Raw genomic sequence first — 230,686 nt, 5'->3', positions numbered from 1 at the left:
AAGATGGCCAGCAGCATGGCGTTGGTGGTCATCCCCATCATCAGGTTCATCCCGGCGCTCAGCAGCAGCCCGAGGCTCATATAGCGCACCACGTTGGCATGATCGGCGATAAAACCGTTCACCAGTTTGCCGATGGCGTAGCTAAAAAACAGCGTTGAGCCGATCATGCCAAGCTCGGTCGGGGTTATGCCAAGCTCAACCAGCGCGCTCTTGGCGACGGTAAACGACAGTCGGCAAACATAGAACGTGACGTACGCCAGGGTCATGGCAATAAAGGTTTGCCAGCGCACAAAACGAAAACGTTTCTCATCAAATTGCACGCCTGCTTTGGGCGGTAAGGCCCGAAAAAACGCAATAATTCCAGACATTGTGTTATCTCCGAAGGTCGGAGGCCTGACTGATTGATGTGGTTCGTCCGTGAGGGATTATCGTCTTTGTGTAGAGTACATAATCAGATAAAGCCTGACCCCATACGGGTTAAGGTAATGGGTGGCAAAGCATGTTTTTTAATTGTGGGTAGAGAGTTTTACTGGCCAGCAGCAGCGGGTTGCCATTGCGAATGCCATCCGCTGCCAGATAGTCATTGGTGAGGCCGCCTGCTTCGCGCATCAGCACCAGCCCCGGCAGGCCATCCCACGGATTCATATGCGGTTCGTAGTAGCCGATTAAGCGTCCCGCCGCCGCCCACGCGCTCATTAATGCCCCGGAGCCGTTGCGGATAAACATGCCGCCGTCGCTGAGCAACGCATCGAGGAAAGGCAGGAAGAGAGCAGGCGTCACGCGGTGCGACGTGCCGACGCCCATGACTCCCTCTTTGACCGTGGCTGCCGGATGCGGCGTGATAGGCGCGTCATTGAGCCACGCGCCCTGGCCTTTCAGGGCGTGGAACAGCTCGCGATGGTTGGGGTCATACACCACGCCGATAACCGGTTCGTCGTCGGCGACGATAGCCAGCGAAAGACACCAGGTATGCAGGCCGTTAAGAAAGCAGCTGGTGCCGTCGATAGGATCGACCACCCACAGCACGCGGGCGTCGGGCATCTGCGTTCCGCTCTCCTCGCCAAGAAAACCATCCTGCGGGAACGCGCTGATAATGCGTTGCTTAACAAACTCTTCGACCCGCTTATCGGCGACGCTGACCACGTCCTGTAGATCATTGCCTTTATGATCCACCGCCAGCCGGTCGCGCTGTTGATAGTATTCGAAAGCCAGTTCCGCACCGGCCTTAGCCAGCTCGCAGGCCAGGCGATAGCGGGCTTGCAGAGCGTCCGATTCCAGAGGTTTCATGTTTATTCTCCATTTTTGCACACGTGTGCATTTTGCGTGTAAAAAATAGCCCCGAAGGGCGAAATGAGTGTGGAGGGATCTTAAAGATTATTCTGTGATCGCATCTGCATAAAATGAAATTTTCATTTTGCGCTTTGACGAATGATTAATTTCACTGGTACTTCGCGGTGGCGCGAGGGCAGGCTGAATTTGGCGATCCTCGTGACCAGTAGATCCACCGCGTGATGGGCGAGCAGGGCGGTATTTTGCTGCACGGTGGTGAGCTGGTAGGGTTGCCAGTCGGCCTGGGGGATATCATCGAAGCCAATAATCGCCGGCAGGGGCGCGGAGGGGTTATCTGCCCGCAGGCCATCCAGCGCGCCGAGCGCCAGCATGTCAGTGGCGCAAAATAGTGCCTGGAGCTGCGGATGTTCGGCGAGCAGCTGCCTGGCGGCGGCAAAGCCTGCCTGATAACCGCCGCTTTCGCAGAAATGCGCGGCAACGTCCATACCTTGTGTATGGGCGACAAACGCTTCGTAGCGCTGCCGGGTGCTGAAGTTATCCAGACTTTCGCCAATAAACCCGGCCTGTTGCCACTGACGCTGGGTAAATAAATCGGCGACCAGTTTCGCTCCCTGGGCGTTATCGCTGCAAACGCGGTCGCAGCCGGTTAAGTCGGCGTGACGGTTGATAAGCGTCACCGGGATTTTTCGCTCCAGATACTCTTCCGCCAGCGACAGCGGCGGTGCCCCGGAGGTGATAATGACCCCTGCGACGTGGTAGCTCAGCAGCTGTTTAAGCGACGGCGCAAGCTGCTGCGGATCGTCGGCGTTCATCAGCAGCGGCATAAAGCCGTTGAGCGCCAGCTGGTGAACCAGCGGCGACAATAGCTTGCTGCGAAACGGGTTATCAAATCCGGCGGTGACGATGCCGATAAAATTGCTGCTGCCGGTAATCATCGTGCGGGCGATGATATTGACCTGATAGCCGAGCGTTTCCGCAGCGGCGAGAACTTTCTGCCGGGTTTTATCCGCCACCGACGCGCCGGGCGTAAAGGTGCGGGAAACCGCCGAACGAGAGACGCCTGCGAGTCGGGCAACGTCCTCAGCCTTAATCCATTTTTTTTCGCTCATAGTGTCAGGGTACGGGTTGTTCTCAGGGAGCCATGGTCGGCAGTAGTAAGAAGGTACCATATAAATCCCTGAGCGAGCAGAGGGTTGATGCGCTTTCCCTGTCAGCTTTTGATATATATTATTCCTAATCATTTATTTCACTAAGCATTGTAATAATATGGATATGTGAGCGGCTAAAATAAAAAATCTTTATAAAACAAAAAACTAAACTCTCTTTTTTTAGCATATTCATGTGACGCATAAGTTATGCTATCTGCGTTATGGACAGCAATTATTTCCGCAAGATAGTTTTATCTGCATTACCAGGGGTGAATATAAATATTGTTCGATTTGTAACTTGCGGAGTAAAACCAGTGGCAAGAAACCATTTTTTACGTATTTCCGGCGCGGCGATATTAACTATGCTGGCGTTGCCTTCCTTATCTACGGCCTATGCGGCCAATGTTAAAATCGTTATCAACCAGTCGCCATGGCTCGATGGCTTTAAAAAAACAGTCGAAAAATATAATCATGACACCGGAAATAATGTCAGCATTGATGCGGTACCCTACGGCGGATTACTCGATAAAATTCGCAGTTCGGTGCGGGCGAAGGAGGGTGTCTATGATATCACTATGGTAGATATCAACTGGTTAGGAGAGTTCTACGGTGGCGGTTTTCTTACGCCGATTAAAAGCATTGAGGCCGATTATCGCCTGCCTGAGCAGGTACTGACATTTGGCGATGCGCTTTATTGGGACAATGCGCGCAAGGTTTTCAATAAACAATCCGGCGATCTCTATACCTTCCCGGTTACCGCGAATCCGCAGCTGTTTTATTATCGCAAAGATATTTACCAGAAGGCCGGGCTGACCCCGCCGAAAACCTGGGAAGAGTTAACAGAGAATACAAAAAAACTGCATCAGCCGCCGCGCCAGAATGGTTTTTTGATTCGTGGTGGTCCGCAGGATATCGTTTTTGATATTTCACCCTTTCTGCTCTCTGCCGGTGGTGGGATATTTAAGGATCCGCGCGAAGGTGATTTTAATATTATCCTCAATAGCCCGGAAACGTTGCGTGGGCTTAAATACTATATCGCCATTGCCAAAGCGGGTTACAGCAATCCTGGCGCATTAACCCAGGGGGAGTTAATTCAGCTTTTCGCCACCGGGAAGGCCGCGCAGGCGAATATTGTGGCGGCGGCCCGGGGCCCGCTGAGCAATCCGGATAGCTCCATCGTTACGGACAAGTATGGCGTTACGGTTATTCCTCATCCCGCTGGAGCGAAGGGTGTTTATGCCGCAGGACACTGGGTTGGCGGTATCCCACAGAATATTCCGGCGGCAAACAAGCAGGCGGCGCTGGATTTCTTCAAATGGTATGAAGAACAGTCCAGTCAGGTTTATCTGTATGAATCTGGCGGTGTGCCGGTACGTTCTGACCTGGTGGGCGTTGCAAAAGACCCGCTCAACTTCTTACCTGCGCTGACGGAAGCGACCGCCGAGGCGCAGATTATTAGCCCGGTTAAGGAGTCCGCCCAGATCAACGCGCTGCTGGGGCTCCAGCTTTACAAAGCGCTAAGTGGTGAACAGTCGGCGGAGAAGGCGCTGAATACCGCCGCACATCAGGTGTATCAACTGCTGTCGGCGGCGGGTTATCAAACGCAGCTTCCGCCGGATCTGCCTGATGATGCCGCGAGCAAAGGATAATCGCCATGTCTGGACAACCGCTCTCCGTGCCCCGGTCCATAGCCCCTTCGCGGTATCAACGTCGTGACTGGTGGCCGTGGCTAGCATTGACGCCGCTGATTGTCATTATTGCCGCGTTGATGGTTACCCCAGTGATCCATCTTTTCAGCCTGATCACCCAGGAGGTGAGCTGGCAGGATGGACGCGCCGTCACCCGGTTTGTCGGACTGGATAATATTCGCGCTTTTCTCGCCAATCCCTACTACTGGCCGGGGCTGGTCAATACGCTGGCGTTTTCCGTTATTGCCGTGACGCTGCAAGTTGTTATCGGTTTTGCGCTGGCGCTGGCGGTTAACGATATGAAGAAAGAGCCGCGTTTACTGACTACCATCCTGCTGCTGCCGATTGTGATTTCTCCCATCGTAATCGGTGCGATGTGGCGACTGATCCTCAACAACGACTCTGGGGTGCTTAACGTGGTGCTGAGTCAACTGGATATCGTACCGCCTGACTGGTTGGGAACACCATCGCTGGCGTTTCTATCGGTGATTGTGGTTGATGTCTGGCACTGGACGCCGTTTTCCTTCCTGCTGCTGCTTGCGGGCCTGAAGGCGCTGCCTCGCGAGGTGCTGGAGGCTGCCCAACTGGATGGTTGCAGCCGCTGGCAGCGCCTACGTTTCGTCATTTTACCCATGATGTGGCCTGCGTTATTGATAACCCTGATGCTGCGCATCATCTTCTCGTTCAAGGTCTTTGATGAAATCTATCTGCTCACCAAAGGGGGGCCAGGTACTGCCACCGAGATGGTCAGCTACTCCATTTATCGCGCCTTTTTTATTGAGGACCGTGAGGGGCTGGGGGCAGTGATGTCCCTGTTTACCTTCTTCATTATTGCTCTGCTGCTGGTGGTATTGATGAGCCTACGTAAGCGGAGGATAAGCTGATGCTGCTATCGCTACGCGGGCGCGCCCGGCTGTTTACGGCTGGTCGTGGCGCCGCAATCACGTTGTACGCCGTGCTGGTGCTGTTTCCTTTTATCTGGTTATTGAGCACCGCATTTAAAAAGCAAATCGATATTCTGCTCGCCCGTTTTGTGTTTACGCCGACGCTGAATACTTTGCGTGAGCTGTTATTCGACCCCGGCTCGATGTTTAGCGCTTATTTCGTCAACAGCGTGGTGATTACGCTGACCACGACCGCGATTATCGTCGCCGTAACGCTGTTTTCCGCCTACGCGCTGACCACCGTACGTAAGCTGCCTCCCGCGTTAGGGGCGGTTCTGCTTGGCTGGTGCCTGCTGTTCAACCTGTTGCCGGTGGTGACCTTTGTGGGTTCCTGGTTCAATCTTTTTCGCCAGTTGGGCCTCTACGACACGCGGATTGCCATCATTATCGCCAGCGTGGCCGCCTGGCTACCCATGGCGCTCTGGCTGGGCGTGACGTTTGCCCGCGAGATCCCCAAAGAGCTGCTGGATGCCGCCAGCGTTGACGGCTGTAGCCACTGGCAACGCTTTCGCTACGTTTTCGTACCGCTGATTAGATCCGGTATGACCGCAACGACGATTCTGGTGCTGCTGTTTGTGTGGAATGACTTTCCGATAGCGTTAATTCTCAGTTCGGAGCAGGCGCGAACTCTGCCCGTATACATCACTGCTTTTTCGCAAAATGAACAGATTCGCTATGCGGAAATGGCCTCTTCATCCCTGCTGGTTTCGATTCCGGTACTGCTGCTGCTCGTGGTGGGCCAGCGCTTTATCGTCAAAGGATTACTGTCCGGCGCGGTGAAGGCATGACATTAAAAAGGAAAATCCAATGAGCGCGGTTGCAATCGAGAGCGTCGATAAGAAATACGGCAACGTCACGGTCTTGCAGAATATCGATCTGCATATTGAAAAGCGGGAGTTTATTGTCCTCGTCGGCCCTTCCGGCTGCGGAAAATCCACACTATTACGGATGATCGCCGGGCTGGAGGAGGTTGAGAATGGGCGAATTTTGCTCCAGGGGAGCGATATCAATGAGATACCCGCCAGCGAGCGCGATATTGCCATGGTTTTCCAGAGCTATGCACTTTATCCGCATATGAGCGTGGCGGAGAACATGGGCTTTTCGCTGAAGATCAAAGGGGTGAAAAAGCAGGAAATTACCGGGCGGGTTAACGCTACTGCCGAAGCGCTACAGCTTACGCCGCTGCTGGCGCGTCATCCACGCGAACTCTCCGGCGGGCAGCGCCAGCGGGTGGCGATTGGTCGGGCGATGGTGCGCAATCCTGAGGTCTTTTTATTCGATGAGCCGCTGTCGAACCTCGATGCCAAGCTGCGGGTGGATATGCGCCTTGAGATCAAAAAACTCCACCAACAGCTGGACGCCACGATGATCTACGTGACCCACGATCAGATAGAAGCGATGACCCTCGCCGATCGGATCGCCATTATGAATCAGGGGCGTATTGAACAAGTGGCGACCCCGCTGGAGCTGTACGACCAGCCGCGTAACCTGTTTGTCGCCTCATTTATTGGTTCGCCGGAGATCAACTGCGTAGCCGGTCGCATTTCTGACGATGGCGAAGGTTTTATCAGCGATTCCGGTCTGCTTCTGCCGCTGGCGGATAATCTGGCGCATCTTGCCGGAAGGGCGCTGATTTACGCCATCCGACCGGAGCACTTTGTCCTCAATTCTGCTGATGGTCTGCCTGCTGAGGTTGACGTTACCGAGCCCACCGGTGTGGAAACCCTGATCAACGCCCGTCTGGGCGGCGAAACCCTGACTTGTACCTTCCGCCAGCGGCTTGAACTCCAGCCGGGCGATAGCATCCGTCTGCTGCCGGATGTTCGCCACATTCACCTGTTTGATGCCGAAAGCGGCGAAAGAATTCCCCTGACTAAGGAGCAATAATGCGTACCGTCTTCCTGCTGTTTGATTCACTAAACCGTCTGGCTCTGTCGCCTTACGGCGGCCAGCATGTGCCAACACCGAACTTTGATCGTCTGGCGAGGCACTCAGTGGCGTTCGATCGCCACTATGTCGGCAGCATGCCTTGTATGCCCGCCAGACGCGATATGCAGACCGGTCGCCTGAGTTTTTTGCACCGTAGTTGGGGGCCGCTAGAGCCCTTTGATAACTCTTTCCCTGAGCTGTTGTATCAGCAGGGGGTCTACAGCCATCTGATCACCGATCATAACCACTATTTCGAAGATGGCGGCGCGACCTATCATAACCGTTATGATTCGTTTGAGTTTATTCGCGGCCAGGAGGGCGACCCGTGGAAGGCGATGGTGCAGCCGCACTGGGAGCGCCTGCGGGAAAAATACCATCCCTCGCAGTTTGCAAACGGACGGCGGGATTTAAAAGCGTGCAATATCATCAACCGGGAGTATATCCGCGAAGAGAAAGACTTTCCCTCGGTGCAATGCTTTGCCCGTGGCCTGGAGTTTCTGGATACCAACCGCCATGCCGACAACTGGTTTCTACAAATTGAAACCTTCGATCCGCATGAGCCATTTACCGCCCCGGAGCGTTTTTATAATGTGATTAACACCGACTGGACCGGGCCGGTTCTTGACTGGCCGCGCTATGGTCGCGTCGATGAATTACCGGAAGAGGGCGAGGAACTTCGCGCCAATTACTATCGGCTAATTGCGCTGTGCGATTCGCTGCTTGGCGATGTGCTGGATTATTTTGATCAACACGACCTGTGGAAAGATACCGCACTGGTGCTCTCCACCGACCACGGTTTCCTGCTGGGCGAGCATGACTTTTGGGCGAAAAACCGCATGAATATGTACGAGGAGGTGGCGCATATTCCGCTGTTTATTCACCATCCTGAGTACGCGCACTTTGCCGGGCAGCGCAGGCAGGCTCTGACTCAGACGCCGGACCTTGCCGCCACCTTCCTTGATATTCACGGCGCGAAAAGGCCGGCGGAGATGCAAGGACACTCGCTGCTGCCGGTTGTGGCGCAGGATCGGGCGCTGCGGGAGGGCATTCTCTTTGGCTATTTCGGCGGGGCGGTCAACGTGACCGATGGCCGCTATACCTACCACCGCTACCCGGAAAACCTCAGCGAGCAGGAGATTTACCAGTACACGTTGATGCCAACGCATATCACCTCGCGTTTTAGCACCGAAGAGCTGGCGGATACCACGCTGGCTGCACCTTTCCCCTTCACCAAAGGCGTTCCACTGCTGAAAGTGCCGGTTATCGATACCTCGCCGATGTATAACAACTACGGCCCGGGGTCGCTCCTGGAAAAAGAGACCCGCCTGTACGACCTGGCTGAGGACCCGGGGCAGCTCGCCCCGCTGTACGACCCGGTGGTTGAACAGCAGCTTAGCGAGTTAATGGGTGATCTGATGGCGAAAAATGATGCGCCGCCGGAAGCCTTTGAGCGGCTGGGGTTAGCGCCCCAGGATGTTTCTTCCGAGGTTTAACCCACGGAGCGACAGCCCGCAGACATGCGGGCCATAAACAGTAAGCGATAACCCATGAATCAGCCGAATATTTTATGGATATGTACCGACCAGCAGCGTTGGGATACGCTTTCCTGCCTCGGGACGCCCGGCGCGCAGACGCCGCACATTGATAACCTTGCCGCTGCCGGAGTGCTGTTTGAACGCGCCTATGTGCAAAGTCCAATCTGTACCCCCAGCCGGGCATCTTTTCTGACCGGAATGTATCCGATTGCGCATCAAATACAGCGCAACGGCAACCGCCGCTTTCCCGAGCACCTGCATCTGTTGCCTCGTTCATTTCAGCAGGCGGGATATCGCACCGGGCTGATTGGTAAGTTGCATCTTTCCGCCAGCCAGCACGGCGTAGAGCAGCGCCCCGACGATGGTTACGATGAGTTTTACTGGAGTCAGCATCCGCACCCGGACTGGCCGGAGGGCCACGATTATCAGGCGTGGTTGGAAGAGAAAGGCGTCGTTCCGCAGGCGCTATACGCCCACGCGCAGGGCGCGATTTATCCGGGAGTTGAGGCGGAATTTCACCAGACCACCTGGGCGACAGAGCGGGCGCGAGAATTTATCTCCCGCCATCAGCAGTCGCCGTGGTTCCTCAGCATTAACCTCTACGATCCGCATCCGCCGTTTGACCCACCGCAGGCGTATTTGCAGCGTATTGATGCGGATGCCATTCGCCCACCGCTGTTTGCCGAAAGCGATCTGGCCCATCAGGCGCGTTTTACGCGGGTTGACCAGCAGACCAAAAAGGCTGTCAATCCGAATGTGGCGGTAGAGGGGGAAAGCCTGCAAGGCAGCCATGACACGCCGCCGGAATCCTGGGATGCGAAGGCCATTCGCGCGGCCTATTTCGCCATGATAGCTCAGATAGACGATTTGGTCGGCAGCCTGACCTCGCTGCTTGATGAGAACGGGCAGCGGCAGAATACGCTGGTTATCTTTATGAGCGATCACGGAGAGATGCTGGGCGATCACGGCCTACTCTACAAAGGCTGCCGCTTTTATGAAGGGCTGGTGCACGTGCCACTGATCGTTTCGTGGCCGCAGCGTTTCGCGCCGCAGAGGCGCTCGAATGCCTTAGTCGAGCTGGTAGATATTCCAGCGACGCTGCTGGAGAGTGCTGGGCTACCGATACCCGCGCAGAACCAGGGACTGTCACTGTACGCTTTGCTCAACGGTGACAGCGCGCTGCATCAGCATAAGCCCTATGTGCTGAGCGAATATTTTGACGCGCTTGGCTTTCCCGGCAGCATCGGTTCGCGCGGCAGTATGTATTTTGATGGCCGCTATAAGCTGAATGTTTATCACGATGCTGAAGAGGGGGAGTTGTTTGATTTAGATAACGATCCGCATGAATTTCATGACCACTGGCACGACCCGCAGTTTAAGCCGCTCAAGGCGCAGCTTATCCAGCAGCATTTTTCCGCCATGATGAAGGTGAGCGGCGCAGGGCCGGAGCGCATCAGTGATTTTTAGCCCGGCAGATTAACCCGCCGGGTGTTTAACACATCAGTTTGGATAGCAAATCTGTTCCGGCTGGCGCTGCAAAATGATGTTGCCGTGGCGAATGGAGGTCAGCACTTTGGCCTGGCGGCGCACGGCTTCATAATCATTTTCCGCATCAAGGATCAGCAGGTTCGCCGGACGTCCTTCGGCAATACCGTAATTATCGCCAAGGCACAGCGCGCGGGCGCTGTTATCGGTAATGAGATCGAGGCAGCGCTGCAAATCTTCATACCCCAGCATATGGCAGATGTGCAGCCCGGCGTCGAGGATGCGCATGATATTGCCGTTGCCCAGCGGATACCACGGGTCCTGAATGGAGTCCTGAGCAAAGCAGACGTTGATCCCGGCGCGGTCCAGCTCCGCCACCCGCGTCACGCCACGCCGTTTCGGCCAGGTATCAAAGCGCCCCTGCAGGTGAATGCTTTCGGTCGGGCAGGAGATAAAGCTGATCCCCGAGGCTTTTAACAGGCGGAACAGCTTCGAACAGTAGGCGTTATCGTAAGAGCCCATCGCGCAGGTATGGCTGGCGGTGACCTGCGCGCCCATGCCGCGAACCCGGGCTTCTTCCGCCAGCACTTCCAGGAAGCGCGACTGCGGGTCGTCAATTTCATCGCAGTGCACGTCCACCAGGCAGCCGTGGCGCTGGGCCAGATCCATCAAAAACATCACCGAACTGACGCCCTTGTCGCGGGTATTTTCGTAATGCGGAATGCCGCCGACCACGTCGGCACCCATCTCGATAGCGCGGGTCATCAGCTCGCGCCCGCCGGGGAAGGATTCGATGCCCTCCTGCGGGAAGGCGACGATTTGCAGGTCGATAAGATGGGCCGCCTCTTTTTTCACCCTCAGCATGGCTTCCAGCGCGGTCAGGGAGGGGTCGGTGACATCAATATGGGTACGCACGTGCTGTACGCCGTTATCGCGCAGCATACCAATAGTTTTCAGCGCGCGCTGGCGCGTATCTTCAACCGTGACGCTCTCTTTACGCTGGCTCCAGCGGGCGATGCCCTCAAACAGCGTGCCGCTCATATTCCACTCCGGTTCGCCCGCCGTCAGGGTGGCGTCGAGGTGGATATGCGGTTCGACGAACGGCGGGATCACCAGCTTTTGCTGCGCGTCGATATCGTTGGCGTCAACCGCCTGCGCTGCGGCCTGCGCGGTGATGCTTTTAATCAAACCGTCCTGGAGATCGAGGGTATAGAGCGCTTCTTTATGGCGCAGGCGCGCGTTGATAATTTTCATGGTTGTTCCCGTAAATGGTTTTGCGACATACGCCAGATAGCCAGGGCGACCGAGGCGTTGAGATGAAACTGCGGATGGCTGACCGGATAGCCAGTCAGCTTTTCGATTCGTTGGATGCGCTGATGCAGCGTGTTGCGGTGAATCCCCAACCGCTCGGCGGCCCTGACTACGTTGCCGCTCTCCTGGAGCAGCGTTTCCAGCGTCTCCATTAACAGCCACGGGCTTTTGCGATCGGGTTCGATCAGGCAGCCGAGGGTGTCATGCATAAAGTCGGTTAGCAGGGTGGGGTCGCCGACGGCGGAAAGCAGTTTGATAAAGCCCAGTTGCTGGTAGTCGCTGATGCGTTGGGTCGGGCGCAAAGTATCGCTAAGATCCAGCGCCTGACGCGCCTGCGACAGCGCGCGTGGATAGCCCTGCAGCTGCTGCACCGGTGCGGAAAGGCCACACAGCAGCGATAACTTATCATCGCTTTCCGCCAGCGCCAGCAACCACTGCTCCAACCACTTTTTCTGTTGATAAAACTCGCCTTCCTCGTCCGGGATCAGAAAGAGAAACATATTGCTGCGCTCGACCAGCGGAAAAGGGTTGCCCTGCTGATTGAGCTGCTGCTGCAAGCGCTGGCGCACGGTGCGGCGGGCCTGCTGGAGCCAGGCTTCGGCCTGCTCGGGCGGAAACTGGCGAAACAGGCGCGCTATCCCCTCAAGGCGCAGTGCCGCCACCCGCAGCGGGCGGGTAAAATCCAGCTGCTGGTGGAGCGCACGCTGATGCAGGATTTGCAGGTCGGGATAATCGCCGGTTAGCAGCTGCAGTAGAATATCGCGCTGTGATTGCAGGGCATTCTCGCTGCGTACCAGCGCGGTGCCGATGCGCTCGGTCACGATCACCATCTTCAGCAGATAGGGCTGCTCGATCAGCGGAATGCCCAGCTCGTCGGCCAGCGCGATCAGCCGCGGCGGAATAGTGTGGATATAAGCGTCGCCGGTCAGGATCACCATCCCGGCGATCCCGCGCTGCTTGCCTTCCATCAGCAAATGAATCAGGTTGTCTTCGTCGCGGGGATGGTTGATCCCGGTGATAAACACCAGTTCCCCGCCCATGATCCACTCGGCGATATTTTCATTTTCCGCCACGTAGTACCAGCGAACCGCCAGCTGGAGGCCCTGTTTACCCGCGCGCAGGCGCATGGCGGAGAGCCCGTCCAGCGCGAGGATTTCATTGACCGTCAGACTCATGGTTACTGTTCCGCAACTGAGTCAGCGGCGGGCTGGCGTTTGCTCAGGCGGGTCAGAGCGATGTAGACCAGCGCGGAGACGGAAATCCCCACCAGCGGCGCAATCCACGGCGACAGGTAAGCCACCACCGCGCCGACGGCGTAGGCACTGAGCCCCAACCAGTTAAAGCGCGGTAAACGGGCGGTTTGCAGCAGCGGATAGCGCCCGCCGCGATAGAACCAATAGTCGGCGAGGATAACGCCGCCGATGGGCGGGATGATACTACCGAGCAGCACCAGGAACGGGATCAGCATTTCGTACATCCCGCCAATGGCCAGCAGAATGCCGACGCCAGCGGCGACCACGGTCAGGGTACGGCGGCGTTCGCTGCGCAGCAGATGGCAGGCGGCAGCCGAGACGTTATAGATAGTCGGCCCCTGAATCGTCAGCAGGTTGAGGCACAGCATCACCACCGCGGCGACGGACAGCCCCTGCAAAATCAGCACTTCTACAATGTCGGCCTGCTGGTAGACGATAGCGCACCACGCCCCGGCAACAATCATCAACCCGTTGCCGACGAGGAAGCTACTCATACTGGCGACGATAGCGGTGCGGCTGGAGTTGGCCAGTCTAGTCCAGTTCGTCGCCTGGGTCGCGCCGCTGGCGAAGGTGCCGAACACCATGGTGATGGCCGCCGACCAGGTCATGGTTTCGCCCGGTTCGATTTTGGTCATCGCCTGCCAGCCGCCGGCGTGATGGGCGGCTAGATACATAGAAATCACCAGCAGAATAAACATCAGCGGCACCGACACGCGTGATAGCGCATCCAGCCCCTTGTAGCCCACCAGCGCGGTCACGCAGAACAGGATCCCAAACAGGATCATCAGCGGAATGGTCATCGCCTCGGGCAGGGCGAGGATTTTGACCAGCGAGATGGCGACCGTCGCGGTACCCCAGGCGTACCAGCCCAGCTCGGCGAAACCGAGAATAAAATCGGCGAGCTTGCTGCCGATTTCCCCGAAGCAAAAGCGCCCCATCAGCACGGTATTCAGCCCGCTGCGCGCAGCAATCCAACCGAGCGACGCGGCGTATAGCGCCAGCAGAAAGTTACCGATAACCGCAATCCATAGCAGGTTCACAATAGAAAAAGAGACGCCAAGCTTGCCGCCCGCGAACATCGTGCCGGTAAAAAAGGTAAAACTGAACAGGACCATGGAGATCGAAAATACGCCTTTGCGCCCTGAGGCAGGCGCTTCGACGAGCGGAAAATCATTGCTGTTTGACATTGTGGAACCTCTAAGTGGCTATCCGAATGGCGATGCCAGAGGGGTAGCAAGAGATATGCCAACAAAATCGGGGCAGGGATAACACTGATATATGGGCACTATGCACATAAAATGGCGTTATTTAGCCGATGTTTGCCATAAATGTGTGCACTGTGACATGTTTTGCACCGCCGTGGAGCAGTGGGATTGAGCTATTGCGCGCATTCCTGTCGGGTGGCGGCTGGCGCCTTACCCGACCTACAGGGAGGGCTGAATCGACAAATGATGCCAATTTTGCGTCGTTTCCTGGCGGAACGATCGCCTATTTTTTGGGGAGCGTGCAGTTGGTAATGTTGGAATCATGAATGCATTCAATTTCTTTATTGTTAAAAAAGTAATTTAATATGCAATTCTATTATAACCATTACTAATGTAAGTCTTTTCTGAAATATTGTTCACTTGAGCGGGCGATGTTAGTATCGGGTGAATAGCCATTTAGACGGCTAAATATAACATCGCTAAACTAAGGAACTGCTATGTGGCAAGAAAGACTCGCGCAACTGGTCACCACCTGTCATTGGATCGGCGCGAAAGGCTGGGCTCCGGCCACCGGCGGCAATATGTCGGTGCGTCAGGACGAGACCTGGTGCTGGCTCAGCGAGTCGGGACGCGATAAAGGCAGCCTGACGACGGAAGATTTTCTCCAGGTTGAGATCGCCAGCAATAAAGCGCCTTCCGGGCGTAAACCTTCCGCCGAAACCGGCCTGCATACCCTGGTGTATCGCCTGTTCCCGGAGGCCAACTTTGTGCTGCACGTGCATACCGTCAACGCCACCGTGCTGTCGCGCATTGAAAAAAGCGACACTCTGGCGCTGCAGGGTTATGAGATGCAGAAAACCCTGACCGGTCAGCATAGCCACCTTGATACCGTACCGGTGGCGATTTTCGATAACGACCAGGATATCGACGCCCTGGCAGCGCGCATTGAAGACTATGCGCAGACCAACCCGCTGCGCTACGGCTTCCTGCTGCGCGGCCACGGCCTGACCTGCTGGGGCAAAGACATTAATGAGGCCCGTCGTCAGTTGGAAGGACTGGAGTTTCTGTTCGAGTGCGAGCTGATGCGTCGCCGCTACGAGCGCGACTAAATTTCTCTCCACTAACGGGTCAGGCATGGATTTTTATCTCGGAATCGATATCGGCACCTCGCGGGTCAAAGCGGTGCTGTTTGATGAACATTTTCAGGCATGCGCCAGCGCGGCGCAGAATACCGGCCCGCGCCTGTCGGCTAACGGTTATGCCGAACAGGATATGGCCCAGCTGTGGCAATCGGTGGTGGCGATTCTGCGCGAGATTGCTCAGCATCCGGCGCTGCAAAAAGGGCGTTTACGCGCAATTGGCCTTGCCGGGCAGGGCGAAGGCGTTTGGCTTAGCGACGCCGAGGGCGAACCGGTTGGGCCGGGTATCCTGTGGAGCGATACCCGCAGCCGCGAGCTGATGAGCGAACTGCTCAACCGCCCCGGTTTTGACCGCCGTTTCTTTGACGATACCGGCACCCATCTGCAACCCTGCAACACCAGCATGCAGCTATGCTGGCTCAAACATCATCAGCCCGAACGGCTGGCGGCGGCCCGCTATCTGTTTTTCGCTAAGGACTGGATCCGCTTTCGCCTCACCGGCGTTGCGGCGCTGGATCTCACCGATGCCAGCACCTCTTTGCTAAACCAGCAGAGCGGAACATTATCCGGGGTCGTACTCAGTGAGATGGGGCTGGCGGATTTAGCCCATCTGTTCCCGCCGCTGCTGGCATCGGATGCGCAGGCAGGTACGCTGCGCGAAGAGGTCGCGGCGCTGACCGGGCTTCCCGTTGCGACTCCGGTGGCGGCTGGCGCGCTCGATGTGTGCAGCGCGGCGCTGGGCTGCGGCGCGGTGAACGACGGCGACATCTATACCATTCTCGGCACCACCTGCTGCACCGGCATCGTCTGCCATGGTCGTCAAACGGTCAACGAGGGGACGCGCTATGTCACCCACACCGAGGCAGGCAGCTTTATTAACCTTTTTCCGATGCAGGCCGGAACGCCAAATATCGACTGGCTCCAGCAGCAGATTTCGCTGAATCCCGATTTACAGCAGTTGGAACAGCGCATCGCCAGCGTTGAGCCGGGCAGCGGCGGCGTCTTCTGGCAGCCCTATCTCAACGGCGAACGCGCGCCGTTCTTTAGTCCCGAAGCGCGGGCCGGGTATTTTGGCATTAGCCAACACACCACTCGCGCGCAGCTACAGCGGGCGGTGTTTGAAGGGCTGGCTTACGCCATCGTCGACTCGCTTCAGGGTTATCCGCAGGGCGGTGAGCTGTACCTGACCGGCGGCGGGGCGGCGTCAGCGACCTGGCTGCAAATTATTGCCGACTGCACCGGCAGAACGGTGGTTTCCAGTACTTTTAACGAGCTTAGCGCGCGCGGAGCGGCGATTCTGGCGGCGCGCAGCGTCGATGCGCTGACCCGCTACCCCACGCTTGAGCAGACTCGTTATCAACCTAATCCGCAAGCGCATAGCCGTTATGCCGCTCTGTATCCGGTTTATCGCCTGCTGCGCGAGCAGATGCTCCCGGTCTGGCAGGCCCGCCACGAGGCGCTTCAACGTATTTCTCAGGAACAACGCATATGAAAATTGTTTTTACCGCCGAACACGCAGGCGATCTCAGCGCATTTCAGCAACTGGGCGAACTGCGGGTGGAAGGTTGGGCGCTGGGTAAACCGAAGCTGAGCGCTGGCCAGCTGATTGAGCTGGCCCACGACGCTGACGTGCTGGTGACCAGCTACGATGATGTGACGGAAGAGGTGATTGCCGCCTGCCCGCGCCTGCAGGTTATCGCCTGCACCCGCGCCAACCCGGTGAATATTGATACCAAAGCCGCGCAGGCACGCGATATCCGCGTACTCTATACGCCGGGCCGCAACGCGGACGCCGCCGCCGAGCTGACGCTGGGGCTGATGCTGAGCCTGGCGCGACATATTCCGCAATCGCACGCGGCGCTGAAACGCGGTGAATTCACCAACGCCGAGAACGCCGCCCAGGCCACCCAGAGCGGGCTGCGCCGCGATGTGGTGTGGGACGTCAGCCCGGAAAGTCCTTATGAAGTGTTTAAAGGCAGCGAGCTGCGCAATAAAACCCTGGGGCTGATCGGCTATGGCAACATTGGCCGCCGCGTGGCGCGTATCGCCCGCGCCTTTGGCATGGCGGTGCTGGTGGTGGATCCGTTTGCCGCCGCCGAGGATATCAACGAGCCGGGGCTACAGAAAACGACGCTTGAGGGTCTGTTCCGTGAGGCGGATATTGTCAGCCTGCATCTGAGTAGCGGCCCGCACAGCGATGGCCTGGTGAACGCGCAGTTGTTGAATAGCATGAAGTCGGGGGCGCTGCTGATTAACACCTCTCGCGCCGCGGTGGTGGATGAAGAAGCGTTGATTAACGCGCTGCGCCACGGCCCGCTGGGCGGCGCGGCGCTGGATGTATACCATCGCGAGCCGCTGTGGCGCGACCATCCGTTTGTTACCGAGTTTGATAACGTGATTATCACCCCGCATATCGCCGGGGCGACGAGAGAAAGCATCGCTAAACATACGGCGATGATTGCTGCCGACCTCCAGCGCTATGTTGCCGGGGAGCCGCTGCTCTATCAGTGGCGTTAAGCCTTTTTAGCCGCCGCGAAATACGGCGGCGAAGTGCTTACCACTCGGCGCGGTTAGCCGCCATAAATGCCTGAGTATGCTGCCAGTCGACCACACCTGCATCTGAGCCCATCCCGGTCGCCACCAGCGCGGCGACGGCGGAAGCCACCTCACATGCCTCTTTGACGCTTAACCCACGGGCCAGCGCGGCAATAAAGCCGCCGCAGTAGCTGTCGCCGCAGCCGGTGGTGTCGACAGCATCGACCCGGTACGGCGCGATATGCTCGACTGCGCCGTCGCGGGTCAGCAGCCAGGAGCCGTTTTCACCCTCTTTCAGAATGCAGGTCCCGACGCCAAGTTCGAAGAAGAAGCGGGCGATCGCTTCCGGTTGTGCCTGTCCAGAGAGATACGCTGCCTCCTCAAGAGAAGGCATAAAGTAGTCCACCGACGGCAGCAGCGGGCGCAGCAGATCGAGGGTGTGCTCATTGGGCGCGATTAAATCAAAGCTGGTGGTGATGCCGCGAGCCTTTGCGGCTTGTAGCAAAAGGGCGCTTTGCCCCTGGTCCATCGCCGCCAGCAGGCCGGTGCCGCCGTGGTGCAGGAAGCGGCAGTCAAGAATCGCATCAAACTCCTCTTCGCGGATGAAAAGGACATCCGAAGCTCCCCGGCAGTGCAGCGCCGGGCGCTCGCCGTTGGGGCGGATAGGCAGAATTGTCGCCGACGTTTCCTTCAGTGCCGTGCGCTGGACCTGCGAGCAGTCGATGCCCAGCCGCGCATAGCTGGCGAGGATAAAATCAGCTTTTTCATCTTCGCCCAGACAGGCCACCGCTGCGGTACGAATCCCCAGTTTGGCTGCGTTAATATTGGCCCCGGCGGCGGTTCCTGCGGGATTAAGGCGAATCTGTTCAATAAAGGCTACCCCACCGCGCGGCGGGATGTCGATAACCGGGCGACCGGCGATATCAAGAATAGTCAGGCCGACAAAGACGGCGTCAAAGGTTGCCATGAGAGTTCCACTTAACGATGGGTTTGACGCAGGCGCGCCTGCCAGAAGGAGAGGGCCAGCGCGACGACCAGAATCACGCCAACCAGCGCATCTTTCACCAGGTAGTTCAGCCCCATCAGGTTCAGGCCGTTATCAATAATCGCGAGGAACAGCACCCCGCCGAGGGTTCCGGCGATGCTGACCCGGCCCAGCCGGTTAAAGGCGGTACCGATAAACACCGCGGCGATGGCGTCCATCAGATAGGCCTGGCCGGCCAGCGGCGTAAACTGGCGCAGGTTGGCGGAAAGAATAACGCCGCCGACGGCGCACAGGGCGGAGGCCGCCACCAGCACCCACAGCATGGTACGGCGGTCGCGAATTCCGGCGATGCGCGCCGCTTCGCCGTTCTGACCGATAGCGCGAACGTATTTGCCAAACAACGTACGTTCGGTAATCAGCCACGCCGCCAGCCACAGCACCAGAACAATGACCACTGGCGTTGGAATACCGGCGATATTACCGACCGCCAGATCGTGATATTCCGGTGCCATCCGGCGATAAGAGATAGAGCCACCGCCGTCGGTATAAATGCGCTCGGCGCTGCTGGCGATAAACCAGGTGCCGAGGGTGGCGAGGAACGGGCGAATCTGGCAGATAAGGATCAGGAAGGCGTTCAGCAGGCCGATAATCACCCCGCCGAGCAGCGCGCAGCCGACCGCAGCCTGCCACGGCAGGTGCCAGGTTTTCAGCGCCACCAGCGCAAAAGCCGCGCCAAAATCAAGCGCCACGCCGACGGAGAGATCAATCGCCCCGGCGCTGACGATAAGGGTCATCGCCATCGCCACAATCAGCAGGATCGCGCTGCCCTGTAGCAGGTTCGCCCAGTTATCGAAGGTCAAAAAAACCGGATTTGCCCAGCCGAACAGGGCAATCGCCAGCAGAGTAATCACGCCGAATCCTGCCCGCGACAGCCACGCCAGCGGATTCGCTGCGGTTTGCCCCGTTGATGGGGTCTTGAGCGTCAACTGGCTCATCAGTTGCCTCCTTTATGTCTGACCGCCGAAGCCGCCAGTACCACGAGGATCAGGCCGCCTTTAATCGCGCCCATCCAGAAAATGTTCACCCCCAGCAGGCCGAGCCCGTTAGAGAGCGCGTTGACCAGCACCGCGCCGAGCAGCGCGCCCCAGATGGTGACCACGCGACGCCGCGAGAACGCCGCGCCGATAAAGGTGGCGAGGACGGTTTCCAACAACAACGGCGTTGCCGTGCCGCTGGAGCTGCCGGAGCCCTGGCTGAGCAGCGGTAAAATCGCCAGACCGGCGGCGATCCCCGCCAGTAGCCAGACGATGATGGTCAAACGGCGCACATTGAGTCCGCTCATCTGCGCCATATCGCGGTTGCCGCCTACCGCCTGTAAATGCTGGCCAAAGCGGGAGTGATGGAGCAGAAACTGAAACAGCGCGAAGACCGCCAGCAGGTAGATAAGCGGCCACGGGATGCCGAACAGGTTGTTATCGCGAAAGGCCACCATCAGCGGGTCGTTTACCGCGATGCGCCGCTGCCCGGTCAGCAGGTCAGTCAGCCCGGTGAAGGCGACGGAGGTTGACAGGGTTGCCAGCAGCGGCGGCAGGCCCGCCGCCAGCACCAGGGTGGCGTTGACCGCACCGCAGGCCAGACAGACGGCAATCAGCAGTAAAAACAGCAGCAGGTAAGGGGTATTCCACTCCGTCATGCCGAGGCTCAGCAGCGCTACGCCGAGCACCGCGATGGCGGGCAGCGAGAGGTCGATGCCGCCGGAGACCACATCATCGCCGCCGACGGCGATGACGCACACCAGGCCGAAGCAGAGGATCGCCAGCGGCACGCTCTGCACCAGCATCATGCTGATATTTTGCCAGCTTAAAAAAAACGGCGACTGGAGGCTGAGCCAGACCAGCAGCGCGAAAAAGAGAATCAGGGGGAATTTTTCGATTAGCGTCGTTATGCCCGTAAGGGGGCGGCGCTGGATACCTGCACTCATACCTGTTGTTCCTGTCCACCGTTGATCGTCACCAGCAGGGCGTCCAGCGTCAGCCCCTGGGTCGGAAGATTGGCCACCAGCTCGCCGCGCCACATTACCAGGATGCGGTCGCAAAGGCCCAGCAGTTCCGGCGCGTCGCTGGAAGAGACCAGCACGCCGCGACCGCGATCCGCCAGTTCGCGCGTGCGCTGATAAATATCGCTGCGCGCGCCGATATCGACCCCGAGCGTGGGTTCATCAAGAATAAATAGCCGCGCGTCTGTGCCCAGCCAGCGGGCGAGAATCGCCTTTTGCTGGTTGCCGCCGCTCATGAAGCGCACCGGCAGTTCCGGGCGACCGGGGCGGATGGAGAGCTGTTCAATCCAGCTGTGCGCTTTTTCCAGTGCCCGCCCTCGGTGTTCCCAGCCGAAGGTGGCGGTATCCGGCAGCGAGGCAAGGTTAATATTGTCGGCAGTAGAGAAGGGGAGAATCAGCCCCTGATGGCGACGGTCGCGCGGGACCAGCGCCAGCCCGGCGCGGGTGGCCTGATAGGGCGTGCGCAGTCGTTTCGGCTCGCCGTCGATGTTAATCGTGCCGCTACGGGCGCGGCGCAGGCCGTAGAGAAGATCGACCAGCACGTCGCGCCCTGCGCCAAGCAGACCCGCCACGCCGACGATCTCGCCCGGCTGAATATCAAAGCTAATATCGTTTAATTGCTGGCCGTCGCTAAGGTGGCGAACCGACAGCACCGGTACGGCGGTATCGACTGCCAGAGCGCTGCTCTGACGCGGGGTATAGAGCTGTTCGATATCGCGCCCGACCATCATTTTGATTAGCGCATCGGTATTTTGCAGGAGTTCACGGTCGGGGTAGCCGACAACCTCGCCGTTACGCAGCACCGTACCGCGATCGCAAAGGGCGGCGATTTCGTTGAGATAGTGGGAAATATAAAGAATCGCGATCCCTTGCTCGCGAAGGCGCAAGATGGCTGAGGAGACCAGGCTGGCTTCCTGTGCTTCCAGCGGCGCGGTGGGTTCGTCGAACACTACCAACTTTGCCGCGCCGTCAATCAGCGCTCGGGCGATTTGTACCAGCTTGCGCTCGGCAAGGCTGAGATCGCGGATCAGGCGGCGCGGATTGATTTCCAGTTGCCAGCTGTCGCGGAAAAACGCCTCGGTCGCGGCATTCATCCGCCGTCGATCCAGCGCGCCCCAGCGGGTGCGGTACTCCTGGCCGAGGAAAACCGATTCCGCGACGGTAAAGTGCGGGATCAGGTTGAGCTCCTGATGAATGACGCGAATGCCCAGCGCTTCAATAGCCGCCGGATTGCCGAGCGGCAGAGGCGCGCCGTCGAGCGTGGCGTTGCCGCTATCGGCCTGATAGACGCCCGCAAGAATTTTAATTAGCGTCGATTTTCCCGCGCCGTTCTCGCCGATCAGGCCGTGAATTTCGCCAGGGTTCAGAAGCAGCGTGACCGCATTTAATGCAGTCACGTTGGCAAAGCTTTTGCTGATCTGGTTCATCGCCAGACCAGCGGCGGGATTGGCCCCGCCGGTAGATTGAGTGATCACTGCAGTTCGCCATATCCCAGCTGTTTGTAGACCGCTTTCGCTTCCTGCGGGCCTTTCACCGGGACCACCGGGATAAAGGTTTGTACCGGCAGTTTCTGCTTGTCGAAGTAGCGGGCGACGTTGTCGGCAGAGGTCTGGCCGATCAGGTGCGGCTGCTGCGCGACGTTGGCAACGAACGGGCTGCCCGGCTCGGCCATGATTTCCAGCGTTTCCGGGCCCGCATCGATGGCGGTGACTTTAACGTCTTTGTCGCGACCAGTCTCTTCCAGCGCCTGGACAATACCGATAGCGGGCTGATCCCAGCAGGCAACATGGATGGCGTCGAGCTTACCTTTTGGATATTGGCTCAGCAGTTCGAGGGTTTTCTTACGTGCATCTTCCGGAGAGTTGGCAAACTGTTCCGCCAGCTCTGGTTGAATAATATGAATATCCGGGTAATCCTTAAGGACATATTTCCACTGGTCATAACGAATGCCGCAAATACGCAGGGAGCTGGAGAAGGCGTTAAATACTGCAACGTTGCCTTTGCCGCCTAGCTCATCGGCCATATAACGACCAATGGTCGAGCCTAATGTGTAGTTATCGGAAGTGGTGTTATTGACGGAGTATTTTGAAACGTGGTCAACGGTAAATACCGGAATGCCCGCATCGCGCAGTGCTTTGAATTTAGGCTCAACGGCGCTATCGCCCAGAATGCTAATTACCGCATCGACTTTACGCGACAGCAAAATATCGTGGTTATTGGCATGAACCTGGTTGTCACGGCCACCGTCGACGCCGATCACTTTACCGCCCAGTTTCTCTACCTCTTCGGTCGCACCTTTATAGGCTTCACGATCCCAGAAGTGCTGCGTGCCGACAACGGCGACGCCGATAGTTTTCCCCTGAAGCGATAAGGCATCGGCCGCCAGGGCGTTAACGGAGGCGAGCGAGAGCAGGCCCAGCGCGATGGGCAATAATTTCATTTTCTGCGACATTCTTATTATGGTCCTGTGATGGAGGTGGCTGCGGAGCAGTAGCATGACAATAACAGCCATGCAACCTCAAATACAAAATATGTCTAAGTTATATCAACAATGTTATATCGCAGATTTGCCTGAGGAAAACGTAAATTTGTCATCTGCAACCTGAAAATATTTCATGATGCGATTTTATCCATTTTTATTTTGTGGATTTAATTTGCTTGCAAGTCTTATTTATTCAAATAAAGATTGCTACGTAATTATAATTATTCTGTCGCTGTAATATATCGCATCCTGGAATAACGTAGACCTATTCTGCGTGGAGAATCCTTTCTCTATAGCAGATTGTATGGTGATACGTATTTTATTCCCAAGATTCGTGCGCTTTATTATGGCGACCTTTATCGGGTGAGAAGAAAACAGGCAATATGAGAAAACAACATAATCTGACCGTGATGCACTGGGGAACCTGGCAAGTACAGGCTCGCGACGGCAAGATTGATGCGGTGACGCCGGTGCCCTGGGATAAAAATCCCTCACGTATCGGTCAGTCGCTCCCCGATGCGGTCACCAGCAAGACGCGAGTTCGTCGCCCGGCGGTACGCGCGGGTTACCTGCAAAATGGCCCGGCTTCGCGAGAGGGTCGTGGCAAAGAGCCGTTTGTAGAAGTGAGTTGGGAGGTGGCGCTCGACCTGCTGGCCCGCGAGCTGAAGTCGGTCAAAGCGCGCTGCGGTAATGAAGCCATTTTCGGCGGTTCCTACGGCTGGGCCAGCGCCGGGCGTTTTCACCATGCCCAAAGCCAGCTGCACCGTTTCCTCAAGTCATTCGGCGGCTATACCGCCAGCACCAACACCTACAGCAGCGCGGCGGGTGAACGCATTCTGCCGCATATCCTCGGGCCGCTAAGCCCACTGCACCGTCAGCACACCCATTTCTCCGAGCTGGCGCGGGAGTGCCAGCTGTTTGTGGCGATTGGCGGCCTGCCGCTGCGTAATTCGCAGGTCAACGGCGGCGGCGCCAACGACCATATGCTGAAATACTGGCTGGAGAAGATGCAGGAGCAGGGAACGCGTTTCGTCAATATCAGCCCGGTGCGTAATGATCTGAGCGCCGTGGAGAGCGCCGAGTGGCTTGCCGTTCGTCCGGGGACCGATACCGCGCTGCTGCTAGCGCTCTGTTACGTTCTGATTAACGAATCCCTGTACGACAGCGGCTTTGTCGCCAGCCATACGGTAGGCTTTGCAACTTATCGCGCCTACCTGATAGGGGAGAGTGACGGCGTCGCGAAAACGCCGGAGTGGGCGGCGGCGATAACCGGCATTGACGCTCCGCAGATTATTGCGCTGGCACGTGAGATGGCCAGCAAGCGCACGATGGTGAATATTTCCTGGTCCATTCAGCGGGCGCGTCAGGGCGAGCAGGCTTACTGGGCAACGGTAGCGCTCACCGCGCTGCTGGGGCAAATTGGTACGCCGGGCGGCGGGCTGGGATTTGGTTATGCCTGTACCAATCTGGCGGGAGCGGCGCGTAAAGCGTTTTCCGGCCCACGTCTTCCGGCTGGCAAAAACGCGGTGAACAGCGTGATCCCGGTGGCGCGGCTCTCCGATATGCTGCTGCATCCGGGCGAATCCTATGAGTTTGACGGTCAGCATTTGCGCTATCCCGATATTCGCCTGGTTTACTGGGCGGGCGGCAACGCGTTTCATCATCACCAGGATATTAACCGTCTGTGTGAAGCCTGGCGGCGGCCGGAAACCGTCGTGGTACATGAACAGTACTGGACCGCGCAGGCCAAATTCTGCGATATCGTTCTGCCGGTCACCACCTCGCTTGAGCGGGAAGATATCGGCAGCGGCGGCCACGACGGCTTTATGATTGCCATGAGCGCGCAGATCCCGCCGGTAGGCGAAGCGCGCGACGATTACGCCATCTTCTGCGACCTTGCCGAAAGGCTGAGCTGCGGCGAGCGCTTTAGCGAAGGACGTGATGCCGGGCAGTGGCTACGGCAAATCTATGAAGAGTCGCGACCACGCGCCCGGGAAGAGGGAATTGAGCTGCCGTCGTTCGAGGCGTTCTGGCAACAAGGGGTACTGGAATACAGCACGCCTGAAAAACCGCAGGTATTTCTGGCCGATTTTCGCGCCGACCCGCAGCGCTATCCGCTCTCTACGCCGTCCGGCAAGATTGAGCTATTTTCCGAAACTATCGCCGGATTTGGCTATCGTGAATGCCCCGGTCACCCGTGGTGGGATGAGCAGGAAGCGGCCTGGCAACGGCAGGAAGCAGCGCGCTGGCCGCTGCATCTGCTCTCCAGCCAGCCGCGTACCCGGTTACATAGTCAGTACGATCACGGTAGCGTAAGCCGGGCGACAAAAATTCAGGGGCGCGAGCCGCTGTGGATGCATCCGCTGGATGCGCAGGCGAGGGACATTAGCGAAGGCAGCGTGGTGAAAGTTTATAACGCCCGTGGGGCGATTCTGGCCGGGGTGCATCTTAGCGAGCAGATTTTGCCAGGCGTAGTGCAGATGTCGACCGGAGCCTGGTACGATCCGCTGGACCCAAATGAAAAGGGGTCGCTGGATAAGCACGGTAATCCTAACGTGTTAACTGAAGATCGTGGAAGCTCGCGGCTGGGGCAGGGCTGTAGCGCCCAAAGTTGCTGGGTGGAAATTGAACCGTGGCGTGATGTACTGCCACCGGTGACCGCTTTCGATCCACCGAGGTTTCTTCGGGCTTAGGTGCCGGGAATTGCCGGGCGGCGGCTGGCGCCTTGCCCGGCCTACGGGGTGGGTAACCCGGACAAGGCGCGCCATGCGCATCCGGGAAACTAAATTCTGGCGTTATGCCAGGCGCGGGTAGGCGCTGGCGATATCGTCGCCGGTAAACTGGGCGATCCAGCCTTCCGGGTTATCGAAAATGCGGATCGCGGTGAAGTTCGGCTCTGACCCCATGTCAAACCAGTGCGGCGTGTGCGCAGGGACGGAAATTAAATCGTTCTTTTCACATAAGACCTGGAACACCTCGTCGCCAATATGCAGGCAAAACAGACCGGCGCCTTCGACGAAGAAGCGCACTTCGTCTTCTCCATGAGTATGTTCATTGAGGAATTTTTCCCGCAGCGCATCTTTCTGCGGGTTATCCGCGCGCAGGCTGATCACGTCCCAGCTCTGGTAGCCTTTCTCTGCAACCAGCTTATCAATTGCATGCTGATAGGCAGCAATGACCGTTTCTGAAGTCGGTGCCGCGCCTAAATCGCGGTCGGCCTGCCAGCGCTCGAAACGTACGCCTTTGGCGTTGAGCTGTTGCTGGATCTCTTCGGCGTTGGTGCTGTGCCAGAGCGGGTTTTGCGGGTCTTTCACGGAAAAAATGGTTAATGCGCTCATGCTGGGATCTGCTCCGGATGAATATCGTCAAAACGCTGAACTTGCGGATGATGGCTGGCCGGGTCGCGGTCGCCGCGCACCAGTTGTACTGTACGGAAACCGGCTTCTTCTGCGGCATCCAGCTCCTGATGGATATCGGACAGGAACAGGATCGCGGCAGGAGGGTGCCCCAGTTGCTCAGCAATATTGCGGTAGGACTGCACTTCACGCTTAGCGCCTACCAGGGTATCGAAATAGCCGTTGAACAAATGAGTAATATCACCTTCATCGCTGTAGCCAAATAACAATTTCTGCGCGGCAACGGAGCCTGAGGAATATACATAGAGATCAATACCCTGTGATTTCCATTTTTCCAGCGCCGGGAGAACGTCCGGATAAAGGTGGCCGGTGAAGTCGCCGTTCACATAGCCATCGCGCCAGATAATTCCCTGTAGCGCCTTCAGGGCGGTAGATTTGCGGTCTTCATCCATAAAGGCAAACAGGGTGTCGATAAGCAGCGCGGTGCTGGCTCCAGGCTCGGCTATCTCTTCGCGCAGGTTATCGAGGATGGTCTTTACCGGCTCGACAAACTGCTGAGCGGTGACGAAGCCGGCCAGGCGTTCGCGGGCGTAGGGAAACAGGACGTTATGGACGAAGCGAATGTCGCTGGTGGTGCCTTCAATATCGGTCACGATAGCGCGGATCATGAGTTCTCCAGAGTGAGCGGTGGGTCGTGCTGACGGTGGCGTTGTGTTGATAGCTGCATTTAAATCATAAGCGAAATAACATTATCATTTAGACGTCTAAGCGTCTTGATTGCCAAATATTAGCATCGTGTTATAGTGGCTTCAACAACAGCATCACAGACGGTACAAAAAGAATGAGCAATAAGCCACTGATTCCTGAGAGTAAACTCCCTTCATTAGGCACCACTATTTTTACCCAAATGAGCGCCCTGGCTCAGCAGCATCAGGCGATTAACCTGTCGCAGGGCTTTCCGGATTTTGATGGCCCGCGCTTTTTGCAGGAGCGGCTGGCGTATCATGTTGCGCAGGGGGCCAACCAGTATGCACCGATGACCGGCGTGGCGGCGCTACGCGAAGCGATAGTCGATAAAACCGAAGAGTTGTACGGTTACCGCCCCGATGCCAACAGCGACGTGACCGTTACCGCTGGGGCGACGGAAGCGCTGTATGCGGCGATTACCGCGCTGGTACGCACTGGTGACGAAGTTATCTGCTTTGACCCGAGCTACGACAGCTATGCCCCGGCGATTGAGCTATCGGGCGGCGTGCTCAAGCGTATTGCTCTCCAGCCGCCGCATTTTCGCGTTGACTGGCAGCAGTTCACCGAGACCCTCAGCAATAAAACCCGGCTGGTGATCCTCAATACTCCGCACAACCCGTCGGCGACGGTATGGCAACGTGAAGATTTTGCTGCCCTGTGGCAGGCGATTGCCGATCGTGAAATCTATGTGATTAGCGATGAAGTTTATGAACATATCTGCTTTGCCGCCGAAGGACATGCCAGCGTGCTGGCGCATCCGCAGCTGCGCGAACGGGCGGTGGCGGTTTCTTCATTCGGCAAAACTTTTCACATGACCGGCTGGAAGGTGGGTTACTGCGTGGCGCCTGCCGCCATTAGCGCTGAACTGCGTAAAGTGCATCAGTATCTGACGTTTGCCGTCAATACGCCTGCTCAGCTGGCGATTGCCGATATGCTGCGCAGCGAACCGGAGCACTATCGTCAGCTACCGGAGTTTTACCGCGAGCGTCGGGATCTGTTTATTGATGCGCTGCGTACTAGCCGTCTTGAAATTTTGCCCTGTGAAGGGACTTATTTCCTGCTGGCGGACTACAGCGCAATCTCGGATCTGGATGATGTGAGTTTTTGCCGCTGGCTAACCACAGAAATTGGCGTGGCGGCGATCCCGCTGTCGGTATTCTGCGCTGACCCGTTCCCGCATAAGCTGATTCGCCTGTGCTTCGCGAAACAGCCAGCAACGCTGCTGGCTGCGGCAGAACGCCTGTGTCGTTTGTAGCTATTTAACGGTCCATGCCTGAGAGAATTGACGGTCGCCGAACATCTCCACCAGACCGTTGATTTGCTTCAGGCGTAATACTTCATCTGAATCCATTCCTAATTCTTTGCCGATTTTATCGTCAGACCAGCCGAGATGCGCCAGCTCCTGGACAATCTCCGACATCGCATGAATCTGATGACGACCGCGCGCCCGGTTGTGGCGAATGGTGGCGGCCATCAGGGTATCGCGCTTGGCGGTACTGCTTTCCAAGCAGGTGACGGGGAGATAGCCTTTCAGTCGTTTTTTCAGCGCTGCTTTGCCGTTGGCTAGCTCGTGGCGATGAAAACCATCGACAATCGAGTAGTGTTCCTGTCCCTGTTTCAGCACCACGATGGGCTGAGTAAAACCATCTGTTTCCAGGGAGGTGAATAGCAGCCTTTTTTCCGGCGGAGCAAGGTTGTTTGGGTTGTAATCATTAGGCGTAACGGTCTCCTGCTTGACCCATAATACGCAATCGACGGGTTGTGATTTGAATGGACTATATTCATGTAAAATCTGGCGAAAGGCGTTAAGTGCTGTAATCTTTTCCTCCTCTCCCCTCAATGACTGAAGATAGCATTCAAGTTCTTGAATTAATTGTCGTTGCATAATATCCCCCATTGCTGACGCTTTTGATTCATACGCTCACGGTAGCGTTTATATTGATTAGATTTGGTTGGGCTAAAAGAGAGCTGGCGGCACCAGTAATCATTGTTCAATAGCACCTTGCAGATGCGCCGCCATGAAGGAATGTCTTTGGAGCCGATATCTGCCGCCTGGGTGTCGGGAATATCCATCATCCCTTGTTTTTGATACCAATGGAGATAGACGGCGATTTTATTGCGATAATGCTCCGCTGTTTTCTCCGGCATGCTGTCGAGCAAAAACAGGGCGTAGCTTTTCCAGGTATGATGCTCGGGTTTATCCATCTTGCGATGCCCGTAGAACTTATTATCATGCCCGGCGTAGACGCCGCCGCAGTGCACGCCGCTGACGCGTTGACACATCGCGGCCCAGCGCTCGGGTTCTAATACATGATAAAGCCATAGCCCCTGACGCTGTTCCGGGCCGAAGGGTTCACAAATCCGCATGTAGCGTAACGGGACGCCTGCCTGGTACATCAGGTTATAGAGTGGGTTGTAGGTCAGACCGCTTTTGCCAAACCAGGTCCAGATATCGGCGGTTTTCCAGTCGTAGATAGGGTAGATATACCACGCGTGACCGCCGGGTGCTGAGGTAGTCCAGGGTTTGTCGTCAGCAAAGCGCAGTTTTCGCTGCGAGGAAATGGTGATAAACCGATTAAGCGATTCATCGGCACGAATGCCGACCATGACCGCGGCCGGCCGGTTTTGCGAGAACCAGTCGGCAAATTCGCGGACAAACGTTTCAAAACTCATCCCCACCTGATAAAACGGGAAATAATCCGGGTCGGTAATTGCATCCTCTGGAGGCTGGCGTACCCAGTCAGCGCCGGGTTCCCAGCATTGCCATTCTGGATTGAACTGGGTGAGGGAGTTTTGGGTCGTTAGAGGTAATGCGACCCAATAAAATTGTTCAATGACGTCGCGATATTCTTCGCGCATCTTTTCGCAGTGGGCAATGGTACAGGAAAACTGCGCTTCCCAATCAATAAATAGAACGCAAATCTTTTTGCCCGTTTGGCGAGCGTGCCGCGCGGTGAGGTGCAGCATGGTTGTGGAGTCTTTTCCGCCGGAAAAGGAGACGCAAATACGAGAGAAGTTTTCCATTACCCACTCTATTCGCTGCTGACTGGCTTGCAGAACGGATTCTGGTAATGGAAGTTTTATAAAAGACACAGCCATTATTCCTTTGATATCAAAGATACTGTGTAGTTACATTATATTCCTTTCTTAATCAAGATATTAGTTATTATTCATGCAGATAATGTGTGGCCGATAATCATGCAAAAATATTATTTGTCTCACAGTCACTGATGAATTTCATGAAGTTATGATCATCAAGATTAACGCGATTATAGAGCATGTAAATCATCATCGTTGGGATTTTGAAAGGAGCATCTATAATTTTAAGTTTATTTTTAAAAGTTAAATGTTGCAGGATACAGGTGGGTACAAACCCAATTAAATTAGTTTGCTGAATAACATTCACAATCGCGATATAAGAGTCGCTACTGAAAGAAATTTTTCTATCAGCCAGAAGGCCGGCGGCCTGGCTCTGAAAGGATTTAGCCCCGAGATCATTAGAAAGATAATATGTAAAGCTCTCCTGGAGTATGGCTTTAGTTGTTGTTAACGACTCTACTCGCGGGTGGTGCTCGTTGCAAACAAGAGCAATCTCGAGTTCCTGAACAGGTTTGCACACCGTGGCTCTGGATGACAGCGACGAGGTACTAAATATCAGATCGGCTTTACGGTAGGATAATAAGCTCTCGACGGATTCCCCCGACGCCAGAAGATCGTGATGTTCAACATGAAGATTTGAATCATCTAATAACATATGAATTAAATTTGTTGTTTTTGGGGTAATAAAAAGTTGCGGCGCATAAACAACAAGGCGTTTTCTTAACTCGGAACGATTGGTGATATTGATGGTTTGTTCGAGCTGGTTAAGATTTTTTCCAGATGATGATGCAGGTTAACGCCTACCGTCGTGGGCGTTATCCCTTTACCAGAGCGGACAAACAGCGGGTCATTAAGTTGATTTCGCAGGCGCTGTAGTGACTGACTGACCGCTGAAGGGGTAATAAAGAGCGTTTCCGCTGCCTTACTGATACTTAAATTCTGGTAAATGCATTCGAAAATAACCAATAGGTTAAGGTCAAATTTTTTGAGATCGTAAAGATTAGCCATTATCAACGTCCTGTTAAGTTGGCGAGAGTAAAAAAGGGAGTATTATGTGCTTGCATGATATTCACTGTGTGATTATTCATTTTTTTATTATTTAAAACTAAGTATTGCATTAAGTTTATCTAAATATATACCACAGAAACGCATTCCGCCAGATCCTTTTGTGTACTGGCAAACCAGGCAGAATGCGTTAGTTTAAGAACGCTTAGTTTGCACCCATCATAATCTGTAGTTTTTCTTTATCTGGAAGCCCGATCGCTTGCTGAAGTGTATTTTCTTTATTCATATAGTAAATGGCCGGAGTCACGTTAGCACCGAGTTCATCCATTAATTGCTGGTTGAAATTAAGTACCTTCATTTGTTCTGGCTGAATGGACGTTGGCACATCCAGCCGCATTTTACCGCCGGATTGCTCATAGTCATGCCAGGTCTTCGCCGGATCTTTGCTGGCAAGAATCGCTGCCGCCGCGGCTGGGCTTTCAGGTTTGATGACACCGACTAAGAGGGTGCGCAACTGAACTTTTCCTGCGTCTACCCACGGACGAGCCTGTTGCCAGAATTGTTTGCAGTAGGGACAGAACGGGTCAGCAAAGACGTACAGGACAATAGGAGCCTCTTTTTTGCCGTCAAGAAGCCAGCTGGCTCCCTCCAGCTTTTTCCACATCTCCTGGCCTGCAGGCGTATAAAGCTCTTTCTGAAATAACTGTTCGCTGAGGTTGGTACCCTTCTCATCATACATATAGCCTGAAATGGCGTGCTTGCCATCAGGCGTCAGGTAGATGGCGACGCCCATATCCTGATATTTTCCTAACCAACCTTTTACTCCGCCAGGCGCTTCGAAGGACTTAATGATGGTAATACCCTGTTTTTCAATTGCTTTTACGGGGGCGGGAAGATCCTCGGCATAGCTGCATAAGGGTAAAAGACTGAGGAAAAACAGACGTTTTAACATGATCATTCCTTGTTAAATCAATGGGGAGAGTAAGTATAGTGGTAAAACCTATTGCAGCCATAGGTAGGACCTGGAGCTGGGTAGATTGCCCTTTAAGCCCGCGGGTGATGTAATCCCTATGCTGTTACATTAAGGTGTAGAGCGCAACACATAGCCAGTCAGCCTGGCGCTGAATCTACCTGCGGGTATTTCAGGTAACGGGGCCGCCTGATTGGGCGGCCTTTTTACTTTTCAGCAACATATGATGTGAAAAGCGGCGTAAGGCTGCGATCGCATTGATAGGTTCACAAAGTTGTCTTGTTCCGGTTGTTAGATAACGCTTATTGATTTGATAATGCAAACGCATTGGTCGAGTCAGGAAAAATTCGTTAACTTAGACCTCAACGAAAACACGGAGGAAGTATAGATGTCCTTAATTAATACCAAAATCAAACCTTTTAAAAACCAGGCGTTCAAAAACGGTGAATTCATCGAAGTTACCGAGAAAGATACCGAAGGCCGCTGGAGCGTCTTCTTCTTCTACCCGGCTGACTTCACCTTCGTATGCCCGACTGAATTAGGCGACGTTGCGGACCATTACGAAGAGCTGCAGAAGCTGGGTGTCGATGTGTACTCCGTTTCTACTGACACTCATTTTACCCACAAAGCATGGCACGGTAGCTCTGATACCATCGCGAAAATCAAATACGCGATGATCGGTGACCCGACTGGCGCCCTGACCCGTAACTTCGAGAATATGCGTGAAGATGAAGGTCTGGCAGATCGTGCAACCTTCGTTGTCGACCCGCAGGGTATTATCCAGGCAATCGAAGTTACCGCTGAAGGTATCGGCCGTGATGCGTCTGACCTGCTGCGTAAAATCAAAGCTGCTCAGTACGTAGCTTCTCACCCAGGTGAAGTTTGCCCGGCTAAGTGGAAAGAAGGTGAAGCGACTTTAGCTCCTTCTTTAGATCTGGTCGGTAAGATCTAAAATTCGCAGCGTCTTTCGCGCTACAGGTGTGTTGGCTTCGCTTAATCACCCCGGTCACTTACTTATGTAAGCTCCCGGGGATTCATAAGCTTGCTGCCTTCCTGTCACGCGAAATACTGGCGAATTAATCCTCAAACGGGTGCGCCGCGCCCGTTTTATTCCAACACTATGATGCAAGCGCATTCAGGCAGCCTGGACCAGGCCGTTTGCATGATGATGTTTTTAGCCCAGGAGATTAAAAATGCTCGACACCAACATGAAAACCCAGCTCAAGGCTTATCTTGAGAAACTGACTAAACCTGTTGAGCTGATTGCCACGCTGGATGACGGCGCTAAATCGGCAGAAATCAGGGAACTGCTGGCTGAAATTGCTGAACTGTCAGACAAAGTCACCTTTAAAGAAGAAAATAGCCTGCCCGTGCGCAAGCCTTCTTTCCTGATTACGAATCCGGGTTCACAGCAGGGGCCGCGCTTTGCTGGTTCTCCGCTGGGACATGAATTCACCTCTTTAGTTTTAGCATTGCTGTGGATGGGCGGTCATCCTTCAAAAGAAGCGCAGACTTTGCTGGAGCAGATACGCGATATCGATGGTGATTTTGAGTTTGAAACCTACTATTCACTGACCTGCCATAACTGCCCGGATGTTGTTCAGGCGCTGAACCTGATGGCGGTACTGAACCCGCGCATCAAGCATACGGCAATTGATGGCGGCACGTTCCAGAACGAAATCACCGATCGCAACGTGATGGGCGTTCCGGCAGTATTTATGAACGGTCAGGAATTTGGCCAGGGTCGTATGACGTTGAGCGAAATCGTTGCCAAAGTCGATACCGGCGCGGAAAAACGCGCGGCAGAAGAGCTGAATAAACGTGAAGCTTATGATGTGCTGATTGTTGGCTCCGGCCCTTCAGGTGCGGCGGCAGCGGTGTACTCGGCACGTAAAGGTATTCGTACTGGCCTGATGGGGGAACGTTTTGGCGGTCAGGTGCTGGATACCGTAGATATCGAAAACTATATCTCAGTGCCGAAAACCGAAGGCCAGAAACTGGCTGGCGCTTTGAAAGCGCACGTCAATGAATATGATGTCGATGTTATTGACTCTCAGAGCGCATCTAAACTGATTCCGGCTACCGTTGAAGGGGGGCTGCATCAGATTGAGACAGCCTCTGGCGCGGTGCTGAAAGCGCGCAGCGTTATTATTGCGACCGGTGCGAAATGGCGTAACATGAACGTACCAGGCGAAGATCAGTATCGTACTAAAGGCGTAACCTATTGCCCGCACTGCGATGGCCCGCTGTTTAAAGGTAAACGCGTTGCGGTTATCGGCGGCGGTAACTCAGGCGTTGAAGCGGCGATTGATCTCGCCGGAGTAGTTGAACATGTGACTCTGCTTGAGTTTGCGCCGGAAATGAAGGCGGATCAGGTATTACAGGATAAAGTTCGCAGCCTGAAGAATGTCGATATTATTCTGAATGCGCAAACCACGGAAGTGGTGGGTGACGGTAGTAAGGTAACCGGTTTGCAGTATCGTGACCGTGTTAGCGGCGATGAGCATCACGTGGCGCTGTCCGGGATTTTCGTGCAAATCGGTCTGCTGCCGAATACCAACTGGCTGGAAGGCGCAGTTGAACGTAACCGCATGGGTGAAATCATCATTGATGCGAAATGTGAAACCAACGTGAAGGGCGTCTTTGCTGCCGGTGACTGCACCACCGTACCGTACAAACAGATTATTATCGCCACGGGCGAAGGTGCGAAAGCGTCCCTGAGCGCATTCGATTACCTGATTCGCACTACGATTGCATAATTCATAATAAAGTAAGACCAAACCTGCAAAGTAAAGAGGCTACCCTGGGGTAGCCTCTTTTTTATCTCAATCACGTTCAGCTTACCGAACAACCATTACCGGGATATGGGCGTGGCGAATCACACTTGAGGCATTGGAACCCAGCAGATGCGTGCTGATTGAAGGGTTGCGTGAACCAATGACCACCACATCGGCTTTAATTTCATTTGCTAGTTCATTGACCATATCACGCACGGTGCCGAAACGGACATGCGTCTTGATTCGCGATGGGTCAATGCTGAAATGCCCGGCCATCGTTTGTAGACGGGTTTCTGCTTCATGCTGTAAATGTTCTTCAAAGCGACGCAGGTCTGCTGTGAAGCGACTCATTGTGAAGCTTGATGAACCGGGAAGTACGTGAAGGAGATGGATAACCCCGTCCTGCTGGGCTAAAAACTCCGCATGACGGACGGCTTTATCGCTCAGCTCCATCTCAAAAACATCAACAGGCATAATGATCGTCTTGTACATATGCTTCCTCCTTGTTCGTTGGTTTCTATATCAACATATTATAGGAGAATATTGTGCCATTCAGGTCGCAAAACTGTCAGATCGGGTAGAGGAGGGCGTAAAAATTTGTCAAAAGCAGCAAGGGCAGTGAAATATGCAGAAAGAGGATGCGAATACATCCTCTGAATAAAGCGCGAAACGCCTCAGGCAGTAGGGAGATTAACGGTGATAATCGCCTGCGGCTTCCGGTTGATACAGCAGTTCCAGTACTTCAAGATGCGTTGAGGTGCCGCCGGGTAATTCCCAGTGAATGGTACCGCCAACTTTCAGGCCCAGTAGGGCTGCGCCGACCGGGGCCATGACCGATAGCTGCGTAGCGCTATCCGTGACCTGAGAGGGGAAAACCAGCGTACGTACGCGTTCTTCACCCGTTGTTAAATCGCGAAATCTGACCTGGCTATTCATGCTGACGACATCATGCGGCATGGCTTCCGGGGCGAGCATCTGTGCCCGGTCCAGTTCGTCGTTCAATGCATCCGCCACCGGAGAGTTGGCGAAAGCCGGTTGTTCCAGCAGTCGGTCGATGCGTTCTGCATCGAGTTCATTAATGATGATTGCGGGTCTGGTCATCGCATACTCCATGTTATCCAGGAACCTATCCGTAAAAGAAAACCCTCGCCGAAAATGGCAAGGGTTAATGTCCTCTCATCATACTGAGACTTGTCGACGGTTTGAAGTGATTAAACGCACATTCATCAATGATCAATAGCTGAGCCGTATGAAATTTATGATAACGGCATCAGAGTCTGCTTCCTTTAGCTACCCACTTTATCTAATACAAATTGCTTGCCACAATTACCTGGATGGGGCTGAGGCAAAAATGAATCTGCGGAAAGTGGGGCATTTATGGCTGTGGCTTTGATCGAGATTTGCATCTCGGTCAGATAGGCAGGGTTGCCGCTGCAAGTTAATTTAAACGCTTTAACGTTCTGTTTTCCAAAGGCTTGCGCGACTACGGCATCGAAACCCTCACGGCTCACGGTTTGCCCATAGTGTTGTGCGAGGAATCCCCCCAGAGCACTCTGTTTGACTTCACCGTTCAGACGAACCATAGCGCCGAAGTAGTTATCAGGATCAAAACCGAAGCAAATGCCGTGTTTGGCATATTCATAGCGTTCAAGGCACGAATTGCCACCGGAACCTGGCATCACGCCGTTGAGCTTATTCGCCATCTCTAGCGACAGACCGGTTTCCGCTGCCTGGCATTTTCTTCCGGCTTTGGCTTCTGGCATGTTAGGGAGTGGACGTGTCGCGCAGCCATAACGCATCCAGCGACGTTCGTCTACGCCGCGTGCGGCGATGGATTTTGGCAAACTGGGCCATAAACCGTGTACGGTCAGGAAATCGGCTTTATTTGCGCTTTCTTGCTGTAAACGACACTCATCCGGCTCGCTACGGTTTTTGTCATGCATGCTTTGGCAGAATCCCGTTTGCCAGGAGAGGGCCAGCACGTAGCGGTCGAAATCGCCGTATTGCGTTGCTATTAGCGGGTCTGCACTGGCCTGAGTAGAAATAAGCAACAGAGCAATGGCGACGAAATCCTTCCTGAACATTTTTATTCCTGATGACTGACGGTCATTAATAACATTGAGTTATTAAAGCATAAAAAAGGCGCCAACAGGCGCCTTTTCGCGTGGTTTCACGGCTAGTGAATAGCACTGCCCGGGACCAAAATTTCGGTAGCGACTATAACGACCAACAGCCCAACCAGAACGGGGACTGAGGTGCGTTTAACCACTTCAAAAGGTGATATTTTTGCCATCCCGGCAACCGCGACCACCACGCCGGAGACGGGTGAAATAGTTCGTCCAAGGTTAGACGCCTGCAGCATCGGGATGGAAAGATAAGCGGGATTGATACCGGAAGAGTGTGCCAGCTTCGGGATCATCTCAACGAAGGCATAGAATGGTGCGTTGCCGGAACCGGTGGTCATCGCCGCCAGCATTGTCAGTATCACCAATACCAGCATCAGGATAATGCTGGCTGAACCAAATGAGGTGGCGATAGAAATCAGGCCATTGATAAAACCAATGGTGCTCAGCCCTTGGGCAAAGACGCCTGCGGCAACCAGCAGCATGACTACGCCAGCAAAAGCATCCGCCATACCTCGGTAAGCGGCTTCCAGACCATTAAACACGTTTTTGGTATTAAAGCCGCGAAAGAACTCCAGTACTGCAGCCAATAGCATGCAGAGAACGAGGATCGTGATGATGTGCAGTTCCGGACCCCATTTACCGTCGAAAATCAGTACGCCAATGATAGGTGTAAACGGCAGGATGGCGTAAAAAGCAGGGGCTGTGGTGGTTATCTCGTTCACATCCAGCATTTCGTGCGAGGCATTTTCTTTTTTATCGAGATAGCGCTGCCAGAAAAAGTGGGCGATAGCCATGCTGATGATGGCCACAATGGAAATAGGCAGGGTGGTTTTAAAGGCAAAGTCTATCAACGGCATTTCGGCGGCTTTGGCGGCCAGCACCACGTCGCCAGAAGTGGGGGAGAGAATAATCGCAGCCGGAGAGGCGCAAATAGCGGCCGCCGCGCCGCGACTAATGCCGACGTTGACCATCACCGGGAACAGGGTTGCCATCAACAGCACGCCGAGACCGGTCGCTGAAGAGACTGCCAGCGACATCAGGCAGGCCACGAAATAGGCGGCGATCATTAACAGGTATGGAGAGTTAATATAGCGCAGCGGCTTTGAGGCCAGTTTCACTACCATGTCGTTGGCACCAATATGCGTCATGTAGGTCGCGAAACCACAGAGCATCATTATCATCATGCCGAGGTCGCCGCCGCGGCTCATGAGCAGAATCTTGACGTATTCGATAATATCTGTGGCGGAGTAACCAGTGCTCTTTGCATCACCAGGTAGAATCTTATGCCCCATTAGTGCGCTGGCGATGAGTAATACTAAACCGCCGACGAACAACACGCCGGTGGCTGAATAGCCTTTAATGATATAGCGGGCGACGCCCACAATGACCACAATCCCAATGAGGATCTCTACTAGCGTAAGCATCTTTTACCCCTAAACCATTAACCCAAAGAATCTGCTGATAAATAAAGCGAAGAAAAAATTAAGTGAGCGAATGTGCCTAAAAAACGGGCTGAACTCGCTGATGCAAATCAATAAATCGGTGAGAATACCCTAATTGCCGTACAATGGGGACGTGGTCAAAACGCCAGTCGTGATGATTTTCAGATTTTTGTACCGGACAAATCAAGAGTTTGCCTAATTCCGTTAAGGTATTATTAAGTTTATCTTTGCTATCTTAACCCGCCTTAAAAATGATACTGGTAATAGAGAAGTGTTAATGCTGAGTCGATTTACATGGTTTTTTCTTGGATGCCTGGGACTGCTGCTCTCATCCGCTACTGCTAACGCATCGTTTAGCTCAACGCTGCGCGATGGTTACAACACGCTAAGTGATAACATTGCGCAGACCTGGAATGAGCCTGAGCACTACGATCTTTTCATACCGGCGGTGACCTGGCATGCTCGTTTCGCCTACGATAAAGAAAAAACGGATAAGTATAACGAACGTCCCTGGGGGGCTGGCTTCGGCATTTCGCGTTGGGATGATAAAGGGAACTGGAATGGTATTTACCTCATGGCCTTCAAAGACTCCTATAACAAATGGGAGCCCATTGGCGGCTACGGTTGGGAAAAAACCTGGCGTCCCTTGGCTGACGATAACTTCCATCTTGGCTTAGGCTATACCCTTGGCGTAACGGCGCGTGATAACTGGAACTATATCCCTATTCCAGTTGTGCTGCCTCTGGCCTCCATTGGTTACGGTCCTGCAACATTCCAAATGACCTATATTCCAGGTACCTATAACAACGGTAACGTTTACTTTGCGTGGGCGCGCATCCAGTTTTAACCAGCACGGCATTGCATTGCAACAAAAGTGATAAGCGGACTATGTTCTGAAAAAACAATGATTAAAGTTATATGTCTACAAAAAGATAGAGACTTTTATCACTTTTTAGCAAAGTTGCGCTGGACAAAAGGTACCACAATTGGTGTACTGATACCCGACACAGTATTAGTGTCGATTTTTTCATATAAAGGTAATTTTGATGTCTAAGATTAAAGGTAACGTTAAGTGGTTTAATGAGTCCAAAGGATTCGGTTTCATTACTCCGGAAGATGGCAGCAAAGATGTATTCGTACATTTCTCTGCAATCCAGTCCAACGGTTTCAAAACTCTGGCTGAAGGTCAGCGTGTAGAGTTCGAAATCACTAACGGTGCCAAAGGCCCTTCTGCTGCAAACGTAATGCCTATCTAAGCAACGCGTCAGTAGAATATAAAAACCCGCTCTTAGCGGGTTTTTTTTTGCCTGTAGTTAGCGGCTTGCTGCCTGAGAAAATAGCCAGAATGCCGCTGCCGTCATGGCAAACGAGCCTAATAAGTTGACGACGATATTCAGCAATGCCCAGCTAAAGCGCCCCTGCTGCAGAAGAAACACCACTTCGGCGGAAAATGTGGAGAAGGTTGTCAGTCCGCCGCAAAAGCCGGTGGTGATAAGCAGTTTCCACATCGGATCGATACCCGTCAGGCGATTAAACCAGGCCAGACCGGCTCCGATAATAAATGCCCCTAGCAGGTTAGCAGTAAGAGTACCAATGGGGAGAGCGTGGTGCATGGGATTAAGCTTCATACCCAGCCACCAGCGTAAAACGCTGCCGGTGCCGCCGCCAAGAAATACAGCCAAAAGGAGTTGCAACACGGTCATTCCCTGTTTATTGATTGATACTAAACTTCGAGTGTAGCTCGCGAAATACCTTGCTGGCTATGAATTACCTGATGGGAGAGAAAAGATGCTTGTTGCTGCCGGACAATTTGCCGTAACGCCAGACTGGACGACCAATGCGCAGACTTGCGTCGTGCTGATGCGTCAGGCTGTCGGAAGGGGGGCTTCGTTATTGGTATTACCAGAAGCGCTACTTGCTCGAGATGACAACGATGCGGATTTATCGGTTAAATCAGCCCAACTCCTGGATGGCGGCTTTTTACAGTTACTGCTGGCGGAAAGTAAAAACAGCGCGCTGACGACGGTGCTGACTTTGCACGTGCCTTCAGGCGAGGGGCGGGCAACTAACACGCTGGTGGCTTTACGTCAGGGTAAGATTATTGCGCAATATCAGAAGCTACACCTGTATGATGCTTTCAATATTCAGGAATCCCGGTTGGTCGATGCCGGACAGCAAATTCCGCCGCTTATTGAGGTTGATGGGATGCGCGTCGGGCTGATGACCTGCTACGATTTGCGTTTTCCTGAACTGGCGCTGTCGCTAGCGCTCAGCGGGGCGCAACTCTTAGTATTACCCACTGCGTGGGTGAAAGGGCCGCTTAAGGAACATCATTGGTCGACGTTGCTGGCGGCGCGGGCGCTGGATACTACCTGTTATATTATCGCGGCAGGTGAGTGCGGAACCCGCAATATTGGACAGAGTCGTATTGTTGATCCTCTTGGAACGACGATCGCTGGGGCAGGAGAACAGCCGCAGTTGATTTTTGCTGAGCTTTCAGCTGATTATCTTCAGCTGGTACGGGAACGCTTGCCGGTGTTGCAGAATCGTCGCTTTGCGCCACCGCAATTATTATGACGTTTTTTTAAACAAGGCTTGATTCACCTTGTTACAGATTGCTATTGTGTCCGCGCGTCAAATAGCCGTTAATTGTATGCGTGTATGATGGCGTATTCGCAGCTTGTATTAGAGAAGAAGGTTAGCTATGGGTGAGATTAGTATTACCAAACTGCTGGTAGTCGCAGCGCTGATTATTTTAGTGTTTGGTACCAAAAAATTACGCACGCTGGGTGGAGACCTGGGCTCGGCCATCAAAGGCTTTAAAAAGGCCATGAACGATGACGATGATAGTGCGAAGAAAACCAGTGCAGAGGAAGAGATCCCGGCACAGAAACTCTCTCATAAAGAGTAATTCACTTCGTGCTTCCCGGTGGAGGGGAGCACGCTGCCGACAGGTGTGAACCTGGACGGCAAAGAGGCCGCAGCGTTAGTCGTTGCGGCCTCTTTTTGTTATATATACGTTATTTGGCCTAAAAAGATGCAACCAACTGTTACCGCGCTGGGTTAATTCATTTCAATGGGGAATTTCGGGAATAGCAGAACAGAAAAGTAAACTGCTGCGCTACCAGGTTTCACGCAGCAGTCGAGGTACGGATTACTTCACTTCCATACCTTTGGCTTGCAGGTCAGCATGATAGGACGAGCGAACGAACGGCCCGCAGGCGGCGTGGGTAAAGCCCATTGCCATGGCTTCACCTTTCATCTCTTCGAACTCATCAGGGCTAACATAACGCTGTACCGGCAGGTGATGACGGCTTGGCTGCAAATATTGACCTAAAGTTAGCATCGTGACGCCGTGACGACGTAGATCGCGCATCACTTCAACGATTTCGGCGTTCGTTTCACCTAGACCAACCATCAAACCCGATTTAGTCGGGATCTCCGGATGTGCTTCTTTAAAACGCTCCAGCAGCTTCAGAGACCAGTTGTAATCGGCTCCCGGACGAACCTGGCGATACAGGCGCGGCACGTTTTCCAGGTTATGGTTAAACACATCCGGCGGTGTCGCCTGGAGGATTTCCAAAGCACGATCCATACGACCGCGGAAGTCCGGAACCAGGGTTTCAATTTTGATGGTCGGATTTTTCTCGCGAATAGCGCTGATGCAGTCGGCAAAATGCTGAGCGCCGCCATCGCGCAGATCGTCACGGTCAACGGAGGTCACCACAACGTAACGCAGGGCCATATCGGCAATAGTTTGCGCCAGCTTTTGCGGTTCGTTGGTGTCAGGAGTGACCGGGCGCCCGTGCGCCACGTCGCAGAACGGACAACGACGGGTACAGATGGCACCCAGAATCATAAAAGTCGCCGTTCCGTGGTTAAAACATTCCGCGAGGTTCGGGCAAGAGGCTTCTTCGCACACGGAGTGCAGGCCGTTCTTACGCATCGCTGCCTTGATCCCCTGGATACGGGACGAGTCAGCCGGAAGTTTGATTTTCATCCATTCCGGTTTTCTGAGCAGAGCTTCACGCTCAGTTGCCACGTTTTTCACCGGGATAAGGGCCATTTTATCGGCGTCGCGGTATTTAACACCGCGTTCCATCACAATGGGTTTACTCATAGCGTGCGTGTTCCAGTTGCAAGTCACGAAGGAAAGCGAATTAATTCAAGAAAATGTTGTATTTATCAACTATTTTTGAATTAAGCGCAGGCAGTATACCATTGATGCGGGGCAGAAAGCAGCCTGGTAACACGGCAAATTGTAAAATAGTTGTTGTTTTATGCTTTTCCCACACGTGCTTTATCACCTAAAAGGCCTGGCGAATGGTCTCTACAATCTCTTTCAATAAGGGTTCTTGCGCGCTGAGCTTATTGTAATGTAGCGAAATATCAATTTTTTCCGCCTGTAAAGGTGGGAAATCAAGCATTTTTAACGGCCATATGCGCTCTACCAGGGAGAACATCCCGGAAGTAATCAGCCCCAGCATCTCGCTTTCACTGACCAGTGCGGCCTGAGTTAACAAATTGTAGCTACTGAAGCCGCAGCGACGCTCGCCCAGGTGTTCATGCAGGCGACGCAGAATTGTCGCATAGCGATGGTGCTCAGGTTGCAGCAGCGCGAATTCATATTGGCGAAGGTTTTCTGGAGTTGCCGGCATTTTTAACGCTGGATGGCCTGCCCGGCAGTATATGTGCACACTATCCTGAAATAACACATGATGCGTAATCGACAGCCCGGCGTGCGCGAAGCTGTCGATCAACAGATCGACCTGACGCTGATTCAACTGGCTGACGGCGTCGTTGATGGCGATATTATGCAGCAATACCTGAGGAAAGACGGCTCTCAGTTTTTTGGTAATTACCGGCATTATCAACGCTCCGATAGCCGGAGAGGTCGCGATGGTTATCACTCGCTCCTGGTGCGTATCACCGGTTAAATCCAGCGCGTTGAGAAAAGCCTCCATTCCCTGACTAATATGCTGATGAAGATGCGTTGCATAGGCGGTAGGAGTTACGCCCTGGCCTTTGCGAATAAACAGCGGATCGGGGAAGAGTGCTCGCAGTTTGTTGATTGATTGACTGATCGCTGAGGGGGTGATGTTGAGCACCTTTGCCGCATTAACGATGCCTTTATGCACATAAACGGCTTCAAAAATAGTCAGTAAGTTCAGGTCTATGTTACGCAAAATGCGAAACATCTGCCGCCCGTGGCGATCATCTTGTGGGTCAGTGGGTTCTGCTGGAGCGTTATTTTCTTCCACTCTATATTTCCGATAATGGTGAATAGCATCATTATAACGACCAGACTCATTCTGATACGTGATAATACACAGCAAATATAAAGACTTAATTTGTTGTGAGAGGGAAATGTGACGTCCCGCGACCACGGGACGTAATAATTACCGGACTGAAATGTATTCGTACGGTGGATTATTGAGCAGTGCCAACAGATTCGCGGCCAATTGCGGAGCAACGGTTTCTGGACGAGCATTCGGCTGCCACTGACGCATTTGAGTCATTTCCATACCAGCGTAACCACATGGGTTAATTCGCAGGAATGGTGACAGATCCATGGCGATATTCAGCGCCAGACCGTGGAATGAGCAACCTTTGCGGATACGCAGGCCCAGAGAGCAGATTTTTTGCTCGCCGACATAGACGCCGGGAGCATCGGCGCGGGGGTGCGACTCAATGCCAGATTCTGCTAGCGTATTCACGACGGTTTGCTCTAAAAGGGTGACCAGCTCACGTACACCCAGCTTACGACGTTTAAGGTTCAGCAGGACGTACATCACCTGCTGCCCAGGACCATGATAGGTAACCTGCCCGCCACGGTCACTCTGAATCACTGGGATATCGCCAGGAACAAGAACATGTTCGGCTTTTCCGGCCTGGCCCTGAGTGAACACTGGATGATGCTCGACCAACCAGATTTCATCCAGGGTGGAGTCGTCGCGAGTGTCGGTGAACTCATGCATTGCCTGCGAGATAGGTTCGTAAGGTTGCAGGCCGAGTTGGCGGATGAGGATTTTATTGTGCTGCAAAACAACGTCTCCGCAGAGAGAGAATAACTTGAGTGGGGAGTATATCACAGCGAGAAAGAGAGGATTACCCGGCACAAAGGCCGGGTCAAGCAATCGGTTTACAGCACCATTCGCACGATTTCAATATTGCCCAACTCTTCGTACAGGGTTTCTACCTGCTCGATATGTGTGGCGTTAATCGTGATGGAGACCGAGTGGTAGTTACCTTTGCTGCTGGGTTTTACCGTCGGAGAGTAATCACCTGGTGCATGGCGCTGTACCACTTCAACCACCTGGTCAACCAGCTCCGGCAACGCCTGTCCCATTACTTTGTAAGTAAAAGGGGTAGGGAATTCAAGCAGTTCGTTAAGTTTGGTTTTCATGTCAGCTCCGGTGTTACAACAAAAAATAATAACTCCCACGACGTGTGGGAGTTATCAGGATACCTAGTATATGGGGACGCAAATCACACTTTCAAGTGTTCAATTTTTAACCAAACCAGTGATGGAACATTAACTTAATGTAATCAATGATTTTGCCGAAGAAATTGCCTTCCGGAATTTCCTGCAGTACGACCAGCGGGCGCTGATCGATAGTTTTACCGTCCAACTGGAAATTAATGGTGCCAACAACCTGGTTTTTCTGCAGCGGCGCGTGCAGTTCGGCATTGTTCAGGACATAGCTGGCTTTCAGGTCTTTCATACGACCACGAGGGATAGTCAGATAAACGTCTTTGTCCACACCGAGGGAGGCGCGATCGTTATCACCAAACCAGGCGGGTTCAGAGGCGAACTCTTTCCCTGCTTTAATCGGGTTAACGGTTTCAAAGAAGCGGAAGCCCCAGGTCAGCAGTTTTTTGCTCTCGGACTCACGGCCTTTATAGGTACGTCCACCCATCACGGCGGAGATCAGGCGCATCTGACCTTCGGTTGCCGAAGCCACGAGATTATAGCCCGCTTTGTCCGTGTGGCCCGTTTTAATGCCGTCGACGCTCAGACTTTTATCCCATAGCAGGCCGTTACGGTTGAGTTGGCGAATCCCGTTAAAGGTGAACTCTTTTTCTTTGTAGATGGTGTATTCGTTCGGCACATCGCGGATCAGCGCCTGGCCAATCAGCGCCATATCACGCGCCGAGCTGAACTGACCATCGGCATCTAGGCCATGAACGGTCTGGAAATGGGTGTTCTTCAGACCCAGAGCGTTAACGTAGTTATTCATCAGGCCGACGAAGGCATCCTGGCTACCAGCGACATAGTCGGCCATCGCCACACAGGCGTCATTACCTGACTGCAGGTTAATACCGCGGATCAGCTGGGAAACCGGTACCTGCATACCAGGCTTAAGGAACATCAGTGAGGAGCCTTTAAAGACTGGGTTACCGGTCGCCCACGCATCGTTACCAACGGTGACCAGATCGGATTCTTTAAACTTGCCCGCTTTCATCGCCTGACCAATAACATAGCTGGTCATCATCTTGGTCAGACTCGCCGGGTCGCGACGGGAATCGGCGTTATTTTCAGCCAATACCTTGCCTGAGTTGTAATCGATAAGAACCCAGGATTCGGCGTCAATCTGCGGGGCGCCAGGGATCATAGTTTTGATATTCAGGTCATCGGCGCGGGCAGCTGAGGATAGCGCTGCCACGGAGAGCGCCGTAACAAGTAAACGAGCGGTGAAAGAGGTCTTCATGGTCTGAACAACGGCATCCGTGATGGAGTTAAAAAAAGTGCCTTACTATAGCAAATGCACTGCGGGCCAGCATCCGACATTGCGCATGACTTTGTTAATGACTTTGTCATGCGTGGTGAGCGGAGGACAACAGCCCGACGCGTTTAGTTGGCGCGAGTAATAAATGATTGCAGCTGAGCTTCGCTTTGCAGGCGTTGTTGAACCGTGCTGGCTTGCCCTTTGCTGCTGAATGGACCCAATTGAATACGCCATACCGCGCCGTTTTGCATCACGCGGCCGGGTACGGAGAATTGCTGGCTCAGGCGCTGCTGATACTGCTGCGCACGGGCCTGATCGCTGACGGCACCCACCTGTACGACGAAGTCGCCGCTGGTGGTGGCAGCCGCTGGTGTTACCGCAGCAGTCGCCGCTACGGCAGGCGCTACGCCGCCCTGGACCGAACCTGGAGCTGTAACCGGCGCGGTTTGCACAACTGGCTCACTGCTTTCCAGCACCCCACTGTTCAGCGGCGTTGGCGCGCCAAGGAACCCGCCGCTGTTTACCGGTGCGCCGGTGCTATCTTCTGGCTTTAAAGTTGAGTTGCTGATGGCATGAACATCAGTTTGCGCGGGTTGACCGATGGCTGCACCGTTATCACCATCAAGATTCGGACGTGCGGGCAGGGCGTAGGTCTGTTTAGCAACGGTCGTACAGGCCATTCCGGGGCCGGAAAGTGAGCCATCTGGGGCGACAACGATCGGATCGATACGCACTTTGGTATTGTTCGAGGTATTCAGACGATCGGCTGAGGCACGTGAAAGCGAGATGACGCGATCGTTGCCGTAAGGTCCGCGATCGTTGATGCGTACCACGATCATTCGCCCGTTGGCGAGGTTTGTTATCCGCGCGTAGCTTGGGATCGGTAACGTCGGATGCGCGGCGGTGAGCTGCGTCGGGTCGAAGGCTTCCCCTGAGGCGGTCAGGTTGCTGTTCGGCTCTGCATCGTAAATCGCGGCAAAACCAGCCTGGGTAAAGTTAGAGGGATCCTGGACGATTTTATAACTTTTGCCATCGCGTTCGTAGTCTTGATTCGCCGTTGCGTTAGGCGTTTCATACTGTGGATCCGCACCGCTGATTTCCACAGTTGGTCCATTACAAACGGCCGACTGTGGAGTGCTGACCGTTTTCTGTTGAACGTCATCACTCTGACATGCCGCCAGCAGCCCTGCTGCTATGCAGATCCCCAGCCATTGCTTACGCATCGCGAACCCCTTAAACGCTTTTCGACAACATTTTTCTATGAGTATGGATCGACATGACGATACCAAACCCGGCCATCAATACGATTAGGGCAGAGCCCCCGTAGCTGACCAGCGGCAAAGGTACCCCCACCACTGGTAAAATACCACTTACCATACCAATATTTACGAAGACATAAACGAATAAAATCAACATTAAACCCCCAGCCATAACCCGACCAAAGGTGGTTTGCGCCTGGGAGGCGATCCATAGCCCACGCATGATTAGCAAAATATACAGCGCCAGCAGGATCAGTACGCCAATCAGCCCCAGCTCCTCAGCCAGAACGGCAAAGATAAAGTCGGTATGGCGCTCCGGTAAGAATTCCAGCTGCGACTGGGTGCCGTGCAGCCAACCTTTTCCGCGTAGTCCACCGGAGCCGATAGCGATTTTTGATTGAATAATGTGGTAGCCCGCGCCGAGCGGATCGGTTTCCGGGTCGAGCAGCATCATCACGCGCTGGCGCTGATAATCATGCATCAGGAAGAACCACAAGATGGGGATAAAGGCGGCGACCAGCACCACCGCAATGCCGATCAGACGCCAGCTCAGCCCAGACAAGAACAGGACAAACAGGCCGGATAACGCTACCAGAATCGAAGTTCCGAGGTCAGGCTGCGCGGCAACCAGCAGCGTGGGTAAGAAAATCAGCACCAGCGCAATAGCGGTATTTTTTAGCGATGGTGGACAAACATCGCGGTTGATAAAGCGCGCCACCATCAGCGGTACGGCAATCTTCGCGATTTCCGAGGGCTGAAAACGGACGATACCGAGATCCAGCCAGCGCTGCGCCCCTTTGGAAATTGCGCCAAAGGCATCCACCGCCACCAGCAGGATAATACAGACGATGTAGAGGTAGGGAGCCCAGCCCTCATACACACGCGGCGGGATCTGCGCCATGACGATCATGATAACGACGCCCATGGCGATCTGGCCGATTTTGCGCTCCATCATGCCCATGTCCTGACCGCTAGCGCTCCAGATAACCAGCGCGCTATAGGTCAGTAGCGCCAGCAGGATAAGCAGCATGGTGGGATCGAGATGGATTTTATCCCATAGCGATTTTTTGTTTGGATTATCCGTCATTATTGATCCTCCCCAGCCGTGACCGCCGGATTTTCACTCGGCAGATTGGTGTTGTTATCGCCCAGCATTATATGATCGAGAATCTGGCGCATAATGGTACCGACTGCAGGCCCTGCGCCGCCGTTCTCGAGAATGATTGCAACGGCAACCTGGGGGTTGTTATAAGGGGCAAATGCCGTCATGAGTTTGTGGTCACGCAGGCGTTCTGCGATTCGGTGCGCGTTATAGGTTTCATTGGCTTTCAGGCCAAAGACCTGGGCGGTGCCCGATTTCGCCGCAATTTTATACGGCGCGCTGGCGAAATATTTATGTGCAGTACCGTTTCCACGGTTGGCTACGCCATACATTCCGTCTTTGGCGATTTCCCAAAAACCAGAGTGAATATCGCCGACCGGCGGTTCGTGCGGCTGTACCCATGGTACTGGTTTGCCATCTTCAACCGTGCTTTGCAGCAGGTGCGGCACTTTGACGACACCGTCGTTAATCAGGATCATCAGCGCTTTGTTCATCTGAATAGGCGTTGCGGTCCAGTAGCCCTGACCGATGCCGACCGGAATAGTATCGCCCTGATACCACGGCTTCTTGAAGCGTTTGAGCTTCCACTCACGGGTAGGCATATTGCCGGAGCGTTCTTCCGAGAGATCAACGCCAGTATAGTGGCCGTACCCGAATTTGCTCATCCATTCGGACAGGCGATCGATACCCATATCGTAAGCAACCTGATAGAAATAGGTATCGGCAGACTCTTCCAGCGCTTTAGTGACGTTCAGATGCCCGTGGCCCCACTTCTTCCAGTCGCGATAGCGCTTATCTGAACCTGGCAGTTGCCACCAGCCGGGGTCAAACAGGCTGGTATTACGGGTGATTACGCCCGCGCTGAGCGCTGAGACTGCGACGTAGGGTTTAACCGTCGAGGCAGGAGGATATACCCCTTGAGTCGCGCGGTTGACCAGCGGCGTATTCGGATCGTTGAGCAGCCCTGAATAATCTTTACTGGAGATGCCGTCAACGAACAGATTCGGATCGTAGCTTGGAGTCGATACCAATGCGAGGATCGCGCCGGTTCGTGGGTCGGTTACAACGACGGCCGCGCGGCTTCCCGCGAGCAGCGTTTCAATATACTGCTGTAGTTTCAGGTCGAGCGTTAAATAGATATCGCGCCCGGCCTGCGGTGGGACTTCCTTAAGCTGACGAATCACGCGACCACGGTTGTTAACCTCGACCTCTTCATAGCCGGTTTCCCCGTGCAGCACATCTTCATAGTAGCGCTCAATACCGAGTTTACCGATGTCATGCGTCGAGGCATAGTTAGCCAGCTTCCCCTCTTTATCCAGGCGATCGACGTCTTTATCGTTAATTTTAGAGACGTAGCCGATAACGTGGGTAAGGGCGGAATTATAGGGATAGTAACGGCGTTTATAGCCTTTGACTTCCACGCCGGGGAAGCGGTACTGGTTAACCGCGAAACGAGCCACCTGGACTTCGGTAAGGTTCACTTTCACCGGAATAGAGGTAAAGCGATGCGAGCGCGAGCGCTCTTTTTTAAAGTTCGCCACATCGTCATCGGTCAGGTCGATGACGTCACGCAGCGCATCCAGCGTCTGCTGTACGTTATCGACCTTCTCCGGCATCATTTCCAGCTGGTAAATTGTGCGGTTAAGCGCCAGCGGCGTACCGTTGCGATCGTAGATAATGCCGCGACTCGGCGGAATAGGGACCAGCTTGATGCGGTTTTCGTTCGAGCGTGTTTGATAGTCTGTGTAACGCACAATTTGCACGTTATAAAGGTTGGCGATCAGTACGCCGGTAAGCAGCAAAATCCCCAAAAAAGCGACCAGCGCCCGGCGCACAAACAGCGAGGATTCAGCCGTATAGTCGCGGAAAGAATTCTGTAATTTCATTCGCTGCTTAGTCTACCCTGGTCATCATTACTCACGGTGGTAAGGGTGGTTGGTGGTAATGCTCCACGCCCGATAAAGACTCTCGGCCACCAGTACGCGAACCAGCGGGTGAGGTAATGTGAGCGTTGAGAGCGACCAACTTTGTTCCGCTGCCGCTTTACAAGCTGGAGAAAGGCCTTCCGGGCCGCCGATGAGCAGGCTGACGTCGCGGCCATCCTGTTTCCAGCGCTCCAGTTCGCACGCCAACTGTGGCGTATCCCACGGTTTCCCCGGGATATCCAGGGTCACGATGCGGTTTTTTCCTGCGGCCGCCAACATCATTTCCCCTTCTTTTTCAAGGATGCGCTTGATGTCAGCATTTTTACCGCGTTTACCGGCGGGGATCTCCACCAGTTCGAACGGCATATCTTTTGGAAAACGGCGCAGATACTCGCTAAAGCCGGTCTGAACCCAGTCCGGCATTTTGGTGCCTACGGCCACCAGGTGCAGCTTCACGCATTAACTCCAGAGTTTTTCCAGCTCGTACAAACGACGGCTCTCTTCCTGCATGACGTGAACCATAACGTCGCCAAGATCCACAACAATCCAATCGGCAGCGGCTTCACCTTCAACGCCCAGTGGCAGCATACCGGCGGCGCGAGATTCTTGCACAACGTGATCGGCGATGGACATAACATGGCGCGTGGAGGTGCCTGTGCAGATAACCATGCAATCTGTAATGCTGGATTTGCCATGAACGTCAATGGCTACGATGTCCTGACCTTTCAGGTCATCAATTTTGTCGATAACAAAATCCTGGAGTGCTTTACCCTGCAAGAGTTCCCCCTGGGTGAGTGTGAAGTGTGATAATAATAAACAGCCTGACAGTATACCCGAACTGGTGACAAAGTCGGGATAAATGTCGATAGACAGGCGGTGAAGGCGGCTATCATCCCATCCATCGCCGATGATTGCATCGCCATTTTTGTAAAACAATTTCTGCAAAGTTCAAATGGCGGGTGCAGCCTGGCTGCGGAGAATAACAGCCTGCTTTGGCCTGTCAATGGTCTGCGCGCAATTCTTCTTCCGCTAGCCAAACGGCCTGGCTATTTAGCACCCGAAGCGTGGCGAAATCTGGCTGGATATCGACCATGCTCCATGCGCCATGCTCGATGGGGAAGTGCCACATTGAGGCCGCCGGCATGTTGAGCAATTGGGCAATCAACAGGCTAAGGACGCCCTGATGACCGACGATTAACAGATGCTCAAGCTGTTGATACTGAGGGAGAGTGGCGGTAAAGCCGGAAACCCGCTGGGCAAACGCTTGAAAGCCTTCACCGTTGGTGGGGGCGGCGTGCTGCCAGTCGGCGCACCAGGCGGCGTAGTTTTCCGCATCCTCATGCTGTAAATCCCTATGGTGGCGCATTTCCCAGTCGCCAAAGAACATTTCATTGAGTTCGGGAAAATATTGTTGGGGAATTTCTCGTTCGCCAAGCAGCAGGCTGGCCGTGCGTTGGGTTCGTTCGAGTTCACTACAAAATACGCGCTGGAAGGGGACAGCATGAAGGCGCTTTCCCAGGGCGTGCGCTTGCCTGACGCCACGTTCGGTTAATGAAGTTGGAGCATGCCCGCTGTACAGGCCCGCGACGTTGGCCTCGGTTTCACCGTGACGAACTAACCATAATTTCATGATTAACCTCGCTAATGAGGAAAGAGACGAAGCACAACGATACTCTGTTTATCAGCGGCATCGCCAGCGCCGGGTCAACAATAAAGCTTTTGCTGGCGGATATAGTCCAGTACTGCTGCTGGCAGCATATCGGCGCAGGATTCACCCGTCTCAAGACGCTGGCGGATTATTGTCGCAGAGATATCAAACCATGGCGTCTCGGCCAGATAGATAACGCCTGCCGGGCTGCTGTGCAGGCGCTCAACATCGTGGGTCAGATGTTTGTCCAGCCACAGCTGATCTTGTTCGCAATCCATTGCCAGCGGATAGCCCGGACGTCGGCAAACGATCAAATGAACGTTATCAAGAATGCTTTCATAGTCGTGCCAGGTGGTAAAGGTGAGAAGCGAATCCTGGCCAATAACAAAGGCCAGCGGTCGTTTCGGCCCTTGCTCCTGGCGCCACTCCCGCAATGTTTGCGCCGAATATGACGGTGTATCACGTTTAAGTTCACGATCGTCAAGGATGAACAAAGGCTTATCGGCGATGGCAAGCTCCAGCATGTGCCTACGCTGGTCGCTGGTGGCCTCGGGCTGCGGGCGGTGCGGCGGCACATTGTTGGGTACAATAATGACTTTATTCAGACCGATTTGGTTAGCCAGAATTTCCACCGGTTTAAGGTGACCATAGTGCACCGGATCGAAGGTGCCGCCGTACATAGCCTGCAACTGAGTCATATCAACCATCAATAAAAACGTCTGCCAGTGCTTTATGGCAGAGCAACAAAGAGAGACTTTCCAGCTCGGGCCAGACGGAGTGTCCGTAATCCTGCTTGAAGGTGAGTTCTGCACGGGTCAATAACGTGACGGCCTGACGTAACTGGTCGGCGCTGAGGCGAGCGAGAGCATCGCTGACCAGTTGCCGGCGATTCTGCCACACCCGATGCTTATCGAATAACGAACGCAGCGGCGTATGAACAGACTGTCGTTTCAGGTTCACCAGCAGCAGCAGCTCACGCTGGAGTGTTCGCAGTAGAATTGCCGGTTCGCTGCCTTCCAGACGCAGTTGTTGCAGCACGTGCAGGACGCGCTTACTTTTGCCTGCCAGTAACGCATCAACCCAGTGATAAGGGGTGAAATGAGCGGCATCATTCACCGCCTGTTCAACGCGCGGTAGCGTCAGTTTGCCGTCAGGCCACAGTAATGACAGACGTTCGAGGGCCTGCGCCAGTGCCAGCAGATTGCCTTCATAGCAGTAGCACAACAGTTGGCTGGCTGCGTCATCAAGCTGCAGATTATTTTGTTTTGCGCGTGCGGCGAGCCAGCGCGGTAGCTGGGCATATTCCGGCGTCTGGCAGCTCACTTGTACCGCACGATTGGCAAGGGTTGTCACCCACGCGGCGTTTTCCTGAGCTTTTGTTAGCTTATTGCCACGAATAATCAGCAATAAGTCGTCGTGAAGCATGCCGACAAGCGTCGCCAGCTGTTCATTGATGGCGGCATTAGGACCGTTTTCCGGCAGTATCAGCAGCAGCGTTTGACGACTGGCAAACAGGCTCATCGCCTGGCTCAGAGAGAACAGGGCAGACCAGTCGGTGCTGGCATCAATAGTGGCGGAGTGGTGTTCGATAAAGCCCTGGGCAGCAGCGGCTTCGCGTATCGCGTCCTGACTTTCCTGCAACAGCAGTGGGTCGTTGCCAAGCAGCAGATAGGCCGCGCGCAGCCCTTCAGTGAGCTGCGCGCGGAGCTGTTCCGGGTACAACCGAATCATCAGTTACCCAGCGTAGTGGAGACGCGGTTGCCGGAGGTTGAAGATGCTGGGGTCGTGGCGACCGGCTTCTCATCCTCTTTTGTGGCTTCGACATCCGCGACATGAACGCTTGGCAGCTTACGGATCAGTTGTTCCGCGGCTTTATCGTACATCTCCTGGATGATCATGTCCTGCTCAGCATCTTTCGCTAACGCCGCCTGCGGGTTATCGAAGAACGAGCGATAGACTTTGGTCGTGATCGGATAGATATCATGGCCCGGGATCAGCACGCTGGCATTCACCGTCATCACCATTTGATATTCTGCCGTACGGCCATCCTGGAAAATAGATGCTGTATCTTTCTGAATCGACGATGATTCCAGACGCAAAGAAGGAATATCTTTGCGCAAAGTGCTGGCATCGACCAGTTCGATACCGTTCAGACGCAGCTGATTACGGACCGCACGACTTAATGGACCATTCGGATCGCCCGACTGGAGGATCATGGTTTTCATTGCGGTTGGAACCTGCGTAGTACTACGTAGATGCCAGCCGCAACCGGCGGTGATTAACACCGCCAGAGATAACACCAATGTTGCCAGATATCGCACGCTTCCTCCCGCGCTTAGCCAACGACCAGATTGAGCAGTTTACCCGGAACGTAAATGACTTTACGTACGGTCACACCGTCAAGATATTTCGCGACCAGATGTTCCTGACCAGCACGTTCACGAACCTGCTCTTCGGTTGCATCCACCGCAACGGTAATTTTACCACGAACTTTACCATTTACCTGGACGACGACCAGTGTGGTGTTTTCAACCATCGCGCCTTCATCAGCGACCGGCCACGGCGTGTTGTCAATGTCGCCTTCGCCGCCCAGCTCCTGCCACAGAGTAAAGCTGGCATGAGGGGTGAACGGGTTGAGCATACGCACGACCGCCAGCAGAGCCTCACGCATCAGTGCGCGATCCTGTTCGCTTTCCTGCGGCGCTTTCGCCAGCTTGTTCATCAGCTCCATAATCGCCGCAATGGCGGTGTTGAAGGTCTGACGACGGCCGATATCATCGGTTACTTTGGCAATCGTTTTATGCACGTCGCGGCGCAGCGCTTTCTGATCTTCACTCAGGCTGGCAACATCCAGCGCAGCAACAGCCCCCTGGGTGGTGTGTTCGTAAACCAGTTTCCAGACGCGCTTCAGGAAGCGGTTAGCACCTTCTACGCCAGACTCCTGCCACTCGAGGGTCATGTCTGCCGGAGAGGCGAACATCATAAACAGGCGCACGGTATCCGCGCCGTAACGCTCAACCATTTCCTGCGGGTCGATGCCGTTGTTTTTTGACTTAGACATCTTGCTCATGCCGGTATACACCAGCTCGCGGCCTTGCGGGTCGAAGGCTTTAACGATACGGCCTTTCTCGTCACGTTCCACGGTCGCGTCTTTCGGGGAAACCCAGTTGCGCTCGCCGTTTTCGCCGACGTAGTAGAAGGCATCCGCCAGCACCATCCCCTGACACAGCAGTTGTTTAGCCGGTTCGTCGGAGTTAACCATGCCCGCATCGCGCATCAGCTTGTGGAAGAAGCGGAAGTAGAGCAGGTGCATGATGGCGTGTTCGATACCGCCAATATAAATATCAACCGGCAGCCAGTAGTTCGCCGCTTTAGGGTCCAGCATTCCCTCGTCGTACTGCGGGCATGTATAGCGCGCGTAGTACCAGGAAGACTCCATAAAGGTGTCGAAAGTATCGGTTTCACGCAGCGCTGGCTGACCGTTGACGGTGGTTTTCGCCCACTCAGGATCGGCCTTGATTGGGCTGGTGATCCCATCCATCACCACATCTTCCGGCAGGATAACCGGCAGCTGATCTTCCGGCGTTGGCATTACGGTGCCATCTTCCAGGGTGACCATTGGGATCGGCGCGCCCCAGTAGCGCTGACGGGATACACCCCAGTCACGCAGGCGGTAGTTGATCTTACGTTTGCCAACGCCGAGAGAAGCCAGTTTGTCAGCGATAGCGTTGAAGCCCGCTGCGTGATCAAGACCGCTGAACTCACCAGAGTTAAACAGCGCGCCTTTGTCAGTCATCGCCTGAGCGGACAGATCAGGTTCAGACCCGTCAGCAGCCAGAATAACCGGCTTAATGTTCAGACCATATTTGCTGGCGAACTCGTAGTCGCGCTGATCGTGGCCCGGAACGGCCATCACTGCGCCAGTACCGTATTCCATCAGCACAAAGTTTGCCGCCCATACCGGGATGGCTTCGCCGGTCAGCGGGTGAATTGCCTTAAAGCCGGTATCAATGCCTTTTTTCTCCATGGTCGCCATATCCGCTTCGGCAACTTTGGTATTGCGGCATTCGTCAATAAAGGCAGCCAGCGCTGGGTTGTTGGCAGCAGCCTGCTGCGCCAGCGGGTGACCCGCTGCAACGGCCAGGTAGGTGCAACCCATAAAGGTGTCAGGACGGGTGGTATAGACCGTCAGCTTGTCAGCATACTCGTTCACGTCGAAGGAGATTTCGACGCCTTCAGAGCGACCAATCCAGTTGCGCTGCATGGTCTTCACGGTATCCGGCCAGTGATCCAGGTTATCCAGATCGTTCAGCAGCTCGTCCGCGTAGGCGGTGATTTTGATAAACCACTGCGGGATCTCTTTACGCTCAACTTTGGTATCGCAGCGCCAGCAGCAGCCATCGATAACCTGTTCGTTGGCGAGAACGGTTTGATCGTTCGGACACCAGTTAACGGCTGAGGTCTTTTTATAGACCAGACCTTTTTTATACAGTTCGGTGAAGAACTTCTGCTCCCAGCGGTAATATTCCGGGGTACAGGTCGCAACTTCACGACTCCAGTCATAGCCGAATCCCAGCTTTTTCAGCTGGTTTTTCATGTAGGCGATGTTGTCGTAGGTCCACGGGGCCGGAGCGGTGTTATTTTTTACCGCTGCACCTTCAGCAGGCAGACCGAATGCATCCCAGCCGATAGGCTGAAGTACGTTTTTGCCCAGCATACGCTGGTAACGAGCAATCACGTCGCCGATGGTGTAGTTGCGCACGTGGCCCATGTGTAGTCGACCAGAAGGATAAGGAAGCATCGACAGGCAGTAATACTTCTCTTTGCTCTCGTCTTCAGTTACTTCAAATGTACGATTATCGTCCCAGTGAAGCTGGACTTTCGATTCTATCTCTTCCGGGCGGTATTGCTCTTGCATGGCAGCCAGTGGTCCTGTGTTCAATACAGCTACAAAGCGTAGCCAATGGATGTGTTATTTCAGATCGGCATAGCATAGCCCAAACGCCAACGTCAAAACAGCCTTTCGCACACTTTCCATGGATGAAAGCGGCGGAGGAAATTTCACGACTATGTGGGCTAACTGGCAAAGCACCGGGAAAATAACGTCTATTATTATAAGAAGTTAACCACACCGGAGGCGAAATGATGAACAAGGTTGCTCAATTCTACCGAGAGCTGGTGTCGACGCTTAGCGAGCGGTTACGCAATGGAGAACGCGATATTGATGCGCTGGTGGAGCAGGCCAGGGTTAAAATCAGCCAGTCCGGCGAGTTAACGCAGAGCGAAATCGAGAACGTTATCCGCGCTGTCAGACGTGATCTGGAGGAGTTCGCGCTCAGCTATGAAGAGAGTCAGGATGAACTCACCGATAGCGTCTTTATGCGCGTGATTAAAGAAAGCCTGTGGCAGGAGTTAGCGGATATTACGGATAAAACTCAGCTTGAGTGGCGTGAGGTTTTTCAGGATCTCAGCCATCACGGCGTTTATCACAGTGGTGAAGTAGTGGGACTGGGAAATTTGGTATGTGAGAAGTGTCATTACCATCTGCCAGTCTATACCCCGGATGTACTGCCACGCTGCCCAAAATGCGGGCACGATCAGTTCCAGCGTCGGCCATTCGAGCCATAAATAATGAGGCCCGGCGTGATAAAGATGCGTCGGGCGTTGTTGAGTAGAATTCAGAATAAATCAGAAGGCCAATATAAACCCCATAAATATATTGGCCTTTGTTTTTAAGAAAATGCCGCTCGTTCTTTTTATCTCCATTGGATTTATACTCACCGTATATTACGGCTGAATAACACGATCAAAATATCATTATCGATTGAAATATAAAATCGATAGCAATGGATACTGCTTTATGAATAAAGACGATCAATATTTATTATTTGCACTTTCTACTCCAATGGAAATTCTGAACCACGATTGTTCCCCATCACACACGTCACCAAAAATGTATGAAGGAATGAAGTTTTTCGATCTCGCCTCTTCCTGGGGTATTGAAAATCGCGATGAATTAATTCAAACCGTTTATCGCATGACGGATGATGGTCATGCGACACAGTTGGCTGGTTTTTATTGCAATTGGTTTCGCTTTTCGCCGCAGGAGTGGCAGGCGCTTATCTGTGATGGGCTGGGTGACAAAGGGCGCGCTTTCGCGCAGTTTGTTGCCGAAACGGCGATGTGCTGTGGCGAAGGGGGGATACGCGCCTGGGATTATGTTCGTATGGGGTTTCTGTGCCGAGTGGGCGTACTCAATAAATGGTTAACGCAAGAGGAGAGCCTGTGGCTGCAATCGCGGGTGCATCTTCGGGCGCTGCATTTTTATAGCGGCTGGGTGCAGTATTACGCCGCCTACTCGCTAGGACGGTTGTACTGGCAATCGCCAGAAGAGGATGATCTGAAGGCGCTGAAAATATTTTTAGCGCGCAAAGAGTATGACAAAGCGGGTGAACGCATGTTTCGGGACCTTGTGTCACAAGAGGATAGTTTTTACGCCACGCTGCCGTGGCGGCCATTAGTGGATTATCCCGAATGCCCGGAAACGCTCAAGGATGTTAGCGACCTATGAAAACATGTTGGGAAGTTCTTGGTATTGAGTATACCCACGATGCAGATGCTATTCGTCAGGCCTACCTGGCATTGCTACCGTCGTTCCACCCGGAAAGCGATCCTCAGGGGTTTAAAGCGCTGCGTCAGGCTTATGAAAGCGCTTTGCAGGAAGCTAAAAAACCCGCTGCGCCAGTGGTGGCGCTGGATGCGAATACGCAGCAGATCAATGAAATCCAGGAAGTGTTTCGCGATTTGCTGGCCTGCGATGAACGGCGATTTCAACCAGCAGCCTGGCAGCGTTTTATTCAGCAAATTAACACGCTCCCTATTAAGCTGGTAGAGAGGCTGCGCTGGCCACTGTACGCCATTGCTCAGGAAGCGTATCCGGTTTCGTATACGTGTCTGAGGCTGCTGGCGGAACGGCTGAGCTGGGAGCGACTTGACGGCGGCGAAGCGGTGGATAGAGAAGCACTGGAAGATTTTCTACGGGACGTTCAACATGGCGATATGTTCGATTACTCGCTGTTGTTTCATTTACCCGCAGAAGTGCAAAATCAGACCATCGCATTTTATGCTGCTCTGGAAGGATCTTTTTTCAACCATCCCGCGTTTTTTTCCCAGTTTATCAATCAGCATGGCGTAACGATTGTACCGGATGATCTTCAGTTCCAGCGACGTTTTCTGCGTTGGTACAGCTCGCTGCAATGGGGGATCCCGGAGCTGATTCCCGTTGCGAAAGCGTGGAGAGAGGATGAACCGGATAATAGCAGCCCACAATATTATGAATATACTCAGCGTGTTTATTGTGGTGAAGGTGACAGCCTGCTGCCTGAGCTTTGCGCTCTGTGGAAACAGGAGCCGTCTACGCAGATGGATAATCTGCTGCTGCACTGGTGCCGCCAGAATCGCCCTGACGACTATCCGCTGGTGGTCCTGGCAGTTGAAAGGCATGAGCAGCGGGGCAGCGAGGGTGAAGAGTTGGCTTACTTCCACGGCACCAGCGCCCGCACGCGTTTACTGTGGGCTGAAGCCCTGCATAGCGGGATATTATCGCCATTGAGCCGTTGTTTTGTGACGCGTGTTTTGCAAAGTAAATTCCCGGAGATTGATAAACAATACCGTTCGCATCCGCGCTGGCCTCTGTATCAGCTCGCTGAGCTATTGGTTCGTCAGAAATTACCAGCAACAAAGCACTACATTCCTTTGGTTGAGAGGCAGATGGCGGACGATCTTTGTCCCTTTGAGGCGCTGATTATTGGTGCCCTGATGCCGCCAGGGGCAGAAACGTCGACCGCAGATGGTGTCGATCAGTCGGATAGTGCCAACAGCAATACAAAACCGTTCAGTGTATTCAGCGTTGTTAAAGTGATTTTCTACATTTTTCTGGTCGCTGGGGCGTTAAGTCGGATTTTGCACCTTTTTGGCTGATGTATAAATCTGCTGGAGCGCGTGCTCCAGCATAATATAGATAAGATGCCTTAATTCAGAGGGGCATTGAGGTCTAGCGCGATACCCAACTCCGCGCAGGTTTCTCGGCGAATATTCTCGGCGGCCTGCGCGTCGTTTTCCCGCAGTGCATTTTCAAACTCGGTAATGATGCGCCCAATCCACTGGCGTTCATCACTTAATGCCCGAGACCATTTTTCTTCCAACTGTGCTTTAAATGTTCGATTAATCAGCAGGTCTCTGGGGCAGATTTTTAACGCTTCCAGACGTACTCGACTGGCGTCAATTTGCTGTTGGCTGAGCTGGAGCGGGCTGCGGTTAATCACCTTCGAGATCCGCTGGCCGGAATCAGGGAAGATAACATCCACCTCCAGAAGGCCATTGATATCATAACTAAAGCGGATATCCAGCGACTGAATGGAGCCTGTTTTAGTCAGCTCGATAGACAATTCATCAACCAGAATATTATTTTTCACCTTATGGCTTTCGCCCTGGTAGATGCTGACTTCAATATATTTCTGTTCCTGATGTTGGGTGTAATAGGTTTCGACCTTTGATACTGGCACGGTGGTGTTACGCTCGATAATTGGCGAGAACACGCCGTCAGTGCCGTTTGAGCAAACCTCGACGCCCAGGGTATAGGGGCAGACGTCGGTGAGGATTACTTCTTCAATATCTTCATGACGCAGGCGGCAAGCGGCTTGCGTCGCGGCTCCCAGAGCTACGATGGTACTGGGATCGTAATTTTTATACGGCATTTTTCCGAACAGGCGTACGGCAATGCGCTGTACCAGAGCATGCTGGGATGCGCCGCCAACCAGCACCAGGCTGTCTATCTGTTCGGGGGTCAGTAACGAATCTCTAAGCGCTTGTTCTATTGGGGCGCGAAGGCGGTTAAGCAGCGGTAGCCATAGCGTTTCCAGTTCATCTTCGTGCCAGCTGATTTCCAGTAAACGTTCCTGATGCTGCCACATACAGCTGAGCGGGAACAACCCATTACATTTTGCGCTTTCGAGTTGGCTATAGAGGGCTGAGAGGGCATTACGGCTAATTTTCAGTGGATCTAATTGCCAGCGTTTGAGTGCATCCTCCAGCAACAATCGAGTAAAGTCTTCTCCACCAAGATAGTTATCACCCGCAGAAGCGCGAACCTCAATCACAGGAAAAGCGTATTCCAGCACGGTGATGTCAAAGGTGCCGCCGCCGAGGTCGAAGATGAGTGAACGCGTATTCTGGCGAGTATGTAGCCCGTAGGCTATAGCTGCGGCGGTCGGTTCGTTTATCAATCTAACCGCGTTCAGGCCCGCCAGTTGTGCCGCCATGCGCGTATGTTTGCGCTGTTCATCACTAAAGTAAGCGGGGACAGAGATGACGACATCATGGATAGGTTGCTGCAGATACTCTTCTGCATCCTCTTTTAATGAGCGCAATACCAGGGAAGATAATTCTGGTGCGGAAAAGGACTCATCACCGAGTTGCCAGTTCGTATTACTACCCATTGCCCGCTTAAATAATGCAGCTGTTTTAGCTGGATGAGAAGTTCTACGTGAAACTGCCGGTTTTCCCACCAGAATCTGATTGTTATCATCAAGACTAATTACGGATGGTGTTAAGTATTGACCAAATTTATTTGGGATGAGTTGTGCGGCACCATTTTGCCAGACGGCGATTAAACTATTGGTGGTACCGAGATCGATACCAATAGCAAGGTTTGCATTATCCATTGCATTCATCGATGTTAGAAAAAAGAAGTAATAGGATAAGAGCGCTACGTTTTCATATGGTGATCTTAATCAAATATTGAGCTATAGGCCTGATACAGCTAACGATCCAGGTAGTTATAATTGGATCCTATTTCATAAGGTTATTTTCTGGTTTGGCTTTGGACTGTTGCCACAAATATTTATCTTTGAACGTCCTTCAGGAATCCTGGAAGGGAGGAGGCGAGTTAAATCCTCACGCACTACGAATACGTTCGGGGATCGAAGCGCTGCCCTTGTCTAAACAACCTTCAACAACCACTCCTGCAGGGATAGACTCTTGGTCTTTATGATTAATTGCTGGCGCGAAAAACGCCAGCAAAGGTAAACATATTGTGCTGTTTTAGTGAGCCGCTTAGTTAGTTTTGTTGACCTCTGATAATTTGAAGTATTGGTTCCCCCCCATATTACTTGCATAGTTATGGTAAGAGTTCAGAACCAGTTTGTTGGCTTTGAGTGTGCCGACTTCACATGTATTCCAGCCGAAAAGACCGCAGCTATAGCCACCATTAATCACATTTTTAGCGTTTAATGTCATAGTGCCGTTAGCGACCATAAGTTCTTGGTTAATGATGTTACCTTTATTCTGTGTATCAATCGTCATGTCGCCAAAAGATTGGATAAGCCATTCGTTAAGCAGATCATGCGACGTGGATATATTTACCGTGCCGCCAATAATTTCACCGAAGTTGCTGGTGACTGCATTGCTGATATTAATTGTTGCGGTATCGCCACGGATGGACCCGTTGGCATTATTTAACCAGTGGCTATTCAATGTCAGAGATTTTGAGGCAAGTAATCGACTATTGGCTGTTAAGGCTAGCGTACCATTTGTTTGAACAGTAACCGACCCTCCTGAGGTAGTACCAGAGTTCGTTATTTCACCAGATGTCATGGAGTCATTTTTCTTCGCCTGAATAAGTAGTGTATCATAACCATAAACGTTTCCTGTTACCTTAAGCGTGTTACCACCAAAGGTCATGATTGTATTTTGGCCTCGAGTTGAACCGCCATTATCAATATTTCCGAGAGCAGTCACTACTAATTGGTTGTCAGAAAGTAGATTAGAGCCATAGGTTGTTTTCAGGTTACCGTTAGTCGCTACACTCAATGCGGTGCTCGATTTTAGAGTACCCGTGTTTTCAATATTTCCAGATGAATTGACTAATAGAGGGCGAGTGCTGGAAACTGTCCCGCTATTTGTGAGTGAACTTAAACTATTGAGCAGTGTGGTATTGGTAGTGGAAATATTTCCTGTATTTTTAAGATTTCCGGAAGAAACTATCTGAGTGAGCATACCATTGCTGGTAATGGAGCCTTCATTGGTGAGTAAGCCGTTGCTGGTCATTGAAAGACTAGTATTTGTAACGATCGTCCCTTTATTACGCATACCAAAACCAAGGTTATTACCGACCATGCTAATACTGTTAGCTTTTATACCACCAAGATTGCTGATGTCGATACTGTATTCGGGAATTAAAGTCTGCAGTACTGTTGCAGACTTACCTGCAGAAGTCATCGCTCCGGTACTGTTGTTAAAAGTAAAGTTGCCAGCGCCTACTAATGCATTAGCAGCGTTAACGGTACCATTAATAGCAACTGCATCAGCTAATAGTGCAGCATAGCTGTTAGATGCATCCATCCCGTTTTGCCCGATGGTTATCTTGCCGTTAGTCACGGTATATTTTGAGATAGCACCAGTGTCGTCCAGTGCGACTTGACCGGTAGTCAGAACCGCTTTATTGGTGTTGATAAAGCTACAGCCTGAACAGCTGATACCGTTTGGGTTAGCGATGATGACGTCAGCTTTCTGCCCGGCAACCTCAATAAAACCGTTTAACGCGCTGGATTTGTCTGAGATAACTTCATTAAGAATAACGGAGGCGCTACCATCAGCTAGATTATTGTTCTTTGCTATGTTACCCAGCGAATCGTGTTTAAGATCGTTAGCGCTGTTGTTGAGAATCAGGCCCTTGCTGTCAACATTAAAATCACGATACATGTTATGTGATACACCGGCCGCATTGGGTTTTTCAATATCAATGACTTTAGTGCCAGAAGAGTGGGTATAGGTGGTTGGGTCGGCGTAAACAAAGCTTGAGCTAAGCGCTGCCGCCAGCATGACGTAAGAAAATTTGAATTTAAACATTAAAATTATACCTTTAAATATTATTGGATGAGAAAATTAACGATTAATTGGCTTGAATAAATGACAGTACTAATACCTCCATTTTAATGAAAAACCGAGGTTAAACGGTTCGGTATGAAAACTATCGGGTTTGGTAAGTGGCGTGCTAATAAAAAAATCATACTGAGTGGATAATAATTCTCCACGAAGTCCGCTTACTGCACCTGAGATGACTTTTCCTTTTTTGTATTGCTCCTCGCCGGTAATACGGCCAATATCCAGGCCTAAATAAAACTGCTGGCCGGGGTGGGGGATGTCCCAAATAAAATCGTTACTCCAGTACCAGCCCTGGTTACCAGAAAGGGTATTTTCGCCATCGAAACCACGTACAGTCCAACGGTTACCAATATTGAATTTATTATCGGTAGATAATATGTCAGGACTAAATTGAGCATTGATATGCGGAGCGTAGCTGAATCGATCGCCTGTCGGGGCAAATTTCATATAGGCCTGGATATCCAAATGGACCACGCGTGAAAGTTTGCTATAGAGCCCGGCTTTCTCCTCCGGAGTGGGCGTGGAGCTTAGCCAGGGCAAACTACGCTGTACGCCCAGGCTGGCCTCGACGATCTTTTTATCAAAGTAACGCTGCTGGCGTAAGGTTAACTCCCAAACCGGATTTTGCTTGCGCATTACGCTGAGTTCACTACCGCCAAAATAGTAGTGCGATGTGCTCTTTGCTATGCGGGCATCCAGCGTTGTTTTCTGTTGCCGAGTATGTGAAAGCAGGCGCGACAGCGTTGCACTGGCATAACGGTTTTTACTTTTATATTCAGTAACCGAGTAGTTACCCTTAAATTGTTGAAGATACTCACTCTGTGAGCCGTAGAGGCTTAATGACCAGTAGCCAAAGGGGATGGAGTAATAAAGGCTGCTATTCTGGTTACCATCATCATGTTGATTGAATTCAACGTCACCGCCGGCTGAGAAGTACAAAATGTCATTCAGGGTGGTTAAATCATAAAGATAAAGTGCACCACCGCCCTGGTAACGTCCGCTGGCGCGACTTCCGGCGTCATCCAACCAGGCGCCGATTTGCCATTTCTTTGTCAAATCACGCGTGAGTTGAATATCACTCTCAGCGTTTTTTTGTCCGGGAACAATTTTCATTCGAGCTGATGAACCTGGGGTACGCTGCAGGTTAGCCATTCCTTGTTCTAGATCGGTCAGCTTCAGTATGTCTCCGCTGGCAGAGGGCATAGAGTTCCATAGGCTGGTTGCTGCTCTATTGTCCGCAGACCATGTGATGTCGCCAATGTGACCATAGGTGAGCGTAATTTTTAGGATACCGCTATTCAGAGATTGTGAAGGAACATCAATAAGCGAAGTGATATAACCCTGAGTAATTAATTCGTTTTGTAAGGTTGCTGTGAGTATGCGTATACCAGCAATACCCAGGCATTGGTGTTCCGCCTGGATAGCAATGCCACCTAACAGACGCTGGGTTAGTTTTTCATCCTCGGAAATGATGTCGACCTTATTGATATATTGGCACGTTGTTTCCGATGGAAAGACTAATTTATGTTTATAGGATCCAGATCGTGATGACTGATATTCCTGTTGCTCAGGTTTTAATGCGCTTTGGCGTGCTTTATCCTGCTCAGTCTGGTTGGTATGGCTGGTGGATACATTCGCGAAGGTGGATGCTGAAAGAAATAGATAAATCAAAATAACGTTGAGCAGTTTTTTTTGGTTTTTTTTCATGAAGCAATGTCCATTTGTTTCATTTGATAAGTATACCCCAGCTTGCCTATCTCCGACTTGGGGCTATTTTGTCAGTAAGGCGAATCAGGTACTCACTCTTTAAAAATTTTATTTTTTATAAATCGCCAAAATAAATCACTGAACGACATACTCAGCGTCGTTGTAAAAAGTTGCGCTATGTTAGCTATACGAGATTATTCAGGCTACGATACAAAGCCTGAATTTTATTTGAATTGATTATTTCATCTTATGAATTATTACAGATGAGGTTTGATATATAACATGTGATTATTTTGATTTTAATACTCAATCATATTGAGTATGTCTGAGGGGGGACGGCGTGTACTTTACGTACACGCCTGAAATTTAGTGCAGAATTTTTGCGAGGAAATCTTTAGCTCGTTCGGATTGAGGATTAGCGAAGAAGGCTTCTTTATCAGCATCTTCGACAATTTTCCCTTCATCCATAAAGATCACCCGGTTGGCCACTTTGCGGGCAAAGCCCATTTCATGGGTCACCACCATCATGGTCATTCCTTCATTAGCCAGTTCAACCATGACGTCCAGTACTTCGTTAATCATCTCGGGGTCAAGCGCAGAGGTGGGTTCGTCAAACAGCATCGCAATAGGGTCCATACATAGCGCACGGGCAATCGCCACACGCTGTTGTTGACCGCCGGAAAGCTGGGCTGGAAATTTATCTGCATGAGCTGAGAGACCTACACGCTCCAGTAATTTTAACCCTTTGGCGCGGGAAGCGGCTTTATCGCGATTAAGCACCTTGACCTGAGCCAGCGTCAGATTTTCGATAATTGACAGATGTGGGAACAGTTCAAAGTGCTGGAACACCATCCCAACGCGGGAGCGAAGTTTGGCCAGATTGGTTTTTTTATCATTAACCGTGGTGCCGTCAACGATGATTTCACCTTGTTGAATGGGTTCCAGACCATTAACGGTTTTAATCAGCGTTGATTTGCCCGAACCTGATGGCCCGCAAACGACCACAACTTCACCTTTTTTCACTTCCGTGGAGCAATCGGTCAGCACCTGAAAGTGACCATACCATTTTGAAACGTTTTTCAGGGTAATCATTACACAGTCCTTTTCTTCAACCAGCTGACCAACAGCGATGCGCTGAGACTAATAACAAAATATACGGCCCCTGCGAACAGGACCATTTCAACCTGGGTTCCGTCGCGCTCGCCGATAGTGGAGGCGGTGCGGAAGAAGTCTGCCAGACTCAGGACGTAGACCAGTGAGGTATCCTGAAACAGGACGATACCTTGGGTAAGCAGCAGTGGCACCATGGCGCGAAACGCTTGCGGCAGAATAATCAGCTTCATGGATTGCCAGTGGGTCATCCCCAGCGCCAGCGCGGCGCTGGACTGGCCGCGTGAGATACTCTGAATACCGGCGCGTATAATTTCCGAGTAGTACGCCGCTTCAAACATGGAGAATGCAATCATCGCGGATATCAGGCGAATGTCGGTTTTCGGCGACAATCCCAGAACGTTTTGCAGGAAGCCCGGAACAATCAGATAAAACCACAGCAGGACCATCACCAGCGGGATAGAGCGAAAAACGTTAACATAGGTTTTAGCAAACCATGCCAGCGGGAGGAAGCTCGACAGGCGCATAACGGCCAGAATTGTTCCCCAGACAATCCCGATAACAATCGCGATAACGGTGATTTTTAGGGTGATAACCAGGCCAGCCAAAAGGTATGGCATGGAGGGAATAATGGAACTCCAGTCAAATTCGTACATCATTTGCCTCCCAAATTGCCCGGCAGGCGAACTTTACGTTCAACCACATACATTACCAGCATAATAATTGCGTTGATGAACACGTAGGCGAGAGTGATCGCGGTAAACGATTCCCAGGCGTGAGCCGAGTAATCCAGCAGCTTACCCGCTTGTGCGGCCATATCGGCGAGCCCGATGGTGGAGGCGATAGCCGAGTTTTTCACTAGGTTCATCATTTCAGAAGTCATTGGTGGCACGATAACGCGGTAGGCGTTAGGCAGCAGAACATAGCGGTAGGTTTGCGGTAGCGTCAGCCCCATTGCCAGCCCGGCGTTTTTCTGTCCACGCGGCAGCGACTGAATGCCTGAGCGGACCTGTTCACAGACGCGAGCGGCGGTGAATAATCCAAGACACAACATGGAAGAGACAAAGAACTGAATATTCGGATCCAGCTCGGATTTAAACCACATGCCAAGGTCTTCCGGCAGTAGTTCAGGTACCACCAGGTACCAGGTGAAGAATTGCACAATAAGCGGGACGTTACGGAAGAGTTCAACGTAACAGGTACCGATACTTGATAACAGGCGATTGGGAACGGTGCGTAAAATACCGAATAGTGAACCGACGAAGAAGGCGATAATCCAGGCCGTTACCGACAGTGCGACGGTGACCTGAAAACCGCTCCAAAGCCAGCCTAAATAGGTGGTGTTGCCGAACGGGGCCTGTTGCAGGAATATGCCCCAGTTCCAGTCTATTGACATAAATGACTCCTGGAAAAAAAAGGGTAGCAGCGCTACCCTCGAAGATTGTTGCTCAGCTTGTTGCGGTATTCACGGCGGCTGGGGAACGACCAGCCACCGTATAGTCTGTCCGTGCTGTAGTAACAATCGGGAGGGCAGGATTTCCCGCCCCTTGTTTTTTTTAATTAGTTAAGAGCTTTGTCGTTTGGTGATTTGAATAGCGCTTTCATCTCTTCAGAGAGTTCGAAATTCATATTCAGGTTCTTCGGCGGAATTGGGTTTTTGAACCATTTGTCGAACCATTTTGCCGCTTCGCCAGAGGTCTGGGCCTGGGCGACGGTTTCGTCTACCAGCGTTTTGAACTGCGGATCGTCTTTACGCAGCATACAGCCGTAGGCTTCCTGAGACTGAGCGGTGCCTACAATCTCCCAGTTATCCGGTTTCTTCGCTTTTGCTCGCTCACCGGCCAGCAGTGCGTCATCCATCATAAAGGCCACTGCACGACCGCTTTCCAGGGTGCGGAAAGAGTCGCCATGGTCTTTCGCACTGATGATGCGCATATTCATTTTTTTCTCATCGTTCAACTTATGCAGCAGAATTTCTGAGGTCGTTCCCGACGTCACAACAACGGCTTTATCCTTCAGGTCCGCGAAGTCTTTAATCGCACCGCCTTTTTTCACCAGCAGGCGCGTACCGACAACAAAGATCGTGTCGGAGAAGGCCGCTTGTTTTTGCCGTTCGAGGTTGTTAGTCGTGGAGCCGCATTCAAAATCAAAAGTACCGTTTTGCAGCAGCGGGATACGGTTTTGCGAGGTGACCGGAATCAGTTTTACCTGCAGGTCAGGTTTGTTCAGCTTCTTCTTGATAGCATCAACAATGGCATTGGAGTAGTCCTGAGAATAGCCGACGACTTGCTGTTTGTTGTCATAGTAAGAAAACGGAACGGAGGATTCACGGTGGCCAACGACGATCACGCCGTTTTTGGCAATTTTATCCAGAGTGCTCTGCCCGGTGGCAGGTGCAGCATCTTCTGCATGCGCCGCGCTGGCGGTCAGACCTATGGCCAGCATTGCTGCGGCGAGTTTACGTAATTGCATATCCGACTCCTTATCCTCAGCGTCATTGACGCTATTGATGCCCATTGTGAGTGTGTGTGCTTTTTATTGCTGCCATCTTTGCGTGCAGCATTTGTATGTGTTTGTTAGCATTTAGTTTGGCTTAATGTAAAGATTTTGCTCTTATATTGTTGATTTTTGCGAGGCGTACCGCACCAATAAGAGGCATAAATCCTTTGCTGCACTGTTTAAGTGCTGCTCTTGCTCCGTGTCGGTGCAAGCGTGTAACCAGTAGACGAATGCTATTCATCTCTAAGATTTATTTTGCAATTCACGTGCCAGAACCTGGTGAAGTAAGCTGAATTGAGTGAGATATCACCCTGTTCACATCGGCATAAGTTGATTTCTAAGTTAAAATAGCGTTCTTGTTAGCGTTCATATTTTCAGGGAAGAAAATCGCTATGGCTGCACAACATTTCAACTCGCCTTCTTTCGTCGTCGTTAAGATCCCTTATGTAACATTTCTCCTTATTGCCCTGAACGTGGTTTGGTTTGGCTATTTTTCTCGATCATCTGTGGATGGTGATATTAATCACGCGACGCTGATTCACTTAGGAGCAAACGTTGCGGAGCTAACGTTAACCGGCGAATCCTGGCGACTGGTTGCCAGCCTTTTTCTCCATGGCTCTTTTTCTCATCTGTTCTTGAATATGCTTGCTCTGGCGGTTATTGGCGCTGTTGCTGAAAGATTGCTGGGCAGGTGGCGTCTGTTGGTTGTGTACTTGCTATCCGGCTCTTTCGGTTCTCTCGTGAGCGCCTGCTATGCACTGAGCGACCGGGGAACTGGTGGTGAAACTGCCATCCATTTTTTGTCTTTAGCGCCGCAGGTGATTATCAGCATCGGTGCGTCCGGCGCCATTATGGGGCTGGCCGGTGCATCAATAGTCGCGCTGGTTTTTGCCGATCCTGCTGCTCGCAGTGAAAACGACCGGCGGGTGCTGTATTCGACCCTTGGAATGGTCGTGCTAACGCTGTTGTACGGTACTCAGCAGGAGGTGGACAACGCCAGCCATATTGGCGGCCTGTGCGCCGGCGCGGTTATTGGTTTTGCAATGGTTTTGATTCAGATGAGCTCGCGAAAAAAGCTGCTTCTGGATGCATTACTCTTTTGCGGCTGCTGCGCGTTGTTGCTGGGCGGGACGTGGCTTGCGCAGCGGCAGATTGATGAATCGGACCTGGAGGTCAGGGCGAGCCTGCGTGATGAGTTTTATCCCCTGTCCGTCGAGAAAGAGCGGCAGCTGAGAAGAAAGGTGCTGGCTGATGAACGTGAAAAGCATATGATCAGGCTGCCAGAGCCGGTAAGCAATGAGGAGGCCCGCGGCACGACACTGGCTGAGATACCTGACATTAACGACATCGCGCTGAGTAAGGATGGAAAGACGCTGTACGCGGCGGTTGAGGATAACAACACCATCACGGTTTACAGCCTGGAACAGCACAAGGTTTTGAGAACGTTTACTGGTACGGTAAGGGCCGCAAATTACAAAGGGCGCTGTAGTGATTGTGGCGATCGGGGGGTCAGGGCGCTGAAGCTTAGTCCGGATGAAACGCGGCTCTATGCGACAGGGTTTGAACCGGATTCATTGTCGGTGATTCGGGTGGCTACGGGGGAAGTTATTCAGACTATCGCAACGGGGCGTAGCCCGGACGCGATGGTGATTTCTCGCGACGGTAAGCGTGCCTGGATAATGAACCGGACCAGCAACACTATTTCAGCTATTGACCTTACGTCATATCAGCCGATCGGCGATATTCCACTGGGAAAATATGACGGAGCAGGTAAGAGTGGCGGCTCTAACATAAGGCCAATTGCGCTCTCGTCGGATGAAAAAACGCTTTTGGTCCCCGATATGGGGAGAAGCGATATTGTGCGCATTGGTACCAGTACCCACCAGAAGGTGGATTATCCGGCGGGGGATACCCAGGGGACGACGAGCGTTGTCGGTTTTCGCCCGGAAACGGGTGAGGTTATTTTTGCCGACAGCCTGGGAATTTCACGGATTAGCCAGACATCACAGCAGCCGAAGCTACTGGCTCAATGGTGCAGCCGAAGTATCTATTCTGCTGAAGCGATAAGCCCGGATGGTCGATATATCGCGCTATCGACCTATGGGTTAGAAGGATATATCGTTCTGCTCAGCGTGGATGCGAGCCAGGTTGTGGGGGTTTACCCTGCCAGCCGCGCAAGGCAAGTTCGGTTTTCAGCCGATGGCAAGCAGATATAGGTGTTGGGGGCAAAAGCGCTGACGGTGCTGGATCGCGATAAGTCGCTTGCTCCGAGGGTGCTCGTTCGTCATCCGCAGTATGGTGACGTAGCCTGTCTTCCTGATGTTGACTAATGGAACATGGGGGGAAGAGCGTTCGATTCCCCCCATTTTGCTTACTGCTTGCGAGTTCGCAGGCTCATCAGTAGTGCACCAAAACCAAACAGGACGGTCAGCGCCCACAGCGGCCAGTTCCCCGTACGGGCGTACGGTGTCAGACCAGACGTCGGGGTCACTTTGGTGGTCAATACGGCACGAGTAAACTGCGGGATCATCTCCTGAATTTCACCGCGTGGGCCGATGACGGCAGTAATGCCATTATTTGTGCTGCGCAGCAGCGGACGGGCCAGCTCCAGCGCACGCATCCGCGCCATCTGGAAGTGCTGCCACGGACCGATAGATTTCCCGAACCACGCATCGTTAGAGATGGTCAGCAGGAAGTCGGTATCCGGGCGGAAGTTATCGCGCACCTGTTCGCCAAGAATAATTTCATAGCAAATGGCCGCCGTCAGACGCATGTTATGCGCGATAAGCTGTGGCTGCACGTAAGGACCACGGCTGAAAGAGGACATCGGCAGATCGAAGAACGGAGCCAGCGGACGCAGGATCGATTCCAGCGGTACAAACTCGCCAAACGGTACCAGGTGGTTCTTGTTGTAGCGATTCTTCGAGTCGTAGCTGTAAGGATTGTCTTTGCCCAGGGTAATAATCGTGTTGTAGGTATCGTAGCGATTTTGCGCGTTCAGACGCGCATCGACGATGCCGGTGATCAGTGAGCTGTTTTTCGACCGTAGTAGATCGTCCAATGTGCTGAGGAACCGCTGCTGGTTAATTTCCAGATCCGGAATTGCCGACTCCGGCCAGATGATGAGCTGAGATTTGCCCATTTGCGGCTGGGTGAGATCCAGATAAGTTTCCAGCGTTCTGGCTAGGTGGCCCTCATTCCACTTTATCTCCTGAGAAATATCCCCTTGTACCAGCGAGACCTGAGTGGCTCGCTCCGGTAGCAACTGGTACCACTGAATGTAACGCAGCGGGAAGGGCAGGGCGAACAGCACTACGGCGGCGATCAGCGGTTTCCAGCTACGCTGCATAAGCGCCAGCACCAGCAGGCCGCTGACAACCATCAGCAGGAAGTTTATCGCCTCAACGCCCATAACAGGGGCCAGGCCTTTCAGTGGCCCGTCAATCTGGCTGTAGCCAAATTGCAGCCATGGGAAACCGGTTAATACCCAACCGCGCAGGAATTCGGTAATTTGCCACACTACCGGTGCAGCGACAGCCACGCGTATCCAACTGGCTTTCGGCCACAGGCGCGAAAGAATACCGGCGAATAACCCGGTATAAAGGGACAGATAAGCCGCCAGCAGAACAACCAGGAAAACGTTGACCGGCCCCGGCATCCCGCCGAACTGCGCGATGCTGACGTAGACCCAGTTAATCCCGGAACCAAACAGGCCTAGCCCCCAGAAATAACCAATAGCGGCGCTTTGCACCGGTCGACGATTAAGGGTTAAACCTTGCAAACCGATTAGCGAAATAATCGCCGCTGGCCAGAAATCATAAGGTGAAAAAGCCAGCGTTCCGCTGGCTCCGAATAACAACGCCAGCAGCAGGCGTACGCGCTGGCGTTCAATAAGAGAGGCAAATACCATTTAGGTTAATCGTCCCGTTGGATTAGTCTTCCAGCTTCGGCTGAGGCGCGTCATCAGGAAGTTTTACATGTACCTGAATAATACGTCTGCTGTCAGCCATTGCGACCTTGAATTGGTAACCATCAATTTCGATAGACTCGCCGCGGGCTGGCAGATGACCAAATGCCTGCATCACCAGTCCGCCGATGGTGTCGACCTCTTCGTCGCTGAAGTGGGTTCCGTAGGCTTCGTTGAAGTCTTCGATTGAGGCGAGCGCGCGTACCGTCCACGTGTGGCGGCTCAGTTGACGAAAATCGATATCTTCTTCTTCATCGTATTCGTCTTCGATCTCGCCGACGATCAGTTCAAGGATGTCTTCAATGGTCACCAGACCCGAGACGCCACCAAACTCATCGATAACGATAGCCATATGATAACGCTGGGAGCGGAACTCTTTCAGCATACGGTCAACCCGCTTGCTTTCAGGCACGACAACCGCCGGGCGCAACACTTTTTCCATGCTGAAGGCTTCCGAGTCGCTGCGCATAAACGGCAGCAGATCTTTGGCCATCAGAATCCCTTCAATGTGATCTTTATCTTCGCTGATCACCGGAAAACGCGAGTGGGCTGATTCGATGATGACATCGAGGCACTCGTCCAGCGTCTGGTTGCGTTTCAGGGTAATCATCTGCGAGCGAGGGATCATGATGTCGCGGACGCGTTGGTCGGCGATATCCATTACCCCTTCGAGCATATCGCGCGTGTCTTCGTCGATAAGATCGTTTTGCCCGGAATCACGGATCAGCGCCAGTAGTTCGTCACGATTTTTGGGTTCACCGTGAAAGAGCTGGCTGAGTAACAGGGAGAAGAATCCCTTTTTGCTGTTTACTGTGTCGCTACTGTGTGAATTGTCGTCGCTCATGGCGTCGTATGGGTTCTCATGTTGGTTAAATCGTCGCTCGTCACGCGTATACTCAGCGTCCGGCATAGCGGCCAGTCGCCGGCAAAGCCGGCGGCAGGTTATTCCTTCTCGGCAATGTACGGATCCTCATAGCCCAGAGCAAGCATTATCTCTGTTTCGAGGGATTCCATCTCTTCCGCTTCTTCGTCAACGATATGGTCGTAGCCCAAAAGATGCAGACTACCGTGGACAACCATATGCGCCCAGTGCGCTTCCAGCGGTTTGTTTTGCTCTTTTGCTTCCTGCTCGACGACCTGACGGCAGATGACCAGATCGCCAAGCAGTGGTAATTCGATGCCCGGAGGGGCTTCGAACGGGAAAGACAGCACGTTAGTCGGCTTGTCCTTCCCGCGATAGGTCATATTCAGCTCATGGCTTTCCGCTTCATCGACCAGACGGATCGTGACTTCCGACTCTTCCTGGAACTGCGGGATGACGGTATCGACCCAGCGTTGAAACTGCGCCTCATCCGGCATACCGCTGTTATCTGCGCAAGCCAGCTGTAAATCGAGAATAACCTGACTCATTTGTGTTCCTGCTCCTGGGCTTCGCGTTTACGCTCGGCGGCCTGTTCTGCTTTACGTTTTTGGTCCGCTTCTTCCCACGCTTCATAGGCATTAACGATGCGGGCGACAACCGGATGGCGCACCACGTCCTCGCTATGGAAGAAGTTGAAGCTAATCTCATCGACTTCGGCCAGCACTTCAATCGCGTGGCGCAGGCCGGATTTGGTGCTACGCGGCAGGTCAATCTGCGTCACGTCGCCGGTAATAACCGCTTTGGAGTTAAAACCAATACGGGTCAGGAACATCTTCATCTGTTCGATGGTAGTGTTCTGGCTCTCATCAAGGATGATAAAGGCATCGTTCAGCGTACGACCGCGCATATAGGCCAGCGGCGCGACTTCAATCACGTTGCGCTCAATCAGCTTCTCGACTTTCTCAAAACCGAGCATCTCGAACAGCGCGTCGTACAGCGGGCGCAGGTACGGGTCGACTTTCTGACTCAAATCGCCAGGCAGGAAGCCCAGCTTTTCCCCGGCTTCAACGGCCGGACGGGTCAGCAGAATACGGCGAACATCCTGACGCTCCAGCGCGTCGACCGCAGCAGCAACTGCAAGGTAGGTTTTCCCGGTCCCGGCAGGACCAACGCCGAAGGTAATATCGTGGTCAAGAATATTGGCAATATACTGCGCCTGATTCGGCGTGCGCGGTTTGATCACGCCACGCTTAGTTTTGATATTGATGGCCTTGCCGAAGTCCGGCACGCTTTCGGCGCTTTGCTCCAGCACGCGGGCTTCTTTGATCGCCAGGTGAATTTGTTCTGGTTCAATATCCTGAAGTTCGCCGCGCATCGGTGCAGTATCGACATACAGGCTGCGCAGGATATCCGCCGCAGCGGTGACGCAAATCGGGCGACCGGTTATTTTAAAGTGGTTGTCACGACGATTAATCTCGATGCCGAGACGGCGTTCCAGCTGTTTAATGTTGTCATCAAACGGGCCGCAAAGGCTCAGCAGACGGGCATTATCAGCGGGCTCAAGGGTGATTTCGCGAGTGTCTGTGTTCAAACTGTTCCTCTTATGCATAGGTAGCCGGAAGGTAAACGTTCACCGGCCTGTCAGGAAATTATTCACGTCATCGGAATATGGCGCAAGCATCGCTGTAGATATTGGGTTCAGGAGAGGAAATACAAGGCCTGCCGGAGTCGGCAGGCCTGAACGGATTATGGCTGGTAGATACCGACGCCAAGATCGTTTTCTTTACGGGTACGAGCAATCACCGATTCCGGCGTTTCTGCGATGCGCAGGCCCATTTCGTCTTCGGTACGTACCACTTTACCGCGCAGAGAGTTTGTCCAGACGTCGGTGATTTCGACATCGACAAACTTGCCAATCATCTCAGGTGAACCTTCGAAGTTGACCACGCGGTTATTCTCGGTACGGCCGGAAAGCTCCATAACGCTTTTACGTGACGTGCCCTCCACCAGAATACGCTGCACGGTGCCGAGCATACGACGGCTCCATGCCGTTGCCTGCTGGTTGATTCGCTCCTGCAGAATATACAGGCGCTGCTTCTTATCTTCTTCCGGTACGTCATCGACCATATCGGCTGCCGGGGTGCCCGGGCGCGCGGAGAAGATAAAGCTGTAGCTCATATCGAAATTCACATCCGCAATCAGCTTCATGGTCTGCTCGAAATCCTGGGTGGTTTCACCAGGGAAGCCGACGATGAAGTCGGAGCTAATCTGAATATCAGGACGTGCCGCGCGCAGTTTGCGGATAATCGCTTTGTATTCCAGAGCCGTATGGGTGCGCCCCATAAGATTCAGCACGCGGTCAGAACCGCTCTGCACCGGCAGATGCAGGAAGCTCACCAGCTCCGGCGTGTCGCGATAAACCTCAATAATGTCATCGGTGAATTCAATCGGATGGCTGGTGGTAAAACGAATCCGGTCAATACCGTCGATCGCCGCAACCAGGCGCAGAAGATCGGCAAAACTGCCAGGGGTGCCATCGTAGTTTTCACCGCGCCAGGCGTTCACGTTCTGCCCGAGCAGATTAACCTCACGCACGCCCTGAGCCGCGAGCTGCGCGATTTCAAACAGGATATCATCGCCTGGACGGCTGACTTCTTCACCGCGGGTGTATGGCACCACGCAATAGGTGCAATATTTGTTGCAGCCTTCCATGATAGAGACAAATGCACTTGGTCCGTCGGCACGGGGTTCCGGCAGACGATCGAATTTTTCGATTTCCGGGAAGCTGATATCGACAACCGGGCTGCGATTACCGCGTACGGAGTTGATCATTTCCGGCAGGCGGTGCAGGGTCTGCGGCCCGAAAATAATATCGACATAGTGAGCGCGCTGGCGAATATGATCGCCTTCCTGAGAAGCCACACAGCCGCCAACGCCAATGATCAGGTTGGGGTTTTTCTCTTTCAGCAGTTTCCAGCGACCGAGCTGATGGAAAACTTTTTCCTGGGCCTTCTCACGGATTGAGCAGGTATTGAGCAGCAGCACATCCGCTTCTTCTGCCACTTCGGTGAGTTGAAACCCGTGCGTGGCATCCAGCAGATCGGCCATCTTTGATGAATCGTATTCGTTCATCTGACAGCCCCAGGTTTTAATATGGAGTTTTTTTGTCATCGACTTGCTCATGCTTAATTAGGTATACCCAAAGTCAGCGTCTTCACCGGATGTTGCTCTGCAATGTGAAGGGTGACGGATATAAAGCCAGGATTGCAGGGCGCGTATTGTAATGCTTTGACCGCGCCCTGACCAGTACGACCGTAATCACCACAAGGTGAATAAAAATCCGGTAAACTCAAGGGATTCGAGTTTAAGGATAATAGCCATGACAATTCATGCAACAGATGTCGTTATCGTCGGCGGCGGAATGGTTGGCGGCGCCCTGGCATTGGGGCTGGCACAGCGCGGCTTTACGGTGACGGTGATTGAAAAAAATGCGCCGCCAACTTTTGATGCGACCTCGGTTCCAGATGTGCGTATTTCGGCAATCAGCGCTTCATCCGTAGGGCTACTGAAAAGTCTGGGTGTCTGGGATTCAGTTCGGGCGATGCGCGCCCATGCTTATCGTCAACTGGAGACCTGGGAGTGGGAAAGTGCCCATGTTGCCTTTAATGCGACAGAACTAGAGCTGCCTGAGCTGGGCTACATGGTGGAAAATAACGTCCTCCAGCTTGCTTTATGGCAGGCGCTGGAAGCCCATGCGCAAGTCTCTCTTCATGTGGGAGCGTCATTGAAGGAAATGCGCCACGCAGAAACGCATGTTTCACTAACGTTGACTGATGATAATCAGTACGATGCACGACTGGTTATTGGCGCGGACGGCGCTAACTCGCAGGTACGGCAACTGGCGGGAATCGGCGTCCAGGCGTGGCAGTATCAGCAATCCTGCATGTTGATAAGCGTGCAGTGCGTGGACGATCCCGGTGATAGTACCTGGCAGCAGTTCACTCCAACGGGACCGCGCGCATTTTTACCGCTGTTCGACCATTGGGCTTCACTCGTGTGGTACGACACGCCCGCGCGGATCCGCCAACTGCAGGGAATGAATATGGCTCAGCTGCAGCAAGAAATTGCCCACCATTTCCCGTCCCGTCTGGGTGAGGTTACACCGCTAAGCGCGGGGGCATTCCCGCTGACCCGTCGCCACGCACTGCAATACGTTAAGCCGGGATTGGCGTTGGTGGGCGACGCCGCGCACACTATTCATCCGCTGGCGGGGCAGGGGGTGAATTTAGGCTATCGTGATGTTGATGCGCTGCTGGATATTCTTTCCCGTGCGCGCGAGCACGGTGAAGAGTGGGCCAGTCTGCCTGTACTCAAGCGCTACCAGGCCCGGCGCAGAGCAGATAACCTGATTATGCAAACAGGGATGGATCTGTTTTATGCCGGGTTCAGCAACGATCTGGCACCAATCCGTATGCTGCGAAATATCGGTCTGATGGCTGCCGGGCGAGCTGGTGTCCTGAAGCGACAGGCACTGAAGTACGCGTTGGGATTGTAATCTGCGTTTAACATAACCTTGCAAACAGCGTGTCTCTACCTTCTTTTGTTGGCAAGAATCCCTGATACCAGATACTTCCTCTGGAGGTTGTCAGGGATTCACACTGCCATTGATTAGTCGCTACTAAATAGAGCATATGTGCGCTTTTGGCTGACATATAGAGCAGATACAGTAGCGCCAGCAATGCAAGTATTACGGAAACCTCGCTTCCTTTGAAAGACTGAAACTCATAAGCAAGTATGGCGATACAGCTACCCTGTAAAACCATCTTGCCCACAAAGCAGCGGATAAAAAATTGTTGGATTCTCTCTGTTGACCAGAAGCATGGATTTTTAAGCACAGCGCGTTGTTCCTGAGCCGGGAAGCCATGAATATAGGTTATCCATTGGGTATTTTCAGTAAGCGTAAGCGCGATACCAGTTTCGTTGAGGCGATGAAGACGCATTGATATGCTAATAGGAAAGAATAAACCAACCAGAACACAATATGTTAATAAGGCAGAAATCCCGAAGAAGCAAGAAATGAAGCTGAACAGAAAAAAGAGCAGCGTTGTTATTCGGGTAAAAATCGGGAAAACCTGATAGTTCATCGCAAATCCTTTTACGCATTTTCTCTGCAATGTATCCAGAGCTAACGTAGATGTAAACTTCAGATTAGATTTTTCGGATTTCATAAAGCAAAAAGCCCGCCGAAGCGAGCTTTTTGCTATTAAGTGGCTGGGGTACGAGGATTCGAACCTCGGAATGCTGGTATCAGAAACCAGAGCCTTACCGCTTGGCGATACCCCAACGGGTGCGCCCACAATGTGAGCGACTTTTAAAATTGGCTGGGGTACGAGGATTCGAACCTCGGAATGCTGGTATCAGAAACCAGAGCCTTACCGCTTGGCGATACCCCAACAATTTTTTTGGATTTATCGAACTAAATCAATAAGTCCTTGTATGGTGGCTACGACGGGATTCGAACCTGTGACCCCATCATTATGAGTGATGTGCTCTAACCAGCTGAGCTACGTAGCCAAAATCTTATCATATTCTTCGATGGCTGGGGTACCTGGATTCGAACCAGGGAATGCCGGTATCAAAAACCGGTGCCTTACCGCTTGGCGATACCCCAATACCGTCGCGGTGAACCGCAAACATCGAAGAAATATGGCTGGGGTACCTGGATTCGAACCAGGGAATGCCGGTATCAAAAACCGGTGCCTTACCGCTTGGCGATACCCCAACAAAAAACTTTTACTTGCAACGCGAAAGAGTAAATGGTGCGGGAGGCGAGACTTGAACTCGCACACCTTGCGGCGCCAGAACCTAAATCTGGTGCGTCTACCAATTTCGCCACTCCCGCAAAATATGGTGGCTACGACGGGATTTGAACCTGTGACCCCATCATTATGAGTGATGTGCTCTAACCAGCTGAGCTACGTAGCCATCTTTTTTTCGCGCTACCTTATCGGCGTTGCGGGGCGCATTATGCGTATTGAGCCTTAAAGCGTCAACCCCTTTTTCATCGAAAATGGGCTGAAAACGACTGTTTGGTTAGGTTGCGAACAGCGTGATGTAATAATCGGCAATTATTGGTTATTTATCGTTTTTAATGATTTGCATAAGGCATAAAAAAACGGACCCCGTAGGATCCGTTTTAGATATTGATGGTTATTTAGTAAGCCGACTGGTGCACGCCGACTGCGCGTCCTGATGGATCGTTCATGGTTTTGAACGACTCATCCCACTCAATGGCTTTCGCTGAAGAACAGGCAACGGACGGGCCACCGGGTACACATTCCGCAGCGCTGGGTACCGGGAATAATTCTTCAAAGATCTCACGATACAGATACGCTTCTTTTGACGATGGCGTGTTGTATGGGAAACGGAAGCTGGCCGTTTCCAGCTGCTGATCGGAAATCTGTTCTGCCGCGACTTCTTTGAGCGTATCGATCCAGCTGTAACCTACACCGTCAGAAAACTGCTCTTTCTGGCGCCAGGCGACGCTTGCCGGCAGGTAGGATTCAAAACATTCACGCAGAACATGTTTTTCCATTTTGCCGTTGCCGCACATTTTATCCTGCGGGTTAATGCGCATTGCCACGTCGAGGAACTTCTTATCCAGGAACGGTACGCGTGCTTCAACGCCCCAGGCTGACATCGCTTTGTTGGCGCGGGCGCAGTCAAACATATGCAGCGCCTGCAGCTTACGCACGGTCTCTTCATGCAATTCTTTGGCGTTTGGTGCTTTATGGAAATAGAGGTAGCCGCCAAACACTTCATCAGAACCTTCGCCGGACAGTACCATCTTGATGCCCATCGCTTTGATTTTACGTGACATCAGATACATTGGTGTTGAAGCGCGAATGGTGGTCACATCGTAGGTTTCGATGTGATAAATAACATCACGAATCGCGTCTAAACCTTCCTGTACGGTAAAGTGAATCTCGTGGTGCACGGTACCCAGATGGTTAGCGACTTCCTGCGCAGCTTTCAGGTCAGGTGCGCCTTCCAGGCCCACGGCGAAGGAGTGAAGCTGCGGCCACCAGGCTTCTGATTTTTCCTGATCTTCAACGCGGCGAGCGGCATATTTTTTGGTGATAGCGGAAATAACCGATGAATCCAGGCCGCCGGAAAGCAGTACACCGTAAGGAACATCTGACATCAGGTGGCTTTTTACTGATTCTTCCAGCGCCTGACGCAGTTCATTTTTATCAGTAACGTTGTCTTTGACCGCGTCATAATCGAACCAGTCACGCTGATAATACTGGCGGATTTCGCCATCTTTGCTCCACAGGTAACTGCCTGCCGGGAACTCTTTAATAGTGCGGCAGACCGGAACCAGTGCTTTCATTTCTGAAGCGACGTAGAAGTTACCGTGCTCGTCATGACCCATATACAGCGGGATGATCCCGATATGGTCGCGGCCAATCAGATATGCGTCTTGTTCGCTGTCATACAGAGCGAATGCAAACATCCCCTGCAGGTCGTCCAGGAAGTCCGGCCCTTTTTCCTGATACAGCGCCAGGATGACTTCACAGTCTGAACCGGTCTGGAATTCATAGCGATCGCCGTATTCTGCGCGCAGCGCCTGGTGGTTGTAGATTTCACCATTGACGGCCAGGGCGTGAGTTTTTTGGGCGTTGTATAGCGGCTGCGCACCAGCGTTAACGTCAACGATAGACAGACGCTCATGCGCCAGAATGGCTTTATCGCATGCGTAAACACCGGACCAGTCCGGACCGCGGTGGCGCATCAGGCGGGAAAGTTCCAGTGCCTTTTTACGCAGTTCGACCGCGTCAGTTTTAATATCCAGTACGCCAAAAATTGAACACATAGCCTTCTCCGTTACCCTGTCTTGTTTAATGTTGTGCAGGCTGCGTCTTATTGCGAAGCCTCAGTGCATGCTTAAGAAAATGCCGCAAAGGAGCGGGGCGCGCAAGGGGTTTACGGTCGAGAAAAGAAATAATGCAACTACTGTTGCTGAATAATGAAAAAAGATTATGTTTTGAACGCTTTTATTGATGAATGTTTAGTGATAATGCATTTTCATTAGATGAAGGTGTTTTTTGGTCGCTTAGAAATGAAGAACCACGCCCGGGGACGTGGTTTTGATCAGAAAATATCAATTTCTGCGACGGAGGGGTAAATCCATGATGGTCGGAATGGCATGCTGTCGATATCGTCGAGCGTGGCGATCCCAGAAAGCACCAGAATGGTTTCCAGGCCCGCCTGAAAGCCTGCCAGAATATCCGTGCGCAAGTTATCGCCGACGATGACTGTTTGCTCAGAGTGCGCCTGCATTTTGTTTAGCGCTGAACGGATAATCCACGGGCTGGGTTTGCCGACATAGAACGGCTGACGGCCTGAGATTTTCTCGATGCCGGCGCACAGCGCACCGCAGGCTGGATAATATCCGCGACCGTGAGTATCCGGGTTGGTGGCGATAAAACGCGCGCCGTTGGCAACAAAAAAAGCGGCCTTATGCATCATCTCCCAGTTAAAGGAGCGGGTTTCGCCGACGATAACGAAGTCAGGGTTAACGTCGGTGATGGTAAAGCCGGCTTTATACAGTTCATGGATCAGCGCGCCTTCACCCACCACGTAGGCTTTCTTGCCTTCCTGACGACGCAGAAAATCCGCAGTCGCCATAGCTGAGGTATAAAAAGCGGTATCCGGCACATCAATTCCCGCAGTCGCAAAGCGGTTCGCCAGATCCTGACCGGTTTGTGAAGGGTAGTTGGTCAGCATCACCAGCGGCATCTCTTTTTCGAGAATGCGCTTGATAAATTCAGCGGCGCCCGGCACAGCCACATTGTCGTGCATCAGCACGCCGTCAATATCACAAATTACGTTTTGAATGGTCATGGACAGTCCGACATCGTTGGAGAAAGGCGAAACTATAAAGCGGCTTTAACTTTCCAGCAAATGCTGGAGCAGGATCCCATTGAGCATCGCGCGCTTGACCAGAGCAAAAGCGCCGATCGCTGAGCGATGATCGAGAGTGGATCGCACCACCGGCAGATTTTTACGAAATGCCTTTAGCGCCTGGTTATTGATGCAGCTTTCAATCGCTGGCAGCAGGACTTTTTCCGCTTCGACGATCTCACCGGCAATGACCACTTTTTGCGGATTAAACAGGTTAATCGCAATGGCGATGGTTTTACCCAGATGGCGACCGACATGTTCGATAACCTCACAGGCCAGCGCATCACCTTTATTCGCCGCTTTACAGATAGTTTTGATGGTGCAGTCATCTATTGAAATTTTGCTCTGATAGCCCTGTTCCAGTAAATGACGAACGCGATGCTCGATGGCGGCATTGGCAGCAATGGTTTCCAGACAGCCAAAGTTACCGCAGTGGCAGCGCTCGCCCAGCGGATCGACCTGGATATGTCCGATTTCACCAACGTTGCCATTGCGGCCGATAAAGGTACGACCATTGGAAATAATTCCCGCACCGGTCCCGCGGTGTACCCGCACTAAAATGGAGTCCTCGCAATCATGACTCGCACCAAAATAGTGCTCTGCCAGCGCGAGACTGCGGATATCGTGACCAACGAAGCAGGTTAGTTTAAAACGTGCTTCTAGCGCCTCAACTAACCCCCAGTTTTCAACCTGAATATGGGGCATATAGCGAATAACGCCACTTTCAGGGTCAACCAGGCCCGGTAGAATGACCGAGATAGCAATCAGCTCACGGATTTTACGCTGGCAGCCTTCCATAAAGGAGGCGATGATGTTCAGCAGCGCATGCTCCAGGGTTTCTTGGGTTCTTTCCGGAAGTGGGTAATGCTCTTCTTCGAGGGTTTTGCTGCTTAAATCATACAGCGTCAGGGTGGCGTCATAGCGGCCAAGGCGCACGCCAATTGCGTGGAAATTGCGGGTTTCGGCAATAATCGAGATCGCGCGGCGGCCCCCGGTGGAGGCCTGCTGATCGACTTCTTTGATCAGGCCGCGTTCAATCAGTTGACGCGTAATTTTGGTTACGCTGGCAGGGGCAAGCTGGCTTTGTTCCGCAATCTGAATACGCGAGATTGGGCCGTGCTGATCAATCAACCGATAGACGGCCGCGCTGTTCAGCTGTTTTACGAGATCGACGTTACCAATTTGAGCTTGTCCGCCTGCTGTCATACTTTTACTTACTCAGTGACGACCTCGTTACCATTAACGATGGTCTTGGTGATTTTATAATCGCGGGTGAATGCGGTCAGGTTAGCGACCATCCCCGGAGCAATGCTGCCTAATTGTTTGTCCACGCCAATCGCGCGAGCAGGATAGAGGGTTGCCATACGCAACACTTCGTCCAGCGCGATGCCGCAATGTTCGACGAGGTTACGTACCCCTTCAATCATGGTCAGCGAAGAACCGCTAAGGGTGCCGTTTTCATCCACGCACAATCCATTCCGGTAGTATATTGTTTTACCAGCAAAAATGAACTGTTCAATATTGGCACCTGCCGGTGCTGTCGCGTCGGTCACGAGGCACAGTTTGTCGCCTTTCAGGCGCTTAGCGAGACGGACGTTGGCGTAATCGACATGTAGACCATCCACGATAATGCCGCAGTAAATATCCGGTTCGTCGAAAATCGCGCCCGCCAGACCCGGCTCGCGGCCAGTAATATAAGGCATCGCGTTAAACAGATGGGTGGCGAAAGTAATGCCAGAACGGAAGCCGATTTTCGCTTCTTTCAGCGTGGCGTTGGAATGGCCCGCGGAAACGATAATACCTGCAGCGACCAGCTTGCGGATCACTTCTGGCTCAACGCGCTCTGGGGCGAGCGTGAGTTTGGTAATCACATCCGCGTTTTCGCACAGAAAGTCGACCAGCGCGGCATCAGGCTTACGCACGTAGTCTGGGTTATGCGTGCCTTTCTTAACAATGTTCAGCCACGGACCTTCGAGATGCAGGCCCAGAGCCTGGTTCGGATGCTTTTGCAGATATTCGCGCATTACGCGTACGCCCTGTTTCATCAGGTCATCGCTGGCGGTAATGAGCGTGGGTAAGTAGCTGGTGCAGCCGGAGCGCTGGTTAGCCTCCTGCATAATTTCCAGCGTTTCAACGGTGACGGCATCGGGTGTGTCGTTAAACTGCACGCCGCCGCAGCCGTTCAGCTGTACGTCGATAAAACCGGGAGCAAGAATGGCGCCATCAACCGAGCGTTGTTCAATCCCGGTGGGTAAATCAGTCAGCGGACAGATACGTTCGATAAGGCCATTGGCGATAACGATCGCATGGTCATCCAGAATTTCATGACCGGTATAAATCCGGCCTTGGGTTAATGCATACATTACGACCCCCGGTTGTCAAAAATGGTTGTCCCGCGGGGGCGGCCGCGGGACGAGACTACATTACAGACCTTTGATGTTTTCAGCTTCTAATTCGTTGAAATATTTCAAGGTCTTAACTTTCAGTTCCATCGTAGACGGCTCGTCGCAGACCACAACCGCTTTCGGGTGTAGTTGCAGACAGGTAATGGTCCACATATGGTTAACGTTGCCTTCAACCGCTGCCTGCAGCGCCAGCGCTTTCTGACCCCCCAACACCAGAATCATCACTTCTTCTGCATCGAGCAGAGTACCTACGCCAACGGTTAGCGCGTATTTAGGCACCTGGTCTACGTCACCGTCAAAGAAACGGGAGTTTGCTATACGGGTATCATGAGTCAGGGTTTTAATGCGGGTACGGGAAGCCAGCGAAGAGGCCGGTTCATTAAACGCGATATGCCCATCGTTGCCTACGCCGCCCATGAACAGGTTGATTTTGCCGTAAGAACGAATTTTTTCTTCATAACGACGGCATTCAGCATCGATATCAGGCGCATTACCATTCAGCAAGTTAATGTTTTCTGCCAGAATATCAACGTGATCAAAGAAGTTGCGGTGCATAAAGCTATGATAGCTTTCCGGATGCTCTTTCGGCAGACCAACATACTCATCCATGTTAAAAGTGACGACATGCTTAAAGCTGACCTGGCCTGCTTTGTGCATCTCAACCAGCGCTTTGTAAGCCGTCAGCGGGGTGCCGCCGGTTGGCAGACCCAGTACAAACGGACGATCCGCCGTAGGATTGAACGCATTGATGCGATTAACGATGTGGCGGGCAGCCCATTTACCGACTTGCTCAGCTGTTACCAGGGGGATCAGTCTCATTGTTCACCTCTATAGTTAAATTAGAACCTGGCGGATTGGCGCCAGCATACTATTAAGAGTATTGCAGTAACTGCGTCGGCTGGGGTCAATCCGTGTTGATTTTTTGAATGATAAAATAAGTTTTCGTTGTTAGCCAGTAAAAGGCGGGGGTGAATACGATATTTGGTGACTATTGTCACAAAAAATGCCCATTTAATTTGCGAGACGAATTAATTTTTCAGACACTTTGCAGGTAAGTTAAAAATTTAACCAAGTTACACAATAATAAAGTGGCTTTGAATGAGCCTTATCGGGGTCTCATAGGGGGAATAAGATGAATATTTTAGGTTTTTTTCAGCGACTCGGTAGGGCGTTACAACTCCCTATTGCAGTGCTGCCAGTCGCCGCGCTGCTGCTGCGATTCGGTCAGCCCGATCTGCTTAACATACCGTTCATTGCACAGGCGGGCGGGTCAATCTTTGATAACCTGGCGCTGATTTTTGCTATCGGTGTTGCCTCCAGCTGGTCTAAAGACAGCGCGGGTGCAGCAGCGCTGGCCGGTGCAGTAGGTTACTTCGTCCTGACCAAAGCGATGGTCACCATTAACCCTGCTATTAACATGGGTGTCCTGGCGGGTATTATTACTGGTCTGGTGGCGGGTGCGACTTACAACCGCTGGTCGGGCATCAAATTGCCTGACTTCCTGAGCTTCTTTGGTGGCAAACGCTTTGTACCAATCGCTACCGGCTTCTTCTGTCTGGTGCTGGCGGCTATCTTCGGTTATGTATGGCCTCCGGTGCAGAACGCCATTCATGCAGGCGGAGAATGGATCGTCGGCGCTGGCGCGCTGGGTTCTGGTATCTTCGGTTTCATCAACCGTCTGCTGATCCCAACCGGTCTGCATCAGGTTCTGAACACCATTGCCTGGTTCCAGATTGGTGAATTCACTAACGCCGCAGGTGCGGTATTCCACGGTGACATCAACCGCTTCTACGCGGGTGACGGCACGGCGGGGATGTTCATGTCCGGCTTCTTCCCGATCATGATGTTCGGTCTGCCGGGTGCTGCGCTGGCGATGTACTTCGCGGCCCCTAAAGAACGTCGTCCAATGGTCGGCGGTATGCTGCTGTCTGTCGCAATTACCGCATTCCTGACCGGTGTTACCGAGCCGCTGGAATTCCTGTTCATGTTCCTGGCGCCGTTGCTGTATCTCCTGCACGCCATCCTGACCGGTATCAGCCTGTTCGTTGCGACAGCGCTGGGCATCCATGCAGGCTTCTCCTTCTCCGCAGGTGCTATCGACTATGTTCTGATGTACAGCCTGCCAGCAGCCAGTAAAAACGTCTGGATGCTGATTGTTATGGGCGTGGTGTTCTTCGTCATTTACTTCCTGCTGTTCAGTGCGGTTATCCGTATGTTCAACCTGAAAACGCCGGGTCGTGAAGATAAAACCGATGACGTGGTGACTGAGGAAGCAAACAGCAATACCGAAGAAGGTTTGACTCAACTGGCAACCAACTACATCGCAGCGGTTGGCGGTACGGATAACCTGAAAGCGATTGATGCGTGTATTACTCGTCTGCGTCTGACCGTTGCAGACTCTGCACTGGTTAACGATGCGGCCTGTAAGCGCCTGGGCGCTTCGGGTGTGGTTAAACTGAACAAACAGACCATTCAGGTTATCGTGGGTGCGAAAGCTGAATCCGTTGGTGATGAAATGAAGAAAGTGGTTGCGCGTGGCCCGGTTGCGGCGACATCTGCCTCTTCTGCTCATAGCGCACCTGTTGCATCAGTTGCTAAACCACAGGCCGTGGCGAATGCGAAAACCGTGGAAACGCTGGTTTCGCCAATTACCGGTGACATTGTGGCTCTGGAGCAGGTTCCGGACGAAGCGTTTGCCAGCAAAGCCGTCGGCGACGGCGTGGCGGTGAAACCGACGGACAAGATTGTTGTTGCTCCGGCTGCAGGCACGGTGGTGAAGATCTTTAACACCAACCATGCATTCTGCCTGGAAACTGAAAATGGCGCGGAAATCGTTGTCCATATGGGTATTGATACCGTTGCGCTTAACGGCCAGGGCTTTAAACGCTTGGTGGAAGAGGGCGCGGAAGTGAACGCTGGTCAGCCGATTCTGGAACTGGATCTTGAGTTCCTGAACGCTAACGCGCGCTCCATGATTAGCCCGGTGGTGTGCAGCAACAGCGACGACTACAGCGCGCTGGTTATTCAGGCAACCGGTAAGGTTGTAGCAGGTCAGACACCGCTGTACGAAATTAAAGGCAAGTAAGGCTCCTGAGTAGAGTTTATGCCTCAAGCGGCGCAGCGAAATCTGCGCCGCTTTTTTTTACTGCAAATAACCTCAATATTTCCGTTTGATACCTTTTTTGCGTAACTAAAGGTTGTCAGCCTCTTCGGCTTATAAGATCATACGCCGTTATACGTTGTTTACGCTTTGAGGAACCCGCGATGAGTGAGGCAGAAGCCCGCCCGACTAACTTTATTCGTCAGATAATCGATGAAGATCTGGCTACTGGTAAGCACACCACTGTTCATACCCGTTTTCCACCGGAACCGAATGGTTATCTGCACATTGGCCACGCGAAGTCTATTTGTCTGAACTTTGGTATCGCCCAGGATTACCAGGGTCAATGCAACCTGCGTTTCGATGACACCAACCCGGTGAAGGAAGATATCGAGTACGTTGAGTCGATTAAAAACGACGTGCAGTGGTTAGGTTTCCACTGGTCCGGGGACGTTTGCTACTCGTCTGACTATTTCGATCAGTTGCATCAGTATGCGGTTGAGCTGATCAACAAAGGCCTTGCCTACGTTGATGAACTGTCGGCGGAAGAGATTCGCGAATATCGCGGCACGCTGAAAGCGCCGGGTAAAAACAGCCCGTATCGCGATCGCAGCGTAGAAGAGAACCTGGCGCTGTTTGAAAAAATGCGTACCGGCGGTTTTGAAGAAGGTAAAGCCTGCCTGCGTGCAAAAATTGACATGGCTTCTCCGTTTATCGTCATGCGCGATCCGGTGCTGTACCGCATTAAGTTTGCCGATCACCATCAGACCGGAAGCAAGTGGTGCATCTATCCGATGTACGACTTTACCCACTGCATTAGCGATGCGCTGGAAGGGATTACTCATTCCCTGTGCACCCTTGAGTTCCAGGATAACCGCCGTCTGTACGATTGGGTGCTGGATAACATCAGCATCCCCGTGCATCCGCGTCAGTATGAATTCTCGCGTCTTAACCTCGAATACACCGTGATGTCCAAGCGCAAGCTGAATCAGCTGGTGACCGAGAAGCACGTTGAAGGTTGGGATGACCCGCGTATGCCGACGATCTCCGGTCTGCGTCGTCGCGGTTATACCGCTGAATCCATCCGTGAGTTCTGCAAACGCATCGGCGTGACCAAACAAGACAACACCATTGAAATCGCTTCGCTGGAATCCTGCATTCGTGAGGATTTGAACGAAAACGCTCCGCGCGCGATGGCCGTTATCGACCCGGTTAAATTGGTTATCGAAAACTATCCGCAGGGCGGCAGCGAAAAGGTAACGATGCCGAATCATCCGAGCAAACCGGATATGGGTAGCCGTGAAGTGCCATTCAGCGCCGAAATTTGGATCGATCGCGCGGATTTCCGTGAAGAGGCGAACAAGCAGTACAAGCGTCTGGTGCTGGGCAAAGAAGTCCGTCTGCGTAATGCTTACGTTATCAAAGCCGAGCGCGTAGAGAAGGACGTGGAAGGTAATATCACTACTATCTTCTGTACCTACGATGCTGACACCCTGAGCAAAGATCCGGCCGATGGTCGCAAGGTTAAGGGCGTTATTCACTGGGTGAGCGCAGCACATGCGCTGCCGGTAGAGATTCGTCTGTACGATCGTCTGTTCAGCGTGCCAAATCCCGGTGCTGCTGATGATTTCCTGTCGGTCATGAACCCGGAATCGCTGATTATCAAGCAGGGTTTTGCTGAACCAAGCCTGGCGCAGGCGCAGCCTGAAAAAGCATACCAGTTCGAGCGTGAAGGTTACTTCTGCCTCGACAGCCGCTATGCAACCGCAACCAATTTGGTATTTAACCGTACTGTTGGTCTGCGCGACACCTGGGCGAAAGTCGGCGCGTAGTTATCCGCCATCAATGAGAACGCCGCAAACAGCGGCGTTTTTTTTTATTTCAGAATCAGGGGATTAAATTGTCATATTTTCGCGATGCGAATTAATCTTGTTTACAGATTGTAAAAATTACGACTGTTTATCCCTTTGGTCATCCACTATAAAAACATGTAATCGCTTTCATTACGCCTGTTTTTTCTGATATAGCAAGCACTTCCACGTCAAATGCATGACTTCTACGACTGAAACAAAAAGACATAGATTATGTGCGCTTTGTCATAATCTTCATCTTTTGTCACCGAAAGAGATTGATAATTCGCGTCACGAAAAATAGTCTATACCCAGTGGTTATGCGGATTTTACCGCTCCACTTTTTTAGCAGTTTTATTTTATTTTTTTCGCTAGTTGCCCTTGGTAACTGCGTTTTTAAAAAGTCAAAGAGGATATGCATATGCGTACGTTTAGTGGCAAACGTAGTACGCTGGCGCTGGCTATCGCCGGTGTGACAGCACTGTCAGGTTTTGCAATGGTACCGGATGCGAAAGCAGAAGGGTTCATTGATGATTCAACGTTAACCGGCGGCATCTATTATTGGCAGCGTGAGCGTGACCGTAAAGATGTGACCGACGGTGACAAATACAAAACTAACCTTTCTCACTCCACCTGGAACGCCAACCTGGATTTCCAGTCTGGCTATGCTGCCGACATGTTCGGTATTGATGTTGCCGCCTTTACCGCCATCGAAATGGGCGAAAGCAGTGACAGCGGCCACCCGAACGAAATCGCTTTCTCCTCGCGCAATAAAACTTACGATGAAGACTATTCCGGTGATAAGAGCGGGATCAGTCTGTACAAAGCAGCCGCCAAATTTAAATTTGGCCCGGCATGGGCACGTGCAGGCTATATCCAGCCTACCGGTCAAACATTGCTGGCTCCGCACTGGAGCTTTATGCCGGGTACTTACCAGGGTGCTGAAGCCGGTGCCAACTTTGATTATGGTGATACGGGCGCGCTGAGTTTCTCCTATATGTGGACAAACGAATATAAAGCACCGTGGCACATTGAAATGGACGAGTTCTACCAGAACGATAAGAAAACCAAGGTTGATTATCTCCACTCTCTCGGCGCCAAGTATGATTTTAAAAATGACCTCGTGCTGGAAGCCGCATTTGGCCAGGCACAGGGTTACATCGACCAGTATTTCGCTAAGGCCAGCTACAAATTTGATATCGCAGGCACGCCGCTAAACACCAGCTACCAGTTCTACGGTACTCGCGATAAAGTCAGTAACGGCGGGGCGAACGATATTTATGATGGTACCGCCTGGCTGCAGGCATTGACCTTTGGCTATAAAGTTGCCGATGTTCTCGACCTGCGCCTGGAAGGAACCTGGGTTAAAGCCGATGGTCAGCAGGGCTACTTCCTGCAACGTATGACGCCGACTTACGCCTCATCTAACGGTCGTCTCGATGTCTGGTGGGATAACCGCTCTGACTTCAACGCCAACGGTGAAAAAGCGGTGTTCTTCGGGGCGATGTATGACATGAAGAACTGGAATATGCCGGGTTGGGCCTTCGGCGCGTCCTACGTTTATGCATGGGATGCAAAACCAGGAAAAATGTCTTCTCCTGATGCTTACTACAACCCTGACAAACGTCTGGAAGAGTCAGCCTACAGCCTGGATGCGATGTACACCGTACAGGAAGGACGTGCGAAGGGTACGCTGTTTAAACTGCACTTTACTCAATACGACAACCACTCCGATATCCCAAGCTGGAGCGGCGGCTACGGCAACATCTTCCAGGATGAGCGCGACGTGAAGTTCATGGTTATTGCTCCATTCACCATTTTCTGATGCCAGTGCGGCGGGCATGAGCCTGCCGCAATTTCCCGAGGTCGATTATGAAGAAGCTATTGCTTGTCGCTATTATGGCGGCAGGTCTGGTTGCCTGCACGCAGTCGCCAGCGCCGAAAGAGGATTCAAAGTTAAAAGATGCCTACAGCGCCTGTATTAATACTGCTGAAGGTAACCCAGATAAAGTCGAAGCCTGCCAGAGCGTATTAGACGTTCTGAAGCAAGAGAAGCAGCATCAGCAGTTCGCCACCCAGGAAAGCGTGCGAGTACTGGATTACCAGCAATGTATCCAGGCGCGTAAAACCGGTAACGATCAGGCTGTACAGTCGCGCTGTGACCAGATTTGGAAAGAGATTCGTAGCAACAACACGAAACCCTGATTTTTACTTTTCGTAGCCATAAAAAAAGCCAACCATCAGGTTGGCTTTTTGCTGCTTACGCAACGGGGAATTACTTTTCCACCGCGTCGTGGGCATGTTCATCTTCGCGGCAATCGCCTTCTGCACAGTGACCGTACAGGTACAGGCTGTGGTTGGTGAGGCGAATACCGTGTCGGGAGGCAATCTCACGCTGACGAGCTTCAATTGAGTCATCGCTAAATTCGATCACTTTGCCGCAATCGAGGCAAATCAGGTGATCATGATGATGCTGCTGCGTCAGTTCGAAAACGGATTTACCACCTTCGAAATTATGACGAGTGACGATGCCGGCGTCGTCGAACTGGTTCAGTACGCGGTAGACGGTGGCCAGGCCAATCTCTTCACCCATATCAATCAGGCGTTTATATAAGTCTTCCGCACTGACATGATGGTTATCCGGTTCCTGCAGGACTTCCAGGATTTTTAATCGTGGAAGTGTTACTTTCAGGCCAGCCTTCTTTAATGCGGTATTGTTGTCAGTCATGCGGAATCTGTCCTGTTGCTAAACGATCTACTTCCATCAGCGGAAGTAATACAGAGAATCACCCGATGTAATGCGTCTCATTATAGAACTGCCATGGTGAAATGAAAACTGCAAGCATCGGGCCTTGTATGCTGTCAAAAACGAGGCACTGGCTACAAAGTGCTTCACGTGACCTCGTTAAATCAGAGGACATTGTACAGATATGTGATTAAAAGTTAAAAACTTGTAGCTATAACTTTGATTGCTTTTATCTATTAATTCGGCGAAATCTGACGATAACGCCGTTTAGACTCAGGCATTCTTGATTTCTTCGAGGTGCAGCTCTTCAGAAATCTGTTTTACCCATTTTTCCACGCGTTCGTTAGTCAGTTCTGGCTGACGGTCTTCGTCGATGGCCAGACCCACGAAGTGGTCATCATCTGCCAGACCTTTAGATGCTTCGAAATGATATCCAGCAGTCGGCCAGTGACCAACGATAGTGGCGCCGCGCGGTTCGATGATGTCGCGAATGGTACCCAGCGCATCACAGAAGTATTCAGCGTAGTCTTCCTGATCGCCGCAGCCAAACAGCGCGACCAGTTTGCCGTCGAAATCGACTTCTTCCAGCGTCGGGAAGAAATCATCCCAGTCACACTGTGCTTCACCGTAGTACCAGGTTGGAATGCCGAGCAGCAGAATATCGTGAGCTTGCAGATCTTCTTTGCTGCTCTTGGCAATGTCGCGAACATCAGCAACATCTTTACCAAGCTGCTTTTGAATCATTTTTGCAATATTTTCGGTGTTGCCGGTGTCGCTGCCAAAAAAGATGCCGATGATTGCCATGAGTAAAATAACCTCTTGAAACTTAATGATGTGGTAGGGACTTAAATGCCCACAGATAGGGGCAATGATAGCAGAACTGAGAAGGGCGCGGAAACAGCAATCACGCCCGACTGCACACTCTGCTACATGAAAGCTTATTTTTTGAGGGTTTTAGGCTTTATCCTGGCTGCGCAGGGCCGCCAGTTGGTTCATCAGCATCTCTTCAATCAGATCGCTGCGGTTCATGTTGCGGGCTTCGGCCAGCTCATTGAGCGCATCAACCGCATCGGCATTGAGCTTCAGCTCAACGCGCTTCAAACCGCGAACTTTATCGCGCTTGAGCTGATTGCGTTTGTTGATACGCAGCTGTTCGTCGCGTGAAAGCGGATTGGTTTTCGGTCTACCCGGCCGACGCTCGGTTGCGAACAAATCTAATGTCGTACGGTCCGTTTGTTCTTTTGCCATGATTCAGAGTGACTTCGGGGGAAACAAGCTGTCGGGCATAGCCGACGCAGATAGCCCGCCATAATACATCAGGCGAGGGGCTGCGCCAACGACCGCGGGCATTCTGCCGCGCGGTCGGGCAGATTTTAGCCAGTTACGCGGCTATGGAGGTCAAATAACGGCGTATTGCCCGTAAAACGGCCTCTGGTTTTTCTGCATGTACCCAATGTCCGGCTCCGGCAATCACATGGGCCCGTGCCTGGGGGAATTGAGCCAGCAGAGCCTCACGGTAGGCATCGGTTACGTAGGGTGAGTTACCGCCGGGGATAAACTGCGCCGGATGCGGCCAGGCGGGGATGGTTTGCCAGCCGACGATATTGTCATATTGCTCCCACAATACCGGCACGTTAAACCGCCACTGACCGTCCACAAAGGATTTCAGCAGGAACTGAATGACGCCTTCTTCATGAAGGTGTTCGCGCATAACCGTCGCTGCCTGCTGGCGAGTGGCCGCGTGGGCGTCGGTCACGGCATTGATGGCGGCGAAGATTTCATCATGGCGACGAACGTGATAATCCACAGGGGCAATATCTATCGCAACCAGGCCCGCAATGCGCTCCGGGGCCAGCGCGCTCAGCGCCATGACCGCCTTGCCGCCCATTGAGTGACCAATAAAGGTCGCTTTTTCTATTTGGTATTCATTGAGAGTATCAATCAAATCCTGAGCCATCGCGGCATAGGTCATCTCTGGTGCGCGCGGGGAAAGACCGTGATTTCGCATATCGACCTGTAAAATATCGTAGTCAGCGACCAGATCGCGGGCGAGGATCCCAAGGTTATCCAGACTGCCAAAAAGGCCATGGACCAGGACGATAGGGGGATTATTGTGCGGATTCTGTGCAGATTGCGCTCGGCTATTTAATTTCATGGCAAAGTTCTTTTTTTCGCTCCGTCGGGTTAGGGTATTATGTTGGACATTCTGCCATCCGGCTGCAAGACCCGGAAGATTTCCGAGTTTTACCGCCATCCTGGTTTGACGCTATCCGCGGTTGGGATTTGTCCTTATAATCCCGACAACTTGTATTCAGAAAAGATATCGTACTGGATTAAGATGAAAACAATTGAAGTTGATGATGAACTCTATAGCTATATTGCCAGCCACACCAAGCATATTGGCGAGAGTGCATCCGACATTTTACGGCGCATGTTGAAGTTTTCCGCCGTTTCCCAGCCTGCCGCACCGGTAGCGAAAGTCGTTCCGGCTCCGGCGCCAACGCCTGTCGTTGAAGTGAAACCCGCCAATCCTCTGAAGGATAAAGTCCGCGCCATGCGCGAGCTGCTGCTATCTGATGAGTACGCCGAACAAAAACGCGCGGTAAACCGTTTCATGCTGGTTCTGACTACCCTCTACTCCTTAGACAGCAAAGGCTTTGCGGAGGCGACCGAGTCTCTGCATGGGCGCACTCGCGTCTATTTCGCTGAAGATGAGCGGACGCTACAGAAAAATGGTAATCAGACAAAACCTAAGCAGGTTCCGGGCACGCCGTGGTGGGTTATTACAAATACCAATACCGGCCGCAAATGCAGCATGATTGAACATATCATGCAGTCAATGCAGTTCCCTGCTGAATTGATCGAAAAGGTTTGCGGTACGATCTAGTCATTTAACTTTTGCACCAGAAGGATCAGGCAATGGCAATCGATAAGCGCGCAGGTCAACCTGCGCAACAGAGTGATTTGATTAACGTCGCCCAACTGACCGCCCAGTACTATGTGCTGAAGCCAGAAGTGGGCAATGCGGAACATGCTGTGAAGTTTGGCACCTCCGGCCACCGCGGCAGCGCGGCGCGCCACAACTTCAACGAGCAGCATATTCTGGCGATTGCCCAGGCAATTGCTGAAGACCGCGCAAAGAACGGGATCACCGGCCCATGCTACGTCGGGAAGGACACCCACGCGCTATCCGAACCTGCTTTCATTTCCGTACTGGAAGTGCTGGCGGCGAACGGTGTTGATGTCATCGTTCAGGAAAATAACGGTTTCACCCCGACGCCGGCGATTTCTAATGCGATTCTGGTGCACAACAAGAAAGGCGGCCCACAGGCTGACGGCATCGTCATTACTCCGTCCCATAACCCGCCGGAAGACGGTGGTATCAAGTACAATCCGCCGAACGGTGGCCCGGCTGATACCAACGTGACTAAAGTTGTTGAAAATCGCGCTAACGAACTGCTGGCTGCTGGCCTGCAGGGCGTGAAGCGTATTTCTCTTGATGCGGCGCTGGCCTCAGGTCATGTGAAAGAGCAGGATTTGGTGCAGCCGTTTATCGAAGGGCTGGCGGATATCGTCGATATGGCGGCTATCCAGAAAGCGGGCCTGACGCTGGGTGTTGATCCGCTTGGTGGCTCCGGTATTGAGTACTGGAAACGCATTGCTGAGTACTACAAGCTGAACCTGACTATCGTTAACGATAATGTCGATCAGACTTTCCGCTTTATGCACCTCGATAAAGACGGTGCGATCCGTATGGACTGCTCCTCCGAGTGCGCCATGGCTGGCCTGCTGGCGCTGCGCGACAAGTTCGACCTGGCCTTCGCTAACGACCCGGATTACGACCGTCACGGTATCGTGACGCCTGCCGGGTTAATGAACCCGAACCACTACCTGGCAGTGGCGATTAACTACCTGTTCCAGCATCGTCCGCAGTGGGGCAAAGATGTTGCTGTCGGTAAGACTCTGGTCTCCTCGGCAATGATCGATCGCGTAGTGAATGATTTGGGCCGCAAGCTGGTGGAAGTACCGGTTGGTTTTAAATGGTTCGTTGATGGTCTGTTTGACGGTAGCTTCGGCTTCGGCGGCGAAGAGAGCGCGGGGGCTTCGTTCCTGCGCTTCGACGGCACGCCGTGGTCTACCGACAAAGACGGCATCATCATGTGCCTGCTGGCGGCGGAAATCACCGCCGTAACCGGGAAAAACCCGCAGCAGCACTATGATGAACTGGCAGCGCGCTTCGGTGCGCCAAGCTACAACCGTCTGCAGGCTTCTGCAACTTCAGCCCAGAAAGCAGCGCTGTCTAAGCTCTCTCCGGAAATGGTAAGCGCCAGCACGCTGGCAGGCGACCCGATCACCGCGCGCCTGACTGCGGCTCCGGGCAACGGTGCGGCAATTGGCGGCCTGAAGGTGATGACCGAGAACGGCTGGTTTGCCGCGCGTCCGTCAGGTACTGAAGACGCTTACAAAATCTACTGTGAAAGCTTCCTCGGCGCTGAGCACCGTCAGCAGATTGAGAAAGAAGCGGTGGAGATTGTCAGCGAAGTGCTGAAAAACGCGTAATTATTAGCCATGATAATCAGGCCCTTTTTAGGGCCTGTTTTTTTTCGCAAGGAGTGCGATGAAACTGGAACGCAAAAAAGTCTTTTGGTTTTGGGCTGGGATGGATCTTTTTTATCTCATTGAGTTTGTCGGCTGGAATCTCTATCACCGGCGCGTACCGTTCTACGACGATATCCTCGCATATCTCCAACTTCTGCATACCTACGGCTCCGCCGCCGCGTGGCTGTTTCCGCTTAATTTCTTGTTGATAACCAGCATTCCCGTGTCGATGGTTCTTTTCTTGCGTCAGAGCCGTTATGCCCTGTGGCTGACGTGGGTGCAAACGCCATTGCGGCTGGTCTTTATGCTGCCGTCGCTTTCGCTGGTGTTATGGATGCTGCGTGAAATGGGGTTCAAGGGGATAGCGTTCTTTATCGGGCTCTTACTGCTCTCGGAAGCGGCGAAAGTGGTGACACTATGGCGCTGCCGTAAGGTTTGACCACGAGGTTATTTGACCTGCTATTACGACAATACAGATTATGTGCATCCTGCGGTGACTGAATCGGGCACAAACGGGTATTATTTTTTTGACCGGGTTTGCCCATTCTATAGATTGACGTTGAGTGCCGGGGCATCAATGAAGTTATATTTTGCTACCTTTATCACAAAATCCCATCTTAAAAAATGCAACTTACTTTAAATGTATGACTGACTTCAAATTAAAAAAAGCTGAACGCTTGTTTTGATTTTGTATGATTTGAATCACTTAATGATATGGATGATTTTGTTACATTTATGTCATTAAATCCTGGATGCTTTCTTGAGAACTTATATGTTACAAGTTAAACGTCACTCATTAATTCTGGAATTTGTCGTTGAAAATGGTTGCGCTAGAGTCAATGAATTGTCGCGAATATTTGGCGTGTCTCCGGAAACTATTCGCCGAGATTTAACTGTGCTCGCCAAAAATAAAAAATTAGTCCGTAGCTTTGGCGGTGCGATGATTTCAGAAAATAATGCATCATTTTTAGATGTGGATAATCCCACAAATAATGGGAATTTTGTCGATAAAGCTGAAGCATTTATTAAGCGAACAAAAGAGCAACCAGAGCGAAAAATGCGCATTGCCAAAAGCGCATTACAGTACATTCATGAGCATGAATGCATTATTATGGATAATAGTAGTTCATGCTGGTTTTTAGCACGGCAGTTGCCCGATATCGAACTGACGGTAATTACCAATTCATTAAATATTATTCAGACATTAGCCTGCCGAAAGAAAATAAGAATTGTCAGCGTGGGTGGTGAGTATTCTGAAAGACACGGCGATTTTCATGGGCCGGTAGCTGAATTTATTATTAATAACTTTAAGGTCAATAAACTGTTCTTTTCTTGTCAGGGCCTTGATTCTGGCCTGGAAATCAAAGATAGCAATGAAGTCAACGTGCGTCTGAAACAAGAAATGCTGAAAGTGGCCGACCAAAAAATTCTGATGGTCGATAGCAGTAAGTTTGAGCGCTATTCATTATATAAAATCTGCGACCTCGCAGATATTGATGTTCTTATTACTAATAAGCTACCAAAGGATATCTATCGTCAGGAATGCCTTGAAATCGTAGAGACCAGTTAAACTCTCTACGTAATAATACATTTGCATCATCATCTCACGACTCTTGTGCCAGGTGGAGGATAATTGCGTCAGCAATACTATCCATCTTCATTACTTATCCGAAAATGAGGTTTACGATGGAACAATTACCTGAAGATATGAAAGCTGTTGTGTGCCATGGTCCCCAGGATTATCGCTTCGAAAAGATTACGCGCCCGGTAGCACAAGAAAAAGAAGTGGTTATTAAAGTTGATGGCTGTGGAATATGTGCTGGTGATTGCAAAGCCCAGGACGGCGCACCGATGTTTTGGGGTGAAAACCCGTGGGTGAAAACGCCAGTGGTGCCAGGACATGAATTCTATGGCCGGGTTGCTGAATTAGGCCCCGGCTCGGCAGAAAAATATAAATTAAAAATTGGCGATCGTATTCTGGCGGAGCAGATAGTACCTTGTCATGAATGTCGTTTCTGTAAAACCGGGAAATACTGGATGTGTGAAACCCATGATATTTATGGTTTTCAAAAGGATGTTGCCGATGGCGGTATGGCTGAATATATGCGCTTCTCCGAAAGAGCGATTATTCACAAAATTCCCGAGTCATTAAGCGAAGAAGATGCAGCGCTTATCGAACCGATGGCCTGTGCTATCCATACGGTACGCCGTGGGGATATCGATCTGGATGATGTTGTTGTTATCGCTGGTGCCGGCCCGCTGGGTCTGTGCATGGTGCAGGTCGCGCATCTTAAGACGCCGAAAAAGCTGGTAGTGATCGACACCATGGAAGACCGTCTGGCGCTGGCGAAAGAGTTTGGGGCGGATGTGGTTATCAATGCGGGCAAAGAAGACGCCATTGCCATTGTTAAAGCCATGACTGAAGGCTACGGTTGCGACGTCTACATTGAAGCTACCGGCGCGCCGATTGGTGTTACCCAGGGACTGGAGATGATTCGTAAGCTAGGTCGTTTTGTCGAGTTCAGCGTGTTTGGTAAAGAAACCACCGCCGACTGGTCGATCATTGGCGACCGCAAAGAGCTGGATATTCGCGGTGCGCATCTTGGCCCGTACAGCTATGAAATCGCCATCGATCTCTTTGAGCGCGGCCTGCTGACTGCAAAAGGCGTCGTCACTCATTTCTATTCCATCGATGAGTGGAAAGCGGCATTTGAAATGGCAAAATCGCTCGATTCTATCAAGGTCGTTATTAAGCCATAAAAACGTAATTCTTAAATGACGCCATTTATTTTAATTATCATCCGCTTTGAAATGGATGGCGGCTAAATAAATACTGGATTTGTATCATGGTGATAACTGGGGTAAATATCGGTGGCCAGGTGAAGTCTACCGGTCATTAATTTATTGCTCAGGCTATCAGGCAACATTCGTACCATGAAAACGCTAAAGGATAATCTTGATCCTTTAGCGCATAACTCAAAAAGGAGATATTGAATGCCTGTAAAATTGAATACGAAAGCATTACTCTCAGGACTTCTGGCGATGAGTATGGTCGCCTGCGTTAATGCTAAGCCGCTAACTATCGGCATGTCGTTCCAGGAATTGAATAACGAATATTTTGTCACCATGAAAGAGTCGCTTGAACAGTCGGCAAAAGATATTAATGCCACTGTATATACTGCGGATGCTGCGCATGATGTCTCCAAGCAGATTAGCGACGTTGAGGATATGCTGCAGAAGAAAATTGATATTCTGCTGATCAACCCGGCTGACAGTGTAGGCGCGGAAACGGCGGTTCTGGCGGCGAAAAAAGCAGGTGTGGTGGTGGTAGCGATTGATGCTCAGGCAAACGGGCCTATTGACTCATTTGTCGGTTCCAAAAACTATGACGCGGGCTTTATTGCCGGTGAGCATTTAGCCAAAGCACTGGGTGATAAAGGCAATGTAGCGATTCTCGATGGTATTCCCGTGGTGCCTATTCTGGAACGCGTTCGTGGTTTTGAAGATGCGATGAAGAAGCATCCTAATATTAAAGTCATTACCAAACTGAACGGCAAGCAAGAACGCGATACCTCCATGAGCGTGACGGAAAATATGTTGCAATCCAATCCAACGCTCAACGGTATTTTCAGCGTTAATGACGTTGGCTCTCTTGGTGCGCTGGCGGCTATTCAGTCTTCCGGTCGTGATGTGAAATTAGTTAGCGTTGACGGTTCGCCGGAAGCGGTAGCTGAAATTGCCAAAGGCACTACGCCATTTATTGCGACCGCCGCGCAGTTCCCGCGCGACCAGTTACGTATTGGTTTAGGTATTGCTCTGGCTAAACACTGGGGCGCGAATATTCCGAAAGAGATCCCTGTTGATGTGAAGCTTATTGATAAAACAAACGCCAAAGATTTCCATTGGTAAGAGCGTTATTACTCCATAACGGCTCGCGATTGAGTTCGTGGGCCGTCGTGGATTCTTATTAAAGTATGGCACGATATATTATCGTGCCGTCATGGAGCGATGTTCATGCCCAGCTTACTGGAAGTCAAAAATGTCAGTAAAAGCTTCCCCGGAGTCAAGGCGCTCGATAATGTCAATATTACCCTTGGGCGAGGGGAGGTGCATGCTTTACTTGGTGAAAATGGTGCGGGTAAATCCACGTTGATGAAAATCCTCTGTGGGATATATCAACCGGATACCGGCAATATTTTTATTGATGGCAAGCAGCAGCATTTTCATAATTATCGCGATGCCATTCAGTGCGGTGTTGGGATTATTTTTCAGGAATTTTCTCTTATTCCCTATCTTAATGCCTATGAGAATATTTTTCTCAATCGCGAAAAAGTGAATCCATTTGGTTTATTAGACCGTAAAACCATGCGCCGCGAGGCACTCAGGATCTTTAAAGAGCTCGGCGTGACGCTGGATCCCGATGAGCAAATTTGCCATCTCAGCGTGGCTGAGCAGCAGTTCGTGGAAATTGCCAAAGCGCTCTCGCTGGATGCCCGTATTCTGATCCTCGATGAACCGACTGCCACCTTAACCCCAAGCGAAGCCGAACACCTTTTTCGCGTGATGCGCGATTTAAAAGCGAAAGGCGTGGGCATGTTCTTCATCTCTCACCATCTTGAGGAAATCTACGAGATTTGCGACAGCCTGAGCATCTTGCGTGATGGGAAATACATCGGTTCAGCGAAGGTTGATGATATCGATCTCGCGGAGATGATCCAGATGATGGTTGGCCGCGAGGTGGAGAATATCTATCCGGAGCGACGGACGCTGGAGAATCATGATCTTCTGCTGGATGCGGAAATTCAGCTTACCGAAAGCAGCAAAGTGAACCGATTAACGCTGCGCAAAGGCGAAATCTTAGGCCTCGCAGGGCTGGTGGGGTCAGGGCGTTCAGAAGCGATTCTGGCGCTGACCGGCGCGGATAAATGCTTTAAAAAACATGTCCGTCTGGCGGGGAAAGAGGTCTCGATAAAGTCCACCGATCAGGCTCTGCGGCTGGGCATTGGCTTATTGCCTGAAAGCCGTAAAACTCAGGGGCTGGTGCTAGGTTTTTCAGTTAAAGATAATATCTGGCTCAACAAGCATACTTGCCACTATTCGCTTATTCGCGATGGCGAAGAGCGTAAAACGGCTGAACATTTAATTCGTCACGTTGGGGTAAAAACGCCCGATGCCTTTACCGCCGTCGGAACATTAAGCGGTGGTAATCAGCAGAAGGTCGTTATTTCCCGCTGGTTAAATCATGATGTCAATATTTTGATTTTTGATGAGCCAACTCGCGGTATTGATGTAGGGGCTAAATCTGAAATCTATCAAATTATGCGCAATCTTACCGAACAAGGTATTTCGATAATTATGATTTCATCGGAGTTACCGGAAGTGATTGGCGTTAGCGACCGCGTCATGGTTTTCCGCGATGGCGATATCGTTGCCGAACTTGAAAATGAAAATATCAATTCCACGGTCATTATGCTGCATGCCGCCGGTAATATTATTTAGGGAGTCTTAAATGAGTAATGAAAATGCATCATTAGCGCCAGTTGCATCTCCTGATAAAAATAAAAAAATCCTCCATGGATTATTAAAGATGCCCGCGTTCCTGCCGTTTGTCGGTCTGGTATTACTGTTTTCCTGTATGGCAATTTTTAATGATTACTTTTTAACAGTAGATAACCTCTCGACCGTCGCCCGCCAGGTTTCAATTAATGCTATTATCGCCATCGGAATGACGTTTGCGATTCTGACTGGCGGTATTGACCTCTCCGTCGGCGCGGTGATGGCGCTGGCCGGTACGCTGATGGCGGGGTTAATGAAGTATTATGGCTTAGACCCATGGTTAGCCATCCTTATCGGCTTGTGTTCCGGTGTGGCTTTTGGCGCGATTAACGGCTTTTTAACCGCTTATGGCAAGATGCCGCCCATTATCGTCACTCTCGGGGCGATGATTATTGCTAAGGGCCTGGCGCTGATTTATACCGGTGGCTATCCCATCTCTGGATTACCTGATTCATTTGCCTTTTGGGGCCGTGAATATCTGTTCGGTATTCAGGTGCCGATTATTCTGATGGTGGTTTTATATATCATCTTTTATATCGTCCTGAACCATATGCCGTTCGGTCGCTATGTCTACTCCCTGGGGGGTAATGAAGAGGCGGCACGCCTGAGCGGTCTGCGGGTTAAATATTATAAGTTGCTGGTCTACGTTATTAGTGGTTTTACCGCCAGTTTCGCCGGGCTTATTTTTACCTCGCGCGTCATGAGCGGTCAGCCTAATGCCGGCGTTGGTTTTGAACTGGATGCTATTGCCGCAGTTGTGCTCGGCGGCGCGTCTATTGCCGGTGGGCGAGGAATGATTATTGGCACGTTAATTGGCGCGATGATGCTCGGGGTACTGAATAATGGCTTAAATCTTCTGGGGATCTCGCCTTATGTCCAGTACGTAGTGAAAGGGCTCATTATTTGGGGTGCCACTTTTATTAGCTCTGCCAGACGCTAAATCATTTTCATTGTGGGGTGAAGGGATATGAATTTTATCGGAGTCGATATCGGCGGGACGGTGACCAAAGCCGGTATCTATAATGAACTAGGGCAAGAGATCCACGTCGCGTCGCAATATGCGCAGGTGTTATCCGAACAGCCGGGTTTTACCGAGCGAAATATGCATGAGCTTTGGGATACCGTATGTAACGTGATTAAAAAAGTGATGTATGAAAGCCAGGTGCCACCGTTAAGTATTGGCGGGATCGGTTTTTCCTCGCACGGTAAGGGGCTTTACGCGATTGATAAAAAAGGCGAGCCGGTACGCAATGGGATTATTTCATCTGATACCCGGGCGCTTGAGTTTGTCAAAAAATGGTACCGCGAAGGTATCGACAAACTGGCCTATCCAAAAGGATTGCAGCAGCTGTGGACCGGACATCCGGTGTCGCTGCTGGCGTGGCTAAAAGAGTATGAGCCGGCCAATTACGACAAAATTGATGCCGTTTTGATGGTCCACGACTACATCCGTTTCCGCCTGACCGGCGAAGCGACGGCAGAAATCACCAATATTTCCGGCAGTAATTTTTATAACCAGTTTACCTCCCGCTACGACAGCGACATGATGGCGCTTTTTGGTATTGAGGAAGTGGTGGATAAAACCGCGCCGGTGGTGAACTCAACGGATTGCGTGGGTCACATTACCCTGCAGGCATCACTGGACTGCGGGTTGTGTCCTGGCACGCCGGTTTTTGGCGGCTTTTTCGATGTGGTTGCCTCCGCCGTTTCTTCGGGGATTGATCGGGCCGATACCCTCAGTGCGGTAGCCGGTACCTGGAGTATTGCCACCTCGGTGACGGATAATATTATTGCCAGCGACTTTCCCTATATCTGGGGGAAATATTGTATTCCGGGGAAATATTTTGTTCATGAAGGCAGCCCTACCTCGGCAAGTAATCTCTCCTGGTTTGTGAAACAGTTCTTTCCTGACGATGACCGCTGCTATGAGCATTTCGAAAGCTGGATTGCAGAAGATACCGACAGCAATCTGGTCTTTTTACCGTATCTGTTTGGTTCCAATCTGGCGATGGATCTCCCCGGTGCGCTGGTCGGCCTGGCGGGTCATCACACCAAAAAAGACATTATTGCGGCCATCTATCGCGGGATCGTCTTTTCCCACCTGGTGCACCAGGACCGCATTATTGAACTCAATCAGGATATTCAAAAAATCCGCTTCACCGGCGGCCCGAGCCAGTCGAAAGGCTGGACGCAGATGTACGCCGATGCCTCCAACCTCCCTCTGGAAGTGGTGGATATTGAACAGGCCGGATGTCGCGCGGCTGCACTGTGCGCGGCTGCCGGAACCGGTGCCTATGCCAACTTCAGCGAAGCTATCCAGGCGACGCAGCCGGAAGTCGTTTGTTACCAGCCGGATGCCAAACGACATCAGCAGCTGCGCGAAGGCTATGACCGCTACTTGCAGGTCGCACAGAGCCTGGCCAATGCGACGGGAGCTGCGCGATGAAACCCAGACTTGGTATTTACGAAAAAGCGCTGCCCGCTGCGCTGGACTGGTCAAAACGCTTCGAACTGGCAGCAAATCTGGAGTTTGATTTCCTCGAAATCTCAGTCGATGAGAGTCCGGAACGCCAGGCCCGACTGCGCTGGAATCGGGGCCAGAGGCTGGCGTTCGTTGCCGACAAAATCAACAGCGGCATCGATGTGCCGAGCATGTGCCTCTCCGCGCATCGCAGCCATCCTTTTGGCAGCGTCAACCGTGACACCCGGCTAAAGGCGCGCGAACTGATGCTTGATGCGCTGGACTTTGCTAGCCACGTTGGGATCCGCAATATCCAACTGGCAGGCTATGACGTTTACTACGAATCCTCCTCCGCGCAAACTCGCGAATATTTTATTGAAGGGATTAACTGGGCGGTGGCTGAAGCGGCGAAGGCGCAAATCATGTTGTCGATGGAGATCATGGACACCGCCTTTATGAGCAATATCTCCCGCTGGCTGGATCTGGAGCGCAAGGTATGTAGCCCGTGGTTCTGCGTCTATCCGGACGTTGGCAACCTAAGCGCGTGGCAAAACGATGTTCCTGAAGAGTTGAGTAAGGGTATTCATAAAATCAGCGCCATCCATTTGAAAGACACCCAGCCCGTTTCACACGCCTCGCTGGGGCAGTTCCGCGATGTGCCGTTCGGCACCGGCTGCGTGGATTTCATCGAGACCTTCCGCTCGCTTGCCGCGCTGAACTATCGCGGCGCATGGTTGATTGAGATGTGGGCCAAAAATGACGGGCTGGATAGCGAGAGAATTGCCGAGGCCAAAGCGTGGTTAACGGATAAATACCAGCAGGGTTTTCTTGCCCCGCAGTATGAAGTTAATGTGAATTCAGGAGTGAAGTATGCTGGATAAACTCAAGCAGACGGTTCTTGACGCCAATCTGGCGCTGCCGAAATTTAATCTTGTCACCTTTACCTGGGGCAACGTCAGCGGCATCGATCGCGACGCGGGGCTGGTGGTGATTAAGCCTTCCGGCGTGGAATATGATGTGATGTCGGCTGACGATATGGTGGTGGTTGAACTGGCGACCGGGCGAGTGGTGGAAGGGCGCTATAAACCCTCATCCGATACCCCGACGCATCTTGAACTGTATAAAGCGTTTAGCGGCGTGGGCGGGATCGTGCATACCCATTCGCGCCACGCGACGATTTGGGCGCAGTCGGGCAGGCCGCTGCTGGCGATGGGGACGACGCATGCGGACTATTTTTATGGGCCGATACCCTGTACCCGTCCCTTGAGCGATGATGAAATTCGCGGCGATTATGAAACCAATACCGGTTATGTGATGATTGAAACGTTCAGGAAGCAGGATATCGAACCGCTCAGCGTGCCTGCCGCGCTGGTGCATGGTCACGGCCCTTTTGCGTGGGGAAAAGATCCGGCGAATGCAGTGCATAATGCGGTGGTGCTGGAAGAGATTGCCTACATGAATATGTGGACCCGGCAGTTGGTGAGCGAGGAGCAGCCGGTATCTACGACGCTGCTGGATAAGCACTATTTACGTAAGCATGGGGCAGGAGCCTATTACGGGCAATAATCGTGGGAATCTCCCGGAGGCGACGCGATGCGCCTGTCCGGGCTACCTGATCGGCAGACGGCGTTGAATCCGTAGCCCGGCCAAGTGCAGCGCCGCCGGGTTGAACCCCCGGAGGCGACGCGATGCGCCTGTCCGGGCTACCTGATCGGCAGACGGCGTTGAATCCGTAGCCCGGCCAAGTGCAGCGCCGCCGGGTTGAACCCCCGGAGGCGGCGTGATGCGCCTGTCCGGGCAACCTGATCGCCAGACGGCGGTGAACCCGTAGCCCGGCCAAGCGCAGCGCCGCCGGGAAACAATCGACACGCGATCGCAACCTGGGGCAACGGCTACGGCATAAACCGGTAGCCGATCCCCGTTTCGGTCAGCAAATGCTGCGGTCGCGCCGGGTCAACCTCCAGCTTTTGCCGCAGGTGTCCCATATAAATCCGCAGATAGTGGCTGTGCTCCACCGCATTCGGTCCCCAAACCTGATTGAGCAACTGACGCTGGGTCAGCACCTTACCGGGATTATTCAACAGCACCGCCAGCAGGCGAAACTCAATTGGCGTCAGATGGATCTCTTCGTCGCCACGTACGATGCGGCGGGCGGGAATATCAACTTCGATATTGGCAAAGCGCACCAGCGGCTCGTCGGCCTGAGCGCCAGCATGGCGGCGCAGCGCCACGCGTAAACGCGCCTGTAGCTCGCCAATACCAAAAGGTTTACTCAGATAGTCATCGGCACCGGCGTCGAGAGCGGCGATTTTATCCAGCTCCTCGGTGCGCGCCGACAGCACGATAATCGGCATTTGGCTCCACTGGCGAACCTCGCGAATAAACGCGTTGCCGTCACCATCGGGCAGACCAAGATCGAGAATGACTAAATCCGGCTTGCGGGTGGCGGCCTCAATCAGCCCGCGTTGCAGCGTTTCCGCTTCAAATACCCGCATGCCGTCGGCTTCCAGCGCGGTGCGCAGAAAGCGGCGGATAGCGTTTTCGTCTTCGATGATCAAAACGTTAATCACATTTCCTCGGCTAACTCTTTCAGTTCAGGGGGCGCTTCTCGCGGCAGTGTAACACGGAAACAGGCACCGCCTTCCTGACGCGTCGCGCCGCTGATCGTCCCGCCGTGGACTTCGACAATGGCCTCACAAATCGCCAGCCCCAGGCCGACGCCGGGAATTGCCGACTCCTTATTGCCGCGGGCGAACTTATCAAAGATAGCCTGTTCCTGCCCCGCTGGGATACCGGGCCCGTTATCCCACACCTCCAGAAACAAATTATGCGGGTCGGTATGCGCCGCAATGCCGATTTGTGCTTGCGGCCCGGCGTATTTCACCGCATTTTCCAGCAGATTAATTAGCACCCGTTCAAATAGCGGCCCGTCGACGTGCACCAGCAGCAGCGGATCCGGCAGCGCAAGCTGAATATGCCGCCCGCCGAGTCCCGGCTCCAGCATACGCAAAGCGCTGCCGACCACCTCTTCCAGGGTTAACCACTCTTTATGCAAATTAAAGCCGCCGGACTGGATCCGCGCCATATCGAGCAGATTATTGACCAGCCGGGTGGTGTTCAGCACATGCTGGCGAATCTCATTGGCCTGCGGGGCATGTTTCGAACCCTCGCTGGCGAGATCGAGCGTCAGGATCTCCGCCTGACCAAACAGCACCGTCAGCGGGGTGCGCAAATCATGTGACAGCGCCGCCAGCAGCGAGTTGCGCAGGCTTTCGCGTTCGCTGCTCAGCCGAGCCTGCTCTTCGCTGGCGGTTAACGTCAGCCGCTCCAGCGCGCTGGCAACCAGCAGGGTGAAGGTTTCCAGCAGACGCTGTTGTTCGGGGATCATGAGCTGGCGCAAATTATCCGGTTCTACCACCAGCAATCCCCAGGTACGGGCGGCGCTTTTTAGCGGCAGAATCTGATAGGGCACGCCGGGCAGGGTGTCGGTACCGGCTCCGGCGGGCTGGCCTTTATCGAAGCTCCAGCGGGCAATGGCGTCATCCCAGGTGATGGCTGCGGTTTGCTGGGTTAGCGGCGAGAGCCTTCCGGCATCATCGGGTAGCAGCAGCTGGCTGCGCGCCTGAAACGTCGAGGCAATAAATCGCTCGCTGGTGGTGGCGATATCCTCATGGCTGCGGCCCACCGCCAGCGCTTTTGACATTTCGTAAAGATGACGGGTGCGTCGTTCGCGATAGCGTGCCACACGCGCCTGATAACGCACGCCAGCGGTTAGGTTGCCGATAAGCAGTCCGACGGTCAGCATCACGCCAAAAGTCAGCAGATACTGCACATCGGAAACCGCCAGCGTACCGCGCGGCGCAACAAAGAACAGGTCAAAGCTGACCACGTTAATCACCGTCGCCAGTACCGACGGCCAACGGCCATACACGAGGGCGATAATCACCACCCCGAGCAGATACAGCATCACCAGGTTGGCGGCTTCGAAGGCCATTAGCCACTGCATCGCGACGACGGTAATGACCGCGCACAGCGCGATGGCGACCACGCAGCCCTGAACCTGCAAACGCCATTTTTCCATCGCCGTGCGGCCATCGCTGGCGCGAGCGGGCAGAGGGGCGGTTTTTTCATCCAACGCGATGACGACCAGATCGAGATCCGGCGCGTGCCGGGCCAGGCGATCGGCGAAACCGCTGCGATCCCACCAGCGTCTTTTTTGCTGGCGGCCAATCACTATTTTGCCGAGGTTATGCTCGCGGGCGTAGTGCAGAACGGCCTTCTCTTCCGAAGGGTCGGATAAGGTGGCAGTTTCGGCCCCCAGCTCCTGCGCCAGCCGGAGCGCCGCAAGAATCGCCCGCCGTTTGGCTTCCGGCAGCCGGTGCAGAGAGGGGGTTTCAACGTAAACTGCATGCCAGACGCTGCCCAGGCGAGCCGCCAGTCGGGCGGCAGCGCGAACCAGCTTTTCGCTGCCGGTATTGTGGCCAATGCACAGCAAAATGGCGTCGCGGGTGTGCCAGACCTTTTCCTGACCCTGGCGGTCGCGCCAGGCGCGCATCTGCTCATCAACCCGATCGGCGGTGCGGCGCAACGCCAGCTCGCGCAGGGCAATCAGGTTGCCCTTGCGAAAGAAGTTCTCAATTGCCCGCTCGGCCTGACCGCCGATATAGACTTTTCCTTCATTAAGCCGCTGGCGCAGATCGTCGGGGGGAAGGTCAACCAGCACCACATCGTCGGCGGCGTCAAAAAACGGGTCGGGGACGGTTTCGCGGACCTGTACGCCGGTGATGCCGCTGACCACGTCGTTAAGGCTTTCCAGATGCTGGACGTTGACGGTAGTAAAAACGTCAATGCCGGCTTCGAGCAGCTCTTCAACGTCCTGCCAGCGTTTAGGATGCCGCGAGCCGGGCGCGTTGCTGTGCGCCAGTTCATCCACCAGGATCAGCGCCGGACGGCGGGCCAGCGCGCCATCAAGGTCAAACTCTTTAACGTAGCGCCCACGATGGGAAAGGCGGCGCAGGGGAAGGGTGCTCAGCCCCTCAAGCATCGCCGCCGTCTCTTTACGCCCATGGGTTTCCGCCACGCCAACCAGAATATCCAGCCCCTGGGCGCGCAGCCGCTGCGCTTCCGCCAGCATTGCCCAGGTTTTACCCACCCCCGCGCAGGCGCCAAAAAATACCTTCAGTTTTCCGCGATGCGCAGAGGCGGTGTGTTGTAACAGGCGGTCAGGGTCCGGACGCAGCGGCTCGTCACTCATTTCACTTATCCTTCAGGGCATCCAGCGACATATTCAGCTGCAGTATATTTACCACAGGTTGGCCGAGAAAACTGAGCAACGGTTTTTGCGTTGCCTCATTAACCAACTGGCTCACCTGTTCAACGCTGAGCTGTCGTGCTTTGGCGACGCGAGGTACCTGCCACAGCGCGGCGGCCGGGGTCAGGCTGTAATCCAGCCCGCTCGCTGAAGCGGTCACCAGTTCAACCGGTACCGTCGGATTCGCATCCGGGTTGGCGTCGCGCAGGGCCTGCACCCGTTCGCTGATGGCTTTATCCAGCGCCGGATTGCTGGCGGCAAGGTTGCTGCCGCCGGAAGCCAACGGGTTATCCGCTACCTCCGCCGTCGCGGAAGGGCGGCCCTGGAAATAGCCCGCAGCGGTAAAGTTCTGCCCGATCAAGCGGGAACCACGCACTTCGCCTTCAATGCGCACTAGCGAGCCGTTGGCCTGCTGCGGAAACCACCACTGTCCCAGCGCGGTGGTTAATAGCGGATAGACGCCGCCGGTGATGAGCGTCAACAGAATAAAAAGTACAAGGGCCGGACGAATTATTGACATGATTATCTCCTTACAGCAGCCCGGTCAGGGTCAGTAACAGGTCGATGGCTTTGATACCAATAAACGGCACCAGCAGCCCGCCGAGACCGTAGACCCACAGATTACGGCGCAGCATCGCCGAGGCCGACAGCGGCTTATAGCTCACGCCTTTCAGCGCCAGCGGGATCAGAAAGACGATAATCAGCGCGTTAAAAATCACCGCGCTTAAAATCGCCGAGGAGGGCGAGTGCAGATGCATCACGTTAAGCATCGCCAGCGGTGGATAGACGGCGGCAAACGCGGCCGGAATAATGGCGAAATATTTCGCCACGTCGTTGGCGATACTGAAGGTGGTTAAAGAGCCACGGGTCATCAACATCTGTTTGCCGATATGCACCACTTCAATCAATTTGGTCGGGTTGGAGTCGAGGTCAACCATGTTGCCAGCCTCTTTTGCCGCTTGGGTGCCGGAGTTCATCGCCACCGCCACGTCGGCCTGCGCCAGCGCCGGGGCATCGTTGGTACCGTCACCGGTCATCGCCACCAGTCGCCCTTCGGATTGATACTGGCGGATCAGCGCCAGCTTGGCTTCCGGCGTGGCTTCGGCAAGGAAGTCGTCCACTCCGGCCTCTGCGGCAATGGCGGCGGCGGTCAGGCGGTTATCGCCAGTGATCATCACCGTTTTAATCCCCATTTTGCGCAGTTGAGCAAAACGCTCTTTAATGCCGCCTTTGACGATATCTTTGAGTGAAATAATTCCCAGCACCCGCTCGCCTTCGGCAACCACCAGCGGCGTTGCGCCGAGGCGTGCGACCTCTTCAACCTGTTTTTCGACATCGGCCGGGAAGTGACCGCCGTTGGCTTCCACGTGGCGACGAATGGCATCCACCGAACCTTTGCGGATCATGCGTTGGTCGATGTTGATACCGCTCATCCGGGTCTGGGCGGTAAACGGCACGAAGGTGGCGTGCAGTGATTGCAGATCGCGCTCGCGCAGATTAAAGCGCTGCTTCGCCAGTACCACGATACTGCGGCCTTCCGGGGTTTCATCTGCCAGCGAAGAGAGCTGGGCGGCATCGGCAAGGGTTTTTTCCTCCACGCCCTGGGCGGGCAGGAACGCTGAGGCCTGGCGGTTGCCAAGGGTGATGGTACCGGTTTTGTCCAACAGCAGCACGTCAACATCACCCGCCGCTTCTACCGCGCGCCCGCTGGTGGCGATCACGTTAGCGCCGAGCATCCGGCTCATCCCGGCGACGCCGATGGCCGACAGCAGGCCGCCGATGGTGGTGGGGATCAGGCACACCAGCAGCGCCACCAGTACCGTGACGCTCACCGCGTTACCGCTCCAGGCGGAGAAGGGCCAGATGGTGGCGGTGGCTAACAGGAACACAATCGTCAGGGCGATCAGTAGGATCGTCAGCGCGATTTCGTTTGGCGTTTTGCGACGCTGGGCCCCCTCAACCATAGCGATCATCCGGTCAAGGAAGGTTTCGCCGGGGTTAACGCTACAGCGGATCACCAGCCAGTCGGAAAGAATACGCGTCCCGCCGGTCACCGAGGCGAAGTCGCCGCCAGATTCACGGATAACCGGCGCTGATTCGCCGGTTATGGCGCTTTCATCTACCGACGCGCCGCCTTCGAGAACTTCGCCATCGCAGGGAATAATATCCCCCGCCTCGACCAGCACCACGTCGCCTTTGCGTAGCTCTTCGGCGGGTACGTGATCAATTTGCGCATCGTGCTGTGGGGCGCGTAGCTTGCGGGCAAACGAGGTCTTTTGTACCCCTTTAAGGCTATTGGCCTGCGCTTTACTGCGGCCTTCGGCCATCGCTTCGGCGAAGTTGGCAAACAATACGGTGAACCACAGCCAGATACTGACAGTGGCGGTAAACCCGGCGTTACCCGCGATCTGCCCGCTGGCCATGGCGATGGCGAGCAGGGTGGTTAACAAGCTGCCAATCCAGACGATAAACATCACCGGGTTACGCCACTGTACTGACGGGCTAAGTTTTTTCACTGCGTCCAGCAGCGCCTGGCGCACCAGCGTCGGCTCCAGCAGGGCTAATGGTTTGCGACTCATAACAGGTTGCTCCGCAATCGCTTAAAGTAAGGAAAAGTGTTCCGCCAGCGGGCCGAGTGCCAGCGCGGGAATAAAGGTCAGCGCGCCAACCAGCAGTACGGTGCCGATCAGCAGGCCGATAAACAGCACGTCATGCGTGGCGAGCGTACCGGTACCGGTGGGCTGAATTTTCTTGTTCACCAGCGAACCGGCAATCGCCATCACTGGGATAATGACCGCGAAGCGACCGACCAGCATGCAGAATGCCAGCAGCAGATTCCAGAACGGCGTTGCTGCGCTTAAGCCACCGAAGGCGCTGCCGTTGTTATTCGCCGCTGAGGTGACGGCGTATAGCACTTCGCTGAAACCGTGCGGACCGGGGTTAAACATCCCCGCGCGCCCGGCCTCGGTCATCATCGCCAGCGCTGTGCCGAGCAGCACCAGCGTTGGCGTAACCAGAATGGCCAGCGCAATCATCTTCATTTCGCGGACATCGATTTTCTTACCGAGGTACTCTGGTGTGCGGCCAATCATCAGCCCGGCGATAAATACCGCCAGCATGACGAACAGCAGCATGCCGTATAGTCCCGAGCCAACGCCGCCGAACACCACTTCGCCAATCTGCATTAACCACATTGGCACCATCCCGCCCAGTGCGGTAAAGGAGTCATGCATCGCGTTGACCGCCCCGCAGGAGGCGGCGGTAGTGACCACGGCGAACAGGCTACTGGCGAGAATACCGAAGCGGCTCTCTTTGCCTTCCATATTTAGACTGCTGTCGGCACCAAGGCTTAACAAGTGCGGGTTGCCGCGAGTTTCGGCCCACATGACGACCGCCACGCAGACGATAAAGATAAGCGTCATTGCCCACAGAATTGCCCGTCCCTGACGGCGGTCGCCCACTACCTCACCGAAGGCAAAACACAGCGCCGCCGGGATCAAAAAGATCGCCAGCATCTGCACCATGTTGGTCAGCGCGGTCGGGTTTTCAAACGGGTGCGCCGAGTTGGCGTTAAAGAAGCCGCCGCCGTTGGTACCGAGCATTTTAATCGCTTCCTGCGAGGCGACCGGCCCCATCGGCAGCATCTGGCGTACCCCTTCCAGCGAGGTAAAACCCTGATACGGCGCGAAGCTCTGCGGCACACCCTGCTGAATAAAGAACAGCGCAATCAGCAGTGAAATGGGCAGCAGCAGCCAGAGGGTGATGCGAGTCAGATCGACCCAGGCATTGCCAAGCGTGCTGACTTTTTGCCGGGCGTAAGCGCGGGTAAGCGCAAAGACCACCGCGATGCCGGTGGCAGCGGAGAGGAAGTTTTGTACTGCCAGCCCCGCCATTTGGCTGAGGTAGCTCATGGTGGCTTCCCCGCCGTAGGCCTGCCAGTTGGTGTTGCTGACAAAGCTCACTGCCGTATTCAGCGCCAGATCCCAGGACAAGCCGGGCAGATGCTGCGGATTAAGCGGCAGGGAGCCCTGGAACATCAGCAACGCAAACAGCGCCACCAGACCCAGCGCGTTAAACAGCAGGATGGCGAGTAAGTATTGATACCAGTTCATCTCCTGCGAACGAATGCCCGCAGCCCGCCATAATCCGCGTTCTATACCGGCAAGTCCCGGTAACGGGACATCGTTGATCATGGTCGCCAGCGCTGTTCCCAGCGGACGAGCCAGGAGCATCAGCAGCAGAATAAAGCTCACGATGAGTAAAAATCCTTGAGCGGCCATCAGAATGCCTCCGCGTGTATCAGGGCATAAACCAGATAAACCAGCAACAGGAACACCAGCGCTACGCCAGCGATTACGCCTGCAGTCACAATCCACCTCCGGGTGTCTTTTTGATTTACGAGGAGGATAGGAAGTCGGGCGCAAAGATTTCGCAAAAATTAGCTGCAAGGGTGTAAAAAAAATATAAAAATCACCAATCCCTTAATTTAACTAATGGTTAGTATTATTTTAACTTTTATGTAACTAAGTTACCGGGTGAATGTAAATAAAGGCTAAATAAGTGCTTTTTAGTGGTCGGATGAGTAGTAAAATTACAGCCAAAGCGGTACTATTTTAACCAGAGACACATTGATACTTTACCGGCGTTGATTGCCGGCCTGACAAAGGGGAGAGAAATTATGGCGTTGTACAAAACTTATCCTGCTCACGTAATCTTCGCGCGTCGCACTTTCGCCGTTGTGGCTGGCGTGGCGGCGCTTCCGGTGATGTTGTTCTGGAAAGATCGTGCCCGTTTTTACAGCTGGCTGCACCGCGTGTGGTCAAAAACCAGCGACCAGCCGGTATGGATGGCGCAGGCGGAAAAAGCCTCCGCAGATTTTTACTGATATCCACATATCGTCTGAACGCTGTAAGCCGCCGGTTTCCCCCGGCGGTTTTTTTTGCCTGTTGTGGCTTACACTTATTACTTCTGATGATACAAGGAGAAGTGATGAGCGACACCTGGCTGGAAGACGATAGCAAAACCCGTATTTACACCTTACGTGAACTGGATAATCTGCGTCGCGATGGGCTGACCCGGGGCAAACTGGTGGATTTTCATAGCCGCTACAAGCTGATATTGCTGGCGCATTCACAGCCGGAATACCGGCAGATTGGCCCTTTTGTGGCAGCCATGGCCGACTGGTCTTCGCTGGACGCCTTCTTTGACGCCTATCGTGAGTGTCTGGTGACGCTACTGGCTCATCCCTCCACCCGGCAAAACCATACTAATGTGCTCATGCACGTTCAGGGTTATTTCCGCGAACATCTCACTGCCCAACAGAAGCAGGCGTTGACTGCACTTATCGACGACTATCGTTTGGGAAAAGAGCCGCTGCTTGCGCCGGTGAATCAGCTCAAACACTATATGGCCGAATTTCCGGACGCTTATCTCTCCGGCCAGCGCTACTTCACCGGCTGGCCGCAAGCGCTGGACGAATAAAAAATCACTGATTGCAGGAGTTTTATGGCCACCCATCTGGTCTGGTTTCGCGCGGACTTGCGCGTTCACGATAACCTGGCGCTTGCTGCTGCCTGTCGCGATCCTCATGCTCGCGTGGTGGCGTTGTTTATCGCCACGCCGGGACAATGGCGTCAGCACGGCATGGCGTCGCGTCAGGCGGCATTTATTGTCAGTCATCTTGATAGCTTACAAATGGCGCTGGCCGAGCGGGGGATCCCGCTGCTCATTGAACATGCGGAGGACTTCGCCGCCAGCGTGACGCTGCTATCTGAAGTCTGTAAGCAGCAGCAGGTCAGCCATCTTTTCTACAATTACCAGTATGAAATTAATGAACGCCAGCGCGATGCGTTAGTCGAGAAAAACTTACAAGGCGTGATATGTCAGGGCTTTGATGACAGTGTGCTGTTACCGCCCGGCAGCGTGCTGACCGGCAATCGCGAAATGTATAAGGTGTTTACACCGTTTAAAAATGCCTTTATTCGCCGCTTAAAGGAGGCGCTGCCGGAGTGCGTTGCTGCGCCGAAAGCCCGCGTCGGTGGGGCAATAGATTCAACGACTGAAGTGAAGTTAGACTATTCGCAGACACCGTTTGATAGCGACCTGTTTGCTGCGGATGAAAAAGCCGCTATCAATCAGCTACGCCGTTTTTGCCAGCAGAAGGCCGCCGATTATGATGAGCAGCGCGACCTTCCGGCCATCGAGGGGACCAGCCGACTGTCGCCGTGCCTGGCGGTCGGCGTGCTTTCACCGCGTCAGTGCCTGCATCGCCTGCTGGTGGAGCAGCCGCGAGCGCTGGAGGGGGAAGCGGGGGCGGTTTGGCTCAACGAACTTATCTGGCGCGAGTTTTATCGCCATCTGATGGTTTACTACCCGAATTTGTGTAAAGGACGACCTTTTATCGCCTGGACCGATAACGTGGCGTGGTTGGATGATAAATCCGCGCTGCAGGCCTGGCAGCGCGGGCAAACCGGTTTCCCGATCGTTGATGCCGCCATGCGTCAGCTTAATTCTACTGGGTGGATGCATAACCGCTTGCGGATGATTGTCGCCAGCTTCCTGGTGAAAGACCTGCGAATCGACTGGCGGTTGGGGGAGCGCTACTTTATCGAACAGCTGATTGATGGCGACCTGGCGGCGAACAATGGCGGCTGGCAGTGGGCGGCGTCAACCGGTACCGATGCTGCACCTTATTTCCGCATTTTTAACCCGACGACCCAGGGAGAGCGGTTTGATAAATCCGGGCAGTTTATTCGTCACTGGTTGCCGGAGCTGGCCAATGTACCGGAGAAAGCGGTGCATCAACCGTGGCTGTGGGCGGAGAAAAATGGCGTGATGCTGGATTACCCGCGCCCGATTGTCGATCACAAACAGGCGCGGCTGGAGACGCTGGCGGCCTGGGAGGCCGCCAGAGAACTTAAGACTCCAGCGCCAGGCGACGAGTCCTGACCTTCACAGAGTGGTACAGCCAGATAACCAGCACCAGGCCGACGCAGGCCAGCGAGCCCCAGGTTATCTGGCTGAACACCTCGATGTAGGCGTTAATGGAGTAGTTGACGGCTCCGGCGGCGTCGAACGAACCCTGCGAGGTTTGATCGGCAATTACCCCCGCCAGATAGTTGGCGATGGCCCCGGAGAGCAGCATATAGATGCCGGTCAGTACGCCGGTCACGCCGGGGATCTCAATACGGGTAATTTGCGACATCGCCACCGGGTCGATAAACAGCTCGGCGAAGCCCATTACCGCCAGCCCCAGCACCATCAGCGGCATTGAGGATTGCCCGTAAGCCGCCGACCAGCGCGCGCTCAGCGTCAGGATGCAAAAACCGGCGCTCATCAGGCCGAGGCCCAGCGCGAACTTGCCCCAGATACGCACGGTACGGTTGCCGTTGATATTCTCTTTCACCAACCACGCCAGCACGACCCCGCAGAGCATGACCGCAAAGGCGTTGACCGACTGGAACATCGCCGTCGGTATCTCGTAACTCATAAAATGGCGGTTCACAAAGCGGTCGATATACAGGCTAATTGAGCTGCCGCCCTGCTGCGCAAATGCCCAAAACAGCAGGCTGAAGCAGGTTAGCACCATAATCAGGCGCAGCTCTTTACGCTGTTTGGCAGTCTCTGCGCGCAGGTAGATACGCGCCAGAACCGTCAGGCCAATAATTGTCGCCACAATTAGCGCATACACCGACCACTCCTGCCAGAACAGCACGGTAATCAACAACGGCGCCGTGACCAGCAGTACCAGCAGCCAGGCCCAGTTTGGCAACACGAAATTCCGCGCCCGCAGCGCTTCGCGATTCACGCCCCGGGTGTGACGGAAGTGATGATTACCGCAAAGGAAAATGACCAGCCCGGCGATCATCCCGACCGCCGCCAGGGCGAAGCCCATTGCCCAACTGTACTCTTCCTGCACGTAGCCACAGGCAATTGGCGCAATGATCGACCCCACGTTACCCGCGGCATACATCAGCGAGAAGCCGCCATCGCGACGCGGATCGGTGGGTTCATACAGTTCGCCGAGCAGACAGCTGACGTTGGATTTAAACAGCCCGTAGCCGCAGACGATAATCGCCAGCGACAGATAAAGGAAGGTGGGAGCGACTTCGCTGGCCCCGAGCACCAGATGACCGACAGCCATCAACAGGGCGCCAATCATCACCGCCATGCGGTTGCCGAGCAGCTTATCGGCCAGAAAGCCGCCGAGAATAGGGGTAACGTAAACCAGAGAACAGTAGGCGCTGAACAGTTCGTACGCATGGTTATCGTTATACTTAAGCTGATTGGTGAGATACAAAATCAGCAGTGCGCGCATACCGTAAAAACTGAAGTATTCCCAGATTTGCAGCGCGACGACGTAATAAATCGCCCGCGGCTGTGAAGATGATGTGTTCATTTAACGTTCTGTCCTGCCATAAAAAGGAAAGTCGATCTTTCTGCATGAATAGCCATTAGCTAGTGATATTCATGGCCTTATAGGCTTTCTGGTTATTTAATATGCTGTAATAGTGCATAAATATACACGAATGCGCGAAGAGGGGAGTAGACAAATCGCGGGATTTTGCTAAAAGTCAAAACAGACCCCGAAGCGGCAGAACTATCGACGGAGCGGGCGGATAACGCTATGTTATTCCTTTGCATTACACGAAGACCTGATGGAGCGATAATGAAAAATAGCGAACTGGAACAACTGATTAATGAAAAACTGAATAGCGCGGCCATCAGCGATTACGCACCTAATGGGTTACAGGTGGAAGGGCGCGAGACGGTGCAAAAAATCGTGACCGGCGTGACCGCCAGCCAGGCGCTGCTTGATGAAGCCGTGCGCCTGGAGGCAGATGCGGTGATTGTTCATCATGGTTATTTCTGGAAAGGCGAATCGCCCATTATTCGTGGCATGAAGCGCAACCGTCTTAAAACGCTGTTGGCTAACGATATCAACCTCTATGGCTGGCACCTGCCGCTCGACGCTCACCCGGAACTGGGTAATAACGCTCAGTTGGCTTCATTACTTGGCATTAATGTGATGGGCGAAATCGAACCGCTGGTGCCGTGGGGCGAACTGTCGATGGCGGTATCCGGGCTGGAGCTGGCCTCGTGGATTGAAGCACGGCTGGGGCGTAAACCGCTGTGGAGCGGTGATACCGGGCCGGACAAAGTGACCCGCGTGGCGTGGTGCACCGGCGGCGGCCAGAGCTTTATCGATAGCGCGGCCCGTTTTGGCGTTGATGCGTTTATTACCGGTGAAGTTTCGGAGCAAACCATCCACTCGGCGCGCGAACAGGGGCTGCATTTCTATGCCGCCGGCCATCATGCCACCGAGCGCGGCGGTATTCGCGCGTTAAGCGAATGGTTGACGGAAAACACCGAACTGGATGTCACGTTTATTGATATTCCGAACCCGGCTTGATGAACGGAGGCAAAAGTGCAGCGAGCGCGTTGTTATTTGTTAGGTGAAACGGCAGTCGTACTGGAGCTTGAACCTCCGGTGACACTGGAGAGTCAGAAACGGATCTGGCGTTTAGCCCAGCGGCTGATTGGTCATACCGAGGTGGTGGAAGCCGTTCCGGGCATGAACAACATTACCGTGATATTGCGTAACCCCCAGCGAACGGCGTGGGATGCGATTGAGCGTTTGCAGCTCTGGTGGGAGGAGTGCGACACGCTTGAGCCGCAATCGCGGGAGATTTCGGTTCCGGTGGTTTACGGCGGCGAAGGGGGGCCGGATCTGGGAGAGGTGGCTCGCCACAGCGGCCTGAGTGAAAAGCAGGTGGTTGAACTGCACTCGTCGGTGGAGTACATGGTGTGGTTCCTCGGCTTCCAGCCGGGCTTCCCGTACTTTGGCGGCTTGCCGGAGCAGCTGGCCATGCCGCGCCGGGCGGAGCCGCGTCTGCTGGTACCCGCTGGTTCTGTCGGTATCGGCGGGGCGCAAACCGGGATCTACCCGCTGGCTACGCCGGGCGGCTGGCAGCTTCTGGGCCATACGCCGCTGGCGCTGTTTGATCCGAAGCGCAAGGAACCGGTACTGCTGCGTTCCGGTGACCGGGTGCGTTTCGTGCCGCAAAAGGAGGGCGTATGTTGAAGATTATCCGTGCCGGGATGTATACCTCGGTACAGGACGGCGGGCGTGAAGGGTTACGCCAGCTGGGTATCAGCCGCTGCGGCGCGATGGATAAACCGGCGCTGGTTATCGCCAATCTGCTGGTCGGTAATGGGGCCAACGCCGCAGCGCTGGAAATCACCCTGGGCCAGGTGGACATTCAGTTTGCCCGCGATGCCTGGTTTGCATTGACTGGTGCCGCCTGTGAAGCGACGCTGGATGGTCAACCGGTCTGGCTGGGCTGGCGCGTGGCAGCAAAAGCGGGTCAACGATTGGTACTCAAAACGCCGCGGATCGGCATTCGCAGCTATCTGGCGGTGGCGGGAGGGATTGCGGTACCGAAAGTCCTCGGCTCGCGCAGTACCGATTTGAAAGTGGGAATTGGCGGCCTTGAGGGGCGACGATTGCAGGACGGTGACCAGCTAAAACTGGGGAAATCGACGAAGCAGTTCAGCACACCGCGTGGCGTAAAACAGTTGCCTGTGGGTAACTGGATCCGTGCTTTGCCGGGTCCGGAGTACCATGAGTTTGATAGCGCGTCGCAGCAAGCTTTCTGGCGCTCGCCGTGGCAGCTTAGCCCGCAGAGCAACCGGATGGGCTATCGCCTGCAAGGGCAGCCTTTGGTGCGTACCACCAATCGGGAGATGTTTTCCCACGGCCTGCTGCCCGGCGTGGTGCAGGTTCCGCATAACGGCCAGCCTATCGTGCTGATGAACGATGCGCAGACTACCGGCGGCTATCCGCGCATTGCCAGCATTATCGAAGCCGATATGTATCAGCTGGCGCAAATACCGCTCGGCCAACCGATTCACTTTGTCCCCTGTACGCTGGAAGAGGCGCTGAAAGCCCGCGCCGATCAGCAGCGTTATCTGGAGCAACTGGCGTGGAGACTGAACGATGAAAATTGATTTGAATGCCGACCTCGGCGAAGGCTGTGGTAACGACAGCGCGTTATTACAACTGGTCTCGTCCGCCAATATCGCCTGCGGCTTCCACGCAGGGGATGCCGTGATAATGCATAAGTGTGTCCGGGAAGCGCTAAAGTACGGCGTTGCCGTGGGCGCGCATCCCAGCTTTCCTGACCGGGAGAATTTTGGCCGCACGGCCATGCAGCTGCCGCCGGAGACGGTTTATGCGCAGACGCTGTATCAGGTTGGTGCGCTGGCGGCGATGGTTCGTGCGGAAGGTGGCACGCTCCAGCACGTCAAACCTCACGGTATGCTCTACAACCAGGCGGCAAAAGACCCGCAGCTGGCGGACGCTATCGCCAGAGCTGTCCGCGATCTCGATTCGGCGCTGGTGCTGGTGGGGCTGGCGGGCAGTGAACTGATCCGCGCCGGGCAGCACTATCGCCTGACCACGCGGCAGGAAGTTTTTGCCGATCGCGGCTACCAGGCTGATGGCAACCTGGTACCGCGCACGCAGCCGGGAGCGCTTATCGATAGCGAAGAGCAGGCGCTGGCGCAGACCCTGGAAATGGTCCAACACAATCGGGTACGCAGCGTTACCGGAGAGTGGGCGCATGTGATGGCAGAAACCGTCTGTTTACATGGAGATGGGGAACATGCATTAGTTTTTGCGCGCCGCTTGCGTGCGGCGTTTGCCGGGCGCAATATACAGGTCAGCGCTGAAATAGAAGAATAAAAACAATATTATCAGTTAGTTAACAACAAACAACAATTCACAACATACAGGATGTTACTATGGGAGAGTCAGTATCCCTCTGGCCGTTGATCGGTATTGCCGCGATCGTGGTCGGATTCGTTTTGCGTTTTAACCCGGTGCTGGTGGTGATTATCTCCGGCATCGTCACCGGTCTGGCGGCCCATATGCCGGTTGCCACCATTCTTGAAAAGCTGGGTGAAGGGTTCCTTAATACCCGCAACCTACCGCTTATCCTGCTGTTGCCGCTGGCGGTTATTGGCCTGTTGGAGCGGCACGGCCTGAAAGAACGTGCGCAGGCGTGGATCGCGAAGATCCAAAGCGCTACGTCTGGTCGTCTGCTGATCGTCTACTTGTTTATCCGTGAAGTGACCGCCGCGCTCGGGTTGACCAGCCTGGGTGGTCATCCCCAAATGGTGCGCCCGCTGCTGGCGCCGATGGCGGAGGGGGCTGCAGAGAAAGTCCACGGGCCGCTGCCCGGCGCAATTCGCTATCGTTTACGCGCCATGTCGGCCGCGACCGATAACGTCGGCTTATTTTTCGGTGAGGATATTTTCGTCGCCTTCGGTGCGATTATCTTTATGCATAACTTCATGCTGGAGTCGGGCGGTATTCAGACCGAACCGCTGCATATCGCTCTGTGGGGGATCCCGACGGCGGTCTGCGCCTTCTTGATTCACTCCGCGCGCCTGTGGCGGCTGGATCATCAGATACAGCGTGAACTGAAGAAGATCAATGCTGGCCGGACTGAAGGCGGTGCGGCATGAACTTCCAACAAAACTATCTCTACTGGCTTGCGGGCGTCATTTTGCTGATTGTGGCGGTGATGTCATGGCGGGATAAAGCGAATCCGCGCCGTCTGACTACCGGTTTGTTCTGGGGTCTGTACGGTGTTGTATTCCTGTTTGGTGACTGGACATACCAACTGTTCGGCGATAAACGCACCGTTAATATTGCCGTTGGCTGCGTGGTCGTGGTGCTGGCGCTGATTGCCGGTTTTGGCGGCGTGAAGCTGGGAAAATATCATCAACGTTCGCCTGAAGAGCGTACTGAGAGCGCGACCCGCCTCGGTAACCGGCTGTTCTATCCGGCACTGGCGATTCCGGTGGTGACGGTCGTCGGTGTTTTATTGTTTAACAATCTGCCGTCGTTACAAGTGATGGTATTTGGCGCGGGTAACCACTCTACGCTGATTACTCTCTTCTCAATGACGCTCGGAACGTTGATCGGTCTGGCGATGGCTATTCGAATGACCCATGAAACGGCAGCGCAACCGTTACAGGAAGCGCGTCGTCTGCTGGATTCGGTCGGTTGGGCGTTTATTTTACCGCAGATCCTCGCGGTTCTCGGGCTGCTGTTTACCGCTGCGGGCGTTGGCAATAGCATCTCCTGGCTGACGCAGAACTATCTGGCGGTAGACAGCCGGTTTATCGCCGTTGCCGTCTATACCATAGGCATGGCGCTGCTGACGATGATCATGGGTAACGCCTTTGCCGCGTTCCCCATTATTACCGCAGGGGTCGGCATTCCCATTCTGGTGCTTCAGCATGGCGGTAACCCGGCGGTGATGGCGGCGATTGGTATGTTTTCTGGCTATTGCGGCACCCTGATGACGCCAATGGCGGCCAACTTTAATATCGTTCCGGCAGCGTTACTGGATCTGCCGGATAAAAATGCGGTCATTAAGGCGCAGATACCGACTGGCGTACTGCTGCTTACCGTTAACGTCTTTTTGCTCTATTTCCTGATGTTCCTGTAAGGAGGGATCATGGCTGGCGTATTGATTACCGGTTTCGAGCCGTTTGGCGGCGAGGCGGTTAACCCTTCGTGGGAAGTGGTAAAGCAACTGGATGGCGTTATCATTGCCGGACAGCCTGTGGTGGCGCGGCAGCTGCCGTGCGTTTTTGGCGAAGCCCTCACGGTATTAAATGCCGCGCTGGATGAGCTGGATCCCGTCTTGACCCTTGCCATTGGGCAGGCGGGAGGACGCGTCGATATTACCGTCGAACGGGTGGCGATTAACGTCGATGATGCGCGGATCCCGGACAATAAAGGTTTGCAGCCGATCGACGTGCCGATTGTTGCCGATGGTCCGGCGGCCTACTTCAGCTCGTTGCCGATCAAAGCGATCGTTTCCGCGCTGCGTGGTCGGGGGATCCCTGCATCGGTGTCGCAAACGGCGGGAACCTTTGTCTGCAACCATGTGATGTACGGTCTGCTGCATGGACTGCGTGCAAAGGCAGGCGCAAAGGGCGGCTTTATCCATATTCCCTATCTGCCGGAGCAGGCTGCGGCCCATCCTGGTGAAGCGAGTATGGCGGTAGAAACGGTGCGTGTAGCGCTGGAAACGGCTATCGCTGCCGCCCTGCAACAGGGCGATGACGTTAAAATCGGTGGCGGCGCCACGCACTAAACAGAAGGACATGATTATGCCGGAAGGCCCGGAAATCCGCCGCGCGGCGGATAGCCTGGAGGCGGCGATCAAAGGCGAACCCCTCACGCGAGCGTGGTTCGCCTTTCCGCAATTACAATCTTATCAATCTCAACTGGTCGGTCAGCAGGTCACGCGCATTGAAACTCGCGGTAAGGCGCTGTTGACTCATTTCTCCGGTGGGCTGACGCTTTATAGCCATAATCAGCTGTACGGCGTCTGGCGGGTGGTCGAGGCTGAGTCTCAGCCAGAGACGACCCGCATTCTGCGCGTCAGGCTACAGACGGCGCACAAGGCCATTTTGCTCTATAGCGCCTCCGATATTGAGATGCTGACCCCGGAACAGCTCGCTCAGCATCCGTTTTTGCTGCGGGTGGGGCCGGATGTGCTTGATATGACCCTCACTGTTGAACAGGTCAAAGAGCGGCTTCTATCGACGAAATTTCGCAACCGTCAATTCTCCGGGCTGCTGCTGGATCAAGCGTTTCTTGCGGGATTGGGGAATTATCTGCGCGTTGAGATCCTTTGGCAGGTGGGATTAACCGGGCGTCATAAAGCCTCTGAGCTGGATGACAAACAGCTTGATGCGCTGGCCCACGCGCTGCTCGATATCCCGCGTTTGTCTTACAACACGCGCGGTCTGGTGGATGAAAATAAACATCACGGTGCGCTGTTTCGTTTTAAGGTTTTCCATCGTGAAGGGGAAGCCTGCGAGCGCTGCGGCGGGATTATCGAGAGAACGATGCTATCGTCGCGACCGTTTTACTGGTGCCCGGGGTGTCAGCACTAGCTATATGCCTGTTTTCGTAGGCCCGGTAAGGCGCTAGCCGCCACCGGGCAATTCCAGCCAGGTGAAATTTGTCAGCCATAAAAAAACGCGCCGTCAGGCGCGTTTCTTATCTTCGCAATATCAGGTTTAGTATTTGATATCGTTTTTGAAATCGCGTTTTTCGTAGCCGGTGTACAGCTGACGTGGACGGGCGATTTTCATGCCATCGGTGTGCATTTCGTTCCAGTGTGCAATCCAGCCCACGGTACGCGCCATCGCGAAGATAACGGTAAACATGGAAGATGGGATGCCCATCGCTTTCAGAATGATACCGGAGTAGAAATCGACGTTCGGGTAAAGTTTCTTCTCGATGAAGTACGGGTCGTTGAGCGCAATGTGCTCAAGCTCCATTGCCACTTCCAGCAGATCGTCTTTGGTACCCAGCTCTTTCAGCACTTCATGGCAGGTTTCACGCATCACGGTGGCGCGCGGGTCATAGTTTTTATAAACACGGTGACCAAAGCCCATCAGGCGGAAAGAGTCATTTTTGTCTTTCGCACGACGCACAAATTCCGGAATGTGTTTAACCGAGCTGATCTCTTCCAGCATTTTCAGCGCTGCTTCGTTGGCGCCGCCGTGTGCCGGTCCCCACAGGGAAGCAATACCCGCAGCGATACAGGCGAATGGGTTCGCGCCAGAAGAGCCTGCGGTACGCACGGTGGATGTTGAGGCGTTCTGTTCGTGATCGGCATGCAGGATCAGGATACGGTCCATGGCGCGTTCCAGTATCGGGTTCACTTCATACTTTTCACACGGCGTGGAGAACATCATATTCAGGAAGTTACCCGCGTAGGAGAGGTCATTGCGCGGATAAACGAAAGGCTGGCCGATTGAATACTTGTAACACATCGCCGCCATAGTCGGCATTTTGGAAAGCAGGCGGAATGCGGCGATATCGCGGTGGCGTGGGTTATTCACATCCAGCGAATCGTGATAAAACGCAGCCAACGCACCGGTGATACCGCACATCACGGCCATCGGGTGAGAGTCGCGACGGAATGCGTGGAACAGACGAGTGATCTGCTCGTGAATCATGGTGTGGCGGGTAACGATAGTTTTGAATTCGTCGTACTGAGCCTGGGTCGGTTTTTCGCCGTTCAGCAGGATGTAGCACACTTCCAGGTAGTTGGAATCGGTCGCTAACTGATCGATCGGGAAACCGCGGTGCAGCAGGATACCTTCATCACCGTCGATAAAGGTGATTTTAGATTCACATGATGCGGTTGAGGTGAAACCAGGGTCAAAAGTAAATACGCCTTTTGAACCAAGACTACGAATATCAATAACATCCTGACCGAGAGTGCCTTTTAGCACATCCAGTTCAATAGCAGTATCACCACCCAGGGTGATTTTTGCTTTAGCATCAGACATTTATGGTCTCCTTAGCGCCTTTATTGCTTAAGGCTGCCGGGTGGTGGATTTGCATTCGGCCCGTAGCGGATGACGTTACCAGTTTGTTATGTTGCACATCGCTCTGCGTCGCGAAAAGGGCAGGGTACAGAGCAAGGGCGCTTGATGGTAAGTCTTCAGTCTACGTTGAAACAACAGCAAATCAGCGTTTTAGCAGCCCGAATTTTATAAACTATATACCACTAATAACTGTCCTGATTACATCGGTCAATACTCTCTCACTGTTACATAACTTATTCGCAGGTAAAAGAGTGACCCCATAACTTTTGCCTATCATCGCATTTATCTGGTAATGGTTGTAACAATAATGTTTAATATTTGTCAAATCAGATGATTAAATTTTAAAAATATGTTGTTATCGTGACATTGATCACTGTTCGGGAGAAAACCCGACAAACTATATGTAGGTTAATTGTAATGATTTTGTGAACGGCCTATACTGCCGCCAGGTCTCCGGAACACCCTGCAATCCCGAGCCACCCAGCGTTATTTTGTCAGATTTGAACTCTTGAAAAGGGGTTTTAATATGACTTCAGGTTATAGATAAGGACGCTGTCTGACCCGCAAGCAGACCGGAGGAAGGAAACAATAAGAACAGCATGTGGGCGTTATTCATGGTAAGAAATGTGAAAAAACAAAGACCTGTCAATCTGGATCTACAAACGATCCGGTTCCCAATCACGGCGATAGCGTCCATTCTCCATCGCGTATCCGGAGTGATCACTTTTGTGGCGGTCGGGATTCTGCTTTGGTTGTTGGGCACCAGCCTTTCCTCTCCCGAAGGTTTCCTCACGGCGGCATCCATCATGGATAGCTTCTTTGTGAAGTTCATCATGTGGGGCATTTTAACCGCGCTGGCTTATCACGCAGTGGTGGGTATTCGCCACCTACTGATGGATTTTGGCTATCTTGAAGAAACCCTCGAAGTAGGGACACGCTCCGCCAAGATTTCTTTTGTTATTACTGTCGTGCTTTCACTTCTCGCAGGAGTACTCGTATGGTAAGCAACGCCTCAGCACTAGGACGCAACGGCGTACATGACTTTATTCTGGTCCGTGCTACCGCCATCGTCCTCACCCTATACATCATCTATATGGTCGGCTTCTTTGCCACCACTGGTGAAATTTCATGGGAAGTCTGGACGGGCTTTTTCTCCTCCGCGTTCACTAAAGTCTTCACCCTGCTGGCTCTCGTCTCCATTCTGATCCACGCCTGGATCGGTATGTGGCAGGTGTTAACGGACTACGTTAAACCACTGGCTGTACGTTTGGTTCTGCAACTGCTTATCGTGGTTGCGCTGGTGGCTTACGTTCTTTATGGATTTGTTGTGGTGTGGGGTGTGTAATGAAATTGCCTGTCAGAGAATTTGATGCAGTTGTGATTGGTGCCGGTGGCGCAGGTATGCGCGCGGCGCTGCAAATTTCCCAGAGCGGCCAGACCTGTGCGCTGCTCTCCAAAGTTTTCCCGACCCGTTCCCATACCGTTTCCGCACAGGGTGGCATCACCGTGGCGCTCGGTAATACCCATGAAGATAACTGGGAATGGCACATGTACGACACCGTAAAAGGGTCGGACTATATTGGTGACCAGGACGCCATTGAATATATGTGCAAAACCGGTCCGGAAGCGATTCTTGAACTGGATCATATGGGCCTGCCGTTCTCTCGTCTCGACGATGGCACCATCTATCAACGTCCGTTTGGCGGCCAGTCGAAAAACTTCGGCGGTGAGCAGGCGGCACGTACCGCAGCGGCAGCTGACCGTACTGGTCACGCCTTGCTGCACACGCTGTATCAGCAGAACCTGAAAAACCACACCACTATCTTCTCTGAGTGGTATGCGCTGGATCTGGTGAAAAACGCCGATGGAGCAGTGGTCGGTTGTACCGCCCTGTGTATCGAAACCGGTGAAGTAGTCTACTTCAAAGCCCGCGCCACCGTGTTGGCGACCGGCGGCGCAGGCCGTATTTACCAGTCCACCACCAACGCGCATATCAATACCGGTGACGGCGTTGGTATGGCTATCCGCGCCGGTGTGCCGGTGCAGGATATGGAGATGTGGCAGTTCCACCCAACCGGTATCGCCGGGGCAGGGGTTCTGGTCACCGAAGGCTGCCGTGGTGAAGGCGGATACCTGCTGAATAAACACGGCGAGCGCTTTATGGAGCGCTATGCCCCGAATGCGAAAGACCTGGCGGGTCGTGACGTGGTGGCGCGTTCCATCATGATCGAAATCCGCGAAGGCCGCGGCTGCGACGGTCCGTGGGGCCCGCACGCGAAGCTGAAACTCGACCATCTGGGTAAAGAAGTTCTCGAATCCCGTCTGCCGGGTATCCTTGAGCTCTCCCGTACCTTCGCCCACGTTGACCCGGTGAAAGAGCCGATTCCGGTCATTCCAACCTGCCACTACATGATGGGCGGTATTCCGACCCGCGTAAGCGGCCAGGCGCTGACCGTGAACGAGCAGGGTGAAGACGTGGTGATTCCGGGGCTGTTCGCGGTGGGTGAAATCGCCTGCGTATCGGTCCACGGCGCTAACCGTCTGGGCGGCAACTCGCTGCTTGACCTGGTGGTCTTTGGCCGCGCGGTCGGTCTGCATCTGCAAGAATCTATTGCTGAGCAGGGCGAACTTCGCGATGCAACAGAAGAAGAGATTGATGCTTCTCTGGAGCGCCTGAACCGCTGGAATGGCAACCGCAACGGTGAAGACCCGGTCGAAATCCGCAAAGCGCTGCAAGAATGTATGCAGCACAACTTCTCGGTATTCCGCGAAGGTGATGCGATGGCGAAAGGTCTTGAGCAACTGAAAGCTATCCGCGAGCGTCTGAAAAATGCCCGTCTGGATGACACTTCCAGCGAGTTCAACACCCAGCGCGTTGAGTGCCTGGAGCTGGATAACCTGATGGAAACCGCTTACGCCACTGCGGTATCTGCAAACTTCCGTACTGAAAGCCGTGGCGCGCATAGCCGCTTCGACTATCCGGATCGTGATGATGCGAACTGGCTGTGTCATTCCCTGTATCTGCCAGAATCGGAATCCATGACGCGACGTCAAGTCAATATGGAACCGAAACTGCGTCCGGCATTCCCGCCGAAGATTCGTACTTATTAATGCGGAGACAGGAATATGAAACTCGAGTTTTCAGTTTATCGTTATAACCCGGACGTAGACGATGCTCCGCATATGCAGGATTACACCCTGGAAGCGGAAGAAGGTCGCGACATGATGCTGCTCGATGCGCTGATGCAGCTGAAAGAAAAAGATCCGTCGTTGTCGTTCCGTCGTTCCTGCCGTGAAGGGGTTTGTGGCTCCGACGGCCTGAACATGAACGGCAAAAATGGTCTGGCCTGTATCACGCCGATCTCCGCGCTGAATAAGCCAGGTAAGAAAATTGTTATCCGTCCGCTACCAGGGTTGCCAGTTATTCGCGATTTGGTTGTAGACATGGGGCAATTCTATGCACAATATGAGAAGATTAAGCCTTACTTGTTGAATAATGGGCAAAATCCTCCGGCTCGCGAGCATCTGCAGATGCCAGAGCAGCGTGAGAAACTTGATGGTTTGTACGAGTGTATTCTCTGCGCATGTTGTTCGACGTCTTGCCCGTCGTTCTGGTGGAACCCTGACAAGTTTGTCGGCCCGGCCGGTCTGCTGGCGGCGTATCGCTTCTTGATTGACAGCCGCGATACCGAAACCGACAGCCGTCTTGAAGGGTTGAGCGATGCTTTCAGCGTATTCCGCTGTCACAGCATTATGAACTGCGTCAGTGTTTGTCCTAAGGGTCTGAACCCGACGCGCGCCATCGGCCACATCAAGTCGATGCTATTGCAGCGCAGTGCATAAGTAGTCAGAGGGGAGCGCTGTTCCCCTCACCCTAACCCTCTCCCAATGGGAGAGGGGACAGATAGCAGGAAATCTTTAAAAACCGCCAAATATGTACCAGTAATCAAGGCGTTCAGAGCGAGGTAAGGCGGCAACTGAACGTATCCCCGGGAGCATAGTGAACTATGTGACCGGGGTAAGTGAAGGCAGCTAACGCAACCGCAGCCTGAACGCCGAAGATTAATGGCAGTTTTTAAAGGTTCCTTAGCGGAAGAAACCACAACTCCTCCGCAAAAAGTGAACCCCGGCACGTACAACTTCTGTGCGTGGTAGTTTCTACGGCGAAATAAGCATATAAATGCTTAAGGGATCACGATGCAGAACGGCGCAATGAAAGCCTGGCTGGACTCTTCTTACCTCTCTGGTTCTAACCAGAGCTGGATAGAACAGCTCTATGAAGACTTCTTAACCGATCCTGACTCTGTTGACGCCAACTGGCGTTCTATGTTCCAGCAGTTACCTGGCACCGGAGTCAAACCGGATCAATTTCATTCCAAAACGCGTGATTATTTCCGCCGCCTGGCGAAGGATGCCTCACGTTACACTTCTTCGATTTCCGACCCTGACACCAATGTGAAGCAGGTTAAAGTCCTGCAGCTCATCAACGCATACCGCTTCCGTGGTCACCAGCATGCGAATCTCGATCCGCTGGGGCTGTGGCAGCAAGAGAGAGTGGCGGATCTTGATCCGGCTTACCACGATCTGACCGAGGCCGATTTCCAGGAAATCTATAACGTAGGTTCTTTTGCCATCGGTAAAGATACGATGAAGCTGGGCGATCTGGTTTCCGCCCTCAAGCAAACCTACTGCGGCTCCATCGGCGCGGAATACATGCACATTACCTCTACCGAAGAAAAACGCTGGATCCAGCAGCGCATTGAGTCGGTAGCTGGCAAAGCGAGCTTTAGCGCAGAAGAGAAAAAACGCTTCCTGAGCGAGCTGACCGCAGCGGAAGGCCTGGAGCGCTACCTCGGGGCGAAATTCCCTGGCGCAAAACGTTTCTCGCTGGAAGGTGGCGATGCATTAATCCCAATGCTCAAAGAGATTATCCGCCACGCGGGTAAGAGCGGCACCCGCGAAGTGGTGCTGGGTATGGCGCACCGTGGTCGTCTGAACGTACTGGTCAACGTGCTGGGTAAAAAACCACAGGACCTGTTCGACGAGTTCGCTGGCAAACATAAAGAACACCTCGGCACCGGCGACGTGAAGTACCACATGGGCTTCTCTTCCGATATGGAAACCGAAGGCGGTCTGGTGCACCTGGCGTTGGCGTTTAACCCATCGCACCTGGAAATCGTCAGCCCGGTAGTTATTGGTTCCGTACGCGCTCGCCTCGACCGTCTGGACGAGCCGAGCAGCAACAAAGTTCTGCCGATTACCATTCACGGTGACGCCGCAGTCACCGGGCAGGGCGTGGTTCAGGAAACCCTGAACATGTCCAAAGCGCGCGGCTATGAAGTGGGCGGTACCGTCCGCATCGTTATTAACAACCAGGTGGGCTTCACCACTTCCAACCCACTGGATGCGCGTTCTACCCCGTACTGCACCGATATCGGTAAAATGGTGCAATCGCCGATTTTCCACGTTAATGCGGATGACCCGGAAGCTGTCGCTTTCGTTACCCGACTGGCGCTGGATTTCCGCAACACCTTCAAGCGCGATGTCTTTATCGACCTGTTCTGCTATCGCCGTCATGGCCATAACGAAGCCGATGAGCCGAGCGCAACTCAGCCGTTGATGTATCAGAAAATCAAAAAGCATCCGACCCCGCGCAAAATCTATGCTGACAAGCTGGAAGCCGATAAAGTCGCGACGCTGGAAGACGCTACCGAGCAGGTTAACCTCTACCGCGACGCGCTGGATGCTGGCGAATGCGTGGTGCAGGAGTGGCGTCCGATGAACATGCACTCCTTTACCTGGTCCCCGTACCTCAACCACGAGTGGGATGAGAGCTACCCGGACAAAGTTGAGCCTAAGCGTCTGCAGGAGCTGGCTAAGCGCATCAGCACCGTGCCGGAAGGCATTGAGATGCAGTCCCGCGTGGCGAAGATTTACGGCGATCGCCAGTCAATGGCCGCCGGTGAGAAGCTGTTCGACTGGGGCGGCGCGGAAAACCTCGCCTACGCCACCATGGTTGATGAAGGAATTTCCGTGCGCTTGTCGGGTGAAGACTCCGGGCGCGGCACTTTCTTCCACCGCCATGCGGTGATCCATAACCAGAAAAATGGTTCGACTTATACGCCGCTGCAGCACGTTCACAACGGTCAGGGTCACTTCAAGGTTTGGGACTCCGTCCTGTCTGAAGAAGCCGTTCTGGCGTTTGAATACGGTTATGCCACCGCTGAGCCGCGCACCCTGACCATCTGGGAAGCGCAGTTTGGTGACTTCGCCAACGGCGCGCAGGTAGTTATCGACCAGTTCATTAGCTCCGGTGAGCAGAAATGGGGCCGTATGTGCGGCCTGGTGATGCTGCTGCCGCACGGCTACGAAGGCCAGGGTCCGGAGCACTCCTCCGCGCGTCTGGAACGTTATCTGCAGCTTTGCGCTGAGCAAAATATGCAAGTCTGCGTGCCTTCAACTCCGGCGCAGGTTTACCATATGCTGCGTCGTCAGGCGCTGCGCGGTATGCGTCGTCCGCTGATCGTAATGTCACCGAAATCTCTGCTGCGTCACCCACTGGCGGTGTCGAGCATGGACGAACTGGCGAACGGCACCTTCCAACCGGCTATCGGAGAAATCGACGACCTCGACCCGAAAGCGGTGAAGCGCGTTGTGCTGTGCTCTGGTAAGGTTTACTACGACCTGCTGGAACAGCGCCGCAAGAACGACCAAAAAGATGTTGCTATCGTTCGCGTAGAGCAGCTCTATCCGTTCCCGCATCAGGCGGTACAGGAAGCGCTGAAACCTTATGCGCACGTGCATGAATTTGTCTGGTGCCAGGAAGAACCGCTCAACCAGGGTGCGTGGTACTGCAGCCAGCATCACTTCCGCGAAGTGATTCCGTTTGGGGCTTCTCTGCGTTATGCAGGCCGCCCGGCCTCCGCCTCTCCGGCGGTAGGATACTTGTCCGTTCACCAGAAACAGCAACAAGATCTGGTCAATGACGCGCTGAACGTCGATTAATTAAAGGATACATAATGAGTAGCGTAGATATTCTGGTTCCCGATCTGCCTGAGTCCGTAGCTGACGCGACGGTTGCGACCTGGCATAAAAAACCGGGCGATAGCGTCCAGCGTGATGAAGTGCTGGTAGAAATCGAAACTGACAAAGTGGTACTGGAAGTACCGGCATCAGCGGACGGCATTCTGGAAGCAGTGCTGGAAGATGAAGGCGCCACCGTGCTGTCTCGTCAGATCCTCGGTCGCCTGCGTGAAGGCAACAGCGCGGGCAAAGAGTCCGGCGAGAAAGCCGACGCCAAAGAGTCTACCCCGGCTCAGCGTCAGCAAGCGTCTCTGGAAGAACAAAGCAACGACGCGCTGAGCCCGGCGATTCGTCGCCTGCTGGCTGAACACAACCTCGACGCGGCGGCCATTAAAGGCACCGGCGTTGGCGGCCGCCTGACCCGTGAAGATGTTGAGAAACATCTGGCAAGCGCTCCGGCTAAAGCGGAAGCGAAAGCCCCGGCAGCAGCCACCACCGCAGCGGCTCCGGCAGCACAACTGGGCCATCGCTCTGAAAAACGTGTGCCGATGACCCGTCTACGCAAACGCGTTGCTGAGCGTCTGCTGGAAGCGAAGAACTCTACCGCCATGCTGACGACCTTCAACGAAGTCAACATGAAGCCGATTATGGATCTGCGTAAGCAGTACGGCGACGCGTTTGAAAAACGTCACGGTATCCGCCTGGGCTTCATGTCCTTCTACGTGAAGGCGGTCGTTGAAGCGCTGAAACGCTATCCGGAAGTGAACGCTTCCATTGATGGCGATGACGTGGTTTACCACAACTATTTCGATGTCAGCATGGCGGTCTCCACGCCGCGCGGCCTGGTGACCCCGGTCCTGCGCGATGTCGACCTGCTGGGCATGGCGGACATCGAGAAGAATATTAAAGAGTTGGCACTGAAAGGCCGCGACGGCAAGCTGACCGTAGATGACCTGATCGGCGGTAATTTCACTATTACCAACGGCGGCGTATTCGGTTCTCTGATGTCCACGCCAATCATCAACCCACCGCAGAGCGCTATTTTGGGTATGCATGCCATTAAAGACCGTCCGATGGCGGTCAATGGTAAGGTAGAAATTCTGCCGATGATGTACCTGGCGCTCTCCTACGACCACCGTCTGATCGACGGACGTGAATCGGTAGGCTTCCTGGTGGCGATTAAAGATCTGCTGGAAGACCCGACTCGTCTGCTGCTGGACGTGTAGTAGTCCCAATGGCCCGGTGCCCAGGCCCGGGCCAATAAAAACATCATCAGCCTGCAGTTTTGTCGGCTACATGATAACGATTACCTGAAGGATGGACTGAACACATGAACTTACATGAATATCAGGCAAAACAACTCTTTGCCCGCTATGGCTTACCGGCGCCGGTGGGTTATGCCTGTACTACTCCGCGTGAAGCAGAAGAAGCCGCTTCAAAAATCGGCGCGGGTCCGTGGGTAGTGAAATGTCAGGTTCACGCTGGTGGCCGCGGCAAAGCGGGCGGTGTGAAAGTGGTTAACAGCAAAGAAGACATTCGCGCCTTTGCTGAACATTGGCTGGGCAAACGCCTGGTGACCTACCAGACAGATGCCAACGGCCAGCCGGTTAACCAGATCCTGGTTGAAGCGGCGACCGATATCGCTAAAGAACTGTACCTTGGCGCTGTGGTTGACCGTAGCTCCCGTCGCGTGGTCTTTATGGCCTCTACCGAAGGCGGCGTGGAAATCGAAAAAGTGGCGGAAGAGACCCCGCACCTGATCCACAAAATTGCTATCGATCCGCTGGCGGGCCCGATGCCTTACCAGGGTCGTGAGCTGGCGTTCAAACTGGGTCTGGAAGGTAAGCAGGTTCAGCAGTTCACCAAAATCTTTATGGGCCTGGCGACCATTTTCCTTGAGCGTGACCTGGCGCTGATCGAAATCAACCCGCTGGTTATCACTAAGCAAGGCGACCTGATCTGCCTCGACGGCAAACTGGGCGCTGACGGCAACGCGCTGTTCCGCCAGCCTGATCTGCGCGAAATGCGCGACCAGTCTCAGGAAGACCCGCGCGAAGCGCAGGCAGCACAGTGGGAACTGAACTACGTCGCGCTGGACGGCAACATCGGCTGTATGGTTAACGGCGCAGGCCTGGCGATGGGTACCATGGACATCGTTAAGCTGCACGGCGGCGAACCAGCTAACTTCCTCGACGTTGGCGGTGGTGCGACCAAAGAGCGCGTGACCGAAGCGTTCAAAATCATCCTCTCTGATGACAACGTGAAAGCGGTTCTGGTTAACATCTTCGGCGGTATCGTTCGTTGTGACCTGATTGCTGACGGTATCATCGGCGCGGTTGCCGAAGTGGGCGTTAACGTCCCGGTGGTTGTTCGTCTGGAAGGTAACAACGCCGAACTGGGCGCGAAAAAACTGGCTGACAGCGGCCTGAATATTATTGCAGCGAAAAGTCTGACGGATGCAGCTCAGCAGGTTGTTGCCGCAGTGGAGGGGAAATAATGTCCGTTTTAATTAATAAAGATACCAAGGTTATCTGCCAGGGCTTCACCGGTAGCCAGGGGACTTTCCACTCTGAACAAGCGATTGCTTACGGTACCCAAATGGTTGGCGGCGTGACGCCAGGCAAAGGCGGCACTTCTCACCTGGGCCTGCCGGTGTTTAACACCGTGCGTGAAGCGGTAGACGCGACCGGCGCGACTGCATCGGTTATCTACGTTCCGGCTCCGTTCTGCAAAGACTCCATTCTGGAAGCGATCGATGCAGGCATCAAACTGATCATCACCATCACCGAAGGTATCCCGACGCTGGATATGCTGACCGTGAAGGTGAAACTTGATGAAGCGGGCGTGCGCATGATTGGCCCGAACTGCCCGGGTGTTATCACCCCAGGCGAATGCAAAATCGGCATCATGCCGGGCCACATTCACAAGCCGGGCAAAGTGGGCATCGTTTCCCGCTCTGGTACCCTGACTTACGAAGCGGTTAAGCAGACTACTGACTACGGTTTCGGCCAGTCCACCTGCGTGGGCATCGGCGGCGACCCGATCCCGGGCTCTAACTTTATCGATATCCTGAAGCTGTTCCAGGAAGATCCGCAGACCGAAGCGATCGTGATGATCGGTGAGATCGGCGGCAGCGCGGAAGAAGAAGCGGCTGCCTATATCAAAGATCACGTGACTAAACCGGTTGTTGGCTATATCGCAGGTGTGACCGCGCCGAAAGGCAAACGTATGGGTCACGCGGGCGCGATCATCGCGGGTGGTAAAGGGACGGCGGATGAGAAGTTCGCAGCTCTTGAAGCCGCAGGCGTGAAAACCGTTCGCAGCCTGGCCGATATCGGCGAAGCGCTGAAATCAGTCATTAAGTAATAAGTAAAAAAACAGCCCTGACTATCTGCATGGTCAAGGGCTGGTCCAGTTTCGACATGGTTGGCCATCTGATGATGGCCTTTTTTAACGGCGGCGTTTTGCCACCAGCGTAAATTTGTAGTCATCACTTTTGAAGGTATTGCGGCTGTATTCGAAGACGCGACCATCCAGCAGAAACCCGCGAGAAACTTTCTCCAATACCGGTTTTCCCTGCGTAATACCTAGCATCATTACCGTATCCTCATCCGGGATGACCGGGATCAGCTCCTGTTCGCTGCGATCGATAATCATCTTTTTGGTTTGCTCAATATAGTGATATTTAGAGTTTTCCATCACTTCCCATGTCAGATCGGGAAAGAGCGCGAGGGGCATCCATGTCTCTTCGAGGGTAACGGCTTTTTGTTTAATAAAGCGTACCCGCTTTACGTGCCAGACTTTATCCGCAGCCGTTAGCTGTAGCAGTTCGGCCAGCGTTTCCCCGGCGGGAATAACCTCAAAGACTTTGACTTCACTGTGGGTTTCAACCTGACGGTCGGCGAGCTTTTCATAAAAGCTGGTGAGCTGGTAAATGTCATAGTTGACCCGCTCCTCTTTAACATATGAGCCGCTGCCCTGAATACTTTCAATGATCCCTTGCTCGGTGAGCAGCTTCAGCGCTTGCCTGACGGTCACGCGGCTGACGTTAAAGGCCACCTGCAGCGCGGATTCAGTCGGCAGGGCATCCCCCGGCTTTAACTCGCCGCGCGTAACCTGCTGGCGCAGTTCATCGGCAATCTGGCGATACATCGGTTTTTTGTTCATTTCATTTCACTTTTGTATCAATCGGTTAATACCTTTAGGGGAATTATGCCGACATCTGCACAATAGTAAATAATACAATTTAAATACAAATTATCGTTATTTAGTGAAATTGATCACTTAAATGTATTATCTTGTCTGGCACAATCGTGGTACATAATAACGACAATCCTGTGAGGATCATGATGAACCTGACGACTCTGTCCCACCCTCGTGCGGTCTGTTTACATGCACGATTTACCGATCGCGATGACGCCATTCGCCAACTGGCGCAGCGCCTGGCTGAACTGGGAAAAATTACCGATGCACAAGCGTATCTGGACGAAGTTTTTCAGCGCGAATCGCTGGGACCCACCGCGCTTGGCGAGGGGCTGGCGGTGCCGCATGGCAAGTCGGCAGCGGTAAAAGAGGCGGCGTTTGCGGTGGCGACGCTGAGCGAACCGCTGGCATGGGAAGGGGTCGATGGCCCTGAACCGGTTGAGCTTATCTTCCTGCTGGCAATCCCGCCCGCAGAAGCAGGTTCCACCCATATCCAGATTCTGACAGAACTGACCACCCGCCTTGCGGATGACGATTTGCGTGGTCGCGTGATGGCGGCCAACAGCGCAGAGGAACTGCTGGCGGCGCTGGATTCTGAACCCGCGAAGGAAGGCAGTGTGGCAAACGCGAACGCGCCCACCATTGTCTGCGTTACCGCGTGTCCTGCGGGGATCGCGCATACCTATATGGCGGCGGAGTATCTGGAAAAGGCCGGACGTCAGATGGGCGTCAACGTGATCGTGGAAAAGCAGGGGGCTAACGGGATTGAAGGACGCATAACCGCCCAGCAGTTAAACGATGCGCGGGCGTGTATTTTTGCGGCGGAAGTGGCGATCAAAGAGAGCGAGCGCTTTAGCGGAATTCCGTCAATTTCCGTGCCTGTCGCCGAGCCTTTGCGTCACGCGAAAGCGCTTATAGACCGGGCGCTGGCGCTGGAACCGATGCAGGGTGAGAGAAAATCTCAGCCGCAGGCGGAGGTGAAAAAGAGCGTTAAAACCGAGCTAAAACAGGCGCTGCTGAGCGGTATCTCTTTTGCCGTGCCGCTGATTGTCGCCGGGGGGACAGTGCTGGCCGTGGCGGTGCTACTGGCGCAGATTTTTGGTTTGCAGCACCTGTTCGATCAGGAAAATTCGTGGCTATGGATGTATCGCAAACTCGGCGGCGGCCTGCTGGGGACGCTGATGGTGCCGGTGCTGGCGGCCTATACGGCGTATTCCCTGGCGGACAAACCGGCACTGGCTCCCGGCTTTGCCGCCGGGCTGGCGGCCAATATGATTGGCGCAGGATTTTTAGGTGCCGTAGCGGGGGGCCTGATTGCCGGCTATCTGATGCGCTGGGTGAAAAAACATATTCGCCTGAGCAACCGCTTTAACGGCTTTCTGACTTACTACCTCTATCCGGTTATCGGCACGCTGGGCGCAGGCAGCCTGATGCTGTTTGTGATTGGTGAGCCCGTCGCCTGGATCAACACCTCGCTGACGGCTTGGCTGAATGGGCTATCGGGCACCAACGCGCTGCTGCTCGGTATGATCCTGGGTTTTATGTGTTCATTTGACCTCGGTGGGCCGGTCAATAAAGCGGCGTATGCCTTCTGCCTGGGAGCGATGGCCAACGGCGTCTTCGGCCCTTACGCCATTTTCGCTTCGGTGAAAATGGTTTCCGCCTTCACCGTCACAGCTTCAACCATGCTGGCTCCGCATCTGTTTAAACAGTTTGAGATCGAGACCGGTAAATCCACCTGGTTGCTCGGTCTGGCGGGGATTACCGAAGGGGCGATTCCGATGGCGATTGAAGATCCGGTGCGCGTGATTGGCTCCTTCGTGCTGGGTTCGATGGCGACCGGGGCAATCGTTGGGGCTATGGGGATTGGGCTTTCCACCCCAGGCGCAGGCATTTTCTCTCTCTTTTTACTCCTGCCCGCAGACATGAGCGCGGTGATGGCCGCCGCGGGTTGGTTTGGCGCTGCGCTGCTTGGGACGGTCATCTCCACGGCGATTTTGCTGCTCTGGCGTCGCCAGGCGGTAAAACAGGGGAAATACGTCACCGATAGCGTGATGCCATAAGCACTTACTCAACAGGAAACGAAGATGAAAGCAGTATCTCGCGTTCACATTACGCCGCATATGCACTGGGACCGAGAGTGGTATTTCACCACCGAAGAGTCGCGCATTTTGCTGGTCAACAATATGGAAGAGATCCTCGCTCGCCTTGAGCAGGATGCTGAGTACAAATATTACGTACTGGATGGGCAAACGGCAGTGCTGGAGGATTATTTTGCCGTTAAGCCGGAAAACCGTGAGCGGGTGAAAGCGCTTGTGGAGGCCGGGAAGCTGATTATCGGGCCGTGGTATACGCAGACGGATACCAGCATTGTTTCCGGTGAGTCGATTGTTCGTAACCTGATGTACGGTATCCGTGACTGCATGGCTTTCGGTGAGCCGATGAAGATTGGTTATCTACCTGATTCATTTGGGATGTCCGCGCAGATGCCGCATATTTACAACGGTTTTGGTATCACTCGTACTATGTTCTGGCGCGGCTGCTCTGAGCGCCATGGCACTGACAAAACCGAGTTCCTATGGCAAAGCGCCGACGGCAGCGAGGTCACGACACAGGTGCTACCGCTGGGCTATGCGATTGGTAAGTACTTACCAGAGGATGAAGTCGGGCTGCGTAAGCGGCTCGATAGCTACTTCGAGGTGTTGGAAAACGCCTCGATCACCAAAGAGATTCTGCTGCCCAACGGGCACGACCAGATGCCGTTGCAGCAAAATATTTTTGCGGTGATGGATAAACTGCGTGAAATCTACCCGCAGCGGAAATTTGTCATGAGCCGTTTCGAAGAGGTGTTCGCCAGCATCGAAGCGCACCGCGAAGAGCTGGCTACGCTGCGTGGCGAGTTTATCGACGGCAAATATATGCGCGTGCATCGAACGATTGGCTCTACGCGAATGGACATCAAAATTGCCCATGCCCGCATTGAGAATAAGATAGTCAACCTGCTGGAACCGCTGGCGACGCTGGCCTGGACGTTAGGTTTTGAATATCACCACGGTCTGCTGGAAAAAATGTGGAAAGAGATCTTAAAAAACCACGCCCATGACAGCATCGGCTGCTGCTGTAGCGATAAAGTGCATCGCGAAATCGTTTCTCGCTTCGTACTGGCTGAAGATATGGCCGATAACCTGATTCGTTTCTACCTGCGCAAGATCACCGACAACATGGCGCACAGTGAAGAAGACAAACTGGTGATGTTCAACCTGATGCCGTGGCCGCGTGAAGAGGTGATCAACACCACCATCCGCCTTCGCGCCAGCCAGTTCCGCCTGTTAGATGGTAAGGGGAACGAAATTCCTTACTTTATTCGCGACGCGCGCGAGTTGGATCCGGGCCTTATTGATCGGCAAATCGTCCATTACGGCAACTACGAACCGTTTATGGAATTCGATATTCAGCTGAACCAGATTCTGCCTTCAATGGGCTACCGTACGCTGTATATCGAGCCGCACGTTGCGGGCCGTCAGGCGATACCCGCTGCGGCAACGCAAGCGCTGTTGGAAAATGCGTTCTGGCAGATCGATCTCAATAACGATGGAACGCTACAACTGCGGGATAAGGATTCAGGGATTATTTATCAGCGGGTTCTGGAAATCGAAGAAAGCGCCGACGACGGCGATGAATACGACTACTCCCCCTCACGGGAGGATTGGCGGCTCACTTCTGCGGGCGTCGCGTTTGAACATGAAGTTATCCGTGAGGGGTGGCAAAGCCGGGCGATAATTCGCTACCGGATGGCAGTGCCGGAGAATCTGGCCGCCCGTGCGGCGCGTCAGCGCAACGGCGAAGTTAGCATCGAAATTGAAATCACCTTAAGCCATAACAGTCGGCGGGTTGATGTGGATGTCCGTCTGGATAATCAGGCTGACGATCACCGCATTCGGGTATTGATCCCGACGCCGTTTAACGCCACCGAAGTGCTGACGGATACCCAGTTTGGCACAATAATGCGCCCCGTTCATGACGAGGCGATGGCCAACTGGCAGGAAGAGGGATGGAAAGAAGCGCCGGTACCCGTCTGGAATCTACTTAACTACGCCGCGTTGCAAGATGGGCGTAACGGCCTTGCGGTGTTTAGTGAAGGATTGCGCGAGTTCGAGGTGGTGGGCGAGGAGAAAAAAGCGTTTGCCCTGACGCTGCTGCGCGGGGTTGGTTTACTCGGTAAAGAGGATCTGTTATTGCGCCCCGGCAGGCCATCAGGCATCAAAATGCCGGTGCCTGACTCCCAGGTGCGCGGCGTGTTGCACGGGCGCTTCAGCCTGTTTAGCTATAGCGGGACGCCTCTGAACGTCGGACTGGCTCAGCAGGCGCGGGCCTGGCTGACGCCGATCCAGTGCTATAACAAAATCCCGTGGGATGCAATGAAGCTGAATAAGGCGGCGTTTACGACTCCCGACAGCTATAGCCTGTTGAGTATGTCGCCGGTTGGGTGCCAACTGAGCGTGCTGAAAAAAGCCGAGGACAGGGATGAAATCATCCTGCGTCTGTTCAATCCCTCTGATAGCGTCTGCTGCGATGCGGCGGTGTCGTTTAGTCATGGCATAACCCGTTGCCGTGAAACCGGTATGGATGAAGTACCGCGCACCGGGCAGGATGATACTCAGGGGATCAACGGTGCGTTTCAGCCAGGACAGTCGCGGACGTTTAGTCTGAAACTGGCCTGATTTGTACGATGGGTAAGCGCCAGCACAGTGGCTCTGGCGCTTACCCAGCCATTATCAGGATGACGCCAGCGCCTTCAGCCAGCGGATCCCGCTTTCCGGTGAGGTCATTACCGGTACCGGCGGGGCAGGGAGTTGCTGTAGCACCCGCGCCATCGAGGCCTGCGCCAGCATCACCACATCCGCTTGGGTAAACGCGCTCTTTAATCCTTCGCTGACGATACGGTCGTGGGTGTCCATATCGCCTGCCAGCAGCGCATGGAAGGCTTCTTCCATTAATATCGGTGTGATAGTGCGCTGCTGACCGCTTTCGTGGACTTTGCGCTGCACGTAATCCAGCGTCGGCTTCAGCGTGGTGGCGACGGTTGCCAGCACGGCAATACGCTCGCCTTTACTGATGGCCTCTTCCACCATCGCGCAATCAATACGCGCAAGCTGGAGCGGGGTCATAAACTGGCACTGTTCGACCGCTGTGCCAATTGAGGAGCAGGCGGTAATAAAGATGTCGCAATCCGCTTTTTCGGCGATATGCACATAGTCGGCGATGCGGGCGGCAATATTTGGCGTCACGCCTCCGGCCTTCATCACCTGTTTAATCATCGACTCTTCGACCAGGTGCATCACCTCGACTTCCGGCATGATGTCGGCAATTAGCTGCTGCATCATGGCGAGGGTGGCGGCACTGGTGTGTAGCATAGCGACTTTTTTCATTGGACAATCTCCTTAAGCAAATTTTCCGCGACGGCTATTGCCGCATCATGATCTTCCTGTGCTGACAGGCCGCCGACCGCGACGGCGCCCAGGCATTTACCGTCATGCAGAATTGGAACTCCGCCGGGCAGGGCGGTAAAACGCGGGTCGGCAAAATAACCAATATCTAACTGTTCTTTTTGCAGGCGCTGCAAAAATGCCTGGGTGGTGCAGCCTAAGCGGCTGCTGGTGCGCGCTTTGCGCTGGGTCAGCTCAATGGTTAACAGTTTGGCGCTATCCATGCGGGCAAAGCTCAGTAACTCCCCGCTGGCATCGCACACCGCGACGCTTAGCGGGCGATTTGCGTAACGATTTTCGGCGAGGGTGAGCGCACTCTCCACGGCACGTATTGCTTGCTGTAAGGTCAGAGTAGTCATCATGAATTATCCTTTTGAAAGATGTTCAGAAACGGGCTGATGTGTCTGTTGAGCGGCCGCTGCCTGCGCCTGGCGGGCATCTTTTTTGCGCCAGTAGTTGGCGAGCAGTGAGCCGCTGACGTTGCCAAGCGGGGTCATTACCGCCGAGGCAAGGCCGACGGTCGCCAGTTTGCCCATGGCGGCGGCAAGCCCTGAGGCCATGCCGCCGTTTTGCAGGCCGACTTCAAAGGCCACGGTGCGGGCGGACTGTACATCCATGCGGAAGATCCAGCGGCTCATCAGGTAGCCAATCAGGAAGCCGCCGAGGTTATGCATCAGCATGGCGAAGCAAAGCAGGAAGCCGACCTGCACCAGGTTGTCGCGCCCTGCGGCAGCGGCAGTCGTAGTGAAGAAAATAATCCCGATCATTGAGATGGTCGGCATAATCTTCTTAATGCTCTCGACGCGACCGTACAGCCAGTTGTAGAACAGCGCCCAGACGAGACCGCCTGCGACAAAATTCAGCACCACCGCGTACATTTGCGCTTCTGCGCTGGCGGAACCGAATTGTGCGTCCCAGCCACCGGCGCTCATATACAGCAGCCACAGAGCGCCAATCCCGGCCAGAATCTGCACGGTTCGACGGCCGCGCACGCCAGCGTATGTTTTCAGGTAGTCATGTAAAATCGCCGCGCCGATAGGGATGAGCACGATTTTCACCACGTCCATCACCATCGCGGTGAGCTGAATATCGATCATGGAACCGGCCAGCAAATTCACCCATAGCGGCGTCATCACCGTTGCCGCCAGCGTCGAAACTGCGGCGATGGAAACGGCCAGCGCCAGGTTGGCGTTAGCGATGTACACCATTACCGTCGAAGAGAGGCCGCTCGGACAGGCGCCGATCAGCAGAATACCCACCGCCACTTCAGGCGGAAAATCAAAGATCAGGGTAATGCTCAGGCCAAGTAGCGGCATGATCACGAAGTGGCAGAAGGTACCGATAAATACCGCCCACGGCATTTTGGCGACGTCGATAAAATCCTGGATCGTCAACTTGGTGCCCATGCTGAACATGGTGGCCTGGATAACCAAAAACACGATCCATTTATGGGTGATATTGAAACCGCCCCAGACGATCAGATCTGTAGACCAGGTCATCGCGGCGACAAAACCGGCGATGATCCACAACGTAAATTGATAGCTGCGTAGTCCGGGCCAGTAACCCGCGCCTGCCGCAAACCCGGCAGTGAACATCACCAGTCCGGGCTGCCAGAGAGCGGGAGATTGCATCAGCGCGCCAATCGCCGCCAGCGCGATACCGGCGATACTGACGCCGAGCCCGGCTTTATGTATAACGCTCGTCATAGTCATAATGAAATGTCCTTCCTCGTTATTGCTGCCGGGGCGGAATGGCTAACATTTTCCGCGCGATTTCTGGCGTGGCGACTTTTTTATCCATGCTACGAATCAACGTGGCAAGTTTGGCGACCTGCTGGTAATTATGTTCAGCGCGTTCATCAGCGCTTAAATAATAACTGTCTTCAAAACCGATACGCACTTCGCTGGCACCCATGCCAACCGCAGCGGCAATAATATCGAAGTTCTTTCTGCCGAAATGGGTAATTCCCCATAACGCATCGCGCGGGATCATACTGCGCAGAGCAATTAAGGCATCAACGGTGGCTGGGGTGCTGCCGCGATGTCCCAGGACGATATTAAATAACATCGGCTGTTTAAATTTAATCTTATCTTGCAGGGCGAGGATGTTATTAATCATGCCAATTTCGAAAATTTCAAATTCCGGAATAATATTGCGTGCGGTAATTTGCCGGGAGCAATATTCGACATCCGGACCGGGATTAAAATAGACCACATCGCCGAGATTGACAGAGCCGACGTTCAGCGAGGCCATTTCCACGCCGGGGCAGGTCAGCGGGGCGCAGCGTTCAGCGATGGACATCGCTGAAACACCGCCGGTTGAGGCCTGAATAATCAGGTCTGAGTGGCGCATCACGCAGTCGATGGTCGCCTGAAAATCGCGGGTGTCCGGGGTCAGGCGCCCCTGTTGATCGCGAACGTGCAAATGAACAATGGCCGCACCGTGTTCCACGCTGGCGAGTATTTCCTGCGCCAGTTCTTCAGGTATCACTCTGGGGCAATCCGCAGCCACGGGCGCCAGTGAGATAATAACAGTATCCGACATGTTTTCCTCCGGTACAGAGAGATTAAAATTATAAGTAAGATGTTATCCAGCGTAATGATTCAGGTCCTGACGTTGACGGTTGATATTCACAGCCGATCCAGTCCTGATAATTCAGTTGTGCAATAAAATCGAAAATCCACTTTTCATTTAATTCTCCGGTTCCTGGTTCATGACGATAAGGAACTGAGGCAATCTGAAAGTGTTTTATCAATGGGAAATAACATTCAATATTTTTTACCACATCGCCGTGAATTTTCTGGCAGTGGTAAATATCAAACTGCAAGCCGATGTTTTTCCGGCCGACCTCGCGAATAATGGATTCGGCCAGCGGGAAGTTATCAATCATATAGCCCGGCATATCCTGCGGATTTAATGGCTCAATCAGTACGTCAATTCCCGCTTCCGCCATTACATCACAGGCGCTGCGCAATCTGTCGATCAGAATAGTGCGCTGAGCGTTGAGGGTAAGATCATCACAGCGCAGGCCCGACATCACGTGAATCCGGCGGCAGCCTAACGCTGTGGCGTATTCCCGGGCCATATTCAGGCTGTGGCGAAACGCCTCATCGCGGCCCGGTAATGCCGCCAGCCCCCGTTCACCCTGCTGCCAGTGGCCTGCCGGGGCGTTCATTAGCACTACCGGCAGGCTGGTTTGCCCTTGAGCTACCAGCAACGTCTCCAGCGGATGCTGCCAGAGAAACAGCCCCTCCACGCCGCGAAAACCCGCGTCTTTTGCCGCCTGAAAGCGTGCTGCTATCGGCAATTCAGTAAACAACCAGTCAAGGTTAGCCGCTAATTTCAGCATGATGTTTCCCCTCCCGGCTATCGACCAGGTGCAGTTTTACCCCCTGATTGGCGATGGCTTGTTGCGCGTCATCTGGCAGCTGATTGTCAGAAATAATATCGGTTAGCTGATCCAGACCGCAGATATGGAACATCCCGTACTTGCCAAATTTACTGCTGTCGCAGACCAGTACCCGGCGTCGGGAAACGGTGAGCACCGCCTCTTTAACCGAGGCTTTGCCTTCGCTGGGGGTCGACATGCCGCGCTCGGTATCCCACGACGATGAGCTGAGAAACGCCACGTCGATATTAATGGTGCGTAAAAAGCTGGCGGCGCTTTTGCCAAGGCTTGAGCGGTTGCGTTGATCCACCAGACCGCCGGTGTGATAGAGGGTGATATGCGGCATGTCCATCAGGTAGTGGCTGATGGAGAAGTCGTTCGTCACCACGGTCAGGTTAAAACAGTGGCTGGCGGCCACCGCTTTCGCTACTTCAAACAGCGAGGTTCCGGCATCCAGATACAGCGTTTGCCCCGGTTCAATCAGCATGGCGGCAAGCTGACCCATTTTGCGTTTTACCTCATGATGCAGTTCCGCCTTTTCCCGCCACGGCAGCTCGGACTTCAGCAGGTTATTGAGCTTCACGCCGCCGTTAATCGAGATAACTTTGCCTTCTTCTTCCAGCAATTGAATATCGCGGCGCACGGTCATATGCGACACGCTCATCAAGTCCGCCAGCTCATTAAATGAGGCGACGTTTTTTTCATGAACGTAGCGATAGATAAAGTCACGTCGTTGTTCGGGGATCATCATCTCACCTCACGCTCGCCGGGATTGTTCGAGTTCGGCTACCGCTTCTTCTGAAAGCGGTACGTAACCGAGCGGTTTTAAGGTCAACCAGATGCGGGCGCTGTCTTCCAGCTCCTCGGCGTTAAATACCGCTTCGCGCAGCGAGCGACCGCTGACGACCGGGCCGTGGTTGGCCAGCAGCGCCGCCGTGTGGTCAGCGGCGATTTCGCTAAGCGCGCTGGCAATGCCTTCATGTCCAGGTTTGAAGTAGGGCAGCAGCGGTAATTGCCCGACGCGCATCACATAGTACGGCGTTAGCGGCGGCAGACAGTTCTCCGGTGTTTCACACGGCAGACAAGAGAGTGCGGTCAGCCACGGCGAATGCAGATGAACCACTGCTCCGCAGGAGGGACGGTGGCGATACCATGCCAAATGCATCGGCACCTCTTTCGACGGTTTGTCGCCGCTGAGATGAACGCCGTTGGCATCCAGTTTGCTCAGCGTTGCGGCGTCAAGTTCTCCCAGACAGGAGTTGGTTGGGGTGACCAGATAACCGCCATCCGCGAGCTTAACGCTCAGGTTGCCGGAGCCGCCGCTGCTGTAGCCGCGCATAAATAGAGAGCGACCATAATGGACGAGCTGCTCGCGAAGTTGTTGCTCACTCACCTGGCTCATGATGTGTACTCCTGGGCGGTAAAAAAGAAATCTTCGTCGCCAAAATTGCCTGACTTCAACGCCAGCGCCAGTTCGGCGGAGAAGACCCATGGAACCCCCGGGGCGATGGCCTTGCCGACGGACAGTCGCGTTACCTGTAGCGCTTCCACGACGGTGCCGGATGTCTCGCCACCAGCAACAATAAAGGTGTTCACGCCTGCGGCCTGGAGCTTCGCGCTCAGCCGGGCAAACGTATGTTCAATCGCCTGGCTGGCGGGCTGCTCGCCATACTCTTGCTGAATGCGTTTTAGCGCATCAGGTGGCTGGGTGGCGTAAATCAGCGGCGCATGTGGGTCGCTGATATGCGACATGGCCCACTGCGATAGCTCATCGGTATAGCGTTCGGCGTCCGACAGGCAACGTGCTACGTCGAGCAAACGAGAGGCCGCTGCTGTTTTATAGCGATTGACCTGACGGTTGCTCATCGCCGAACAGCTCCCGGAAAAGACCACCGCTTTGACGGGGCGCGGAAAGTCCTGTGGTGGCGATGTCTGCTGAGCACCAGCGTTGGCGGCCAGCGCGCCGCCGAGCCCGGAACCTCCGGCTAACAAGGGAGAGTCGTGCAGCGCCTGGGCTAGCGTGTGGAGATCGGCTTCGTCCAGCGTATCGACAATCACGTGGCGTTTTCCTTCAGCTTTAAGGCTGGTCAGCGCGTGAGTGACTGCTTGCACACCGCTGCGAATGGTATTGAGATCAATATTGCCAATGGCGTTTGGCGTTTGCGCGGACAGCAGGCGTGACAAATTGGCATCGGTCATCGGATTAAGCGGATGCTTTTCCATGCCGGACTCGTTCAATAGAACACCGTTGACAAACAGATGACCGTGCACCACCGTGCGTCCGTTTTGCGGCAGAGCGGGGCAATGAACGATAAGCGGGAGCTGCATTGCTTCCATCAGGGCATCGCTTACCGGGCCAATATTGCCGTGTGGTGTGGAGTCAAACGTTGAGCAGTATTTGAAATAGACTTGCCTGACGCCTGCGTTTTGTTTTAGCCACCGGGCGCAAGCCAGCGATTGGGCGACGGCCTGCTCTGCGGGCAGAGAGCGGCTTTTCAGCGAGATAACAATGGCATCAACTTCTTCGTTCCACTGCTGCGTAAGGTCGGGCATTCCGGGCAATAGCGCGACTCGCCAGCCCTGTTGTGCCATAAAACTTGCGATATCCGTTGCGCCGGTAAAATCGTCGGCGATAACCCCTGTTGTGACGGCCATGACTCCACTCCGTTCAGATTGTTTACTGATTGAGCATATTATTCAGTAGTCTCTTTCACATTCACATGATGATTCTCACAAACAAGAACATCATGTGAATGTATTAAAAATATCTAATTATTTGAAATATAAACATTATTGTTTGTGTGGTGGCAAAATCATGCTCACAACAATCTGTGAAGATTAGTTAAAGTTTGAGAATTATTGTACCGGGGGCGTTCATTGAACCATTAGTGGGTGTTTGCATGGTGCTGGGTTGGTCATGCATTTTGATCATATTCATCTGCGCAAATGAGATTATTTTTTGCGTCTAACGTCATTCTTTTGATGCGCTAAATTCTGCATATTAGCGGCTGACTATCAGGCTACTGGAGAATAATGTGCAGCAAAGAGACAGGGATGATGAACACCGGTTTTTCTCTTCGTTGGCAACGACTTTTTCTCGTGCAACCGGTCTGGTCGCCGTGGTGATTGATACCCGCGGGGAGCGATTGCCTGACCGCTATGCAGGGTTAAATTTCTTTTCACTGCCCCTCATGTGTTTTGAAAAAGTGTGGGGATATATTATTTGTGACCACAGTAAGGCCATCGACAATAGTCATCGATTGGCGGCAGAAAGATTACTTCATTTTATTGTGAATAACGTCACGCCGGTTGAGGGGATAAAAGCGATCGCGAATAAGCAATCTCGCCGAAATAGTGATTTCTATTATGCGCAACGTGCACCGCATGAAATAAAAATGGCCTCTGCCCTACGTTATATTGATGAGCATTTATATGATGAGTTGTCTCTCGAATCGGTAGCGGCTCATGTTTGCCTGAGCGCCAATTACTTTAGTCGCTTTTTTAAAAAGCAGCAGGGGGTGAATTTCAAAGTCTGGGTGAGCCAGAAGAGAATGCAGCGAGCCGGGGAACTGCTTGGCGATCCTGCGTATTCGATAGATGGCGTCGCCCGAAAACTTCAGTACGCACAAACCAGCTACTTTTGTCGAGTGTTCCGCATGGCACATCGCACTACGCCGCAATCATTCCGCCAGCAGTCTCTCTCGGCATCGTCATAACCCATACCGGGGCAGGATAAAGGTAAGACAGATTTTTCCTGAAGCATCCATAATGTGTCCCCGGTCGCTGAAAATTTTAATTTATAGCTGGTAGCTGAAAATTAATTTTTCACCCCCTCTGGCTGACTTCGATAATAAACAAGTTAACGTGAAAAAATATTGACAACTTATTGACGCTATTTGCGGGTCAGACACCTTGTTTAAATTGTGTTTATTGAGATGCCTGGGTATTATTGGTTATTATTTGATCACTGCTAATATGCATTAATCATGGAATAGATCAATGACATCTGACGGGATAATAAAATATAACACTCGGGGATAACCTGATGTCCTTGCGCGCTTTTTTTATTCTTTAAACAATTTTTGCACGCCGTAAATGGAAGACGTTATGAGAGGAAAAATCCCCAAAACTGAATTGCTGGTGACCTTTGAAGTTGTGGCTCGCCATGAAAGCTATACCCGAGCAGCGGAAGAGTTAGCTTTAACACAAAGCGCCGTGTTCAGACAAGTCACGGCGCTGGAGGATTTCCTCCATACGTCATTATTTAATCATGCGAAAAAAAGGATTTTTTTAAATGCGGCGGGCAAGCATTATTTGACCATCGTTAAGGAAACGCTTAACAAGCTGGAGCGTGATACCAATTCAATTATGACCTGGCAGCCGACGGTGCAGGTTCTTGAACTGGCAGTGAACCCCACCTTTAGCACCCACTGGTTAATCCCTAATCTGCGTGAGTTTAATAAATTAAACCCGGGTATTATCGTCAATATTCATTCGCTGGCTAATATTGGCGATTTTCTCAGCCGTGAGTACGATGCCGCCATCATGCGCGAGGATTTTTGCTCGCCGTGGACGGAGGTTGAGTACTTATTCGAAGAGGAGATCCTGCCGGTATGCGGCTGCGGGCTGCTATCAGACCCTGGTCAAAAGCTGGCGGTCGAGGAATTGCTGGGTGAATTTCCGCTGCTGCATCAAAGCACACGCATTCACGGCTGGCAGGAGTGGTTCGCGTTGTCGAATATCACCAGCGCGCAGATTAATATCGGCCCGCGTTTTGACCTGCTATCGATGCTGATTGCGGCGGTACGTTCGAATCTGGGGGTGGCGCTGTTACCGCGTTTTGCCATTCAGCACGATCTCGATAGCGGCGAGATGGTAATTCCTTGCGATGTGCCGATTCGCACCGGAAATCGTTTTATTATGACGTGGCAGGAAGATAAAGCGGAATCCCGGCATTTACAGGTATTCCGCGACTGGTTATTGCATAAATCGCTGGTGTCGGCTACTTGATGGCACCGGTTCAGGCTACCTGCTCACAGACGGCGGTGAACCTGTAACCCGGTCAGCGCAGCGCCACCGGGACGAAGCAGCGCAGACGTATCAGGTTTGGCATATTTCCCGGAGGCGGCGCTTGACGCGCCTGTCCGGGCTACCGGCCCGCAGACGGCAGTGGGCCCGTAGCCCGGCTAAGCGCAGCGCGAGCCGGGAGAAAAGCGAATCGGATAAAACTACCAGTCGATGCCCACTTGTGCCTGAATACCGCTATCAAACGCGTGCTTCACCGGGCGAAGTTCACTCACCGTATCGGCAAGACCCAGCAATCGGGCGTGACAGCCGCGTCCGGTGATAATCACGCTCTGCTGTGGTGGACGTTCCACGATTGCGGCAATCACCTCCTCTGTATCCAGATAGTGATACGCCAGCATATAGGTGAGCTCATCCAGGACCAACAGATCGTAGTGCGGGTCGGCCAGCATGCGCTTACTCTCCTGCCATACCGCCGTTGCCGCCTGAATATCGGCCTCCCGGTTTTGCGTTTCCCAGGTAAAGCCGGTGCCCATAATGTGAAATTCCACGCCCAGCGGATGCAGCGTGTTGTATTCACCGTTATCCCACTGGCCTTTAATAAACTGCGCGACGCCGACGATTTTGCCGTGCCCGACGGCGCGCGTCGCGGTACCAAAGGCGGCGGTGGATTTGCCTTTGCCGTTTCCGGTGAAGACGATCAGAACGCCTTTTTTCTCCGTCGCCGCCGCCACTCGGGTATCGATCTGCTCTTTCAGCTTCTGCTGGCGCAGGCGGTGGCGGTCGGTATTTCCTCGCGCTTGCATATTCGCTCCTTAATGTCCGGCCGGACAGGTTGCGCAGCGATGCTGCTGCTCAAACTGACTGAAGAAGTTATTCCCTTTGTCATCCACCAGCACAAAGGCGGGCAGGTTTTCGACTTCCATCATCCACACCGCTTCCATCCCCAGTTCGGGATACTCAAGGCAATGCAGGCTCTTGATATACTGCTGCGTCAGCAGGGCTGCCGCACCGCCAATGCTGCCGAGGTTAAATCCCCGATGTTTTTGGCAGGCGTCGGTCACCTGCTGGCTGCGGTTACCTTTGGAGAGCATGATCAGGCTGCCGCCCGCCGCCTGGAAAGCATCGACATAACCGTCCATGCGCCCGCCGGTGGTGGGCCCCATTGAACCGCAGGCCTGATTGTCCGGGGTTTTCGCCGGGCCTGCGTAATAGACGATATGATTTTTCATGTATTCCGGCATCGGTTCGCCGTTATCCAGGCGTTCTTTGATCTTGGCATGGGCGATATCGCGGGCGACGACAATTGGCCCGCTCAGCGACAATCGGGTACCGACCGGCAGGGTGGACATGTCGCGCAGGATCTCATGCAGCGGTCGGTTCAGGTTGAGCTGTACGGTTTGACCGCTGTTTTCCACGCGGCAGGATTCGGGAATAAATTTACCCGGGTTATGTTCCAGTTTCTCCAGCCAGATGCCGTGCTTGTTGATTTTCGCTTTGATATTACGGTCGGCGGAGCAGGAGAGGGCCATGGCGATCGGACAGGAGCCGCCGTGGCGCGGCAGGCGAATGACGCGAATATCGTGGGCGAAGTATTTACCGCCAAACTGCGCACCGATGCCGAATTCGCGGCTGGCGTTGAGCAACGTGGTTTCCATCGCGGTATCACGAAACGCCTGGCCCAGTTCGTTCCCTTCGGTGGGCAGGTTATCGTAGTATTTCGTTGAGGCCAGCTTTGCCACCTTCAGCGCCTGGTCGGCGGAGAGGCCGCCCACAACAAAAGCGATGTGATACGGCGGACAGGCGGCGGTGCCCAGCGATTTCATTTTTTCGGTCAGGAAAGCGGTGAGTTTCTCCGGCTGTAGAATCGATTTGGTTTCCTGAAATAGCGCCGCTTTGTTGGCCGAGCCACCGCCTTTATTGACGAACAGAAAGCGATATTCGCTGCCTGGCGTAGCGCTGATGTCGATCTGCGCGGGCAGGTTGGTATGGGTATTCACTTCGGTGTACATATCCAGCGGCGCGTTTTGCGAGTAGCGAAGATTGTTTTCCTGAAACGTGGTGTAGATGCCCTTGCTTAAGGCTTCGGCATCGTCGCAACCGGTCCAGACGTTCTGGCCTTTACTCGCCACAATGGTTGCGGTGCCGGTGTCCTGGCAGTTTGGCAGCACGCCTTTGGCTGAGACTTCGGCATTGCGCAGCAGCTGGAGAGCGACGTACTTATCGTTACTGCTGGCCTGCGGGTCGCGCAAAATGCTGGCAATCTGTTTTAAATGCCCGCTGCGCAGGAAAAATGAAGCCTCATAAAACGCCTGCTGAGATAACAGAGTTAACGCCTCTGGCGCGACTTTGATGACTTCTTCCCCATCTAACTCCGTCACCGTAACGTATTGACTGCTCAGTAATTCATACTCTGTATTATCTTTGCTTTGAACAAAGAGTTCCTGCCAGACAAAGGGTTTAGACATTTTACATCTCACTATTTTGCTAAAAAGAGATTGGCCTGGGTCGCATGGGCGACATATTCGATGGTCTGCTGGGCGCGAACGCTGTTACCGGCTTCATCCAGCGGGGGAGAGTAGACCGCAATGGCGTATTGTCCTGGCACCACGGCAACCATTCCGCCGCCAACGCCGGATTTCGCCGGGATGCCCACGGTGTACAGCCATTTGCCGCTGCCGTCATACAGTCCAGCGATAGCCATTTCTGCCAGCACCTGCGGGACATAGTTTTCATTTAGCAACTGCTTGCCGTTGAAGGGGGATTGGCCTTTGTTGGCGAGTACGGCCCCCATTTTGGCGAGCTGCTCAACGGTGATATCCACCGAGCACTGGCGGGTATAAATTTCGACGGCTTCCTGGGTATCGCCATAGAAGCTGTTATAAGAGTTCATCAGCATCGCCAGCGCCTGGTTATGCTGATTAGTTTCCATTTCGGATTTGAATACCGGCTCGTTAACGGTGAGTGAGGCATCGGCCCAGGCGTTGAGATTGTTGAGGATTTTATTCCAGCGATCGGTTTTGTCTTTTGCTTCAACCAGGCTGACGGTGCTCATGGCTCCTGCATTGACTAACGGATTCTCAGGGGCCCCTTTGGTTAATTCCACCGCTAAGCCGGAGTTGAAGGGCAGGCCGGTGGCATTGGCACCGAGTTTATCTAAAACTTCCTGCGGCCCGCGCTGCTCCATCGCCAGTGCCAGCGTGAAAACCTTGCTCAGGGACTCCATCGGAAACGCTTTTTTCACGTCGCCGACCTGATAAATTTTGCCGTCGACCGTGGCAAGGGTGATGGCGAAATTGTCAGGACTGTAGGTCGCCAGGGCAGGGATGTAGTCGGCGACTTTACCGTCGTGGTTACTTTTATATTTCTGGTGCGCCTGTTCGATAATACTGGCGTAATCCGGCGCGTTCTGCGCCAGCGTCGTGGCGCTAAACAGTAAGCTGGCAGTTAAGATGCACGTGCTGAGAAATTTTACATTCATGGTGCAACCCTGTTGAAATGTTGAAAAAAGGCCGACGCTAAGTCGGCCTGTTGGATTAGGACAGAGCAACTTCTGAAGGTTCGGTCGCAGGACGTTCATGCTCCGGCGTTTTGGCTGGCGCTTTGCCACGACAGCCTTCACCGAAGTGTTCGCCTTCCCAACGGCCAACAATGGCTGCCCCCATGGCGTTACTCATAACGTTGGTGGCAGAACGGCCCATATCGAGGAACGGATCGACGCCCATCAACAGGATCAGACCGGCTTCCGGAATGTTGAACTGGTTCAGGGTGGCGGCGATAACCACCATTGAGGCGCGCGGCACGCCCGCCATTCCCTTCGAGGTCAGCATCAGGATCAGCAGCATGGTGATCTGCTCGCCCATTCCGAGATGGACATTACAAGCCTGGGCGATAAACACCGTGGCAAACGAGCAGTAGGCCATCGAGCCGACGAGGTTAAAGGAGTAGCCAATCGGCAGAACGAAGCTGGCAATTTTGGAAGAGACGCCAAATTTTTCCAGCTTATCCAGCGTGCCAGGGAAGGCTGCTTCTGAGCTGGATGTGGTGAAGGCCAACAGCGCGGGTTCGAGGATCGCTTTGGTCAGACGGCCAATGCACGGACCGACAATCATCGTCGACAGGCCAATCAGGATCGCCCACAGCATACCCAGCGTCAGGTAGAACTCACCCATAAAGATCCCGGCGCTGACCATCACGCCCAGGCCACGTTCGGCAATCAGCCCGGAGATAGCGGCGAAAACGGTCAGTGGCGCAAACAGCATGACGTAGCCAGTCAGCTTCAACATGACGTGGACCAGCGAGTCGAGTACCTTCACGATCGGCTCGGCTTTTTCGCCGATTGCCGCCAGGCTGCAGCCAAGGAAGATTGAGAACACGACAATTTGCAGGATTTCGTTACGCGCCATCGCATCAACGATGCTGGTGGGCACCGCATGAGAGATAAACACTTTCAGCGTGAACGGTTCTGACTGCACGGCCGCGACGGCTCCGGCGTCGTGGGCCACAAAGTTGATGCCTGCACCCGGCTGGAACATATTGACGATCACCAGACCCAGCGCAATCGACAGTAGGGAAGCACAAATAAACAGGAAAAAGGTTTTAGAGAATATACGCCCGAGCGTTTTCGCATCGCCCATTTTGGCAATACCGACGACCAGAGTAGAAATAACCAACGGGGCGATGATCATTTTTACCATCCGTAAAAATATGGTGGTAAAAATGGAAATATCCTGCGCGTACGACTTTGCTGTATCAGCCGAGGCCATATTATTAATAGCCACCCCGGCAATCATGCCGAGTATCAGGCCTAATATGATCATTTTGGTTAAACTAATTTTCTTCATTGTGACTCCATCGGATAAAGGTTGGATTTGGTGTAGGGTGACGTACGCCTGAGCCAGCACAGCAGCTCAGGCGCACGCCTGTTGTGACCAACCGCATGGATAATTCGAAGCACGGTGATACAGCTGAATTCGGTGCTCCAATGGCTGTTATTGTGTTTTTTTCTACAGATCGAACTCAATACTTAATAATGGGGCGTGCTGCTGCGCGCCATATACATCATTGTCACCGACGTTGCCGGAAATAATATCGCGAGGCATGACGATTTTTACCGCATTAGCCGGATCAAACCACACAATGCGATGAATAAAATCAGGCTTTACGTTATATAATCCAGCAATAAGCTGCGGCGTTAATTGTTCCGAACGTTTTACCCGCTGATAATCTTCCTGGGTTTTAAATAAAATATCTAAAACCAGTTCGTACGGTCCGGCGTTTTTGGAACGAATGACCTGCGCCAGAGAGCATATGGATTGTTTCATGCCTGAACTCCTTCTGGCGTCACCTGTTCAATGTGGAAATCAAAACGCAGCGCGTCGCTGGCTTCAATCAGGTGATAGATAGAGAACTCATACACCGGCCCGCTTTGAATATCAGACGGCGAGAACGGGAAAGCGAGGTTGCCCGCAGTTGCAATGCGATTTTCATAGCCGTAGTGCAGCAGGGTAGAGCGCACCAGCGAACAGACGCTGTTGGCGATATCCTGAGTTGGCGCGACCACATCCAGCAAAATCCCCAGCTCGTGTCCGGCGGTTTTCATCGGCTCATGGTTGCCCATCACGCCGTTCTTACCGTACAGGTGGAACGTCATGCGGATACTGTCGTCAGTCAGCGAGAGGTTACGCGCCACGCTGGCTTGTACCTCTTCGAGAATGTTATCGATCCCGGCAATCATGATCGGGTCGCGCGTTCCGGCAATGGTCAGGCAGCGGAAGCCGACCTGACGAGCACCTTCCAGCTTCAGTGCGTACGGTGTTTCTTCGTGACGTGAACCGCTGACGTAGACTTCGCCCTCGTTGACGGCTTTGAAGGTACACCCTTTCAGGTTCAGCACGCCGCCAGGGCCCGGCAGGAAGTACGGATCGGACTTCTCATACAGGGTATGCGCCGCCGCGGAGGTTTCGGTGAACTTACGCTTTGGATTGAACGCTTTCAGCGTAAAGCCGTGGTCGTCGATAATCCCCATGGCGCAGTCGGAACCGGAACCCGGCGTGGCGGCAATGGCCGCACATTCAAGGATCTTGCCGCAGTGCAGCGCCAGCCCTTCATCGAAACCCTGCATAATTGGCAGGGCGGCAAAGCAGGCCGGATCGTAAGCGCGTCCACCCAATACCACCTGCGCACCGGCTTTCAGCGCCCGCTGGAAAGGTTCGATCCCCATCTGTGCGACGATGTAGGTGCTCTCTTCGATAGCCTCGTGAGTCAGTTCCGGAACAAAATCCAACGCGGTAATTTTGCCGTTATCCAGCGCCTGATGAACAACTTCTTTATCAACATCAGATGGGATTAGCGCCATCGAGAAAGACAGTTTTTCTTCCTGCGCAATCTCATGGATTATCTGACGACACCACTCCAGATGCGGAGCAGCGCCAGAACCGCCGGCGGTGCCAATGACGACTGGAATGTTGTTTTTCACGCCAGCGACGATCATATAGCGCAGATCGCGTTTCACTCCGGCCCTGTCGGTAAAGGGTTTACCTGCCCCCAGGTAGTGGGGGCCGGGATCGGATGAACCTGCGTCAACGGCAATAAGATCTGGCGACTCTTCCATGGCTTTACGAAAACTCTCTTCCGGGAAGCCATAACCCAGAATAGCCGTAGGCGATAAGATCTTAAATGTACGAGCCATCTCTTAATCCTTAGTCTGCAACAGCGCGATGGTGCGGTTCATTTCGTTAAACACGATGTTGAGACCTTCATCGAAGCCCATGCCTGGTTTGATCAGCATGCGCATAGGACGTGCGGCCAGCGCGACGTGCACGCAGGTGCGGGCGCTGATCTCGGTTTCGTTGCAGGTACCGCCCTGATAGGCTTCCATCGCGTGTTTGTTGCAGTACAGCACCGCGTCCACGATGTTGTGAATACCGCCAAGATCCGGGGTTTTTATCTGCACCATGTGGCAGCTACCGGCATCGGTGAAGTCAACGATGTCCTGATAGGTATTGCACCATTCGTCGGCGACAATCTTCACGCCGGAACCCAGACGAGTCAGCTCTTTGGTGATGGCGGTCAGCATACGGATCTGGTCCGGCTTGTTACCGGCATCTACCGGGCCTTCTATATAGAGCGGCAGACCTTGCGCTTCTTTCTCCAGGCTGGCGATGTAGTCGGCGCAGCGCACCGGGTCCATATCGAAGATCAGACCGATGGTGCCGTAGACATCAATATGCAGCGTCGGGTGATAGCGTGGGCTGGTACGCAGGCTGAGGATTCGGTCGGACAACCAGCGCACATACTCACGCAGCTTTTCGCCTTTAAAGCCCAGTTTCTCTTCCACGTTGTTGATCAGCGCGTGCGGCAGCACGTCCACGCCTTTGAGGATCATCTTGTCGACGGCGATGTAGCGGTCATCGCCGCTCTGGCCAAATAAAGGAATCGCTTCCGGGATGCACGGCAACTGCCACTCGTCGCAAACCACTTCCGCCTTCAGGCGACCGCTTGCCAGCGCGGTGGCGTCGAGCAGCGCCTGAGACAGGCCGTAGCGGACGGCGGTATGCAGCAGATTGCCGTCGATACGCAGCTTGTCGAAGAAGCGGGCGTTCGGTAGGAACGCATCGACATCGCGGCCTTCGAGCAGCGGTTTGATATGATCATTGAGGAACGGGATAAAGTTTTCCGCCAGGAACAGCGGATCGCGGCCACCCGCGCCGGAGTACTGTACGGCGGCGCAATCACCGACTGCCACCGCGCCATTTTCCAGAATCAGCTGTACCGAGACGCACTCGCCCGCCTGGCGCACCGACGTAAAGCCCGGGGTAACCGGCGCGCCGGTATACATGAATCCATCATGACCCGCGCCATTTTTAATCGCCTGCTGGTCGTCAAAATAGAATGAAGAGTAGCCAGCGGTAAAAAGGGCCTGTTTAATTTTCATTATGGTCTTCCTATTAATTTACTGTGGGATACAGCGTTGATGTCATCAACAACCATCTGGAATGAAGGCTTGCGTCCTTCGAAATTCGCACGCTCGGCGACGTAATCATGGTGCAGGGCGAGAATGTCTTTTGGCAGCGGAACCGAGCCGGCTTCAAGCACGCGAATGGCGCCTGAGTTATCGCGAACCGGCAGGATTTTGCCCGCGTTACAGGAGGCCGGAGCGAAAGGCACATCCAGCACGCCGGCTTCGAAAGCCAGTACCGTGCCGCGAGCGATATCGCCGTTGCCCAGTTCGAAAACTCTCTTCAGTACGGCGCGAACTTCGCTTTTGATCAGGTCTACTTCCTGTTCAACGGCAGCGCATGGTGGGAATTTCTGGTCGCTGACCATGTTGAGCATCTGGCGCGAGGCTCTCAGACCCTGGGCGTTTGCTGCGGCGGTCGGAATGCCGAAGGCTTCGTGCGGGCTCTTGGTAATCACTTTGGTCGCGCCGGACATACCGGCCACCGCCGCGCCCCAGGAGATAATGGCGAACGCTTTCGATTCATCTTCCGGGAAGCCGCCCATCCACTGGTGGAAGACGGTACTCAGCTCATAATCGTCGAAGCCGTAATTGCCGAAGTATTCGTGCGACAGTTCGCGCAGGGATTGAATCGCCGCGATATCCTGCGTCAGGCTACCGACCTGGCCGTAGCCGACGGTGATGGATTTTACGCCCTGTTCCAGCGCCAGCAGACCTTCGATAATCGCCACCGAGTGGGACATAAACGGTGGGATCAGCGTGCCGGTCAGTGGGCCAAACGGCTCGCGGTTAATGCGGATGCCGTGTTCTTCATACAGGCCCATCAGGCGGTCGCAGTACTGCCAGTCACGAATTGATTTTTCCAGGGTGACGCGCTTGGCGTAAGGGATGTTGTAGGAGATACCGCCGCCTTCGTAGCTGGTAAATCCGCTGGCCATTGAGATTTCAGCTAACAGACGCGCATCAGGCGTGCCGTGGCGCACCTGAACCGGTTTTTCCAGCGACTCGGTCATTCTACGGCATTCAGCGACGCCGTGGTTGACCACCGGCAGGCCGTTCAGTTTGGACGTTCCCGCTTCGATGGATTTTTGAATCCCAATCGCCGCCTCTTCATAACGGTTCAGACGGGTATAGGCATCAATGGTGCTGGGCAGCAGGTCGCACTCTACCTGCAGCGTTTTAAGCAGTTCGATGTGCTCATCCATTAACGCCACGCCCGCGCGCGGCTGGCTTAGGGTTTTCCCTTCCTGATCGGCCTTCAGCAGGGCGTGAGAAAAACGTTTTTTCTCAGGAATGGTTTGCTGATACTTCACGCCATCTTCGAATTTCTCAACATCTTTCCCGGTCTGCCAGGTCTGCAATACCTGATGCCGCTCGGTCATGAATTCATCATGGGTTAGCTTTTTATTGCGGAGTTCCATTCGTCGTTGCCTTAAATTTTATAGGGTTAAACACTGAATGCTGGTGCGGGCGGCAAGTTCTGGGTAGAGCCTGGCAACGTTTGCCAGTAGAGGAAGCAGGCCTTTAGCATCGCGGTAATATTCAAACTGAGTGGGTAAGAGAATGCGTCTGCCGTCGTCGTCCAGTTCGCGGTATTTCAGCCAGCTATGGATGTCGAACTGGCTGGCGCGGGAGAGCCATCCGCCGGAACCGACGACTTTGCGTACGGTGGTCAGGTCGCGGCCCATCTGTAAATCGACGTTGCCCACGCAGGTGCAAACCTGTTTTTTGGTGCCCGCGTGGCGTTCGCTGGCGTAGCCGACGCACAGTCCGGCGAGCAGGGAGTCGAAGAATGTCTCTTCGGCGCCTTGCGGCAGATAATCGGGATGGGCGACCAGATGGCGCAGATAGCCGTAAAAGGCCTCCTGACGTTCCGGCTGTTGAGCAAAGACCACCTTCACCAGCTCATGGGTGCTTTCACCAACCACCACCGCTGAGACGCGCATTCCGAGATCGCCCTCTACCGTGCGTTTAACAAACGGTTCAGGAACCCCGTGCAGGACGGTATCGGGTGAGAGGGTGTTCGCGCTGGCGGAATAGACATCGGTGGTGGCGCCGCCCATGTCGATCAGCATGAACTCTTTCCATGCGCTGTCGTAGTCGCTGATGGCTTTGACCAGCTCATAAACGGTCCACGGGGTCGGCATCGGCTCTTCACCGGTTTCACCGACGATCACGTCCAGCCCTTTACCTTTGACGATACGCGACAAGAACACATCGCAAATTGCTTTGCGGGCAGCGTAAGGATTTGGGTGATCGAGGTCGGGCAGAATGTTGTCCACCGTGGTCAGATCTTTATGCCCCAGGATAGCCTGCACGTCGTCCTGAATATCACGATTTCCGGCGTAGATAATGGCGCAGTCGAGCGTTGACTCTGCCAGCGCATGGGCATTGGCCAGGCCGTAGCTCTCTTCGCCGCCGTCCGTTCCGCCGGTAAATAGCAGGATATCCGGCGGCGAGGCCTCCAGCGACTCGATATCGTGGCGGTTGAGTTTATACGAGTAGTACTGGGCGATTTTCGCCCCCGCCGAGTGGGCGGTCACCTTTGCCGATTCCAGGGTGATGGATGGCACCAGCCCCATGGCAGCGACGGCAAGACCGCCTTTTGCCGACGAGGAATACTTTAGCGTCACTTCACCGCTATTGAGCAGGGGACGAGCATCGGCAACGTTTAGCACCTGATTCAGGCTGGCAAAAAAACCGTCTGCCAGATGATGCGTAGTGGTCGGGGTCAGAACGTGGTTAACCAGCGTTAATGCATCTCCCTCCTTCGCGAAGAGGGCTGCTTTGGTCCACGTCGAGCCGATATCGACAGAGACGGTCTGCATCAGATAGCCTCTTCCAGGCAGCGCTGCTCGACGCCGTGGCGCTGATTTATGTCATTGGCCATGAGCTGGCAGACATCTTCAAGATCGTGGCTTGGAGCGAAGACGCGGTTAAAGCCCATCTCTTTGAATTTGGCTTCAATATCGGCAAAATCGTGTTTGCCGACGACCAGATTACCGCCGACGAAGAGGAGAATGTCGCCAATACCGCGTTCGATGCAGCGTTCGCGCAGTCCCAGGCAGTCGATATCGCCGTGACCGTAAATGGATGACACGACAATGGCGTCAGCACCGGTTTCGATGGCGGCATCAATATATTCATCCTGGCTTACCATCACCCCCAGATTGATTACGCGAAAATCATGGCCAGTAAAAACGCGGTCCAGAACTTTATTACCTACTGCATGGCAGTCAGCACCAATGACGCCAATAACAAGTGTTGATTTCTTCATGGGTAATCCTCTGTAGGGCTGATGGTCTAAAATAAAAACGACTTTTAATATTTAGCAGCGTTGATTCCGGCTGCCTGTTAATAGGGCTGGAGTGTCTGTGGTTAGTAGGGGGGAAGCAATTGATCTATTTTCAGAATATCTTTCGAAAAACTCTCGTTTTTGATTTTTGTTTTTAAAGTCATTAAATATCATATAGTTATATTTTTATTTTTACACCGAGGTATTGTTGCTTAGTGTGGGTCTAATAAATGCGTTGTGATGTTTGTGAGCAAGGTCTTATTTTGTTTTTAGTTAATTGGTCTTTTTTTTAATAAGTAAGGGATACAATTCTTTAAATTGTTTTGTGAGCCGCATAACGGAATTTAGACAGTCGTTTATATATACAAAAATCAAATTGTTAGATTAAAGATAAAAAATGGCGATATGTGATTTTTATATTTCATTTTTGTTGGCGAGTACGAAGAGGGCGTAAATCGACCCGATGAACATCGTCAGGGGGAAAAGGGCGCTTTGTCGATAGCGAGGCTGGGGAAGTCGTTCTGACTGCAGAGGAGGGGACTGTTATGCAGTGCATTTACTTGAGAATGAGATAGTTACGCAGGTGTGTTAATTAAAGGTAAAATCAATGATAAATAAAATAAGTAAAAAATATAGGGTGCTGACTTGATAAAAAAAATCTGTGAGCTACACGTCATTATCAGTTTATGGCTCAGTTTTGACTGCTATTCTTCCGCTCATTAAATTCCGCTCCGGGATTAAATAAATCGACTATCATTTTCAGTAACCGATGATACTGTTGTAAAACATATCGTTAACCTTGGATTTACTAGAGGTGAACAAGATAAACATAATTAACATTTAAAATGAAAATTGATTTAAATCAATGTTTAAAACTTGGAAAAGAATATGAAATGGAGTTAAATTGTCGCGGATCAAATTGACCGAAAACCGGTATTTTCGCTATAAATTGATCGCCGTCGAAAACTGCAAATTTATCTCAATAAAAACCTATTTATTGTAAGGGTTTTGCGGCGTAATATAATCACGGGATCAATTTGGGTGTTTTGTTAACATGTTTGTAACTTTTCACGACTACCGTTTCCTGATTCCTGGCGAAACGGCGGTGGCGATAAGACGCAAATAAATTTGTGTATTGGGGCATGCGTGTGACCCTTTCTAACGGGGTTCACTCTCGGAGTCTTCATGCGATGAGCAAGGAGTCATGATGTTAGATATAGTCGAACTGTCGCGCTTACAGTTTGCCTTGACCGCGATGTACCACTTCCTTTTTGTGCCACTGACGCTCGGTATGGCGTTCCTGCTGGCCATTATGGAAACGGTCTACGTCCTTTCCGGCAAACAGATTTATAAAGATATGACCAAATTCTGGGGCAAGTTGTTTGGTATCAACTTCGCTTTGGGTGTGGCAACCGGTCTGACCATGGAGTTCCAGTTCGGGACTAACTGGTCTTACTACTCTCACTATGTGGGCGATATCTTCGGTGCGCCGCTGGCCATTGAAGGTCTGATGGCCTTCTTCCTCGAATCTACCTTTGTAGGTCTGTTCTTCTTCGGTTGGGATCGTCTGGGCAAAGTTCAGCACATGGCGGTGACCTGGCTGGTGGCGCTGGGTTCCAACCTGTCAGCACTGTGGATCCTTGTTGCTAACGGCTGGATGCAGAACCCGATTGCGTCGGACTTCAACTTTGAAACCATGCGTATGGAAATGGTCAGCTTCTCTGAGCTGGTCCTGAACCCTGTCGCTCAGGTTAAGTTTGTCCACACCGTTGCTTCTGGCTACGTTTGCGGCGCGATGTTCGTCCTCGGCATCAGCTCCTACTATATGCTGCGCGGCCGTGACTTCGCTTTTGCTAAGCGTTCCTTCGCTATCGCTGCCAGCTTCGGTATGGCGGCTATCCTTTCCGTTATCGTTCTCGGTGATGAATCCGGTTACGAAATGGGCGACGTGCAGAAAACCAAACTCGCGGCTATCGAAGCTGAGTGGGAAACGCAGCCGGCTCCGGCTTCCTTTACCCTGTTTGGTATTCCCGATCAGGATGCGCAGGAAAACCACTTCGCGATTCAAATCCCTTACGCGTTGGGCATCATTGCCACTCGCTCCGTGGATAAACAGGTTACCGGCCTGAAAGACCTGATGATTCAGCACGAAGAGCGTATCCGTAACGGGATGAAAGCTTACTCGCTGCTGGAACAGCTGCGCGCTGGCTCAACCGACCAAACCGTTCGCGATCGGTTTAACGATGTTAAGAAAGATCTTGGTTATGGTCTGCTGCTGAAACGCTATACCGAAAACGTCGCTGACGCGACGGAAGAGCAGATTGCTAAGGCGACCAAAGACTCCATTCCTGCTGTTGCGCCGCTCTATTTTGCCTTCCGTATCATGGTGGCATGCGGCATCCTGATGCTGGCGATCATTGCGGTTTCCTTCTGGACGGTTATCCGTAACCAGATAGGCGAGAAAAAATGGCTGCTGCGCATCGCGCTGTATTCCATTCCTCTGCCGTGGATTGCTATCGAATCCGGTTGGTTCGTGGCGGAATATGGCCGTCAGCCGTGGGCGATAGGTGAGGTGCTACCAACGGCCGTCGCTAACTCGTCGCTGACCGCGGGCGATCTGATCTTCTCGATGCTGCTGATTTGTGGTCTGTATACCCTGTTCCTGGTGGCGGAGCTGTACCTGATGTTCAAATTCGCGCGCCGTGGCCCAAGCAGCCTGAAAACCGGTCGTTACCACTTTGAGCAGTCTTCCGCGACTACTCAGCCGGCACGCTAAGACAGGAGTCGTCAAATGATCGATTATGAAGTATTGCGTTTTATCTGGTGGCTGCTGATTGGTGTACTGCTGATTGGTTTTGCTGTCGCCGATGGCTTCGACATGGGGGTGGGCATGCTCACCCGTTTCCTCGGTCGTAACGACACCGAGCGTCGAATTATGATTAACTCCATTGCCCCGCACTGGGATGGAAACCAGGTATGGCTGATCACCGCGGGTGGCGCGCTGTTTGCTGCCTGGCCGGCGGTTTATGCTGCTGCGTTCTCCGGCTTCTACGTGGCAATGGTGCTGGTGCTGGCGTCTTTATTTTTCCGTCCGGTTGGTTTCGACTACCGTTCGAAGATTGAAGACACCCGCTGGCGTAACATGTGGGACTGGGGAATTTTCATCGGTAGCTTCGTGCCGCCGCTGGTGATTGGCGTGGCTTTCGGTAACCTGCTGCAGGGCGTTCCGTTCCATATGGACGAATATATGCGCCTGTACTACACCGGTAACTTCTTCCAACTGCTGAACCCGTTTGGTCTGCTGGCCGGTATTGTTAGCGTGGCGATGATCCTGACCCAGGGCGCAACCTATCTGCAAATGCGTACCGTCGGTGAACTGCACCTGCGCACTCGCTCCATTTCTACGATTGCGGCGCTGGTGACGTTGGTTTGCTTCGCGCTGGCGGGTGTTTGGGTTTACTACGGTATCGATGGCTATGTGGTGAAGTCCGTCATGGATCATACTGCCCCATCTAACCCGCTGACCAAAGAAGTGGCGCGTGAAGCTGGTGCCTGGATGGTGAACTTTAACAATATGCCAGCGCTGTGGGCGATTCCTGTCCTGGGCGTGGTGCTGCCGCTGCTGACCGTCATCTCGACGAAAGCAGATAAAGGCGCCTGGGCGTTCCTGTTCTCTTCCCTGACGCTGGCTTGCATCATCCTGACCGCTGGTATTGCGATGTTCCCGTTCGTCATGCCATCAAGCACTATGATGAACGTTAGCCTGACCATGTGGGATGCGACTTCCAGCCAGATGACGCTGAACCTGATGACTTACGTGGCGATTGTGTTTGTACCGATTATTCTGGCTTACACCACCTGGTGTTACTGGAAAATGTTCGGACGCATCACTCGTGAAGACATTGAAAAGAACACCCACTCGCTGTACTAAGGTAAGGAGCTATATATATGTGGTATTTCGCATGGATTTTAGGAACGCTTCTTGCTTGTGCCTTTGGAGTGATTACCGCGTTGGCGCTTGAGCACGTGGAAGCTACCAAAGCAGGTAAAGAAGAACACTGATGAGTATTATCGCTACTCTGTATGCGATAATGGACAAGCGCCCGTTAAGGGCGCTTTCCTTATTGATGGCGCTGGCGTTAGCTGGCTGTATCTTCTGGGATCCGTCGCGCTTTGCGGCGAAAACCAGCGAGCTGGAAATCTGGCATGGTTTCCTGCTGATGTGGGCGGTTTGTACCGGCGTTATCCACGGCGTGGGTTTTCGTCCGCGTGCTATTCACTGGCAGGGAATTTTTTGTCCACTCATCGCTGATATTGTGCTCGTTTTGGGCCTGTTCTTTTTCTTCTTTTGAATAAGAAATCTCTGTTAATCATATGGGCTTGCATAAGCCCATAAAAATTTACTCGTCGTTTACTTTCCCCCATTCCAAACCACGATTCCCGCGCGTATAGTAGCGAAGTTTGAAAGCACTAATCTTTTGTTGCATTACCGGGATGTAAAGTGAATACAACGCTGTTTCGATGGCCGGTTCGGGTCTATTACGAAGACACCGACGCCGGTGGTGTGGTTTACCACGCCAGCTACGTCGCTTTTTATGAAAGAGCACGCACAGAGATGCTGCGCCACCATCACTTCAGTCAGCAGGTTTTGCTGGCTGAACGAGTTGCCTTCGTGGTTCGCAAAATGACTCTGGAGTATTTTGCGCCCGCCAGACTCGACGACATGCTCGAAATCCAGACGGAAATAACCTCGATGCGAGGCACCTCTTTGGTTTTCACGCAGCGAATCGTCAACGCCGAGAACGTCGTTTTAAATGAAGCTGAGGTTCTTATCGTGTGCGTTGATCCACTCTTAATGAAGCCTCGTGCGCTTCCCAAGTCTATTGTCGCGGAGTTTAAGCAGTGACTGACATGAATATCCTTGATTTGTTCCTGAAGGCGAGCCTTCTGGTTAAACTTATCATGTTGATTTTGATTGGTTTTTCTATCGCTTCCTGGGCCATTATTATTCAGAGAACGCGTATACTCAATTCGGCATCGCGTGAAGCTGAGGCGTTTGAAGATAAATTCTGGTCCGGTATTGAGCTTTCTCGCCTGTATCAGGAGAGCCAGGGCCGTCGCGATAATCTGAGCGGTTCGGAACAAATCTTCTACAGTGGTTTCAAAGAATTTGCCCGGTTACATCGTGCCAATAGCCATGCGCCAGAGGCGGTCGTTGAGGGGGCATCGCGAGCCATGCGCATTTCCATGAACCGCGAACTGGAAACGCTGGAAACGCATATTCCTTTCCTCGGGACGGTGGGTTCCATCAGCCCGTATATTGGTCTGTTTGGTACCGTATGGGGGATCATGCATGCCTTTATCGCGCTGGGCGCGGTAAAACAAGCCACGCTGCAAATGGTGGCACCGGGTATCGCCGAAGCGCTGATCGCTACGGCAATCGGCCTGTTTGCCGCTATTCCTGCGGTTATGGCCTATAACCGTCTGAACCAGCGAGTGAACAAACTTGAACTGAACTACGACAACTTTATGGAAGAGTTCACCGCCATTCTGCACCGTCAGGCGTTTACCAGCAGCGAAAGCAATAAGGGGTAAGCCATGGCCAGAGCACGTGGACGCGGACGTCGCGAACTGAAGTCCGAGATCAACATCGTTCCGCTGCTGGATGTCCTGTTGGTGCTGTTGCTGATCTTTATGGCGACAGCGCCGATCATTACGCAAAGCGTAGAGGTCGACCTGCCGGACGCAACGGAATCGCAAGCGGTGAAAAGCAACGACGATCCACCGGTGATTGTTGAAGTTTCCGGAGTAGGGCAGTACAGCGTGAAAGTGGGCCCGGAAACGCTGTCGCAGCTGCCGCCGGAACAGGTTATTGCCGAAGCCAGACGCCGACTTGAGGCGAATGAGAAAACGGTATTCCTGATCGGTGGCGCCAAAGAGGTGCCTTACGATGAAATTATTAAAGCGCTTAACCTGTTGCATAGCGCAGGGGTTAAATCGGTTGGCTTGATGACCAAGCCGATCTAATCGCTCGAGATATGTGCGCCCGCCAGAATGTTGGCTATGAGCTGAAATCAGCTCGTAGCCATGCAGATATAGCGGGCACAGGCGAACAGTTTTTGGGAACCGATAGTGTCAAAGGCAACCGAACAAAACGACAAGCTTAAACGAGCGATCATAGTTTCAGTCGCGCTGCACATCGTATTGATAGCGCTGCTGATCTGGAGTTCGTTTGATGAGCATCTGGATGCTTCAGCCGGCGGTGGCGGCGGTTCTTCTATTGATGCAGTAATGGTCGATCCGGGAGCGGTTGTGAATAATTACAACCGCCAACAGCAACAGCAGGCCAGCGCCCGTCGCGCCGCCGAGCAGCGGGAAAAGCAGGCTCAGCAGCAGGCGGAAGAGCTACGTGAAAAACAGGCCGCCGAGCAGGAAAGGCTGAAACAACTGGAACAAGATCGACTGCAGGCGCAGGAAGCGGCTAAAGAAGCGAAAGAACAACAGAAACAGGCCGAACAGGCTGCAGCAGAAGCTGCTGCAGCGGCGAAGGCCAAAGCGGACGCCCAGGCGAAAGAGGCGCAGGAAACGGCTGCTAAAGCCGCTGCTGACGCCAAAGCGAAGGCCGACGCTCAGGCTAAAGTCGCCGAAGCTGCTGCAGCAAAAGCGGCGGCTGATGCGAAGAAACAGGCAGAAGCGGAAGCCGCGAAAGCGGCCGCGGACGCACAGAAGAAAGCCGAAGCCGATGCGGCGAAGAAAGCTCAGCAGCAGGCAGAGAAGAAAGCTCAACAGGAAGCGGCTAAACAGGCAGCTGCTGAGAAAGCCGCTGCAGATAAAGCCGCGGAAAAAGCTGCCGCCCAGAAAGCTGCTGCTGATAAAGCGGCAGCCGATAAAGCCGCCGCAGCGGAAAAAGCCGCAGCCGAGAAAGCAGCAGCAGCCAAAGCTGCCGCTGCAGAAAAGGCCGCAGCGGATAAAGCCGCTAAAGCTGCTGCTGCTAAGGCCGCAGCCGCGAAGAAAGCTGCTGCAGCCAAAGAGGCAAGTGGTGTTGACGACCTGCTCGGAGACCTGAGCTCAGGTAAGAATGCGCCGAAAGCGGGTGGTGGAGCGAAAGGTAATAGTCAGCCTTCAAAAGACACAGGGACCTCTGGGGCAAACGGTGGTGATAGCGGCGCAGAAATAAGCGCTTATGCTAAGCAAATTCAGATAGCTATCCAGCGCCGTCTGTACGATGCGAGCCTTTATCAGGGCAAGCGGTGTGTTTTGCATATCAACCTTGCTCCTGATGGTACTTTAAAAGGCATAACGTCTGAGGGGGGCGATCCTGCGCTTTGCCAGGCTGCATTGACGGCGGCTAAAACTGCGACTATTCCTAAACCGCCTAGTCAGGCTGTTTATGAAAAAATAAAAAATGCCACACTGGACTTTAAACTGTAGCGATCTTCCCCGTTCAGGCGGGGAAAAACAAACTTCGGTAGTCCCAGGGTTTTGGTAGTTTTGTGTATTTGAGTTTGTTAACATTCTGCTAAATTATCGTGGGCTTTCCGCCTGGATAAGGGAGATATGATGAAGCAGGCATTACGAGTAGCATTTGGTTTTTTAATACTGTGGGCGGCAGTGCTGCACGCAGAAGTACGTATCGAGATCACCCAAGGGGTCGACTCGGCACGGCCAATTGGCGTTGTGCCGTTCCAGTGGGCGGGGCAGGGTGCTGCGCCGGAAGATATCGGTGGTATCGTAGCGGCTGACCTGCGTAACAGCGGTAAGTTTAATCCGCTCGATCGTTCGCGTTTGCCTCAGCAGCCGGGTAGCGCTCAGGAAGTGCAGCCTGCGGCATGGTCTGCGCTCGGTGTTGACGCCGTGGTCGTTGGCCAGGTTACGCAAAACCCGGACGGTTCTTATAACGTCGCTTACCAGCTGGTGGATACCGGCGGTGCGCCGGGTACCGTGCTTGCTCAGAACTCATTTAAAGTCACTAAACAGTATCTGCGCTATGCCGCACACGCTGCTAGTGATGCGGTATTTGAGAAGCTGACCGGTATTAAGGGCGCCTTCCGTACCCGCATCGCTTACGTTGTGCAGACCAACGGCGGTCAGTTCCCGTATGAGCTGCGCGTATCTGACTACGATGGCTACAACCAGTTCCTCGTCCACCGTTCAACCCAGCCGCTGATGTCTCCGGCCTGGTCTCCGGACGGCGCGAAACTGGCTTATGTGACCTTTGAAAGCGGTCGCTCTGCGCTGGTCGTTCAGACTCTGGCTAACGGCTCTGTGCGTCAGATTGCTTCGTTCCCGCAGCACAACGGCGCGCCGTCGTTCTCTCCGGATGGCAGCAAACTGGCCTTCGCCCTGTCGAAAACCGGTAGCCTGAACCTGTACGTGATGGATCTGGGTTCTGGTCAGATGCGTCAGGTCACCAACGGTCGTAGCAACAACACCGAACCAACCTGGTTCCCGGATAGTCAAAACTTGGCCTTCACTTCTGACCAGGCCGGTCGTCCGCAGGTGTATAAAGTCAATATTAATGGCGGCACGCCGCAGCGTATTACCTGGGAAGGTTCACAAAACCAGGACGCAGACGTGAGCGCAGATGGTAAAACTATGGTAATGGTTAGCTCGGCCGGTGGTCAGCAGCACATTGCTAAGCAAGATCTGGAAGCGGGTGGTGTGCAGGTTCTGTCATCAACGTTTTTAGATGAAACGCCAAGTCTGGCACCAAACGGCACTATGGTAATCTACAGCTCTTCTCAGGGGATGGGATCCGTACTGAATTTGGTTTCTACAGATGGGCGTTTCAAAGCGCGTCTTCCGGCAACTGATGGACAGGTAAAATCACCTGCCTGGTCGCCGTATCTGTGATAATAAATAATTGATTATTAAAGGAATCAAAGAAATGCAACTGAACAAAGTGCTGAAAGGGCTGATGATCGCTCTGCCGGTTATGGCAATCGCGGCGTGTTCTTCTAACAAGAACGCAAGCAACGACCAGAGCGGTGAAGGCATGCTGGGTGCCGGCACTGGTATGGACGGTAACGCGAACGGCGGCAACATGTCTTCCGAAGAGCAGGCTCGTCTGCAGATGCAACAGCTGCAGCAGAACAATATCGTTTACTTCGATCTGGACAAATACGATATCCGTTCTGACTTCGCTGCAATGCTGGACGCGCACGCTAACTTCCTGCGTAGCAACCCATCCTATAAAGTGACTGTAGAAGGTCATGCGGATGAGCGTGGTACTCCGGAGTATAACATCGCTCTGGGTGAGCGTCGTGCTAACGCCGTTAAGATGTATCTGCAGGGCAAAGGTGTTTCTGCTGACCAGATCTCCATCGTTTCTTACGGTAAAGAAAAACCTGCAGTACTGGGCCACGACGAAGCGGCTTACGCCAAAAACCGTCGCGCCGTACTGGTTTACTAAGAGAATTGCATGAGCAGTAACTTCAGACATCATCTGTTGAGTCTGTCGTTACTGGTTGGCATAGCGGCCCCCTGGGCCGCTTTTGCTCAGGCGCCAATCAGTAGTGTCGGCTCAGGCTCGGTCGAAGACCGCGTCACTCAACTCGAGCGTATTTCTAATGCTCACAGCCAGCTTTTAACCCAACTCCAGCAACAACTCTCTGATAATCAGTCTGATATTGATTCCCTGCGTGGTCAAATTCAGGAAAGTCAGTATCAGCTAAATCAGGTTGTTGAGCGCCAGAAGCAGATTTTGCTGCAGATCGATGGTCTGAGCAGCGGATCAGGTGCAACAGGAGCACAGACGCAGACATCTGCGGGCGATCAGGGGGCTGCGGCCACCACGACTGCGCCAGCGGCTTCGTCAGGCGCTCCGGCGCAGACGGGCGATGCGAACACGGATTACAATGCGGCTATCGCCCTGGTTAAGGATTCTTCTCGCCAGGACGATGCCCTTGCGGCATTTCAGAACTTCGTCAAAAAGTACCCTGATTCAACTTATCAGCCGAATGCCAACTACTGGCTCGGTCAGTTGAATTACAACAAGGGTAAAAAAGACGATGCAGCGTATTATTTCGCTTCTGTGGTGAAAAACTACCCAAAATCCCCGAAGGCACCCGATGCGATGTTTAAAGTCGGCGTGATCATGCAGGACAAAGGTGACACGGCAAAAGCGAAGGCAGTTTACCAGCAGGTGGTCAGTAAATTTCCTGGCACCGATGGGGCAAAACAAGCGCAAAAACGCCTTAACGCTCTCGGATGATTATGGCATGACCAGAAATTGCGTTATTTCTGGTCTTGTCGCATGAATCCTAAGCAGTTAAGTGATCTTTATCTAAATTTTTGTTGCGCTGAATTCTGAAATCAGTAATATATGCCGCCGTTGCCAAGGGATATCGAATAAGCCCAAAGCGACAAAAATAGTGGGTCGTTAGCTCAGTTGGTAGAGCAGTTGACTTTTAATCAATTGGTCGCAGGTTCGAATCCTGCACGACCCACCACTAAAAGATGTATCCAGCGCAGTATCGGGTGATTAGCTCAGCTGGGAGAGCACCTCCCTTACAAGGAGGGGGTCGGCGGTTCGATCCCGTCATCACCCACCACTCGGGTCGTTAGCTCAGTTGGTAGAGCAGTTGACTTTTAATCAATTGGTCGCAGGTTCGAATCCTGCACGACCCACCAATTTCGATTGGTGACGAGTGAAGAAAGATTCAGGAAGTACCCGAGCGGGTCGTTAGCTCAGTTGGTAGAGCAGTTGACTTTTAATCAATTGGTCGCAGGTTCGAATCCTGCACGACCCACCATCCTGAATACTTCAAGCAGTAAAATCCCGCAAGGGGTCGTTAGCTCAGTTGGTAGAGCAGTTGACTTTTAATCAATTGGTCGCAGGTTCGAATCCTGCACGACCCACCAATGTAAAAAAGCGCCCTAAAGGCGCTTTTTTGCTATCTGCGATATACAAGATTCGAACCTGCAGCAGGTTCGAGTCGAACGAAGAGAGACAACGGAGCCGTCTGCGGCGACGGCCCGAAGGGCGAGCGAAGCGAGTCATCCTGCACGACCCACCAATGTAAAAAAGCGCCCTAAAGGCGCTTTTTTGCTATCTGCCATTCCTCAAAAATTATAACCATCCACAATACCTTAATGCTGCGCCATTCCACCGTCGCGCTGTGCTTACCGTGGCTACAATTGGCACAGGCCAGTAGCCCGGACAGATGCGAAGAATCGCCTCCGGGAAATGCTGTCTGGTGAACAAATTCCTCACGACATTTTCTGTACAATCGGCTATCTTGTTTAGCATATAAAACACCATAACCGTTTGAAGACCATTGATGGGCATATTAACGGTCTTTGAGTTAAGCCAGTAAAACGAGACTGCAAGATGAGCGTAATGTTTAACCCGGAATCGGCGATTTATCCTTTTCCTCCGAAGCCAATGCCGTTAAACCGCGATGAGAAGCATTTTTATCGTGAAAAAATAAAACGTCTGCTTCGCGAGCGCGATGCGGTGATGGTTGCCCACTACTACACCGACCCGGAAATTCAGCAACTGGCCGAAGAAACCGGCGGCTGTATCTCCGACTCCCTGGAGATGGCGCGCTTCGGCGCTCGCCATTCCGCCTCAACGCTATTGGTTGCTGGCGTGCGCTTTATGGGTGAAACGGCAAAAATCCTCAGCCCGGAAAAAACCATCCTGATGCCCACGTTGCATGCGGAATGTTCGCTTGATCTGGGCTGCCCGATTGAGGAATTTAACGCGTTCTGCGACGCCCACCCGGATCGCACCGTGGTGGTTTATGCCAATACTTCAGCGGCGGTGAAAGCGCGCGCTGATTGGGTTGTCACCTCCAGTATCGCCGTGGAACTCATTGAGCATCTGGATAGCATGGGTGAAAAAATCATCTGGGCGCCGGATCGCCATTTAGGCAGCTACGTACAAAAACAGACCGGTGCCGATGTTCTGTGCTGGCAAGGTGCCTGTATTGTTCATGATGAATTCAAAACTCAAGCGCTGGCAAGAATGAAGGCGCTTTACCCAAATGCCGCTGTACTTGTCCATCCGGAATCACCGCAATCGATTGTCGATATGGCCGACGCCGTGGGTTCTACAAGTCAGTTAATCAACGCGGCTAAAACGCTGCCGCACAAGCAGCTGATTGTGGCGACCGACCGAGGTATTTTCTACAAAATGCAGCAGGAGGTACCGGAAAAAGAGCTGCTGGAAGCGCCGACGGCGGGCGAAGGGGCAACCTGTCGCAGTTGTGCACACTGCCCGTGGATGGCGATGAATGGCCTGAAAGCGATTGCTGAAGGGCTGGAGCGGGGAGGAGTCGAACATGAAATTCATGTTGATGAGAAACTGCGTACCGGCGCGTTAGTTCCGCTGAACAGAATGCTCGATTTTGCGGCTACACTTCGGGGATAACTCATTACCGCGTCACAGCACGCTCTGGGGATAAGATGGATTTTTTTAGTACGCAGAACATATTAGTGCACATACCCATTGGCGCCGGGGGATATGATTTATCGTGGATTGAAGCAGTTGGCACCGTTGCAGGCCTGCTATGCATCTGGTTGGCAAGCCTGGAGAAGATCAGCAACTATGCGTTTGGGCTGATCAACGTCACTCTGTTTGCCATTATTTTCTTCCAGATTCAGCTCTATGCCAGCCTGTTGTTGCAGATATTTTTCTTCGCCGCCAACGTTTACGGCTGGTATGCCTGGTCACGGCAAACCAGCGATAATCAGGCGGAGCTGCAAATACGCTGGCTACCGCTGCCTAAAGCGCTGGGTTGGCTGGCGGCCTGTGTGGTCGCTATTGGCTTAATGACGGTGTTTATCAACCCGGTCTTTGCCTTCCTGACGCGCATTGCCGTTGTGCTTATGCAAACGCTGGGGTTGCAGGTGGCGATGCCGGAGCTGCAGCCCGACGCGTTCCCATTCTGGGACTCGTGCATGATGGTGTTGTCGATTGCGGCGATGATTCTGATGACGCGTAAATATGTTGAGAACTGGCTGCTGTGGGTGATTATCAACGTCATTAGCGTGGTTATTTTCGCGCTCCAGGGCGTATATGCGATGTCGCTCGAATATCTGCTTCTGACCTTTATCGCGCTCAACGGCAGCCGGATGTGGATTAACAGCGCGCGTGAGCGCGGTTCTCACGCGTTTTCTCGTTAGTGATGGTGATGATGTTCATGCCCGGCGTGCGACATGTTCAGACGGCATTCCGGGCCGCTACAGGGCTGATACTCCATCTGCACCGTAACGTGTTCAATCGCATATTTGTGCTGTAAGAAATGCAGAATCCGCTCCAGCAGGCCGTCGTGATCGTGCGGCGGCACTACCTGAACATGCAGCGTCATCACCGTTTTCTCACCCACCAGCCAGGCATGAACATGATGAACGTCGCGCACTTCCGGTATTGAGCGGCGTAAGTCGCGCTTGAGTGCATCGACATCAAGCGAACGCGGCGCACCTTCCAGAAGTTCATTGATACTCTCCTGAAGCAAACGCCAGGCGCTACGCAAAACCAAACACGAAACCAGCACGGAGAGAATCGGGTCGATTGGCGTCCAGCCGGTGGTAAGAATCACTATTGCGGCGATTATCGCTCCGACGGAACCGAGTAAATCCCCCAGTACGTGCAGAGCGGCGGCCCGCACGTTGAGGTTACGTTCCTCACCGCCGCGATGCAGGATCCAGAATGCCAGGATATTGGCCAACAACCCGGCAACGGCGATGATCATCATCGTTTTACCGGCAACCGGTTGAGGATGATGAAAGCGCTGGATGGCCTCCCAGACGATCAGGATGGTAATCACCACCAGGGCTATTGCGTTGAGAAATGCCGCCAGCGTGGTCAGCCGTAGCCAGCCAAAGGTGTGGCGCGTATTCGGCGGACGGCGGGCAAAGTGAACGGCTAAAAAAGCGAATAGCAAAGCTGCCGCGTCGGTAAGCATATGCCCGGCATCGGCCAGCAGTGCCAATGAGCCTGAGAGCAGTCCGCCAGCGACTTCAACCAGCATGAATCCGGCGGTTATACAGAACGCCAGCAGCAGGCGGCGAGCATTATTATCTTCAGGTTGTTGAGCAGGAGTATGCGAGTGTGAGTGCCCCATGGCGCCATCCCTACGTTATTATTTTCCCTATTACTTTAAGACAACATCGCGCTCTTAGTTTAACAAAATGCAAAAGGAGAGCCTGAGCTCTCCTCAATTATCAACATCACACGACGATTACTGGGTGGTGCCGTCAGTTTTACTGGCATCATCCTGGCCGACTTTTTTATCGGTATCCGGACAACGACCATCTTTACACATCGAGTTTTTATGCACTTCATCGCTCGACATGCCGTCATGGTTCATGTTTGAGCCATTGGGGTGGAGCATTGTGCCGCCGGTATTGCCGGAACCAGTATTAATGTTGCCGTTGTCCACATTGTTAGGCGCGACGTTCTCGCGTGCGTCAGGTGCGACCTGTCCGGCATCGGCTGCCGAGTTGGCCTGTCCGTTATTAGATTGCGCGCCAGTATCGGCGGCAAGAACCGCGCCGCTGGCCAGGCTCAGGGTTGCTGCGAGGAGAAGGCTGGTGAGTTTGTTCGTTTTCATTAGATGCTCCTGTTATGGTCGATTTGTCGGATAACGCTTCCAACAGTGCATTTATCAGAGGCTTAGCTCGCGATGGTTAAAGGCTCGGTATCAGCGAACGGCATTAATATATAATGCTGAATGCTAAAGAAAATTAAGTTCTAACAGTTAAAAATTGTAGTTTATGGCCATCATTCCGCTACTTTATGGTCGAATTTAGCCTAATTCCAGGAGTATTCTGTCGGTGCTGTAAAATCACGTTTACACTTTTTGACTGAAGAGATAGATTGGAGGGATTGCATTTAACTAGATAAGTATGGCAACGCTGGAAATAAGATGAATTATCAGAACGATGACTTACGCATTAAAGAGATCAACGAATTATTACCTCCCGTTGCGCTCCTGGAGAAATTCCCTGCTACCGAAAATGCGGCTAATACCGTTGCGCATGCTCGCAAAGCGATCCATCAGATCCTGAAAGGTAATGACGATCGCCTGCTGGTGGTGATTGGTCCGTGTTCCATTCACGATCCGGCGGCGGCGAAAGAGTATGCTGAACGTCTGCTTAAGCTTCGTGAAGAGCTGAAGGGTGAGCTAGAAATTGTGATGCGCGTTTATTTTGAAAAACCGCGTACCACCGTGGGCTGGAAAGGGCTGATTAACGATCCGCATATGGATAACAGCTTCCGCATCAATGATGGTTTGCGTATTGCACGTAAGCTGCTGCTGGATATCAACGACAGCGGGCTGCCTGCTGCCGGGGAATTCCTCGATATGATCACCCCGCAGTATCTTGCCGATCTGATGAGCTGGGGAGCGATTGGCGCGCGTACCACCGAGTCACAGGTGCATCGTGAGCTCTCTTCCGGCCTCTCTTGCCCGGTGGGCTTTAAAAACGGCACCGACGGGACGATTAAAGTCGCGATTGACGCGATTAATGCTGCCGGCGCGCCGCACTGCTTCCTGTCGGTGACCAAGTGGGGTCATTCGGCTATTGTGAACACCAGCGGTAACAGCGATTGCCATATCATCCTGCGCGGCGGTAAAGAGCCGAACTATAGCGCACAGCACGTCGCTGAAGTGAAGGTTGGGCTGGCGAAAGCAGGGCTTCCTGCTCAGATCATGATCGATTTCAGCCATGCCAACTCCAGCAAGCAGTTTAAAAAGCAGATGGATGTCGGCGTGGACGTTTGTCAGCAGGTTGCCGGCGGCGAACAGTCGATTATGGGCGTGATGATTGAAAGCCACCTGGTGGAAGGTAATCAGAACCTCGAAAGCGGCGAGCCGCTGACCTACGGCAAAAGTATTACCGATGCCTGTATTGGCTGGGAAGATACCGATGTTATCCTGCGTCAACTGGCAGATGCGGTAAAAGCGCGTCGCGGCTAGCTGTCTTATTCATTGAAAAACCGGCTTTTTAGCCGGTTTTTTTATATCAGATGTCATCCAACAGGCTCTAGCTCAGAAGGGTATTTTCCAGGCCCGCGAACGCTCCGATAGAAATATCTTCAAGGTAGCAACCCTTTTAACAATGCCTGGTGAAAACGTTTGGGATCCTGTATTTGCGGTGCATGTCCCATATCGTCAAACTCAACTAAAGTGGCATGAGGGATCTTCATGGCTGCTTCTTTACCTAATACCGCATAGCGGCCAAGATGTTTTCTTATCTCTGGCGGTGCGGCATCTTTGCCAATGGCGGTGTTATCCTGAGTTCCGATGAGCAGCATCACCGGCATCGTCAGTTTTTCAAATTCATAGATAACCGGCTGGGTATAAATCATGTCATAGAGCAATGCGGAGTTCCATGCGACCCGTTGCTTACCCGGACCGTTGTTTAGCCCGGCAAGCATGTTCACCCAGCGTTCATATTCTGGCTTCCACTCTCCAACGTAATAAGTGTTTTTCTCATACTGGCGAATGCTATTTTCACTGGTTTTTAGCTCACGTTGGTACCATTGATCCACCGACTGATAAGGTACGCCCCGTGCTTTCCAGTCTTCCAGGCCAATAGGGTTAACCATGACGAGTTGTTCAACCTGCTGAGGCCACATCAGGGCAAAACGCGTGGCCAGCATACCGCCAGTGGAGTGTCCTATTGCCGTAACCCGCTCGATATTGAGCTGTTTCAACAGGGCATGAGTATTATTGGCTAATTGTTGGAATGAGTACTGGTAATTCAGGGGCTTAGTTGACTTGCAAAAGCCTATTTGATCCGGTGCGACGACACGATATCCGTCATTTGCCAGCACTCTAATGGTGGTTTCCCATGTCCCTGCACAAAAGTTTTTGCCGTGCATCAGCACTACGGTGTGACCGTTGGGCTTTGGCGGCTGAATATCCAGATAGGCCATATCGAGTTGCTGGTTTTGTGAGGTGAAGGTGAAGTGTTTGACTGGCCAGGCGTAATCAAACCCCTCTAGCTGAGCACCATAAGAAGGAGAATCGGAAGCTGCCACTGGTGCGGAGAGGGCAAGCAATATTGAAAGGAACAATCGACGAGAAGGCATAGATGCGCTCCATTAGCGACGGAAACTACCACGTGGCCTGCGGCAGTAAGATTAAAATATGACGAAGACTGCTGCGCGAGTTGATGCGATGAGCTGAGTGATTCGGACTGCCGCAGCCTGTCACTGCGGCGTCAGTCCGGCTATTGCTCCGGTAACAACTACTCGTTATAAACGGGATAGTCGGTGTACCCCACGTCATTCCCACCGTAAAAGAACTCTTTTTTTGCCGGGCTCATCGGTTGATTGTTCCAGGCGCGTGCGACAAAGTCGGGATTGGCGATAAAGGGCTGGCCAAAAGCAACGGCATCTGCAAGCCTTTGCTGCAAGAGTAATTCCGCGCTTTGCGCAGAATATCCGCCGCAATAGATTAATTTGTTGTGGAACGCCTCCCGGAGTTGCTGACGGAAACCCGCTGGATAAGGCTGCCCTCCAGCCCATTCCCACTCTGCTACGTGCAGATAGGCAATATTTCGTTTTTGCAGCTCATGAGCAACGTACAGCGTGATATCCTGCCGCGGTTCATTGTCCATACCATTGATATTACACCATGGGGAAATGCGTACACCAACGCGCTCTGCTCCGACATTTTTGATAACAGCATCAACGGTTTCCAGCAGAAAACGGGCGCGATTTTCCACTGAGCCACCATATTGATCATCACGATGATTAACGCCTGCCGCCAGAAATTGATCAAACAGGTATCCATTAGCAGCATGAATTTCGATGAAATCGAAATTTGCTGAAAACGCGTTTATCGCCGCGTTAACAAATTCCTGCTGTACCTGCTTAATATCGTCTGATGACATGGCTTTGGGCATGTCTGCAGGCACCATTGCGCCCACTCCATCCTCGTCAACAGCGTAAACCGAGGCTTTAGCCTGTATCGCGCTGGGAGCTAACGGAGACTTGCCATTTGGCAGCAGCATATGATGCGACATTCGCCCCACATGCCACAGCTGAGCTGCAATCAACCCATTTTGCTCATGAACAGAGTCCGTGACTTGCTTCCAGCCATTGATTTGTGCTGCGGAGTAGATGCCCGGAGTAAATGAGTAGCCTTTACCCTGTTCAGAAACTTGCGTGCCTTCGGTAATAATAAGACCCGCAGAGGCTCTCTGCGCATAGTATCTGGCGTTCATTGCTGATGGCACATCCCCTGGTTGCTGAGCCCTTGAACGGGTCATTGGTGCCATCACTATTCGGTTTTTGAGCACAGAATTGCCTATTTTCAGTGTTGAAAATAATTGATTGGACATACAGCCTCGCGAATTCTATCAGAAAGTAGAAAGCTTAATTTATTCAGAAGAGTAAAGTGGTTTCATTAATTTACTCAAATAAAAACTGTGACAGCTCCTGGGTGACGCCTGTTGGATTTTCTTCAACCATCCAGTGGCCGGTATCAGGAAGTATGACACCTTTAAAGTTTTGCTGATCTTTTACAAAGCGGCTGCTCATCTCTTTAACTAATATGTCATTTACGCCTTTTTCACCCGTCAACGCCATTGAGGGAATCGATAATGTTTTTCCTTCGACAAGAAGTTGCTCGTTTTGGGCCACAGACTTAGCATGGGATTTGTAGTAGCCAAATGCAGCATGCAATTTTTCACGTGTTGAATAGGGTTCGATAAGTTCACTCAGTAATTCAGGGGTAAAAATATCCTTTTTACCTGCATAGGTTTTTATAAAATAGGAGAAGAAAAGTGAGGGATCGTTGGCGATTTGCTTCTCAGCGATATCACCAAAGCTAAAGTAGCCAAAATGCCAGCCCAGACCAGGCCCCGATGGGGTATAGCCAGCATATTCGAACATAGATTTATCAGGAATGGGCGAGTCCATAAAAACGACTTTCTTAATGTAGCCTTGGTTATTGGCAACCAAAGGATAGGACGCTGAGTTTCCGAGGTCGTGGCTGACAAACAGTATTGGGTCATCACCGACAATTTTTTTAATGGCGGCCAGCAGGATATTTGAAACGTTTTGTGCGGAATAATCCTCATTGTTTATCGGTGAGGATTGACCCAGGCCTGGCAAATCAATAGCAACGACCTTATGCCCGGATTTAAATTTTTCCATCACGGGTTCCCACATTTTCCATGTGGAACCAAAGCCGTGAATAAAGATTATCGGTGTGCCGCTGTTACCACCTTCAACGTAGTGCAGACGAATACCATCAACTTCAATAAATTTACTTTCCAGGCCCTCGCTATAAGCGTATTGCCCGTGCTGTTCAGATTTGACAAGATCAAATTTCTGTTGCGATACAGCAGGGGGAGTATCAATAGATTTAAGGTTTGGGTCGTATTCAGCATGGGCAGAATTGACAAACGCAAAAATCATTGTCGCAAGTAAGGTTGCTTTTACTTTCATGATGTATATCTCTTATTTAACTATATTTAGATCCGTCATGGCGAAAAATGACAGGCAGGTGACTCGCTAGAATTCAGATTTTTAAAGCACCGCAATGCGGTATTGATCTTCTGTTGTTTATGTATCGATCAGTATATAATTGGTTCAGGTAGAGTCAAGCCATTTATGTATCGATCAGTATGAAATAGAATATTATGACAACAAAAAATGCAGTAACTCGTGGAAGACCAAGGGATTTTGATCGCAACATAGCGCTCGAAAAAGCGCTGGAAACGTTTTGGCAGTACGGCTATGAAGCCTCAAGTCTGGCATTATTGAAAGCGGCAATGGGAATTAATTCACCCAGTCTTTATGCGGCATTTGGTAGCAAAAATGCCCTTTTTACCGAGGCCGTCACTTTTTACCTTGCTAAATACGGCGCATACCGGGAAAAAGCATTACAAAGCTCAAAGAGCGCGCGGGAAGGGATTGCCGCTCTCTTTGAACAGACTCTGACGCAGTTTTTTGCCGATGAGCGCCATAAAGGGTGTTTTGTCGTGCTGGCTGCGCTTTTAGGCTCGCAGGACAGCGCCCCTATACGGTCAATGTTGAATGAGGAGCGCCGGAGAACATCTCTGCTATTTGAACGCCGGTTGATGGAAGAACAGACGGCGGGAGATTCTGCTGCCCGGCAGCAAGTCCATATACTGGCTGAATATTTTACGACCGTACTTTTTGGTTTATCAATTCAGGTCAGAGATGGCGTGACGGAGCAGGAGGCGAGAGCCGTGGTGAATCTGGCACTTTCAGTATTGAAGGGAAACGATGAGAAAACGGTCAGTGCGCAGCTTTAATCATGGGCTCAGATGGCGCTTTGCGGGGCGGATTTTTTGCTGGCAGTGAAAGTACCGGATAGCCTGAGCTATCCGGTAAATTAATTACTTGGCTTTACCCTGGTTCGCAACGGCAGCGGCTTTCGCGGCGATTTCGTCGGCGTTCCCCAGATAGTAATGTTTGATAGGTTTGAAGTTTTCGTCGAACTCATACACCAGCGGTACGCCAGTCGGGATGTTCAGTTCGAGGATCTCGGCTTCGCCCATGTTGTCGAGGTACTTCACCAGCGCACGCAGGGAGTTACCATGAGCGGCGATAATTACGCGCTCACCGCTTTTCAGACGCGGCAGAATGGTTTCGTTCCAGTAAGGCACAACGCGGTCGATAGTCAGCGCCAGGCTTTCGGTAGTTGGCAGTTCTGCATCGGTCAGTTTTGCGTAACGCGGATCGTGGCCCGGATAGCGCTCATCGTCTTTGGTCAGCTCCGGCGGCGTTACCGCAAAGCCACGACGCCACTGCTTAACCTGCTCGTCACCGTATTTTTCAGCGGTTTCTGCTTTGTTCAGACCCTGCAGTGCACCGTAATGACGCTCGTTCAGTTTCCAGGATTTCTCAACCGGCAGCCAGGCCTGATCCAGCTCATCCAGTACGTTCCACAGGGTGTGGATGGCACGTTTCAGCACAGAGGTATAAGCAAAATCGAAGCTGAAGCCTTCTTCTTTCAGCAGCTTACCGGCTGCTTTTGCTTCACCAACGCCTTTTTCAGACAGGTCAACGTCATACCAACCGGTGAAACGGTTTTCGTTGTTCCATTGGCTTTCGCCGTGACGAACGAGTACCAGCTTAGTTACAGCCATTCTCTTACTCCTCAATACACGTCATCCTTCGCGCCGCCTCATTGTTGGCTGCTTTCACTCACCCTGGTCACATAGTTAACTATGCTCCCAGAGATTCGTTCATTTGCCGCCTTGATGCGACCCGAATGCTGTAGTGTATATATTTATTGATTGATAACTATTCTCATTATATTGCTGTGATTTACCTCACGGCAATGCTTATCCCTAACCATAGCGAAAATAGTGGCTCAGTGTAAGATGCTTGTAAAATTGAGGTTATGTTTTTGTCTGTAAGTGGCGTATTTTTCAGCGAAAGGATAAAAAAGCCCTCCATCAGGAGGGCTTGGGATTATTTCGCAATAAACTGATATTCCGTCAGGCTGACGTACTCTTCGCCGGGGCGTAGAACGCAATCCGGCTGCGGCCATTCCGGATGGTTCGGCGAATCCGGCAGGAACTCGCTCTCCAGCGCCAGACCTTGCCAGTCATCGTACGGTTGCGCCGTACGTGACGGCGTGCCGCCCAGATAGTTGCCGGAGTAGAATTGCAGAGCCGGAGCGGAGGTATAGACCGTCATCTGCAGTTTTTCATCCTGCGACCAGACGTGAGCCGCCGGGCTGTTGGCATCGCCCAGCGCCTGAAGCAGGAACGCGTGGTCGTAGCCTTTCACTTTTTGCTGGTCTTCGTCGCGCAGGAAATCATCTGCCAGCACCTTCGGCGTGCGGAAATCGAAGCTGGTCAGGGTAACGTTTTGCAGATCGCCCCCCGGAATGCCATCGCTCTCTACCGGCAAATAAACATCAGCGAAAATCTGCAGCCTGTGGTTGCGCACGTCGCTCTGCACGCCATCGAGGTTGAAATAGACGTGGTTGGTCAGATTCACCGGGCAGGGCTGGTCAACGGTGGCGCGATATTCGATGGAGATCCGATTATCGTCGGTCAGGCGATAGTGCGCCGTTGCCGTCAGATTACCGGGGAATCCCTGATCGCCATCGTTAGATGAGAGTGAAAATAGCGCGTGGCGAGCATCAGCGCTGACAATCTGCCAGCGGCGCTTATCAAAACCATCTGGCCCGCCGTGCAGCTGATGGCCCGCTTCGTTGGACGGGGTCAGATTGACGGTGCAACCATCCAGCGTAAAGCGGCTGTTAGCGATGCGGTTAGCGTAACGACCGACAGAGGCACCGAGATAGGCGGCCTGGCGCGTATAGTCGCCAGGGGTCGCGCAGCCGAGCAGCGCTTCGCGCACGCTGCCGTCAGCCAGCGTCACTTGTGCGGATAGCAGCGTGGCGCCCCAATCCATGACGGTGACCGTCATCCCCGCGTCGTTACGCAGGGTGAGGAGATTCCACGGCTGGCCGTCCGGCGCCAGCTCTATTGTTTGGTTTAGCATTGTCCAGCTCCCTGAGACGGTTTGCACACGTAGAACGTTTCTTTGATACCGGTTTTTGCTTCGTACTCTTTGGCAACGGCCTGCTGCACGGTATCGACCAGATCTTCCGGGATCAGCGCCACAATACAGCCGCCGAAACCGCCGCCGGTCATACGTACGCCGCCTTTGTCGCCGATGGTCGCCTTGACGATGTCCACCAGGGTATCGATCTGCGGAACGGTGATTTCAAAATCATCGCGCATTGAAGCGTGAGATTCCGCCATCAGTTCGCCCATCCGCTGCAGATCGCCTTTTTCCAGCGCCACTGCGGCTTCTACGGTACGGGCGTTCTCGGTCAGGACGTGGCGAACGCGTTTGGCGACGACCGGGTCAAGCTCGTGGGCAACGGCGCTGAACTCTTCCAGGGTCACATCGCGCAGAGCGGGCTGCTGGAAGAAGCGAGCGCCGGTTTCGCACTGTTCGCGGCGGGTGTTGTATTCGCTGCCGACCAGGGTACGTTTAAAGTTACTGTTGATAATCACCACCGCGACGCCTTTCGGCATCGAGACTGCTTTAGTCCCTAAGGAGCGGCAGTCGATCAGCAGCGCGTGGTCTTTTTTACCGAGTGCGGAGATGAGCTGGTCCATGATGCCGCAGTTGCAGCCAACAAACTGGTTTTCCGCTTCCTGACCGTTCAGCGCAATCTGCGCGCCGTCTAGCGGCAGGTGATAGAGCTGCTGGAACACGGTGCCGACGGCAACTTCCAGTGAAGCCGAGGAGCTTAATCCTGCGCCCTGCGGTACGTTGCCGCTGATGACCAGGTCCGCGCCGCCGAAGTTGTTATTCCGCTGCTGGAGATGCTTCACCACGCCGCGAACATAGTTCGACCACTGCTGGGTATCGTGGCGGGTAATCTGCGAATCCAGAGAGAATTCATCGGTCTGATTGTCGTAATCGGCGGCAATCACCCGCACGGTACGATCGTCGCGCGGCGAGCAACTGATGACCGTCTGGTAATCAATTGCGCAAGGCAGCACGAATCCATCGTTATAGTCGGTATGTTCGCCGATCAGGTTAACGCGGCCAGGGGCCTGGATAACGTGGCTGGCTGGATAGCCAAACTTTTCAGCAAACAGGGCTTGGGTTTTCTCTTTCAGACTCATGGTTATACTCCGGATTCGCGAAAATGGACGTCGCTCACAGCGCGCAGACGTTCAGCAGCCTGCTCGGCCGTCAGATCACGCTGGGTTTCAGCCAGCATTTCATAGCCGACCATAAATTTGCGCACCGTGGCGGAGCGCAGCAGCGGCGGATAAAAATGTGCATGCAGCTGCCAGTGATTATTATCTTCATCGTTAAACGGCGCGCCGTGCCAGCCCATCGAGTAGGGGAATGAGCACTGGAATAGGTTGTCGTAACGGCTGGTCAGCTTTTTCAACGCCAGCGCAAGATCGCTGCGCTGGTCGTCGGTTAAATCGGTCAGACGCTGGATGTGCGCTTTTGGCAGCAGCAGCGTCTCGAAAGGCCACGCAGCCCAGTAGGGGACCACGGCGAGCCAGTGTTCGGTCTCGACGATAGTACGGCTACCGTCGGCTAATTCACGCTGTACGTAATCCACCAGCATCGGCACGCCGTGCTCGGTGAAGTACGCTTTTTGCAGACGATCTTCGCGTTCCGCTTCATTCGGCAGGAAGCTGTTTGCCCACACCTGGCCATGCGGGTGCGGGTTGGAACAGCCCATCGCCGCACCTTTGTTTTCAAAGACCTGGACCCATGGATAGGTTTTTCCGAGGTCCGCAGTCTGTTCCTGCCACGTTTTAACCACGCCTTCCAGCGCTTCAACGCTCAGTTCCGGCAGCGTTTTGCTGTGGTCTGGCGAAAAGCAGATGACCCGGCTGGTGCCGCGGGCGCTCTGACAGCGCATCAGCGGGTCGTCGCTTTCCGGGGCATCAGGGGTATCGGTCATCAAAGCCGCAAAGTCATTGGTAAAAACAAACGTACCGGTGTAGTTCGGGTTGGTGTCACCGGTGACGCGGGTATTACCCGGGCACAGGAAGCAGTCCGGATCGTGCGCGGGCAACGTTTGCTTTGCCGGCGTTTCCTGCGCCCCCTGCCAGGGGCGCTTGGCGCGATGCGGAGAAACCAGAATCCACTGCCCGGTTAACGGGTTATAACGACGATGTGGATGGTCGACGGGGTTAAATACGCTCATGAAGGTTCCTTAGTCTGGATAACCCTGCGGATGACGGGACTGCCAGTGCCAGGTGTCCTGCGCCATTTCGTCAAGGTTGCGCGTCACGCGCCAGTTCAGATCGCGATCGGCCTTTTCAGCGTCCGCCCAGTAGGCCGGGAGGTCGCCGTCGCGGCGTGGCGCGAAGTGGTAGTTAATCGGTTTACCGCAGGCTTTGCTGAAGGCATTGACCACGTCAAGTACGCTGCTGCCGACGCCTGCGCCAAGGTTGTAGATATGCACACCCGCTTTATCAGCCAGTTTTTCCATTGCCGCGACGTGGCCGTCGGCAAGGTCCATCACGTGAATGTAGTCACGTACGCCGGTGCCGTCTTCGGTCGGGTAATCGTTGCCAAAGACCGCCAGCGATTCGCGACGACCTACAGCAACCTGCGCGATATACGGCATCAGATTGTTCGGGATGCCCTGCGGGTCTTCACCCATGTCGCCCGACGGATGCGCGCCAACCGGGTTGAAGTAGCGCAGCAGGGCGATGCTCCAATCAGGTTGTGCTTTTTGCAGGTCCGTCAAGATCTGCTCAACCATCAGCTTACTTTTGCCGTACGGGCTTTGCGGAGTGCCGGTCGGGAAGCTTTCAACATAAGGGATCTTCGGCTGATCGCCGTAAACGGTAGCGGAAGAGCTGAAAATAAAGTTTTTCACGCCAGCAGCACGCATGGCGGAAACTAATTTCAGTGTACCGGTTACGTTATTGTCGTAATATTCCAGCGGCTTAGCGACGGACTCTCCGACGGCTTTCAGACCGGCGAAATGGATCACGGCTTCAATCGCGTGATCGTGAAGAATCTCCGTCATTAGCGCTTCATTACGAATATCGCCTTCGACAAAGGTGGCATTTTTCCCGCCGAGACGTTCAATGATTGGCAATACGCTGCGCTTACTGTTGCAGAGATTGTCGAGAATAATCACTTCATGTCCCTGCAGTAGCAGTTGAACGCAGGTATGACTTCCAATGTAACCGCTACCACCTGTAACCAGTACTTTCATGATTCGCTCCAATAGGCTTATCGTGTGAGAAGAAGATAGCATACCAAAGATGGGAAAAGTGTGACACAGGCCAAATTGGTGGAATCGTTTACACTAAAATTATCAATGCGCACACTGAAGATTTTATTGTTTTAAAACAGGGGAATGATGTGGCGTATTGATCTTTTTCCGAAAAAAAACAGGGATCCGCAGACCCCTGAATCAGGTCAATTTGTCAGCGGTCCCACTTCGTAAGTGTAACCGTCTCCACTGCTGACAAACGCCAGACGGTGGGTAATACAGTCCGGGGCATCCTCGGCATGGTGAGAAACAAACAGCAGTTGAGTTGCCCCTTCGCTAATCAGCACATCGATAAAACGGCGCACCAGCTGGCGGTTGAGCGGGTCTAGCCCCTGTAGCGGTTCATCAAGGATCAGCAGGGTAGGGTGTTTGACCAGCGCGCGGACGATCAGCGCCAGCCGCTGTTGTCCCCAGGAGAGACTATGAAACGGCGCATCGGCAGTGCGCTTGTCGATCCCGAGGATATCCAGCCAGTTTTGTACCAGCTTGTGCTGCTTGTCGGAAACGGCCTGATAGATGCCTATCGAGTCGAAATAGCCTGAGAGAATCACGTTACGCACGTTGGTGCTGACGCGGTATTCAAGGTGCAGGCTGCTGCTGACGTAACCAATATGCTTCTTAATATCCCAGATGGTTTCCCCGCTGCCGCGACGGCGGCCAAACAGCGTCAGGTCGTTGCTGTACCCCTGCGGATGATCGCCGGTCACCAGGCTGAGCAGCGTGGACTTACCGGCACCGTTGGGGCCAACTATCTGCCAGTGTTCTCCGGGGTTTACCGTCCAGCTCAGGTGGTTAATGATCGGCCGATCGTTATAAGAGACCATGCCGTCGTTAAGTACAATGCGCGGTGCGTTATCCTCCAGCGCGTGACGTGCCGCCGGAGCATCCGGTTCCGGCAGGGTCATGCCGTCAAGTTTTTCGCTATGCGCCAACTGGGCAATCAGCGCCTGTTGCAGCAAGGCCTGCTTTTCGCCAGTTTCGCTCAGCACGCAATCCGCCAGCACACCGGCAAACTGCACGAACGCCGGGATCTCATCAAAACGATTAAGTACCAATACCAGAGTGATACCTTCACCGTTTAGCGTAGCCAGTAGCTCGGCTAACTGCTGGCGCGATGCTACGTCGAGTCCGTCGAACGGCTCATCAAGAATGAGCAGATCCGGGTTGCCCATCAGCGCCTGACACAGCAGCGTTTTGCGCGTTTCACCAGTGGAGAGGTATTTAAAGCGGCGCTGGAGCAGGCTGGTGATACCAAACTGTTCGGCAAGGCGGGCACAGCGGGATGAATCTTTAAACTCATCCTGGATGATTTCCGCGGTAGTGCGTCCGGTGTCTTCTTCACCGGGGCTAAGCAAATCGGTGTTGTTGCGCTGCCACTCGTCGCTGACCAGCTTTTGCAACTGTTCAAAAGAGAGGCGGGTGATGCGCGAAAACGTGCTCTCGCGCTGGCCGCTAAGCAGCGTTAGCTCGCCGGACAGCGCCCGGGCGAGGGCAGATTTCCCGCTGCCGTTGCTGCCGACGAAGGCCCAGCTTTCGCCAGCCTGCACGCTGAGGTGCTCAATATTTAACGTTTTTGTGTCGCTCAGGCGAAACGTGCCTTGCGAAATTTGCAATGATGACATTGTGTATCCCACTTTTTGCAGCAATTTGCATCAGGGATACGTCTTCACGGCCGGAATGTCAATGCCGTTAGCACAACGTGGCGAGAATGATGCGATCGGCATTGAAATAGGCTATCGCTTCCGCCCCTTCCGTCAGATCGCGTGTCTCCTCCACCGGCAGGGTGGCGCAAAGGCTCTGACCATCCGGGAGCGCCATCAGTACTTCGCTCTGCTCCGGCCCGCGCTCAATATGACTGATGCGCCCGGCCAGTTGGTTATCGGCCTGCTGGGCCAGCGTGCGATCCTGAGTGATACCGACCCATGGTGCTTTCAGCAGCACCAGCACTTCCTGACCCTCATCAAGGCCCAGACGCTCGGCGCTTTGCGCGGTAATGGCGACTTTAAAGCGGGTTTGTCCGTCGGCCAGTAGCACTTCAACATGCTGCTGCACTTGCTGGTGGTCGCGCCCGGTAATGGTGCCAAACCACTGGTTGCGCGCGCTGGTCTGGAGAGAGAAGCGAGAAATCGCCGCCAGCAGGCTGTCGAGGGGGAGAGCGTCATCATCGCTCAGGACATCAAACGCTTTCTGCTGAATCTGCGCTAACAGGTCGTAAAGCTGAATCAGCCGCTGCCCGTAGCGGGTGAGGACCGCGCCGCCACCGCCTTTGCCGCCGGTAGCGCGATCGACCAGGGTTTGCTCGCTCAGCTGATTCATTTCATTAATGGCATCCCAGGCGCTTTTATAGCTGATGCCGGCGTTTTTTGCCCCCTGACTAATGGAGCCGGTCTGGTCAATCTGCTTCAGCAGGGCGATACGGCGGGGATCGGCGAACAGGCGCTGCTGTAATTTTAGGGTAAGAAGAATTTCGGCCTGCATAATCATATCCTGTTGAAAAAGGGTATTGTGACCGATAGCGGTTATCTTGCAAGATGCATCTGCGGTGAATGTCTGCCAGGCATCGCACAAATCGGGCGTGTTTTTCCAGCCGAAACGGTTACAATTAAACATTCGTATTTTCTGGAGCCAACCATGTTAGAGCTATTGAAAAGTCTGGTGTTTGCCGTTGTGATGGTCCCCGTGGTGATGGCTATCATCCTCGGGCTGATCTACGGTCTGGGCGAAGTGTTTAACCTCTTCTCCGGAGCAGGTCATAAAGACAACAGGCCGCAAAACCACTGATTCCCGCGCCCGGTTCTACCGGGCGTTTTTATTTGTCCCCTCAATTGATCCGCCTCTAATTACCCCCAATTTGCTCTGGGAAAACCCCAACCTTATCGCTATATTAGCTCCTACATAACGCACTCACAGGAGTTTCAGATGGCAGGTCAATGGTTACGCTTTTTTGCCGGAGCAACGTTAACGCTCTCCGTTGCAGGTCACGCGCTGGCGGAAGATGGTAAAATTACGGTGTTTGCAGCGGCATCGCTGACTAACGCAATGCAGGATATCGCTAAAGAGTATAAGAAAGAGAAGAACGTTGATGTTGTTTCTTCGTTTGCTTCTTCATCGACTCTGGCACGACAGATTGAAGCGGGTGCGCCTGCAGATCTGTTTATCTCTGCTGACCAAAAATGGATGGACTACGCGGTTGAGAAAAAGAGCATTGATACGGCGACACGCGCCACTCTGCTGGGCAATAGCCTGGTGGTCGTTGCGCCGAAAGCCAGCGCTCAGGGCGATATCACCATCAATGATAAAACCGACTGGACCAGCCTGCTAAAAGGCGGTCGTCTGGCGGTTGGCGATCCGGAGCATGTGCCTGCGGGAATCTATGCCAAAGAAGCGCTGCAAAAACTGGGTGCCTGGGAAACCCTGTCACCGAAGTTGGCTCCGGCGGAAGATGTTCGCGGTGCATTGGCGCTGGTCGAGCGTAGTGAAGCCCCGCTGGGTATCGTCTACGGTTCTGATGCCGTTGCCAGTAAGGGTGTAAAAGTTGTCGGTACCTTCCCGGAAGATTCCCACAAGAAAGTGGAATATCCGCTGGCTATCGTTGATGGACATAAAAATGCGACGGTTAGCGCATTTTATGACTATCTGAAAGGACCGGAAGCTTCGGCCATCTTTAAACGTTACGGATTTACTACCCACTAATGTTCTTAAGCGATCCCGAATGGCAGGCGGTACTGCTGAGCCTGAAAGTTTCATCCCTGGCGGTGGTGTTTAGCTTACCTTTTGGGATCTTTTTTTCCTGGCTGCTGGTTCGACGGGATTTCCCCGGCAAAGCGCTACTCGATAGCATCCTCCACCTGCCGCTGGTATTGCCGCCGGTGGTGGTGGGCTATCTGTTATTGATTGCCATGGGACGGCGTGGTTTTATCGGCAGCTGGCTTTATGACTGGTTTGGTCTGAGCTTTGCCTTTAGCTGGCGCGGCGCGGTGCTGGCGGCGGCGGTGATGTCTTTTCCACTGATGGTGCGGGCTATTCGCCTGGCGCTGGAAGGGGTTGATATTAAGCTGGAGCAGGCGGCGCGCACGCTTGGCGCTGGCCGCTGGCGGGTGTTTTTCACCATTACCCTACCTTTAACGCTTCCGGGAATTATCGTGGGTACCGTGCTGGCCTTCGCCCGTTCGCTGGGCGAATTTGGCGCGACCATTACCTTTGTTTCTAATATTCCAGGTGAAACCCGCACCATTCCCTCGGCTATGTACACTCTGATCCAGACCCCCGGCGGCGAAGGTGCGGCAGCACGGCTGTGTTTGATTTCGATTGTGCTGGCGCTGATATCGCTGTTGATTTCTGAATGGCTGGCCCGGCTTAGCCGCAAACGGATGGGGAAATAATCATGCTTGAGCTCGATTTCACCCAGACGCTGGGCACCCACTGTTTGCAGATCTGCGAGACGCTCCCCGCCAGCGGCATTACGGCGGTTTTCGGCGTTTCCGGTGCCGGGAAAACTTCGCTGATTAACGCCATCAGCGGCCTGACGCGCCCGCAGCAGGGGCGTATCGTGCTTAACGGCAGAGTGCTTAATGATGTCGAAAAGCGTATCTGTCTGGCGCCGGAAAAACGGCGCATTGGCTATGTCTTTCAGGATGCGCGCCTGTTTCCGCACTACAAGGTGCGCGGCAATCTGAAGTACGGCATGGCGAAGAGTATGGCCGACCAGTTTGATAAGCTGGTGGATCTGCTCGGTATTGCGCCGCTGCTCGATCGCCTGCCGGGAGGGCTCTCCGGTGGGGAAAAACAACGCGTGGCGATTGGTCGGGCATTACTCACCGCCCCCGAACTGTTGCTGCTTGATGAGCCGCTGGCGTCGCTGGATATTCCGCGTAAACGCGAGTTGCTGCCTTATCTGCAACGTTTGGCGCGGGAGATTCACATCCCGATGCTCTACGTCAGCCATTCACTGGATGAGATTCAGCATCTGGCGGATAAAGTGCTGGTGCTGGAAGAGGGGAAAGTAAAAGCTTTTGGTGACCTGGAAGCGGTGTGGAGCAGCAGCATAATGCACCCCTGGCTACCGCAGGATCAGCAAAGCACCATTCTCAATGTGACCATTGCCGCTCAGCATCCACAGTATGCGATGACCGCCCTGGCGCTCGGCGACCAGCAGATATGGGTCAATCAGCTCGACAGGCCGCAGGGTGAAGCGGCGCGGATTCGCATTCAGGCTTCGGATGTGTCACTGGTCCTGCAGCCAGGGCAGCAAACCAGCATCCGTAATATTTTGCCCGCACAGGTGATGCAGTGCATCGAAAGTAACGGTCAGGTTGAGGTCAGGCTTGAGATTAGCGGTCGTACGCTGTGGGCGCGTATCAGCCCCTGGGCCCGTGATGACCTGGGCATAACCCCAGGCCAGCAGCTGTACGCGCAAATTAAAAGCGTGTCGATCGCCGCCTGATTACAGCAGATGGCGGTTGATGTAGTCGGCGATGCTGGTGGTTTCGTTTTCACCAATCACCACGTTGGCGCGCGCTTTGACGTCATCGACCGCGTTGCCCATCGCCACGCCAGTACCGGCGGCTTCCAGCATGCTCAGATCGTTGTAGTTATCGCCAAAAGCGATCACGTCCTGCATCGACAAGCCCTGTGCCGCCACCCACTGCGCAAGGCGTTTGCCTTTGCTGTTGCCTTCGCGGGCGATATCAACCTGATCGTGCCATGACCATTCACATTCCAGACCCAGCGTCTGACCAACATGCTGGGCAAAGCGCTGTAGCTTAGCGGTATCTTCATCGGTCAGCGCGAATTTCCATACGGCCTTAACTTCGCGGGCCGCCTGCGCCAGCGAGTTGACCTGAGTGAATACCGGACGCTGTTCGACCGGCAGAGATTGCGCCCAGTTGGCGGTGCGCACGACGTGTCCGGTCGGCTGTTCGTAAAGCATGGCGTCATCAACGTACATCAGGCCGTGGATATCATGCTCGTTCAGCATATCCGTCAGGCTCAGGGCTTTGTCGACTGGCATCGGATCGGATTCCAGAACCTTTTTTGCATGATAATCATACAAATAAGTGCCATTACAACAAATTGCAGGTGTATCCAGAGCCAGTGCCTGATAAAAAGGATGGATAGCGACGTGATGTCGGCCGGTGACGACGATCACCTGGTATCCCGCGTCTCTGGCGCGAGCCAGTGCGTCGAGCGAGGCGGGAAGGATTGTTTTTTTTCCGGTCAATAGGGTGCCGTCTAAATCCAGGGCAATCACGCGTGAGGTCATGTGTTGTTTCCGGTTAATGGTGAAAAGTGAGCAGGCTATGATGGTACACCGCTGTGCCATTCGGGCAAACTTTTCAGCATCTACCGCTAAAAGAGTCGATACACTTGATCCTTCTGGCTGCTGCGAGGCAACCTGAATCATGTAGTGTATGCGTATTGTGTTTTTCAGCGCGTCGTTAGTCTGAAAAATGAAATTTCCACGAGCAGTGAGGAAAGGAGTATTCATGAAACAAACCGTTTATACCGCCAGCCCGGAAAGCCAGCAGATCCACGTCTGGAATCTGGACGTTGAGGGGAAACTGACGCTGGTGCAGGTTGTTGACGCCCCAGGTCAGGTGCAGCCGATGGTGGTGAGCCCGAACAAAGAGTATCTCTACGTCGGCGTGCGTCCGGAGTTTCGCGTACTGGCTTACCGCATTGCCCCCGATAATGGCGCTCTTACCTTTGCCGGCGAAGCCGCGCTGCCGGGTAGCCCGACGCATATTTCTACCGATCATCAGGGACGCTTTGTCTTTAGCGCCTCTTATAATTCGGGCTGCGTAAGCGTCACGCCGCTGACCGATGGCCTGCCGGGTGAAACGGTGAGCGTTATTGAAGGTCTGGAAGGGTGCCACTCGGCAAATATCTCCCCGGATAACCGCACCTTATGGGTTCCGGCGCTGAAGCAGGATCGTATTTGCCTGTTTACCCTGAGTGATGATGGTTTCCTCGGTGCGCAGGAACCGGCTGAAGTGACCACCGTTGAAGGCGCGGGTCCGCGTCATATGGTGTTCCATCCGAACCAGCAGTACGGTTACTGCGTCAATGAGCTTAATAGCTCTGTTGACGTCTGGGACCTGAAAGATCCGTACGGCAAAATCGAGTGCGTGCAGACGCTGGACATGATGCCTTCTGATTTCACCGGTGTTCGCTGGGCGGCGGATATCCATCTCACCCCGGATGGTCGTCACCTCTACGCCTGCGATCGTACCGCCAGCATTATCACCATCTTCAGCGTCTCCGAAGACGGCAGCGTGTTGTCCATTGAAGGCTATCAGCCAACCGAAGCACAACCGCGTGGCTTTAACCTCGATCACAGCGGTAAATACCTGATTGCTGCTGGTCAGAAATCGCATCATGTCGCGGTGTATGAAATCGAAGGTGAGCAGGGCCTGTTGCAAGAAAAAGGGCGCTATGCCGTCGGCCAGGGTCCTATGTGGGTAGTGGTTAACGCATACTAAGGCTGTGGGTTATGACTGAAAACCTCGCTGCGGCGAGGTTTTTTTATCTCTCTAATTCATCTTAGCTTCACTAATAAAAGCTATTTCTTTCGTCATTTTCGTGAGTTAAGCCATACAACATGGACTTTGCATTAGCTGAAGTGAGCGTTTGCTCACGCTCTTCCGGGGAAAGACAAGAGGAGCTCCTGCGCTTTCAATCCCTCACATTCATGCTTTTCCAGGATTTTTCTACCAGGGATAAACACCTGGATAATAGTTCTATCAGAACGACGACGGTCAAACGGAGTTTTATTTTTTTAAGTAAAGCAATTTATGTTTTCCTATAGTTTTTTGTGCTGGATAAGACATGGTTCTAAGTAAGTAAATCTATATGAGAAAAATCTCATTTGAGGTGTTTTTTTAACAAAACATTGATAATTTTTCTTAATTAGGATTTTTCTCGTGTAAATAAATATTGCAACTTTTAATTTTATATTTCTATGTATTTTAAAGTATTTTAACCATGTGAAGAGGATATTTCTTGCGATATTTCAACCTCCAGGGTGGAGAGGAGAAAAAAACAAATTGGCACAACAAAATGTGCTTAAAATACGATCAAACTGATCGATGGTCGTACAATGATTATCTTTTAATTGTTGCTGGGATGTTAATTTTAATCAGTGTAAATGATCTATATCAACTAAACATCATTATGAAATTTTATGTTTTTTTAACTAAAAAAACATTGTAAAAAACCATTTTAAGATATATTAGCACTATCAAATATAAATAAATAAAATAGACAAGCCCTCCTTAAATAAATTATTAAGATATAAATGTAGTTGAATTTTCCTATTATTGCGCATCAATAAATTGCTGTATATTATTGTTATGGAATTTAGATGATATTGTTCTTTTCCTATTTCTTAAGGATTAAGGAAGTAGTGTTAATTGTTTCAATATCATTTTTATGTTGTTGTACATCTTAACCCAAATAGGGAACTATATATGCGTAATTATAAATATGCTATTTCAGCATTAGCTCTGGGATTGTCTTCAGTCGTAGCAACTTCCGCTTCTGCTGCGGACGGTACCATTACTATTAATGGGCTGGTCACTGACACCACATGCACTATTTCTATCGATGGTGGTAATACTGATGCAACAGTAACACTGCCGACTGTCTCAGTTTCCTCCTTGGCTTCTACAGGAGCAACAGCTGGAGCAACACCTTTCAATATTTCACTATCTGGTTGTACAGGCCTGTCTTTACAAACTGCAAGTACCTACTTTGAGCCTGGCGCTTATGTTGATAGCCAGACTGGTCGCTTGAATATTGATACTACTGCTCCAGATGCCGCGGGTAATGTGCAAGTGCAATTATTGAATGCCGATCGTAACGCTATTGTTGCTGGTGCTTCAGTAGCGAATGGTCAGAATGATATCCCAGTAGATATCAGCTCTGGTGCCGGTATTCTTAATTACTATGCTCAGTATTATGCAACCGATGCTTCTACTGCGGGCTCTGTAACCACTCAGGTTGATTACACCATGGTTTACGAGTAATTGATTCATGGGAGTAAAAGCAACTGTTTTTACTCCCATCAATGATGAGGTTCTTTAATGTTAAAAAAAATCCCCCACTGTTTTATTTTAATTGCATCTTTTTTTATCTCTGTCTCAGCTTTGGCTGATGTTGCTATTAATGGGACGAGAATTGTTTTTAATGCAAAAGATAAAGAGTCGGTTGTGCAATTAAAAAATAATGGTAAGAATCCTTATCTATTACAATTATGGATTGATGATGGTAATCCTAAATCCAGACCAGGTGAGGTAAACGTACCATTTGTTATCACCCCTCCTGTTGTACGTATTGACCCCGAAAAAGGGCAGGCAGTGAGAGTTATGTTCACTGGCGCTATCCTTCCTCAGGACAGGGAATCATTGTACTGGTTTAATATGCTGGAAGTACCGCCAAAACCTACGAAGATGATCGAAGCTGGCTCTAATATTCTGCAACTAGCATTTCGTACGCGGATAAAATTATTTTATCGCCCTGCTAATCTCGAATACAGCGTACTGGAGTCGTATAAAAAAATTAGATTTAAAAGAAATGGTAATACTTTAAATGTTAAAAATGACTCTTCTTATTTTATTACGTTAAGTAGCGTAGAGATTCGCAGGGCAAAGGGTTCTGCGGTAGCGGCTGTTGTTGAGAGTTTCCCTCAACGCATGATTGCACCTAAAGGGGAGATGAATCTCCAGTTAGTAACTAAAAAATCAGAGAGGCTGGACGGTCTCACTCTATTTTACAGTGTGATCAATGATTATGGAGGAGAAACAAAGAATGAGCAGACACTGCAAAGTAAATAAAAAGCATTCCTCTTCAATTTGTTTAACTCAGATAGCACAGTTTGTTATTGTATCAATTTTTATTTCTCAGGTAGCAACAGCGCAACAAAATGATGATGTTATTTTTAATAGTGAGTTTATGCGCTCTGCTATTGACGTCAGTGCCTATTCTCAAGGGAATCCTGTTGCCAGTGGTAACTATGCCGTCGATCTTTATGTTAATGAAAAATGGAAAGGGTATGTCAATGTTAAATTTGCAAAGGATAGTTTGCAGTCAGCGATAGCCAGACCTTGCTTTAATATTAAATTGATTTCTATGGCCGGAATAGATTTGGCTAAAATTAACCCTGATGTTTTACAGGGATTAAAAGCAGATGAAGCCTGTGTGCGTACTGAAGATATTTATCCGGATCTTGTCGCAAACTTTGATGTGGCTACACAGCGTATTAACGTACAGTCTCCTCAAACCTATTTACTACGCCATGCGCGCGGCTATGTCAGTCCTGAACTTTGGGATAATGGAATTACGGCGGCAACGTTGCAATATGATTATAACGCCTATCATTCTGACATGTCGGGGTCTGATTCTCTCTCAACCCAATATCTTGGACTTAGGGGCGGAATTAACTGGGATGTATGGCGCCTGCGCTACCGAGGCTCGTTTAACTGGAACGAAGGAAAAGGTTGGGGCTATGACAATGCCAATACCTATCTCGAACGCGCGATTGTTCCGTTACGTAGTAAATTGGTGGTGGGAGAATCATCAACTGACGGACAAGTCTTCGACAGCGTTGGCTTCCGCGGCGTAATGATGACCTCTGACGATCGCATGTATATGGATTCTCAACGTGGATACGCGCCAATAATTAATGGCATTGCCAACACCACTGCTCTGGTACGTATCAGTCAGAGAGGTATGCGAATTTATGAAACAACCGTACCACCGGGACCTTTCACGATTGATGATCTATACCCCACCGGGACAGGTGGCGATTTGCTGGTCACAATAAAAGAAGCTGATGGCAGCGAACGCAGTTTCACCGTGACTTACGCGTCAATTGCTGAACTTTTACGTCCGGGCACTACTCGTTATACCCTAATGGGGGGGCGTTACCATAATTCGACTGTAAATGAAAATCCGAATATCCTGATGGGAACTCTGCGTCATGGCTTTTCAAACCTCATCACCGGATATTCTGGCATGCTGGGTGCTGAGAATTATCAGTCGATTGCTGGCGGTGTCGCTTTAAATACTTCAATTGGTGCAATCTCAACGGATATAACCCATGCACGCAGCTCGTTTCATGATGACATAAAGCGTGAAGGGCAAAGTATTCGCTTCTCTTTCGCCAAAATATTGCCGGTTGTGAATACCAACGTCACACTTGCCAGTTACCGCTATTCTAGTTCCGGGTATTATAGTATTGATGACGCAATGATGTTGCGTGATGGTCAGCAGCGTAACTATAGCTGGTTTAACGATACGGTTAACCGTAAAAACCGCGTACAGATAAGCGCAACGCAAACGATTAATGATACCTGGGGAAGTTTTAATCTCAGTGCGAGCACTCAGGACTACTGGAATCGAAGTGGGCATGATACGGAATATCAGTTCGGTTATACAAATTCATTTAAACATTTCAATTTGAATATAAATGGCAGTAGAACCCGCGATCTGCTGAAAGATAAATGGGATAATAAAATTGCCATTGGTATTTCTCTACCCCTTGGTGAAAGTGGGCGTTCGGCTTATCTCAACTCGACTTTTATTCAAGAACGAGACCATAGTGGTATTCAAAATTCCATTGCCGGAACGACCGGTGAAAATCGCCAGTTTACCTATAGTGCTTTTGGCAACGTTGACCACTATAAGCAAAGCGGCACTAAAACGACCGGAGGAGTAAGCGGCAACTGGGCATCTCCATGGAGTAGCGTTGGGGCTAATGTTTCGACAGGAAGTGGTTACCAACAGTATGGAATGAACTTATCTGGCGGCGTCGTGGCATGGCAAAATGGTGTGGTTTTCACCCCTATTATGGGCGATACAATGGCGATTATTGAGGCTGATGATGCCGCTGGAGCAAGAATAACCAATAACAATAGTCTGAGTTTAAATCGCTACGGTAAAGCGGCGGTTCCTTATTTAACGCCGTATCGTCAGAATACTATAGAACTCGATCCTAAAGGGTTATCGAACGATATTTCGCTCGATGTGACCAGTCAGAACATTGTGCCAACAGCAGGGGCGGTAGTATTGATGAAGTATAAGACAGATGTTGGTCATTCTATGCTTCTGGCATTAAGTCACCCCACAGAAGAATTACCGTTTGGTTCTGCGATTATGGATGAAAACAATCGCTCTGTTGGTTATGTCACACAAGGGGGACAGGCTTTTGTTAGAGTTAAAAATGAAACAGGAAAACTCCATGTGAAATGGGGTGGCCACGGTAAACAAACATGTTCATTTGCTTACGTACTACCTACTAAGTCAGCAGGAACAGGTGCTGGTTTGCCACAGGCTAATGCGGTTTGCCAATAACAGGAGAGTGCATAATGATAAAAATAGTCCGTATCTTGGTTTTGCACTTATTAGCCTTCGCTGGCGCGATCGGGTATGCAAGGGCCGATGGTACTTGGGTCAACTGCATTAGAACCAGCGGTTATTATCAATATTTTGATTCGACAACAGTGCAGGTGGGTAAAGATGCTGCAGTGGGTGATTTGCTGGGTAACTGGATGACTTCATCGAACCCTACCGCATGGACTTGCAAACACGTCACTAATTATCAGAGTTATACGGTACCAATGGCGGTTCAAGGATACCCTCCATACCGCGTTTGGGGAACGATGCAGATCGATGGCCAAACTTATAATGTTTATGATACGGCGGTAAAGGATGGATTAGGTTATGTGGCACGCTGGCGTTATACCGTTAAAGGTCAGTTAAGCGATTGGTACCCATTAACTATCTCTACCGGGGGTAACCAGACACCTTCACAATTATTTAATGTTAGCTATGACGACGATAATTCATGGAATATTGGTGTAGATGTGCAGGTCAGGTTTGTGAAAACTAAGCCATCATTAACAGCAGGTTCAACTTCACTTTTTGATCCAATGTATATGCGACATTATCAGATTTATGATGGCAGAACCTCTGTCGGTAGCGGGACATATATGATTGCCCAGTTTCGTGCCGGTGGGTTAGTTATCTCGACAACGGGTGGGACCTGTACAACGTCTGATGTTAATGTGAATCTTCCTCCAGCCAGTCGTGCAAGTTTTACTGGAGTGGGCTATACCACATCAAGGAAAGATTTTGATCTGGTATTCACAAAGTGTCCGGCTGGTTTAGCGAGTATTAGTTATCTCTTTACGCCAACAACAGCAATAATTGATAACTCTCAAGGCGTATTTGCTATCAGTTCAACATCCAGCGCGAGTGGTGTCGGAATTCAATTATTGAATGCTCAGGATGCACCCTTGTCGTTTAATAATTCATATTTGCTAACTGATTATGACCCCTCGGCCGATAATGCAACCTATACAGTTCCATTGCGTGCTGGGTTGTATCAAACGGAAGCGAGTGTTTCTTCCGGGGGAATTAATGGGGCGGTTACTTTCACTTTGAGTTATAAATAAAAATTGTTATCAGGAATTCGCATTATGATCTTTTTTGTTAAAATTTTGTTTGTCACGTTACTGTTCGCCTTTTGTTCACAAGCATCTGCGGCCACATATATTAATTTTACTCGACTCATTCTCAATGAAAATGAACGGGAAGTGACATTTAGAATTAAAAATGAAGGTGATAATGCGGTTCTTATGCAACTCTGGACCGACCGGGATAACATCATGGATAAGCCTGAATCGATAAAGGCGCCATTTATGATTTTACCACCCGTATTCCGCCTGAACGGGATGGATTCGCGTACCGTGCGACTTCAACTTATCGATAATGAAGAATCATTACCAAAAAATAAGGAATCCTTATTTTGGCTAAATGCTTTGGAGATCCCACAAAAAGCTAAGGGTACAACAGACGAGGTTTTACTACAGGTTGCTTTTCGGACACGGATAAAGATATTTTATCGTCCAGTAGCTATATCTCAGATTAATACTGAGAAAGAAATTGAAAAAATTAAGGCAATTAAAATAAATTGTGATGATAGCGAGTGTATTCGTCTTGAAAATAGAACTCCGTTTCATTACTCTTTATTGAAAATTAGCCTGGGTAGCGGTAAGGAGATAATTGATTTGCCACAAGATGGTCTGCTATTTCCTTTCTCATCACTGGATATACCATCAGGAAAGATAGCTCTGGTAAATGAAAGTATAAAGTCGTTTACCTGGATAGATGATTATGGCGTAGAGCGTATTAGCTTGAAATAATGAGAGGGATAACACCATGTTGGGATTTAACTCATCATTACTGCGCTATAAATTTATTTATCTGACAAAAAATGTATATGATGGAATTGCAGTGCATGCAGTTTTTAAAGAGTTACTTTTTTCATCTGAGCTGAAGAGTGAGCTACAAGAAGACATTCCTTTTCATCTTATTGATAAATACATAAAATTCATTCCATTCTCATCAAGGAATTTTGATATTTGTAAGGTGCGTAGCAAGCATTTTGAGAATGATATTATTTTTTCTGTTAAATGGCAGGATGATAAAAGAGTTATACTTAGCAATGTACTATTTTTTGTTGACATGTATAACCCTGATAAAACCTCTATGCTACATCTGGCGGGACGTAACGACCTTGATGTTATTAAAGGGAGAATGGAAATTTTCTTAATGCACTGTCATGCTGTTATTACGGAGAATAAAAAAAAGTATAATAATTGCTTCCTGTTTACCCTCCGCGAGCAGCAAATAGTTTTCCATCTACTGGAGGGACTCTCTGTTAAGGAGATAGCGCGTGAATTTGGCGTTAGTGATAAGTTGATTTATAGAGATCGGGATACGTTAGTTCGCAAACTGATTATGCAACAAGATCCTATTCTTTACCGGAGATTGAGAAACCTTGCCTTGTTACGCGCAAAACAAGATCCTGTTTTGCATCACTACTGATCTATTTGACAATAGTAATATGCTTAAAAATGTCTGCCAACGTAGTGAGTAAATTAGTGTAGGGGAAGAGCAAGTTCGAAAGTTACGTTAACGCCAGGGAAATATCAGTATGTTAGAATATTCATATAATAGTGATGCTATTTTTTAAGCCGTATCAGCAGTCTGAAACCTCGCCCAGGCGAGGTTTTTTATGCCAGATGCAACGGCTATTTTACCCGCATCCGATATTCAATCATGCCGCTTTTATCCGCTACCCAGTTATACAGACGCTGGCCGCGAAGGTTGGTTTCATGGGTGTGCCAGTACAGGCTGGCAGCGTGGCGTTTACGCGCCTGCTGCTGAACATATTCAATCAACTGTTTGCCGATATGCTTGCCCCGAACCTCTGGGTTAACGAACAGGTCTTCCAGATAGCAGTAGTCGCTTTCGGCCCAGGTGGTGCGATGGAACAGGTAATGCACCAGCCCCACTATCGTTCCTTCGTGCTTTGCTACGGCGCAAAACATCGGTTCAATGGGATTTAAAAAACGGCTCCAGGTTAATTGCGTCACGGCTTCCGGGATATCGACGCGGTAAAATACCTGGTAGCTTTTCCACAGCGGCAACCACTGGGCAAAGTCGCTCTCGGTCGCGGGTTCGATGGTGATTTGAGATAAATTCATAGTGGTCCTTATTTTTAAAAATGGGAGTTTTGTCCTCACTGAGCGCCATGTTAGAAGTTCTTATGGTTCCTAAAAAGTGACACTTTCTATATATTTGTAGGATCCACTTTTACCTTCAAGATATTCCTCATAGCTATGGCAAAACCAGTTGCACCTCTCTTTCAGGACCTGTTATTACAACGCGGGATCATCAAAGATCAGGTTTATCACGCCCTGCGTAACGCTATCCTTGATGGTCGTTTGACGGCGGGTTCAAAAGTCCCCTCAAGCCGTGCGCTGGCTGAGATGATGGCGATCTCCAGGAACTCGGTTATCTCGGGTTTCGATCGCCTGATGGATGAGGGGTATCTGGTGACGCGCAAGGGCGCGGGCACATTTGTCTGCCAACATATCCCGGATAACTTCATAAGCGAGCATTATTCACCAGCGGCACCTGAAGCGGCGGCATCTGCTATCGGGCAGCTCAACCCCGATATCTCGGCATTGATACCCTCATGGTCCGAAAGCCAGGAGAGTGGGGGGATGAACCGGGTTTTTGCGGTGGGTATCGGCTGTACCGATCTCTTTCCTCACGCTTTATGGGGACGATTGCTGGGGCGCGTCTGGCGACAGTCGCATCGTGAACTGGGAATGCACACCACGCCTTACGGATATCTACCGTTGCGACGAGCTATCAGTCACTATATTCAGGCGACTCGTGGGGTAAATTGTCATGAAGATCAAATTATTATCGTCAATGGTATTCAACAGGCGCTGACGATCACCACTCAGGCATTGCTGGTACCGGGTGATGAGGTTTGGCTGGATGACCCTGGATACAACGGCGCTCGCGGGGCATTCGCCGCCAGAGGTGTCTCCGTCCGGCCCGTTCGTGTTGATAGCGATGGCATGGATATTCAGGATGGAATATTGCACTACCCAGGAGCGAAACTGGTCTATACCGCGCCCTCGCATCAGTTTCCGCTCAGCGGAACTCTCAGCCTGCCGAGAAGGCTTGCCTTACTGGAATGGGCAGAAGCCCATCGGGCCTGGATTTTCGAAGATGACTACAACAGTGAATTTCGCTACGCCGCCCGTTCATTACAGGCTTTGCAGGGGCTAGATAAACATCAGCGGGTTATCTATTCCGGGACATTCTCTAAGATGATGTACCCGGAATTTCGCCTTGGTTTTTTGGTGGTGCCTGAGCATTTACGCGAACAGTTTGCCATCACCAAGTATTACACCGATCTTAGTAGCGGCTATCTGGAACAGGCGGTTCTGGCGCGTTTTCTCAGTGAGGGGCACTACGCCAGCCATGTTCGTCGTATCCGCAAAGCCTGTTTTGAGCGCAAAAGTGCGCTGGAGGCGGCGATTGAGCACTATTTTCCTGGACGTATGGCGGTTCATCCGACGGATTCGGGCGTTCATTTAGTCTGCTGGCTGCTGAATGGTATAAAAGCCAAAGAGGTGGAAGACAAGGCTCGTCGGATAGGCTTAGGTGTACAGACCTTTGAGCGATACTGTCAGCGGGCGATGGCGAGAGAGGGGATTTTACTCGGTTTTGCCAACCATCCGCCGGAGGTCCTGGTCGATGGCGTCAGGCGTCTGGCTGCGGTGCTTTAGCGCGTGGTGATGTGTTTTTATATTCAGCCTTATAAAAAGGCTGATTAAATATTGCATATATTTATTTAATATCCGTCTCCTGTTGTGGATTTTATTCCTGGCAACAGGAGGCGAATTTTAGGCGAAATTATACTACAGGCGGGTTTTATTTCTATCCTCAGGCCCTGTTTAACCGTTATTCCACCTATTAACAATAGCGGACTTCCTTGTTTCATTAATTCCTGTTGCTATCTTAGATATCATCCATGGTATAACTTACGACGATTTCCAGCGTCTTACGGATAACATCTGCGGTCACCACATCGCTGGTCGTCTCAAGGGCATTAATTAACCAGAATATAATAGCCTTATTACTGAGATGCCCTTCAGTGGCAAGGATACTACTAATGGCCAGGGACATCACTGCAGATTCATCGATCAGCCTGTCGCCTGCATTGCGGAAATATTCAGAGAGTGCGGTATCGTTCAGGCCTGCGTAGATATCTGATTGCTGATGCATAGTCTGTCTCATCATATTCTCAACTTTGTTAATTAAAGAATCGACCATTAATGGTCAGTGCATTTTACCTGTACCAGATTGCGAAGATGAACCCAATAAAGCATTTGGGTCATCCCAATAATTTTTCGCACCTGAAGTACCCAGAGACTTTTTCTTACCTCGAAGAGCTACCATATTATTGATTTCATCAATAATATGCCCAATTGTATCTCGCCGTTTTTTATCCGTTTCACCGACCTGCATCGACTGGAGTTTATTTACCAGAGCCTGAGTATTGATCGGCCCCTTGTTTTTGAGTAGAGAGAGGACAGCCTCTCCAATCAGTACATCTGTTAAGTGTTCAATCTCACCACTATTCATAACTGTATCTCTGATTACCGTCGTCTCCATAACTGGAGATTTGGTTTGAAGTCGATGCGCTGATTAAGTATTGGCATCATCCGTGAAACCAGACTCTTCAGTGTCGACTTAATTCACCAGATTACTGCTGGCACGCTTAATCTTGTCGCTCAAAGAGCAAACCGATTAACGTTTGATAGTGGTTCTCTTCTTCAGGTTGAGAAGCAACTTCAAGGCGACTCAGTAACTTGGTACACAGAGATTTACGATTCAGATTTCGGCCTTCATAAAGGATATCCATCACAATCTGTCCCAGCGTTTCCTGCTGTGAAGGCAAAGAGGCTTTATTGAAATAATGGGCAATAGCGCTAGCTGTGTCAGGAATAAAACTATTCTGCTGCATATGTGCTCCTGTCAGTTCAATCATCAGTTAAGTTGCTATTAAAGTTATACAATGATCGGTAACTTGTACACAAAAAATGAAATAAAAATGTTAGTTTTTTTGTTTATCAACATAACTAATTGATTTGTATATTTTTTTAATCTTTTCCCCACAGGGCGCATACTATCTGTGGGATGTGCATTCTGTACAGGTGTTGGCTGGAGAAGAAGGTCAATCAAAAGAACGGTTTAATGTGAAATATTTGTTAATGTATTTGTCTTTTTAACAGGACGCAGGACATCGGATCTGCTACTGTAATATCTCAATATCTTTTCTCTCTCCTGTCGGGAATTTCATGCTCACTACCATCATTTATCGCAGTCATATCTGCGACAACGTGTCAGTTAAATCGCTCGAAAGCATGGTTGTTGAAGCAAATGTAAAAAATAGCCAGATGGACGTGTCCGGGATTTTACTTTTTAACGGCACCCATTTTTTTCAGCTATTAGAAGGACCTGAAGAGAAGGTTCTGGAAATTTATCGTCATATCTGTGGGGACTCGCGCCACCATAATCTTGTTGAACTGCTTAGCGATCATGGTCCGACGCGTAGATTTGGCAACATTGGTATGGAGCTCTTTGATTTACGAGAGTATGACCGCGATGACGTTCTGCAAATGGTGTTGGATAAAGGGACCACTAAATATCAGCTAACTTACGATGACCGGGCTCTCCACTTTTTTCGTACCTTCGTGGAAGCGACGGAAAAGGATAATTATTACGAAATCCCCGCGCCGGAAAGCTGGGATTTTGTAACGGATAGCACAGCTTTTTATCCTGAAGTCCCGTTCGCACAGGCCGAGTGCAGCTTCGCTTTTCAGCCGGTGATCGACCCGTTTGCTAAAGAAATTGTTTCCGTTGAGGCGTTGCTGCGTACCGCCTGCGGTGGATCGCCAGAGGTTTATTTTGATGGACTCTCGCGAGAGGATATTTATAAGGCGGACCTCCACAGTAAGCGGGTGGCGTTTGCCATGGCGGGACGTTTGCGTCTGCGTGGATGCACGTTGTCTATTAATCTCTTACCAATGACTTTGGTGAATGTTCCCGGCGCTGTTGAGTTTCTTTTAGATGAAATCAAGGCGAATGGTTTGATTTCAGAGCAGATTATTGTTGAGTTCACCGAGAGTGAAGCTATCTCACGTATTGATGAATTCACTGATTCTATTCGTAAGCTCAAGTCCGCGGGTATTCGCGTCGCTATCGATCACTTCGGTGCCGGGTTTGCCGGACTTTTGTTACTGGCTCAGTTTCAGCCGGATCGCATAAAGATCAATCGTCAACTGGTCAAAGATATCCATAAGCACGGGCCAAGGCAGGCCATAGTGCAGGCCATTATTAAATGCTGTAACTCGCTGGAAATTGCCGTCTCGGCGGTAGGAATCGAGCGGCCGGAAGAGTGGATGTGGCTCGAGTCGGCGGGAATCGCGCATTTTCAGGGTAATTTGTTTGCCAGTCCGTGTTTGGGCGGAATTCCTGTGGTCGCATGGCCCGAAAAAAAATCATCCTGGGAAATTCTTTAAAATTTGCTGGTACCCATAGTCTGAAAACGCCAGATAAATCAGTCATACTCCCTTTTTGACCTACAGATTGGCGTCCAACCTGTTATATTTTAACTGTACAAGAAAAGTTAATTGTACAGTCTGGCTAAATTCGTTAATTTAGCCAGGAAAGTATGGCATGTTAAGAGGGCGCTAATGGCTTATTACAGTATCGGTGAAGTTGCCGAACGTTGCGGAATTAACCCCGTTACTTTGCGTGCATGGCAGCGAAGATACGGCTTGCTGAAACCGCAGAGAAGCGAGGGGGGACACCGTCAGTTTGACGATGAAGACGTTCAGCGTATTGAGGAGATCAAGCGCTGGATTGAACGTGGAGTCTCTGTCGGTAAGGTCAAGGCGTTACTGGAAGGTCATCAACCTGCGGCGCACGATGGTTCAGCTTTACTCCAGGACGAGATGATGACTCTTCTGCGAGTTGTACAACCCTCGAAATTACGCGCCAGAATTATGTCTCTTAGCCACGAATATCCCGTGGATAGTCTTATAGACCAGCTTTTGGTGCCCGTGCGGCAGAAATTAAATCTTGATCAAAACACGTCGCTGGCCATTAGCAGCATGCTGGATGGAATTTTGATCGATAGCGTGGCGTCATTCCTTGCCGAATCGCGTAAAAAAGTTGGTAAAGAGACGTTGTTGGTTGGCTGGGGTAATGAAGATCGTACCCGGCTCTGGTTAGAAGCGTGGCGACTGTCGCAGCGTGCCTGGCATGTCAACGTTTTGGCTGAACCGCTTGATTCTCCTCGCCCGGAACTGTTCCCTGGACAGCACATTTTTGTCTGGACCGGCCGTGCATTATCTCCTTTGCAGGCGGAATTACTCAGCCACTGGCAAAGTCAGGGGTTTACCATCGAGTTTCATGGGGATTAATAGGGGGAATTGAAGCCAGCAGCGGAACATGCGTTTTGTTTTTATATTCCGCCGCTTTTGCTTTTTTAGATATTTTAACTCGGCCTCACGATAAAATATTAAGAATTGAGCTGTGACCAGGCTTTGAACGTTTCGCTACGGCTAATGTTAAAAAAATCTGTGCGCCCGGAGCAGCCTAATTTTTTAATCAACGTCAGGCGGATTTGATAAATCGTTTTGATATGCAAGTTCAGTGACTTTCCGATATTAACCATCGCTTCACCATCATTCATTAAGCGGATAACCGCTTTCTCACGACTGGTAAGAATAATACCCTCGGATTCGCCATCCGGTTTTTTACCATACAGCGTTGGACGGAGAATAAACGATTTTATTTCAGCTGGCGTGGAGCGCGCGGAGATTCTGAACATTGGAATTTCACTTAAGAAGTTTAAGTCATTACCATCCGTAAGCAGAACAAAGCGAACCCTCCGTTGGTCATATTTATGATTTAACACAGAATAATAGTTGTCGCTGGTGAAGAAAACGTATTTGCCATGAAAGCAGCCCGGTGATAGTGAATCAAGAATAAGCTGTAAACCCTGACGGAGAAGGTTATTGTTAATCCAAAGATCGTAATGATTACAAAAGAAATCTGGTTTGTCGTTATTCATTTGTCCTCCGAGCCTGGGTCGTTAGTTGCTGTATGTTTGCCTGCTAAAAGTCGCGCTTAGTGATGATTTTTTCCGTATAACATATGTAGTATTTGCATATACAAATCAGCGAGAATTTCATTTTTCTCTATATTCAGGCGGTGCTGAACCTCAATGATTAAACGCTCATTACTCACCGTTTCGTTCTTAATCTGCACCATATGCTCGATGTTTTTTAGCAAAGCAGAGTTAGGAATAAACTCTGCGGGAATAGTGTTTTTAATCTGCATGATATATCTCAGGCTGCATTCAATAATTAATCAACCAACAAAGCCGATTGATAACAATCATCTTTGTTATTCAGTTTTTCACCATATCAAGAGAAATGGTGTGCAATTTTTAAGTCATAAGGATGCTGTAATGCAGAGAAATTAAAACTTACGTTTTAACTATAGTCATGATTTTGTACTTGTACAGTTTTTGCAGGTTATTTTGTACTTATAGATTATGTTTTTTGTTTTTAAATTATAGGTGATTGTTTTTATTGTCATTTTTATGATTAAAAACTTGTACAGCGTGGAGATTTAGCAACCAGGATGAACTATCCTGACGATGGTGGTGGAAGGGAAAAGGGGATAGAGCCTGAAGGGAGCGGAGAGAAAAGGGGGAATGGCTCCCCCTTCAAGTTTATAACCGTTACTGCTTCGGCTCAGCGACAACAAAACTTCCCACGCCGCGGTTATTGTATTCCCACATGCGGTTGAAGTTAGCATCGTTCAGATTGCGCTGCGGGTTGCCTTTGTCATCGGCAGCGCCGGTATTACCGCTAAACGGACGGTTAGAACCCACGGCATCGGCCCACGGTCTGGCCATATTAAAGCCTTCATTAATGACGCTATCGCGGATAACGACCTGGCCGTTGGTATTGCCGTCAACGTCCAGAGAGCGACCCAACTGCGCTACGCCATCGCCGTAAGCAGTGAAGCGACTGTTGATCGCCAGGAACCCGTAGGTCACGCTCTTCAGGGTTGCTGGCGCGAAAACGTAGGCTTCTTTCTGGGTACGCGAGTTCACAACGCGGAAATCGGTATTATCAAACACCACTGCCCCGCGACCGGAAACAATATCGACATCGCCTTCAATATAGCTGTTGCTGACCAGAGTACGGGTCTGGCGGTTATCCTGCAGACGGTTCTGTACGCCGCTATTGGTCACAAAGAAGGTGTTCTGACGACCAAGGATATTGACGTTGTTAATCTGCACCTGATCGCCATCGGTGCGCAGAGCGACGGCCTGGTGGGTGCCCGCGTCAACGCTGTCGCCGAGATCGTTGGCGATCGTCAGGTTCTGCAACTGCAGGCCGTTATTCTGCGACCAGAATACCGCCGAGCACATTACGCCAATAGTCGCGGTACGTTTGCTCTGGCAGTTGTCGAACATATACCACGCTGGTTTGCCCGGCATATATTTGCCGCCCGGATTGACCAGGTGACGCCAGGTGGTTGAATCGATTTCTGAATCAATCGGATGGACGATTTTGACGTCGAGCGGCTTCTCGCCGGTGCCGTACAGAGTCAGCGCGCCCGGGGCCGCCGGAACATACACGGTGCCGGTATATTCACCCGGCATGATGGCAATAAACTGGCGACGGTTGGAGTGACGGGTAATCGCTGCGTCAACCGCGGCCTGAATAGTGGTGTGGGTCACGCCCTGGGTTCCCGCAGGCCCGACGACAAAATCAGGCTGCGCCGGCAGGCTAATGGCAGACGGGTGCCAGGCCTGGGCATTAGGATCAAGAGACTGGAAATAACTCGCCGTTGAGAAGTTTTTCGCCTCATCAGCGGTTAAAACAGGACGAGAAGCCGTGCCCGGCGCAGTCTGCGTTGAGGGCTGTTGATCGGCAGGCGTCGAGCTACAGGCGGACAACGTCACGCCAAAGGCCAGCGCCAGCGCCATGCGGGAAACGGAAAATGTGTTCATGTTGCTCCGGGCAAGAATCAATCAAATAGATATACCCTGAATTGAAGTATGACGGGTATAAGTCCTTTAAAGCCTGCTGTTTTATACCAAGTTAAGCGAAACGGGAAGACATAGCGCAAAAAAGTTGCTGCTTTTGTATAGCAGGAACCGGGAATGGGTCGCGTTTGGTCACAAATAAATAACATTCATCCTTGCTTTTGTTGACATTTCACGCAGGATCAAAATAAATGTCTATACAACCCATGACAAGTTGACCGCTATGACTGAAGCCACCTCCGAACGTGTAATCTGGCGAAACGCCCGTCTCGCTACCCTGAATCCTGACCACTCACAACCTTATGGCCTGCTGGAGCATCACGCGCTGCTGGTGCGCAATGGTCGCATTGAGGCCGTTGTTGCCGATAACGAGGCGCCCGCAGGGCGAAGTATCGATCTCGGTGGCAGACTTCTGACGCCGGGGTTAATTGATTGCCATACTCACTTGATATTCGGCGGTAGTAGGGCGCAGGAGTGGGAGCAGCGCCTCAATGGTGTTTCCTACCAGACTATTAGCGCCAACGGCGGCGGTATTAACTCAACGGTGCGCGCTACCCGGGAAAGCAGCGAAGCGGAACTGTTGGAACTGGCCCGACGGCGTCTGGAGCGGCTGCTGCGTGAAGGCGTCACCACTCTGGAGATTAAATCCGGCTACGGGTTAGACCTTGAAAACGAACGCAAGATGCTGCGTGTCGTGCAACAGCTCGCCGCAAACCATGCCGTCGAGATTTCGCCAACGCTGCTCGCCGCTCACGCCACGCCGCCGGAATATAAAGGCGACCCGGATGGCTACATTAATCTGGTTTGCGAAGCGATTCTGCCCACGCTGTGGGAAGAGGGGTTGTTCGAAAGCGTCGATGCCTTTTGTGAAAACGTCGGTTTTAGTCCGGCGCAAACCGAGCGGGTTTACAGTACGGCCCAGGCATTGGGGATTCCGGTTAAAGGGCACGTTGAGCAGCTCTCTTCGCTGGGCGGCGCTGAGTTGGTGAGCCGCTATAAAGGCCTTTCCGCCGACCATATTGAATATTTGACGCCAGAGGGAGTCGCGGCAATGAGCCGCAGCGGCACCGTGGCGGTGCTCCTGCCCGGCGCGTTCTATTTTCTTAACGAAACCCGTAAACCGCCGGTTGAGCTGCTGCGTGAATATCACGTGCCAATGGCGGTAGCGACGGACTACAACCCTGGCACCAGCCCCTTTGCCAGCCTGCATCTGGCGATGAATATGGCCTGTGTGAAATTTGGCTTAACGCCGGAGGAGGCGTGGGCAGGGGTTACCCGACATGCGGCGCAGGCGCTGGGCCGTCAGGCGAGCCACGGGCAGCTGGCCGCAGGCTTTGTTGCCGATTTTGCTATCTGGGATGCCGAACATCCGGTGGAAATGGTTTATGAACCGGGGCGCAGCCCGCTGTGGCAGCGCGTCGTTCGAGGAGAAATCGCATGAAGCTTTGGCAATCTACGCCCGCAGCACTGTGGCAGGGGCGCGATGACAGCGCGGAAGCGGCTAACGCACTACGCTTGTTTCAAACCATCGCGCGGGCTGAACGTTTTGCACCTGAAGCGCTGGTGGGTGATATTGCCCTGCTGGGATTCGCCTGCGATGAAGGGGTCCGGCGCAATAAAGGGCGCACCGGGGCCGAAAAGGGACCTGAAACCCTGCGCCGGGCGCTGGCGAACATGGCCAGTCACCAGGGGCATGACCGCTGCGTTGATATGGGAACCATCAGCGCAGTGGGTGAGGGACTGGAAGAGGCTCAGCAGGCGCTGCGCGAAGCGGTTACTGCCTGTCAACGCGCAGGCAAACGCACGCTGGTATTAGGCGGCGGGCACGAGACGGCTTTCGGCCACGGTGCCGGGGTGCTGGATGCGTTTCCTGACGAGAAAGTCGGCATCATTAACCTCGATGCGCACCTTGATTTGCGTTTTACCGACCAGGCCAGCTCCGGTACGCCGTTCCGCCAGTTGGCGCTGGCCTGTGAAGCGCAGCAGCGAGGCTTCCATTACACCTGTATCGGCGTAAGCCGCGCCGCCAATACCCAGGCGCTGTGGGATGAGGCCGCCCGCCGCGAGGTGATGATTATTGAGGATCTCGATGTTCTCGCATCTTTTGAGGCGCGAGTTATCCCGGAAATCACGCGTAATATCGCTTGTTACGATCGCCTTTATCTGACTATTGATCTGGATGTGATGCCCGCGCGTGAAATGCCGGCGGTCTCCGCGCCTGCTGCGCTCGGTATCCCGCTGGCAACGCTGCTGCGCATTGTTGAACCGCTGTGCCGCAGCGGTAAGCTCCAGGCGGTGGATTTAGTAGAATTTAATCCGCAATATGATATCGATAGTCAAGGAGCCCGCGCGGCAGCGCGTCTGGCATGGCAAATCGCCCATTGGTGGCATTAGCGATTCGGTATATTCTGGACGTTTCGCCGCCCATTAGCACAAGGAAAGCCCGGCTATGTTCTCACCGCAACCTCGTTCCGCACCCGCGCCATTCTATGAAAAGGTGAAACAGGCGATCAGCGAAAAGATCCACAGCGGCGTCTGGCGTGTGCACGATCGTATTCCTTCGGAGGCGGAGCTGGTGGCGCAGTTTGGCTTCAGCCGCATGACCATCAACCGGGCGCTGCGCGAGCTGACCGACGAGGGCCTGCTGGTGCGACTTCAGGGCGTTGGTACCTTCGTGGCGGAGCCTAAAGGGCAGTCGGCGCTGTTTGAAGTACGCAGCATCGCCGACGAAATTGCCTCCCGCCACCATCAGCACCGCTGTCAGGTATTGCTGCTGGAGGAGACTCAGGCCGACCTGATTCAGGCCACGGCGCTGAACGTGGCGGTCGGTACGCGGATTTTTCATTCGCAGATGGTGCATTTTGAAAATGATGTTCCGGTACAGATTGAAGACCGCTGCGTTAACGCCGCCGTCGTACCGGACTATCTGCGCCAGGACTATACCACCACTACGCCTCACGACTATTTGTCGCTGATTGCCCCCTTAACCGAGGGGGAGCACATCGTTGAAGCAGTGCAGGCCACCGCGGAGGAGTGCGTGCTGCTGCATATCCATGCCCACGATCCGTGCCTGCTGATTCGCCGCCGTACCTGGTCCACCACCCATATCGTCTCCCATGCGCGCCTGCTTTTTCCCGGTAGCCGCTATCGCCTGCAGGGCCACTTTGGTTCCTGATCTTTACGCGCGTTGGCAAAATGTGATTGCTGACGCAATATAACAAAAATGTATCATTTGTGTTAAATCCTGGCTTGCGCATGCTTGTATAGACAAGTATATGTATCTACGTACACAACGTTAATTGTCAGGAGAAACCCCCGATGTCGCAAAGCAAATACCGCCAGCAGGACGTACGTGCACCGCGTGGCACAACGTTAAATGCGAAGAGCTGGCTGACCGAAGCCCCGCTGCGTATGCTCATGAACAACCTCGACCCGGATGTCGCCGAAAACCCGCATGAGCTGGTGGTGTACGGTGGTATTGGACGCGCGGCGCGCAACTGGGAATGCTACGACGCCATCGTGAAGGCGCTGAAAGATCTGGAGAGCGATGAGACCCTGTTGGTGCAGTCCGGCAAGCCGGTGGGCGTATTCAAAACCCACGAAAATTCGCCGCGCGTACTGATCGCTAACTCCAACCTGGTTCCGCACTGGGCGACCTGGGAACACTTTAATGAACTCGATGCCAAAGGTCTGGCAATGTACGGCCAGATGACCGCCGGCAGTTGGATCTATATCGGTAGCCAGGGCATTGTGCAGGGTACCTATGAAACCTTCGTTGAGGCCGGTCGCCAGCACTATCAGGGCAGCCTGAAGGGGCGTTGGGTATTAACAGCGGGCCTGGGCGGCATGGGCGGCGCGCAGCCGCTGGCCGCAACCTTAGCGGGTGCCTGCTCGCTGAATATTGAATGCCAACAGAGCCGTATCGATTTCCGCCTGCGTACCCGCTACGTTGATGAACAGGCGACTTCGCTGGATGACGCCCTGGCGCGCATCAAAAAATACACCGCTGAAGGCCGGGCGATCTCTATCGCCCTGTGCGGTAACGCGGCAGACATCGTACCGGAAATGGTCAAGCGCGGCGTGCGCCCGGATATGGTGACCGACCAGACCAGCGCCCACGACCCGCTGCACGGCTATCTGCCGAAAGGCTGGAGCTGGGAAGAGTATCAGGTGAAAGCCGAATCAGACCCGCAGGGTACCATCCTGGCGGCGAAGCGTTCAATGGCCGACCACGTGCAGGCGATGCTGGCCTTCCACGAAATGGGCGTGCCGACGTTTGACTACGGCAACAACATTCGCCAGATGGCCCAGGAGATGGGCGTTGGTAACGCCTTTGACTTCCCAGGCTTCGTTCCCGCCTATATTCGCCCGCTGTTCTGCCGGGGCATCGGTCCGTTCCGCTGGGTCGCCCTGTCCGGTGACCCGCAGGATATCTATAAAACCGATGCTAAAGTCAAAGAGATCGTGAAAGACGATAAGCATCTGCATCACTGGCTGGATATGGCCCGCGAGCGCATCAGCTTCCAGGGCTTACCGGCGCGTATCTGCTGGGTGGGGCTGGAGTGGCGGCAGAAGCTGGGCCTCGCGTTTAACGAAATGGTGCGCAGTGGTGAAGTCTCTGCGCCAATCGTCATTGGCCGCGACCATCTTGATTCCGGTTCCGTCGCCAGCCCGAACCGCGAGACGGAGTCGATGCGCGATGGCTCCGATGCGGTTTCCGACTGGCCGCTGCTCAACGCGTTGTTGAATACTGCGAGCGGTGCGACCTGGGTGTCGCTGCACCACGGCGGCGGGGTAGGGATGGGCTTCTCGCAGCACTCCGGCATGGTTATCGTCTGTGATGGTACCGACGAAGCGGCGGCGCGCATTGCCCGCGTCCTGCACAACGATCCGGCGACTGGCGTGATGCGCCATGCCGATGCGGGCTACGACATTGCTATTGAATGCGCAGCAGAACAAGGTTTGAATCTTCCGATGGTGGCAGCAACGCAGGGGCATGCTAAATGAACGCTTTAACACTGATTCCGGGTCAACTCAGCCTGTCGCAGCTGCGCGATGTCTATAGCCAGCCGCTCAACATCACCCTCGACGAGAGCGCCTTTGCAGCCATTGACGATAGCGTCGCCTGCGTCAACGCGATTCTGGCGGAAGGCCGCACCGCGTATGGCATTAACACCGGTTTTGGCCTGCTGGCGCAAACCCGCATCTCCACCGAAGATCTCGAAAATCTTCAGCGCTCGCTGGTGTTGTCGCACGCGGCGGGGATTGGCGAACCGCTGGATGATGACCTGGCGCGTCTGATTATGGTGCTGAAAATTAACAGCCTGTCGCGCGGCTTTTCCGGGATCCGCCTGAGCGTGATTCAGGCGCTGATAGGTCTGGTGAATGCGGGCGTGACGCCGTGGATCCCGGCGAAAGGCTCGGTCGGCGCATCTGGCGACCTCGCGCCGCTGGCGCATATGTCTTTAACGCTGTTGGGCGAAGGAAAAGCGCGGGTGCGCGGCGGCGAATGGCTACCGGCAACGGAGGCGCTGCACATCGCGGGCCTTGAGCCGATTACCCTGGCGGCAAAAGAGGGACTGGCGCTGCTCAACGGCACTCAGGCATCAACGGCGTTTGCCCTGCGCGGCCTGTTTGAAGCCGAAGATTTGTTTGCATCCGCTGTAGTCTGCGGGGCGTTAACCACCGAAGCGGCGCTGGGATCGCGTCGTCCGTTTGATCCGCGCATTCATGAAGCGCGCGGTCAGCGCGGGCAGATTGACGCGGCGGCGCTCTATCGCCATCTGTTGACTGATGATAGCGCCATTTCGCAGTCGCACCATAACTGCACCAAGGTTCAGGACCCGTACTCTCTTCGCTGCCAGCCGCAGGTGATGGGTGCCTGCCTGACCCAGCTTCGCCAGGCGGCGGAAGTGCTGCTGGTTGAAGCCAACGCGGTCTCCGATAACCCGCTGGTGTTTGCCAGCGAAAACGACGTGATTTCCGGCGGTAACTTCCACGCTGAGCCGGTGGCGATGGCGGCGGACAATATCGCGCTGGCGATTGCCGAAATCGGATCGCTTTCGGAGCGCCGTATCGCCCTGATGATGGACAGCCATATGTCGCAGCTGCCGCCGTTCCTGGTCAAAAACGGCGGCGTCAACTCCGGCTTTATGATTGCCCAGGTCACCGCCGCAGCGCTGGCCAGCGAAAACAAAGCACTGTCGCATCCGCACAGCGTGGACAGCCTGCCGACTTCAGCTAACCAGGAGGACCACGTCTCGATGGCTCCGGCTGCCGGTCGTCGCCTGTGGGCGATGGCGGAAAACACGCGCGGCGTGCTGGCCGTTGAGTGGCTGGCTTCCGTGCAGGGGCTGGATATGCGCGAAGGCCTGGCCAGCAGTCCGCTGCTGGAAGAGGCGCGCCACCTGCTGCGCGAGCGAGTCACGCACTACACCGAAGATCGCTTCTTTGCCCCGGATATTGAAAACGCTATTGCGCTTCTGGCGGAGCGTCACCTGACGCGGCTGCTGCCTGGCGTGCTCTCAGACCAACACTAAACCATCGCTGTTCTCTGTACCTGCGCCGGGAGGATCTCTCCTCCCGGTCACCCTACACGCATATTTGTCGTCGTATAAAAACTATCAGGACACTTGCATATGCAACAACAGAACAAGCCACACCTGCTGCGCGGGCTGAACGCCCGTCACATTCGCTTCATCGCGCTTGGTTCCGCTATCGGTACCGGGCTGTTTTATGGTTCCGCATCGGCGATTAAGGCCGCCGGGCCGGCGGTACTGCTGGCCTATTTGATCGGCGGCGCGGCGGTGTTTATCGTTATGCGCGCGCTCGGGGAGATGGCGGTGCGTAACCCCGTTTCCGGCTCCTTCGGCAGCTACGCGCGCCAGTATCTTGGCCCGCTGGCTGGGTTTATTACCGGCTGGACCTACACTTTCGAAATGGTGATTGTCGCCCTGGCGGACGTCACTGCCTTCGGCATCTATATGGGGCTGTGGTACCCCGACGTTCCGCGCTGGATCTGGGTGCTGAGCATTATCTTTTTTATCGGCGCCATGAACCTGTGCAGCGTACGCGTTTTCGGCGAGATGGAGTTCTGGCTGTCGCTGATTAAAGTGGTGGCGATTATTGCCATGATTGTGGCGGGCGGCAGCATTATTTTCTTCGGTTTCGGTAACGCTTTCCCGGCAACCGGGCTGGAAAATTTATGGAGCCACGGCGGCTTTGCGCCTAATGGCTGGGAGGGCATTATCGCCTCGCTCGGCATAGTGATGTTCGCCTTCGGCGGCGTGGAAATTATCGGCGTGACCGCAGCCGAAGCGAAGAACCCTCAGAAGGTGATCCCGCAGGCGATTAATACTATCCCGCTGCGTATCGTGCTGTTCTATGTTTGCACCCTGGCGATTCTGATGGCGATTTTCCCGTGGAATAGCTTCGGCGAGCGGGGCAGTCCGTTCGTGCTGATTTTTGATGGCCTGGGCATCCCGGCGGCAGCCACCATCCTTAATATCATTGTGATCAGCGCCAGTATTTCGGCGATTAACAGCGATATTTTCGGCGCGGGGCGCATGATGTACGGCATGGCGAAAGAGGGGCTGGCACCGAAGAGCTTCCAGCGCATCGCCAGCAACGGCGTGCCGTGGATGACGGTGGTGGTGATGGGGGTGGCGCTGCTGGCAGCGGTGGTGCTGAACTATCTGATGCCGGAGCAGGTATTTGTGCTGATCGCCTCGCTGGCGGCCTTCGCCACGGTGTGGGTCTGGCTGATGATCCTGCTGGCGCACTTTGCGATGCGTCGTAGTTTGTCTGAAGAAGAGCGTCGAAACATCGCTTTCCCGGTACCGTTCTGGCCGGTTGCGCCGCTGCTGACCCTGCTGTTTATGGGGCTGGTGATCGCGGTGCTGGGGATGGTGGAGGAGACGCGGATTGCGCTGATCGCCGGTCTGGTATGGCTCGGTCTGCTGACGGTGGTGTGGTTCGCGCGGGTCAGAAAAAACGCCATGCTGGCGGTGACCGAGTAGTTAATGTTTTGGTTTTCCCGGGTTGCGGCTGACGCCTTACCCGGGCTACCAAATCGCACGAACCTGTAGCCCGGATAAGGCGTTTACGCCGCAATCCGGGAGTTAACTAAACAGGGCGGTAATCGACGAGCTGCCGAGGCTGTGAAAATGGACGTTAAAGCCCACCATCGCACCGCTGGCACCCGCGTCAACATCAATCTTATCAACATCCAGCGCGTGGACGGTGAAGATATAGCGGTGGGTCTCGCCCTTCGGTGGTGCCGCGCCGCCGTATCCCGCCTGACCAAAATCGGTACGGGTCTGAATGGCCTCTTCAGGCAGGTCCGCCAGACCGGAACCAGCCCCCTGCGGTAACACTCGGGTATCGGCAGGAAGGTTGGCCACAATCCAGTGCCACCAGCCGGATCCGGTTGGCGCATCAGGATCGTAACAGGTCACCACAAAGCTCTTGGTTCCCTCAGGGACTTCGTCCCACGCCAGATGCGGCGAAATATTATCGCCATCGTAGCCCATGCCGTTGAATACATGACGATTGGGCAGCTTCTCGCCATCCTGCAAATCATGACTGATTAATTTCATCGCCTCTCCTCAGGTTAATCTACTGATTAGCAAAGAAGTGTAGCGTGTGAGGCGAATCATTACCGTCTCTTATTCGCTAAAAAATGTTTCTTCCTGTACTGCGGCGTTAACCGCGTGGGTCAGATGGGTCAGCTGTTCTGGCGTAATGATATACGGCGGCATCAGATAGATCAGGCGTCCGAATGGGCGGATCCACACACCCTGGTCGACGAAAAAGCGCTGGAGCGCTGCCATATTCACCGGCCTGCGGGTCTCGACTACGCCAATCGCCCCAAGCACGCGGACATCGGCAACCAGCGCGGATTCTCTTGCCGGGGCCAGCTCGGCTTTCAGCTGTGTTTCTATCGCCGCCACCTGCTGTTGCCACTCACCGCTTGCCAGCAGACGCAGGCTCTCCGCCGCTACCGCGCAGGCCAGCGGGTTGCCCATAAAAGTCGGGCCGTGCATAAAGCAGCCCGCTTCGCCGTTGCTGATGGTTTCCGCTACCTGGCGGGTGGTCAGCGTGGCGGAGAGGGTCATGGTGCCGCCGGTTAGCGCTTTGCCGAGGCACAGAATATCTGCCGCGATGCCTGCGTGCTCGCAGGCGAACAGCTTGCCAGTGCGACCAAATCCGGTGGCAATCTCATCGGCAATCAGCAGTATGCCCTCGCGGTCGCACATTTTGCGGATCCGCTTGAGCCACTCGGGATGGTACATCCGCATTCCGCCTGCGCCCTGGACAATCGGTTCCACAATAACCGCCGCGATTTCATGGCGATGGGCGGCCATCAGACGAGCGAACGGCACCATATCCAGCTCATCCCATTCACCATCGAAGCGGCTTTGCGGCGCCGGGGCGAACAGGTTATCCGGCAGATAACCCTGCCACAGACTGTGCATCGAATTATCCGGATCGCAGACCGACATCGCGCCGAAGGTGTCGCCGTGATAGCCGTTGCGGAAGGTGAGAAAGCGCTGACGCGACTCACCCTTTGCCTGCCAGTACTGGAGCGCCATTTTCATCGCCACTTCAACGGCAACGGAACCGGAATCAGCGAGGAACACGCATTCAAGAGATTCCGGGGTCATCGCCACGAGCTGGCGGCACAGCGCGACGGCGGAAGGGTGAGTGATCCCGCCAAACATCACGTGCGACATCTGGTCAATCTGCGCTTTCATCGCCGCGTTGAGCCGCGGGTGATTGTAGCCATGAATCGCCGCCCACCAGGACGACATGCCGTCAACTAACTGCTCGCCACCGGCAAGGGTCAACTCGCAGCCGTGGGCGGCCACCACCGGATAGACCGGCAGTGGGGAAGTCATTGAAGTGTAAGGGTGCCAGATGTGGCGCCGATCGAAAGCGAGATCGTCCATTGTCATAATCGACTTGTAAACCATTTTGAAAACATTTAGGTTTACAAGTCTACACTGAACTTACAATGAAACGTACACAAAATATTTCGCGCAGCGTCGAGACGGCAAGCGAGAAAATCCCCAGGAGCATAGTTCACTATGTGACTGGGGTGAGCGAGTGCAGCCAACAAAGAGGCTGTGTGAAATAGGAGGTGTACGACTTTTTTGGAGAGGCTAATGGCTCACCACACCCGCTGGACAATGTCACAAGTTACTGAGTTGTTTAATAAACCCTTCCTGGATTTACTGTTTGAAGCACAGCAGACCCACCGTCAGCACTTCGACCCGCGTCAGGTTCAGGTCAGCACGCTGCTGTCGATTAAAACCGGTGCCTGCCCGGAAGATTGCAAATACTGCCCGCAAAGCGCGCGCTACAAAACCGGTCTCGAATCAGAACGCCTGATGGAGGTCGAGCAGGTGCTGGAGTCGGCGCGGCAGGCGAAAAAAGCTGGTTCAACCCGCTTCTGCATGGGGGCGGCGTGGAAGAACCCCAACGATCGCGATATGCCCTACCTCGAGCAGATGGTGAAAGGGGTGAAAGAGATGGGGCTGGAGGCCTGCATGACCCTCGGTACCCTTAACGACAGCCAGGCGCAGCGCCTGGCCGGTGCCGGTCTGGATTACTACAACCATAACCTCGATACCTCGCCGGAGTTTTACGGCAATGTCATCACTACCCGCACCTACCAGGAGCGCCTCGATACCCTCGACAAAGTGCGTGGTGCCGGAATCAAAGTATGCTCTGGCGGTATCGTCGGCTTAGGCGAAACGGTCAAAGATCGCGCCGGATTGCTGCTGCAATTAGCTAACCTGCCGACCCCGCCGGAAAGCGTGCCGATCAACATGCTGGTGAAGGTCAAAGGCACGCCAATGGCGGATAACGACGACGTTGATGCTTTTGATTTTATTCGCACTATCGCCATCGCACGTATCATGATGCCGACCTCGCACGTGCGCCTCTCCGCCGGGCGCGAGCAGATGAACGAACAAACCCAGGCGATGTGCTTTATGGCCGGGGCCAACTCGATTTTCTACGGCTGCAAACTGCTGACTACGCCCAACCCGGAAGAGGACAAAGATCTGCAGCTGTTCCGCAAACTGGGGATTAACCCGCAGCAAACCGCGGTGCTGGAAGGCGATAACGCCCAGCAGCAGCGCCTGGAGCAGGTGTTGATGAATCCTGATACCGAGGAATATTACAACGCGGCGGCGCTATGAGCTGGCAGCAGCGTATCGAGCAGGCGCTGGAAGAGCGGCAGACGGCGGACGCTCTGCGGTGCCGTCTGCCGGTGACGCAGGGAGCCGGTCGTTGGCTCACCCGCGAAGGCCAGCGCTGGCTCAATTTTTCCAGTAACGATTATCTTGGCCTCAGCCAGCATCCGGCGATCGTCAAAGCCTGGCAGGAAGGCGCGGAGCGCTATGGCGTCGGCAGCGGCGGCTCAGGTCACGTCAGCGGCTATAGCGAGGCGCATTGCGCACTGGAAGAGCAGCTTGCCGACTGGCTGGGCTACCCGCGCGCGCTGTTGTTTATTTCAGGCTTTGCCGCCAATCAGGCGGTGATTGCCGCGCTGGCGGGCAAAGAAGATCGGATTGTTGCCGATCGCCTCAGCCATGCTTCGCTTCTTGAAGCCGCTAATCTCAGTCCGGCGCAGCTGCGGCGCTTTCAGCACAATGACGCCCGGCATCTTGAAGAGCTGCTGGCGAAACCGCTATCCGGTCAACAGTTGGTGGTGACCGAAGGGATTTTCAGTATGGATGGTGATAGCGCCCCGCTGACGGATATCCAGCGGGCGACGCGGGCGGCTGAGGCGCTCCTGCTGGTGGACGACGCGCACGGCATCGGCGTGGTCGGCGAAGAGGGGCGAGGCAGTTGCGATAGCCAGCAGGTACATCCGGATCTGCTGATTGTTACCTTCGGCAAAGCTTTTGGCGTGAGCGGCGCGGCGGTACTGTGCAGCGAGGCGCTGGCGGATTATCTGTTGCAGTTTGCCCGTCATCTGATTTACAGCACCGCCATGCCTCCGGCACAGGCGGTGGCCCTCAGCGCTGCGCTGGGCGTGATTCGTAGCGACGACGGTCAGCAGCGGCGGGAGACGCTGGCCCGTCATATTGCCGATTTTCGCCGCCAAATGGCCGACTATCCCGGTGAACTCACGCAATCCATCAGCGCAATCCAGCCGTTGATCGTCGGCGACAATGCCCGTGCGCTGCGGCTGGCGGCGCGCCTGCGTGAACAGGGCTGCTGGGTGACGGCCATCCGTCCGCCGACAGTCCCTGTTGGTAGCGCGCGCTTGCGCCTGACGCTGACGGCGGCCCATGAATCCGCCGATATCGCCCGCCTGCTGGAGGTGCTGCATGATGGCGGTGAATAAACGCGCGGTAGCAGCGGCGTTTGGTCGCGCGGCGGGCCATTACTCTCAGCATGATGAATTGCAACGTCTGAGCGCCTCCCGGCTGCTGGAGCAGCTCGATATAAAAACCTTCCCCGAGGTACTGGATGCGGGCTGTGGCCCCGGCAGCATAAGCCGCTTCTGGCGCGAGGCCGGGTGCCGGGTGACGGCGCTGGATCTCTCCGTTGAGATGCTGGCGCAAGCCCGGCGCGGAGACAGCGCGGATCGCTACGTCGAAGGGGATATCGAAGCGCTACCGCTGGTGGAGAGCTGCGTCGACCTGGCGTGGAGCAACCTTGCGGTTCAGTGGTGCGACAATCTTGCCACTGCCATTAATGAGCTGTATCGGGTCGTGCGACCCGGCGGTCGGGTGGCGTTTAGCACTTTGCTGGCAGGTTCGCTGCCGGAGCTGAATCAGGCGTGGCGAGCTATTGATGAACAGCCGCATGCTAACCGTTTTCTCAGCGAGCAGGCGGTACGCCAGACGCTGGTTGGTCGCCGCGCTACCGGTCATGTCCATGCCATCACTCTGCCGTTTGCCGATGCGCTCAGCGCGATGCGTTCGCTTAAAGGCATTGGCGCGACCCATTTGCATCAGGGCCGCAGCGCCACACCGCTCAGTCGTGGCAAACTGCGCCAGCTTCAACTGGCCTGGCCGCAGCAGCAGGGGTTATGCCCGCTGACGTACCATCTTTTTACAGGAGTCATCGAACGTGATTAAACGCTTCTTTGTGACCGGAACCGACACCGAAGTCGGTAAAACCGTCACCAGCTGCGCTCTGCTACAGGCGGCCAATCGCGCAGGATTCAATAGCGCGGGCTATAAGCCGGTAGCTTCCGGCAGCGAATATACGGCGCAAGGACTGCGCAACGACGATGCGCTGGCTCTACAGCGCAATAGTCAGGTAGCGCTACGCTACGAGCAGGTCAATCCTTTCACTTTTGCTGAGCCGACGTCGCCGCATATTGTCAGCGCCGCTGAAGGCAGGCCGATTGATGCCGCGTCGCTTTCTGCGGGCCTGCGCGGTCTGGAAGCATTGTCTGATTGGGTGCTGGTGGAAGGCGCGGGGGGCTGGTTTACGCCGCTTTCAGAAACGCTGACCTTTGCCGACTGGGTAGAGCAAGAGCAGTTACCGGTGATTTTAGTGGTGGGCGTTAAGCTGGGGTGCATTAACCATGCGATGCTCACCGCTCAGGCGGTGATTCAGGCCGGGCTGCCGTTGGCGGGATGGATAGCTAACGATATCCAGCCGCCGGGCAAGCGCCACCTTGAGTATCTGGCGACGCTAAAACGTGTACTGCCCGCGCCGTTTCTTGGTGAGATCCCGTGGCTGGCGGATGTGGCACAGCGCGAGGATCTCGGCCACTATCTCGATCTCAGCGTGCTGGATCGGGCGTCATCCACTGCGCCAGCAGCGGCGCATCCAGCTGGATAACATCCCCCTGGGCGACGCTGCGACCGCAGTGCAACAGGCAGAAACTGTCCGCGACCCGGCGAATAAACGGCAGGTGCTGCTCGGCGATCAGCACCGTCAGGCCGATATCGCGGTTCAGACGAACCAGCAGGTCGCCTAATTTGTGCAGAAAACGTTGCCCGCCAGCGCGCGAGGGTTCATCAAGGATCAGCAGGCGTGGGCGGGTTATCAGCGCCCGGGCCAGCGCCAACTGGTACTGATCATCAGCCGTCAGCGTAATGCCTTTGCTTTGCCGCAGCGTATAGAGTTCCGGAAACAGATCGTAAATCTCCCCGGCCACCGCTGACGCGGATTCGCCGCCTGCCGCGAGGGCAATATGCAGATTCTCCTCCACGCTCAGTTGCGAAAAGATGCGTTTGTCCTGCGGGACGTAGCCGATACCGATAGCGCTACGCGATTGCGCGGAGAGCGGCATCAGGTCATAGGGCGCAGCCCCCGCGTCCTGCCAGGTCATACTGCCGCTGGCCACCGGGAGGTGCCCGGTAATACAGTTAACGAGGGTGGTTTTCCCCATCCCCTCACGCCCCATTACGCAAGTACATTTCCCCGGCCTGAGCTCAAGGTCAACATTCCACAGCGTGTGCTGGCTTCCGTAATAGTGGTTCACGGCACGTAGACTCAACATAGACGTTTTCTCCTTTCCCGGGATAGCGGGCGACAAGAAGATTCTGCAAATCCCTTGCCAGGAAAAAGAACTCTCGGTATTTGCTGACAAATACAGGGGCAGCATGGTGAAAGTGAAGAGGGTTACGGCAGACCTTGCACTTTCCCGGTGCCAGAGCGCTGAAATGTGGTGCAAAAAATAATAGAAAATCCAGCTATTCTTTGCCGATAAATCGCAAAAAAAATTCAATAAATTTTTTTAGCAGGTGTTTTGCCCCATTCAGTGATTTCGGCCGGGTGGCATAGGTCATGGGCTGCAGACAGTTATCCACTATTCCTGTGGATAACCTTGTGCATTAGAGTTAGAGAACTTGCGGTAAGCTAGAGATTACGCGGCCTGCGGGCAAATTGACGCGAAACCCATCTTTTCTTAAATATTGTTAAATATCAATTAATTAAATAAAATCAATGGCTGTAAAAAAAGTGTCACCGACTGCCACAAAAGATTCATCCCCTTGCTTGACAAATGTTAAATGCCAAAAGTTTCTGGGGATAACCCTACTGATTGGTGGATTATCCCGCAAGGCGGCTTTTTTTCGTCCGCGATGGCGGTAAAAAAGACAAATCTGGAGATATACAATAGTGTGATACTGTTTTTATATCCAGTATTATTTATTGGCAAAAGTTGAACTGAAGGGTAGAATTAAACACCTGCCGTTCAACCCTTCTTCAGGTCCTGATTGATGAGTAAACCGTTCAAGCTGCATTCTGCTTTCCGTCCCTCTGGCGACCAGCCGGAAGCCATTCGTCGCCTGGAAGAGGGGCTGGAAGATGGCCTGGCGCATCAAACGCTGCTCGGCGTAACCGGTTCGGGTAAAACGTTTACCATCGCCAACGTTATTGCCGATCTACAACGCCCGACGATGGTGCTGGCACCTAACAAAACGCTGGCGGCGCAGCTTTACGGCGAGATGAAAGAGTTCTTCCCGGAGAACGCGGTGGAGTATTTCGTCTCTTACTACGATTATTATCAGCCCGAAGCCTATGTGCCGAGCTCGGATACCTTCATTGAGAAGGACGCGTCGGTCAACGAACATATTGAACAGATGCGCCTGTCGGCGACCAAAGCGCTGCTTGAGCGTCGCGATGTGGTGGTGGTGGCATCGGTTTCCGCTATCTACGGTCTGGGCGATCCGGACCTGTACCTGAAGATGATGCTGCACCTCACCGTCGGCATGATAATTGACCAGCGCGCCATTCTGCGTCGTCTGGCCGAACTGCAATATACCCGCAACGATCAGGCCTTCCAGCGCGGTACCTTCCGCGTTCGCGGCGAAGTTATCGATATCTTCCCGGCGGAGTCTGACGATATCGCGCTGCGTATCGAGCTATTCGACGAGGAAGTTGAGCGCTTGTCGCTGTTCGACCCGCTGACCGGCCACGTGGAATCAACGATCCCGCGCTATACCGTCTATCCCAAAACGCACTACGTCACCCCGCGTGAACGTATCGTCCAGGCGATGGAAGAGATTAAAGTTGAGCTGGCTGACCGGCGCAAGGTGCTGCTGGAGAACAACAAGCTGCTGGAAGAGCAGCGCCTGAGTCAGCGTACCCAGTTCGATCTCGAAATGATGAACGAGCTGGGCTATTGCTCAGGGATTGAAAACTACTCGCGCTATCTCTCGGGGCGCGGGCCGGGCGAGCCGCCACCGACGCTATTCGACTACCTGCCTGCTGATGGCCTGCTGGTTATTGATGAATCCCACGTCACTATTCCGCAAATTGGCGGCATGTATCGTGGTGACCGGGCGCGTAAAGAGACGCTGGTGGAGTACGGCTTCCGTTTGCCGTCGGCGCTGGACAACCGTCCGATGAAGTTTGAAGAGTTTGAAGCCCTCGCGCCGCAGACCATTTATGTTTCGGCAACGCCTGGGGCCTATGAGCTGGATAAATCCGGTGACGAAGTGGTGGACCAGGTAGTCCGTCCGACGGGGCTGCTTGACCCGGTGATTGAAGTGCGTCCGGTGGGAACCCAGGTGGACGACCTGCTCTCGGAAATTCGTATTCGCACCGCGATTAACGAGCGCGTGCTGGTCACCACCCTGACCAAGCGGATGGCGGAAGATTTAACTGAGTATCTGGAAGAGCACGGTGAGCGGGTGCGCTACCTGCACTCAGATATCGACACTGTGGAACGTATGGAAATTATCCGCGACCTGCGTCTGGGCGAGTTTGACGTGCTGGTCGGGATCAACCTGTTGCGTGAAGGCTTAGACATGCCGGAAGTGTCGCTGGTGGCTATTCTGGATGCCGACAAAGAGGGCTTCCTGCGCTCGGAGCGCTCGCTGATTCAGACTATTGGCCGCGCGGCGCGTAACATCAACGGTAAAGCGATTCTTTACGGCGACAGGATAACTGCGTCGATGGCCAGAGCGATTGATGAAACCGAGCGTCGTCGTGAGAAGCAGCAACGTTACAATGAAGAGCACGGTATTACGCCTACGGGACTCAATAAGAAAGTGGTTGATATTCTGGCGCTGGGTCAGAATATTGCGAAAACCAAAACCAAGGGACGCGGCAAGTTCCGCTCGCCGGTTGAAGCTGATGCGGTGGAACTGACCCTGACGCCGAAAGCGCTACAGCAGAAAATTCGCGAGCTGGAAGGGCAGATGATGCAGCATGCGCAAAACCTGGAGTTCGAAGAGGCGGCGCAAATTCGCGACCAGCTTCATCAGCTGCGCGATCTGTTTATCGCTGCGTCGTAGCCGTTTGCGAAATTCTTCCTCCCGGGGGCGGCGCTCGACGCGCCTTGCCCGGGCTACGGGTTCACCGCCGTCTGAGGTCCGGTAGCCCGGACAGATGCGCAGCATCGCCTCCGGGAAATGTGCTGGATCAGATGCCTGCGCGTGGCTTCATCCC

207 protein-coding genes, 12 tRNA genes, 1 other RNA gene and 3 pseudogenes (1 of these 223 cut by a window edge) are annotated in these 230,686 nt (G+C 53.1%); 106 read left to right on the top strand and 117 right to left on the bottom strand.

Annotated elements, in window-relative coordinates; translation table 11 throughout:
• The 3 genes from ACMYSL_RS20825 to ACMYSL_RS20815 form a co-directional block, all read right to left on the bottom strand.
• Positions 1-368, bottom strand: the start of a protein-coding gene (locus ACMYSL_RS20825; RefSeq protein WP_434659815.1) for an MFS transporter. The gene continues 991 nt to the left of window position 1, outside the view; the window shows 368 of its 1,359 coding nt (coding positions 1-368); the start codon lies at positions 366-368; its stop codon lies beyond the left edge, outside the window.
• Positions 369-477: 109 nt separating this feature from the next.
• Positions 478-1,287, bottom strand: coding sequence for an inositol monophosphatase family protein (locus tag ACMYSL_RS20820; protein WP_434659814.1), 810 nt, complete (start codon positions 1,285-1,287; stop codon positions 478-480).
• Positions 1,288-1,409: 122 nt separating this feature from the next.
• Entirely contained in the window at positions 1,410-2,399 is a 990-nt protein-coding gene (locus ACMYSL_RS20815) for a LacI family DNA-binding transcriptional regulator (protein WP_181483087.1), read from the bottom strand.
• A 353-nt stretch (positions 2,400-2,752) separates the two neighbouring features.
• Here ACMYSL_RS20815 and ACMYSL_RS20810 point away from each other — a divergent pair, with 353 nt between their 5' ends.
• The 6 genes from ACMYSL_RS20810 to ACMYSL_RS20785 are packed head-to-tail and all read left to right on the top strand — an operon-like array spanning position 2,753 to position 10,001.
• Positions 2,753-4,087 (top strand): extracellular solute-binding protein, encoded by a 1,335-nt coding sequence (locus tag ACMYSL_RS20810; RefSeq protein WP_434659813.1) that lies wholly within the window; start codon positions 2,753-2,755, stop codon positions 4,085-4,087.
• Between the two features lie 5 nt (positions 4,088-4,092).
• Complete coding sequence (locus ACMYSL_RS20805; protein WP_182236984.1) at positions 4,093-5,010, top strand: carbohydrate ABC transporter permease; 918 nt, start codon at positions 4,093-4,095, stop codon at positions 5,008-5,010.
• Positions 5,010-5,858: a carbohydrate ABC transporter permease gene (locus ACMYSL_RS20800; RefSeq protein WP_110273298.1), complete on the top strand. Its 849-nt coding sequence runs from the start codon at positions 5,010-5,012 to the stop codon at positions 5,856-5,858. The genes ACMYSL_RS20805 and ACMYSL_RS20800 overlap by 1 nt, the downstream gene beginning before the upstream one ends.
• Positions 5,859-5,877: 19 nt before the next feature.
• A complete protein-coding gene (locus ACMYSL_RS20795) occupies positions 5,878-6,957 on the top strand; it encodes an ABC transporter ATP-binding protein (protein WP_434659812.1) in 1,080 nt (359 codons plus the stop codon).
• Complete coding sequence (locus ACMYSL_RS20790; RefSeq protein WP_434659811.1) at positions 6,957-8,492, top strand: sulfatase; 1,536 nt, start codon at positions 6,957-6,959, stop codon at positions 8,490-8,492. The genes ACMYSL_RS20795 and ACMYSL_RS20790 overlap by 1 nt, the downstream gene beginning before the upstream one ends.
• Before the next feature lie 54 nt (positions 8,493-8,546).
• Complete coding sequence (locus tag ACMYSL_RS20785) at positions 8,547-10,001, top strand: sulfatase family protein (RefSeq protein WP_434659810.1); 1,455 nt, start codon at positions 8,547-8,549, stop codon at positions 9,999-10,001.
• Positions 10,002-10,034: 33 nt separating this feature from the next.
• On the opposite strand, the gene codA is transcribed toward ACMYSL_RS20785, so the two are convergent.
• Genes codA through codB form a run of 3 tightly spaced genes read right to left on the bottom strand, consistent with a single transcriptional unit; the run spans position 10,035 to position 13,770 of the window.
• Entirely contained in the window at positions 10,035-11,273 is a 1,239-nt protein-coding gene (gene codA / locus ACMYSL_RS20780) for a cytosine deaminase (RefSeq protein ID WP_434659809.1), read from the bottom strand.
• Positions 11,270-12,505, bottom strand: coding sequence for a PucR family transcriptional regulator (locus tag ACMYSL_RS20775; RefSeq protein WP_434659808.1), 1,236 nt, complete (start codon positions 12,503-12,505; stop codon positions 11,270-11,272). Before ACMYSL_RS20775 ends, codA begins: the two co-directional genes overlap by 4 nt.
• A gap of 2 nt (positions 12,506-12,507) precedes the next feature.
• Positions 12,508-13,770, bottom strand: coding sequence for a cytosine permease (codB, locus tag ACMYSL_RS20770; protein WP_434659807.1), 1,263 nt, complete (start codon positions 13,768-13,770; stop codon positions 12,508-12,510).
• Between the two features lie 515 nt (positions 13,771-14,285).
• Between codB and ACMYSL_RS20765 the strand changes: the two genes are divergently transcribed.
• The 3 genes from ACMYSL_RS20765 to ACMYSL_RS20755 are packed head-to-tail and all read left to right on the top strand — an operon-like array spanning position 14,286 to position 17,444.
• Positions 14,286-14,897 (top strand): methylthioribulose 1-phosphate dehydratase, encoded by a 612-nt coding sequence (locus tag ACMYSL_RS20765; RefSeq protein ID WP_139538632.1) that lies wholly within the window; start codon positions 14,286-14,288, stop codon positions 14,895-14,897.
• A gap of 25 nt (positions 14,898-14,922) precedes the next feature.
• The gene (locus ACMYSL_RS20760; RefSeq protein WP_434659806.1) at positions 14,923-16,419 is read left to right on the top strand and encodes an FGGY-family carbohydrate kinase; all 1,497 of its coding nucleotides are present in this window, start codon (positions 14,923-14,925) and stop codon (positions 16,417-16,419) included.
• The gene (locus tag ACMYSL_RS20755) at positions 16,416-17,444 is read left to right on the top strand and encodes a 2-hydroxyacid dehydrogenase (protein ID WP_434659805.1); all 1,029 of its coding nucleotides are present in this window, start codon (positions 16,416-16,418) and stop codon (positions 17,442-17,444) included. The genes ACMYSL_RS20760 and ACMYSL_RS20755 overlap by 4 nt, the downstream gene beginning before the upstream one ends.
• Positions 17,445-17,481: 37 nt before the next feature.
• Here the strand turns inward: ACMYSL_RS20755 and ACMYSL_RS20750 are convergent, their stop codons facing one another.
• Genes ACMYSL_RS20750 through ACMYSL_RS20730 form a run of 5 tightly spaced genes read right to left on the bottom strand, consistent with a single transcriptional unit; the run spans position 17,482 to position 22,955 of the window.
• Positions 17,482-18,429 carry a carbohydrate kinase family protein gene (locus ACMYSL_RS20750; protein ID WP_434659804.1) on the bottom strand — a complete coding sequence of 316 codons (948 nt, stop codon included), beginning with the start codon at positions 18,427-18,429 and terminating at the stop codon, positions 17,482-17,484.
• Between the two features lie 11 nt (positions 18,430-18,440).
• On the bottom strand, positions 18,441-19,442 hold the full coding sequence (locus tag ACMYSL_RS20745; RefSeq protein ID WP_181483074.1) for an ABC transporter permease: 1,002 nt from the start codon (positions 19,440-19,442) through the stop codon (positions 18,441-18,443).
• Complete coding sequence (locus tag ACMYSL_RS20740) at positions 19,442-20,428, bottom strand: ABC transporter permease (RefSeq protein WP_434659803.1); 987 nt, start codon at positions 20,426-20,428, stop codon at positions 19,442-19,444. Before ACMYSL_RS20740 ends, ACMYSL_RS20745 begins: the two co-directional genes overlap by 1 nt.
• Complete coding sequence (locus ACMYSL_RS20735) at positions 20,425-21,930, bottom strand: sugar ABC transporter ATP-binding protein (RefSeq protein ID WP_434664185.1); 1,506 nt, start codon at positions 21,928-21,930, stop codon at positions 20,425-20,427. Before ACMYSL_RS20735 ends, ACMYSL_RS20740 begins: the two co-directional genes overlap by 4 nt.
• A 44-nt stretch (positions 21,931-21,974) precedes the next feature.
• Positions 21,975-22,955 carry a sugar ABC transporter substrate-binding protein gene (locus ACMYSL_RS20730; RefSeq protein WP_110273311.1) on the bottom strand — a complete coding sequence of 327 codons (981 nt, stop codon included), beginning with the start codon at positions 22,953-22,955 and terminating at the stop codon, positions 21,975-21,977.
• Positions 22,956-23,368: 413 nt separating this feature from the next.
• On the opposite strand from ACMYSL_RS20730, the gene ACMYSL_RS20725 reads away from it, so the two are divergent.
• Positions 23,369-25,678 (top strand): molybdopterin-dependent oxidoreductase, encoded by a 2,310-nt coding sequence (locus ACMYSL_RS20725; protein ID WP_434659802.1) that lies wholly within the window; start codon positions 23,369-23,371, stop codon positions 25,676-25,678.
• Between the two features lie 102 nt (positions 25,679-25,780).
• Here ACMYSL_RS20725 and ACMYSL_RS20720 read toward each other — a convergent pair whose 3' ends face one another.
• Complete coding sequence (locus ACMYSL_RS20720; protein ID WP_434659801.1) at positions 25,781-26,323, bottom strand: 1,2-dihydroxy-3-keto-5-methylthiopentene dioxygenase; 543 nt, start codon at positions 26,321-26,323, stop codon at positions 25,781-25,783.
• Positions 26,320-27,009, bottom strand: a complete 690-nt coding sequence (gene mtnC, locus ACMYSL_RS20715; protein ID WP_181483070.1) for an acireductone synthase — start codon at positions 27,007-27,009, stop codon at positions 26,320-26,322. The genes ACMYSL_RS20720 and mtnC overlap by 4 nt, the downstream gene beginning before the upstream one ends.
• Positions 27,010-27,197: 188 nt before the next feature.
• On the opposite strand from mtnC, the gene ACMYSL_RS20710 reads away from it, so the two are divergent.
• Positions 27,198-28,343: a pyridoxal phosphate-dependent aminotransferase gene (locus ACMYSL_RS20710; RefSeq protein WP_434664183.1), complete on the top strand. Its 1,146-nt coding sequence runs from the start codon at positions 27,198-27,200 to the stop codon at positions 28,341-28,343.
• Here ACMYSL_RS20710 and ACMYSL_RS20705 read toward each other — a convergent pair whose 3' ends face one another.
• The 4 genes and pseudogenes from ACMYSL_RS20705 to dsbG all read right to left on the bottom strand — a co-directional run bounded on the left by ACMYSL_RS20705 (position 28,344) and on the right by dsbG (position 32,144).
• Positions 28,344-28,973, bottom strand: coding sequence for a ParB N-terminal domain-containing protein (locus ACMYSL_RS20705; RefSeq protein WP_434659800.1), 630 nt, complete (start codon positions 28,971-28,973; stop codon positions 28,344-28,346). It abuts the gene before it with no gap.
• Complete coding sequence (locus ACMYSL_RS20700) at positions 28,958-30,181, bottom strand: phosphoadenosine phosphosulfate reductase (protein ID WP_434659799.1); 1,224 nt, start codon at positions 30,179-30,181, stop codon at positions 28,958-28,960. Before ACMYSL_RS20700 ends, ACMYSL_RS20705 begins: the two co-directional genes overlap by 16 nt.
• Positions 30,182-30,284: 103 nt before the next feature.
• Positions 30,285-31,195 (bottom strand): annotated as a pseudogene (gene citR / locus ACMYSL_RS20695) (DNA-binding transcriptional repressor CitR).
• 202 nt (positions 31,196-31,397) lie between these two features.
• A complete protein-coding gene (gene dsbG, locus ACMYSL_RS20690; RefSeq protein WP_434659798.1) occupies positions 31,398-32,144 on the bottom strand; it encodes a thiol:disulfide interchange protein DsbG in 747 nt (248 codons plus the stop codon).
• A 406-nt stretch (positions 32,145-32,550) separates the two neighbouring features.
• Between dsbG and ahpC the strand changes: the two genes are divergently transcribed.
• Together ahpC and ahpF are read left to right on the top strand one after the other, a co-directional pair.
• A complete protein-coding gene (gene ahpC / locus ACMYSL_RS20685) occupies positions 32,551-33,114 on the top strand; it encodes an alkyl hydroperoxide reductase subunit C (protein WP_052284784.1) in 564 nt (187 codons plus the stop codon).
• A 241-nt stretch (positions 33,115-33,355) separates the two neighbouring features.
• Complete coding sequence (gene ahpF, locus ACMYSL_RS20680; RefSeq protein ID WP_182236956.1) at positions 33,356-34,921, top strand: alkyl hydroperoxide reductase subunit F; 1,566 nt, start codon at positions 33,356-33,358, stop codon at positions 34,919-34,921.
• A gap of 81 nt (positions 34,922-35,002) precedes the next feature.
• Here ahpF and uspG read toward each other — a convergent pair whose 3' ends face one another.
• The 4 genes from uspG to dcuC form a co-directional block, all read right to left on the bottom strand.
• On the bottom strand, positions 35,003-35,431 hold the full coding sequence (gene uspG / locus ACMYSL_RS20675; RefSeq protein ID WP_112214531.1) for a universal stress protein UspG: 429 nt from the start codon (positions 35,429-35,431) through the stop codon (positions 35,003-35,005).
• A gap of 198 nt (positions 35,432-35,629) precedes the next feature.
• Positions 35,630-36,040, bottom strand: coding sequence for a nucleoside diphosphate kinase regulator (gene rnk, locus ACMYSL_RS20670; RefSeq protein ID WP_110273321.1), 411 nt, complete (start codon positions 36,038-36,040; stop codon positions 35,630-35,632).
• 185 nt (positions 36,041-36,225) lie between these two features.
• Positions 36,226-37,023, bottom strand: coding sequence for a ribonuclease I (gene rna, locus ACMYSL_RS20665; protein ID WP_434659797.1), 798 nt, complete (start codon positions 37,021-37,023; stop codon positions 36,226-36,228).
• 92 nt (positions 37,024-37,115) lie between these two features.
• Positions 37,116-38,489, bottom strand: a complete 1,374-nt coding sequence (gene dcuC / locus ACMYSL_RS20660; protein ID WP_287859292.1) for an anaerobic C4-dicarboxylate transporter DcuC — start codon at positions 38,487-38,489, stop codon at positions 37,116-37,118.
• A gap of 289 nt (positions 38,490-38,778) precedes the next feature.
• Here dcuC and pagP point away from each other — a divergent pair, with 289 nt between their 5' ends.
• Positions 38,779-39,354 (top strand): lipid IV(A) palmitoyltransferase PagP, encoded by a 576-nt coding sequence (gene pagP, locus ACMYSL_RS20655; protein WP_181421760.1) that lies wholly within the window; start codon positions 38,779-38,781, stop codon positions 39,352-39,354.
• 199 nt (positions 39,355-39,553) lie between these two features.
• Entirely contained in the window at positions 39,554-39,763 is a 210-nt protein-coding gene (gene cspE, locus ACMYSL_RS20650; RefSeq protein WP_004100146.1) for a transcription antiterminator/RNA stability regulator CspE, read from the top strand.
• 57 nt (positions 39,764-39,820) lie between these two features.
• Here the strand turns inward: cspE and crcB are convergent, their stop codons facing one another.
• Entirely contained in the window at positions 39,821-40,204 is a 384-nt protein-coding gene (gene crcB / locus ACMYSL_RS20645) for a fluoride efflux transporter CrcB (protein WP_182236949.1), read from the bottom strand.
• 91 nt (positions 40,205-40,295) lie between these two features.
• On the opposite strand from crcB, the gene ACMYSL_RS20640 reads away from it, so the two are divergent.
• Both ACMYSL_RS20640 and tatE read left to right on the top strand, forming a co-directional pair.
• The gene (locus ACMYSL_RS20640; protein WP_434659796.1) at positions 40,296-41,084 is read left to right on the top strand and encodes a deaminated glutathione amidase; all 789 of its coding nucleotides are present in this window, start codon (positions 40,296-40,298) and stop codon (positions 41,082-41,084) included.
• 127 nt (positions 41,085-41,211) lie between these two features.
• A complete protein-coding gene (tatE, locus tag ACMYSL_RS20635) occupies positions 41,212-41,418 on the top strand; it encodes a twin-arginine translocase subunit TatE (protein WP_110273326.1) in 207 nt (68 codons plus the stop codon).
• A 243-nt stretch (positions 41,419-41,661) separates the two neighbouring features.
• On the opposite strand, the gene lipA is transcribed toward tatE, so the two are convergent.
• The 15 genes from lipA to leuS form a co-directional block, all read right to left on the bottom strand.
• Positions 41,662-42,627 carry a lipoyl synthase gene (lipA, locus tag ACMYSL_RS20630; RefSeq protein ID WP_434659795.1) on the bottom strand — a complete coding sequence of 322 codons (966 nt, stop codon included), beginning with the start codon at positions 42,625-42,627 and terminating at the stop codon, positions 41,662-41,664.
• A gap of 187 nt (positions 42,628-42,814) precedes the next feature.
• A complete protein-coding gene (locus ACMYSL_RS20625; RefSeq protein WP_182236945.1) occupies positions 42,815-43,768 on the bottom strand; it encodes a YbeF family transcriptional regulator in 954 nt (317 codons plus the stop codon).
• Positions 43,769-43,906: 138 nt separating this feature from the next.
• Positions 43,907-44,551 carry a lipoyl(octanoyl) transferase LipB gene (lipB, locus tag ACMYSL_RS20620; RefSeq protein ID WP_304256983.1) on the bottom strand — a complete coding sequence of 215 codons (645 nt, stop codon included), beginning with the start codon at positions 44,549-44,551 and terminating at the stop codon, positions 43,907-43,909.
• A 98-nt stretch (positions 44,552-44,649) separates the two neighbouring features.
• Entirely contained in the window at positions 44,650-44,913 is a 264-nt protein-coding gene (gene ybeD, locus ACMYSL_RS20615) for a DUF493 family protein YbeD (protein WP_004100153.1), read from the bottom strand.
• A gap of 106 nt (positions 44,914-45,019) precedes the next feature.
• A complete protein-coding gene (dacA, locus tag ACMYSL_RS20610) occupies positions 45,020-46,219 on the bottom strand; it encodes a D-alanyl-D-alanine carboxypeptidase DacA (protein WP_110273330.1) in 1,200 nt (399 codons plus the stop codon).
• A 143-nt stretch (positions 46,220-46,362) separates the two neighbouring features.
• Entirely contained in the window at positions 46,363-47,460 is a 1,098-nt protein-coding gene (gene rlpA, locus ACMYSL_RS20605; protein ID WP_434659794.1) for an endolytic peptidoglycan transglycosylase RlpA, read from the bottom strand.
• Positions 47,461-47,470: 10 nt separating this feature from the next.
• Positions 47,471-48,583, bottom strand: a complete 1,113-nt coding sequence (gene mrdB / locus ACMYSL_RS20600) for a peptidoglycan glycosyltransferase MrdB (RefSeq protein ID WP_110273332.1) — start codon at positions 48,581-48,583, stop codon at positions 47,471-47,473.
• Positions 48,583-50,484: a peptidoglycan DD-transpeptidase MrdA gene (gene mrdA / locus ACMYSL_RS20595; protein ID WP_110273333.1), complete on the bottom strand. Its 1,902-nt coding sequence runs from the start codon at positions 50,482-50,484 to the stop codon at positions 48,583-48,585. The genes mrdB and mrdA overlap by 1 nt, the downstream gene beginning before the upstream one ends.
• 27 nt (positions 50,485-50,511) lie before the next feature.
• Positions 50,512-50,979 (bottom strand): 23S rRNA (pseudouridine(1915)-N(3))-methyltransferase RlmH, encoded by a 468-nt coding sequence (rlmH, locus tag ACMYSL_RS20590; RefSeq protein WP_434659793.1) that lies wholly within the window; start codon positions 50,977-50,979, stop codon positions 50,512-50,514.
• A 3-nt stretch (positions 50,980-50,982) separates the two neighbouring features.
• Positions 50,983-51,300 (bottom strand): ribosome silencing factor, encoded by a 318-nt coding sequence (gene rsfS, locus ACMYSL_RS20585; protein ID WP_004100162.1) that lies wholly within the window; start codon positions 51,298-51,300, stop codon positions 50,983-50,985.
• A gap of 223 nt (positions 51,301-51,523) precedes the next feature.
• The gene (locus tag ACMYSL_RS20580) at positions 51,524-52,153 is read right to left on the bottom strand and encodes an adenosylcobalamin/alpha-ribazole phosphatase (protein ID WP_434659792.1); all 630 of its coding nucleotides are present in this window, start codon (positions 52,151-52,153) and stop codon (positions 51,524-51,526) included.
• Positions 52,154-52,227: 74 nt separating this feature from the next.
• Positions 52,228-52,878, bottom strand: coding sequence for a nicotinate-nucleotide adenylyltransferase (nadD, locus tag ACMYSL_RS20575; protein WP_182236936.1), 651 nt, complete (start codon positions 52,876-52,878; stop codon positions 52,228-52,230).
• The gene (gene holA / locus ACMYSL_RS20570) at positions 52,871-53,902 is read right to left on the bottom strand and encodes a DNA polymerase III subunit delta (protein WP_434659791.1); all 1,032 of its coding nucleotides are present in this window, start codon (positions 53,900-53,902) and stop codon (positions 52,871-52,873) included. Before holA ends, nadD begins: the two co-directional genes overlap by 8 nt.
• Positions 53,902-54,492 (bottom strand): LPS assembly lipoprotein LptE, encoded by a 591-nt coding sequence (gene lptE / locus ACMYSL_RS20565; protein ID WP_181483054.1) that lies wholly within the window; start codon positions 54,490-54,492, stop codon positions 53,902-53,904. The genes holA and lptE overlap by 1 nt, the downstream gene beginning before the upstream one ends.
• 14 nt (positions 54,493-54,506) lie before the next feature.
• Positions 54,507-57,089, bottom strand: a complete 2,583-nt coding sequence (gene leuS / locus ACMYSL_RS20560; protein WP_434659790.1) for a leucine--tRNA ligase — start codon at positions 57,087-57,089, stop codon at positions 54,507-54,509.
• A 227-nt stretch (positions 57,090-57,316) separates the two neighbouring features.
• Between leuS and ACMYSL_RS20555 the strand changes: the two genes are divergently transcribed.
• The 3 genes from ACMYSL_RS20555 to ACMYSL_RS20545 all read left to right on the top strand — a co-directional run bounded on the left by ACMYSL_RS20555 (position 57,317) and on the right by ACMYSL_RS20545 (position 60,151).
• Positions 57,317-57,799: a zinc ribbon-containing protein gene (locus ACMYSL_RS20555; RefSeq protein WP_014228404.1), complete on the top strand. Its 483-nt coding sequence runs from the start codon at positions 57,317-57,319 to the stop codon at positions 57,797-57,799.
• Positions 57,800-58,031: 232 nt separating this feature from the next.
• The gene (locus ACMYSL_RS20550) at positions 58,032-58,742 is read left to right on the top strand and encodes a DUF1266 domain-containing protein (RefSeq protein ID WP_434659789.1); all 711 of its coding nucleotides are present in this window, start codon (positions 58,032-58,034) and stop codon (positions 58,740-58,742) included.
• On the top strand, positions 58,739-60,151 hold the full coding sequence (locus tag ACMYSL_RS20545; RefSeq protein ID WP_434659788.1) for a J domain-containing protein: 1,413 nt from the start codon (positions 58,739-58,741) through the stop codon (positions 60,149-60,151). The genes ACMYSL_RS20550 and ACMYSL_RS20545 overlap by 4 nt, the downstream gene beginning before the upstream one ends.
• Positions 60,152-60,201: 50 nt before the next feature.
• Here ACMYSL_RS20545 and ACMYSL_RS20540 read toward each other — a convergent pair whose 3' ends face one another.
• From ACMYSL_RS20540 to ACMYSL_RS20510, 7 genes are all read right to left on the bottom strand, one after another.
• Positions 60,202-61,893: an Hsp70 family protein gene (locus ACMYSL_RS20540; RefSeq protein ID WP_434659787.1), complete on the bottom strand. Its 1,692-nt coding sequence runs from the start codon at positions 61,891-61,893 to the stop codon at positions 60,202-60,204.
• A 391-nt stretch (positions 61,894-62,284) separates the two neighbouring features.
• A complete protein-coding gene (locus tag ACMYSL_RS20535; protein ID WP_434659785.1) occupies positions 62,285-64,078 on the bottom strand; it encodes a filamentous hemagglutinin N-terminal domain-containing protein in 1,794 nt (597 codons plus the stop codon).
• Between the two features lie 69 nt (positions 64,079-64,147).
• The gene (locus ACMYSL_RS20530; protein WP_434659783.1) at positions 64,148-65,821 is read right to left on the bottom strand and encodes a ShlB/FhaC/HecB family hemolysin secretion/activation protein; all 1,674 of its coding nucleotides are present in this window, start codon (positions 65,819-65,821) and stop codon (positions 64,148-64,150) included.
• A gap of 366 nt (positions 65,822-66,187) precedes the next feature.
• A complete protein-coding gene (locus ACMYSL_RS20525) occupies positions 66,188-66,913 on the bottom strand; it encodes an amino acid ABC transporter ATP-binding protein (RefSeq protein WP_110273342.1) in 726 nt (241 codons plus the stop codon).
• Positions 66,913-67,587 carry a glutamate/aspartate ABC transporter permease GltK gene (gene gltK, locus ACMYSL_RS20520; RefSeq protein ID WP_434664181.1) on the bottom strand — a complete coding sequence of 225 codons (675 nt, stop codon included), beginning with the start codon at positions 67,585-67,587 and terminating at the stop codon, positions 66,913-66,915. Before gltK ends, ACMYSL_RS20525 begins: the two co-directional genes overlap by 1 nt.
• Positions 67,587-68,327 (bottom strand): amino acid ABC transporter permease, encoded by a 741-nt coding sequence (locus tag ACMYSL_RS20515; protein ID WP_181483045.1) that lies wholly within the window; start codon positions 68,325-68,327, stop codon positions 67,587-67,589. Before ACMYSL_RS20515 ends, gltK begins: the two co-directional genes overlap by 1 nt.
• 164 nt (positions 68,328-68,491) lie before the next feature.
• Positions 68,492-69,403 (bottom strand): amino acid ABC transporter substrate-binding protein, encoded by a 912-nt coding sequence (locus ACMYSL_RS20510; RefSeq protein ID WP_434659780.1) that lies wholly within the window; start codon positions 69,401-69,403, stop codon positions 68,492-68,494.
• Positions 69,404-69,822: 419 nt separating this feature from the next.
• Here ACMYSL_RS20510 and ACMYSL_RS20505 point away from each other — a divergent pair.
• A pseudogene (locus tag ACMYSL_RS20505) lies at positions 69,823-71,760 on the top strand (rhomboid family intramembrane serine protease).
• A 41-nt stretch (positions 71,761-71,801) separates the two neighbouring features.
• Here the strand turns inward: ACMYSL_RS20505 and lnt are convergent.
• The 5 genes from lnt to miaB form a co-directional block, all read right to left on the bottom strand.
• Positions 71,802-73,340, bottom strand: coding sequence for an apolipoprotein N-acyltransferase (gene lnt / locus ACMYSL_RS20500; protein ID WP_434659778.1), 1,539 nt, complete (start codon positions 73,338-73,340; stop codon positions 71,802-71,804).
• A 22-nt stretch (positions 73,341-73,362) separates the two neighbouring features.
• Positions 73,363-74,241, bottom strand: coding sequence for a CNNM family magnesium/cobalt transport protein CorC (gene corC / locus ACMYSL_RS20495; RefSeq protein ID WP_110273348.1), 879 nt, complete (start codon positions 74,239-74,241; stop codon positions 73,363-73,365).
• 98 nt (positions 74,242-74,339) lie between these two features.
• Positions 74,340-74,807, bottom strand: a complete 468-nt coding sequence (gene ybeY / locus ACMYSL_RS20490; protein WP_181483041.1) for an rRNA maturation RNase YbeY — start codon at positions 74,805-74,807, stop codon at positions 74,340-74,342.
• Positions 74,804-75,850: a PhoH family protein gene (locus ACMYSL_RS20485; protein WP_181421762.1), complete on the bottom strand. Its 1,047-nt coding sequence runs from the start codon at positions 75,848-75,850 to the stop codon at positions 74,804-74,806. Before ACMYSL_RS20485 ends, ybeY begins: the two co-directional genes overlap by 4 nt.
• Before the next feature lie 155 nt (positions 75,851-76,005).
• A complete protein-coding gene (gene miaB, locus ACMYSL_RS20480) occupies positions 76,006-77,430 on the bottom strand; it encodes a tRNA (N6-isopentenyl adenosine(37)-C2)-methylthiotransferase MiaB (RefSeq protein WP_434659775.1) in 1,425 nt (474 codons plus the stop codon).
• Between the two features lie 208 nt (positions 77,431-77,638).
• Here miaB and ubiF point away from each other — a divergent pair, with 208 nt between their 5' ends.
• The gene (ubiF, locus tag ACMYSL_RS20475; protein WP_434659773.1) at positions 77,639-78,814 is read left to right on the top strand and encodes a 3-demethoxyubiquinol 3-hydroxylase; all 1,176 of its coding nucleotides are present in this window, start codon (positions 77,639-77,641) and stop codon (positions 78,812-78,814) included.
• Positions 78,815-78,821: 7 nt separating this feature from the next.
• Here the strand turns inward: ubiF and ACMYSL_RS20470 are convergent, their stop codons facing one another.
• The 13 genes from ACMYSL_RS20470 to nagB all read right to left on the bottom strand — a co-directional run bounded on the left by ACMYSL_RS20470 (position 78,822) and on the right by nagB (position 86,450).
• Positions 78,822-79,403 (bottom strand): hypothetical protein, encoded by a 582-nt coding sequence (locus ACMYSL_RS20470; RefSeq protein WP_434659771.1) that lies wholly within the window; start codon positions 79,401-79,403, stop codon positions 78,822-78,824.
• A 124-nt stretch (positions 79,404-79,527) separates the two neighbouring features.
• A tRNA-Gln gene (locus tag ACMYSL_RS20465) sits at positions 79,528-79,602 on the bottom strand.
• 35 nt (positions 79,603-79,637) lie between these two features.
• Positions 79,638-79,712 (bottom strand) — tRNA-Gln (locus ACMYSL_RS20460).
• Between the two features lie 44 nt (positions 79,713-79,756).
• Positions 79,757-79,833, bottom strand: a tRNA-Met gene (locus ACMYSL_RS20455).
• A gap of 22 nt (positions 79,834-79,855) precedes the next feature.
• A tRNA-Gln gene (locus ACMYSL_RS20450) sits at positions 79,856-79,930 on the bottom strand.
• A 36-nt stretch (positions 79,931-79,966) separates the two neighbouring features.
• Positions 79,967-80,041 (bottom strand) — tRNA-Gln (locus ACMYSL_RS20445).
• Positions 80,042-80,076: 35 nt separating this feature from the next.
• Positions 80,077-80,161: transfer RNA gene (locus ACMYSL_RS20440), tRNA-Leu, on the bottom strand.
• A gap of 6 nt (positions 80,162-80,167) precedes the next feature.
• Positions 80,168-80,244: transfer RNA gene (locus tag ACMYSL_RS20435), tRNA-Met, on the bottom strand.
• A gap of 229 nt (positions 80,245-80,473) precedes the next feature.
• On the bottom strand, positions 80,474-82,135 hold the full coding sequence (gene asnB / locus ACMYSL_RS20430; RefSeq protein WP_110273354.1) for an asparagine synthase B: 1,662 nt from the start codon (positions 82,133-82,135) through the stop codon (positions 80,474-80,476).
• Between the two features lie 278 nt (positions 82,136-82,413).
• Entirely contained in the window at positions 82,414-83,166 is a 753-nt protein-coding gene (locus tag ACMYSL_RS20425; RefSeq protein WP_110273356.1) for an HAD-IIA family hydrolase, read from the bottom strand.
• Between the two features lie 45 nt (positions 83,167-83,211).
• Positions 83,212-84,432, bottom strand: a complete 1,221-nt coding sequence (gene nagC / locus ACMYSL_RS20420; protein ID WP_181483038.1) for a DNA-binding transcriptional regulator NagC — start codon at positions 84,430-84,432, stop codon at positions 83,212-83,214.
• A gap of 8 nt (positions 84,433-84,440) precedes the next feature.
• On the bottom strand, positions 84,441-85,589 hold the full coding sequence (gene nagA / locus ACMYSL_RS20415; protein ID WP_182237200.1) for an N-acetylglucosamine-6-phosphate deacetylase: 1,149 nt from the start codon (positions 85,587-85,589) through the stop codon (positions 84,441-84,443).
• Positions 85,590-85,649: 60 nt separating this feature from the next.
• Entirely contained in the window at positions 85,650-86,450 is an 801-nt protein-coding gene (nagB, locus tag ACMYSL_RS20410) for a glucosamine-6-phosphate deaminase (protein ID WP_110273359.1), read from the bottom strand.
• Positions 86,451-86,763: 313 nt separating this feature from the next.
• Here nagB and nagE point away from each other — a divergent pair, with 313 nt between their 5' ends.
• From nagE to chiQ, 4 genes are all read left to right on the top strand, one after another.
• The gene (nagE, locus tag ACMYSL_RS20405; protein WP_434659767.1) at positions 86,764-88,716 is read left to right on the top strand and encodes a PTS N-acetyl glucosamine transporter subunit IIABC; all 1,953 of its coding nucleotides are present in this window, start codon (positions 86,764-86,766) and stop codon (positions 88,714-88,716) included.
• Between the two features lie 179 nt (positions 88,717-88,895).
• Entirely contained in the window at positions 88,896-90,563 is a 1,668-nt protein-coding gene (glnS, locus tag ACMYSL_RS20400) for a glutamine--tRNA ligase (RefSeq protein WP_434659765.1), read from the top strand.
• A 439-nt stretch (positions 90,564-91,002) separates the two neighbouring features.
• Complete coding sequence (gene chiP / locus ACMYSL_RS20395) at positions 91,003-92,406, top strand: chitoporin ChiP (RefSeq protein ID WP_304257032.1); 1,404 nt, start codon at positions 91,003-91,005, stop codon at positions 92,404-92,406.
• Positions 92,407-92,453: 47 nt separating this feature from the next.
• Positions 92,454-92,786 (top strand): ChiQ/YbfN family lipoprotein, encoded by a 333-nt coding sequence (gene chiQ, locus ACMYSL_RS20390; RefSeq protein WP_181483034.1) that lies wholly within the window; start codon positions 92,454-92,456, stop codon positions 92,784-92,786.
• Positions 92,787-92,856: 70 nt separating this feature from the next.
• Here the strand turns inward: chiQ and fur are convergent, their stop codons facing one another.
• The 4 genes from fur to ybfF form a co-directional block, all read right to left on the bottom strand.
• Positions 92,857-93,309 (bottom strand): ferric iron uptake transcriptional regulator, encoded by a 453-nt coding sequence (gene fur / locus ACMYSL_RS20385; protein WP_004885952.1) that lies wholly within the window; start codon positions 93,307-93,309, stop codon positions 92,857-92,859.
• Positions 93,310-93,600: 291 nt separating this feature from the next.
• On the bottom strand, positions 93,601-94,131 hold the full coding sequence (gene fldA / locus ACMYSL_RS20380; RefSeq protein ID WP_434659762.1) for a flavodoxin FldA: 531 nt from the start codon (positions 94,129-94,131) through the stop codon (positions 93,601-93,603).
• A 150-nt stretch (positions 94,132-94,281) separates the two neighbouring features.
• Positions 94,282-94,575 (bottom strand): LexA regulated protein, encoded by a 294-nt coding sequence (ybfE, locus tag ACMYSL_RS20375; RefSeq protein WP_110273365.1) that lies wholly within the window; start codon positions 94,573-94,575, stop codon positions 94,282-94,284.
• Positions 94,576-94,708: 133 nt separating this feature from the next.
• Complete coding sequence (ybfF, locus tag ACMYSL_RS20370; RefSeq protein WP_181483033.1) at positions 94,709-95,482, bottom strand: esterase; 774 nt, start codon at positions 95,480-95,482, stop codon at positions 94,709-94,711.
• A 183-nt stretch (positions 95,483-95,665) separates the two neighbouring features.
• On the opposite strand from ybfF, the gene seqA reads away from it, so the two are divergent.
• The 11 genes from seqA to araD all read left to right on the top strand — a co-directional run bounded on the left by seqA (position 95,666) and on the right by araD (position 107,509).
• Positions 95,666-96,214, top strand: coding sequence for a replication initiation negative regulator SeqA (gene seqA, locus ACMYSL_RS20365; RefSeq protein WP_181483032.1), 549 nt, complete (start codon positions 95,666-95,668; stop codon positions 96,212-96,214).
• 32 nt (positions 96,215-96,246) lie between these two features.
• Complete coding sequence (pgm, locus tag ACMYSL_RS20360; protein ID WP_304257036.1) at positions 96,247-97,887, top strand: phosphoglucomutase (alpha-D-glucose-1,6-bisphosphate-dependent); 1,641 nt, start codon at positions 96,247-96,249, stop codon at positions 97,885-97,887.
• 58 nt (positions 97,888-97,945) lie between these two features.
• On the top strand, positions 97,946-98,365 hold the full coding sequence (locus tag ACMYSL_RS20355; RefSeq protein ID WP_434659758.1) for an arginine:ornithine antiporter: 420 nt from the start codon (positions 97,946-97,948) through the stop codon (positions 98,363-98,365).
• Between the two features lie 333 nt (positions 98,366-98,698).
• Positions 98,699-99,496, top strand: a complete 798-nt coding sequence (locus tag ACMYSL_RS20350; protein WP_304257040.1) for a DeoR/GlpR family DNA-binding transcription regulator — start codon at positions 98,699-98,701, stop codon at positions 99,494-99,496.
• A gap of 116 nt (positions 99,497-99,612) precedes the next feature.
• Entirely contained in the window at positions 99,613-100,686 is a 1,074-nt protein-coding gene (locus ACMYSL_RS20345) for a zinc-binding dehydrogenase (protein ID WP_434659757.1), read from the top strand.
• 282 nt (positions 100,687-100,968) lie between these two features.
• Positions 100,969-101,835, top strand: coding sequence for an ABC transporter substrate-binding protein (locus ACMYSL_RS20340; RefSeq protein WP_228727529.1), 867 nt, complete (start codon positions 100,969-100,971; stop codon positions 101,833-101,835).
• A gap of 105 nt (positions 101,836-101,940) precedes the next feature.
• Entirely contained in the window at positions 101,941-103,425 is a 1,485-nt protein-coding gene (locus tag ACMYSL_RS20335) for a sugar ABC transporter ATP-binding protein (protein WP_110273373.1), read from the top strand.
• Between the two features lie 10 nt (positions 103,426-103,435).
• Positions 103,436-104,422, top strand: a complete 987-nt coding sequence (locus ACMYSL_RS20330) for an ABC transporter permease (protein WP_110273374.1) — start codon at positions 103,436-103,438, stop codon at positions 104,420-104,422.
• A gap of 27 nt (positions 104,423-104,449) precedes the next feature.
• On the top strand, positions 104,450-105,928 hold the full coding sequence (locus ACMYSL_RS20325; RefSeq protein ID WP_434659756.1) for an FGGY-family carbohydrate kinase: 1,479 nt from the start codon (positions 104,450-104,452) through the stop codon (positions 105,926-105,928).
• Positions 105,925-106,824 (top strand): L-ribulose-5-phosphate 3-epimerase, encoded by a 900-nt coding sequence (locus ACMYSL_RS20320; RefSeq protein ID WP_434659755.1) that lies wholly within the window; start codon positions 105,925-105,927, stop codon positions 106,822-106,824. Before ACMYSL_RS20325 ends, ACMYSL_RS20320 begins: the two co-directional genes overlap by 4 nt.
• On the top strand, positions 106,814-107,509 hold the full coding sequence (gene araD / locus ACMYSL_RS20315; RefSeq protein ID WP_434659754.1) for an L-ribulose-5-phosphate 4-epimerase: 696 nt from the start codon (positions 106,814-106,816) through the stop codon (positions 107,507-107,509). The genes ACMYSL_RS20320 and araD overlap by 11 nt, the downstream gene beginning before the upstream one ends.
• Positions 107,510-107,835: 326 nt before the next feature.
• On the opposite strand, the gene kdpE is transcribed toward araD, so the two are convergent.
• Genes kdpE through kdpF form a run of 6 tightly spaced genes read right to left on the bottom strand, consistent with a single transcriptional unit; the run spans position 107,836 to position 115,623 of the window.
• On the bottom strand, positions 107,836-108,513 hold the full coding sequence (kdpE, locus tag ACMYSL_RS20310; protein ID WP_182237224.1) for a two-component system response regulator KdpE: 678 nt from the start codon (positions 108,511-108,513) through the stop codon (positions 107,836-107,838).
• A complete protein-coding gene (gene kdpD, locus ACMYSL_RS20305; protein ID WP_434659753.1) occupies positions 108,510-111,197 on the bottom strand; it encodes a two-component system sensor histidine kinase KdpD in 2,688 nt (895 codons plus the stop codon). Before kdpD ends, kdpE begins: the two co-directional genes overlap by 4 nt.
• A gap of 1 nt (position 111,198) precedes the next feature.
• Entirely contained in the window at positions 111,199-111,774 is a 576-nt protein-coding gene (gene kdpC / locus ACMYSL_RS20300; RefSeq protein ID WP_434659752.1) for a potassium-transporting ATPase subunit KdpC, read from the bottom strand.
• Between the two features lie 10 nt (positions 111,775-111,784).
• Positions 111,785-113,833, bottom strand: a complete 2,049-nt coding sequence (kdpB, locus tag ACMYSL_RS20295) for a potassium-transporting ATPase subunit KdpB (RefSeq protein WP_434659751.1) — start codon at positions 113,831-113,833, stop codon at positions 111,785-111,787.
• Between the two features lie 21 nt (positions 113,834-113,854).
• A complete protein-coding gene (gene kdpA / locus ACMYSL_RS20290) occupies positions 113,855-115,534 on the bottom strand; it encodes a potassium-transporting ATPase subunit KdpA (RefSeq protein WP_434659750.1) in 1,680 nt (559 codons plus the stop codon).
• Positions 115,534-115,623, bottom strand: a complete 90-nt coding sequence (gene kdpF, locus ACMYSL_RS20285; RefSeq protein ID WP_049250631.1) for a K(+)-transporting ATPase subunit F — start codon at positions 115,621-115,623, stop codon at positions 115,534-115,536. Before kdpF ends, kdpA begins: the two co-directional genes overlap by 1 nt.
• Positions 115,624-115,932: 309 nt before the next feature.
• Between kdpF and ACMYSL_RS20280 the strand changes: the two genes are divergently transcribed.
• The 3 genes and pseudogenes from ACMYSL_RS20280 (at position 115,933) to phrB (ending at position 118,202) form a co-directional block, all read left to right on the top strand.
• Positions 115,933-116,139 carry a YbfA family protein gene (locus ACMYSL_RS20280; RefSeq protein ID WP_110277323.1) on the top strand — a complete coding sequence of 69 codons (207 nt, stop codon included), beginning with the start codon at positions 115,933-115,935 and terminating at the stop codon, positions 116,137-116,139.
• A gap of 137 nt (positions 116,140-116,276) precedes the next feature.
• Positions 116,277-116,735: pseudogene (locus ACMYSL_RS20275) on the top strand (DUF1722 domain-containing protein); the annotation flags it as partial.
• Between the two features lie 24 nt (positions 116,736-116,759).
• Positions 116,760-118,202 carry a deoxyribodipyrimidine photo-lyase gene (phrB, locus tag ACMYSL_RS20270; RefSeq protein ID WP_434659749.1) on the top strand — a complete coding sequence of 481 codons (1,443 nt, stop codon included), beginning with the start codon at positions 116,760-116,762 and terminating at the stop codon, positions 118,200-118,202.
• Here the strand turns inward: phrB and dtpD are convergent.
• Positions 118,171-119,652: a dipeptide permease DtpD gene (gene dtpD, locus ACMYSL_RS20265; RefSeq protein WP_434659748.1), complete on the bottom strand. Its 1,482-nt coding sequence runs from the start codon at positions 119,650-119,652 to the stop codon at positions 118,171-118,173. The genes phrB and dtpD overlap by 32 nt on opposite strands.
• Positions 119,653-119,922: 270 nt before the next feature.
• Here dtpD and ACMYSL_RS20260 point away from each other — a divergent pair, with 270 nt between their 5' ends.
• The 8 genes from ACMYSL_RS20260 to nei are packed head-to-tail and all read left to right on the top strand — an operon-like array spanning position 119,923 to position 126,239.
• Complete coding sequence (locus ACMYSL_RS20260; RefSeq protein ID WP_110277319.1) at positions 119,923-120,666, top strand: type 2 GTP cyclohydrolase I; 744 nt, start codon at positions 119,923-119,925, stop codon at positions 120,664-120,666.
• A gap of 15 nt (positions 120,667-120,681) precedes the next feature.
• Positions 120,682-121,338 carry a 5-oxoprolinase subunit PxpB gene (gene pxpB, locus ACMYSL_RS20255; RefSeq protein WP_434659747.1) on the top strand — a complete coding sequence of 219 codons (657 nt, stop codon included), beginning with the start codon at positions 120,682-120,684 and terminating at the stop codon, positions 121,336-121,338.
• Positions 121,332-122,264, top strand: a complete 933-nt coding sequence (pxpC, locus tag ACMYSL_RS20250; protein ID WP_434659746.1) for a 5-oxoprolinase subunit PxpC — start codon at positions 121,332-121,334, stop codon at positions 122,262-122,264. The genes pxpB and pxpC overlap by 7 nt, the downstream gene beginning before the upstream one ends.
• On the top strand, positions 122,254-123,000 hold the full coding sequence (gene pxpA / locus ACMYSL_RS20245) for a 5-oxoprolinase subunit PxpA (RefSeq protein ID WP_304257065.1): 747 nt from the start codon (positions 122,254-122,256) through the stop codon (positions 122,998-123,000). The genes pxpC and pxpA overlap by 11 nt, the downstream gene beginning before the upstream one ends.
• A gap of 59 nt (positions 123,001-123,059) precedes the next feature.
• The gene (locus ACMYSL_RS20240) at positions 123,060-123,785 is read left to right on the top strand and encodes a DUF969 domain-containing protein (RefSeq protein ID WP_112214482.1); all 726 of its coding nucleotides are present in this window, start codon (positions 123,060-123,062) and stop codon (positions 123,783-123,785) included.
• Positions 123,782-124,777, top strand: a complete 996-nt coding sequence (locus tag ACMYSL_RS20235) for a DUF979 domain-containing protein (protein WP_142512013.1) — start codon at positions 123,782-123,784, stop codon at positions 124,775-124,777. Before ACMYSL_RS20240 ends, ACMYSL_RS20235 begins: the two co-directional genes overlap by 4 nt.
• 9 nt (positions 124,778-124,786) lie before the next feature.
• On the top strand, positions 124,787-125,431 hold the full coding sequence (gene pcp, locus ACMYSL_RS20230) for a pyroglutamyl-peptidase I (protein ID WP_434659745.1): 645 nt from the start codon (positions 124,787-124,789) through the stop codon (positions 125,429-125,431).
• A 16-nt stretch (positions 125,432-125,447) separates the two neighbouring features.
• The gene (gene nei / locus ACMYSL_RS20225) at positions 125,448-126,239 is read left to right on the top strand and encodes an endonuclease VIII (RefSeq protein WP_112214479.1); all 792 of its coding nucleotides are present in this window, start codon (positions 125,448-125,450) and stop codon (positions 126,237-126,239) included.
• 126 nt (positions 126,240-126,365) lie between these two features.
• Here the strand turns inward: nei and gltA are convergent, their stop codons facing one another.
• The gene (gene gltA, locus ACMYSL_RS20220; RefSeq protein ID WP_110277311.1) at positions 126,366-127,649 is read right to left on the bottom strand and encodes a citrate synthase; all 1,284 of its coding nucleotides are present in this window, start codon (positions 127,647-127,649) and stop codon (positions 126,366-126,368) included.
• Positions 127,650-127,860: 211 nt separating this feature from the next.
• On the bottom strand, positions 127,861-127,965 hold the full coding sequence (locus ACMYSL_RS20215; protein ID WP_420915780.1) for a hypothetical protein: 105 nt from the start codon (positions 127,963-127,965) through the stop codon (positions 127,861-127,863).
• A 322-nt stretch (positions 127,966-128,287) separates the two neighbouring features.
• Between ACMYSL_RS20215 and sdhC the strand changes: the two genes are divergently transcribed.
• The 8 genes from sdhC to sucD all read left to right on the top strand — a co-directional run bounded on the left by sdhC (position 128,288) and on the right by sucD (position 138,077).
• On the top strand, positions 128,288-128,692 hold the full coding sequence (gene sdhC, locus ACMYSL_RS20210; protein ID WP_004130523.1) for a succinate dehydrogenase cytochrome b556 subunit: 405 nt from the start codon (positions 128,288-128,290) through the stop codon (positions 128,690-128,692).
• Positions 128,686-129,033: a succinate dehydrogenase membrane anchor subunit gene (gene sdhD, locus ACMYSL_RS20205; protein WP_041144632.1), complete on the top strand. Its 348-nt coding sequence runs from the start codon at positions 128,686-128,688 to the stop codon at positions 129,031-129,033. The genes sdhC and sdhD overlap by 7 nt, the downstream gene beginning before the upstream one ends.
• Complete coding sequence (sdhA, locus tag ACMYSL_RS20200) at positions 129,033-130,799, top strand: succinate dehydrogenase flavoprotein subunit (protein ID WP_110277309.1); 1,767 nt, start codon at positions 129,033-129,035, stop codon at positions 130,797-130,799. Before sdhD ends, sdhA begins: the two co-directional genes overlap by 1 nt.
• A gap of 15 nt (positions 130,800-130,814) precedes the next feature.
• Positions 130,815-131,531 carry a succinate dehydrogenase iron-sulfur subunit SdhB gene (sdhB, locus tag ACMYSL_RS20195; protein WP_110277308.1) on the top strand — a complete coding sequence of 239 codons (717 nt, stop codon included), beginning with the start codon at positions 130,815-130,817 and terminating at the stop codon, positions 131,529-131,531.
• Between the two features lie 354 nt (positions 131,532-131,885).
• Positions 131,886-134,693 (top strand): 2-oxoglutarate dehydrogenase E1 component, encoded by a 2,808-nt coding sequence (sucA, locus tag ACMYSL_RS20190; protein ID WP_110277307.1) that lies wholly within the window; start codon positions 131,886-131,888, stop codon positions 134,691-134,693.
• A gap of 14 nt (positions 134,694-134,707) precedes the next feature.
• Positions 134,708-135,937 carry a 2-oxoglutarate dehydrogenase complex dihydrolipoyllysine-residue succinyltransferase gene (gene odhB / locus ACMYSL_RS20185; RefSeq protein ID WP_182237246.1) on the top strand — a complete coding sequence of 410 codons (1,230 nt, stop codon included), beginning with the start codon at positions 134,708-134,710 and terminating at the stop codon, positions 135,935-135,937.
• 104 nt (positions 135,938-136,041) lie between these two features.
• Positions 136,042-137,208 (top strand): ADP-forming succinate--CoA ligase subunit beta, encoded by a 1,167-nt coding sequence (sucC, locus tag ACMYSL_RS20180; RefSeq protein WP_110277305.1) that lies wholly within the window; start codon positions 136,042-136,044, stop codon positions 137,206-137,208.
• The gene (gene sucD / locus ACMYSL_RS20175; protein ID WP_110277304.1) at positions 137,208-138,077 is read left to right on the top strand and encodes a succinate--CoA ligase subunit alpha; all 870 of its coding nucleotides are present in this window, start codon (positions 137,208-137,210) and stop codon (positions 138,075-138,077) included. Before sucC ends, sucD begins: the two co-directional genes overlap by 1 nt.
• Before the next feature lie 84 nt (positions 138,078-138,161).
• On the opposite strand, the gene ACMYSL_RS20170 is transcribed toward sucD, so the two are convergent.
• Positions 138,162-138,878 (bottom strand): GntR family transcriptional regulator, encoded by a 717-nt coding sequence (locus ACMYSL_RS20170; protein WP_434659744.1) that lies wholly within the window; start codon positions 138,876-138,878, stop codon positions 138,162-138,164.
• Positions 138,879-139,060: 182 nt separating this feature from the next.
• Between ACMYSL_RS20170 and mngA the strand changes: the two genes are divergently transcribed.
• Positions 139,061-140,977, top strand: coding sequence for a PTS 2-O-a-mannosyl-D-glycerate transporter subunit IIABC (mngA, locus tag ACMYSL_RS20165; protein WP_434664177.1), 1,917 nt, complete (start codon positions 139,061-139,063; stop codon positions 140,975-140,977).
• A gap of 24 nt (positions 140,978-141,001) precedes the next feature.
• On the top strand, positions 141,002-143,635 hold the full coding sequence (gene mngB / locus ACMYSL_RS20160) for a mannosylglycerate hydrolase (RefSeq protein WP_434659743.1): 2,634 nt from the start codon (positions 141,002-141,004) through the stop codon (positions 143,633-143,635).
• Positions 143,636-143,689: 54 nt separating this feature from the next.
• On the opposite strand, the gene ACMYSL_RS20155 is transcribed toward mngB, so the two are convergent.
• From ACMYSL_RS20155 to otnK, 8 genes are read right to left on the bottom strand one after another with little or no spacing between them, the layout of a single operon-like run.
• On the bottom strand, positions 143,690-144,343 hold the full coding sequence (locus ACMYSL_RS20155) for an aspartate/glutamate racemase family protein (protein ID WP_434659742.1): 654 nt from the start codon (positions 144,341-144,343) through the stop codon (positions 143,690-143,692).
• Positions 144,340-144,759 carry a GlcG/HbpS family heme-binding protein gene (locus ACMYSL_RS20150; protein WP_434664174.1) on the bottom strand — a complete coding sequence of 140 codons (420 nt, stop codon included), beginning with the start codon at positions 144,757-144,759 and terminating at the stop codon, positions 144,340-144,342. The genes ACMYSL_RS20155 and ACMYSL_RS20150 overlap by 4 nt, the downstream gene beginning before the upstream one ends.
• Before the next feature lie 6 nt (positions 144,760-144,765).
• Positions 144,766-146,112, bottom strand: coding sequence for a bile acid:sodium symporter family protein (locus tag ACMYSL_RS20145; RefSeq protein WP_434659741.1), 1,347 nt, complete (start codon positions 146,110-146,112; stop codon positions 144,766-144,768).
• Between the two features lie 19 nt (positions 146,113-146,131).
• On the bottom strand, positions 146,132-146,944 hold the full coding sequence (locus tag ACMYSL_RS20140) for a 3-keto-5-aminohexanoate cleavage protein (protein ID WP_434659740.1): 813 nt from the start codon (positions 146,942-146,944) through the stop codon (positions 146,132-146,134).
• Positions 146,945-146,972: 28 nt separating this feature from the next.
• On the bottom strand, positions 146,973-147,749 hold the full coding sequence (locus ACMYSL_RS20135) for a hydroxypyruvate isomerase family protein (protein ID WP_434659739.1): 777 nt from the start codon (positions 147,747-147,749) through the stop codon (positions 146,973-146,975).
• The gene (locus ACMYSL_RS20130) at positions 147,730-148,539 is read right to left on the bottom strand and encodes a DeoR/GlpR family DNA-binding transcription regulator (protein WP_181421913.1); all 810 of its coding nucleotides are present in this window, start codon (positions 148,537-148,539) and stop codon (positions 147,730-147,732) included. Before ACMYSL_RS20130 ends, ACMYSL_RS20135 begins: the two co-directional genes overlap by 20 nt.
• 6 nt (positions 148,540-148,545) lie before the next feature.
• Entirely contained in the window at positions 148,546-149,190 is a 645-nt protein-coding gene (locus ACMYSL_RS20125) for an aldolase (RefSeq protein WP_112214470.1), read from the bottom strand.
• Positions 149,187-150,443, bottom strand: coding sequence for a 3-oxo-tetronate kinase (otnK, locus tag ACMYSL_RS20120; protein WP_434659736.1), 1,257 nt, complete (start codon positions 150,441-150,443; stop codon positions 149,187-149,189). Before otnK ends, ACMYSL_RS20125 begins: the two co-directional genes overlap by 4 nt.
• 380 nt (positions 150,444-150,823) lie before the next feature.
• On the opposite strand from otnK, the gene ACMYSL_RS20115 reads away from it, so the two are divergent.
• Together ACMYSL_RS20115 and ACMYSL_RS20110 are read left to right on the top strand one after the other, a co-directional pair.
• A complete protein-coding gene (locus ACMYSL_RS20115; protein ID WP_434659734.1) occupies positions 150,824-151,504 on the top strand; it encodes a helix-turn-helix transcriptional regulator in 681 nt (226 codons plus the stop codon).
• 391 nt (positions 151,505-151,895) lie between these two features.
• Positions 151,896-152,798 carry a LysR family transcriptional regulator gene (locus ACMYSL_RS20110; RefSeq protein ID WP_110277294.1) on the top strand — a complete coding sequence of 301 codons (903 nt, stop codon included), beginning with the start codon at positions 151,896-151,898 and terminating at the stop codon, positions 152,796-152,798.
• 218 nt (positions 152,799-153,016) lie between these two features.
• On the opposite strand, the gene cobO is transcribed toward ACMYSL_RS20110, so the two are convergent.
• The 10 genes from cobO to glmS all read right to left on the bottom strand — a co-directional run bounded on the left by cobO (position 153,017) and on the right by glmS (position 164,050).
• Positions 153,017-153,619 (bottom strand): cob(I)yrinic acid a,c-diamide adenosyltransferase, encoded by a 603-nt coding sequence (gene cobO, locus ACMYSL_RS20105; RefSeq protein ID WP_434659732.1) that lies wholly within the window; start codon positions 153,617-153,619, stop codon positions 153,017-153,019.
• A 9-nt stretch (positions 153,620-153,628) separates the two neighbouring features.
• Complete coding sequence (locus ACMYSL_RS20100; protein ID WP_434659730.1) at positions 153,629-155,281, bottom strand: class I fumarate hydratase; 1,653 nt, start codon at positions 155,279-155,281, stop codon at positions 153,629-153,631.
• 11 nt (positions 155,282-155,292) lie between these two features.
• Positions 155,293-156,294 (bottom strand): glutaminase A, encoded by a 1,002-nt coding sequence (gene glsA / locus ACMYSL_RS20095; RefSeq protein ID WP_434659728.1) that lies wholly within the window; start codon positions 156,292-156,294, stop codon positions 155,293-155,295.
• A gap of 55 nt (positions 156,295-156,349) precedes the next feature.
• Positions 156,350-157,657, bottom strand: coding sequence for a dicarboxylate/amino acid:cation symporter (locus ACMYSL_RS20090; RefSeq protein WP_112214464.1), 1,308 nt, complete (start codon positions 157,655-157,657; stop codon positions 156,350-156,352).
• 162 nt (positions 157,658-157,819) lie between these two features.
• Positions 157,820-158,137 carry a DUF4387 domain-containing protein gene (locus tag ACMYSL_RS20085; protein ID WP_110276833.1) on the bottom strand — a complete coding sequence of 106 codons (318 nt, stop codon included), beginning with the start codon at positions 158,135-158,137 and terminating at the stop codon, positions 157,820-157,822.
• Positions 158,134-159,504 carry an acyclic terpene utilization AtuA family protein gene (locus ACMYSL_RS20080; RefSeq protein WP_112214463.1) on the bottom strand — a complete coding sequence of 457 codons (1,371 nt, stop codon included), beginning with the start codon at positions 159,502-159,504 and terminating at the stop codon, positions 158,134-158,136. Before ACMYSL_RS20080 ends, ACMYSL_RS20085 begins: the two co-directional genes overlap by 4 nt.
• 3 nt (positions 159,505-159,507) lie before the next feature.
• Positions 159,508-160,749, bottom strand: a complete 1,242-nt coding sequence (locus ACMYSL_RS20075) for a methylaspartate ammonia-lyase (protein WP_110276831.1) — start codon at positions 160,747-160,749, stop codon at positions 159,508-159,510.
• Positions 160,749-162,194: a methylaspartate mutase subunit E gene (locus tag ACMYSL_RS20070; RefSeq protein WP_434659724.1), complete on the bottom strand. Its 1,446-nt coding sequence runs from the start codon at positions 162,192-162,194 to the stop codon at positions 160,749-160,751. The genes ACMYSL_RS20075 and ACMYSL_RS20070 overlap by 1 nt, the downstream gene beginning before the upstream one ends.
• A gap of 18 nt (positions 162,195-162,212) precedes the next feature.
• Positions 162,213-163,601: a methylaspartate mutase accessory protein GlmL gene (gene glmL, locus ACMYSL_RS20065; protein WP_182237269.1), complete on the bottom strand. Its 1,389-nt coding sequence runs from the start codon at positions 163,599-163,601 to the stop codon at positions 162,213-162,215.
• Positions 163,601-164,050, bottom strand: a complete 450-nt coding sequence (gene glmS, locus ACMYSL_RS20060) for a methylaspartate mutase subunit S (protein ID WP_110276828.1) — start codon at positions 164,048-164,050, stop codon at positions 163,601-163,603. The genes glmL and glmS overlap by 1 nt, the downstream gene beginning before the upstream one ends.
• A gap of 1,225 nt (positions 164,051-165,275) precedes the next feature.
• Between glmS and cydA the strand changes: the two genes are divergently transcribed.
• From cydA to pnuC, 19 genes are all read left to right on the top strand, one after another.
• Positions 165,276-166,844, top strand: a complete 1,569-nt coding sequence (gene cydA, locus ACMYSL_RS20055; RefSeq protein WP_182240688.1) for a cytochrome ubiquinol oxidase subunit I — start codon at positions 165,276-165,278, stop codon at positions 166,842-166,844.
• Between the two features lie 15 nt (positions 166,845-166,859).
• Positions 166,860-167,999: a cytochrome d ubiquinol oxidase subunit II gene (cydB, locus tag ACMYSL_RS20050; RefSeq protein WP_434659722.1), complete on the top strand. Its 1,140-nt coding sequence runs from the start codon at positions 166,860-166,862 to the stop codon at positions 167,997-167,999.
• Between the two features lie 17 nt (positions 168,000-168,016).
• Positions 168,017-168,130, top strand: a complete 114-nt coding sequence (cydX, locus tag ACMYSL_RS20045; protein ID WP_004100325.1) for a cytochrome bd-I oxidase subunit CydX — start codon at positions 168,017-168,019, stop codon at positions 168,128-168,130.
• Positions 168,130-168,420 carry a cyd operon protein YbgE gene (gene ybgE, locus ACMYSL_RS20040; RefSeq protein WP_004100327.1) on the top strand — a complete coding sequence of 97 codons (291 nt, stop codon included), beginning with the start codon at positions 168,130-168,132 and terminating at the stop codon, positions 168,418-168,420. Before cydX ends, ybgE begins: the two co-directional genes overlap by 1 nt.
• A gap of 149 nt (positions 168,421-168,569) precedes the next feature.
• Positions 168,570-168,974, top strand: coding sequence for a tol-pal system-associated acyl-CoA thioesterase (gene ybgC / locus ACMYSL_RS20035; RefSeq protein ID WP_110276825.1), 405 nt, complete (start codon positions 168,570-168,572; stop codon positions 168,972-168,974).
• On the top strand, positions 168,971-169,663 hold the full coding sequence (tolQ, locus tag ACMYSL_RS20030; protein WP_110276824.1) for a Tol-Pal system protein TolQ: 693 nt from the start codon (positions 168,971-168,973) through the stop codon (positions 169,661-169,663). The genes ybgC and tolQ overlap by 4 nt, the downstream gene beginning before the upstream one ends.
• A 3-nt stretch (positions 169,664-169,666) precedes the next feature.
• Positions 169,667-170,095, top strand: coding sequence for a colicin uptake protein TolR (tolR, locus tag ACMYSL_RS20025; RefSeq protein WP_087828655.1), 429 nt, complete (start codon positions 169,667-169,669; stop codon positions 170,093-170,095).
• 105 nt (positions 170,096-170,200) lie between these two features.
• Positions 170,201-171,499 (top strand): cell envelope integrity protein TolA, encoded by a 1,299-nt coding sequence (gene tolA, locus ACMYSL_RS20020; RefSeq protein WP_434659718.1) that lies wholly within the window; start codon positions 170,201-170,203, stop codon positions 171,497-171,499.
• A 129-nt stretch (positions 171,500-171,628) separates the two neighbouring features.
• Positions 171,629-172,921 carry a Tol-Pal system beta propeller repeat protein TolB gene (tolB, locus tag ACMYSL_RS20015; RefSeq protein ID WP_110276822.1) on the top strand — a complete coding sequence of 431 codons (1,293 nt, stop codon included), beginning with the start codon at positions 171,629-171,631 and terminating at the stop codon, positions 172,919-172,921.
• Positions 172,922-172,955: 34 nt separating this feature from the next.
• On the top strand, positions 172,956-173,480 hold the full coding sequence (gene pal / locus ACMYSL_RS20010; protein WP_110276821.1) for a peptidoglycan-associated lipoprotein Pal: 525 nt from the start codon (positions 172,956-172,958) through the stop codon (positions 173,478-173,480).
• 9 nt (positions 173,481-173,489) lie between these two features.
• The gene (cpoB, locus tag ACMYSL_RS20005) at positions 173,490-174,281 is read left to right on the top strand and encodes a cell division protein CpoB (protein WP_110276820.1); all 792 of its coding nucleotides are present in this window, start codon (positions 173,490-173,492) and stop codon (positions 174,279-174,281) included.
• Between the two features lie 162 nt (positions 174,282-174,443).
• Positions 174,444-174,519 (top strand) — tRNA-Lys (locus ACMYSL_RS20000).
• A 26-nt stretch (positions 174,520-174,545) separates the two neighbouring features.
• Positions 174,546-174,621, top strand: a tRNA-Val gene (locus ACMYSL_RS19995).
• Between the two features lie 3 nt (positions 174,622-174,624).
• Positions 174,625-174,700, top strand: a tRNA-Lys gene (locus tag ACMYSL_RS19990).
• A 46-nt stretch (positions 174,701-174,746) separates the two neighbouring features.
• A tRNA-Lys gene (locus ACMYSL_RS19985) sits at positions 174,747-174,822 on the top strand.
• Between the two features lie 33 nt (positions 174,823-174,855).
• Positions 174,856-174,931 (top strand) — tRNA-Lys (locus tag ACMYSL_RS19980).
• A gap of 29 nt (positions 174,932-174,960) precedes the next feature.
• A non-coding RNA gene (locus ACMYSL_RS19975) (RtT sRNA) lies at positions 174,961-175,086 on the top strand.
• A gap of 314 nt (positions 175,087-175,400) precedes the next feature.
• Positions 175,401-176,444, top strand: coding sequence for a quinolinate synthase NadA (gene nadA, locus ACMYSL_RS19970; RefSeq protein ID WP_182237273.1), 1,044 nt, complete (start codon positions 175,401-175,403; stop codon positions 176,442-176,444).
• Positions 176,445-176,479: 35 nt separating this feature from the next.
• Positions 176,480-177,199 (top strand): nicotinamide riboside transporter PnuC, encoded by a 720-nt coding sequence (pnuC, locus tag ACMYSL_RS19965; RefSeq protein WP_434659715.1) that lies wholly within the window; start codon positions 176,480-176,482, stop codon positions 177,197-177,199.
• On the opposite strand, the gene zitB is transcribed toward pnuC, so the two are convergent.
• Together zitB and ACMYSL_RS19955 are read right to left on the bottom strand one after the other, a co-directional pair.
• Positions 177,196-178,140, bottom strand: a complete 945-nt coding sequence (gene zitB, locus ACMYSL_RS19960; RefSeq protein WP_182237277.1) for a CDF family zinc transporter ZitB — start codon at positions 178,138-178,140, stop codon at positions 177,196-177,198. The genes pnuC and zitB overlap by 4 nt on opposite strands.
• A 117-nt stretch (positions 178,141-178,257) precedes the next feature.
• On the bottom strand, positions 178,258-178,629 hold the full coding sequence (locus tag ACMYSL_RS19955; RefSeq protein WP_434659713.1) for a YbgS-like family protein: 372 nt from the start codon (positions 178,627-178,629) through the stop codon (positions 178,258-178,260).
• 315 nt (positions 178,630-178,944) lie between these two features.
• On the opposite strand from ACMYSL_RS19955, the gene aroG reads away from it, so the two are divergent.
• Positions 178,945-179,997 carry a 3-deoxy-7-phosphoheptulonate synthase AroG gene (aroG, locus tag ACMYSL_RS19950; protein ID WP_110276815.1) on the top strand — a complete coding sequence of 351 codons (1,053 nt, stop codon included), beginning with the start codon at positions 178,945-178,947 and terminating at the stop codon, positions 179,995-179,997.
• A gap of 119 nt (positions 179,998-180,116) precedes the next feature.
• On the opposite strand, the gene ACMYSL_RS19945 is transcribed toward aroG, so the two are convergent.
• The 3 genes from ACMYSL_RS19945 to ACMYSL_RS19935 form a co-directional block, all read right to left on the bottom strand.
• Positions 180,117-181,115: an alpha/beta fold hydrolase gene (locus ACMYSL_RS19945; RefSeq protein ID WP_434659711.1), complete on the bottom strand. Its 999-nt coding sequence runs from the start codon at positions 181,113-181,115 to the stop codon at positions 180,117-180,119.
• Between the two features lie 158 nt (positions 181,116-181,273).
• Positions 181,274-182,371: an alkene reductase gene (locus ACMYSL_RS19940; RefSeq protein WP_434659709.1), complete on the bottom strand. Its 1,098-nt coding sequence runs from the start codon at positions 182,369-182,371 to the stop codon at positions 181,274-181,276.
• Positions 182,372-182,441: 70 nt separating this feature from the next.
• Positions 182,442-183,482, bottom strand: coding sequence for an alpha/beta fold hydrolase (locus tag ACMYSL_RS19935; protein WP_434659707.1), 1,041 nt, complete (start codon positions 183,480-183,482; stop codon positions 182,442-182,444).
• Positions 183,483-183,676: 194 nt separating this feature from the next.
• Between ACMYSL_RS19935 and ACMYSL_RS19930 the strand changes: the two genes are divergently transcribed.
• Positions 183,677-184,315, top strand: coding sequence for a TetR/AcrR family transcriptional regulator (locus tag ACMYSL_RS19930; protein ID WP_434659705.1), 639 nt, complete (start codon positions 183,677-183,679; stop codon positions 184,313-184,315).
• An 84-nt stretch (positions 184,316-184,399) separates the two neighbouring features.
• Here the strand turns inward: ACMYSL_RS19930 and gpmA are convergent, their stop codons facing one another.
• From gpmA to modE, 7 genes are all read right to left on the bottom strand, one after another.
• Complete coding sequence (gene gpmA, locus ACMYSL_RS19925) at positions 184,400-185,152, bottom strand: 2,3-diphosphoglycerate-dependent phosphoglycerate mutase (protein ID WP_004100351.1); 753 nt, start codon at positions 185,150-185,152, stop codon at positions 184,400-184,402.
• A 328-nt stretch (positions 185,153-185,480) separates the two neighbouring features.
• Complete coding sequence (gene galM / locus ACMYSL_RS19920; protein WP_434659702.1) at positions 185,481-186,524, bottom strand: galactose-1-epimerase; 1,044 nt, start codon at positions 186,522-186,524, stop codon at positions 185,481-185,483.
• On the bottom strand, positions 186,518-187,666 hold the full coding sequence (gene galK, locus ACMYSL_RS19915; protein WP_182237289.1) for a galactokinase: 1,149 nt from the start codon (positions 187,664-187,666) through the stop codon (positions 186,518-186,520). The genes galM and galK overlap by 7 nt, the downstream gene beginning before the upstream one ends.
• 2 nt (positions 187,667-187,668) lie before the next feature.
• On the bottom strand, positions 187,669-188,715 hold the full coding sequence (galT, locus tag ACMYSL_RS19910) for a galactose-1-phosphate uridylyltransferase (protein ID WP_434659700.1): 1,047 nt from the start codon (positions 188,713-188,715) through the stop codon (positions 187,669-187,671).
• A gap of 9 nt (positions 188,716-188,724) precedes the next feature.
• Entirely contained in the window at positions 188,725-189,741 is a 1,017-nt protein-coding gene (gene galE / locus ACMYSL_RS19905; protein WP_181482981.1) for a UDP-glucose 4-epimerase GalE, read from the bottom strand.
• A 206-nt stretch (positions 189,742-189,947) separates the two neighbouring features.
• Positions 189,948-191,423 (bottom strand): molybdate ABC transporter ATP-binding protein ModF, encoded by a 1,476-nt coding sequence (gene modF / locus ACMYSL_RS19900; RefSeq protein WP_434659698.1) that lies wholly within the window; start codon positions 191,421-191,423, stop codon positions 189,948-189,950.
• Positions 191,424-191,490: 67 nt separating this feature from the next.
• A complete protein-coding gene (gene modE, locus ACMYSL_RS19895) occupies positions 191,491-192,279 on the bottom strand; it encodes a molybdenum-dependent transcriptional regulator (RefSeq protein ID WP_434664171.1) in 789 nt (262 codons plus the stop codon).
• Positions 192,280-192,432: 153 nt separating this feature from the next.
• On the opposite strand from modE, the gene ACMYSL_RS19890 reads away from it, so the two are divergent.
• From ACMYSL_RS19890 to modC, 4 genes are all read left to right on the top strand, one after another.
• The gene (locus tag ACMYSL_RS19890) at positions 192,433-192,582 is read left to right on the top strand and encodes an AcrZ family multidrug efflux pump-associated protein (protein ID WP_110276804.1); all 150 of its coding nucleotides are present in this window, start codon (positions 192,433-192,435) and stop codon (positions 192,580-192,582) included.
• A gap of 138 nt (positions 192,583-192,720) precedes the next feature.
• Entirely contained in the window at positions 192,721-193,494 is a 774-nt protein-coding gene (modA, locus tag ACMYSL_RS19885) for a molybdate ABC transporter substrate-binding protein (protein WP_112214441.1), read from the top strand.
• Positions 193,494-194,183, top strand: a complete 690-nt coding sequence (modB, locus tag ACMYSL_RS19880; protein WP_182237297.1) for a molybdate ABC transporter permease subunit — start codon at positions 193,494-193,496, stop codon at positions 194,181-194,183. The genes modA and modB overlap by 1 nt, the downstream gene beginning before the upstream one ends.
• Before the next feature lie 2 nt (positions 194,184-194,185).
• Positions 194,186-195,244, top strand: a complete 1,059-nt coding sequence (gene modC / locus ACMYSL_RS19875) for a molybdenum ABC transporter ATP-binding protein ModC (RefSeq protein ID WP_304257132.1) — start codon at positions 194,186-194,188, stop codon at positions 195,242-195,244.
• On the opposite strand, the gene ACMYSL_RS19870 is transcribed toward modC, so the two are convergent.
• Positions 195,245-196,063, bottom strand: a complete 819-nt coding sequence (locus ACMYSL_RS19870; protein WP_304257135.1) for a pyridoxal phosphatase — start codon at positions 196,061-196,063, stop codon at positions 195,245-195,247. It lies immediately after the preceding gene.
• A gap of 223 nt (positions 196,064-196,286) precedes the next feature.
• On the opposite strand from ACMYSL_RS19870, the gene pgl reads away from it, so the two are divergent.
• The 7 genes from pgl to ACMYSL_RS19835 all read left to right on the top strand — a co-directional run bounded on the left by pgl (position 196,287) and on the right by ACMYSL_RS19835 (position 204,690).
• Positions 196,287-197,282: a 6-phosphogluconolactonase gene (gene pgl / locus ACMYSL_RS19865; protein ID WP_434659695.1), complete on the top strand. Its 996-nt coding sequence runs from the start codon at positions 196,287-196,289 to the stop codon at positions 197,280-197,282.
• A gap of 987 nt (positions 197,283-198,269) precedes the next feature.
• Positions 198,270-198,827 (top strand): fimbrial protein, encoded by a 558-nt coding sequence (locus ACMYSL_RS19860; RefSeq protein WP_304257138.1) that lies wholly within the window; start codon positions 198,270-198,272, stop codon positions 198,825-198,827.
• Positions 198,828-198,884: 57 nt separating this feature from the next.
• On the top strand, positions 198,885-199,634 hold the full coding sequence (locus ACMYSL_RS19855) for a fimbrial biogenesis chaperone (RefSeq protein WP_434659692.1): 750 nt from the start codon (positions 198,885-198,887) through the stop codon (positions 199,632-199,634).
• Positions 199,609-202,152, top strand: coding sequence for a fimbria/pilus outer membrane usher protein (locus ACMYSL_RS19850; RefSeq protein WP_304257142.1), 2,544 nt, complete (start codon positions 199,609-199,611; stop codon positions 202,150-202,152). The genes ACMYSL_RS19855 and ACMYSL_RS19850 overlap by 26 nt, the downstream gene beginning before the upstream one ends.
• A 14-nt stretch (positions 202,153-202,166) precedes the next feature.
• Positions 202,167-203,255 carry a fimbrial protein gene (locus ACMYSL_RS19845; RefSeq protein WP_304257144.1) on the top strand — a complete coding sequence of 363 codons (1,089 nt, stop codon included), beginning with the start codon at positions 202,167-202,169 and terminating at the stop codon, positions 203,253-203,255.
• Between the two features lie 24 nt (positions 203,256-203,279).
• Positions 203,280-204,005, top strand: a complete 726-nt coding sequence (locus ACMYSL_RS19840; protein WP_434659690.1) for a fimbrial biogenesis chaperone — start codon at positions 203,280-203,282, stop codon at positions 204,003-204,005.
• Positions 204,006-204,021: 16 nt separating this feature from the next.
• Positions 204,022-204,690: a hypothetical protein gene (locus ACMYSL_RS19835; RefSeq protein ID WP_182237315.1), complete on the top strand. Its 669-nt coding sequence runs from the start codon at positions 204,022-204,024 to the stop codon at positions 204,688-204,690.
• A gap of 206 nt (positions 204,691-204,896) precedes the next feature.
• Here the strand turns inward: ACMYSL_RS19835 and ACMYSL_RS19830 are convergent, their stop codons facing one another.
• A complete protein-coding gene (locus tag ACMYSL_RS19830; protein WP_434659688.1) occupies positions 204,897-205,352 on the bottom strand; it encodes a GNAT family N-acetyltransferase in 456 nt (151 codons plus the stop codon).
• A 135-nt stretch (positions 205,353-205,487) separates the two neighbouring features.
• Here ACMYSL_RS19830 and ACMYSL_RS19825 point away from each other — a divergent pair, with 135 nt between their 5' ends.
• Positions 205,488-206,957: a PLP-dependent aminotransferase family protein gene (locus ACMYSL_RS19825; RefSeq protein WP_434659686.1), complete on the top strand. Its 1,470-nt coding sequence runs from the start codon at positions 205,488-205,490 to the stop codon at positions 206,955-206,957.
• A 232-nt stretch (positions 206,958-207,189) separates the two neighbouring features.
• Here the strand turns inward: ACMYSL_RS19825 and ACMYSL_RS19820 are convergent, their stop codons facing one another.
• The 3 genes from ACMYSL_RS19820 to ycgZ all read right to left on the bottom strand — a co-directional run bounded on the left by ACMYSL_RS19820 (position 207,190) and on the right by ycgZ (position 208,198).
• The gene (locus ACMYSL_RS19820; RefSeq protein ID WP_110276842.1) at positions 207,190-207,456 is read right to left on the bottom strand and encodes a biofilm development regulator YmgB/AriR family protein; all 267 of its coding nucleotides are present in this window, start codon (positions 207,454-207,456) and stop codon (positions 207,190-207,192) included.
• A gap of 54 nt (positions 207,457-207,510) precedes the next feature.
• Entirely contained in the window at positions 207,511-207,816 is a 306-nt protein-coding gene (locus ACMYSL_RS19815) for a hypothetical protein (RefSeq protein ID WP_142515279.1), read from the bottom strand.
• Positions 207,817-207,952: 136 nt separating this feature from the next.
• The gene (gene ycgZ, locus ACMYSL_RS19810; RefSeq protein ID WP_434659684.1) at positions 207,953-208,198 is read right to left on the bottom strand and encodes a regulatory protein YcgZ; all 246 of its coding nucleotides are present in this window, start codon (positions 208,196-208,198) and stop codon (positions 207,953-207,955) included.
• A 334-nt stretch (positions 208,199-208,532) separates the two neighbouring features.
• Between ycgZ and ACMYSL_RS19805 the strand changes: the two genes are divergently transcribed.
• Positions 208,533-209,756 carry a diguanylate phosphodiesterase gene (locus ACMYSL_RS19805; protein WP_434659682.1) on the top strand — a complete coding sequence of 408 codons (1,224 nt, stop codon included), beginning with the start codon at positions 208,533-208,535 and terminating at the stop codon, positions 209,754-209,756.
• Between the two features lie 174 nt (positions 209,757-209,930).
• Complete coding sequence (locus ACMYSL_RS19800; protein WP_434659680.1) at positions 209,931-210,662, top strand: MerR family transcriptional regulator; 732 nt, start codon at positions 209,931-209,933, stop codon at positions 210,660-210,662.
• A gap of 98 nt (positions 210,663-210,760) precedes the next feature.
• Here the strand turns inward: ACMYSL_RS19800 and ACMYSL_RS19795 are convergent, their stop codons facing one another.
• The 3 genes from ACMYSL_RS19795 to ACMYSL_RS19785 all read right to left on the bottom strand — a co-directional run bounded on the left by ACMYSL_RS19795 (position 210,761) and on the right by ACMYSL_RS19785 (position 213,274).
• Positions 210,761-211,315, bottom strand: coding sequence for a LuxR C-terminal-related transcriptional regulator (locus ACMYSL_RS19795; protein WP_434659678.1), 555 nt, complete (start codon positions 211,313-211,315; stop codon positions 210,761-210,763).
• A gap of 56 nt (positions 211,316-211,371) precedes the next feature.
• Positions 211,372-211,584: a hypothetical protein gene (locus tag ACMYSL_RS19790; RefSeq protein ID WP_182237329.1), complete on the bottom strand. Its 213-nt coding sequence runs from the start codon at positions 211,582-211,584 to the stop codon at positions 211,372-211,374.
• A 406-nt stretch (positions 211,585-211,990) separates the two neighbouring features.
• Positions 211,991-213,274: a putative acyl-CoA thioester hydrolase gene (locus ACMYSL_RS19785; RefSeq protein ID WP_304257156.1), complete on the bottom strand. Its 1,284-nt coding sequence runs from the start codon at positions 213,272-213,274 to the stop codon at positions 211,991-211,993.
• 178 nt (positions 213,275-213,452) lie between these two features.
• Between ACMYSL_RS19785 and hutI the strand changes: the two genes are divergently transcribed.
• The 6 genes from hutI to ACMYSL_RS19755 all read left to right on the top strand — a co-directional run bounded on the left by hutI (position 213,453) and on the right by ACMYSL_RS19755 (position 221,328).
• A complete protein-coding gene (hutI, locus tag ACMYSL_RS19780) occupies positions 213,453-214,751 on the top strand; it encodes an imidazolonepropionase (RefSeq protein WP_434664168.1) in 1,299 nt (432 codons plus the stop codon).
• Entirely contained in the window at positions 214,748-215,704 is a 957-nt protein-coding gene (gene hutG, locus ACMYSL_RS19775) for a formimidoylglutamase (protein ID WP_434659675.1), read from the top strand. Before hutI ends, hutG begins: the two co-directional genes overlap by 4 nt.
• Before the next feature lie 55 nt (positions 215,705-215,759).
• Positions 215,760-216,485 carry a histidine utilization repressor gene (locus ACMYSL_RS19770; RefSeq protein WP_434659673.1) on the top strand — a complete coding sequence of 242 codons (726 nt, stop codon included), beginning with the start codon at positions 215,760-215,762 and terminating at the stop codon, positions 216,483-216,485.
• Positions 216,486-216,628: 143 nt separating this feature from the next.
• Positions 216,629-218,317: a urocanate hydratase gene (gene hutU, locus ACMYSL_RS19765; RefSeq protein ID WP_228727468.1), complete on the top strand. Its 1,689-nt coding sequence runs from the start codon at positions 216,629-216,631 to the stop codon at positions 218,315-218,317.
• Positions 218,314-219,849, top strand: coding sequence for a histidine ammonia-lyase (hutH, locus tag ACMYSL_RS19760; protein ID WP_434659671.1), 1,536 nt, complete (start codon positions 218,314-218,316; stop codon positions 219,847-219,849). Before hutU ends, hutH begins: the two co-directional genes overlap by 4 nt.
• 99 nt (positions 219,850-219,948) lie before the next feature.
• Positions 219,949-221,328, top strand: a complete 1,380-nt coding sequence (locus ACMYSL_RS19755; protein ID WP_434659669.1) for an amino acid permease — start codon at positions 219,949-219,951, stop codon at positions 221,326-221,328.
• 102 nt (positions 221,329-221,430) lie between these two features.
• Here ACMYSL_RS19755 and ACMYSL_RS19750 read toward each other — a convergent pair whose 3' ends face one another.
• Positions 221,431-221,907, bottom strand: a complete 477-nt coding sequence (locus ACMYSL_RS19750) for a kinase inhibitor (RefSeq protein WP_434659667.1) — start codon at positions 221,905-221,907, stop codon at positions 221,431-221,433.
• A gap of 69 nt (positions 221,908-221,976) precedes the next feature.
• Positions 221,977-223,266: an adenosylmethionine--8-amino-7-oxononanoate transaminase gene (gene bioA, locus ACMYSL_RS19745; protein ID WP_434664165.1), complete on the bottom strand. Its 1,290-nt coding sequence runs from the start codon at positions 223,264-223,266 to the stop codon at positions 221,977-221,979.
• Positions 223,267-223,476: 210 nt separating this feature from the next.
• Between bioA and bioB the strand changes: the two genes are divergently transcribed.
• From bioB to bioD, 4 genes are read left to right on the top strand one after another with little or no spacing between them, the layout of a single operon-like run.
• Positions 223,477-224,517, top strand: a complete 1,041-nt coding sequence (gene bioB / locus ACMYSL_RS19740) for a biotin synthase BioB (RefSeq protein ID WP_304257165.1) — start codon at positions 223,477-223,479, stop codon at positions 224,515-224,517.
• Positions 224,514-225,671 (top strand): 8-amino-7-oxononanoate synthase, encoded by a 1,158-nt coding sequence (gene bioF, locus ACMYSL_RS19735; protein ID WP_434659665.1) that lies wholly within the window; start codon positions 224,514-224,516, stop codon positions 225,669-225,671. Before bioB ends, bioF begins: the two co-directional genes overlap by 4 nt.
• The gene (gene bioC, locus ACMYSL_RS19730; RefSeq protein ID WP_434659663.1) at positions 225,655-226,410 is read left to right on the top strand and encodes a malonyl-ACP O-methyltransferase BioC; all 756 of its coding nucleotides are present in this window, start codon (positions 225,655-225,657) and stop codon (positions 226,408-226,410) included. The genes bioF and bioC overlap by 17 nt, the downstream gene beginning before the upstream one ends.
• Positions 226,403-227,125 (top strand): dethiobiotin synthase, encoded by a 723-nt coding sequence (gene bioD / locus ACMYSL_RS19725; RefSeq protein ID WP_434659661.1) that lies wholly within the window; start codon positions 226,403-226,405, stop codon positions 227,123-227,125. Before bioC ends, bioD begins: the two co-directional genes overlap by 8 nt.
• On the opposite strand, the gene ACMYSL_RS19720 is transcribed toward bioD, so the two are convergent.
• Positions 227,067-227,789 (bottom strand): ABC transporter ATP-binding protein, encoded by a 723-nt coding sequence (locus ACMYSL_RS19720; RefSeq protein ID WP_110276777.1) that lies wholly within the window; start codon positions 227,787-227,789, stop codon positions 227,067-227,069. The two genes, bioD and ACMYSL_RS19720, sit on opposite strands and share 59 nt — an antisense overlap.
• 721 nt (positions 227,790-228,510) lie before the next feature.
• Between ACMYSL_RS19720 and uvrB the strand changes: the two genes are divergently transcribed.
• Complete coding sequence (gene uvrB / locus ACMYSL_RS19715; protein WP_110276775.1) at positions 228,511-230,532, top strand: excinuclease ABC subunit UvrB; 2,022 nt, start codon at positions 228,511-228,513, stop codon at positions 230,530-230,532.
• Positions 230,533-230,686: the final 154 nt, after the last annotated feature.

The organism is Klebsiella sp. MISC125, assembly GCF_051131775.1.
GTDB lineage: Bacteria > Pseudomonadota > Gammaproteobacteria > Enterobacterales > Enterobacteriaceae > Klebsiella.
The sequence above is the reverse complement of the archived record's forward strand: the minus strand, read 5'-3'. Positions and strand labels throughout refer to the sequence as shown.

Excerpts from the sequence above, each read along its gene's own strand:
- ACMYSL_RS19940 (WP_434659709.1), bottom strand. The coding sequence starts at position 182,371 with ATGTCCAATCAATTATTTTCAACACTGAAAATAGGCAATTCTGTGCTC.
- glmL (WP_182237269.1), bottom strand. The coding sequence starts at position 163,601 with ATGCAGACCGTCTCTGTCGATATCGGCTCGACGTGGACCAAAGCAGCC.
- ACMYSL_RS20745 (WP_181483074.1), bottom strand. The coding sequence starts at position 19,442 with ATGAGCCAGTTGACGCTCAAGACCCCATCAACGGGGCAAACCGCAGCG.
- ACMYSL_RS19805 (WP_434659682.1), top strand. The coding sequence starts at position 208,533 with ATGCTCACTACCATCATTTATCGCAGTCATATCTGCGACAACGTGTCA.
- pal (WP_110276821.1), top strand. The coding sequence starts at position 172,956 with ATGCAACTGAACAAAGTGCTGAAAGGGCTGATGATCGCTCTGCCGGTT.
- ACMYSL_RS20080 (WP_112214463.1), bottom strand. The coding sequence starts at position 159,504 with ATGGCTCGTACATTTAAGATCTTATCGCCTACGGCTATTCTGGGTTAT.
- ACMYSL_RS20140 (WP_434659740.1), bottom strand. The coding sequence starts at position 146,944 with ATGTCGGATACTGTTATTATCTCACTGGCGCCCGTGGCTGCGGATTGC.
- codA (WP_434659809.1), bottom strand. The coding sequence starts at position 11,273 with ATGAAAATTATCAACGCGCGCCTGCGCCATAAAGAAGCGCTCTATACC.
- mngB (WP_434659743.1), top strand. The coding sequence starts at position 141,002 with ATGAAAGCAGTATCTCGCGTTCACATTACGCCGCATATGCACTGGGAC.
- ACMYSL_RS20100 (WP_434659730.1), bottom strand. The coding sequence starts at position 155,281 with ATGTCTAAACCCTTTGTCTGGCAGGAACTCTTTGTTCAAAGCAAAGAT.
- modF (WP_434659698.1), bottom strand. The coding sequence starts at position 191,423 with ATGTCATCATTGCAAATTTCGCAAGGCACGTTTCGCCTGAGCGACACA.
- sucD (WP_110277304.1), top strand. The coding sequence starts at position 137,208 with ATGTCCGTTTTAATTAATAAAGATACCAAGGTTATCTGCCAGGGCTTC.
- ACMYSL_RS20335 (WP_110273373.1), top strand. The coding sequence starts at position 101,941 with ATGCCCAGCTTACTGGAAGTCAAAAATGTCAGTAAAAGCTTCCCCGGA.
- ybgE (WP_004100327.1), top strand. The coding sequence starts at position 168,130 with ATGAGTATTATCGCTACTCTGTATGCGATAATGGACAAGCGCCCGTTA.
- ACMYSL_RS19840 (WP_434659690.1), top strand. The coding sequence starts at position 203,280 with ATGATCTTTTTTGTTAAAATTTTGTTTGTCACGTTACTGTTCGCCTTT.
- ACMYSL_RS20765 (WP_139538632.1), top strand. The coding sequence starts at position 14,286 with ATGTGGCAAGAAAGACTCGCGCAACTGGTCACCACCTGTCATTGGATC.
- glmS (WP_110276828.1), bottom strand. The coding sequence starts at position 164,050 with ATGAAGAAATCAACACTTGTTATTGGCGTCATTGGTGCTGACTGCCAT.
- ACMYSL_RS20355 (WP_434659758.1), top strand. The coding sequence starts at position 97,946 with ATGAAACTGGAACGCAAAAAAGTCTTTTGGTTTTGGGCTGGGATGGAT.
- ACMYSL_RS20425 (WP_110273356.1), bottom strand. The coding sequence starts at position 83,166 with ATGACCATTCAAAACGTAATTTGTGATATTGACGGCGTGCTGATGCAC.
- ACMYSL_RS19790 (WP_182237329.1), bottom strand. The coding sequence starts at position 211,584 with ATGCAGATTAAAAACACTATTCCCGCAGAGTTTATTCCTAACTCTGCT.
- rna (WP_434659797.1), bottom strand. The coding sequence starts at position 37,023 with ATGTTCAGGAAGGATTTCGTCGCCATTGCTCTGTTGCTTATTTCTACT.
- ACMYSL_RS20135 (WP_434659739.1), bottom strand. The coding sequence starts at position 147,749 with ATGCTGAAATTAGCGGCTAACCTTGACTGGTTGTTTACTGAATTGCCG.
- ybeY (WP_181483041.1), bottom strand. The coding sequence starts at position 74,807 with ATGAGTCAGGTTATTCTCGATTTACAGCTGGCTTGCGCAGATAACAGC.
- ACMYSL_RS20215 (WP_420915780.1), bottom strand. The coding sequence starts at position 127,965 with ATGATAGGCAAAAGTTATGGGGTCACTCTTTTACCTGCGAATAAGTTA.
- glsA (WP_434659728.1), bottom strand. The coding sequence starts at position 156,294 with ATGAATGTAAAATTTCTCAGCACGTGCATCTTAACTGCCAGCTTACTG.
- ACMYSL_RS19770 (WP_434659673.1), top strand. The coding sequence starts at position 215,760 with ATGTTCTCACCGCAACCTCGTTCCGCACCCGCGCCATTCTATGAAAAG.
- sucC (WP_110277305.1), top strand. The coding sequence starts at position 136,042 with ATGAACTTACATGAATATCAGGCAAAACAACTCTTTGCCCGCTATGGC.
- hutG (WP_434659675.1), top strand. The coding sequence starts at position 214,748 with ATGAAGCTTTGGCAATCTACGCCCGCAGCACTGTGGCAGGGGCGCGAT.
- gltA (WP_110277311.1), bottom strand. The coding sequence starts at position 127,649 with ATGTCTGATGCTAAAGCAAAAATCACCCTGGGTGGTGATACTGCTATT.
- uvrB (WP_110276775.1), top strand. The coding sequence starts at position 228,511 with ATGAGTAAACCGTTCAAGCTGCATTCTGCTTTCCGTCCCTCTGGCGAC.
- bioA (WP_434664165.1), bottom strand. The coding sequence starts at position 223,266 with ATGACAATGGACGATCTCGCTTTCGATCGGCGCCACATCTGGCACCCT.
- ACMYSL_RS20150 (WP_434664174.1), bottom strand. The coding sequence starts at position 144,759 with ATGACTACTCTGACCTTACAGCAAGCAATACGTGCCGTGGAGAGTGCG.
- ACMYSL_RS19860 (WP_304257138.1), top strand. The coding sequence starts at position 198,270 with ATGCGTAATTATAAATATGCTATTTCAGCATTAGCTCTGGGATTGTCT.
- pxpC (WP_434659746.1), top strand. The coding sequence starts at position 121,332 with ATGTTGAAGATTATCCGTGCCGGGATGTATACCTCGGTACAGGACGGC.
- kdpB (WP_434659751.1), bottom strand. The coding sequence starts at position 113,833 with ATGAGTCGCAAACCATTAGCCCTGCTGGAGCCGACGCTGGTGCGCCAG.
- cydA (WP_182240688.1), top strand. The coding sequence starts at position 165,276 with ATGTTAGATATAGTCGAACTGTCGCGCTTACAGTTTGCCTTGACCGCG.
- kdpD (WP_434659753.1), bottom strand. The coding sequence starts at position 111,197 with ATGAGTGACGAGCCGCTGCGTCCGGACCCTGACCGCCTGTTACAACAC.
- gltK (WP_434664181.1), bottom strand. The coding sequence starts at position 67,587 with ATGTACGAATTTGACTGGAGTTCCATTATTCCCTCCATGCCATACCTT.
- ACMYSL_RS20790 (WP_434659811.1), top strand. The coding sequence starts at position 6,957 with ATGCGTACCGTCTTCCTGCTGTTTGATTCACTAAACCGTCTGGCTCTG.
- ACMYSL_RS19845 (WP_304257144.1), top strand. The coding sequence starts at position 202,167 with ATGATAAAAATAGTCCGTATCTTGGTTTTGCACTTATTAGCCTTCGCT.
- pnuC (WP_434659715.1), top strand. The coding sequence starts at position 176,480 with ATGGATTTTTTTAGTACGCAGAACATATTAGTGCACATACCCATTGGC.
- ACMYSL_RS20510 (WP_434659780.1), bottom strand. The coding sequence starts at position 69,403 with ATGCAATTACGTAAACTCGCCGCAGCAATGCTGGCCATAGGTCTGACC.
- ACMYSL_RS20795 (WP_434659812.1), top strand. The coding sequence starts at position 5,878 with ATGAGCGCGGTTGCAATCGAGAGCGTCGATAAGAAATACGGCAACGTC.
- galT (WP_434659700.1), bottom strand. The coding sequence starts at position 188,715 with ATGAGCGTATTTAACCCCGTCGACCATCCACATCGTCGTTATAACCCG.
- sucA (WP_110277307.1), top strand. The coding sequence starts at position 131,886 with ATGCAGAACGGCGCAATGAAAGCCTGGCTGGACTCTTCTTACCTCTCT.
- pgm (WP_304257036.1), top strand. The coding sequence starts at position 96,247 with ATGGCAATCGATAAGCGCGCAGGTCAACCTGCGCAACAGAGTGATTTG.
- ACMYSL_RS20170 (WP_434659744.1), bottom strand. The coding sequence starts at position 138,878 with ATGAACAAAAAACCGATGTATCGCCAGATTGCCGATGAACTGCGCCAG.
- corC (WP_110273348.1), bottom strand. The coding sequence starts at position 74,241 with ATGAGCGACGACAATTCACACAGTAGCGACACAGTAAACAGCAAAAAG.
- ACMYSL_RS20535 (WP_434659785.1), bottom strand. The coding sequence starts at position 64,078 with ATGTTTAAATTCAAATTTTCTTACGTCATGCTGGCGGCAGCGCTTAGC.
- ACMYSL_RS19795 (WP_434659678.1), bottom strand. The coding sequence starts at position 211,315 with ATGAATAACGACAAACCAGATTTCTTTTGTAATCATTACGATCTTTGG.
- pxpA (WP_304257065.1), top strand. The coding sequence starts at position 122,254 with ATGAAAATTGATTTGAATGCCGACCTCGGCGAAGGCTGTGGTAACGAC.
- kdpA (WP_434659750.1), bottom strand. The coding sequence starts at position 115,534 with ATGGCCGCTCAAGGATTTTTACTCATCGTGAGCTTTATTCTGCTGCTG.
- sdhA (WP_110277309.1), top strand. The coding sequence starts at position 129,033 with ATGAAATTGCCTGTCAGAGAATTTGATGCAGTTGTGATTGGTGCCGGT.
- galE (WP_181482981.1), bottom strand. The coding sequence starts at position 189,741 with ATGAAAGTACTGGTTACAGGTGGTAGCGGTTACATTGGAAGTCATACC.
- ACMYSL_RS20725 (WP_434659802.1), top strand. The coding sequence starts at position 23,369 with ATGAGAAAACAACATAATCTGACCGTGATGCACTGGGGAACCTGGCAA.
- seqA (WP_181483032.1), top strand. The coding sequence starts at position 95,666 with ATGAAAACAATTGAAGTTGATGATGAACTCTATAGCTATATTGCCAGC.
- ACMYSL_RS20235 (WP_142512013.1), top strand. The coding sequence starts at position 123,782 with ATGAACTTCCAACAAAACTATCTCTACTGGCTTGCGGGCGTCATTTTG.
- tolR (WP_087828655.1), top strand. The coding sequence starts at position 169,667 with ATGGCCAGAGCACGTGGACGCGGACGTCGCGAACTGAAGTCCGAGATC.
- ACMYSL_RS20075 (WP_110276831.1), bottom strand. The coding sequence starts at position 160,749 with ATGAAAATTAAACAGGCCCTTTTTACCGCTGGCTACTCTTCATTCTAT.
- ACMYSL_RS20775 (WP_434659808.1), bottom strand. The coding sequence starts at position 12,505 with ATGAGTCTGACGGTCAATGAAATCCTCGCGCTGGACGGGCTCTCCGCC.
- ACMYSL_RS20130 (WP_181421913.1), bottom strand. The coding sequence starts at position 148,539 with ATGATGATCCCCGAACAACGACGTGACTTTATCTATCGCTACGTTCAT.
- nadD (WP_182236936.1), bottom strand. The coding sequence starts at position 52,878 with ATGGTTGATATGACTCAGTTGCAGGCTATGTACGGCGGCACCTTCGAT.
- ACMYSL_RS20705 (WP_434659800.1), bottom strand. The coding sequence starts at position 28,973 with ATGCAACGACAATTAATTCAAGAACTTGAATGCTATCTTCAGTCATTG.
- sdhC (WP_004130523.1), top strand. The coding sequence starts at position 128,288 with ATGTGGGCGTTATTCATGGTAAGAAATGTGAAAAAACAAAGACCTGTC.
- ACMYSL_RS20820 (WP_434659814.1), bottom strand. The coding sequence starts at position 1,287 with ATGAAACCTCTGGAATCGGACGCTCTGCAAGCCCGCTATCGCCTGGCC.
- ACMYSL_RS20330 (WP_110273374.1), top strand. The coding sequence starts at position 103,436 with ATGAGTAATGAAAATGCATCATTAGCGCCAGTTGCATCTCCTGATAAA.
- ACMYSL_RS19815 (WP_142515279.1), bottom strand. The coding sequence starts at position 207,816 with ATGAATAGTGGTGAGATTGAACACTTAACAGATGTACTGATTGGAGAG.
- ACMYSL_RS20530 (WP_434659783.1), bottom strand. The coding sequence starts at position 65,821 with ATGAAAAAAAACCAAAAAAAACTGCTCAACGTTATTTTGATTTATCTA.
- modE (WP_434664171.1), bottom strand. The coding sequence starts at position 192,279 with ATGCAGGCCGAAATTCTTCTTACCCTAAAATTACAGCAGCGCCTGTTC.
- gpmA (WP_004100351.1), bottom strand. The coding sequence starts at position 185,152 with ATGGCTGTAACTAAGCTGGTACTCGTTCGTCACGGCGAAAGCCAATGG.
- ACMYSL_RS19930 (WP_434659705.1), top strand. The coding sequence starts at position 183,677 with ATGACAACAAAAAATGCAGTAACTCGTGGAAGACCAAGGGATTTTGAT.
- ACMYSL_RS20345 (WP_434659757.1), top strand. The coding sequence starts at position 99,613 with ATGGAACAATTACCTGAAGATATGAAAGCTGTTGTGTGCCATGGTCCC.
- ubiF (WP_434659773.1), top strand. The coding sequence starts at position 77,639 with ATGACAATTCATGCAACAGATGTCGTTATCGTCGGCGGCGGAATGGTT.
- lipA (WP_434659795.1), bottom strand. The coding sequence starts at position 42,627 with ATGAGTAAACCCATTGTGATGGAACGCGGTGTTAAATACCGCGACGCC.
- ACMYSL_RS20800 (WP_110273298.1), top strand. The coding sequence starts at position 5,010 with ATGCTGCTATCGCTACGCGGGCGCGCCCGGCTGTTTACGGCTGGTCGT.
- asnB (WP_110273354.1), bottom strand. The coding sequence starts at position 82,135 with ATGTGTTCAATTTTTGGCGTACTGGATATTAAAACTGACGCGGTCGAA.
- cpoB (WP_110276820.1), top strand. The coding sequence starts at position 173,490 with ATGAGCAGTAACTTCAGACATCATCTGTTGAGTCTGTCGTTACTGGTT.
- galM (WP_434659702.1), bottom strand. The coding sequence starts at position 186,524 with ATGCTAAACCAAACAATAGAGCTGGCGCCGGACGGCCAGCCGTGGAAT.
- ACMYSL_RS20340 (WP_228727529.1), top strand. The coding sequence starts at position 100,969 with ATGAGTATGGTCGCCTGCGTTAATGCTAAGCCGCTAACTATCGGCATG.
- ACMYSL_RS20325 (WP_434659756.1), top strand. The coding sequence starts at position 104,450 with ATGAATTTTATCGGAGTCGATATCGGCGGGACGGTGACCAAAGCCGGT.
- ACMYSL_RS20540 (WP_434659787.1), bottom strand. The coding sequence starts at position 61,893 with ATGGATAATGCAAACCTTGCTATTGGTATCGATCTCGGTACCACCAAT.
- ybfE (WP_110273365.1), bottom strand. The coding sequence starts at position 94,575 with ATGGCAAAAGAACAAACGGACCGTACGACATTAGATTTGTTCGCAACC.
- kdpC (WP_434659752.1), bottom strand. The coding sequence starts at position 111,774 with ATGTCAATAATTCGTCCGGCCCTTGTACTTTTTATTCTGTTGACGCTC.
- tolB (WP_110276822.1), top strand. The coding sequence starts at position 171,629 with ATGAAGCAGGCATTACGAGTAGCATTTGGTTTTTTAATACTGTGGGCG.
- ybeD (WP_004100153.1), bottom strand. The coding sequence starts at position 44,913 with ATGAAAACCAAACTTAACGAACTGCTTGAATTCCCTACCCCTTTTACT.
- sdhB (WP_110277308.1), top strand. The coding sequence starts at position 130,815 with ATGAAACTCGAGTTTTCAGTTTATCGTTATAACCCGGACGTAGACGAT.
- cydX (WP_004100325.1), top strand. The coding sequence starts at position 168,017 with ATGTGGTATTTCGCATGGATTTTAGGAACGCTTCTTGCTTGTGCCTTT.
- dsbG (WP_434659798.1), bottom strand. The coding sequence starts at position 32,144 with ATGTTAAAACGTCTGTTTTTCCTCAGTCTTTTACCCTTATGCAGCTAT.
- ACMYSL_RS20350 (WP_304257040.1), top strand. The coding sequence starts at position 98,699 with ATGTTACAAGTTAAACGTCACTCATTAATTCTGGAATTTGTCGTTGAA.
- hutH (WP_434659671.1), top strand. The coding sequence starts at position 218,314 with ATGAACGCTTTAACACTGATTCCGGGTCAACTCAGCCTGTCGCAGCTG.
- ACMYSL_RS20785 (WP_434659810.1), top strand. The coding sequence starts at position 8,547 with ATGAATCAGCCGAATATTTTATGGATATGTACCGACCAGCAGCGTTGG.
- ACMYSL_RS19800 (WP_434659680.1), top strand. The coding sequence starts at position 209,931 with ATGGCTTATTACAGTATCGGTGAAGTTGCCGAACGTTGCGGAATTAAC.
- pcp (WP_434659745.1), top strand. The coding sequence starts at position 124,787 with ATGGCTGGCGTATTGATTACCGGTTTCGAGCCGTTTGGCGGCGAGGCG.
- chiQ (WP_181483034.1), top strand. The coding sequence starts at position 92,454 with ATGAAGAAGCTATTGCTTGTCGCTATTATGGCGGCAGGTCTGGTTGCC.
- ACMYSL_RS20155 (WP_434659742.1), bottom strand. The coding sequence starts at position 144,343 with ATGAAAAAAGTCGCTATGCTACACACCAGTGCCGCCACCCTCGCCATG.
- araD (WP_434659754.1), top strand. The coding sequence starts at position 106,814 with ATGCTGGATAAACTCAAGCAGACGGTTCTTGACGCCAATCTGGCGCTG.
- ACMYSL_RS19830 (WP_434659688.1), bottom strand. The coding sequence starts at position 205,352 with ATGAATTTATCTCAAATCACCATCGAACCCGCGACCGAGAGCGACTTT.
- ACMYSL_RS19785 (WP_304257156.1), bottom strand. The coding sequence starts at position 213,274 with ATGAACACATTTTCCGTTTCCCGCATGGCGCTGGCGCTGGCCTTTGGC.
- dcuC (WP_287859292.1), bottom strand. The coding sequence starts at position 38,489 with ATGCTTACGCTAGTAGAGATCCTCATTGGGATTGTGGTCATTGTGGGC.
- nagB (WP_110273359.1), bottom strand. The coding sequence starts at position 86,450 with ATGAGACTGATCCCCCTGGTAACAGCTGAGCAAGTCGGTAAATGGGCT.
- ACMYSL_RS20320 (WP_434659755.1), top strand. The coding sequence starts at position 105,925 with ATGAAACCCAGACTTGGTATTTACGAAAAAGCGCTGCCCGCTGCGCTG.
- uspG (WP_112214531.1), bottom strand. The coding sequence starts at position 35,431 with ATGTACAAGACGATCATTATGCCTGTTGATGTTTTTGAGATGGAGCTG.
- cydB (WP_434659722.1), top strand. The coding sequence starts at position 166,860 with ATGATCGATTATGAAGTATTGCGTTTTATCTGGTGGCTGCTGATTGGT.
- ACMYSL_RS19945 (WP_434659711.1), bottom strand. The coding sequence starts at position 181,115 with ATGCCTTCTCGTCGATTGTTCCTTTCAATATTGCTTGCCCTCTCCGCA.
- ACMYSL_RS20750 (WP_434659804.1), bottom strand. The coding sequence starts at position 18,429 with ATGGCAACCTTTGACGCCGTCTTTGTCGGCCTGACTATTCTTGATATC.
- modB (WP_182237297.1), top strand. The coding sequence starts at position 193,494 with ATGTTCTTAAGCGATCCCGAATGGCAGGCGGTACTGCTGAGCCTGAAA.
- aroG (WP_110276815.1), top strand. The coding sequence starts at position 178,945 with ATGAATTATCAGAACGATGACTTACGCATTAAAGAGATCAACGAATTA.
- ACMYSL_RS20085 (WP_110276833.1), bottom strand. The coding sequence starts at position 158,137 with ATGAAACAATCCATATGCTCTCTGGCGCAGGTCATTCGTTCCAAAAAC.
- holA (WP_434659791.1), bottom strand. The coding sequence starts at position 53,902 with ATGATTCGGTTGTACCCGGAACAGCTCCGCGCGCAGCTCACTGAAGGG.
- bioB (WP_304257165.1), top strand. The coding sequence starts at position 223,477 with ATGGCTCACCACACCCGCTGGACAATGTCACAAGTTACTGAGTTGTTT.
- nei (WP_112214479.1), top strand. The coding sequence starts at position 125,448 with ATGCCGGAAGGCCCGGAAATCCGCCGCGCGGCGGATAGCCTGGAGGCG.
- ACMYSL_RS19720 (WP_110276777.1), bottom strand. The coding sequence starts at position 227,789 with ATGTTGAGTCTACGTGCCGTGAACCACTATTACGGAAGCCAGCACACG.
- glnS (WP_434659765.1), top strand. The coding sequence starts at position 88,896 with ATGAGTGAGGCAGAAGCCCGCCCGACTAACTTTATTCGTCAGATAATC.
- pgl (WP_434659695.1), top strand. The coding sequence starts at position 196,287 with ATGAAACAAACCGTTTATACCGCCAGCCCGGAAAGCCAGCAGATCCAC.
- ACMYSL_RS20125 (WP_112214470.1), bottom strand. The coding sequence starts at position 149,190 with ATGAGCCAGGTGAGTGAGCAACAACTTCGCGAGCAGCTCGTCCATTAT.
- nadA (WP_182237273.1), top strand. The coding sequence starts at position 175,401 with ATGAGCGTAATGTTTAACCCGGAATCGGCGATTTATCCTTTTCCTCCG.
- cobO (WP_434659732.1), bottom strand. The coding sequence starts at position 153,619 with ATGCAAGCGCGAGGAAATACCGACCGCCACCGCCTGCGCCAGCAGAAG.
- codB (WP_434659807.1), bottom strand. The coding sequence starts at position 13,770 with ATGTCAAACAGCAATGATTTTCCGCTCGTCGAAGCGCCTGCCTCAGGG.
- mrdA (WP_110273333.1), bottom strand. The coding sequence starts at position 50,484 with ATGAAATTACAGAATTCTTTCCGCGACTATACGGCTGAATCCTCGCTG.
- ACMYSL_RS20545 (WP_434659788.1), top strand. The coding sequence starts at position 58,739 with ATGAAAACATGTTGGGAAGTTCTTGGTATTGAGTATACCCACGATGCA.
- ACMYSL_RS20815 (WP_181483087.1), bottom strand. The coding sequence starts at position 2,399 with ATGAGCGAAAAAAAATGGATTAAGGCTGAGGACGTTGCCCGACTCGCA.
- nagE (WP_434659767.1), top strand. The coding sequence starts at position 86,764 with ATGAATATTTTAGGTTTTTTTCAGCGACTCGGTAGGGCGTTACAACTC.
- ACMYSL_RS20070 (WP_434659724.1), bottom strand. The coding sequence starts at position 162,194 with ATGGAACTCCGCAATAAAAAGCTAACCCATGATGAATTCATGACCGAG.
- mngA (WP_434664177.1), top strand. The coding sequence starts at position 139,061 with ATGAACCTGACGACTCTGTCCCACCCTCGTGCGGTCTGTTTACATGCA.
- ACMYSL_RS19935 (WP_434659707.1), bottom strand. The coding sequence starts at position 183,482 with ATGAAAGTAAAAGCAACCTTACTTGCGACAATGATTTTTGCGTTTGTC.
- sdhD (WP_041144632.1), top strand. The coding sequence starts at position 128,686 with ATGGTAAGCAACGCCTCAGCACTAGGACGCAACGGCGTACATGACTTT.
- ahpF (WP_182236956.1), top strand. The coding sequence starts at position 33,356 with ATGCTCGACACCAACATGAAAACCCAGCTCAAGGCTTATCTTGAGAAA.
- ACMYSL_RS19755 (WP_434659669.1), top strand. The coding sequence starts at position 219,949 with ATGCAACAACAGAACAAGCCACACCTGCTGCGCGGGCTGAACGCCCGT.
- ACMYSL_RS19955 (WP_434659713.1), bottom strand. The coding sequence starts at position 178,629 with ATGAAAACGAACAAACTCACCAGCCTTCTCCTCGCAGCAACCCTGAGC.
- ACMYSL_RS20470 (WP_434659771.1), bottom strand. The coding sequence starts at position 79,403 with ATGAACTATCAGGTTTTCCCGATTTTTACCCGAATAACAACGCTGCTC.
- ycgZ (WP_434659684.1), bottom strand. The coding sequence starts at position 208,198 with ATGCAGCAGAATAGTTTTATTCCTGACACAGCTAGCGCTATTGCCCAT.
- ACMYSL_RS19850 (WP_304257142.1), top strand. The coding sequence starts at position 199,609 with ATGAGCAGACACTGCAAAGTAAATAAAAAGCATTCCTCTTCAATTTGT.
- ACMYSL_RS20280 (WP_110277323.1), top strand. The coding sequence starts at position 115,933 with ATGGCGTTGTACAAAACTTATCCTGCTCACGTAATCTTCGCGCGTCGC.
- rlpA (WP_434659794.1), bottom strand. The coding sequence starts at position 47,460 with ATGCGTAAGCAATGGCTGGGGATCTGCATAGCAGCAGGGCTGCTGGCG.
- ACMYSL_RS20760 (WP_434659806.1), top strand. The coding sequence starts at position 14,923 with ATGGATTTTTATCTCGGAATCGATATCGGCACCTCGCGGGTCAAAGCG.
- tatE (WP_110273326.1), top strand. The coding sequence starts at position 41,212 with ATGGGTGAGATTAGTATTACCAAACTGCTGGTAGTCGCAGCGCTGATT.
- ACMYSL_RS20730 (WP_110273311.1), bottom strand. The coding sequence starts at position 22,955 with ATGTCGCAGAAAATGAAATTATTGCCCATCGCGCTGGGCCTGCTCTCG.
- ybfF (WP_181483033.1), bottom strand. The coding sequence starts at position 95,482 with ATGAAATTAAATAGCCGAGCGCAATCTGCACAGAATCCGCACAATAAT.
- lnt (WP_434659778.1), bottom strand. The coding sequence starts at position 73,340 with ATGGTATTTGCCTCTCTTATTGAACGCCAGCGCGTACGCCTGCTGCTG.
- odhB (WP_182237246.1), top strand. The coding sequence starts at position 134,708 with ATGAGTAGCGTAGATATTCTGGTTCCCGATCTGCCTGAGTCCGTAGCT.
- dtpD (WP_434659748.1), bottom strand. The coding sequence starts at position 119,652 with ATGAACACATCATCTTCACAGCCGCGGGCGATTTATTACGTCGTCGCG.
- mtnC (WP_181483070.1), bottom strand. The coding sequence starts at position 27,009 with ATGATCCGCGCTATCGTGACCGATATTGAAGGCACCACCAGCGACATT.
- mrdB (WP_110273332.1), bottom strand. The coding sequence starts at position 48,583 with ATGACGGATAATCCAAACAAAAAATCGCTATGGGATAAAATCCATCTC.
- ACMYSL_RS20240 (WP_112214482.1), top strand. The coding sequence starts at position 123,060 with ATGGGAGAGTCAGTATCCCTCTGGCCGTTGATCGGTATTGCCGCGATC.
- ACMYSL_RS20110 (WP_110277294.1), top strand. The coding sequence starts at position 151,896 with ATGAGAGGAAAAATCCCCAAAACTGAATTGCTGGTGACCTTTGAAGTT.
- ACMYSL_RS19870 (WP_304257135.1), bottom strand. The coding sequence starts at position 196,063 with ATGACCTCACGCGTGATTGCCCTGGATTTAGACGGCACCCTATTGACC.
- ACMYSL_RS20090 (WP_112214464.1), bottom strand. The coding sequence starts at position 157,657 with ATGAAGAAAATTAGTTTAACCAAAATGATCATATTAGGCCTGATACTC.
- fldA (WP_434659762.1), bottom strand. The coding sequence starts at position 94,131 with ATGGCAATCATCGGCATCTTTTTTGGCAGCGACACCGGCAACACCGAA.
- fur (WP_004885952.1), bottom strand. The coding sequence starts at position 93,309 with ATGACTGACAACAATACCGCATTAAAGAAGGCTGGCCTGAAAGTAACA.
- ACMYSL_RS20145 (WP_434659741.1), bottom strand. The coding sequence starts at position 146,112 with ATGACTATGACGAGCGTTATACATAAAGCCGGGCTCGGCGTCAGTATC.
- cspE (WP_004100146.1), top strand. The coding sequence starts at position 39,554 with ATGTCTAAGATTAAAGGTAACGTTAAGTGGTTTAATGAGTCCAAAGGA.
- ahpC (WP_052284784.1), top strand. The coding sequence starts at position 32,551 with ATGTCCTTAATTAATACCAAAATCAAACCTTTTAAAAACCAGGCGTTC.
- ACMYSL_RS20735 (WP_434664185.1), bottom strand. The coding sequence starts at position 21,930 with ATGAACCAGATCAGCAAAAGCTTTGCCAACGTGACTGCATTAAATGCG.
- ACMYSL_RS19835 (WP_182237315.1), top strand. The coding sequence starts at position 204,022 with ATGTTGGGATTTAACTCATCATTACTGCGCTATAAATTTATTTATCTG.
- ACMYSL_RS20640 (WP_434659796.1), top strand. The coding sequence starts at position 40,296 with ATGCTTGTTGCTGCCGGACAATTTGCCGTAACGCCAGACTGGACGACC.
- ACMYSL_RS19820 (WP_110276842.1), bottom strand. The coding sequence starts at position 207,456 with ATGCATCAGCAATCAGATATCTACGCAGGCCTGAACGATACCGCACTC.
- zitB (WP_182237277.1), bottom strand. The coding sequence starts at position 178,140 with ATGGGGCACTCACACTCGCATACTCCTGCTCAACAACCTGAAGATAAT.
- ACMYSL_RS19825 (WP_434659686.1), top strand. The coding sequence starts at position 205,488 with ATGGCAAAACCAGTTGCACCTCTCTTTCAGGACCTGTTATTACAACGC.
- phrB (WP_434659749.1), top strand. The coding sequence starts at position 116,760 with ATGGCCACCCATCTGGTCTGGTTTCGCGCGGACTTGCGCGTTCACGAT.
- nagA (WP_182237200.1), bottom strand. The coding sequence starts at position 85,589 with ATGTATGCATTAACCCAAGGCCGGATTTATACCGGTCATGAAATTCTG.
- ACMYSL_RS20525 (WP_110273342.1), bottom strand. The coding sequence starts at position 66,913 with ATGATTACCCTGAAAAACGTTTCAAAATGGTATGGTCACTTTCAGGTG.
- ACMYSL_RS20740 (WP_434659803.1), bottom strand. The coding sequence starts at position 20,428 with ATGAGTGCAGGTATCCAGCGCCGCCCCCTTACGGGCATAACGACGCTA.
- miaB (WP_434659775.1), bottom strand. The coding sequence starts at position 77,430 with ATGACAAAAAAACTCCATATTAAAACCTGGGGCTGTCAGATGAACGAA.
- bioF (WP_434659665.1), top strand. The coding sequence starts at position 224,514 with ATGAGCTGGCAGCAGCGTATCGAGCAGGCGCTGGAAGAGCGGCAGACG.
- leuS (WP_434659790.1), bottom strand. The coding sequence starts at position 57,089 with ATGCAAGAGCAATACCGCCCGGAAGAGATAGAATCGAAAGTCCAGCTT.
- modA (WP_112214441.1), top strand. The coding sequence starts at position 192,721 with ATGGCAGGTCAATGGTTACGCTTTTTTGCCGGAGCAACGTTAACGCTC.
- nagC (WP_181483038.1), bottom strand. The coding sequence starts at position 84,432 with ATGACAGCAGGCGGACAAGCTCAAATTGGTAACGTCGATCTCGTAAAA.
- ACMYSL_RS20260 (WP_110277319.1), top strand. The coding sequence starts at position 119,923 with ATGAAAAATAGCGAACTGGAACAACTGATTAATGAAAAACTGAATAGC.
- ACMYSL_RS19890 (WP_110276804.1), top strand. The coding sequence starts at position 192,433 with ATGTTAGAGCTATTGAAAAGTCTGGTGTTTGCCGTTGTGATGGTCCCC.
- ACMYSL_RS20555 (WP_014228404.1), top strand. The coding sequence starts at position 57,317 with ATGAACAAGGTTGCTCAATTCTACCGAGAGCTGGTGTCGACGCTTAGC.
- ACMYSL_RS19750 (WP_434659667.1), bottom strand. The coding sequence starts at position 221,907 with ATGAAATTAATCAGTCATGATTTGCAGGATGGCGAGAAGCTGCCCAAT.
- ACMYSL_RS20720 (WP_434659801.1), bottom strand. The coding sequence starts at position 26,323 with ATGAGCGCATTAACCATTTTTTCCGTGAAAGACCCGCAAAACCCGCTC.
- modC (WP_304257132.1), top strand. The coding sequence starts at position 194,186 with ATGCTTGAGCTCGATTTCACCCAGACGCTGGGCACCCACTGTTTGCAG.
- ACMYSL_RS20580 (WP_434659792.1), bottom strand. The coding sequence starts at position 52,153 with ATGAAATTATGGTTAGTTCGTCACGGTGAAACCGAGGCCAACGTCGCG.
- hutU (WP_228727468.1), top strand. The coding sequence starts at position 216,629 with ATGTCGCAAAGCAAATACCGCCAGCAGGACGTACGTGCACCGCGTGGC.
- ACMYSL_RS20550 (WP_434659789.1), top strand. The coding sequence starts at position 58,032 with ATGAATAAAGACGATCAATATTTATTATTTGCACTTTCTACTCCAATG.
- dacA (WP_110273330.1), bottom strand. The coding sequence starts at position 46,219 with ATGAAGACCTCTTTCACCGCTCGTTTACTTGTTACGGCGCTCTCCGTG.
- bioC (WP_434659663.1), top strand. The coding sequence starts at position 225,655 with ATGATGGCGGTGAATAAACGCGCGGTAGCAGCGGCGTTTGGTCGCGCG.
- ACMYSL_RS20515 (WP_181483045.1), bottom strand. The coding sequence starts at position 68,327 with ATGTCAATAGACTGGAACTGGGGCATATTCCTGCAACAGGCCCCGTTC.
- ACMYSL_RS19855 (WP_434659692.1), top strand. The coding sequence starts at position 198,885 with ATGTTAAAAAAAATCCCCCACTGTTTTATTTTAATTGCATCTTTTTTT.
- ACMYSL_RS20755 (WP_434659805.1), top strand. The coding sequence starts at position 16,416 with ATGAAAATTGTTTTTACCGCCGAACACGCAGGCGATCTCAGCGCATTT.
- chiP (WP_304257032.1), top strand. The coding sequence starts at position 91,003 with ATGCGTACGTTTAGTGGCAAACGTAGTACGCTGGCGCTGGCTATCGCC.
- rnk (WP_110273321.1), bottom strand. The coding sequence starts at position 36,040 with ATGACCAGACCCGCAATCATCATTAATGAACTCGATGCAGAACGCATC.
- otnK (WP_434659736.1), bottom strand. The coding sequence starts at position 150,443 with ATGGCCGTCACAACAGGGGTTATCGCCGACGATTTTACCGGCGCAACG.
- galK (WP_182237289.1), bottom strand. The coding sequence starts at position 187,666 with ATGAGTCTGAAAGAGAAAACCCAAGCCCTGTTTGCTGAAAAGTTTGGC.
- ACMYSL_RS20805 (WP_182236984.1), top strand. The coding sequence starts at position 4,093 with ATGTCTGGACAACCGCTCTCCGTGCCCCGGTCCATAGCCCCTTCGCGG.